Source organism: Pseudomonas sp. IzPS59 (assembly GCF_014863505.1).
GTDB classification, from domain to species: domain Bacteria; phylum Pseudomonadota; class Gammaproteobacteria; order Pseudomonadales; family Pseudomonadaceae; genus Aquipseudomonas; species Aquipseudomonas kribbensis.
In genome coordinates, this window is sequence record NZ_CP062251.1 from 4,422,226 (window position 1) to 4,652,911 (window position 230,686).

Here is a 230,686-nt window from a genome sequence, read left to right on the forward strand (position 1 = left end):
CTGGGTTACAAGAAACACAAATTCGGCTGCTATCAGAGCGAGCTGCCCCTGCTGGAGCAGATCGCCCATAAACTCGGCCTGCCGCAACTCGAAGAACAGCGCTGGGCGCGTCATCCGCTGGTTTACCTGATGGAGGCTGCGGATGACATCTGCTACGCGCTGATCGATCTGGAAGATGGCCTGGAGATGGACCTGCTGGACTATGCCGAGGTCGAGTCGCTGCTGCTGGGTCTGGTCGGCGACGATCTGCCGGAAACCTACCGACAGCTGGGCCCTCAGGATTCGCGCCGGCGCAAACTGGCGATCCTGCGGGGCAAGGCCATCGAACACCTGACCAACGCCGCTGCCCGGGCCTTTGTCGAACAACAGGATGCGCTCTTGGCGGGAACGCTGCATGGGGACCTTGTGGAGCACATGCATGGTCCGGCCAAACGTTGCGTGCTGAATGCCAAGGACATCGCCCGCAAGAAAATCTTTCAGGACAAGCGCAAGACCCTGCATGAGATCGGCGCCTACACGACGCTGGAGATTCTGCTCAACGCGTTCTGCGGTGCGGCCCTCGAACAGCACAACGGGCGTACGCCGTCGTTCAAGAGCCGCAGAATCCTCGACTTGCTGGGCAACAATGCACCGGACCCGCACGGCCCGCTGCACGCATCGTTCCTGCGCATGATCGACTTCATCGCAGGCATGACCGACAGCTATGCCAGCGACATGGCCCTGGAAATGACAGGGCGCTCCAGCCATTGATACTTCGTCGCCCGCCCGGTCAGGCATTGACCGGGCGGGCAACTGATGGATATTCCAATCCTTTCCTTATATCCATGTTCGACGCTCGCGACGTATCGCCAACAAAAAACTTAAACTCATTGATGACTTACAAACATTAAACAAACAGGATTTTCAGTCACCCCCGCCCCCTCCATCGAACAAGTTCAGCTCGCGAAGCCATCCGCTACCTACGTCAAAACTAGTTCACACGTAGTCCCATTCCTCTTTATTTGTAGGACTGATCCTAGATCGCCACCGAGGTCCTGTCGGCTCATGCGACCGCTCTTTCATCTGAGCTAAGGTGCGCCCTTTATTAGTGTTCGCATGGGACTTTGTTATGAACTCCGTTTTTATTGTCGACGATCACCCGGTTATCCGTCTTGCCGTTCGAATGCTATTGGAACATGAAGGTTACAAGGTCGTCGGTGAAACCGATAACGGGGTCGATGCCATGCAAATGGTTCGCGAATGCGCACCCGACCTGATCATTCTCGACATCAGTATTCCAAAGCTGGACGGCCTCGAAGTCCTTGCCCGTTTCAACGCCATGAGTTCTCCGTTCAAGACACTGGTCCTGACCGCACAGTGCCCGACGCTGTTCGGCATTCGCTGCATGCAGTCCGGCGCATCGGGTTATGTCTGCAAACAGGAAGACCTCAGCGAACTGGTCAGTGCCATCAAGGCGGTCCTTTCCGGATACAACTATTTCCCCAGCCAGGCCCTGAACCCTGTTCGCAATGACGATGTGCGCTACGCAGAACTGGAACTTTTCAAATCCGTCAATGACCGCGAATTGATGGTATTGCAACTATTCGCCCAAGGCCGAACAAACAAGGAAATTGCCAAAGGCATGTTCCTCAGCAACAAGACCGTCAGTACTTATAAAAAACGTCTGATGCAGAAACTCAAAGCCAGATCCCTTGTAGAACTTATTGAAATGGCCAAACGCAACGCACTCGTGTGAGAGACGACATGCCCAGTCGCTTGAAAAACTGCCTGATTGTATTGAGTGCATGCCTTGGGTTATGTGCTCATGCAGCAGCCGCCCCCGTCATCCCGCAAGACCTGACCCTGCTCAGTCGCTCGACCGACAAGTCGCTTCCGGTCCTGCTTGAACATTCGCAACGGGACTGGTTGCACAATCGCAATGAGTTGATTCTGGGCACATCGGCTCCCGACTATCCACCCTTTGACATGACGGCCAGCGGCCGTGATTACGAAGGGTTCACGGCCGATTACGCCGGACTGATCGGGCAGGCAACCCGCCTGCCGGTCAGGGTCAAGCGCTTTGCCACACGAGACGCGGCGATCCGGGCATTGCTCGACGGCAGCATCGACATGCTTGGCACGTCCAACGGGCTGGAGGCGGAAAACGCCAACGTCGTACTGTCCAGCCCTTACGCCATCGATCAACCGGTACTGGTCACCCGCACGGGTGAAACCCGGTCTCTGAGCGAAGGTCTGGCCGGATTGCGGCTGAGCATGCTGTATCACTATCTGCCGCTGGACGAAGTCAAGGCGCTGTATCCCAAAGCCCTCATCACCTCCTATCCGTCTTACCAGAATGCCATCAACGCCGTCGCCTTCGATCAGGCGGACGTATTTCTCGGCGACACCATTTCCACCCACTACATGATCAGCAAGGGGTATCTGAACAACATCCGCATGGCCAATTTCGGCAAGCACGAAGCCCACGGTTTCAGCTTTGCCGTGCGTCGCGACAATCCTCAACTGCTGGGTATCATCGATAACGTGCTCAAGGCGGTCCCGGGCAGCGAGCGGGAAACCATCGCCAAACGCTGGAGTGCCGGCAGCGATACCTTGCTGACCGACCAGAAACTGCAACTGACCCACCGCGAAGAACAGTGGCTGAAGAAGCACCCGGTGGTGAGTGTGGTCGTCAACGAGGCCTTTGCTCCCCTGAGCTTCTTTGACACCGATGGCAACTTTCGCGGCATCAGCGCCGACCTGCTGGAACTCATCCGCTTGCGCACCGGCCTGCGCTTTGAAATCCGCCGCAGCCGCAGCGACGTCGAGATGATCAAGCAGATCGAGAACCATCAGGCCGACCTGATCGCCGCCCTGCTGCCGACCGCCCAACGCGAGGAAACCCTGAAGTTCAGCCGTCCCTACCTTGAAAACTCCTATGTCCTGCTGACCCGCAAGGCTGCCGACAGTCCGACGCACCTGGGTCAGCTCAAGCGCAAGCGCCTGGCCATCGCCCAGGGCAACCCGATGATCGAGTACCTGCGCAACGAGTTTCCACACATCCAGTTGATCGAGACCCCGGACACGTTCAGTGCCGTGGCATTGCTCGACGAGGGTCAGGTCGAAGGCGCCGTGAACTCGCTGGTGATCGCCAACTACTTCATCGCTTCGCACATCTTCGAACACCCCTTGCAGATCACGACCACCATCGGCACCCGGCAGGCTGCCTTTTCCCTGGCAACCGCCAGAGACAACACCGAACTGGGCTCGATCATCGACAAGACCCTGATGAGCATATCGCCCGAAGAACTGGGCATCATCAATGGTCGATGGAGGGGCTATTCAAGCCTTTCGCAAGGCACCTGGCACCAATACCGGCGCCTGTTCTATCAGGTGATCGGGGCGGCCGGTCTGCTGTTGCTGCTGTCGATGCTCTGGAATGCCTATATGCGTCGCCAGATCAAACAGCGCCAGGCCGCCGAACGTGCCTTGAACGACCAACTGGAGTTCATGCGCTCGCTGGTCAACGGCACGCCTCATCCGATCTATGTGCGTGATCGACAAGGATTGCTGCAAAGCTGCAACGACAGTTACCTCGAAGCCTTCAAGGCCAGACGCGAAGACGTCATCGGCAAGAATGTGATGGAAGGTGCTCTGAGCAACGCCTTCGAAGCCAGGGCCTTTCAGGCCGACTACCAGCGGGTCGTGAACGAGGGCAGGCCGCTGGTGCTCGACCGGCCGTTGCAAATCGGCAACCGGCGCCTGACGATCTATCACTGGATCCTGCCGTACCGCGACTCCAGCGGCGATGTTCAGGGGATCATCGGCGGCTGGATCGACATCAGTGAACGTCATGAGCTGCTCGACGAGCTTCGTGCCGCCAAGGAGCAGGCCGATGATGCCAACCGTGCCAAGAGTACGTTCCTGGCGACCATGAGCCATGAAATCCGCACGCCGATGAACGCGGTCATCGGCATGCTCGAACTGACACTCAAGCGCATGGACAAAGTGCATCCGGACCGATCCAGCATCGAAACCGCCTACAGCTCGGCCAAGGATCTGCTGGGGCTGATCGGTGACATTCTGGACATTGCCCGGATCGAATCCGGGCGCCTGAGCCTGAGCCCCGAGCGGGTCAATCTCATCGATACCATCACGTCGGTGGTCCGGATCTTCGAAGGCCTGGCCCGACAGAAACGACTGGCACTGGTGGTGAACGTCTCCCCGCCCGAACTGAACATCGACGTACATCTGGATCCCTTGCGTTTCAAACAGGTGCTGTCGAACCTGATCAGCAATGCCATCAAATTCACCGAAAAAGGCCAGATCAGGATCTCGCTGGAACTGCTGGACAGCGATGTTCCCGCTTGCTCGCTGGTGCAATTGACGGTTCAGGACAGCGGTATCGGTATTACTGCCGAAGATCAGCGGCGGCTGTTCGAACCTTTCACCCAGGCCAGCCATGGCAGGAACCGGACAATCAGCGGCACAGGGCTGGGACTGGTCATCAGCCGCAGCCTGTGCGAAATGATGGGAGGGCAACTGCAATTGAGCAGCCAGCCCGGGATCGGCACACAAGTGAATGTGTCGCTGCCGCTGGCAATCATGCCCGCCGAAGTGAAAAGCCAAAAACACGAACCACAGATCCAGACCGCCCTCACGCCCCTCAACGTGCTGGTGGTCGACGATCACCCGGCCAATCGCCTGCTGATGTGCCAGCAACTCGAGTTCCTGGGACACCGTTTCAGCATTGCCGAAGAAGGCCAGAGCGCACTGGAACAATGGAAAAACGGCGCATTCGATCTGGTCATCGCCGATTGCAACATGCCCGTCATGAACGGCTATGAACTGACCCGCGCGATCCGGCGCCACGAGAGCCTCACGCAACGCCCGACCTGCACCGTGCTGGGGTTTACCGCCAATGCCCAACCGGAAGAGGTACTTCGCTGCAAGCAGGCCGGCATGAACGAGTGCCTGTTCAAACCACTGAGCCTGAGTGCCTTGAGCCAATGGGTCGACAGTGTCCGGCCAATCCTCGATGCACCGGTGTTCCATGCACCTGCGTTCAACCTGCAGGGGCTTTATGCGCTGACCGGAGGGAACCCCGCCCAGACCAGGCGACTGTTGACCGAACTTCTGAAAAGCAGCCGGAGTGACCGCCAGGATCTGCAGGCCTTGCCCCCCGGACGGGATCACCAGGCGCTGGCCGAGATGGCGCACAGGATCAAAGGTGCCGCACGCATTGCCCAGGCATCACGCCTGATCAACTGTTGCGAAGCACTCGAACAGGCTTGTCTGCAAGCTTTGCCGGTGGAGGAGATCGAACGCCGATGCAAGGCGAGCAACTTCGCCATTCTTGAGCTGGAGAAGGCGTTGGAGCAGCAACTGACGTTGACCGACCACAGCAGAATGACCGGGCCTTAACTATGCTTGGACGCTGAGCAGTGTGTTTATCAACTCGGAGAGTCCGCAATGCCCAGCCCACTGCGCCCGGAGCAACGCCGGCTCCCCCTGCACGTGCATATCAGCGTCATGTTCACCTTTCTGCTGTTGCTCACCGGGGTCGTGCTGGGGCTGTTCAACTACCGGCAGACCACGCAGATCATTCTGTCGAGCAGCGAAAAGCTGTTCGAGCGCATCGAGCTGGATGTGCGCGTCGATCTGCAATCGACCTACGCGCCGATCCGGCACCTGCTAAGCCTGCTCGCGGACAACACCGGGACACAGGCCTCCGCCCTTGAACAGCGCCTGACACTGCTCAAACCGTTCAGCCAGTCACTGGCGGACAACCCGGACCTGGCCTCGTTGTATCTGGGTTACGACAACGGTGATTTCTTCATGGTGCGGCCGTTGCGCACCGCATCATTGAAAACCTTGCTCAAGGCGCCGGACACTGCGGCCTATCAGGTCTGGAGCATCGAGCATGACGTCAATGGCGGCGTCCGGTCACAGTCGCTGTTCTTCGATCAGGCGTTGTCGGCGGTCGGTCATCACGACAATCCGGACGATGCCTACGACCCGCGCAGCCGAAGCTGGTACACCGGCGCACAAAAACACAACGAGCAGATCACCACCGAACCCTACGTGTTCTTTTCCACCCACAATGTCGGCACCACCCTCGCCCGGCGCAGCGGTGAGCATGCAGTGATCGCTGCCGACCTGACCCTCGACGCGCTGTCGGCGACCCTGACCAAACACGTGGTGACGCCAGCGACAGAAATTGTCCTCTTCGACGCTGAAGGCAACGCCGTAGCGTACCCCGACAGCCGCCGGCTGATCGTCGATGACCGTACTGCGCGTCTGGCCAAGGCAGCCGACCTGAGTCCGAGCCTGCATGCCCTGCTGTCTGCCGATCATCAGGGCAAACGCCTGAATGCTGACGGGCGACGCTGGATCGTCGCCCGCAGCAGCCTGCAGGAAGGTGGTCCGAAAGGTTTGCAGATGGCCTTGCTGGTCCCGGAAGACGAGTTGCTGGTCGATGCCTATCGCATGCGTTGGCAGGGGGCGCTGATCACCCTCGCCACCCTGCTGTTGTGCCTGCCGCTGGGCTGGTTGATCTCGCGGATTCTGGTCAAGCCGCTGCATGCACTGGTCAAGGAAGCCGACGCCATCCGCAGCTTCGATTTCAACTTTCCCGTGACCCGTCGCTCGCCGGTGCTGGAGGTCGACCAGTTGAGCCTGTCGATGGCGCGGATGAAGGACACCCTGGCCAGCTTCTTTCGCATCACCGACAGCCTGACCGCCGAAACCCGCTTCGCCCCGCTGCTGCAACGGGTGTTGTTCGAAACGGTGCAGATTGCCCAGGCTCAGGCGGGGCTGATCTACCTGCGGGAAAGTGATGGCAACCGCATGGAACCTTACGGACTGGTGGTCGATGGCACCTCACAGACGCTGGCTGCCTTCGATATCCAGGGACACAACCTCGACGCCATCCAGGGCCCCAGCTGGTTTGAGCAACTGGCGAAGGCCGACAACGTAGTGAGCAGCCTCGGCTTCGAACAGGCTGCCGACCTGCAAAAAGTACTGCTGGCCATGGACACGCCGCGCGTACACCTGATCGGGATCCGTCTGCATAACCGGCACAACGAGACAATCGGTCTGCTGGTATTGCTGATCAGCGACAGCGGCACCCCGGCCGACCTTGAAAAACTGCGCCCCGATCGCATCGCCTTCCTGCAAGCGGTGTCCGGCGCGGCGGCGGTGAGCATCGAGAGCCAGCGCCTGCAAGCACGGCAGAAACAGCTGCTCGATGCGTTCATTCAATTGCTCGCCGGCGCCATCGATGCGAAGAGTCCTTACACCGGTGGCCATTGCCAACGCGTGCCGGAACTGACCCTGATGCTCGCCCACGCTGCGGCGGCGAGCGAAGCCCCGGCCTTCAGCGACTACCAGCCCAGTGAGGATGAATGGGAAGCCTTGCACATCGCTGCGTGGCTGCACGACTGCGGCAAGGTCACAACCCCGGAATACGTCGTCGACAAAGCCACCAAACTGGAAACCCTGAACGATCGTATCCATGAAATCCGCACCCGCTTCGAAGTGCTCAAGCGCGATGCCTGGATCAGCTACTGGCAAGCTCTGGCATCGGGTGGGGACGAACGACAACTGGCCAGCCTGCGCGACACGACGCTGGCGGCTCTGGATGACGATTTCAGTTTCGTTGCCCGCTGTAACCTGGGCAGTGAGGCCATGGCTGACGCCGATCTTCAACGTCTTGAGGGCATTGCGCAGCGCACCTGGACACGCACGCTGGATGACCGATTGGGCGTTTCATGGGAGGAAAACCGGCGTCAGGCACGCACACCGGCACCGACCCTACCGGTCAGCGAAAAGTTACTGTCCGACAAGCCCGAACACCTGCTCGAACGCGCCGACAGCGAGCTGATTCCGGAAGACAATCCATGGGGATTCAAACTCGACGTCCCGCGCTACAAATACAACCGCGGCGAGCTCCACAACCTGAGCATTCCTCGCGGCACACTGACCCGAGAAGAGCGATACATCATCAATCACCATATGGTGCAGACGATCCTGATGCTCAGCCATCTGCCCTTCCCCGGGCATCTGAACAACGTGGCGGAAATTGCTGGCGGCCATCACGAAAAAATGGACGGCACCGGTTACCCGAAACGCTTGAAACGCGAGGAAATGAGCCTGCCGGCACGGATGATGGCGATTGCCGACATCTTCGAAGCGCTGACCGCCGCCGACCGCCCATACAAAAAGGCCAAGACCCTCAGCGAGGCGCTGGGAATCATGGCCACCATGTGCCGTGAGGCGCATATCGATGCCGAGCTGTTCGGCCTGTTCATCCGCGAAGGCCTTTACCTGCAATACGCCAGTCGGTTCCTCGACCCGCAACAGATCGATGCGGTCGATCCCGCAGGCGTGCTGCGCAAGGCGGGCCTGGCAGCGTGATCAGCAGTCGGTCAGGCGTAGGAAGATTGCTGCCAGTCGTTCGATTCCGGCCTGATCGTCTGCGCCGAAACGCGAAAGCTTCGGGCTGTCGAGGTCGAGCACACCGATCAGGCGACCATCCTTGACCAACGGCACCACCAGTTCGCTGTTCGACGCGCTGTCACAGGCGATGTGGCCGGGGAACGCGTGAACGTCTTCGACCCGTTGTGTCTGCAGGCTGGCCGCCGCCGCACCACACACACCGCGACCGAACGGAATACGCACGCAAGCGATCTGGCCCTGGAACGGGCCGAGCACCAGTTCTTCATTGCGATTAAGGTAGAAGCCGGCCCAGTTCAGATCATCGAGCTGGTTGAACAGGAACGCCGAAAACTGCGCAGCATTGGCGATGAAATCGCGCTCGTCCGCCAGCAGCGACTCCAGTTGTGCGGCCAACATGCCATAGCCTTCGAGGCCCTGGCCGCTCTGTTGCAAATCAATCATGCCTTGTGCTCCAGCAATTTCAGTCCCACCCAGTACCGGGCGAATTGGTACGCGCAACGCCCGTTGCGGTTGCCACGGCCGGTTGCCCAGCGCACGGCGAGAATGTCCAGTTGTTCGTCGCGCTGCCAGGTCAGGCCGGCCTTGGCGGCCAGTTGCCCGATCCAGTGTTCGACGACATTGAGAAAATGTTCCTGGGTAAACGGATAGAACGACAGCCACAGGCCAAAGCGATCCGACAGGGCAATCTTGTCTTCAACCGCTTCGCTCGGATGCAGTTCGCCGTCGACGCGCTTCCAGTTTTCGTTGTCGCTTTCCTTTTCCGGCACCAGGTGGCGCCGGTTGGAAGTGGCGTACAGCAACACGTTGTCCGGCGCCTGCTCCAGCGAGCCATCCAGCACGCTTTTCAGCACGCGGTAATCGCCTTCGCCGGATTCGAACGACAGGTCATCGCAGAACAGCACGAAACGCTGCGGCAACTTGGCGATCTGCTCCACCACCCGTGGCAGGTCGGCCAGGTGATCGCGCTCGATCTCGATCAGGCGCAGGCCGGCCTTGGCGTGTTCGGCCAGCAATGCTCGCACCAGCGAGGATTTACCGGTACCGCGCGAGCCCCAGAGCAGCGCATGGTTGGCCGGCATGCCGTCGAGGAACTGCTGGGTATTTCGACCCAGTTGCTCCAGTTGCCGATCGACACCGATCAAGTCCGACAGACGCATGTCGAGGCTGACTTCCAGCGGCAGCAGATAGCCGCTGCGACCATCGCGCTGCCAGCGCGCAGCCAGGCAGGTGCCCCAGTCGATGACCGGGCGTGGCGCCGGCAGCAGCGGTTCGATCCGCGCCAGAACCGACTCGGCGCGCTCAAGAAAAGCATTCAATCGGGAATCCACGTCTTCTCCTCGGGCTGGTTCACAGTAATGATGGCGATACAGCGACGACCGATAGCGTTCGACACCCGGCCCGGCCCTTGTTACAAGGCGATGCGGGAACTCCGGTATCCATGCATGATCGACTATGCTTGAGCAGCGAAGGGAAACGTAAGTGGTTCAACACCCCATGGATATCAAATTCACCCACCGGCTGTCATACAAACAGGCCCGGCTTACCGTGCTGGTCGGGTTCATTCTGGGCACGCTGCTCAGTCTGCTGCAAATCGGCATCGATTATGCCAGTGAAGACGCCTCCATCAACCGTGAAATCCTGTCTTTGCTGGAAATCAGCCATAACCCGGCCTCGCGCATCGCCTACAACATCGATGCCGAGCTGGCCCAGGAACTCACGCTGGGCCTGCTGCGCTCGCCGGCCATCATTTCCGCGCAACTGACCGACAACAATCAGACGGTGCTGGCCAGCGTCAAACGCCCGGAATTGCAAAGCGGCTATCGGTTGATCAGCGACTTTCTGTTCGGCGCCAAACGCGAGTTCGAAGACCGGCTCTATCTCGACCACTTGCCCAACGAATCCCTCGGTACGTTAAGCCTGGAAGTGGACACCTATGCCTTCGGCAGCCGCTTCCTGCGCCGGGCCGAAATCACGCTGCTCAACGGGTTTGCCCGCAGCCTGATCCTGACCGGCATCCTGCTGGCGCTGTTCTACGTGATGCTGACCAAGCCGCTGGTGCGGGTGATCCGTGAACTCAGCGGACGCGATCCGCGCAGCGCCGAACCGACCACTCTGGAATGCCCCGGCGGACACGCCAACGACGAGATCGGCGTGCTGGTGAAGGTCGCCAACCAGCAGTTCGAGAACATCGCCACGGAAATCCAGCAACGGCGCACCGCGGAAAACCGCCTCACCGACTACCTCGCCCAACTCGAAGACATCGTGTCGGCACGCACCGCCGAACTGAAGGCCATCAACGCCCGCCTCAGCCAGTCCAACGAGGAACTGGAAGTCGCCCGCAGCACCGCACTGGACATGGCAGAGGCCCGCTCGGCGTTCCTCGCCAACATGAGCCACGAGATCCGCACTCCGCTCAACGGCCTGCTGGGCATGATCGCGCTGTCCCTCGACGGCCCGCTCAATGGCGAACAACAGCAGCAACTGTCGATTGCCCACGACTCGGGCAAGGTGCTGGTGGAGTTGCTCAACGATATTCTTGATCTGTCGAAATTCGATGCCGGGCAACTGGAGCTCGAGCACATCCCCTTCGACCTCGGTTCGCTCGTTGAAGACACCGCCAACCTGCTGTCACAGAATGCGGCGCCAAGCGTCGAGCTGACGTGTCTGATCGATCCGCACTTTCCGGCGCTGGTACTCGGCGATCCGACCCGGGTCAGGCAGATTGTCAGCAACCTGCTGTCCAACGCCCTGAAGTTCACCCGCTTCGGCCGGGTCGATGTGCGTTTGTCGACCTGGAAGGACGGCGTGCGCATCGAAGTCTGCGATACCGGCATCGGCATTGCCCAGGAAGCCCAGGTGAAGATTTTCCAGCCATTCACCCAGGCCGGGGCCGGTATCACTCGCCAGTACGGCGGCACCGGACTGGGCCTGGCGCTGACCTACAACCTGTGCGAAGCCATGGAGGGGCGCCTGACGATCAGCTCCGAGGTCGGTTTCGGCAGCCAGTTCTGTGCCGAACTGCCACTGCCCTGCCACACCCGCGCGGTCATTCCGGCACAACTGCATGGCAGCGTGCTTGCCATCACCACGGCGGCCAGCGGCCTGTCAGAGCTGCTGAGCAGTCTGTTGCCGGTCTGGGGCCTGTCGTACGAGCAGCGCACGATTGAAGCGTCACTGCTCGGCCCGTCACCGGACATCATCATCACGGATTGCCCCGAATGCCTGTTCGGCCTGCGGCCGACCATGACCGCACCGATTCTGCTGGTAACGGCTTACGGCAGTTTCCTGCCGGGCGAAGAAGCTGCCGCCCTCGCTCCGCTGCAACAGCAGGCTCGCCCCCTGGCACGCAACGCGCTGTATCAGAATCTGCGCAGAACCCTGCAACCAGACATCACCACCATCGACCGCGGGCGGCTTGAAAGCGTGCCGTCACAGCGTCGGGGACGGGTGTTGCTGGTGGAAGACAACCCGGTCAACCAACTGGTGGCCAAGGGCATGCTCGGTAAACTCGGTTGCGATGTCATCGTCGCGGCCCATGGCGCAGAAGCGCTTGATCAACTGGAACACCACGAATTCGATCTGGTGCTGATGGACTGCAACATGCCGGTGATGGACGGTTACGAAGCGAGCCGGCAGATCCGCCAGAGCGGTCGCTGGCCGCACTTGCCGATCGTGGCGTTGACGGCCAACGCCATGTCCGAGGAGCGCGAGCGCTGCCGGGCGGCGGGCATGAGCGACTACCTGGCCAAGCCCTTCCGCCGCGAAGAACTGGCCGCGCTGCTGGATCAGTGGATACCGACTACGACAGCGCTTTGATTTGCCCCAGCAGATGATCAAGCCCGGTGCGCAGCTCGTTGAGCCGATCCAGGTCCACGCCACTGTCGCACAGCAACCGGTCCTTCAACGGCCCGACCTGCTTGCGCAGTGCCAGCCCTTGGGACGTGAGGCTCAGATGAACCTCACGCTCGTCCCGCGCCGAACGTTGACGCTGCACCAGTTGCAGTTGCTCCAGACGCTTGAGCAGCGGCGTCAGCGTCCCGGAATCCAGCGCCAGACGCTCGCCCAGCGCCTTGACCGTCGGTTGCTCCGGCGCCGCTTCCTGCCATTCCCACAACACCAGCATCGCCAGATATTGCGGGTAGGTCAGCCCGAGCTGATCGAGCATCGGCTTGTAGGCACGGATCACCGCCCGGGACGCGGCGTACAGCTTGAAGCACAACTGACTGTCGAGCTTCAGCGCATCGGCTGACAGATCGTTCATTTGAGCAGGGCTTCGATCTCGCGGCTAAGGTCCTGCGGCTTGGTGGCCGGGGCGAAGCGCTTGACCAACTGGCCGTCCTTGCCGATCAGGAATTTGGTGAAGTTCCACTTGATGCCCTGGGAGCCCAGAACACCCGGTGCGCGTTTCTTCAATTGCACGAACAGCGGATGCGCACCGGTGCCGTTGACTTCGATCTTCTTGAACAGCGGGAAGCTGACGCCGTAATTGAGCTCGCAGAACTCGCTGATCGCACCCTCGTTGCCGGGTTCCTGCTTGCCGAACTGGTTGCACGGAAAGCCCAGTACCACCAGCCCCTGATCCTTGTAAGTCTGCCAAAGCTCCTCAAGGCCCTTGTATTGCGGGGTGAAACCGCACTTGCTGGCAGTGTTGACCACCAGCACTGCCTTGCCGGCGAAATCGGCCAGGGTCTTTTGCTCACCCTTGATGGTGGTGCACGGGATGGTCAGCAGGTTATCGCTCATGGTGCGCACTCCGGGAAGTTGAGAAGCTGCAAAAATAGCGAGCAATTGAATTGTGTGCAATTTAATTATCCGAAAGGCGATCCGAAGATCGCCCGCATCGGTTATTCGCGCGGCACCAGGTCCAGGCACACCGAGTTGATGCAGTAACGCAGACCGGTCGGCGGCGGGCCGTCGGGAAATACGTGGCCGAGGTGCGCGTCGCAACGGGCGCATTTCACTTCGGTGCGGATCATGCCGTGGCTGGTGTCGCGGATTTCGGTCATCGCGCTCTCGCCGATCGGCGCGTAGAAGCTGGGCCAGCCGCAACCGGAGTCGAATTTGGTCCTGGAATCGAATAGCGGCTCATTGCAGCAGACGCAGTGATAGACGCCGTCGGTCTTGGTGGCGTTGTATTTGCCCGAGAACGGTCGCTCGGTAGCACTGAGACGACACACGTTGTATTGCTCCGGGTCGAGCATCGCGCGCCATTCTTCCAGAGTCTTTTCTATCTTTTCCATCATCACACCTCAGCGGCTGAAAAAGCCCGATCTGTACCTTTTCCACGGATCGGGCGGCACGTATGATTGCGCCTCGTCACACGCCAGTCTGGCAGCGGGATCCTGCGCGTTCAAACGGATTGTTGGAAACCGCCGCTCAAGACGCCTGCCTGTGTGAAGACGCAGGATTCCCAGCACGGTTGTCCATTCGCCGCCTGGATCGTTCATTTTCGGGATCACATCGCCATGCAGTTCAGCAAATCGAACAAGCTCGCCAACGTCTGCTACGACATTCGCGGCCCGGTGCTCAAGCACGCCAAACGCCTGGAAGAGGAAGGTCATCGCATCCTCAAGCTGAACATCGGCAACCCGGCGCCCTTTGGTTTCGAAGCGCCGGACGAAATTCTCCAGGATGTGATCCGCAACCTGCCGACCGCCCAGGGCTACAGCGATTCCAAAGGCCTGTTCAGCGCGCGCAAGGCCGTCATGCAGTACTACCAGCAGAAGCAGGTCGAAGGTGTCGGCATCGAAGACATCTACCTGGGCAACGGCGTGTCCGAGCTGATCGTGATGTCGTTGCAGGCCCTGCTCAACAACGGTGACGAAGTGCTGGTCCCGGCACCTGACTATCCGCTGTGGACCGCAGCGGTGAGCCTGGCCGGCGGTAACGCGGTGCACTACCTGTGCGACGAAGGCGCCGACTGGTTCCCGGACCTGGCCGACATGAAGGCCAAGATTACCCCGAACACCAAGGCCATGGTGATCATCAACCCGAACAACCCGACCGGCGCGGTGTATTCGAAGGAAGTGTTGCTGGGCATGCTGGAACTGGCCCGCCAGCACAACCTGGTGGTGTTCTCCGACGAGATCTACGACAAGATTCTTTACGACGACGCCGTGCACATCTGCACCGCTTCGCTGGCGCCGGATCTGCTGTGCCTGACCTTCAACGGTCTGTCGAAGTCGTATCGCGTGGCGGGTTTCCGTTCCGGCTGGATCGCCATTTCCGGGCCGAAACACAACGCCCACAGCTACATCGAAGGCATCGACATGCTGGCCAACATGCGCCTGTGTGCCAACGTGCCGAGCCAGCACGCGATCCAGACCGCCCTCGGCGGCTATCAGAGCATCAACGACCTGGTGCTGCCGCAAGGTCGCCTGCTGGAACAGCGCAACCGCACCTGGGAGTTGCTCAACGACATTCCCGGCGTGAGCTGTGTGAAGCCGATGGGCGCCCTGTATGCATTCCCGAAGATCGACCCGAAAATCTGCCCGATCCACAACGACGAGAAATTCGTCCTCGACCTGCTGCTGTCCGAAAAGCTGCTGGTGGTTCAGGGCACAGCGTTCAACTGGCCGTGGCCGGATCACTTCCGCGTCGTGACCCTGCCGCGGGTCGATGACCTGGACATGGCCATCGGGCGCATCGGCAACTTCCTCAAGTCCTACCGCCAGTAACCGGCCATCCGTGCGCAACGAGCCTTTCGTTGCGCACTGTCTGATTCAGCAACACTTCTGCTCTGCCCCTCCTCCAGCACCTTCTACACTTGCGACTCATACAAATCATGCGTGCCTGACGCAATGAGACCGGGTGGCCCGTGCCTGTCATCCATACCGGGTTCGGTAGTGGGAAATCTCCCATGCCCGGAGAATCCGGTGTAGGACACAGTTTGAAATAGTCACTCGGTTGAATCACCCGGTGCCGCGCCTTATATACCCCGCAGTACGCTACATCTTTAGCTTGAGGAGATTTCTACAACCATGATGCGCATCCTGCTGTTTTTGGCCACTAACCTGGCGGTCGTGCTGATAGCCAGCATCACCCTGAGCCTGTTCGGCTTCAACGGGTTCATGGCGGCCAACGGGGTTGACCTCAACCTCAGTCAGCTGCTGGTCTTCTGTGCCGTCTTTGGTTTCGCCGGTTCGCTGTTCTCGCTGTTCATCTCCAAGTGGATGGCGAAGATGAGCACGAGCACCCAGATCATTACCCAGCCGCGCACCCGTCACGAACAATGGCTGATGCAGACCGTCGAGCAACTGTCCCGCGAAGCCGGGATCAAGATGCCCGAAGTCGGGATTTTCCCGGCCTACGAAGCGAACGCGTTCGCCACCGGCTGGAACAAGAACGACGCACTGGTCGCGGTGAGCCAGGGCTTGCTCGAGCGCTTCAAGGAAGACGAAGTGAGGGCCGTACTGGCCCACGAGATCGGCCACGTGGCCAACGGTGACATGGTCACCCTGGCGCTGATCCAGGGCGTGGTGAACACCTTCGTGATGTTCTTCGCACGGATCATCGGCAACTTCGTCGACAAGGTGATCTTCAAGAATGAAGAAGGCCAGGGTACGGCCTATTACATCGCAACCATTTTCGCCGAACTGGTGCTGGGCATTCTGGCCAGCGCGATCGTGATGTGGTTCTCGCGCAAACGCGAGTTCCGAGCCGACGATGCCGGTGCCCGCCTGGCCGGTACGGGCGCGATGATCAACGCATTGCAGCGCCTGCGCGCCGAACAGGGTCTGCCGGTGCACATGCCTGATACCCTGAACGCCTTCGGCATCAACGGCGGCATCAAACAGGGTCTGGCCCGTATGTTCATGAGCCACCCGCCGCTGGAAGAGCGTATCGACGCCCTGCGTCGTCGCGGCTGATCAGCCCCGCTCAAACAGAAAGGCCCGCAGTGATGCGGGCCTTTTTTGTGCCTGTTACTGAGCGGTAAGGCAGTAAACCCGCTCCTCCAGCCTTGTCACTCCCGCCTGCAGGAACTTCCCGCTTTCGCTCAGCACGTCCTGTTCCTCCAGCGCCTGTACCGCCCAGCCACTACCAAACAGCTGCTGCACCTCGGCATCTGTCACCGCAAACGGTGGACCGGGCATCTGAGCCTGATCGTAATCCAGCGTGATCAGCAAACCACGCAGCCCCGTCGGCAGGATGTTCAACAAATGCGCCGCATAGCGCTCACGCATTGGCGCCGGCAAGGCGATCAGCGCCGCACGGTCATACAGCGCCGTGCAATCGGCCACATCGCTCGCGGACAAGGCGAAGAAATCCCCGCACCTCAACTCGATCGCCCCGGCCCGATAAACCTTGAAGCCGCCCTCTCCGCTGATCTGCGGCTGCAATTGCTGCTCACGGAAGAAGTCCTCGACAGCCTTCTCGGACAGCTCGACACCGAGAACCCGATACCCCTGACCGGCCAGCCACAACAGATCCAGGCTTTTACCGCATAACGGCACCAGTACCCTCGACTGCGCCGGGATTGCCAGATTGGACCAATGTCGCTGCAAATAAGGGTTCACCTCAGGCTGATGAAAGCCGATCTGGTTCGATTCCCACTTCTTGTGCCAAAACTCCGGCTGCATGCTTCCTCCTAAGAATTCGATCAAAAAGCGTTAAAACTTATATTGGAATTAGATCAATGAACTGACTGAAGATGAACCATCTTAACGCTCAGGAACCCTTCCATGTTTCCCAGCCTGTTTATCTCTCACGGCTCGCCCATGCTGGCGCTGGAGCCCGGTGCCAGCGGCCCGGCCCTGGCGCGTCTGGCCGCCGAACTGCCACGCCCGAAAGCCATTGTCATCGTTTCCGCCCATTGGGAAAGCCATGAGCTGCTGGTCAGCAGCCATCCGCAACCGGAAACCTGGCACGATTTCGGCGGCTTCCCCCGCGCATTGTTTGAAGTGCAGTACCCGGCACCGGGTAATCCGCAATTGGCGCAAGCGGTCGCCGATCTGCTGACCGCCAACAACCTGCCGGCACGCCTCGACCCGCAACGACCATTCGACCATGGTGTGTGGGTTCCGCTGTCGCTGATGTATCCGCAGGCCGATATTCCGGTGGTTCAGGTGTCCCTGCCCAGCCGTGGCGGCCCGGCGTTGCAGACCCGGGTCGGTCATGCATTGGCCAGTCTGCGCGACCAGGGCATTCTGTTGATCGGCTCCGGCAGCATCACCCATAACCTGCGTGAGCTGGACTGGCATGCCGGCCCGGAAAGCGTCGAGCCGTGGGCGCGGGATTTCCGCGACTGGATAGTCGACAAGCTCGCTACCAACGACGAAGCCGCATTGCACGGTTACCGCCAGCAGGCACCGAACGCCGTGCGCAACCATCCGAGTGATGAACATCTGCTGCCGCTGTACTTCGCCCGCGGCGCCGGCGGTGAGTTCAGCATTGCGCACCAAGGGTTCACCATGGGGGCGCTGGGCATGGACATCTACCGCTTCGGCTGATGCCCAAATCGCAGGCAAAAAAAATCCCCGAACCAGTCGGGGATTTTTTATGTTCGATCAATCAGCCCGGGGGCGGATCAATCTTCGCGGTAGCGACGCAGCTTCAGCTGCTTGCCGGCAACGCGAGTGTCCTTCAGTTTGGTCAGGAGTTTGTCCAGACCATCTTCCGGCAGCTCGACGAGGCTGAAGCTGTCACGCACCTGGATGCGACCGATGGCTTCACGTGCCAGACCACCTTCGTTGAGGATGGCGCCCAGCAGGTTTTTCGCCGCGATACCGTCACGCGCGCCCAGCGCGGTACGGCAACGGGCACGGCCTTCGCCCAGCGGCATCGGCGCACGACGCTCACGGTCACCACGGTCCGGACGATCACCGGAACGCTCAGGACGGTCGCCACGTGGAGCGCTGTTCGGCACCAGTGGACGTTCCTTCTCGATCGCTGCCAGGTTCAGCGCCTGACCATTGGTGGCCTTGCGCAGCAGCGCGGCAGCCAGGGCACGCGGGGTGCAACCGATGTCGGCGGTCAGGCGATCCAGCAGATCACCGTGAGTCGATTCGGCGTCAGCCACCAGCGGCGACAGACTGTTGGTCAGTTTCTTGATGCGGGCATCGAGAACGGCCTGGGCGTCCGGCAGACGCACTTCGGCAACTTTCTGACCGGTCACACGCTCGATAACCTGCAGCATGCGGCGCTCACGCGGAGTCACCAGCAGCAGCGCGCGGCCTTCGCGACCGGCACGGCCGGTACGGCCGATACGGTGCACGTAGGATTCCGGATCGTACGGCATGTCCACGTTGAATACGTGGGTGATGCGCGGAACGTCCAGACCACGGGCGGCTACGTCGGTCGCCACAACGATGTCCAGACGGCCATCTTTCAGCGAGTCGATCACGCGCTCACGCTGGTTCTGGGCGATGTCGCCGTTCAACGCTGCGGCTTTGTAGCCTTTGGCGTCGAGGGCGCTGGCCAGATCCAGGGTCGCTTGCTTGGTGCGCACGAACATGATCAGAGCGTCGAAGTCTTCCACTTCCAGCAAGCTGAGAACGGCAGAGGTCTTCTGGTCAGCGTGAACCAACAGGTGAGCCTGTTCGATCGCGGTAACGGTCTGGGTCTTGCTCTGGATCTTCACGTGCTTTGGATCGCGCAGGTGACGCTCGGCGATGGCACGGATCGATTGCGGCAGGGTCGCCGAGAACAATACGGTCTGACGGGTTTCCGGCATGGCCTTGAAGATGACTTCGAGGTCGTCCATGAAGCCCAGTTTGAGCATTTCGTCTGCTTCGTCGAGAACCAGGTGGTTCACGGTCTGCAGTACTTTTTCGTCGCGACGCAGGTGGTCGCACAGACGGCCCGGAGTGGCGACAACGATCTGTGCGCCATTACGGATTGCTTTCAATTGTGGGCCCATCGGCGCGCCGCCGTAGACAGCCACAACAGTTACGCCCGGCATTTGCTTGGCGTAGGTTTCGAAAGCGGTTGCAACTTGTAGCGCCAACTCACGAGTTGGGGCCAGGATCAGAGCTTGCGGCTCGCGCTTGGACGGATCAATGCGGTGCAGGATAGGCAGGGCAAAGGCAGCGGTTTTACCGGTACCGGTTTGCGCCTGACCAATCATATCGTGACCGGCGAGGATGATCGGGATCGACTGCTGCTGAATGGCCGAAGGCTCTTCATAGCCGGTAGCGACTACTGCAGCGACAATATTGGGATGAAGTTCAAGAGCGGCGAAGCCGCCGATTTCCTGGGTCATGGGTCTGCCTCTAAGTGCATCCGCAAAGACCCATGCTCCAAAGCTGCACATGCCGTGTTGAGACTCAAGAGTCGCCCTGGCAGCTTTGTCGGCGGGGATTTGCGAAAACGAATGAATGAAAAAGAATCGTCAAGGAAGAGCCCGCAGTGCGGACGTGCAGCCGAAGCTGACTTCGGGGAATTGCGCTACCTAAACGCGGCCCGGTTAAAGGCCGGCGCGCACTATACCGGAATTTGCCCAAAAAGGGAGCTTTTTTTATCGGCGAAATACAGTTGTCACCGCTGTGTAACGGGGTTTTGCGGATAATCGGGCAAAGGTCTATTTTTCAAAGACCCCGGCCCTGCGGGCGATGGCGCTTAAACGATTCACCGACGTGCGGCATCTGGTCGCTGCACCCTTTCTTCCCGTCCGAGGAAACACCCATGAATCAGCCCTGCCCCGGCCGCGTCAGCCGTGCGCGCCACGGTCACGTCCATTTGATCGGTCTGGACCGTGCAGCCAAGCGCAATGCTTTCGATCTGGATCTGCTCAATGACCTGGCCCTGGCCTACGGCGAATTCGAGGCCGACAGCGACGCGCGGGTGGCCGTGGTGTTCGGGCATGGCGAGCATTTCACCGCCGGACTCGATCTGGTCAACTCCAGTTCCGCCCTCGCCCAAGGCTGGCAGGTGCCGACCGGCGGCTGCGATCCCTGGGGCGTCTTCGTCGGACCGCGGGTCAGCAAACCGGTGATCGTCGCCGCGCAAGGTTATTGCCTGACCATCGGCATCGAGTTGATGCTCGCCGCCGACATCAACCTGTGCGCCAGCAATACCCGGTTCGCCCAAATGGAAGTGCAGCGCGGGATATTTCCGTTCGGCGGTGCGACGTTGCGCTTTCATCAGGTCGCAGGCTGGGGCAATGCCATGCGCTGGCTGCTGACCGGCGACGAATTCGATGCCCATGATGCGTTGCGCCTGGGGCTGGTGCAGGAAGTCATGGCCAGCGAAGACTTGCTGCCGCGCGCCATCGAACTGGCGGAACGGATTGCCCGACAGGCGCCATTGGGTGTGCAGGCGACGCTGATGTCGGCGCGTCAGGCGCGATATGAAGGCGAGACTGCAGCGGCGCAGGGTTTGCCGCCGCTGGTGAAGAAATTGCTGGCAACCGAGGATGCCAAAGAAGGTGTGCGTTCGCTGGTGGAACGCAGACCTGGTGACTTCAAAGGCGCTTGAGACTCAAGTCGCCGGACGGATGCAATTGATCAACGACTGCAACGAGTAACCCAGCTTCGGCGCCAGCGCTTCAGCTCGCGCGGTGAGTGCCTGCATGTCCAGCACCTGATCGAGATCCGCCGGCACGATCAGAATCACGTTGCCCTCCTTCACCGGCAGCTCCCAGTAATGCCGGTGATAGAGCCCGCGCAGCAGCGCCGCCCCCAGCGGTTTGCCATCATCGGTGGCCCACTGGTTGATCACCAGCCAGCCACCGGGATTCAGACGTTTCTGACAGTCACCGAGGAAGTTCCACGCAAGATGCGCGGCGCCCGGACCGACATCGGTGTAGAGGTCGACGAAGATCAGGTCCGCCGGTTCGGCCGTCGGCAGCAGTTCGATTGCATCGCCAACGCGGATGTACAGACGCGGATCGTCATCCAGTCCGAGGTATTCGATGGCCAGACGCGGCACATCGGGGCGCAGCTCGATGGCTTCGACGTCTTCCAGCGGCAGGAACTTGAGGCAGGCCTGGGTCAGCGTGCCGGCGCCAAGGCCGAGAAACAACGCGCTCTCCGGTTGCTCATGGCACAACGCGCCGATCAGCATCGCCCGGGTGTAGTCGTACTCCAGCCAGCTCGGGTCGGCGGTAAACACGCAGCTTTGCTCGATGGCATCGCCAAACTCCAGAAAGCGGTAGTCGGCCACTTCCAGCACGCGAATCACGCCGAACTCATCCTGTACCTCGGCGAGCAACAGCTCGACGCGCTCCTCAGTCATTTCGTCTCCAGATCATTACCGCAACAGCACTGTGGCAAAGCGGCGATTGTCCGCGATGCGGCGGGAGCAGGTCACGCACTAATTGCTGCTAACATGGCCGTCCGTGCGTAGAACCTTAGAGACCGTGATGAGCCAACCCTGGAGCCCTGACAGCTGGCGCGCCCTGCCGATCCAGCAACAACCCCGATACCCCGACGCCGCGCACCTGCGCCAGGTCGAGCAGACACTGGCCAGCTACCCGCCGCTGGTGTTTGCCGGCGAAGCGCGGGAGCTGCGTCGTCAGTTTGCCGAAGTCACCCAGGGCCGGGCGTTCCTGCTGCAGGGCGGCGACTGCGCGGAAAGCTTCGCCGAGTTCTCCGCCGCGAAGATCCGCGACACCTTCAAAGTGCTGCTGCAGATGGCGATCGTCATGACCTTCGCCGCCGGCTGCCCGGTGGTGAAAGTGGGGCGCATGGCCGGCCAGTTCGCCAAGCCGCGCTCGGCCAACGATGAGACCATCGACGGCGTGACCCTGCCGGCCTATCGGGGCGACATCGTCAACGGTATCGGCTTCGACTCGGCCAGCCGCGTACCGGATCCGGAGCGCCTGCTGCAGTCCTATCACCAGTCCACCGCCACCCTCAACCTGCTGCGCGCCTTCGCTCAGGGCGGTTTCGCCGACCTGCATCAGGTGCACAAATGGAACCTGGACTTCATCGCCAACTCGGCGCTGGCCGAGAAGTACAGCCACCTTGCCGACCGTATCGATGAAACCCTGGCGTTCATGCGCGCCTGCGGCATGGACAGCTCGCCGCAACTGCGCGAGACCAGTTTCTTCACGGCCCACGAAGCGCTGCTGCTGAACTACGAAGAAGCCTTCGTGCGGCGCGACAGCCTGACCAACGATTACTACGATTGCTCGGCGCACATGCTGTGGATCGGCGACCGCACCCGTCAGCTCGACGGCGCCCACGTCGAATTCCTGCGCGGGGTGAACAACCCGATCGGGGTGAAAGTCGGCCCGAGCATGAACCCCGACGACCTGATCCGCCTGATCGACGTGCTCAACCCGGACAACGATCCGGGCCGCCTCAACCTGATCGCACGGATGGGTGCGAACAAGGTCGGCGATCACCTGCCGGCGCTGATCCGCGCGGTTCAACGTGAAGGCAAGCAGGTGCTGTGGAGTTCCGACCCGATGCACGGCAACACCATCAAGGCCAGCAGCGGCTACAAGACCCGCGACTTCGCGCAGATCCTTGGCGAAGTGAAGCAGTTCTTCCAGGTCCACGAAGCCGAAGGCAGCTACGCCGGTGGCATCCACATCGAGATGACCGGGCAGAACGTCACCGAGTGCATCGGTGGCGCGCGGCCGATTACTGAAGATGGTTTGTCGGATCGCTATCACACCCATTGCGACCCACGGATGAACGCCGATCAGTCGCTGGAACTGGCGTTTTTGATTGCCGAGACGCTGAAGCAAGTACGGCGCTAACACCCGAAACCCTCAGTGTTTGACCGGCCCCCATCGCGGGCAAGCCCGGCTCCCACAGAATTGGTGTCGTACATTTGATTTTTGAACGACTCGGTCACTGTGGGAGCTGGCTTGCCAGCGATGAAGCCGGTTTAGTCGCAGCCGATCTGAACCATCGCCATTCGGAGCCGACCGGCACTTTCGCGCTGACAATTGAGCTGCACCTGCTCAAGCCCCAACCAGTCCGCCATCCGCCGCAGGTTCAGCGCCAGCGCCAGCATCCCCGCGTCATCCAGTCCGGCTTCTTCCTCGTGCACCGCATGCACAGCCAGGCGCCCCGCCGCCCGTTCGGCGCGCAGGTCAACCCGTGCAGCAATTCGTTCGTTGTGCAGGAACGGCAGCACGTAATAGCCATAAACGCGCTTGTCCTGCGGCGTGTAAATCTCCAGCCGATAGCGGAAATCGAACAGCCGCTCGGTACGACTGCGCTCCCAGATCAGCGAATCGAACGGCGACAGCAATGCGCTGGCCTCGACTTTACGCGGGACTTTCGGTTCGGGCAGGCAGTAAGCGATCTGGCGCCAGCCAGCAACTTCGCAGGTCAGCAGCTTCCCGGCCTCAACCAGCTCCGCCAGACGCGGGCGGGCATCGGCAGGGTTCAGGCGGAAGTAATCACGCAGGTCCTTTTCCGTGCCCACGCCCAACGCCTCAGCCGCGTGCAACAGCAAACCGCGCTGCGCCTCGGCCTCATCGGGCAATGGTTGTTGCAGCACGGAAGCCGGGATCACTCGCTCCGGCAAGTCATACAGCCTTTCAAAGCCGCGCCGCCCGGCGACGGTCACTTCGCCAGCGGCAAACAGCCATTCCAGCGCATGTTTCTCCGCGCTCCAATCCCACCATGGGCCGGCCTTTTCCTCACGGGTCGACAGACTGCCGGCACCGAGTGCGCCCTGCTCTTCGACCGACGCCAGCACCCGGCGGATGGTGTCCTGTTGCTCACGACCGAATCGCGCCAGTTGCTGATAGATGTCTTCACCACGCCTGGCCCGCTGCATGCGCCAGCCCATCAACGGGTACATCGACAGCGGCAGCAACGACGCTTCATGGCCCCAGTATTCGAACAGCGAACGGCGTCGCCCCGAACTCCAGGCAGCCTGGTCGAGCAAGTCAGCAGAATAGGAACCGAGACGGGAAAACAGCGGCAGGTAGTGCGAGCGCACCACGGCATTGACGGAGTCGATCTGCAACAGGCCGAGGCGTTCGATCAGCCGGTTGACGTGCAGGGCTTTGACAGCCGGCGGCTGGCGCCCGTGAAACCCTTGGGCAGCCAGTGCCAGACGTCGAGCCTGTTTAAGGGAAAAGGACAAAGTCGCGGGCATGTGTACCTCCGTGTCTGCTCGCAACCTACCTCACTACAAAGTGGTTTGTGTAGCGATGGCCTCATCATTTATGCATCGGATCGTCCCAGAACGGCCGAATCGCTTCATGTTCGACATCGGCACGGCTGACCCCGATGTCCTTCAAAGCCTCGTCGCTCAGACTGGCGAGCAGCTCGCGTTCACGGTGAAGTTCGTACCAGCGGCTAAACTTGTGCAACAGATCGGAAACGATATGGCCGGAAAATTTTTCTTCGCCTGCATACTCTCTTTGACCTTTCATCGTGTTGCCTCCTTTTTGGGATGGCTCAAGTCTCGCGCCGGGGCTACGATCAATCCAACGAATGTTTCTGATGGCAAGCATCACGGAGATTCATCAATTGTCGGCGTACCCCAGTATCGATACCGATGTACTGCGCACCTTTGTCGCGATTGCCGATCAGGGCGGTTTCACCCGCGCCGGCGAAATGGTCAACCGCACCCAATCAGCGGTGAGCATGCAGATGAAGCGTCTGGAAGAGGATGTGTTGCAGCGCCAGTTGTTCGAGCGTGACGGGCGTCAGGTGCGCCTCACCGCTGAAGGTCAGGTGTTGCTCGGTTACGCGCGGCGCATCCTGAAATTGCACAGCGAAGTCTTCAACACCCTCCGCGAGCCGCACATGGTCGGTACGGTGCGGATCGGCACGCCGGACGATTACGTGATGCGCTTTCTGCCGGGGATCCTGTCGCGCTTCGCCCAGTTCTATCCGCTGATCCAGATCGAGGTGCATTGCGAGTCGACCAAACAGTTGCTGCAGCGCACGGACCTGGATCTGTCGATCGTCACCCGCGAACCGGGTAACGAGATTGGCCAGTTGCTGCGCAAGGAGCGTTTTGTCTGGGCCGAGGCGCAGAATTTCAGCGCCCACGAGCAGACGCCGTTGCCGCTGGCGATGTTCAACAGTGATTGTTTCTGCCGCCTGTGGGCCTGTAATGCGCTGGACGCCATGGGCCGCGAATACCGGATTGCCTACAACAGCACCAGCCTGTCGGCATTGATGGCAGTGGTGAGCGCGGGCCTGGCGATCACCGCGCAACTGGAAAGCCTGATAACACCGGACCTGCGGATTCTCGGGGCCGCCGAAGATCTGCCGCTGTTGCCCGAGGCCAGCATCATGCTGATCCGCAATCTGAACAATCCGTCGCCAATCACCGAGTGCCTGGCCGAGCACATCGTCGAAGGCTTCAAACTTTAAAGGCGAGCATCACCGCACACAGCACCAGGAACCCGCAGAACAGCCCACGCAGGAGTTTTTCCGGCATCGCGTGGGCCACTTTCACGCCCCAACTGATGCTGGCCAGACCGCCGATGGCCAGTGGCAAGCCGATCATCCAGTCCACTTCGTGGTGCACCGCGTACGTCACCAGGGTCACACCGGTGCTCGGCAATGCCAGCGCCAGCGACAGGCCTTGGGCGACCACCTGGGTCGTGCCGAACAGGCTCGTGAGCACCGGCGTCGCCACCACTGCCCCACCGACACCGAACAGACCGCCCATGGTGCCGGACGCCGCGCCCAGCACGCCCAGCCACGGCCAGGAATAACGCATCTCTGACGTCGCTGCCGGACGCGCGCCGAACATGCGCACCAGGTTGTAGGCCGACAACGCCACGAGGAACGCGACAAAACCGATGCGCATGGTTTGCGCGTCGATGCCCACGGCCCAGATCGAGCCGATCCACGCAAAACAGAATCCCATCACCGCCAACGGCAGCGCGTGCCGGAGTTCGATGCGGTTGCGCTGGTGATAACGCCACAGCGCCAGCATCACGTTCGGCACCACCATCACCAGCGCCGTGCCTTGGGCGATCTGTTGATCGAGGCCGAACCAGACGCCCAGCAGCGGAATGGCGATCAGGCCGCCGCCGATGCCGAATATCCCACCCAGAGTACCGAGGGCGGCGCCAAACAACAGGTACAGCAAAAACTCGATCACAGCAGAATTCCTCATACGTCAGGCGACCCATCCTACGCAGTCGGCACTGGCACGGAAACGCACAGCAACGCACAATGGCTGTGCCAAATTCGCATAGGCACTGAGCCGATTCATGAACCCCAATCAATTGACCGAACAACTCGGACTGTTCCTCGACGTACTGGAGAGCGGCAGTTTTTCCGCCGCCTCACGTCGACATCCGCTCACGCCTTCGGCCGTTGCCCGACGCATCGACAGCCTGGAAAGTGCTGTCGGCAGCCAGTTATTCATTCGCAGCACTCACGCAGTCCGCGCCACACCGGCCGGCCTGGCGTTTGCCGAACGGGCGCGGCGAATCGTTGCCGAGCTGCAACTGGCCCGCGCCGAAGCGGTATCACTGAGCAGCGCGCCTGAAGGCTTGATTCGCGTGGATGCGCCAGCAGCGTTCGGGCGGCGGCACCTGGCGCCGGTGATTGCCGATTTTCTGGTGCTGTATCCGGGCCTGGATGTGCAGCTGCATCTGATCGACAGCTTCGTCGACATGGACGGATCGAACCTGGGCAAGGTCGATCTGGTGCTCCGCGCCGGACAAATGGCCGACACCCGACTGGTCGCCACACCGCTGGCCAGCATGGTGCGCATTGCCTGCGCCAGCCCCGACTACCTCAAGCGTCGGGGCGTGCCGAGCGAGCCCGCGCAACTGGGTGAACACGACGGCCTCGATTGGGATGGCCTCGCCCCACCCTTCGCCTGGCGATTCGAACAGGACGGGCAGATGCAATTGCACCGCCCGGCACGAATCCGCATGAGCGCCAACAACGCCGAGGCGCTGGTCTGCGGTGCGCTGGCGGGACTCGGGATCGCGCATCTGCCGACCTGGCTGGCCAGCGAATACCTTTTGCGTGGCGAGTTGCTTCCGCTGTTCTGTGAAAACGGCCTGCCGAAACCGGAGAGCACCGGCATCTACGCGCTGCGGCTGGAACAACAGGCCAGCTCCCGCAGCCGCCTGCTGCTGGAATACCTCAAGACTCGTTTCAGCCCCGTGCCACCGTGGGATCTGGCGCTGCAACGAGAACTTGGCCGGCACTGACCAATTCGCCACCGGGCACAATTGTCTGGCGCATTAAAGATTCGAGCGCTAGATTCATCTGCATTACCGTTCAAGGCACCGACATGACCACCGACCGCAACACCACCGACCACTGCGAAGAGCTGCTGCTCGACAATCAGGCCTGCTTCGCCCTTCATTCCACCTCGCTGATGATGACCAAGGTCTACAAGCCTTTGCTGCAAGCGCTTGGCCTGACCTATCCGCAGTATCTGGCGATGATGGTGCTGTGGGAGAAAGATGGTCTGACCGTCGGAGAAATCAGCACGCGCCTGCTGACCGATCCGGGCTCGCTGACCCCGCTGCTCAAGCGTCTGGAAGGTGAAGGACTCCTGAGCCGGACCCGCAGCCGCGAGGATGAACGGGTGGTGATCGTTGAACTGACTGCACAGGGACGCGCGTTGAAAGACAAGGCTCGAACCGTTCCGCCATGCATCCTCGGCGCCAGTGGCTTCACGCTGGAACGCCTGCAAAACCTGCAAGCCGAGTTGCAGGCCTTGCGTGGTCATCTGCAAGACAGCCTGACCTAAACCTCCTCCTCTTCCCTGCAGGAGCAGCCTCGCACCTGCAGGGAAAATCGCATTTTTCTCTGTTTCACCCCCTCCCCCAAAAATTTTTTTCTCTCGTTTCTCTCTCAAAAAAGCCTTTCATATCAGAAGCTTGAGATCTCACCCCGAGCTGATCCACGTTTCGCTTCCGTGTTTTTGAAAAAATTAGCTTGCGCACTAAATATTAGCGAAGTACATTTACTTCGCACTTAGTTAGCGCGCAAACAATTAGCGCAACAAACCACACACTCGACGAGGCTCACACCATGCAAACTCTCTACACCGCAATCGCAACCTCCACCGGCGGCCGTGACGGTCGTGCGATCTCCAGCGACAACATCCTCGACGTCAAACTGGCCACTCCGAAAGAACTCGGCGGTGCCGGCGGCACGGCCACCAACCCTGAGCAGCTGTTCGCTGCCGGCTACTCGGCCTGCTTCATCGGCGCCCTGAAATTCGTCGCCAGCCAGACCAAACGCAAAATCCCGGACGACGCGTCGATCACCGCGCACGTCGGCATCGGTCAGATTCCTGGTGGTTTCGGTCTGGACATCGACCTGCACATCGCCCTGCCGGGCCTGGAACAGGCTGACGCACAAAGCCTGGTCGACGCCGCCCACCAGGTCTGCCCGTACTCCAATGCCACCCGCGGCAATGTCGATGTACGCCTGCACGTGACCGTGTAACTGCCCGGCAGCAAAAATCGCAGGCACAAAAAAGCCCGACTCAATGGTCGGGCTTTTTCTTTCCGCAAAAAGCAGTGCTTATTTGGCACGGCCTTTGTAGGAACCGCCTTCGCGGGTATCGATCTCGATCATGTCGCCGATTTCGATGAAGTCAGCAACCGACAGCTCGGTACCGTTCTTCAGTTTGGCAGGCTTCATCACCTTGCCGGAAGTGTCACCGCGAGCGGAACCTTCGGTGTAGTCAACCTGACGCACGATGGTGGTCGGCAGCTCTACGGAAACCAGACGCTCTTCGAAGAACACGGCTTCGCAAACGTCGGTCATGCCTTCTTCAACGAAAGGCAGAACGCTTTCGATGTCTTCGGCGTTCAGTTCGTACATGGTGTAGTCAGTGGTGTCCATGAACGTGTAGGTGTCGCCGCTGATGAAGGACAGGGTCGCTTCTTTGCGGTCGAGGATCACGTCGTCCAGCTTGTCGTCCGCACCGTAAACGGTTTCGGTCTTGTAACCGGTCAGCAGGTTCTTCAGCTTGGTCTTCATGATCGCGCTGTTACGGCCCGATTTGGTGAATTCAGCTTTCTGAACCAGCCAAGGATCGTTGTCGATACGAATCACGGTACCGGGTTTGAGTTCTTTACCAGTTTTCATTGCGAATATCCGAATTTGGATGGGATTTACAAAAATCTAGGCCGCGTATCATATCCAATTTCGGTAAAACTGTACCAGCGCCGTCGCAAGATCGGCCTGCAAGGCCTGTTCCAGACACCATGCTTCGGCATTTTCCTGCAGTTCGGGCCAGTGTTTACGGGCCTCAAGCCAGTGCTGGCCGATAGGCTGCCCGGCACTCCAGGCCCGCCAGAGACCGTTCATCGCCTCGGCTGCTTCAGTCGAAAGGCCTTTTCCATAGAGCGCGAGGAAGGCATCGAGCTTGTCCAGATGGATATCTTCGTCCTGCTGATAGATGTGCCACAGCATCGGCCGACCAGCCCATTGCGCCCGGACGAACGAGTCCTCGCCGCGCACCGCGTTGAAATCGCAACACCACAGCAGTTGATCGTATTGATCCTGCCGGACGAACGGCAGCACCTGTACGGTGAGCGCCTGACGCACATTGAAGTCACCCACCGCCAGCGACTCGACTCCGAGCCAGCGCGCGACATCACCGAGAATCCGCCCTTCCGGCACCAGCAGATGAGTCGGTGTCGAATCAGCGGCGAGCACATCCAGCCAACTGGCGAGCCCGGCATTCTCGTAGGCAAACAGCGAAATCAGTTGCGCACCCGGCGCAGGAACGACCCCCAGGGCTTGCAGGAATTGTCGCTGCGACTCGGGATCCTGCTGAAACCGCCGACGCCGATCCAGCAATCCGCTTTCACGCAACAGTCCGCCAGTGCCGGCCTGGAATCCCGGGAAGAAAAAGATCTTCTGCACGGACTTGTACTTCACCGAAGGCAGACCGTGGCAGCCAACCACCCAGTCTTCAGCGCTGAGATAGTCGAGGTTCATCCACAGTGGCGGTTTTTCCCGCTCGGCCATGGCGTCCATGTAGGTGCTAGGCAACTGGCAGGCAAACGCAGCGATCACCACGTCGGCGGCGTCCGTTTCAGGCCATTCTGCCGGCCAGTGCCGGACTTCGACGCCTTGCTGCCATTGCGCATCGAGATGGATATCGAGTTCCGGGCAAATACGCTCGAACGCACGCAGATCATCGACCCACAGCCGCACCGCCAGCGCATGCTCGGCCGCCAGTTGCCGGGCCAGACGCCAGGTCACGCCGATGTCGCCATAGTTGTCGACCACGGTGCAAAAGATGTCCCAGCGGGTTTTCGGTTGCGGCATTCAAGACTCCCGTTGGCAAAAGCGCCGATTGTCCGCATAAATGTCCGCGTGCAGAAGAGCCGACGACAATTAATCTTCGTGCGACAATCGCCACTTGCCCGCAATCATCCGCCAGGAGGCAGCCATGCCCTACCGCCCCAACACGCGTCGTCCCTTGCCTGTCCAGCTTAGCGCGCTGCAATTGACCGGCAGCATTGCCCTGGGTCTGTGGCTGGGTTTCCTGGCCATTGCGCTGACGTGCTGGCTCGCTTCGATGCTGTTCAGCCGCCAACTGCAACCGGTGGCGGATGTAGTGCAACAGCTGAGCAAGCCTGCGGTAGTCGCCCAGCCGCAGCCAGAGACCGAGCCGCAAAACCGCCTGTTCGAGCAGTACGAAGAAAATCTGCGCAAGAACGAACAGCAGAATCGCCTGGATCAGGCCCGCAGCAGCACGCGCAACCAGTCGAACCCTAAATGCCAGTTCTGGCTCCAGCAGGATCAGACGGCCCCAAGCGAAAAGAGCCGCGCCAACGTCCTGCAATTCTGCGATTGATCATGAACAAGCACACCGTCCACCAACTGATTCTCGACAAACTGCGCGTCGACCTCGACATCGCCGAACGCGCCGCACAAACCGCTTACGAAACCGCGACCCACGAAGAGAACATCGCCGAAAACAAGTACGACACCCTGGGACTCGAGGCGTCGTACCTGGCGGCCGGGCAAGCGAAACGGGTCGAGGAGATCCGCCAGTCACTGGCGGTCTGCCAGAACCTGACGCTGCGGGCCTATGACGATCGACGCGGGATTGAAATCGGCGCCCTGCTCGGTCTGGAAGACGAAAAGGGTCGCGAGCAATGGCTGTTTCTGGCGCCGGATGCGGCGGGTCTGAAAGTCGACGTGGTCGGTCAGCCGATTACCGTCATCACCCCGCGCTCGCCGCTGGGCAAAAGCTTGCTGGGCAAGTTCGAGGGTGACGAGGTGGAGATTCTGGTGGCGGGCACCCGGCAACAGTTCGCTGTCACCGAGGTGCTGTAGACAGGGGCTTAGTGAACCGGCAGTTCGACGCCTTCGAACAGCTCTTCCAGTTCCTGCTTGTTGTGGCACTGGATGGCCTTGGCCATGACTTCGCGGGTCAGGTGCGGTGCGAATTTCTCGATGAAGTCGCACATGAAACCACGCAGGAAAGTGCCGCGACGGAAACCGATTTTGGTCACGCTGGATTCGAACAGTTCGCTGGCATCGAGTACCACCAGGTCGTTGTCGAGTTTGGTATCTACGGCCATTTTAGCCACGATGCCGACACCCAGACCCAGGCGCACGTAGGTTTTGATCACGTCGGCGTCGGCGGCGGTGAACACCACTTTCGGCGTCAGGCCGCGATGGCTGAAGGCTTCGTCGAGTTTCGAACGGCCGGTGAAACCGAACACGTAGGTCACGATCGGGTATTCGGCCAGCGCTTCGAGGGTCAGCTTCGGCAGCTTGGTCAGCGGGTGGCCCTGAGGCACGACCACGCAGCGGTTCCAGCGGTAGCACGGCATCATCACCAGATCGCCGAACAGTTCCAGCGCCTCGGTGGCAATGGCGAAATCCACGGTGCCGTCAGCGGCCATTTCGGCGATCTGCATCGGCGAACCCTGGTGCATGTGCAGCGCCACGTCCGGGTATTGCTTGATGAAATTGCTGATCACCGGCGGCAGTGCATAACGTGCCTGGGTGTGCGTGGTGGCGATCGACAGGGTGCCTTTTTTCTCGTTGGAGAATTCCTGGGCGATCTGCTTGATGCTTTCGACCTTGCGCAGAATCTCACCGGCGGTGGTGATGATCCGCTCGCCGGCCGGGGTGACGCGGGTCAGGTGTTTGCCACTGCGGGCGAACACTTCGACGCCCAGTTCGTCTTCCAGCAGACGGATTTGCTTACTGATGCCCGGTTGCGAGGTGTAGAGACTTTGGGCTGTAGCGGAAACGTTGAGGTCGTGGTGCGCCACTTCCCAGATGTAGCGCAATTGTTGAAGCTTCATATGAATCCCTCAAAGCAGGTAGACGCCACGGGCATCAGCGACGGTATATAACTATATTAATGGTTTGAAGAATAAATCTAGAACTTTTTTATCAAAACGCCATTATTGCCGTCTCAGCGATCCTCCCGACGCCGACGCTCCACCAGCGGCACCATGTAAACCGGCACCTTGGACAATTGCAGCAATCGCGTCGCCGTGCGCCCCAACGGTGTTTCCGCCCCGACCCCGTGGCTGTGACTTCCTACGATCAGCAAATCGACGGAGAGTTTCTGGACCTGGTCGAGAATCACCTGCGACGGATCGCCCTGCAGCACCCGCACCGCGCGAATCCGCAGCAGATCCTGCTCGCCCTCGTCCCCCAGCTCTTCGCGAAAACTGTCGAGCACCCGTTGCTCGATATTGGCGATGACGGTTTTCAGACCCTGACTGTGAAATTCGTTCAACGCCTGTTCGTCGAGATAGCTCTGCAACACCGACTCGGCAAACAGCCCCATGGGTTCCACCGCGTGCACCACATACAAGTCGGCATTGAATGTTCGCGCCATCGCCAGGGCATGCTGCATCACTAACGGTGCGTACAGACCGAGGTCAGTGGCATACAGCATCGAACGAATCATATGACCTCCTCGCAAGCCAACATGGCGGAGATTTGATTCAGCTTAGCAGTGCCTTGGCGAGTACGACGTGCGACGCAACGTCTTGAACCACGAGGGCTTTAGACCGCCGGTTCGTTGCTGATGCCGTGGGGGACATGGCCGGTGGCAACCACCTCCCGGGCCAGCTCGCAATGCCCGGCCTGATCGTCGAAAAACACGTCCGCCGCGAACGCTTCGAGGAACGCCGACTTGGTCAGGCCGCCGAGAAACAGCGACTCGTCCAGACGGATATCCCACTCGCGCAAGGTGCGGATCACCCGTTCGTGGGCCGGTGCCGAACGCGCGGTAACCAGTGCGGTGCGGATCGGGCAGTTATCGTCCGGGAACTCACGCTGCAGCAGATTGAGCGCTGCGAGGAAGCCCTTGAACGGCCCGCCGCGCAAAGGCTCGCGAGCGGATTCACGCTCCTTGGCCTGAAAGGCTTCGAGGCCGCCGGACTGATAGACCCGCTCCGACTCGTCGGAAAACAGCACCGCGTCACCGTCGAAGGCAATGCGCAATTCATCGCTGGCCGCACGGCTGGCGCCACCGGAAAGAATCGTCGCCGCCGCAAAGCCGTTGTCCAGCGCCGAGCGCACGTCTTCAGCATGAGTGGAAAGAAACAGGTCGCAACCGAACGCCTTGAGATAAGGATAAGGACTGCGCCCGCCGACAAACGCCGCACGGGAAATCGCCAGGCCGTAGTGATCGATCGAGTTGAACACCCGCAGGCCTGTGTCGGCACTGTTGCGCGACACCAGAATCACCTCGACCCGGGCGCGGCCGAGGCGACTGTTGAGGTTGAGCAGTTTTTCCACCAGCGGAAAGGCGTCGCCCGGCGCGAGGATTTCGTCTTCGTGCTCGATCTGATATTGCCGATAGGCTTCGACGCCGCTCGACAGGTAGACCTTGTGACTCTCGCTCAGGTCGAACAGGGCACGGGACGAAATCGCCAGCACCAGTTTGTCATCGATGTTCTTGGCCATGCCTTCCCCCACATCCCCTCAAAGAATCGACTCAGGTGTTACGCCGGTCGATGAAACGCAAATGGCGATACAGCGCCTCGATTCGCGGCAGTTCGCAACCTGCCGCTTTTGCCGCCGCCAAAGGTCGAGCGTAGATGGCGTCCAGCTCCAGCGGTCGCTTGTGCAAAAAATCGTGGTACATGCTCGGCCAGTAGTCGGGCATTTTCTCGGTCATCATGAACAGGTACTCGGCGTAACCGGGCGGCATGTCATGGCCACAGGCCTTGGCGCCCTGCACCACTTCGGCCATCAGCGCCTGGATCTGCGCGCGGCTGTCGGCATCGGCCATCAGCGGCGTGGTACTCGCCCCGAGCAACACCGAAAGACCATTGTAGGGAATGTTCCAGACCAGTTTCTGCCAGCGGGCCTGATGCAGGTTCGGCATGGCCTGGGAGTCGATGCCGGCGGCACGGAACAGCCCGACGCCCTCTTCGACGATAGCCATGCGCGCCACATCATCGGCTGCCGCTCCGCTGTGATAACCGACGTTCACCGCCCCCAGCGCCTGATGGGTGATGTGGCCCGGACCTTCCCGGTGAACGCAGATCAGGCACAGGCCGCCCAGCAAGTGCAGGGAATCGGGCAGCAACGCCCGAAGGCTGTCTTCGACGTCGAGCCCGTTTTGCAGCACCAGCACTTTCGCGCCGGGTTTCGCCGCCTGAATGATCGACGGCGCCAGGCCGGCATTGCTGGTGGTCTTGGCGCCGACCAGCAACCAGTCGCAGGGCGGCATGTCTTCAGCCGATGAATAGGCTTGCACCGGATTCAACGTCAGTGTGCCGTGAACCGCGCTGTCCACCTGCAAACCGCGCTCGGCGACCGCGGAAAACTCGCTGCGCAGCAAAAAGTGCACTTCGAATCCTGCACGGGCCAGCATCAGGCCGTAGAACCCTCCGATTGCGCCGGTGCCGATAATCCCTACCACCGGTTTCTTGACGACTGCCCCCATCACGGCAACTCCTCTGCAATTCGACCCAGCGCCTGCGCCACGGCTGCGTTCAGCTCAGCGGCATTCAGGCGCGTGTGTACTGCCCCAAAGAACTCGCCGTCGCGCACCACGAACAGCGCCGGCAAATGAAAGACCTGATAACGCTCGACCAGACCGCCGTTGTCACCGGCGTCGATCCAGCACAGGCGATCGACTGCCAGATCCAGCCCCGGCAACACCTCGCGGGCATAACGGCAACTGGCGCAGCCGACACTGGTGAAGATCACCAGCGAAACGCCGCTCATCGCCAGCAGCCGTTGGTCGGCGTCGAAATCGGTCAGTTCGGATTCGAACACTATACTGGGGGAAACAATGTCAGATGGCCGACACAGGGAGTCTGTGCTCATGGGACGGTTTATTCCTCATCCGGATGATGTGCCCGTCGAATTAACGTTGCTCAAACCTGAGTGTATTTCGCGGCAACAGCTGCACACTATCAGCCTCGGCGGCATCGCTTGCAATTACCACCGCGCCTGGCGCCATGGCACCGCGCTGCAGGTGCGCATGCCGACGCTCAATGCCGACATCTGTTATCCGGGCTACGTGGCCTGGTGCCTGCGACGCAAGAAAGGCTATCTGGTGGGCATCGCCTTCACTGACGAACAGACCCTGTTCAGCGCCCGAATGGGTGAGCAGGTGTGTCAGATCGAACGCTATTGCCGACTCAACGACGCCCACGACGACCTCCAGGATATTCAGGCCCTGGCCCTGCAATGGGTCGAACAACACGCCGACGAGTTCTCCCACGACACCGTTCGCAAGGCTTTTGCGCAGCCAGTACTGGACTGAACAGTGACTTGCCCATTGTCGACAGGCGCCTGACGCGCTAAGGTTCGGCTCCCCGACGCGCTTAAATCTGCTGTGCTCCGCCGCGCGGGGATCGCTGGCGGCCGGCACCCGTGACCTGACGAGTAAACGATGGCTGATTTACCGATCAACGACCTGAACGTCGCTTCCAACGAGACCCTGATCACTCCCGATCAGCTCAAGCGTGATATCCCTCTGAGCGACGCTGCCCTGCGCACCGTCACCAAGGGTCGCGAAGTCATCCGCAATATTCTCGATGGCACCGACCACCGTCTGTTCGTGGTCATCGGGCCTTGCTCGATCCACGACATCAAGGCTGCCCACGAATACGCCGACCGCCTGAAGGTGCTGGCGGCGGAAGTGTCGGACACCTTGTATCTGGTCATGCGCGTGTACTTCGAAAAACCGCGGACCACCGTCGGCTGGAAAGGCCTGATCAACGACCCGTACCTGGACGACTCGTTCAAGATCCAGGACGGTCTGCACATCGGTCGCCAGTTGCTGCTGGACCTGGCCGAGAAAGGCCTGCCGACCGCGACCGAAGCCCTTGATCCGATCTCCCCGCAGTACCTGCAGGATCTGATCAGCTGGTCGGCCATCGGCGCCCGCACCACCGAATCCCAGACCCACCGCGAAATGGCTTCCGGCCTGTCCTCGGCGGTCGGTTTCAAGAACGGCACCGACGGCGGCCTGACCGTGGCGATCAACGCCTTGCAGTCGGTTTCCAGCCCGCACCGTTTCCTGGGCATCAACCAGGAAGGTGGCGTGTCGATCGTCACTACCAAGGGCAACGCCTACGGTCACGTGGTACTGCGCGGTGGCAACGGCAAGCCGAACTATGATTCGGTCAGCGTCGCCCTGTGCGAACAGGCGCTGAACAAGGCCAAGATCAAGCCGAACATCATGGTCGATTGCAGCCACGCCAACTCCAACAAGGATCCGGCCCTGCAACCGCTGGTGATGGAGAACGTCGCCAACCAGATCCTCGAAGGCAACCAGTCGATCATCGGCCTGATGGTCGAGAGCCACCTGAACTGGGGCTGCCAGGCGATTCCGAAAGACCTCGCCGACCTGCAATACGGCGTTTCGATCACCGATGCCTGCATCGACTGGTCGGCCACCGAAAACACCTTGCGCAGCATGCACGCCAAGCTCAAGGACGTACTGCCGAAACGTCAGCGCGGCTGACAGCCGTTTTCGCAGGCATAAAAAAACGCCGGGCATTGCCCGGCGTTTTTTTGTCTGCGGTGTGGGGTCAGTCAGATCTTGGCGGTGCGCCGCTGATGACGCTCCATGTAGCGCTCCACGTAGGAGCACGACGGGATGACCGTGTAGCCCATTTCATCGGCGTACTGCAGTGCCCGCTCGGTCAGGGCCGCCGCGATGCCTCGGCCACGCAATGCGTTGGGCACGAAGGTGCGGTAGATATCCAGGGTCTGTTTCCCCAGATCCATATAGGTCAGGTAGGCACGATGACCGTCCACATTGGTCTCGAACTGATGACCAGCCTGGTCATGGTGGATGGACAACGCCTCGCTCATCACTACTCCTCGCGGGTCTCGAATGCTGACCCCTACCTTACCGATGTTTTCCCGGCGAAGGAACATCTACGCCACCCCGTGCCTGATGGACACCGAGAAGAACTGCACCGATCTCGCGCAACCCGAGCACGTATCAAATAGTAGGCACCAATGACGAAAATGCTCAAGGCGCACTCGTCATCAGGCTGATTGACGGGGCAGTTCCGGTGGACTCAGGACCGCTTCGGGAGAACCTTGTCCCGAACCGAAAGGCTGAACATCGCCGGATGTTGAGACTTAAGACGTGCCTGGTTTTTTTAAGTCACCTGAACATGGACAAAGATATGCGAGCTGTCACGCAAAATCGGAACAAAAGTGTAGACGAACCCATATAGGCAGACTCTAGCCACTACCTGCAAAACAGCACCCGACAACGGGAACTTTTTCTCAATAACTCGCTCACGACGGGCCTTACAGCTGAATATTTTTTATACAGCCCGGTTAAAAGTTGCTCGAAAAAGAATCAACGCCTACAATTTTTTTTGCTTCTTGCCTTACGTCAGTTTACTTACTACAAGTAATGGGTAGTATGTACGCCGGCTATTTCCTCAATCGGAGGAGACAGCCACTTAATTGAAAGTCCTTGAAGGGGAACACGATGAACAACGTTCTGAAATTCTCTGCTCTGGCTCTGGCCGCAGTTCTGGCTACCGGTTGCAGCAGCGCATCGAAAGAAACCGAAGCACGTCTGACCGCTACTGAAGACGCAGCTGCTCGCTCCCAGGCTCGTGCAGACGAAGCTTACCGTAAAGCTGATGAAGCTCTGGCTGCTGCTCAAAAAGCACAACAGACTGCTGACGAAGCTAACGAGCGTGCTCTGCGCATGCTGGAAAAAGCTAGCCGCAAGTAATAGTCCTTCGGGATTGTTATCAAGCCGACCCGTTTTTCGGGTCGGCTTTTTTTGCCTGAAATTTTCTTCATGCAATAAAAAACCCGCCGGTGCTCACGCATCGGCGGGTTCTGTTTTCCGGCTTACTGTTGCAGGTCGATCGGTGCGCTGGAAACGATCGGTGCCGAGGTGTTCGGTGTGCCGATTTCAGTTGGCAGGCCATCTTCCGCCGCCACCACATCACGCACCACATCCCAGTTCATGCGCAGGTTGTTGGTGATGTCTTCACGCTTGAGCATCGCGTTGATCACGGCGGTGTGCTTGTCGACCACCGACGGGTTGCCCTTGTCGTCGATCGGCGTGTGCGCTTCCAGATAGATCTTGCCGCCACTGCGACCGAACTTGTACGCGTCGTTGAGGATTCGTACCGAAGTCCCCACCGGTACCATGCTGGCCATTTCCAGCACGTTGTTGTTGAACATGCGGAAGCAGCCGTGGCTGGTGCGCATGCCGATACCGAACTTCTTGTTCGAACCGTGGATCAGGTAGCCCGGCGTGCCCAGGGTGAACTTGAACGGGCCCAGCGGGTTGTCCGGGCCGGCCGGCACTACGTTCGGCAGCGGATCGCCATCGGCGGCGTGTTCGGCCTTGATCGAGGCTGGCGGTGTCCAGGTCGGATTCGGCGTCTTGGCGGTGATCGTGGTGTGGGCGATTGGCGAGCCCCAGCCTTCGCGACCGATACCCAACGGGAAGGTGTACACCACGTTCCGGCCTTTCGGGTAGTAGTAGAGACGGTATTCGGCGAGGTTGATCACGATGCCTTCACGCGGACCCGGCGGCAGGATGAAACGGGTCGGCAGGACCACTTCGGTGCCGGCGCCCGGCAGCCAGGCATCGACGCCCGGGTTGGCCGCGACCATTTCCGAATAGCCCAGATCGTAGGTGGTGCCCAGATCGGCAAAGGTGTCTTCGTACTTGGCCTTGATCACCTGCACCTGGCCGATGATGTCTTCACCAGGTGGTGGCAGGGGAAACTCCAATGCGGCAACGGGACCGGCCACACACAGGGCGGCAAGAGACAGGCAGCGGGTGACGGCAGGGAAACGCGGCAACATCCGGAGAATCCTTCGCAAGATCGACAAGGGTATAAGAACGCGATTGTACACCGCGCCCAGGGAATTCGGGGAGATGCGCCGATGGGCTGGCAGCAGTCTTCATAATTGAAGCTACCGTAAGAGCGGACGGCGTTCGGCAGATGCGTGTGCTTAAAGCTCGAAACGCAGCTCGGGCCAGATCGGCGAGGTTCCACGCTTCTGCGATTCGAGAATCGCCCGGCACAACGAGCACAGGCGCTGATCCTGGAACACCCGGCGATCCACACTCGACCAGCGCGGTTGCGCCGGCAGCAGACTGCCGCACAGGGTCCGGTCGGCCGAGCCACCGAGCTCCAGTTGACGGGTCACCAGATGCACCCGCACTTCCTGGCAGGCGAACAGATCCAGCTGTTCGTCAGGCTCGATCAGTTGGTAGGCAAACAGGGACCAGGCAGAACGCGACATCGGGGGCTCCATTTAGGGGGGCGCCACATTAGCCGAAAGCCTGCCGCTAGAAAAGCCTCATAACAGCGGTTTTAGTGTCGGCCAGACATTTTCCAGCAACTTGCCCTGGGCCCCGGCTGCCGGGTGAAGACCGTCGGCCTGCATCAAGTCCGGGTGCCCGCCCACACCCTCAAGGAAAAACGGCACCAGCGGGATCTTTTTCTCCTCGGCGAGTTTGCCGTAGACCTGGGCAAAGGCATCGGTGTAGCGCTTGCCGTAATTGGGCGGCAGTTGCATGCCGAGCAACAGCACCCTGGCACCGCTTTGGCGGGAGCTGTCGACCATCGAGGCAAGATTTTGTTGCAATTGCGTCGGCGGCATTCCGCGCAGGCCATCGTTGCCCCCCAACTCGAGGATCACCAGCTCCGGCTTATGCTCTGCAAGCAGCGCCGGCAGCCGCGCCTGGCCTCCGGCACTGGTGTCGCCGCTGATGGAAGCGTTGACCACTTTATCGTCAAAACCTTCGGACTTGAGCCGCTGCTCGAGCAACGACACCCACCCCAACCGGGTATCCAGTCCGAAACCGGCGCTGATACTATCGCCAACGATCAGGACTGTACCCGCCGCTGCGTTCTGGGCCATGCACATCAAGGCCAGGCCAGCACTCAAAAACCACACACGCATCGGATTCTCCATGGGCGCAAGCATTCTCACCGCGAAGAACCTTAGCAAAGTGGTTCCCAGCGCGGAAGGTGAACTGACCATCCTGCACGAACTCAGCCTGGAACTGAACAAGGGCGACAGCCTGGCCATCGTTGGCGCATCCGGCTCCGGCAAATCCACTCTGCTCGGCCTGCTCGCCGGCCTCGATCTGCCGAGCAGCGGCGGAGTCGTTCTGGCCGGCCAGTCCCTGAGCAATCTCGACGAAGACCAGCGCGCGCGCATTCGTGCCGAACACGTGGGTTTTGTCTTTCAATCGTTCCAGTTGCTCGACAGTCTCAATGCGCTGGAAAACGTCATGCTGCCGCTGGAACTCGATGGCCGCAAAGACGCCCGCGGGCGCGCCACGGAATTGCTGCAACGGGTTGGCCTCGGCCAGCGCCTGACGCACTCGCCGCGCCAGCTCTCCGGTGGTGAACAACAGCGCGTAGCCATTGCCCGGGCCTTCGCCGCCGAACCGGACGTGCTGTTCGCCGACGAACCCACCGGCAACCTCGACAGCCACACCGGCGAGCGCATCAGCGACCTGCTGTTCGAGCTGAACAAGGAACGCGGCACCACCCTGGTGCTGGTGACCCACGACGAACGCCTGGCCCATCGCTGCCGGCGCCTGATCCGACTTGAAGCCGGCCTGCTGGTCGCCCCCCTGGAGCCTTGATGGCACGTCTGCCGCTGTTGCGCCTGTTCAGCCTTGCCCTGCGCCAGCTCATGCGCGATGCCCGCGCCGGGGAGTTGCGGGTGCTGTTCTTCGCCTTACTGGTGGCCGTGGCGGCAAGTACTGCCATCGGCTACTTCGGCGCCCGCCTGAATGGTGCGATGACCTTGCGCGCCACAGAGTTTCTCGGCGCGGATCTGGTGCTCGAAGGCAGTTCCCCCGCACGACCGGAACAAATCAGGAGCGGCACCGAGCTGCGCCTCGACCATGCGCAGATCGTTGAATTTTCCAGCGTCATCGCCACCGACAACGGCATTCAGTTGTCGAGCATCAAGGCCGTCGACCGTGCCTATCCGCTGCGTGGTGAGCTGAAAAGTGCCCCGGCACCGTTTGCTGCCGAAACGTCGGGTGGCGAACCACAACCTGGAGAAGCCTGGGTCGAATCGCGCCTGCTCACGGCGCTGGACCTGAAGATCGGCGACAGCATCGACGTCGGCATGAAGACGCTGAAGCTCACCAGAGTGCTGACGTACGAGCCTGATCGCGCCGGCAACTTCTACAGCCTGACGCCACGGGTGCTGATCAACCTCGACGACCTCGCCGCGACCGGCGTGGTCCAGCCCGGTAGCCGGGTGAGCTATCGCGAACTTTGGCGCGGCGAACCGAACGCGCTGGAAACCTATCGCCAGCTGATCAAACCTGGGCTTGCCGCCAACCAGCGGATTCAGGATGCCCGCGACGGCAACCGGCAGATTGGCGGCGCACTGGGCAAGGCCGAGCGCTATCTGAACATGGCCAGTCTGGTCGCCGTGCTGTTGGCCGGCGTGGCCGTGGCGCTGTCGGCGAATCGCTTCGCCAGCCGTCGTTTCGATGCCAGCGCCCTGTTGCGTTGCCTGGGATTGTCACGCCGGGAAACCATGGTGCTGTTCAGCCTGCAACTGGCGGTACTGGGCCTGTTCGCCAGCCTCAGCGGAGCCCTGCTCGGCTGGCTTGCCCAATTGGGATTGTTTGCGCTGCTGCACGACCTGCTACCGACTGATGTACCTCCGGGTGGCTTGCTGCCCGCGCTGGCCGGGATCGGCACCGGGCTGGTGGCGCTGGCCGGTTTTGCCTTGCCGCCGCTCGCCGCCCTCGGCCGTGTGCCGCCGTTGCGAGTGCTGCGACGCGACATGCTGCCAATTCCGTCGAGCACCTGGATGATCTACGGCGCTGCACTCGGTGCGCTCGGGTTGATCATGTGGCGCCTGAGCCTGGATTTGCTGTTGACGTTTGCCTTGCTCGGCGGTGGCGTAGTCGCTGCACTGGTCCTGGGTGGTTTGCTGTTGCTGCTGCTCAACAGTCTGCGTCGCCTGCTGGCTCGCGCCTCCCTGCCGTGGCGTCTCGGTCTGGGCCAGTTGCTGCGTCACCCTCTCGCGGCGGCCGGGCAGTCCCTGGCATTCGGTCTGATCCTGCTGTCCATGGCGCTGATTGCGCTGCTGCGCGGTGAATTGCTCGACACCTGGCAAAACCAGCTGCCGAAAAACGCCCCCAACTATTTCGCCCTGAACATCCTGCCGGCGGACAAACAGGCCTTCACCGATCACCTGATCAATGTCTCGGCCCAGGCTGCGCCGTTGTACCCGGTGGTGCCGGGACGGCTGATCAGCATCAACGGCGAGGCGGTGCAGCAGATCGTCAGCAAGGATTCGGCCGGCGACCGGGCGATCCAGCGTGACCTGAGCCTGACCTGGGCGGCCGACCTGCCGGCGGGCAACAAGCTCACTGCCGGCGAGTGGTGGAAAGATCAGCCACAGGACGATGTGCCCGGCGTCTCGGTGGAAGGCAAGGTTGCCGAAAGCCTCAAGCTCAAACTCGGCGATCACCTGGTGTTCACCGTTGGCGGAGTCAATCGCGAAGCGAAGGTCACCAGCCTGCGGGAGATCAACTGGGACAACTTCCAGCCGAACTTCTTCATGATCTTCCAGCCCGGCACGTTGAAAGATCTTCCGGCGACCTACCTCACCAGCTTCTATCTGGCGCCCGGCCACGACCAGCAGATCGTCGAGCTGTCGCGAGCCTTCCCGGCGGTGACCATCCTGCAGGTCGAAGCCTTGCTCGAACAACTGCGCAGCATCCTCGCCCAGGTCACCCTGGCGGTGGAGTACGTGTTGTTGTTTGTGTTGGCGGCCGGGATGGCGGTGCTGTTTTCCGGGTTGCAGGCGACGCTGGACGAACGTATTCGCCAGGGCGCACTGTTGCGTGCGCTGGGGGCGGAACGGCAGTTGCTGGTCAAGGCGCGGCGGATCGAGTTCGGCTTGCTTGGCGCGGTCAGCGGGTTGCTGGCGGCCATCGGTTCGGAAGTGGTGAGTCTGGTGTTGTATCGCTTCGCGTTCGATCTGCCCTGGCATCCGCATCCATGGTTGCTGGTGCTGCCGTTGATCGGTGCGGCCCTGATTGGTGGCGCCGGCGTGTTCGGCACCCGTCGGGCCCTGAATGCGCGCCCGCTGACAGTGCTGCGCGAGGGTTGATAGACTCCAGCCCTCAATACCACAAGAAGTTGCCATGAGCCGTTATCGCCCTCCCCGCACCGCCGGCACCGCGCTGATCACCCCCGAAGGTGAAGCGCGGATGCGCGCCGAATTCCATGAGTTGTGGCACGTACGCCGGCCACAGGTGACGCAGTCGGTCAGCGAGGCGGCGGCTCAGGGCGATCGGTCGGAGAATGCCGAGTACACCTACGGCAAGAAGATGCTGCGCGAGATCGACAGCCGCGTGCGCTTTCTCACCAAGCGCCTCGAGGCGCTGAAGGTGGTCAGCGAAAAACCGAGCGATCCGAACAAGGTCTACTTCGGCGCCTGGGTGACGATCGAAAATGAGGACGGCAAACAGTCGCGCTACCGCATCGTCGGCCCGGACGAGCTGGATCTGAAACTGGGCCTGATCAGCATCGACTCGCCGCTGGCCCGCGCCTTGATCGGCAAGGCGCTGGACGCCGAAGTCAGGGTCCAGACGCCAACCGGCGAGCAATTCGTTTACATCGTGGCGATCGACTATCCCTGACGCTCAGCGCCGGGCAATCAGCCCCTGACGAGCAACGCGGGTCAGTTGATGGATCATTTCCGGCGCGTCTTCAGCGCTGGGCGACTGGATCACCGCCAGGTCGAAACTGTCATCGGCAAAACGCGCCAGCGACTCTCCGTCTTCAACGAACTGGATCAGGAATGCGGCAGGACCGCCGCTGCGACGTGGCCAGCCATCGAGATAACGCAACAGCGTCGGCTGATGCTTGCCGCCAAGCAGGATTTTTGGATTGCGCTGGGTGACATGTGCCGTGATCGGCGCGGGACGTGCTGGAGGGCGTAGTGCATTCATCGTGTCGTGTCTCTGCCTCAAAAGTCTGCATGGCAGGTGAGAGGCAACACCGAACCAGCGCTTTAGCGGTATTTCGAAGCCCTGTTCCGGCTTCTGACGGCAACTGAAGAATAGTCACCTGGCGCCCCGCAAGTAGCTGTTTAAATCGGCGCATGAGCGGCATCCTAGAGAACGTGACCAGCCAGTGTCAAGAATCAGCCGCAACAAAAAAGGCCCGCACAATGCGGGCCTTTTGCTTGAGCCAGAGCGGTCAGCCGGCGATGGCACGATCCACCGAAAGCTTGCCGGCACCTTCGATCAGTACCGCGAGGCTGCCACCGAGAAGCGCCAGGGCGAACTCGTAACCGTTGTTGGCCATGAACAGACCGTTGCTGATGTGCACGGTGAAGATCGCCACCAGCGACAGGAAGGTCAGACCCAGTGCCGCCGGACGCACCAGCAGGCCGATGATCAATGCCAGACCGGCGAAGAATTCAGTACCGCCTGCCAGAGTCGCCATCAGATAGCCTGGGGTCAGGCCGATGCTTTCCATGTACTGCGCAGTGCCGGCCAGGCCGTAGCCACCGAACAGGCCGAAGAGCTTCTGCGAACCGTGGGCGGCGAATATCACGCCGACGGCAATGCGCAGAATGGTCAGACCGTAGCCAGCGCGGGTGAACAGGACCTTGTTGATCAGAGAGCTCATGTTTCGATTCCTTGTTGGAGAAGTGCTTGTTGGTTGGCCGCCATATTAATCAGTTAAATTTATGTTAAAAGCGCAAATATTCCGCCATAACAATCAATTTATTAGATCATTTGCGTGAGACAACTTTCTGTCCCCGGGGCTCCAACGACTCACGCTCCCGGTCGAACGCCAAGTAATACTTGTTCACACTATTAACATAGCTGACGGCGCCCATCCCCACCTGCTCCATCGCGATGCGCTCGACCTGGAAGAACCACTGATTCGGGTTCAAACCACGACGCCGGGCCTCGGCACGCATGCCCTGCACGCGCTCCGGGCCGATGTTGTAGGCGGCCAGGGTGAACGCCATGCGCTCGCGCTCGTTGAGCTTGGGGCTGTTGAAGAACTTGCGGCGGATCATCGCCAGATACTTGGCCCCGGCCTGCACATTCGCATCGAGATTCTGGATGTTGTTGACGCCGACCCGCTGCGCGGCGGACGGCGTGATCTGCATCAGCCCGGTCGGCCCGCCGCCACCGCGTGCACTGGGTTGCAGTGCCGATTCCTTGAACGCCAGCGCGGCCAGGTTCAGCCAATCCATGTTCTGCGCTTCGGCATGCTTTTGCAGGGTCGGGCGCAGTTTTTCCAGGCGCTGGCGGTCAGCCTTGGCCAATGGATAGTGGACTTGATAGAGACGACGGTAGATCCGCAGAAACGCTGCGTCTTCGTTCGACGGCGTCTTGTAGCCAGTCAGGAAGCGGTCGATGCTCGCCCGCAGCATCGAGGCATCGCGCCGCACGAACCAGTATTCCTCGCCCGGTTCGCTGATCATCAACTGCCGGTCGAAACGCAGCTTGGGCAGGATCTTGCCCCAGCGCTCGGCAATCGGTTGCTCGACAATGGTCAGGTGGAAGATCCCGCCCTGGACCATTTCCAGCACATCCTCTACGGCCAACGTGGGATCGACCCATTCGATCTTGATCGGCGCCAGTTTGTGCAGCGCCAGTTTCTGGTTGAGCTGACTGACCGCCTCCCCCGCTGCACTACCGGTGGGCAGCGCCAGGGTTTTACCGGCAAGTTGCTCGACCTTGGTGTAGCGCTTTTCGCCCTTGATGCCGACCAGCACCAGCGGCACATTGCTGGCGATCGGCTCGCTGCTGGCGACCGCATGACCCGGTTGCAGGTCGAGCAGTTCGCCCGGGGCCACCAGATCGCCCTCGCCACGCTGTAGCGCGCCGAGCAATTGATCCTTGGCTTTGGGAATGATCTTGAGGGTGATTTCCTGGCCGTCGCGGGCGTGGCCATTGAGGTACTGCTCGAAGGCGCGCAAACGGTGATATTCGACACCGATGGTCTGGCCCTGGACTTCGCCGGAGCTGTTGCGGCTCTGGTTGACCAATACGCGCAGCACACGACTGTTGCGAATCTCGGTCAGGTCGCGGACCTTGGCGGCTGGCACGGCTTGCAGCGGCCCGGGCAGGCGCGCGACCGCTGTCAACGGCAGCAGCAACGAACCACACAACAGGAGCAAAACCGAGGGACGAACCATCCACTCTCCCGGAAAGAATACGGGGCGTTTTTTGCCGCTGAACGGTCGCAAAACACCGACGAAAACAGAGCGCCTGGAGCGCTGATAAAGTGCGAGAGACTGGCACAGTGATAGCAACCGCGCCACCCTGTGTTGCCTCGCGGCCTCAACAGACAGCCATAAGCCGTTGTAGTTCTTGGTTTTTCTTTTAAATCTACTGCTCTGATATGCTTTCCGGCCTTCGGCCCGAGGTAGCACCATGCAACTCATCGATATCGGCGTCAACCTGACCAACCCCAGTTTCGCCGACAAACACCAGGCCGTGCTCGATCGCGCCTACGCTGCCGGGGTCTGCCAATTGGTGCTGACCGGCACCAGCGTCGAGGGCAGCGAACAGGCACTGGAACTGTGCCGGCAACTGGATCCGGACGGCCAGCGACTGTTCGCCACTGCCGGTATCCATCCACATTCGGCCAGTGACTGGAACGCTGACAGCGCACGGCGTCTGCGCGCTCTGCTGAAGGAATCGAACGTGGTGGCGGTGGGTGAATGCGGGCTGGATTTCAATCGCGATTTCTCCCCGCGCCTACAGCAGGAAAAAGTCCTCGAGGAACATCTGGCCCTCGCCGTGGAACTGCAACTGCCGGTGTTCCTGCACGAACGTGACGCCAGCCAGCGCCTGCTGGAAATCCTCCGCGATTTTCGTGACCAATTGCCTGCCGCCGTTGTGCATTGCTTCACCGGCGAGCAGAAAGCGTTGTTCAGCTACCTCGATCTGGACCTGCACATCGGCATCACCGGCTGGATCTGCGATGAGCGTCGCGGCACCCATTTGCATCCGCTGGTGAAGGAGATCAAACGCGGTCGCCTGATGCTGGAAAGCGATGCGCCGTATCTGCTGCCGCGCACACTGCGACCGAAGCCGAAGAATGGGCGCAACGAGCCGGCGTATCTGACCGAAGTGCTGCGTGAAGTAGCGTTGCATCGGGGCGAAACCGAGGAAGATCTCGCAGCCCATACCACTGCATGCGCCCGGGCATTTTACAGACTGCCCACCCTGCCCTGACCGAGGCAGATGCATCACTTGTTGACGCATATCAAGATCCGGACACCTGCGTAGCGGCACAATAATGGCACCTTGCCAAAACTGTTTCCGCTATCAGAGAAGACCTCCATGGGTGCCTGGCTTAGCAATATCTCGCTGAAATACAAATTCTGGGCGGTCAACGCGGTCGCCTTTGTCACCACCCTGTTATTGGTGCTGTACGCCGTACAGCTCGAACAACAGGCGCGCAGCCATGCCGCACAAACCTCGGCCCAGGCGCAGGCACAATTGCTCAAGGCCTGGCCGGCCGGACAGGCGCTGCCCAAATCCGATCTGGTGCTGACCTTCAAACGCGGTGAAGCGCCGCGCCTCAACGATCAGCCGCTGCTGGAAATCACCGACAGCAGCGGTTGGATCGAAATCAGTCACTTGCCGTTGTTCGGCGAAAACCCGCTGCTCGGCGCCGAGGTGTTCAGCCGTGCCGATGGCCAGCAGGTCGCCGTGATTGCCTACGCCCCCAGCCTCAGCCAGGTGTTCAGCGAACGCTTCGCCAACTACGCGGTGGCGGTGTTCATCCTGATGCTGGCGATGCTCGGTGCTTCGCAGTTGCTGATCCGCTTTCTGCTCAGCCAGCTCAACACGCTCAAGGATGTGATGCTGCACGTGGAGAAAACCGGCGATCTTTCGGCGCGGGTGCCGCTGGCCTGCAAGGACGAAGTCGGGCAGATGGCCAATGCCTTCAACGCGATGCAGGCCGGCTACCAGCGCGTGGTCACCACCGTGGCCAACACCGCACGACAACTGGACGTCGGCGCAGCGCGGCTGGCGTCGAGCATGAACGAGGTGCGCCACGGCATGCTCGGCCAGCAGAGCGAAACCGATCAGGCGGCCACCGCGATCAACGAGATGACCGCCACCGTCTACCACATCGCCCAGCACGCCGGCGCCACGCGCGACCTGTCGCAGACTGCCGACGGCCTGGCCGGCAGCGGTCAGCAAGTCGTCACCCGCGTTCAGCATTCGATAGCCGGTCTGTCCAGCGGTGTGCAGCAGACTGCCGAGATGATCCAGCGCTTGGCGGAGGACAGCCAGAAAATCAACGGCGTGGTCAGCGTGATCCACAGCATCGCCGAACAAACCAATCTGCTGGCACTCAACGCCGCCATCGAAGCGGCCCGTGCCGGGGAAATGGGTCGCGGGTTCGCGGTGGTCGCCGACGAGGTACGCAACCTCGCCAAACGTGTGCAGACCTCCACCGATGAAATCACCACCATGGTCTCGGCGTTGCAGGCCGGCACTCGCGACGCGGTGGATTTCATGCAGGAGAGCTCGTACAAGGCCGACGACTGCGTGCAGCAGGCCCAGGAGGCCGGCGAGGCGCTGGCGGAAATCACCGGGGCGGTAGCGCAGATGCGCGAGAGCAATACGCAAATTGCGGTAGCGGCGGAACAGCAGAGCCAGGTGGCCGAAGAGATGAACCGCGCAGTGGTGAGCATTCGTGATGTGACCGAGAACACCGTGCAGCAGACCGTGGATTCGGCGACCACCAGCAATGAGCTGGCGACGCTGGCCGGGGAATTGAACAAGGCGATCGGTCAGCTGAAGCTCTAGGGGGCAACATCAGGAATGGCCATTGTCCCTATCACTGCAATAGCCAACCTTGATTCGCCGCCCTGCCCACCCGGGCCTATTCTTCAACCATGAATCGAACATGGATTGAGGAGCAGCAACATGGGCAAACGTCACCCCAACCTTCCCGCCTGGCAATGGCGCGCGTACCCGGCCAATCACCAGCACCCGACCAATCTGGTGCTGCACCTGATCGCCGTGCCGCTGTTCATCGTCGCGTTTCTGCTGATCGTCTCGGGCGTGTTCAGCCTGAGCCTGGCAAGCGTAGCCATCGGTGTGATCGGGATTGTCGCGGCGCTGGGTCTGCAGCGCCACGGCCACAGCCTGGAGGCGCAAGCCTCCGAGCCGTTCAGTGATCGCAAGGACGCGGTATCGCGCCTGCTGGTCGAGCAGTTTCTGACCTTCCCGCGCTTTCTGCTCAGCGGCGGCTGGTATCGCGCCTGGCGTGAGCGTCACCGCCGGCATTGAGTCAGGCGAAGATCGTCACCGTCTGCCGGCTCATGGCGATCAGTTCACCCTGGGCGCTCCACAGTTTGGCGGCGACGTGGCCGTAACCGTCGGCGGCGTACTCGATGTCCGCCAGATACTGGCACCAGTCCAGCGTACTCAACTCCCGTAACGGCTGAACGAATTCGATGGTCCAGGTCAGTGTGCTGCCCGGTGCCGGTTTCTTCAGATACGGCAACAGCGCAGGCGGCCAGGCATCGACCAGCGCCAGCAGATGCGCCTCGTTGACCGGCTCTTCCTTCACATCCCCACGCAAACGCACCCAGCCACCCATCAGCCGCGATTGAATGCCGGTGAACGGCATGCCGCCGACACTCCAGCGCATCGCCAGATGACGCATGAACTCCGGAGTCACGCCTTTGATGTACGGCAGCTCCTGACAATCGTCCCAGTGTTTCATCTCGGGTGCCGGATAGGCTGCAACCGCCACTTCCGACGGGCGCGAAGCACCGAAGCTGCCTTGTACCATCGTCACCACCTGGCCGTTCTGTACGGCGCGTCCCAGCACCTGAATGACCGCTTTGCCTTCGCGCAACACCTCGACTTCGAAACTGACCGGCACTTCGGGCTCGACCGGCCCGACGAAGGTGATCGCCAGCGAACGTACCGGCCGTTCGGCTGGCACCTTGGTGCGCATCACTTCGAATTGCAGCGCGGCAACCAACCCGCCAAAACTGGCCCGACCCTGGCCCCACTCGGCCGGAATGGTGACCTCCGGTTGACGGCGGACAGCATCGATCAGATCGCAGAAGCGCATGGGAACCTCGGACACGAAAAAGGGAATGACCGGATCTTAACCAGCGCGGCAGAGCGGCGCAGCGTCCATTCCGGTCAAAGAGACCGACAGATAAGACAGCCACGCCGAGCTGTAGAGGGATTCAGGATTTGAAGCAGGTGGCGCTGAGTTTTTCCAGCACCCGGTCAGCCTTGCTTTCGGCCTTGACCATGGTGGCCTGCCAGGTGGCGACGCAGGGTTGCAGGTCCGCTTCCTGCTCGGCTTTCGCCAGCCATTGCCAGCAATCGTGCCAGTCACCCAGGGCGCCCTGTGCGGACTTCAGACGCTCCAACGCTGGTTTCGGCAGGCGATCGAGTTCGGGATAGGCCTCGATGCCGTAACGCACACGCTTGATCAGCAGGCGCAGGCGATGGCGGTCGTGGGCCGGATCGTGCAGCGCCACGTCGAGGTTTTTCCATTGTTTGCCCAGACGTTTTTCGATGCGTTTGTCCAGATCGTCGAGCAGTCCCTGACGCTGGGACGCCCGCAGAAAACGCGGAAACGCATCGAGGATCATCAGCAGCGAAGCCACTTCCGCACTCGCCGCCAATGCCGGATAAGCCTCGGCCATCTGCGCCATGCGCCGCTGTGCGGCCTCAGGCTGGCCATGTTCAAGCAGGTACGCCGCCAGCACCTCGCGGTCGCGCCATGGCGTGGTCACTTGCCCGACACCGGCCGCCGCGACTTCCAGTTGCTCGACACCGGGCAAGCCGCGCAATGGCCGCAACAGGCTGCGCAAGCGGCGCACGGTGGTTCGCAAATCATGCAGTGCCTCAGGGTCGGTCCGGGCGGTCAAACGTGCCTGACAGGCCAGCAGCCTGACTTCCAGGCTCAGGACATGAGCCACCAACCGGTCAACCAACGCAGACATTACTTGCTCCTGAATTCAATGGCGCTGCATGAGTGTGTACCTGCGCAAGGCACCTGCACTTGCGCTACGTCAGCAGCTTAGCGCCCGGCACGGGATTCGCGAATGTAGAAACGCGCCTTCTCGGCTTTTTTGCTGCAACCCTCGAAGCCTTCGAATTGCTGTTGGGTCTTGGCCGCCGTCAGCAACGACAGGGCCTTGGAGTAGCTCACCGTACCGGCAAAACCCTCGGCCTTGGCCAGATCCAGCTCATGCCACGCCGCATCGAGCTGGCTGCCGCAGCTGTCGCGGTAGGCCGTCTTGCCGGCGCAACCGGCCAATGCCAGGGCAATCAAGGGCACACAGATCCAGGCTTTCATCACTTACACCTCAAAGATAGGTCAACAGTCGTGCAATTAAGACGTTGGGGCGGTGAAAAAGTGCCTTGTGCCCCGTGAATCCACCGCACGGCAAAAGATAACGCCAGCGGGTCATGAAGTATCGAAATAACGACGCCAGCGCCACCCCGAACGACCCTGACGATTGTAGCCCGGCCCTCGATGGGCGCATTGTGGAAACCTGTCGGGGAGGAAGTCTGATGAAAAAGCGTGTCGCACTGGTGCTGGGCTCCGGTGGCGCCCGGGGCTATGCCCATATCGGGGTCATCGAGGAGATCGAACGGCGTGGTTACGACATCGCCTGCATTGCCGGTTGTTCGATGGGGGCGGTGGTCGGCGGAATCTACGCCGCCGGCAAGCTCGACGAGTACCGACGCTGGATCGAAGGCCTGGATTACCTCGATGTGCTGCGGCTGGTGGACGTGAGTTTCCGCCTCGGCGCGATCCGTGGCGAAAAGGTCTTCGGCCAGATCCGCAAGATCGTCGGCGAAATCAACATCGAGGAGCTGCGCATCCCCTACACGGCGGTGGCCGCCGACCTCACCAACCAGCAGGAAATCTGGTTTCAGGAAGGCTGCCTGCATCAGGCGATGCGCGCCTCGGCGGCGATTCCCAGCCTGTTCACCCCGGTGATGCAGGGCAACCGGATGCTGGTGGACGGCGGCATTCTCAATCCGTTGCCGATCGTGCCGGTGGTGTCGAGCCACTGCGATCTGATCGTCGCGGTCAATCTCAACTCGACCAACCAGCGCCATTACAAACTGCCGGTGATCCAGCGCCCTGCCGCGTTTCGTAGCCGCTTCGACAATCTGATCAGTTCACTCGGTTCGAAGATGCCGTTCCGCCGCACACAAGCCGAGCAACTGCTGCGACTGGAACAGGAAGCGCTGCGTGCCGAGGCCGCCGAGATCAATCCATGGGTCGAAGGCGCAGAGCCCGAAACCCAGCAACCGGCCGCCGCTCCCGAGCGCGACGGCGCACCGAAGTCCGCCACCGGTTCGTTCATCGTCGATAACGTCGGGCCGGCGTCATTGCTGGACCTGATCAACCAGAGTTTCGAGGTGATGCAGACCTCGCTGGCGCAATACAAGATCGCCGGGTATCCGCCGGACATCCTGATCAACGTGCCGAAGCGGGTCTGCCGGTTCTTCGAGTTCTACAAGGCGCCGGAGCTGATCGCACTGGGCCGCGAAATTGCCCGGGATACGCTGGATCGCTATGAGAGCGAGCAGAGCTAAACGCTGTTTTCGTTCAACAATCGATAACCGACACCGGCCTCGGTCACGATGAATCGCGGCCGGGTCGGATCGTCCGCCAGTTTCTGCCGCAGATGACCGACGACGATGCGCAGATAGTGACTGTCCTCGGTGTGGGTCGGCCCCCAGATGTCCTTGAGCAATTGTTGCTGAGTGATGACTCGTCCCGGATGTCGTGCCAGTTGCGCCAGCACCGCGTATTCCTTGCGGGTCAGGGCGACTTCGACGCCGTCGAGCAGCACCCGGCGATAGGCCAGATCCACCGTCAGCGGGCCAAACGCCAACGCCGCTTGCTGCGCTTCACCGGTCGGCGCCTGACGCAACAATGCTCGCACCCGGGCGAGAAATTCCTGAATGCCGAACGGCTTGGTCACGTAATCATTGGCGCCGCCATCCAGCGCCTGGACTTTCTGCCCTTCGCTGGCGCGCACCGACAGCACCAGCACCGGGGCTGTGGCCCACTCGCGAAACTCGCGCAGGACTTGCTGGCCGTCCATGTCCGGCAGGCCGAGGTCGAGCACCAGCAGGTCGGGCTTGTTCAACGCCGCCTGGGCCAGCCCCTCGGCGCCGGTGCCGGCCTCCAGCACTTTGTAGCCTTGCGAGGCGAGGCTGATGCGCAGGAACTTGCGGATCTGCGGTTCATCGTCGATGACCAAAATGGTCGCGGTCTGAGTCATGAGTTCACATCAACACAAAAGATTGGCAAGAGAGTAGCGCAGCGCGGATCAGGCTTCACCGTCCATCCCCGGTTGCGCCTGCAAAGGCAGGTGCAGGGTGATGCAGGTGCCGTGTCCGTCGATGCCGTCGCCGACACTGATCCGCCCACCATGGGCGCCAACCATGCCCTGACAGATCGCCAGCCCCAGGCCGGTGCCCTGCCCGCCACGATCGCCTCGGGCGGCGGTGTAGAACATGTCGAAAATCTTCGCCCGCTCATCGACGGGAATCCCCGGCCCTTCATCGCTGACGGAGAAAAACACCTCGCTGTCATCCGCCCCGGCACGCAATTGCAGACGGCCGTGGGACGGTGAGAATCGCGCAGCGTTCTCCAGCACATTCACCAGCGCCTGCTCGATCAACGCGGCATGCACGAACAGCAGCGGCAACTCGGCCGGTACATCGGTGCTCACTTGCAACGATGACAGCACCGCCCGCAGACGATTGAGCGCGCTGCCGACGATATCCGCTGGTGACACCCAGTCCCGCGCCAGTTTCAGGGCACCGTGACCGAGGCGAGTCATGTCCAGCAGGTTCTGAATGTAACGGTCGAGACGCTCGGCTTCATCGCGGGTGCCTTCGAGCAATTCGCGACGATCCTCCAGCGGGATCGCTTCGCCGAGGGCCAGCAGGCTGTCGATGCTGCCGCGCATCGAGGTCAGCGGCGTGCGCAGATCGTGGGACACCGAGGCGAGCAAGGCACTGCGCAGTTGTTCGGTTTCACCGTGCAGGCGCGCGGCTTCCAGATCATCGGCCAGTTGCGCCCGGGCCAGTGCCTGAGCCAGTGGCTGGCTCAGCGCGGTCAGCAAGCGACGACGCTGGCCGCTCAAGGTCTGGCCTTCTTTGGCACACACACCGAGCAGCGCCAACGGCCCGTCTTCCACCGACAGCGGCCACCACCACCAACGCCCGAATGGCAGCGTGCCGGTGCCCATGCCCGCCGGTTGATCGTGTTGCCAGGCCCAGTCGGCGGCGGCGCGTTCGGAGTCAGTAAACTGCAACGGCCCGCCGGTCTCGACTTTCCAGCCACCCTGCCCGTCGCGGTTGAGCAGGCACAGTTGCAGATCACTCCAGCCATTGAGGTGCTGGGCAGCGGCGCTGACCACGGCCTGCCGGTCGGTAGCGGCGGTGAGTTTGCGCGACAGATCGAGCAGCTCGGTGGTCTCTTCCTGGGTATCGCGCAACGCCTGCAATTGCCGACGCTGGCGCGCCGCCAGATTGCCGGTGAGCGCCGCCATCAGCAGGAAGAACAGCAAGGTCAGCACGTCTTCTTCACGCTGGATGGCAAAGGAAAAATTCGGCGGAATGAACAGAAAGTCGTAGGTCAGAAACGACAGCGCCGCACAGGCCAGCGAAGGCCCGAGACTGCTGCGCACCGCCACCAGCAACACCGCCGCGAGGAACACCAGCGAGATGTTCGGCAGCGGCAATACGCTGGACACCGCCCACGCCAGTGCACTGGCCAGAATGGTCGCCACCAGCGCCAGCGCATAGTCGAACCACACCAGCGTCGGCGCCGTCCGCAGACGTGGCGCGTGCTGCTCGTGATCGCTGTCCAGCACGTTGATTTCCAGGCCGTGGGACTGACGCAACAGACGCGCCGCCAGTCCACCGCCGAACAGCCGTCGACGCAGGCTCGGCCGCGACTGGCCGACCAGCACCAGACTGGCCCGGCGCTCGGTTGCATGCTGAATCAGGGTCTTCGCCACTTCGCCGGCCCGCAGCAGCACCACTTCACCGCCGAGGCGTTCGGCCAGTTGCTGGGCGCCTTGCAGGCGCAGACGTGATTGCTCGTCGCGCACGCTGCCGTTGTCGACGTGCACCAGGCTCCACGGCAAATGCCGGCGCTGGGCGACACGGCTGGCGTGACGCACCAATCGTTCGGCATCGGCATTGCCATCGACCCCGACCAGCAGCCGACCACGCACTGCCGGCGCGGCCTGGCCGAGCTTGCGGTAGCCCTGGGCCAGATCGTTGTCGACCTGCGCCGCAGCGGTCTGCATCGCCAGTTCCCGCAACGCGGTGAGGTTGGTCTGAGTGAAAAACGCATCGATCGCGGCCCGGGCCTGCTCCGGCACGTAGACTTTGCCTTCGCGCAAGCGCTCGAGCAGTTCCCGGGGCGGCAGGTCGATCAGCAGCAGTTCGTAGGCTTCCTGCAGCACCCAGTCCGGCAGGGTTTCGCGCACCAGCACCCCGGTGATGCCGCGCACTTGATCGTTGAGGCTTTCAAGGTGCTGGACGTTGACCGTGGTGTAGACGTCGATGCCGGCGGCGAGCAGTTCCTGAATGTCCTGCCAGCGTTTGGCGTGGCGACTGCCGGGGGCGTTGCTGTGGGCGAGTTCGTCGACCAGCACCAGTTTGGGTTTGGCGGCGAGCAGGCCGTCGAGGTCCATTTCCTCCAGCGTCACGCCGCGGTATTCCGAACGCACCAGCGGCAGTTGCGGCAAGCCGCCGAGCAACGCTTCGGTTTCGGCACGGCCGTGGGTTTCGACCACACCGGCGATGACTTTCACGCCCTGGCGCAGCTGGCTATGGGCGGCCTGCAGCATGGCGAAGGTCTTGCCTACGCCCGGCGCGGCGCCGAGAAAAACCTTGAGCCGGCCGCGTCCGTCGCGGGGCAGTTCTGCTAACAGCGCGTCGGCGCGGCCGGAGTCACTCATGCTTGAAGCTCTCTTCCTGAAGGATTCATTACAGCTTTTCCAGCGCCATGTTCAACGCCAACACATTAACCACCGGCGGGCCCACCAGCGGCTGTTCGATGTGCGCGTCGAGCAACTGCTGCAAGGTCGCCACCGGCAAGTTGCGCGCGTGGGCGACACGCGCCAGTTGATAGGCAATCGCCGCCGGTGGCAAGTGCGGATCGAGACCGCTGCCGGACGTAGTCAGCAGCGCCAGCGGCACCGGGCCCTGACCGGGCACCAGCAGCTTGTTGGCGTCATCGATCACTCGAGTGGCCAGCGCCGGATTGCTCGGCGCCAGGTTGCTCGCGCTACTGGAAACAGTCGCAAAGGCACCGGCCGACGGACGTGGATGAAACCACGCATCGCCGACAAAATCCTGAGCGATCAGCGACGAGCCGCGCACCTTGCCTTCGGCGTCGCGCACCAGGCTGCCATTGGCCTGTTCGGGGAAGGCGACCTGGGCAACGCCAGTCACCACCAGTGGATAGGCAACGCCGGTAACCAGGGTCATCAGCACCAGCAGGCTCAGGGCCGGACGTAACATTGTGGACATTTCGGAATCCTCGAATTCGTGCTTGAAGCGGTGTGCCCGGCACACCGCTGTTCAGGTTCAAACCAAATGCAACGCCGTCAGCAGCATGTCGATCGCCTTGATCCCCACGAACGGCACCAGAATCCCGCCCAGGCCATAGATCAGCAGATTGCGTCGCAGCAGCGCTGCCGCACTCGCCGCCTGCACTCGCACGCCGCGCAGGGCCAGCGGAATCAGCACGACAATGATCAAAGCGTTAAAGACGATGGCCGAGAGGATCGCGCTCTGCGGGCTGCTCAAGTGCATGATGTTCAGCACGCCCAGTTGCGGGTAGATCGCAGCGAACAGCGCCGGCAGGATCGCGAAGTACTTGGCCACGTCGTTGGCGATGGAAAAGGTCGTCAGCGCACCGCGGGTCACCAGCAATTCCTTGCCGATCTGCACCACGTCCAGCAGCTTGGTCGGGTCGCTGTCGAGGTCGACCATGTTGGCCGCTTCGCGTGCCGCCTGAGTGCCGTCGTTCATCGCCATGCCGACGTCAGCCTGGGCCAGCGCCGGGGCATCGTTGGCGCCATCGCCGCACATCGCGACCAGACGACCGTCGTTCTGCTCGTGACGAATGCGGGCGAGTTTTTTCTCCGGTGTGGCTTCGGCCAGCACGTCATCCACACCTGCTTCAGCGGCAATCGCGGCGGCGGTCAGCGGGTTGTCGCCGGTGACCATCACCGTGCGAATCCCCAGTTTGCGCAGCTCGGCGAAACGCTCGCGGATGCCCGGCTTGACCACGTCTTTCAGATGAATCGCACCGAGCAGTTTGCCGTCGGCGCAGACCAACAACGGCGTGCCGCCGCTCTGGGCGATCTTGTCGATTTCACGGGACAGCGCCGGCGCCAGATCCTTGCGTTGTTGACCGAGGAACGCCAGCAGCGAATCCACCGCGCCCTTGCGGAATACACGGCCCTGATAGTCGACGCCGGACAAGCGGGTTTCGGCGCTGAACGGTACGGCAATCAACGTTTCAGGTGCGGGTTCCGGCTGCGGATTGGAGCCGCGCAGGTACTCGACGATGGACTTGCCTTCGGCGGTTTCGTCGGCCAGTGAGGCGAACAGCGCGCCTTCGGCCAGTTCACGGGCATTCACACCCGGCGCGGCATACACCGCGCTGCAGCGACGGTTGCCGAAGGTGATGGTTCCGGTCTTGTCCAGCAGCAGCACGTGCACGTCACCCGCCGCTTCCACTGCACGACCAGACTTGGCGATTACGTTCAGACGCACCAGACGATCCATCCCGGCGATACCGATGGCCGACAGCAGGCCGCCGATGGTGGTCGGAATCAGCGTCACCAACAGCGCCACCAGGAATACCAGCGGCAGGCTACCGTTGGCGAAGTGGGCGAACGGTTGCAGGGTCACGACCACCAGCAGGAAGATCAGGGTCAGGCCGATCAGCAGGATGTCCAGCGCCACTTCGTTCGGGGTCTTCTGGCGTTTGGCGCCTTCGACCAGCGCGATCATGCGGTCCAGAGTCGACTCGCCGGGGTTGGCGGTGATCTTCACCAGCAACCAGTCGGACACCAGTCGCGTATTGCCGGTGACGGCGGAACGGTCGCCGCCGGATTCACGGATCACGGGAGCCGATTCACCGGTAATCGCCGCTTCGTTGACCGCCGCGATGCCTTCGATGACCTCGCCGTCACCGGGGATCATCTCCCCGGCTTCAACGCGCACCACATCGCCCTTGCGCAGGCTGGCGGCGGGCACCACCTGGAAGCTGCCGTTGGCCAGTTTGCGTCGGGCGCTCAGGCCTTCGCTGCCGGCCTTGAGGCTGTCGGCGCGGGCCTTGCCGCGACCTTCGGCCAGTGCTTCGGCGAAGTTGGCGAACAGCACGGTGAACCACAGCCACAGGGCAATTTGCGCCGCGACGAAGGTCGGCACGACGTTGTCCGGAATGAAGCACAACACGGTGGTGAAGATCGCCGTCAGTTCGACCACCAGCATCACTGGCGAGCGCACCAGTTGACGCGGGTCGAGCTTGACGAACGCTTGCACCAGCGCCGGACGCCACAGGGCGCTGATCGCGGTTTTGGGCGCTTCTGCCGACTTGGCAGCTACCGCAGGTTTTGAAGCTGGAACATGCATATTCATGATGGATTCCTTAGAAGCCCATGCTCAGGTGTTCGGCAATCGGGCCGAGCGCCAGGGTCGGCAAGAAGGTCAGGCCGCCCACCAGCAAAATGGTCACGGTCAACAGGGTCACGAACAGCGGGCCGTGGGTCGGGAAGCTGTTCTGGCCGATCGGCGCGGTTTTCTTCATCGCCAGGCTGCCGGCCAGGGCCAGTACCGGGAGGATGTAGCCGAAGCGACCGATCAACATGCCGAGGCCCAGCATCAGGTTGTGGAACGGGGTGTTGGCACTCAGGCCACCGAACGCCGAACCGTTGTTGGCACTGGCCGAGGTGTAGGCGTACAGCAACTGGCTGAAACCATGGGGGCCGGGGTTGCTGATGGTGGCCGCAGGGCCAGGCAGGGCAGCGGCAATCGCGCCCAGCACCAGCACGCCGACCGGCATCACCAGCAAGGTCACGACCAGCAGTTGCACTTCGCGGGCCTGGAGTTTCTTGCCAAGGTATTCCGGGGTGCGGCCGATCATCAGGCCGGCGAGGAACACCGCGATCAGCACGTTCAGCAACATGCCGTAGAGCCCGGCACCGACGCCGCCGAAGATCACTTCGCCGACCATCATGTTGACCAGCGCCACCATGCCGCTGAGCGGGTTGAGGCTGTCATGCATGCCGTTGACCGAACCGTTCGAGGCGGCAGTGGTGGTCACCGACCAGAGCACGGTGGCGGTGGTGCCGAAGCGCGATTCCTTGCCTTCCAGCGGCGCAGTCTGTTCGACAGCCACGTTGTTCAGGGCCGGGTTCGGCTGATACTCGGCCCACATCGACGTAGCGCCGCCGATCAGGAACAGCGCGAGCATGCAACCGATGATGGCGCGGCTCTGACGCAGGTCTTTGACGTAGTGACCGAAGGTGAACACCAGCGCCACCGGGATCAGGATGATCGAAGTGACTTCGAACAGGTTGCTCCACGCAGTCGGGTTCTCGAACGGATGCGCCGAGTTGACGCCGAAGAAACCACCACCGTTGGTACCCAGTTGCTTGATCGCAATCTGGCTGGCTGCGGGGCCGAGCGGGATCACCTGATCGACGCCTTGCAGAGTCACCGCATTCACGTATTGCGCGAAGGTCTGCGGCACGCCCTGCCACACCAGATACAGCGCCAGCAGCAGGCACAGCGGCAGCAGACCGTAGAGGGTGGCGCGGGTCATGTCGGCCCAGAAGTTGCCCAGGGTCTTGGTGGATTTGCGCCCGATGCCACGGCACAACGCAACGAGCACGGCGAGGCCGGTGGCGGCGCTGACAAAGTTCTGCACGGTCAGGCCGACCATCTGGCTCAGGTAGCTGAGGGTCGCTTCACCGCTGTAGGACTGCCAGTTGGTGTTGGTCATGAAGCTGACGGCGGTGTTGAACGCCTGGGTCCACTCCTGGCCCGGCAGGTTTTGCGGGTTCAGTGGCAGGTGATCCTGGAACAACAGGATCGCGAACAGCAACAGGAACCCCGCGAGGTTGAACGCCAGCAGCGCCAGCGTGTACTTCTGCCAGCTCTGTTCGGCCTGCGGATCGACCCCGGCAATGCGGTAACAGCCGCGCTCGACCGGACCAAGAATCGGCGTCAGCCAGGTGCGCTGACCTTCCATCACCTTGTAGTAGAAGCGCCCGAGGAACGGCGCCGGCAGCAACACCAACGCGAAAAACGCGAGGATCTGCCAATAGTCATAACTGTGCATAGCCGCTCCTAGTTCCGGTCCGCGCGCAACAGCGCAACCAACAGATAAATGAACAGCCCCACTGCCAGCAGCAGGGACACCCCGTCCAGAACGCTCATGGAAGATCTCCGTGTTACGGCGTATTGCCGCGTGTGGAGGCATTGTCGGAAAGGAGGCTGTAAAGGAACGAGACCGAGGGTGCGGGCGGGGCATAAAGAATGCGTAAAGAGTGGGTTTATGCCTTCTTTACGACTGCTCCCGATGGCCGACGCACCTGACTGGCGCACAGAAATGTGGCTATCGAGTCGCGAACATCCCCGATACGACAGCTTTCAGCCCATTGCGACCCGCCAATACAAAATGGCACGCCCACTGCACGCGCCCTTCCCCGAGCTTTCCAAACCGTTCAGGGAGCAAACGCATGAACACACAACTCAAACCCACGCTGGGCACACTGCACCTGTGGGGCATTGCGGTAGGGCTGGTGATTTCCGGGGAGTATTTCGGCTGGAGCTATGGCTGGGGTGTCGCCGGAACACTGGGCTTTCTGGTGACCTCGTTCATGGTCGCGACCATGTACACCTGCTTCATTTTCAGCTTCACCGAACTGACCACGGCGATTCCGCACGCGGGCGGGCCGTTTGCCTACAGTCGCCGGGCGTTCGGTGAAAAAGGCGGATTGATCGCAGGCCTGGCGACGCTGATCGAATTTGTCTTCGCCCCACCGGCGATTGCGCTGGCGATTGGCGCCTATCTGAATGTGCAGTTTCCAGCCCTCGATCCGAAACACGCGGCGGTCGGCGCGTACATCGTCTTCATGGGCCTGAACATTCTTGGTGTGAAACTGGCCGCGACCTTTGAGCTGATCGTCTGCGTGCTGGCCGTCGCCGAGTTGCTGGTGTTCATGGGTGTGGTCGCCCCGGCCTTCAGTTTCAGCAATTTCGCGTTGAATGGCTGGGCCGGCTCGGACGTTTTCGGCGCACCGGCGATTGCCGGGATGTTCGCGGCGATCCCGTTTGCGATCTGGTTCTTCCTCGCCATCGAAGGCGCGGCCATGGCGGCAGAAGAAGCCAAGGACCCGAAACGCACGATTCCCAAGGCTTACATCAGCGGCATCCTGACTCTGGTACTGCTGGCGATGGGCGTGATGTTCTTTGCCGGCGGCGTCGGCGACTGGCGCACCCTGTCGAACATCAACGACCCGCTGCCACAGGCGATGAAAGCGGTGGTCGGCGACAACTCCGGCTGGCTGCACATGCTGGTCTGGATCGGTCTGTTCGGGCTGGTGGCGAGTTTCCACGGGATCATTCTTGGCTACTCGCGGCAGTTCTTCGCCCTCGCCCGCGCCGGTTACCTGCCCGCCTCGCTGGCGAAACTGTCGCGCTTCCAGACCCCGCACCGGGCGATCATCGCCGGTGGAATCATCGGCATTGCCGCCATTTACAGCGACGGCCTGATCAATCTCGGCGGTATGACCCTCACAGCCGCAATGATCACCATGGCCGTGTTCGGCGCCATCGTGATGTACATCATGAGCATGCTCAGTCTGTTCAAGCTGCGCAGAAGCGAACCGAATCTGGAAAGGACTTTCCGCGCGCCGTGCTATCCGCTGATCCCGTTTATCGCGCTGGTATTGGCGATGGTGTGCCTGGTAGCGATGGCCTGGTTCAACGCGCTGATCGGCCTGATTTTCCTGGGGTTCATGGCCGTCGGCTTCGGCTACTTTTTACTCACCGGACAATTGCGCGCTAATGCTCCGGCGGACGCCATGTTGACCGGGCTTTAACCGCACCGGGCATAACCGGCCTAGAATGGAACCACTGCGATTTCCCATCGCTCAAACGTGGTAAGCAGCATCGCCGGCGAAATCCTCGCCCGGCGACCTGCCATTAAGGAGAGCCGCTATGCCCTGGTATGCCTGGTTGATTCTGGTCGTTGCAATCGGCTCGATCGTGGGGGGTCTGATGATGCTGCGCGACACCGCCAACAAGGTCGAACTGACCGAAGAACAACGTCAACGCGTTGCCGAGCGCAATGCCGAAGCGGACATCAAGGACGCGCAGGACCGTTGAACGAAAAACCCCGCCTGAATCGGCGGGGTTTGTTCTTCTGATCTGTTGGTCTTACCCGCAAGTTTTTTAGAAGTAGAAGTACAATCACCATTTAACTATCCGTGGTTAAGATAGCGGTCTTGTCGCGGAGAGAAGAAATGCGTTACTCGCAGGATCACAAAGCCCAGACCCACCAGCGCATCATCAAAGAAGCCTCTGCACGATTCCGCAAGGACGGTATCGGAGCCACCGGGCTGCAACCTTTGATGAAAGCGCTTGGCTTGACCCATGGCGGTTTCTATTCGCACTTCAAGTCCAAGGACGAACTGGTAGAAAAGGCGCTGCAAGAGGCCGGAAATCAGGTTGATGGCCTGTGCGCCGAGCTCTTTGCGCAAGAGCAGCCTCTGGAAGCATTCATAGATACCTACCTTTCCGAATGGCATCAAACCTCCCCTCATGAGGGTTGCCCATTGCTGACCATTTCTTCGGAGCTGGGCCTGCGCGGACAACCCAGCCCCACAAGTGATACGGTGCTCAATGCGCGACTGGCGCAAATTGAAAATACGCTTGAAGGCGAGAGCAGTGCCGACCAGGCTATCGTCATCATGTCGACACTGGTTGGAGCACTCCTGCTATCACGCAGTGTCGCTGACAGCGAGTTTGCGCAACGCATTCTCGATGTCGCCCGCGAGCACCTCAAGCACTCAAAAGGCTAAGCCTGCCATCGCTTGAACAGAACACTGGCATTTACTCCGCCAAAGCCGAATCCGTTGGACAACGCGTACTCGATCGACATTGACCTTGCTTCTCCATGGACGACATCCACACCATCGCTTGCAGGATCGGGATGATCGAAGTTGAGCGTCGGCGGCACCCTCTGGTCGCGAATTGCCAACAAAGTGAAAATGGCCTCAACCCCGCCAGCAGCGCCAAGCAAATGTCCGATGGAGGACTTGGTCGACGTTACGGCGATCCGGTTTTCCTCGCCGAACACACTCTTGATGGCCGCCAGCTCACCAAGGTCGCCAACCGGCGTAGAGGTGGCATGGGCGTTCAGATGCTGTACCTGAGCGGGTTCTACTCCCGCCTGCTTCAAGGCCAGGGTCATCGCTCTTCGCGCACCATTTCCATCCTCCGGCCCGGCAGTCAGGTGATAGGCATCGGCGCTGGTGCCATACCCGACCAGCTCTGCCAATGGCTGCGCACCACGCGCCAAGGCATGCTCCAGTGATTCGATCACCAGCAGACCGGCGCCCTCACCCATGACGAAACCGTCGCGACCGCTGTCGAAAGGGCGCGAGGCGCGCTGGGGAGTTTCGTTATAGCCACTGGACAGTGCCCGTGCTGCAGCGAATCCGGCCAGGCTGACCCGATCAATCGCCGCTTCCGCCCCCCCGCACACTGCCACGTCCGCTTCACCTGCTCGAATCAGCCGCGCCGCATCGCCAATCGCCTGAACGCCAGCGGCACAAGCTGTTACCGGAGCGCCAAGCGGCCCTTTGAGACCATGCTTGATCGACACATGCCCCGCCGCCAGATTGACCAGAAACGAGGGAATGGTGAATGGCGACAGACGTCGCGGGCCACGGGTGTCCGTGGTACGCACCGCATCGGCAATCGCACCGAAACCGCCGACACCGGAACCGATGATCGTCGCTGTGCGTTCCTGATCCCGGGCTTCGGAGGGGTGCCAGCCAGCCTGCTCCAGCGCTTGCCGGGCCGCTTCCATGGCAAACAGAATGAAGCGGTCCATCTTCTTCTGCTCTTTGGGCGGCGTAGCGCGATCCGGATCAAATCCGGCCTCGGCATCCTCCTCCAGCGTCGGCACCCTGCCACCGACACTTGTTGGCAAATCAGCGCTGACTTCGTCCGGCAGCTTGCTCAAACCCGAGCGCCCGGCGAGCAAACGCTGCCAGACGACTTCGACGCCGCTGCCCAAGGGTGAAACCAGGCCCATGCCCGTCACGACTATTCGACGTTGATTCATATCGCATTACCTCGCTTCGAAAGTCTTACTTGTAGCGGCTGGCAGCCGAACGATGGGACAGGTTCGGCGCCAGGACATGCCGCGCAGCGGTGAATGCATGCCAGTCAGCTGCATCCGGCAGGGACGGGATCGTGATGAGTTCGCCCTGATCCAGACCGGCCAGCGCTGCATCCACCATTTCGCCGGCTTCCATGACCATTTCAGCCGGAATCCCGCTGGCGTCGATTCCCGAGCGTTCCCAGATTTCCGTGCGGGTGACGCCTGGCAAAACGGCCTGCACCTTGACACCGGCGCCCTGAAGTTCGGCATCGAGCGATTGGGTCAGACTCAGCACATAGGCCTTACTGGCACTGTAGGTGGCGTTGAAACGCTCAGGAAACAATGCCACCACTGAGGCGATATTGATGATCGTGCCACGACCGGCCCTGGCGAAACTGTCGGCGGCGGCAGCGGAAAGACGCGTGACAGCAGTAATGTTCAGCTGGATCAGCCGCTCCATTTGATCGAGATCTGCATTGGCCAGCAGACCGTTGGCGGCCACCCCGGCATTGTTCACCAGCAGGCTGATGCTCGAATCGTCGCGCAGACGCTGTTCAAGTTTGAATACTTCGTCCTTCTGTGTCAGATCCGCTTTGAGGACCTCCACCTGAATGCCATGCGCATCGCGCAACTGACCCGCTGCGATTTCCAGACGTTCCTGATCACGGGCCACCAACAGCAAATCAAAACCGCGCGCAGCCAGGCGCTCGGCGTAGATCGCACCGATGCCGGATGAAGCGCCGGTGACAAGAGCCGTACCTTGGGATTCAGCGGATTTCATGCCAGTACTCCTGAAAATGCTCGAAATGAAAAAGGCCACTGAGTGGACAAGCGATCAGAGGCGACAATTTATTATAGGCATAATCCAAACGAGATATGATAGCCGTAATTTTTCTCCGCCGATGAGCGTCCTCCTTACCTTGCTGACCGTTCGCGCACCAACGAAACAAAAAAGGCCGGTCAATGACCGGCCTCATGCTTTCGAAAATCCAGCTTAGTTCACTTCCAGCTTTTCACGATTGCGATCCAGAATTGCCTTGCCGATACCCTTCACTTCAAGCAACTCATCCACTGATGCGAACGGCCCGTTTGTCTCACGATATGCAACAATCGCTTTAGCCTTGGCTTCACCGACCCCGGCCAGCTCCTTCTGCAAGGTTGTCGCGTCTGCTTCATTGAGATCGATTTTTTCCTTCGAAGAAGGAGCTGCCACCTCCGTCACAACGGGCGCCTTTGGCAGCTCAGGAGTGGCGGCAGGCGCGGCAATCGCGCCAATCGAGGCGCTGGTGAGCAGGGCAAAAATCAGAGAGTAGAAGTATCCGGTACGCATAAAGTGACGCTCCATCATGATTTGAGAAAGCAGCTTTTCCGAAGCTGCTCCCCAAACTTAGGTCACGATGGGCATAAGTCAAAAATGTGTACGTTACAGCATGTGAAACAATCAGGGCTCAAGCCGGCGTTGCTGGAAGATCCAGTCAACGATCTCGCCGTCGGGGGTGTAGCCGCTGACGGTTTCACGCAGAAGTTGACGGACACGCGAATAATCGTCTTTTTCGACTGCAACAAGCAGCTCGCTCAATCTGGCCTTCAGCACATCCCATGGGAGGTGATCTTCGTTGGCCGTCATGATCATCGGGTGAGGAGTCGCCGCGACGTTGTCGCCAATCAGCAGTTCTTCGTACAGCTTTTCACCAGGGCGCAAACCGGTGAACTCAATGGAGATATCACCGTGTGGATTGCGATCCGAGCGAATGCTCAAACCGGAGAGATGAATCATTTTCTCCGCCAGCTCGACGATTCTGACCGGCTCGCCCATATCCAGAACGAAGACATCCCCACCCTGCCCCATCGAACCGGCCTGGATTACCAGCTGCGCGGCTTCCGGAATGGTCATGAAGTAGCGGGTGATCTTCGGATGAGTGACCGTCAACGGTCCGCCCGACTTGATCTGGCTGTGAAACAGCGGAATCACCGAGCCGGACGAACCCAGTACGTTTCCGAAACGCACCATGGTGAAGCGTGTCTTGTTCACTCGGGAGACATTGGAGTTGTCGCCAAACAATACGGGGGCAATCTCACGACTCAAAGCCTGAAGCGTCAGTTCGGCCAGGCGCTTGGTGCTGCCCATGACATTAGTCGGGCGTACGGCCTTGTCGGTCGAAATCAATACGAAGTTCGCTACGCCGGATTTCAGCGCCGCCTGAGCCGTATTGAGGGTGCCAATAACATTATTCAGAACGCCCTCAGCGATATTGTGCTCAACCATCGGCACATGTTTATAAGCTGCCGCGTGGTAAACCGTATCGACCTTCCACGTCTTCATCACGTCGAGCAGCTTGTCCTGATGACGGATCGACCCGAGGATCGGCAAAAGCCTGACCGGAACGGACTCACGACAGCCACGCTGCTCCAGCTCCGAGAGAATGCTGTAGAGATTGAACTCGCTGTGTTCAAACAACAGCAGCGTGGTCGGCTGCAGGGAAAAGATCTGCCGGCACAGTTCAGAACCGATGGACCCGCCCGCCCCGGTCACCATCACGGTCTTGCCTTTGATACAGCGCTCCAGCAGATCAGCCTGAGCCGGCACCGCGTCGCGACCGAGCAAGTCGGCAATATCGACTTCCTGAATGTCTTCGACCTTCACACGACCGCTGGCAAGATCAGTGAAGTTCGGCACGCTGCGCACATGCAGGGGAAAACCTTCAAGCAGGTGCAGAATTTCCCGGCGCCGGGCACGTGTAGATGATGGAAGGGCCAGGAGGATTTCCTGCGCCCCGGTAACATCAATCATCTGTTGGATATGTTTGGGCTTGTAGACCTGCAACCCGGAAATTGCCCTATCGGCGATGCTTGAATCATCATCGATGAAGGCAACAGGCCGCATGACCCGCCCCATGCGCAATGCAGCCACCAACTGGTTACCTGCCACACCGGCACCGTAGATGGCCACCTTCGTCAGACCATCATCGCGATTGGTGAACGGTACGTGCTGGGCAGCATTGAACCAGTCACCCATGAAGTACTGGCGCATCAGCAAGCGCAGCCCACCGATAATGACCAGACTCAACCACCAGTAATTGAAAATGATCGACCGAGGCACAACGGTTTCATGGTTGCTGTACCAATAGACCACCAACGCAAGAATCAACGAAGACAAGCTGACCGCTTTGATGATCGCAACAAGCGCATCATTGCCGAAATATCGCATGACGGCACGGTACATGCCGAAGCGAATGAACAAGGGAATAGCCACGACCGGGGCGCAAACGAAGAGCCACAGATGCACCTTTATCGGGTTGACCATCTCATCAACGCCAAGACGCACGATAAACGCCATCCACAGTGCGGCCCAAACAAGGACAATATCCGTCAGCACTTGAATCAACCGTTTTTGCCTGCGGGGCAGCGCCAGCAAAAATACGCGTAGTTTTCCCATATTCCCTCGTACCAATCTGACCTACTCCGTTGGTTGAACCGGCTGACGCATTGTACGGAGTAAAAGATCCGGGTTACAGAAAAAACACTAGCAAAACCCGACCGACAAATCGACACGTGGCCCGTTGCCGTTCGACTGTGCGCGGCTTACAGCTCTGCGTGGGGGCAATTCGGCTTGACAGCAAGTATTCTGAGGGACGGCATTTTTTGATGCCGTTGATCGGAGAAAAACGCCTGCGGGGAGTTTGCCACCCCGCAGGCGTAGAAATCTTACAGATGGAATTGAAGAGCCGAGCTATTTTTTCCGAAAAATGAGTAAGCCGCCGACACCCACCAAGTACGCCAGCAATCCGAAAACAGCCAGAAAAACAGCCGAACGGAAATAAGGCATATTGAACTTTGCCACCGCCTTGTATGTCCCGGCCGGCATCTCCCAGTATCGGAAGCCATGAACATCTTTTGCGGTTACCTGTATCCCGTCATTAACCGTCATGGTCCAACCGGGAAAGTAAGTCTCATTTTCCAGGAAACCAAACCCGGAGGCGGATTTGACGTCATATTCAATCTGATTGGGCTTGTACAACGTGAGCTGCACCCGATCGCTTGTTGCATCTGCACCGCTATTGATAGCTGCAATCGCTTCCTGTGCATCGGGCTGCCCTTTGAAGTAAACCGGCGCCCAGGCCTTTTTGGCAAACTTCAACAAATCAGGATTGCCGACTATGTATCTCTGCCGGAGAAACTGCATTGGACCTGAATAGTCACCGACCATATAAATGCCGGTCAAATAGCCTTGATAGCCAAAGTCCTGACCTGTGAACTCATCGCTGCGCTCTGCGCGCGAATCGACACCCCGAATTCTCTGCGCGAGCAATGGCGCGGGGGTTTGCAATGCGCCGAATTTTTCCGCATGCACACCGGAAATGGAAGGATTATCCCAATAGGCTTGCCCGTCTTCGACACGTATGAAATCAATCACCTGGATTGAGAAAAACAAGATGAAAACAACGGCCGGATTCAACCTGAATCGATGAACACACAGCGCCACGATCACCAGAAGCATTGTAACGAGGGAAAAGACAAACGCGTCCTGATTCACCAACAACGGGTCAACGACGAAGTAGCCCAACACGCCAAAAAGTGCAAACCTGACCAGTCGGTCTTTGACGATACCGACAGGGCTTGCCTTGTACTCCCGATAACCGAGCATGGCGAAATATATGAGCGCCAGGGCGATGAATCCACGATAGTCCGCGCTTGGAAAACGGCTATATCCCAGCGGTGGGAACAACTTGGTAACCGCGTCGAAAAACCACCCTCCCATGCCCATAAACAAAGCGCACACGGCAACGGCCGTCATTCCCACATTGCGCTTGAACACTTTCACGCTCATGAAAAAAATGAACACAAAAGGAATGATCAATACGTGCAACGAGCGCATCGATACGTCACCCGGCAACCCGGGGAAATCAATTCGCTGAATCAGGCTGAGCAGATTCACCGGGGCGATAAACGTCTTGGCCAGACTACCCGCTTCGGCTGATCGGGCTATCTCCCCCTTCAACATCAGAACCGGAAAGAAGGCCGGGGATGCCATCAGCACCCCACTCATCATGAGCCCTGCGCCAATGATGAAATGTTTCCATGAGCATTCTTTGGCGATAGCCGATGCAAAAATGAACACAAAAGAAATGAAGACGATGCTGATCGAAGATCCCGGGTAGCCACCCGTCCACTGAAACAGCAACAAAACGGGCAGGACAATCAACGGGAAGGGTTTCACCCCGTTTCGCATAAGGTCTACCAGGCCTGCAAAAATCCACGGCAGGAATGCGAAACTGCGCACGATATCCAGATGTTCAGAATTGCAAAAGAAACCGCCGAACAGGTTGTAGGCAACACTTCCGATTACCGAAGCAAGGACATCCTGGCCCGACTTGCGCAACAGAACGTAAGCGCCAAGCCCGGCAAAAAACACATGCACGACTTGAAAAACAACTGCCGCATGCAATGTGTAGGGAATATTAAAGATATAGAAAACGTAGTTCGGCGGATAAAAAAGGCCGGACTGCATGTTCATCAATAGCGGATAACCCATCCCCTGGAATGGAACCCACGAAGGGAATTGCCCCGCCTGCAAGGAAGTCAGCCAGTAATTCGGTATCGCATGATAAGTCAGGGAGAAGTCCCAAGGAAAAACGCTCTGCCCGAACAGATGATCATAAAAAACATACATATTCAGAAGCGCTAACAAACCAACCACATAAAACCACGCTGGAAGCTTGTCAAGCAGCGCTTTGACATCTCTGGCAAAATGAAACAGAACCAGGACAACAGTCGAAACGACAAACCCACACAGCACACTGAGCATTATTCTGATCTTACTCACCTGCTCGACTGCAAAAGTCATTTCAAGCTCAGGATCATCAGCATTTTCCTGTATACGAATTACAGTTTTTCCAGAAAGATTGTCTATGCTTTCAATCTGATTAAGGGCCTTGAAGGTCATCGCCCCTGACAGAAAACTCATCCCCAACACCGAGATATCGGTATCAAGCACCTCGATAGTGCCCGGAGAATTCAGCGGATCCCAACGAACTGGGGATGCCTGAATTGAAAGCGGATACGCCAGCCTGTTCTTGCCGGCATTCACAACTCCTTTCACGGAGTTATCTTCGCTGTAGCCATTCCCATCATTAAAAAACAACTGAGACACTCCAGAAACACTGGAGATCATCTCTATATTTACAACAGGCTTACTGACCGGAGTAAAAAAAACAATAAAACTAAAAAAGACCGTCAGGATCAGGAGACTGCGAAAATATTCTGCAAATGTTTTTTTCTGGAATAGGTCAGAACGGAAAAAAGCATTCATAAACAAAGACAAACTCTTGATTTTTAGGAATCTGGAAAAAAGCGCTTGCAAAATACAGTAGCAGGGTAAAAAAAGCGAGATGCACTGCTCCCCCTGGCGCCTTGCCCATCTACAGTCCTGCACATACTTACCCCTCGTCAAGCCGAGAAAAAAGCAGGCACCCAGAGGCGCAAAACAGCTGGAAATTCACTTTTTTTCGATCCCTGCTTATCGGGCAGGGAACCCGCCGGGGCCATAGCCAATTGTGTAATAAACCTTTGCCCTTTATCATGCGCGCAGCCAAAAATTCTGGATAAACCATGGACGCCAAACAACAAATTCCTCTCTTCTCAGCCGTCGCCGCCAACGCGGGCATCGACTTTTCCGAACCACTCATGCGTGTTGTCAACCGTCACTGGTACATCATGGGTGAGGAGGTTAAAGCGTTCGAGCGCGAATTCGCCGATTACGTTGGCGTAGAGCACTGCATTTCGGTTGCCAATGGTTCCGAGGCACTGGAAATCGCGTTGCTCGGCATGGGAGTGGGTCCTGGCGATCGCGTCGTTACCGTCGCTAACGCAGGCTTCTATAGCAGCACCGCAATCAGAGCGGTTGGCGCCGAACCTGTTTACGTCGACGTCGACGACCGTTCCCTTACCATGTGCCCCGAGTCGCTGAAGCGAGCATTGGCACAACCGGCGAAGGTTGTCATCGTCACCCATCTTTATGGGCAACTGGCGGAAATCCAGACACTCGCATCGATCGCCCGGGAATCTGGCGCTGCGGTACTGGAAGATTGCGCCCAGTCGCATGGTGCTCGCTCGGAACAAGGCCAATGTGGTTCCTTCGGAGACTTGGCCTGCTTCAGCTTCTACCCGACCAAAAACCTCGGAGCCCTGGGTGATGGCGGCGCGATCGTTACCTCATCGCCAGAGATTGCCGAACGCTTGCTGAAGCTGCGGCAATATGGCTGGGCGACCAAATATCATGTCACCGTACCGTTGGGACGCAACAGCCGCCTGGATGAAATGCAGGCTGCAATATTGCGCGTAAAGCTACCTCTGCTCGACCAATGGAACGCGGAACGTCGGGACATCGCAAAGAAATATTGCGAAGCTTTTGCAGCGCTGCCGGTAAAACTGCCTGCCAGCCTGGGTCGTGACTTTGTCGCACACCTGTTCGTGTTGCGTGTTGAAAACAGAGATGCCTTTACCCAGTACTTGAAAGAGCAAGGCGTCAGCACCGACATTCATTACCCTGTTCCCGATCACTGGCAAACAGCCTACAAGTTGAATGACACTTTTGATCTTCCGGTTACTGAAACCGCAAGTTCAAAACTCGTTTCACTCCCGTGCTTCCCGGGTTTGACGACTGAACAGGTAAACCGTGTTATCGAAGTTGTCTGCAACTTCTTCAAACAGGGGGTTTAGGGTGTTATCGCTTGTAATTCCAGTTTACCGCAACGAAGAATCGATCCCTTCGTTGCTACAGGCCATAGATGATCTTAATGTTCAACTACAGGGTGAACTGGAAGTAGTATTTGTTGTAGACGGCAGCCCTGACAAGTCATTTGAACTGCTGCGAGAGAGCCTGCCAATGCGCCAGTTCTCTTCGCAGCTGGTCCTTTTGTCGAAGAACTTCGGGTCGTTCATGGCGATTCGTACCGGGCTTCAGCATGCGAAAGGTCGCACATTTGCGGTAATGGCTGCAGATCTGCAGGAGCCACCGAGCCTCGTACTGACAATGAATAAGGTTCTGAACAATGAACCTGTCGATGTCGTGGTGGGTGTTCGTGAAAGCCGGGAGGACCCATTTCTCTCCAAGCTTGCTTCGAAGACGTTCTGGGGCTTGTATAAGCGCTATGTCATTCCGGAAATGCCAGCTGGCGGTGTAGACATGTTTGGCTGCAACCTGGCATTTCGTGACAACCTCCTGAAACTGGAAGAACGGCATAGCTCGCTGATTGCACAAATTTTCTGGCTGGGATTCCGTCGAGAAGTCGTCCTCTACTCTCGCGTGGCCAGGGAGCATGGAAAATCGGCATGGACACTCAGGAAGAAAATCAACTACCTGATGGACAGCGTGTTTTCCTTCACTGATCTGCCAATCCGCTTGTTGATCAGGGTCGGCGCCGCGGGTTCGATTTTTTCGTCGCTATATGGCATCAGTGTCATTTTCTCGAAACTGGCGGGACTTATTGAAGTTCCGGGCTACGCGATGACGCTGTTCATGATCACGCTTCTTGGCAGCCTCAATTTATTAGGCCTCGGCGTTGTAGGTTCGTATGCATGGCGAACCTATGAAAATACAAAAGGACGCCCATTGGCGATTCCGATGAAAGTCCTTGAGTTTGGAGTCAACAAATGACCGATTCACGTAATTTTTTTGTTCACGAGCAGGCTATCTGCGAGTCCCGGAATATCGGCGCAGGTTCGCGAATCTGGGCATTTGCACATGTACTTCCCAATGCAAGAATCGGTAAAGACTGCAACATTTGCGATCACGTTTTTGTTGAGAACGATGTCGAAATCGGGGACCAAGTGACGCTTAAATGCGGCGTGCAGGTGTGGGACGGAATTACCATCGAGGATGATGTGTTTGTCGGGCCGAACGTTACGTTCACCAATGACATTTTCCCTCGCAGCAAGGTTTACCCGACCGAATTTGCCAGGACTATCATCAGGAAAGGTGCCTCGCTCGGTGCAAACTCCACTATTTTGCCAGGCATAACAATCGGCTCGGCAGCAATGGTTGGCGCGGGCTCGGTCGTTACCAAATCAGTTCCGCCCAACGCGATCGTTGTCGGAAACCCCGCGAAGATCATTGGTTATGTTGACGCGAAAGCAACCAGCACGACGACCGTGGAAAGCCCGAGCAACGTTGGCAAATCCGAGGTTTATCCTTGCGGCGTAACGCTGCATCGCATGCTTGAAGCCGTTGATATTCGGGGCAGCCTCAGTGTAGGCGAGTTCGAACGGGACATTCCCTTCTCGGTGAAGCGTTACTTCCTCGTTTCCAACGTCCCGACAGCTGAAACTCGCGGCGAACACGCCCATCGCGAATGCCATCAGTTTCTGATCGCCGTCAAAGGGACCGTTCACGTTGTCGCTGACAACGGCACGAACAGACAAGAATTCGTTCTTGACTCACATACTCTCGGTTTGTTTCTGCCTGCAATGACCTGGGGCATCCAGTACAAATACTCGGCTGACGCAGTATTGCTGGTATTCGCCTCCGAGCATTATGACGCCGACGACTATATCCGCGATTACGACCAGTTCCTGCTGGAAAAAAATCGCACCGGGCAAGCTTGAAGTGAACCTGAAAAAACTGAGCGAGATAAAGTTTTTCCGTTTTCTGCTGACCGGCGGTTTCAACACCGCCGTCACCTACGGGCTTTATCTGATCCTGTTAAACTTTTTTGCCTACACAACCAGTTACTCGATCAGCTACCTATGCGGGATCTTGTTGGCGTTTCTTCTAAGTCGATACGTCGTCTTCAAAGAACACCAAGGCATAAAGTCGGTGGTTTTTTTCCCGCTGATCTACGTCGCGCAGTACCTGTTCGGCTTATTGGTAGTCTGGTTTTGGGTTCGGATTCTATCGCTGCCGGAGTTTCTGGCACCACTGGCTGCGATCGTCCTGTCACTGCCCCTTACCTACACTTTAAGCAAGCTTGTTTTTACAAAACCGAAACGATCTGAATCCTGAGGCCCGATCACGCGCAAAACTGATCGCTCATCCTCACCAACAAAAAAGGAGCAGCCCATAAGGGCATGCTCCTTTTTTACGTCTTCAGATCGACGGTGCGGGCTCCAGCAGCCCTATCGCAATCAATGCTGCCGATGCTTCATCCCGCAGAAAACTCTCCCGACACGCGCTCAACAGTGAGTCAAGCGCGATTCTCCGTGGATATCAGACAGGCTGCAGCGGCTTACCCACAACAGCTTCAATCCGCCCTTTAGCGCTGGCAACAGCGATATCGTAGGCGCCATGCAGCAATGCATGACGCTCGGCACGTACGTTTTGATCAGCAGGTGTACGGAACAATGACGTCGTTTTTGCTACGTAACGGAAGTTTCCTTCAAAGCCGTAGCACAACCACAGACTCCAGTCTTCCAGCTGATCCAGTTCAAGATCAAAACCGCCCCAGCGCGAGTACAGCTCTTTCTTGAACAGAATGGATTGAATCGGGATGAAGTTATGGCGCCGCATCACTTCATAATCCCACTCCTGATGAAAGACAGCCGGGGTATGGAACAACTCTTCCACGTAAGACGTTTTGTCTTCATTGACGTGCGTCGTTACCTCGAACGCCAGACTGTAGGCGGCATCGATTGAAGTATCGGCATTGAGACATTGCATCAACGTTTCAACATGGTCGGAGAACAATAGGTCATCGTCATCCAGGAACATGAAATAAGCACCGCTGGCATTTGCCATTGCAGCGTTACCGACACCCGAGCGGCCTATCTTTTCATTTGCCAGGAATCGCACGGAAACGTGTGCAGGAGCAACTTCAGCCAGCGATTCCACGAGGGCGCGTTGAGTATCTCCACCGTCTTCCGCGACCAACAGCTCGATGTTCGGATACGTTTGATTGAACACACTCTGCATGGCTTGCTTCAAGAACATGCCACGACCTCTATAGGTTCGCGTGATGACCGTTACTTTGGGGATTGCCGCTGCCTCAGAAACAGCTTCGGCTGACCAGAACGCCCCCTCTCTTATCAGCTCATAGTCATATCCCCGGAACGGGAATTTCACGGAAGCAGGCCCTTTACCCTTCAAGAAATGGGGAATGTTCCTTAGAAGCTTGGGCACATTCTGCCGCAGCATTTTCTTCGAACCAGGAAATTGCGACGGGTATATAAACAGGGCGGCGTACAGAACGAAGGCAATGACGCGATCGGAAAGAGAACCGTAGCGCAGTCGAATGTATGTATTACCCAGCACACTGCCGGCAAACTGCAGCGGTTTGACCTCTCCTGCCTCTTCATAGGTATGGTGAAGCACGGTCGCACCAGGAAGATACTTCAACGAGTAACCAAAGGAACGTAACCGATAAGAAAGCTCTACATCTTCGCCATACATGAAAATCGCATGATCATAACCACCGCTGCGCAAATAGGCTTCACGCTTGAGCAAAATACAGGCATGGGACGACCAGTTCGTTTCAAGCGTAACCGGGTCGTAATACTTTGGATGCTCATACGGGATTTGACGAAATTCCCAACTTGCCGCCGACGTACCCTGATCATTAACCGCCGCAGTAACAGCCTTGACGATGGAATCAGGAAGAAACTCAAGATCGAGATTGACGATCAGGCAATAATCCGCAGTGCCTTTTCGAATGGCGCGATCATGGCCTGCACCAAAACCGAGGTTTTGCTGCCGAATCACTTCCGCGCTGGCAAATCTGCCTGCCTCTTTGCTCAAATATTCTTCGAACAACGCAACCGTATTATCGGAAGAGCCGTTATCAACCACTCTCAGGTGGATCTTTGAAAGCGGATAGTTTTGCGCTTCGAGCGAGGCTACAAAGTTGGCAACCCACCGGGCACTATTATAAGCAACGACCGAGATATCAATCTCCGGAAAATCCTCGACCTTTTTGAATACGTCAGCCCGGCCATTTTCAACAAAGCGATTATTGGACAGCGCATTCAAGGCCAGAAGATTATCAGCCGAGAATGTCTTATCCTGAATAATCTGCGCGAGTCTCATTTTTCTGTAGAGATAAAAAGACCAGACGAACTTCAGACCCGGAATTCTCAGATAAATGGCACGCGCCACACCTCTCAGCGTCAGTCTGGGTCTGCGCACAAATGCGCGGGCGAGATCTTTCGCTCTTGAAACCTTACGCCGAAAACCGCGCAGCGGTCGGGTCAACGTCCAGGACTTGCTGGTGACAATCTCCTGAAACTGTTGATCGAGATCACTCAGCTGCAGTTGCAGGTCGGCATTGGCTCGTTCGAGCGTTTGATTATCAAACTGAACCACGCTGTTTCGCGCCGAGAGCTGCTGCAACTCCGCATGGAACTCACCTGCCCACACGTCGGAACGGAAGATATAGGCGCTTGCCACCGGGTCAGAGAGGACAAGGGAGAACGCAGCTGCTCGCTCCATCGGTAGCGGCGAGACTGGCTGAACCTTAGAGAATTCAACGGCTACGCGGCTAATTCCGCAGGCAAGGGCGGCCCGCCTTGCAAAACCCTGCCATCCCTCATCGCCGTACGCGAATTCAAAATCCTGAAACCGACCAGCATAGTCAACCGGAATCATGAGGTGCCATGAGGCATTGGTGCTCAACGAGGCAAACATCTGGAACTGACTGGCATCTGTCACTTCCCGCACCTCTACCAATTCCAGGAGAGGGGTCCCACGGGCATCATCGAAGTTTTCGATCAACGCGTTCAGTGCACTGACACATACTTCTTGCGGATTTTTGACAAAGGACCAGTAACGGGTTTTCAACGAGGTCGCAACGAAACTTTCCAGCCCGTTTTCTTTGTAAAAGGAAACGGTCAAAGCGCCATCAAATTTCCCGACAAACTTTTCAGGCAACACCCATTCGATTGCCGCACTTCTTGCCAGCCCTGAAAGGGCGACATACAGCGCCGAGACCTCAGATTCAACGACGCTTTGCGGAAAAACCAGCGAAACGGAAACGCTCATTGAGCTGACGCCATCCTGAGTTTCGACGGCAAGGCTATCGTCTGGCACATAAGCGCGCACAAATTGATATACGTCACTGGCCGGATCAAGAATGGCCTTTAACTTTCTCAGGTCGCGACCGATCCCGACATCTCTGTTCAAGAGAACTGAAGGCTGTTTTGAGAATTGCTCACTGAATTCGAGATGATAGTCACGAGCAGCCACTTCTCTCCAGCCATTCTTTCGAGTGACCTCAGACAAGTTTTTCTCTGTGTACACAACTGTGTGCGTCTTATCCAACAACCCCGTATCCAGATAGTCGTAGTCACCTGCCAACAGTTTGATAGCGACATCGATATGGGAAGAGTTTGGAACGGAGATTACCAGCGACACTTTCTGTTCGGAAGAAAATGCTTCTTTGATACGACTCAGCAGTGCACAGTCATAATCGAGATGTTCAATAACATCCAGAATGGAAATTGTAACCGTCGAATACTTTTCGCAGAGCGATGCCAGCTGAGCGACGACCGCATCGTGATCTCTCAGGTCTAACTCATAGGCTTCAACACCATGGCTTTGCAGGGTACTTACGCTTTCCTGGTTGGCATCAAAACCTATGTATCTGACACCTCCATTTTCGATCTGACGAGCAATCGCCGCGTAGCCACACCCCAAGTCGATATGTATGGCGCCCGCACTGGAGCATTTCCGTACAAGATCAACTGCACAGGCATAAACGCTGACAGGCTCATACGAAAAATTGTACTTTTTATCCATTTTTCTGCAACTCGATATCAATCATGGGAATCCCGACCAATCCTGTAGACACACTAGTGCTGTGGGACTTGAAGGCGATTGCGTCGTGAACCCAACTATGAATAACGTGATTGTCCTGAGTACCGTTTGCGATCGCCACACCGATTGTGTAATCGCCAGCGGGCATCATCGGCATTCTGAATTTGAACGTGGCCGCAAAGTCACTGCCACTGCTGACGCTTACAGCGTCATCGACATAGGTAAGGTAGGTGTTGTCACCGAACAGATGCTGACCATTTTTATCCTTGACCAGGAAACCCACAATCGGTTGATCCAACTCAATTTCCGCGTGAATTTTAACCACAAGTGCAACCAGTTCTCCGCCAACAAACCATGAGATCGGTGCACCGGATTCACTGCCAAGATAGACGTCAACAACATGGGCCTTGCTCAGGCCGAATTTTTCCCCGGTGTCGGAGAACCTGAAAACTTCCAGGTCGTTTCTGATCACCGATGCATTGATAAAATCCTGACGAACATCCCGGTAATCCTCGACAGCACGGACTGCATGGACCTTGGTTTCCGCAACCGCCTGGGTCGAACCGGACGAAGCGTAATATTCCGCGAGATAGGACTGACAAACAGTCTTGGAGTCGCTGTAGGCTTTGCGATCTCCAGCCTGCAGCCAGACTGCACGCTCACAGAGACTCATGACACTATTTGTGTCGTGAGTTACGAACAGGATTGTTCCGCGTTTTTTGAATTCCGCGAGAAAACGCATGCATTTTTGCGTGAAGAATATGTCTCCGACGGCCAGTGCTTCATCGATGACCAAGATATCGGCATCAACGTTGGCGATGACTGCGAATGCCAGGCGCACATACATGCCGCTTGAGTAGGTCTTGACGGGCTGTTCGATGAATTCGCCGATCTCTGCAAACTCCAGAATCGCGTCATATCGTGCGTCAATCTCACTTTTACTCAGACCAAGAATGCCGGCGTTCATATAGACGTTTTCGCGGCCACTGAACTCTGGGTTGAAACCGGAGCCGAGTTCCAGCAACGCCGCGATGCGCCCGGAAGTCGTCACACTGCCACTGGTCGGTTGGAGCGTGCCACAGATCATTTGCAGAAGGGTCGATTTGCCGCTGCCATTACGGCCGATAATCCCGACGGTCTCACCCTTTCGCACTTCGAACGAAACATCTTTAAGTGCCCAGAACTCCCGGAAGTACTGTTTCGCAGCTTGCCCCATGGCGCGCTGCAAAGGGGGCATCACAAACTGCTTGAGACGATCACGAGGCTGTTCATAAATTTGATAGCACTTACTCAAATTTTCGACTTTTATAGAAATTTCAGAGGACATCAGCAAACCCCTTACGCGTCTTCTGGAACCAGGCAAAGCCTAACCATGCAACGAATACAGTGACGATCAAATAAAGCCCAAGCATGGCGAAGTCCGGAGCCTTGCCCCAGTAAAGAGCGTCCCGAGTCTGCTCGATCACGGGCGTCATCGGATTCAGATAAAGCAATCCGCGATAACGCTCAGGCAATGCAGTGACCGGATAGAAGATTGGCGAAAGGAACATCAGCGTACTGGTGACAATACCGACGAACTGCGCGGCATCACGCAGGTAAACGCCCAACGATGCCAAAGCCCAGCTCAACCCCATGATGAAGAAAATCAAGGGGAGCAGGATCAGAGGCAAGAACAGTGCCGTCGCGTGCGGGATGCCAAAAAAGATGACATAAGCCAGCATCCAGACAGCAAGGCTGATAGCACCATGAAAAAGTGCAGAGCCCAAATTGACCCATGGAAGAATTTCCAGAGGAAAAACGACCTTTTTCACATAGTTCGGGTTGCCGAGGATTAATCCGGGAGCACGGTTCACGCATTCGGCAAACAGGCTGAAAACCATCAGTCCGGCGAAGAGAATCAGGGCGAACTCGGTTTTGGAGTCACTGCCGGTTCCCCAGCGGGCCTTGAAAATAACGCTGAACACAAATGTATACACAACCAGCATAAACAATGGGTTCAGAAAGGACCAAAGAATCCCCATGAACGAGCCACGATAGCGACCGAGAACATCCCGCTGTACAAACGACTTGATCAGGTTTCTATGCCGCCAGAGGCTTGCGATCATTTCCCTGGGACTTGCTGAAAAATTTTGCATCAAGCAAACACCTTACAAATAAAAATTCCTGAACGACTCATAACATCTTCCCTACGTGATGACCTTTCTGATGTATCAATTTCTTGAGCCCGCAGCACCCTGGCTTTCAGCATCGACAGACTGTGCGCCCGGTCGAGCCACGAGCGCTTGATCGGTCGAAGGTGCCAGCTCTTTCGGTTTGAATTTCAACGCTCTTTTTTCAATCAGATGCCAGGAGCAATATCCCAGGGCCAACGAAATCAAAATCGTGACCGAAAGATAAGTACCGAAAGAGATATCCGGATATTTAAGCAAGACAGCCTGCTGTACCGGGAAAGCATAGATGTAGACTCCGTAGGAGCAGTCACCCACTTTATTGACAAAACTGCCCAGCCAACTACTGGACAATCCATATGCCAACACGATGTAGGGCACGGTAATCCATGGCAGGACATTGGTGAATTCGGGATAAGGCGCAAGCAAAATGGTCCCCATCAGCATTACAAAAACACCTGACAGGCTAAGCCAGCGCTCCAGGCGAAATTTTGCAAAACAGGCACCGATCATGAAATAGACACCGGTCAGGAATACTTGCCGGATATCGGTTCCGTAGATCACCACCATGGGTGCATCCTGCCAGCACCAGAACACCACTACCGCCGCGAACAACGCCGTGACCGCGGCATACACCAGGCGCCCCCCCTTGAACAGCATGCCCAGCCCCATGACCACCAGATACATGAAGAACTCGACAGGCAGGCTCCACAATGAGCCATTCACTGCGCCCGGGACCTTTGACTGTTCAAATACACCTGGTAATGAAAATACCGGTTTCAGAATGATGTTCTTCAGATAACCGGTAAAGTACGGGTGCAAAAAGTATTCTTTCAAACTGAGCGTCGAGAAAATCGGCCCAAGCAAAAGCATGCTGACCAATACGACAACGATCAGGGCTGGAAATATTCTTAAAGCCCGCTTCATCAGAAAATCGCGAGGCACCGGATTGGAACCCCAGCTTTTCGTAATCAAGTAACCGCTGATTACAAAAAATATATCGATCCCAAGGCCGCCATAGGAACTAAGCCCCAGAAAGCCGACGGCCGGCTTTCCGTAGAACATGAAAGAGTGCGCATAAAGAACCATCAGCGCGGCGATAAGCCGTAACAAATTTAAATTGTTGTCTTTATGCAGCATTTCCTGCTCCCGAGCCAATCAACTTCGCATGTATCGAAGAGCATGCGTATACAAACTATGAATGAAACCTGCCGGACGCCTTTCAAGCTCAAGCGCTGGCGCCCCGCTCCCCCGCTGACGGCTGCGAATCATATCATCATCTGCAACCTTTCATTGCCGAACCCGCTCACCGCCCTCCCGCTCTCTCCTGGCTCGTGGACCATACGACAAGGGCGCTGATCATTGGCTGCCTGGATCATCGGAATTTAGCCAGTAAAAGCGACACGACGTCATGAAGGAGGCGGCTATTGCGATACCTCTTCCCGTTTGCCCGCACGGTACAGACAGGCCAGCACAACCAGAGGACAGTAGGCGATTGCCACGCCGGCCAATGCGGGGACGAGGCCCATTCCCACTGCTATCGACAGAGGAAGCAGCCATACAACGTTGATGCCGATAACGGCGAACACCACAGCCTTATGGCTTTGGTATTGCCGGGATGCGTATTGATAGGCGTGACTACGGTGAGCCTGATAGACCTTGTCACCGTTAATCAGACGTCGGCACAGCGTCCACGTCGCATCAACGATGAATACGCCCAGTAGAATCACCCAGCTCCAAAGCAACTCGGGCGCCGACCAAGCGGCATGCAGACTGAGCACCCCCAGCACGAACCCCAGGAATCCGCTTCCCGCATCCCCCATGAAAATTCGGGCAGGTGGAAAATTCCAGCATAAAAACCCACCGACCGCGGCGGCCAGCGCGAGCGCAACCCACGTGAAATCGAGGTGCCCCGTCAAACCATATACCAGACAGACGCCGACGCAGGCGCAGATGGCTTCGACGCTGGCAATTCCATCGATACCATCCATGAAATTGTAAAGATTGAGCATCCAGACCAGATAAATCAACGCCAGTACCGTACCCGCGATACCGAGATCAATCGCTGCCCCAAAAAACGCTACGGGAGCCATACCTCCAAGCCAGAACAGCGCCCATGCGGCCGCAGCGAAATGCCCCAGCAGCCTCCACCGCGCTGCGATATGTCCGTGATCATCGGCGAAACCCAATACCGCAACCAAAATGCCGGCACCTGACAGTGCATACATCAACGCCGGACTCATCAGGCCCGACAGAGTCATGAACGGTAAAGCGGCGAGGAAGGTGACAACAATTGCCACCCCTCCTCCGCGAGGTGTTGGGACAGTGTGAGAACTGCGCTCATTCGGCACATCCATCAGGCTTTTTGCCAATGCATATCGACGCAAAATCAATGTCAACATCCAGGAAGCCAGGAATACCGCGAGCAGCTGCCAGCAAAAAATCATTTCGATTGCTCTTTAAAATAGTGGCACGCAGTCTTGAGCATCGCTTCATCGACGTTAACGGGCGGCCTCCAGTCCAATAGTTCGCGAGTCTTTTGAGTATCAACTTGCAGCGACCCGCAAATTCGTTGAGCGAGCGCACGTCTACCCAATACCGAGGCCACGGTCACCAGCAACAACTGCGGAAACTTTAACAATCGTGGCTTTTTACCGAGCGCACGGCCCAGGCGCTGCAAGAGCCCCGTTGTAGACAAGTCCTCGCCATCGCTGACCAGAAAAATTTCGCCTGCTGCTTTCGAATGGCTGATACAAGTAATGATCAAATCGACCAGATTGCCAATGGCAACAAGGCTTCGTTGATTGGAGATCGCACCCAATGGCAGCGGTACGCCCCTGTCCAGCCAACGCATCATGCTGAGAAAGTTGGCTTTGACGCCCGGCCCGTAGACCAGCGGTGGACGAATGATGACAACTTCCATACCGGTTTCCCGACTGAGCCGCTTCAATCGTTCTTCAGCTTCGTATTTGGATACACCATAAGCATCGGACGGCGCCGGCGTGTCATCTGCCTTGAACGGTTTGCCCTCAGCAGTACTTTCGCCATTGACCTTGATTGAGCTTATGAAGATGAAGCGCTTTACACCCGAGTCGGCAGCGTGCTGTGCCAACCTGAGAGTGCCTTCAACGTTGATCTTTCGAAATTCCGCCAATGCGTCTGCTGCAGTTTCTTTCATGACGTGCACGCGGGCCGCGGCATGAATTACAACGTCGACAGCAACAAGCGAAGGCAAGTTTGCCGAGTCGGCAAGATCGAAAGACACAGTCGGACATAATCCGCTCAGCCGGGTTGAACTCCGCGTTGCCGCAATCGGAGAAAAGCGCTTGTTCAGCAATAAACTGAAAACCACGGCTTCCCCGACAAATCCATTGGCGCCCGTCACCAGTACTCGAAGAGCGCTCATGAATGCTTGTTCCCCAACAAGGCAGTTGCCCAGCAGATGCAAAAGAAAAAGATTTTATCCCGGACACGACGCCGACACTTCCACGCACTGAATGACAACTTCATCAATTGCCGGCGTCGCAGCTGTAGCCAGCTTTTCACAAACGGGTCATCGCCCTGCCCGACCAACAAGGTGATCATGCGCACCTGTGCGAACCACCAGCCGTCATGAATGGTTTTGTAGCGTGAAACCAACGAGCTCAACCCTGTGTTGGCGCCAACCTGATTGTTTTCATGTTGGCGGTATTCCATGGTGGGTTGCGGATCGATATGCCAACGAAAACCATGGCTCCGGGCATACGCATAGAAGTACCAATCGTGCAGGCTGACCTTCTGCAATTCCTGCCAATGATTGAGCATCGATTTTTTCAGGGTTTGAGAAAATTGCTTATTGAATACATAAGTGCAACCCGGCCCGGCTGCCTCGAACAGGAAGTCCCATGCGACCTGGGGTTGTGCCTTGTCCAGAAGGGAAGTTTTACCGTCCGGCCAAAAAGCCGTAACGTTGCTTGAGTACGCTTCAACCTGACGAGATTGAATCGCAGTGATTGCTCGCTGCAGTTTTTCAACGTGCCAGACATCGTCCTGGTCAGCAAACGCTACGAAATCATAAGGCTCGAAATCCACATCACGCATCAATCGAAAGAAATTGCGTGATGCTCCCCCGAACTTCCCTGCCTCAGGAAGCAGCGTGACACAGGGATGATCGACCGCGTAAGCCGCACACCAGGCCTGCGTACCATCAGTAGAGCGATCGACGCTGATATAAACAGCTACGTCGACGCCCGACTGGTTAAGAATCGAATCAAGTTGCTCTTCGATCCACTGCATTCCATTGTAGGCAGCCAGCAAAACTGCAACCCTGGGAGATCTGACTGGCATGCCTTTCCTGTTTGCATGATGGTTACGCTAATGGCAACAGATAACACTCTGATCAGCGAGCGCTCATGTCCAAAAGTTTTCTCAAATACTGTCCATAACCGGTTTTTTTCAGGGCGTCTGCCTGAGCTTCCAGTTCGGCGGCTGTGATCCAGCCGTTGTGATAGGCAATTTCTTCCAGGCAGGCGACTTTCAAGCCTTGACGCTGCTCGATGGTATGAACGAAGTGACTGGCCTCCAGCAACGAGTCGTGAGTACCGGTATCCAGCCAGGCAAAACCACGGCCCAGCATTTCGACGTTGAGTGTCTTGCGTTCGAGGTACGCACGATTCACGTCGGTAATTTCCAGCTCACCACGCTCCGAAGGCTTGATGTTTTTGGCGATCTCGACAACATCGTTATCGTAGAAATACAGGCCTGTTACCGCATAGTTGGATTTGGGCTTCAGTGGTTTTTCTTCGATGCTCAGCGCGCGCCCGTTCTGGTCAAACTCGACGACCCCAAAGCGCTCCGGGTCGGAGACGTGGTAACCGAAAACAGTAGCCCCCTGCTGCTGGGAGCTGGCAGAACGCAAGTTGTCCGAGAAGTGCTGACCGTAGAAGATGTTGTCGCCCAGAATCAGGCAGCATGGGTCCTGACCGATGAACTCTTCACCGATGATGAACGCTTGCGCCAGGCCATCCGGGCTCGGTTGTTCGGCATAAGTGAGCTTGATGCCGTAGAGACTGCCATCGCCCAGCAGCTTGCGGAAACATGGCAGATCATCCGGAGTGGAAATAATCAGGATTTCCCGCATTCCCGCCAGCATCAGCACCGAAAGCGGATAGAAAATCATCGGCTTGTCGTAAATCGGCAACATTTGCTTGGAGACACCCAGAGTCAACGGGTGCAGGCGCGTACCCGAACCACCAGCGAGGATGATGCCTTTACGATTTGTCGTGGTCATTTGTTCAAAACTTCCCTAAGCATTCGGGTTACACCACTTTGCCAATCCGGCAAGTGTAGAGAAAAATTATCGCGCAGCTTCTGAGTATTCAAACGTGAATTCAGCGGCCGACGCGCGGGGGTCGGATAAGCAGTGGTATCGATCGGATTCACAGCCTGTACGGCAAGCTGTTCGCCATTGGCCTTGGCAAATGCAATCACGTGGCTGGCATAGCCATGCCAGGACACTTCACCGCTGGCTGCCAGGTGATACAACCCCGATAGTTCCGGGCGCTGAAAGGCCTGACGAATGGCCAACGCGGTGACGTCCGCAATCAGGTCCGCACCGGTTGGCGCACCGACCTGATCGGCGATCACGTTCAGGCTTTCGCGATCAGCGGCAAGACGCAACATGGTCTTGGCAAAGTTGTTGCCGCGCGCACCATATACCCAGCTCGTGCGGAAAATCAGATGCTTGCAACCCGACGCGGTGATGAGCTGTTCGCCGGCCAGCTTGCTCGCACCATATGCGTTGACCGGCGCTACGCTATCCGTTTCCTGCCAAGGCGTGACACCTTGCCCACTGAAGACATAGTCGGTCGAGTAGTGAACCAGCCAGGCGCCAAGGACCGCAGCCTCTTCAGCCAGGACACCGCTCGCCTGAGCATTGACGCTCGCTGCCAGCTCGACTTCAGACTCGGCCTTGTCAACGGCGGTGTAAGCCGCTGCGTTGACAATGACATCAGGCTTTATCTGGCGGATCGTCGAACGCAAACCCTCAAGATTCGATAAATCACCACTCAATCCATCGACCGAATGGCGATCCAGTGCAATCAGCTCGCCAAGTGGTGCCAGAGAGCGTTGCAACTCCCAGCCGACCTGGCCGTTCTTACCCAGCAGGAGGATTTTCATGCCTTGTTTGAACGATCCGCATAATTTTGATCAATCCACTGCTGGTAACTGCCGCTCTTTACGTGAGCGACCCAGTCAGTATTGTTCAAGTACCATTCAACAGTCTTGCGAATGCCGGTTTCGAATGTTTCTTCCGGAGTCCAGCCCAGTTCGCGCTGAATCTTGCTTGCATCAATCGCATAGCGCTGGTCGTGACCAGGACGGTCCTGCACGTAAGTGATCAGGCCTGCATGAGGACGATGCGCCGAGTCTGGACGCAATTCATCGAGCAGTGCGCACAGCGTGTTCACTACTTCAATGTTCTGTTTTTCGTTATGGCCGCCAATGTTGTATGTCTCGCCAACGACGCCTTCGGTCACGACTTTGTACAACGCACGGGCGTGGTCTTCGACATACAGCCAGTCGCGAACCTGATTGCCTTTGCCGTAAACCGGCAGAGGTTTGCCTTCCAGCGCATTGAGAATGATCAGCGGAATCAATTTCTCAGGGAAGTGGCAAGGGCCGTAGTTGTTCGAGCAGTTGGTCACCAATGTCGGCAGGCCATAAGTGCGAGCCCAGGCGCGAACGAGGTGATCGGAGCTGGCCTTGCTGGCCGAATAAGGCGAGCTTGGCTGATAAGGTGTCGTTTCGGTGAAAAGGTCTTCCGGGCCTTCAAGATCACCGTAAACTTCGTCGGTCGAAATATGATGGAAACGGAAGTTGGCTTTACGCACATCTTCCAATGCCGCCCAATAGTGGCGAGCAGCTTCCAGCAGAGTGTAAGTACCGATGATGTTGGTCTGAATGAACTCGGACGGACCACTGATCGAGCGATCAACATGAGATTCTGCAGCCAGGTGCATGACGGCATCTGGTTGATGCTCACGCAAAACACGGTCGATCTGCTCACGATCGCAGATATCGACGCGTTCGAATGCATAGCGCGAATTACCGCTGACTTCAGCCAGCGACTCGAGGTTACCGGCATACGTCAGCTTGTCGACGTTGATCACTGCGTCGTTGGTATTGGAAATGATGTGACGGATGACTGCCGAGCCGATGAAGCCGGCGCCGCCGGTTACTAGAATTTTCACGCGAAACCATACCCTTGAGCTGCGGACAGTGACACTACGAGCACTGTCAATCCATGAACGCAGAAGCTTAAGAATGAAGCTTCTGTCAAAGTCAGTCTAAATCGATGTGGGAATAGGCCACTATCAAACAAGGGACGCATTTTACAGCTTAATGAAGCTTTTACTAATGGATATAGTCAGGCAGAGGCGCAATTTCGACAGACGCCATGCACCTGCCGGCGTCAGACAAGACGCTTGCGTGCGGCTCTGGACGAACGTCCCAGAAACAGGCCGAATATAGGACCGACAAACATACCGAACAACAATGCCAGCACCACGACCAGAGACACTGGGAGCTCCGGACCTGCCCAACCTAAAAACAACAACGAAACCGATTGCTGGTTCTCAAGTACAAACGCAAGAACTGCCAACACCAGCAACAGAATAAAAACGCCAAGAAGTACGCGCCTGAGATTACGCACGAGCATCTCCCTGATAATCAGCAACGAGGATCAAACGCCCTCCTCCTCTTCTTCATTCACGCGATCACGCAGCTCTTTGCCTGGCTTGAAATGCGGAACAAACTTGCCGTCAAGACTGACAGACTGGCCGGTCTTTGGGTTACGACCGACTCGCGGCGCGCGATAATGCAAGGAAAAGCTGCCAAAACCACGGATCTCGATACGATCTCCAGTAGCCAGGCATTGGGACATTTGTTCAAGCATGGTCTTGATGGCCAACTCCACATCCTTCGATGAGAGCAGCCCTTGATGGGTGACAATTCGTTCGATCAACTCCGACTTCGTCATATTTTTCCCTTCTTTTTCAAGCAGCTAGATCAGCGCTTGAAAGGTTTTAGCACGCCCGGAAGATTTTGAACAGCCCAGGGGTTGACATATCTTTCTCCACATCGAAACGCCCATTTTCAGGGCACCCAGCCACCTGCCCACACAATGCGCCCTCACCGACAGATCACCAGCATGGTACGAGTGACGTAGCCTGCGGGATTGAAGCCGAAGGGAAACAAATCCTCATCCTTGGCATCATCCGATCGGGTGACCACCTTATAACCCGCTCCCTTGCATTCTTTCGCCGCACGTTTTTGACACTTCTCCCAACCCGACCCCAAACCGGAGCAATCAACCTCAATGCCACTGACGCCGCGCACCGCATGAGTCTTGGCACTGGTAGTACAGCCCGCCAAAGCCAGCATGCCCATCAAGACAATAAACTTGTTCATTCACTTCCTTATGCCAGGCACTACGCCCGACTACTGCGATCTTCAGACTAAGCCTAGACGCGAATAGACGATTGATCCGATTAAAGAAACAGACCGCCGCACAAAGGGAATGGTTTCACCGGGACAACACACAGCATGGCGCCACACCAAATCGCAGGCACAAAAAAGGGCGACCGAAGTCGCCCTTTTTAATGATCAGACAGAACTCAGTTCTGTTTGGCCATTGCTTGACGCAGCAGTGCCGCCATAGTGGTGTCAGCTGCTTCGCCTTCCGGAGCTGCTTTCAGGCTCTGGATGGCTTCTTTCTCTTCAGCATCGTCTTTCGATTTGATCGACAGCTGGATTACGCGGCTCTTACGATCAACGCTGATGATCTTGGCTTCTACTTGCTGGCCTTCTTTCAGAACGTTGCGCGCGTCTTCAACGCGGTCACGGCTGATTTCGGAGGCTTTCAGAGTCGCTTCGATATCGTCGGCCAGAACGATGATGGCGCCTTTGGCGTCAACTTCTTTCACGGTGCCAGTAACGATTGCGCCTTTGTCGTTAACCGAGACGTACTCGGAGAACGGATCGCTTTCCAGTTGCTTGATACCCAGGGAGATACGCTCACGCTCTGGGTCAACCGACAGGATAACGGTGTCCAGCTCGTCGCCCTTCTTGAAACGACGTACGGCTTCTTCGCCCACTTCGTTCCAGGAGATGTCGGACAGGTGAACCAGACCGTCGATGCCGCCGTCCAGACCAATGAAGATACCGAAATCGGTGATCGACTTGATGGTGCCGGAGATCTTGTCGCCCTTGTTGAACTGGCCAGAGAAGTCTTCCCATGGGTTCGACTTGCACTGCTTGATGCCCAGGGAGATACGACGACGCTCTTCGTCGATGTCCAGAACCATGACTTCCACTTCGTCGCCGACTTGTACGACTTTCGAAGGGTGGATGTTCTTGTTGGTCCAGTCCATTTCCGAAACGTGTACCAGACCTTCAACGCCTTCTTCCAGCTCAGCGAAGCAGCCGTAGTCGGTCAGGTTGGTTACACGAGCGGTAACGCGAGTGCTTTCTGGGTAACGGGCTTTGATAGCAACCCATGGATCTTCGCCCAGTTGCTTCAGGCCCAGGGAAACACGATTGCGCTCGCGATCGTACTTCAGAACCTTGACGTCGATCTCGTCGCCAACGTTGACGATTTCGGAAGGGTGCTTGATACGCTTCCACGCCATGTCGGTGATGTGCAGCAGGCCGTCCACGCCGCCCAGGTCGACGAATGCGCCGTAGTCGGTGAGGTTTTTGACGATACCTTTGACTTGCTGGCCTTCCTGCAGGGATTCCAGCAGAGCTTCACGCTCGGCGGAGTTCTCGGCTTCCAGGACGCTGCGACGGGAAACGACAACGTTGTTGCGCTTCTGGTCCAGCTTGATGACCTTGAATTCCAGCTCTTTGCCTTCCAGGTGCGTGGTGTCGCGCACTGGACGGACGTCAACCAGGGAACCTGGCAGGAACGCACGGATGCCGTTAACGTCGACAGTGAAGCCGCCTTTAACCTTACCGTTGATAACGCCCTTGACCACTTCCTCAGCTGCGAAGGCTGCTTCCAGAACGATCCAGCATTCAGCGCGCTTGGCTTTTTCACGGGACAGCTTGGTTTCACCGAAACCGTCTTCAACCGAGTCCAGAGCAACGTGAACTTCGTCACCGACGTTGATGTTCAGTTCGCCAGCGTCGTTGTAGAACTGCTCCAGAGGGATCAGTGCTTCGGACTTCAGGCCAGCGTGAACGGTTACCCAGCGAGCCTGGTAATCGATATCAACGATAACACCGGTGATGATGGAGCCTGCCTGAAGGTTCAGGGTCTTTAGGCTTTCTTCAAAGAGTTCCGCAAAGCTTTCGCTCATTTTAATTCCTGTTGATTAGGGCGAAAAAGTACGCCCATCTCCACATCCCAGACGATGTGGGTTAGTTTCATTAAAAAGAAGCACCACAGGACTATGACTGGTCCCCTGTAGCCTTCTTGGTCACCCGGCGATATCGCGAATGGCGATCTCGCTCATGATGCGTTCAAGCACCTGATCGATGGACAACTCCGTGGAATCCAGCTGTATGGCGTCGGCCGCCGGCTTGAGCGGGGCCACCGCTCGCTGGGTATCACGCTCGTCGCGCGCACGGATCTCATCTAGCAGACTCGACAGACTAACACCCTCGACTTTGCCCTTCAACTGCAAATATCGACGGCGCGCCCGTTCCTCGGCACTGGCGGTCAGGAAAATCTTCAGCGGCGCGTTCGGAAATACCACCGTGCCCATGTCGCGACCATCGGCCACCAGGCCCGGCGTTTCCTGGAACGCGCGCTGGCGCTGCAGCAGCGCCTCGCGCACAGCCGGCAATGCCGCCACCTGGGAAGCGCCGGAACCGACGCTCTCGGTGCGGATGACATCGCTGACCTCATCACCTTCCAGAATGATGCGCTGCAATTGACCGTCGGTCGCCGCGATAAACTGCACATCCAGATGAGCGGCCAGTTTCTTCAGCAGCTCTTCATTGGTCAGGTCGACACCATGATTGTGCGCAGCAAACGCCAGCAGGCGATAAAGCGCGCCGGAATCCAGCAGATTCCAGCCCAGACGCTTGGCCAGAATCCCGGCTACGGTGCCTTTGCCCGAGCCGCTTGGCCCATCGATGGTGATGACCGGAGCAATGTTGTTCACGACTGAGCCTCTTGCGCCACACGAATGCCGACCTGCGCGCACAGCGCCAGGAAGTTCGGGAACGATGTCGCGACGTTGGCGCAATCATGGATGCGGATCGGTGCAGTGGCGCGTAACGAGGCCACGCTGAAAGCCATCGCGATGCGGTGATCGCCATGACCATGCACTTCGCCGCCGCCGATCTGGCCGCCGTCGATGATGATGCCGTCCGGGGTCGGTTCGCACTTGACGCCCAGCGCCAGCAAGCCGTCCGCCATGACCTGGATACGATCCGATTCCTTGACCCGCAGCTCTTCGGCGCCGGTCAGCACCGTGCGCCCTTCGGCACACGCTGCCGCCACGAACAGTACCGGGAACTCGTCGATAGCCAGAGGGACCAGCGCTTCCGGAATCTCGATACCTTTGAGTTTAGCTGCTCGCACGCGCAGGTCTGCAACCGGCTCGCCACCCACTTCACGCTGGTTTTCCAGGGTGATGTCGGCGCCCATCAGGCGCAGGATGTCGATCACACCGGTACGGGTCGGGTTGATGCCGACATGTTCGAGCACCAGTTCCGAACCCTCGGCAATCGACGCCGCCACCAGGAAGAACGCCGAAGACGAGATGTCGCCCGGCACTTCGATGTGGGTCGCAGTCAGCTTGCCACCGGACTCGACCGATGCCGTGGCACCGTTGACGCTTACCGAATAGCCAAAGCCGCGCAACATACGTTCGGTATGGTCGCGAGTCGGAGCCGGCTCGGTCACGGTGGTCTTGCCTTCGGCGTACAGACCCGCCAGCAGCAGGCAGGATTTCACCTGGGCACTGGCCATCGGCATGGTGTAGGTCAGACCCTTGAGCTTGTGACCGCCACGAATGGTCATCGGCGGACGACCGTCGGCAGCGGTTTCGATCACGGCGCCCATTTCCCGCAGCGGGTTGGCGACGCGATTCATCGGGCGCTTGGACAGCGAAGCGTCACCGGTCAGGGTGCTGTCGAAGTCCTGCGCGGCCAGCAGGCCGGACAGCAGGCGCATCGAAGTGCCGGAGTTGCCCAGATAGATCGGGCCCGGCGCAGGCTTCAGGCCGTGCAGGCCGACACCGTGGATGGTCACGCGGCCGTGATGCGGGCCTTCGATGACCACGCCCATGTCGCGGAACGCCTGCAAGGTCGCCAGGGCATCTTCGCCCTCGAGAAAGCCTTCGACTTCGGTGACGCCTTCAGCCAGGGAGCCGAGCATGATCGAGCGGTGGGAAATCGATTTGTCACCCGGTACGCGAATCCGACCGGACAGGCGGCCACCAGGTTGAGCCAGGAAGATCAGATCGTTGGAATTCATAGCGTCCACATAGGCCCTGCGGGCCAGGATTTTACTGAAATGCTCGCGGGCAACCCGGGCGCGCGTGAAGACGCCCAACAATTGGTGCCCATCCCCTGCATCGACCGCGTCGCGCAAGGCGTCGAGGTCGCTGCGAAATGTATCGAGTGTGCGCAGGACAGCCTCGCGGTTGGCGAGAAAGATGTCATGCCACATGACCGGGTCGCTTCCGGCGATTCTTGTGAAATCACGGAAACCGCCCGCAGCGTAACGGAAGATCTCAAGGTTTTCATTGCGCTTGGCCAGCGAATCGACCAGACCGAAGGCCAGCAGGTGCGGCAAATGACTGGTCGCCGCCAGCACTTCATCGTGGCGCTCGACCTGCATGTGTTCGACATCGGCACCGAGTTCCCGCCACAAGCGATCAACCACTGCCAGGGCAGCCGGATCGGTCTGCTCCAGCGGGGTCAGAATCACTTTATGACGGCGGAACAGCTCCGAGTTGGAGGCTTCCACCCCGCTCTGCTCGGAGCCGGCAATCGGATGACCCGGCACGAAGCGCGCCGGCATGCCGCCGAACGCTTCGGTCGCCGCGCGCACCACATTGCCCTTGGCGCTGCCGACATCCGTCAGGATCGCCTGCCCCAGATCCATACGGGCCAGACGGGCCAGCACTTTTTCCATGGCCAGGATCGGCACCGCCAACTGGATCACGTCCGCGCCCTGGCAAGCCGCCACCAGGTCGTCTTCGCAGCGATCCACAACGCCCAACTCAACCGCCAGCTTGCGCGATTGCGGGTCGAGATCGACCCCGACCACTTCGCGGCACACGCCGCTTTCACGCAAGCCTTTGGCAAACGAACCACCGATCAACCCCAGACCGACCACCACCAGGCGCCCGATCATAGGTGCAGCAGATTGCAGCGCAGTGACATCACCCACGAGCCAGAACCTTGCGCAGCGCTTCGAGGAAGCGGCTGTTTTCCGCCGGCAGACCGATGGTCACCCGCAGATGGTTCGGCATGCCGTAATTGGCCACCGGACGCACGATCACGCCTTCGCGCAGCAGGCCCTGGAACACCGGAGCCGCCACTTGACCGAGGTCGACGCAGATAAAGTTGCCCTTGGACGGAATCCAGCTCAGGCCCAGCTCGCGGAAACCCGCTTCCAGCTGTTGCATGCCGGACTCGTTGAGCTGACGGCTCTGCGCCAGATATTCCTCGTCCTTCAGAGCCGCACACGCCGCGGCCAAGGCCAGGCTGTTGACGTTGAACGGCTGACGTACGCGGTTCAGCACGTCTGCCACCACCGGGGTGGACAAGCCGTAACCAACGCGCAGCGCCGCCAGACCATAAGCCTTGGAGAAGGTGCGCGAGACCAGCAGGTTCGGGTAAGCCGCGAGGAAATCCAGACCATCCGGCAGATCGCTGCCTTCGGCGTATTCGATGTAGGCCTCGTCCAGCACCACCAGCACGTGCTCCGGCACGTCCTGCAGGAACTCGTCCAGCGCTTCGGCGCCGAACCAGGTACCGGTCGGGTTGTTCGGGTTGGCGATGAATACGACGCGCGTGTTGGCGTCGATGGCCGCCAGCATCGCCGGCAGATCATGCCCCCAATCCTTGGCCGGAACGACTTTGGCCTGGGCGCCGACCGCCTGGGTCGCGATCGGGTAAACCGCAAACGCGTGCTCGCTGAACACCGCATTCAGGCCCGGCGCCAAGTAGGCGCGCGCCACCAGCTCGAGAATGTCGTTGGAGCCGTTGCCCAGGGTCACCTGGTTCAGCTCGACGCGGCACTGCTCGGCCAGCAGGGACTTCAGGGCAAAACCGTTGCCGTCCGGATAACGGGTCAGCTCGTCCAGCGCTTCGCGGATTGCGGCCAGCGCTTTCGGGCTCGCACCCAGCGGGTTTTCGTTGCTCGCCAGTTTGACGATGCTTGCCGGATCCAGATCCAGCTCGCGGGCCAGTTCGTCCACGGGCTTGCCCGGAACGTATGGCGAAAGTTGTTGCACGCCCGGCTGTGCCAGAGCGAGGAAGTTGCCACTCATTGCTACCACCCCTTAAAGAACTGCTTTCGGGTAGGAACCCAGCACCTTGAGTGCTACTGCTTCCTGACTGATCTTTTCCAGTACACCTTTGATCAGCGGATCACGGTGATGGCCGACGAAGTCGATGAAGAACACGTAGGTCCATTTACCACTGCGCGACGGACGGGTTTCGATCCGGGTCAGGTCGATCCCGTTGTCATGGAACGGCACCAGCAGCTCATGGAGCGCGCCGGGCTTGTTGCTCATGGACACGATGATCGAAGTCTTGTCGTCGCCGGTCGGCGGCACTTCCTGGTTACCGATCATCAGGAAGCGCGTGGAGTTGTCCGGACGATCCTCGATCTTCTCGGCCAGACGGGTCAGGCCATACAGCCCGGCCGCCATGTCACCGGCGATCGCCGCCGAGTTCCACTCACCCTTGACCCGTTTGGCCGCTTCGGCGTTGCTGGATACCGCCACGCGCTCGACATTCGGATAATGGGCGTCCAGCCACTTGCGGCACTGGGCCAGCGACTGAGCGTGGGAATAGATGCGGCTGATACTGTCGGTCTTGGTGTTTTCACCGACCAGCAGATGATGGTGAATCCGCAGCTCGACTTCGCCACAAATGACCATGTCGTGCTCGAGGAAGCTGTCGAGGGTGTGGTTGACCGCGCCTTCGGTGGAGTTCTCCACCGGCACCACGCCGAAATTCACCGCACCGGCGGCCACTTCACGGAATACTTCGTCGATCGCCGCCATCGGCTTGCTGATAACTGCGTGGCCGAAGTGTTTCATGGCCGCTGCTTGGGTGAAGGTGCCTTCCGGACCGAGATAGGCCACTTTCAGCGGGTTCTCGAGGGCCAGGCACGAGGACATGATTTCGCGGAACAGCCGCGCCATCTCTTCGTTGCCCAGCGGCCCCTTGTTGCGCTCCATCACGCGCTTGAGGACCTGCGCCTCGCGCTCGGGACGGTAGAACACCGGCTGCTCGCCTTCGGCCAGACTGGCCATCTTGACCCGGGCAACCTCTTCTGCGCAGCGAGCGCGATCGCTGATCAGCTGGAGGATCTTCTCATCAAGGTTATCGATGCGAACGCGCAGCGCCTTGAGTTCCTGCTCGGACATCAGGAGTGCTCCTTCTCGAACTCAGCCATGTAGCCAACCAGCGCTTCAACCGCATCCAGGCCCAGGGCGTTGTAGATCGAGGCACGCATGCCGCCGACCGAACGATGGCCTTTGAGATTGAGCAGGCCGCGGGCGTCGGCGCCGGCCAGGAACGCCTTGTCCAGACGTTCGTCAGCCAGGCGGAACGGCACGTTCATCCAGGAGCGGGCGTTGACGCTGATCGGGTTGGCGTAGAAATCGCTGTTGTCGATGAAGCCGTACAGGCGATCTTTCTTCGCCTTGTTGCGCTGCTCCATCGCGGCGACGCCGCCCTGCTCCTTCAGCCACTCGAAAACGAGGCCCGAGAGGTACCAGGAATAGGTGGCCGGGGTGTTGTACATCGAACCGTTGTCGGCCGAGATCTTGTAGTCGAGCATGGTCGGGCACGAGCTGCGGGCGCGGCCCAACAGGTCTTCACGGACGATCACTACGACCAGACCGCTCGGGCCGATATTCTTCTGCGCGCCGGCGTAGATCAGGCCGTACTGCGACACATCGATCGGACGCGAGAGGATATCGGAGGACATGTCCACCACCAGCGGAACGTCACCGGCCTCGGGAACCCAGTCGAACTGCAGGCCGCCGATGGTTTCGTTGGACGCATAGTGCAGATAGGACGCACCCGGGGTCAGCTTCCACTCGTTCTGGCCAGGGATGGCCAGGTAGTCATAAGGCTTGGCGCTGGCGGCAACGTTGATGTTGCCGAAGCGACGCGCTTCCTCGATGGCTTTTTTCGACCAGATACCGGTCTCGACATAGTCGGCAGTGCCGTTCTCGGGCAGCAGGTTCAGCGGAATCTCGGCGAACTGCTGGCTCGCGCCGCCCTGCAGGAACAGCACTTTGTAGTTGGAGGGGATGGACAGCAGGTCGCGCAGGTCCTGTTCGGCTTTTTCGGCGATGGCCACGTAGTCGTCGCTACGATGGCTCATCTCCATGACCGACAGACCCTTGCCGTGCCAGTCGAGCATCTCGGACTGGGCACGCAACAGGACAGCTTCAGGCAGCGCAGCGGGACCTGCGCAGAAGTTAAAGGCTCGTTTGCTCACATCCACTCTCGCTATGCAATCACGGTAGCGGACAGAGCAAACACTCTGCCCTGCTACGATTTGGTTAGTCTTGCGACTCTTCTTCGTCTGCGGCGTCCGCCTGCAGGTTGTCGACTGCATCGTCCGGTTCGGCGCCGATCACGCCTTCTTCCAGGTCGACACCTTCTTCACCTTCAAACTCTTCACCCTCGACTTCCGACGGCTCCTGGACCCGCTCCAGACCGACCAGGGTTTCATCCTTGGCCAGCTTGATCAGGGTCACGCCCTGGGTGTTACGACCCAGGCTGGAAACTTCGTCGACACGGGTACGCACCAGCGTGCCCTGATCGGAAATCAGCATGATCTCTTCACCGTCCTGCACCTGAACCGCACCGACCAGACGGCCGTTACGCTCGTTGCTGACCATGGCGATAACGCCCTGGCCGCCACGCTTGTATTCAGGGAACTCAGTGATCGCCGTGCGCTTGCCGTAGCCACGCTCGGAAGCCGTCAGGATCTGGCTGCCCTCTTCCGGGATCAGCATGGAAATCAGCTTCTGCCCTTCCGGCAGACGCATGCCACGCACACCGCGAGCGGTACGACCCATGGCACGAACTTCGGATTCCTTGAAGCGAGTCACCTTGCCGCCGTCGGAGAACAGCATGATTTCCTGCTCGCCATCGGTGATGGCAGCGGAGATCAGGATGTCGCCTTCGTCCAGCTCCAGCGCGATCAGACCAACGCTGCGCTGACGACTGAAGGCCACCAGCGGGGTCTTCTTGACGGTACCGTTAGCGGTCGACATGAAGATGAACGGTGCCTTCTTGCGATCGGCAGCCTTGATGCGCGCGCGGCGCTCTTCTTCGGTTTCGTTGCTGTTTTCGATGTCTTCTACATCTGCCTCGGCGCCTTCGGCTTCTTCTTCATCAGCCTGACGCTTCATGGCTTCGAGATCGACCGGCAGCATGGTGGTGATGTATTCACCGTCATCCAGCGGCAGCAGGTTGACCAGCGGACGACCACGGGCCGCGCGGGACGCTTCCGGAATCTCGTAGGTCTTGAGCCAGTACACCTTGCCCTTGCTGGAGAACAGCAGCAGCGTGGTGTGGCTGTTGGCGACCAGCAGGTGAGCGATGTAGTCCTCATCCTTCACACCGGTCGCCGACTTGCCTTTACCGCCACGACGCTGGGCCTGGTACGCAGCCAGCGGCTGGGTCTTGGCATAACCGCCGTGGGAGATGGTCACGACGCGCTCTTCTTCCGGGATCATGTCGCCCAGAGTCAGGTCGAGGCGTGCATCGAGGATCTCGGTGCGGCGCACGTCGCCGTATTCGGCGCGGATCACTTCCAGCTCTTCGCGGATCACTTCCATCAGGCGCACGGCACTGTTGAGGATGCGGATCAGCTCGCCGATCTGGTTGAGGATCTCTTGATACTCGGCCAGCAGCTTTTCGTGTTCCAGACCGGTCAGACGGTGCAGACGCAGCTCCAGAATGGCTTGCGCCTGTTCCGGCGACAGGAAGTACTTGCCGTCGCGCAGACCGTATTGTGGATCGAGGTTTTCCGGACGGCACGAATCGGCACCGGCGCGCTCGACCATGGTCATCACCGCACTGGATTCCCACGGCGTGCTGACCAGTGCTTCCTTGGCTTCCGACGGAGTCGGCGAGGCCTTGATCAGCGCGATCACCGGGTCAATGTTCGACAGGGCGACGGCCTGACCTTCGAGGATGTGACCACGCTCGCGGGCCTTGCGCAGTTCGAACACGGTACGACGGGTAACGACTTCGCGACGGTGACGGACGAAGGCTTCCAGCAGATCCTTGAGGTTCAGGATCCGCGGACGACCGTCGATCAGCGCAACGATGTTGATGCCGAACACCGATTGCAGCTGGGTCTGGGCGTAGAGGTTGTTGAGGATCACCTCAGGCACTTCGCCGCGACGCAGTTCGATCACGACGCGCATACCGTCCTTGTCGGACTCGTCGCGCAGTTCGGTGATGCCTTCGAGTTTCTTCTCTTTTACCAGCTCGGCGATCTTCTCGATCAGACGCGCCTTGTTCAGCTGGTAAGGCAGCTCGGTGATGACGATCTGCTGACGGCCACCGACCTTGTCGATGTCTTCGATGATCGAGCGGGCGCGCATGTAAATGCGGCCACGGCCGGTGCGGTAGGCTTCGATGATGCCGGCGCGACCGTTGATGATCGCGGCCGTCGGGAAGTCCGGACCGGGAATGTATTGCATCAGCTCATCGACGGTCAGCTCGGGGTTGTCGATGAGGGCCAGGCAACCGTCGATGACTTCACCGAGGTTGTGCGGCGGAATGTTGGTCGCCATGCCCACGGCGATACCGCTGGAGCCGTTGACCAGCAGGTTCGGCACGCGGGTCGGCATGACCGCCGGGATCAGTTCGGTGCCGTCGTAGTTCGGCACCCAGTCCACGGTTTCCTTGTGCAGGTCGGCCAGCAGCTCGTGCGCCAGCTTGGTCATGCGCACTTCGGTGTATCGCATGGCCGCGGCGTTGTCGCCGTCCACCGAACCGAAGTTGCCCTGACCGTCCACCAGCAGATAACGCAGCGAGAATGGCTGCGCCATACGAACGATGGTGTCGTACACCGCGGTATCACCGTGCGGGTGATACTTACCGATCACGTCACCGACGACACGGGCAGATTTCTTGTACGGCTTGTTGAAGTCGTTGCCCAGCTCGCTCATCGCGAACAGCACGCGACGGTGCACGGGCTTCAAGCCATCGCGCGCATCCGGCAGTGCACGGCCGACGATCACGCTCATCGCGTAATCGAGATAGGACTGTTTCAGCTCGTCTTCGATATTGACCGGGAGGATTTCTTTGGCCAGTTCGCCCATGAGAAGCCTGATTCCTTTTTCTGGTGAAACTTCGCCATATCCATAGGGGACGCACGAAGCTCGTCGATGCAGGCCGAGTGCCATGCGCCGACTTACGACAAATCGACAAGTTGACCCTGGATTTGCGCAGTGAAGACAACCCCGTGGGACTGCCTCGGAAAACGCCGGATGTTATCACAAGAGCCGCCACGCACCTATCCCCCAGATGCGCATGGAGCATAGTTAGATGACCGATGACAGGCTTAACGGGGACGAGAGAGGCTCAGAGCTTCTCCGAATGCAAATTTCGAGACGAAATTGCGGATGTTTATTGACGTTCAGGGCCTCATCGCTGGCAAGCCAGCTCCCACCGGGGCCATGCCTGGCCCAAAACCTGTGGGAGCGATGGCAGCTTATCGGGCGATGAGCACCCTTAATGCAGGCGCTTGCGGCACATCAGCTGGGCCATTTTCGCGGTGTCCGGGCGCTCGACGATGCCTTTTTCGGTGACGATCGCATCGATCAGGTCCGCCGGCGTCACGTCGAACACCGGGTTGAACGCCTCCACGTCCGCCCCGACACGCTTGCCGCCGACTTCCAGCAGTTCGGCACCGTCGCGCTCTTCGATCGGGATGTCATCACCGCTGGCCAGATTCATGTCGATGGTCGAACTCGGCGCCACCACCATGAAGCGCACGCCGTGGTGCATGGCGTTGACCGCCAGCTGATAGGTGCCGATCTTGTTCGCCACGTCGCCGTTGGCGGTAATCCGGTCGGCACCGACGATTACCCAGGTCACGCCTTTGGTTTTCATGATGTGCGCAGCGGCGGAGTCGGCGTTGAGGGTCACCGGAATGCCTTCGTTGGCCAGTTCCCACGCGGTCAGGCGCGAGCCTTGCAGCCACGGACGGGTTTCGTCGGCGTAGACGCGCTCGACCATGCCCTCGATGAACGCGGCGCGGATCACCCCGAGCGCCGTGCCGAAACCGCCGGTGGCCAAGGCACCGGTATTGCAGTGGGTCAGAATCGCCTGGGCGTTGCCCTGATGTTTGCGGATCAGGTCGACGCCGAGCTGGGCCATGGTCAGGTTCGCTTCGCGATCGCTTTCATGAATGGCGACGGCCTCGGCTTCGAGCGCTTCCAGCGGATCGGCGTTGTCCTTCAGGCGATCCAGCCGGTCGTGCATGCGGTTCAACGCCCAGAACAGATTGACCGCCGTCGGGCGGGAATCGGCCAGCAGCATGAAATCCTCTTCCAGCGCCACATACCAGTCGCCACCTTCGGCGATCCGGGCACGGGCCGCCAGCACGATGCCGTAGGCGGCACTGATGCCGATGGCCGGCGCACCGCGCACCACCATCGAGCGAATCGCTTCGGCCACGCCGGCGGCGCTGGTGTAGGCGATCCAGTTTTCCTCGAACGGCAAAACGCGCTGATCCAGCAGGTGGAGCGCGCCATCACGCCAATCGATGGCCTTCACTTTCTCCGCAGCCAACAGTCGATCGCGCATCCCTCACCCCGCACTCATGAACAAAAGCCGCCGATTATAGCGATCCCCCCGCGAAGACGCTCGGGTATACTTCGCCATCCTTTACAAAAGCACTGGAACCGACCCTCGATGCCGAAACCTGCCATTGCGCTCGACTTATTATTGCTGCCGACCTGGCTGGTACCCGTCGAACCCGCAGGCGTTGTGCTCAAGGAGCATGGCCTGGGCATCCGCGACGGTCGCATCGTGTTCATCGGCCCGCGCGCCGAAGCCTTGAAGTGTAACGCCGCCGAAGTCCGCGAATTGCCGGACGTTCTGCTCGCCCCCGGCCTGATCAATGCTCATGGCCATGCCGCCATGACCCTGTTCCGCGGCCTCGCCGACGATCTGCCGCTGATGACCTGGCTGGAAAACCACATCTGGCCGGCCGAGGGCAAATGGGTCGATGAAGATTTCGTGCGTGACGGCACCGACCTGGCCATCGCCGAGCAGATAAAAGGTGGCATCACCTGTTTTTCGGACATGTATTTCTTCCCGAAGGTTGCCAGCGAGCGCGTGCACAACAGCGGAATCCGTGCGCAGATCGCCATTCCGATCCTCGATTTCCCGATTCCGGGCGCCGCCAGCGCCGATGAAGCCATTCGTCAGGGCGTCGAACTGTTCGGCGACCTGAAGCATCACGAACGCATCAAGATCACTTTCGGCCCTCATGCACCCTACACCGTTGGTGATGAGAACCTGGAAAAAATCCGCGTGATCGCCGAAGAGCTGGACGCTTCGATCCACATGCACGTCCACGAAACCGCCTTCGAAGTGCAGCAAGCGGTCGAACAGCGCGGCGAACGCCCGCTGGCCCGCCTCGGCCGACTGGGCCTGCTCGGCCCGCGCTTCCAGGCCGTGCACATGACCCAGATCAGCGATGACGACCTGGCGTTGCTGGTAGAAAGCAACACCAGCGTGATCCACTGCCCGGAGTCGAACCTGAAACTGGCCAGCGGCTTCTGCCCGGTGGAGCGCCTGTGGCAGGCCGGGGTCAACGTGGCGGTCGGCACCGATGGCGCGGCGAGCAACAATGACCTGGACCTGCTGGGCGAAACCCGCACCGCTGCGCTGCTGGCCAAAGCTGTCGCCGGCTCGGCCACCGCGCTGGACGCCCACCGGGCGCTGCGCATGGCGACGCTGAACGGCGCGCGGGCTCTGGGGATCGAAGCCGAGACCGGCTCCCTGGAACTCGGCAAGGCCGCGGACATTGTCGCGTTCGACTTGTCTGGCCTGGCCCAGCAACCGGTCTATGACCCGGTCTCGCAACTTATTTACGCCACCGGCCGCGACTGCGTGAAACATCTGTGGGTTGCCGGCAAGCAGTTACTCGACGACCGCCGACTGACGCGCCTGGACGAACAACAGCTTGGCGAAACCGCCCGGGCCTGGGGCCGACGCATCAGCGGCCACACCGAATCGTAAACACCCCGGGGCAAACTCCGGGGCTACAGCCTTTTTCAAGTTTTAGAGGATTGAATCATGAGCAACGTCGACCACGCCGAAATCGCCAAATTCGAAGCACTGGCCCATCGCTGGTGGGACCGCGAAAGCGAGTTCAAACCGCTGCACGACATCAACCCGCTGCGAGTCAACTGGATTGACGAGCGCGTCAACCTGGCCGGCAAGAAAGTCCTCGACGTCGGTTGCGGCGGCGGCATCCTCAGCGAAGCCATGGCCCAGCGCGGCGCGACCGTGACCGGCATCGACATGGGCGAAGCGCCGCTGGCGGTCGCACAACTGCATCAGCTGGAATCCGGCGTGAACGTCGAGTACCGCCAGATCACCGCCGAAGCCCTGGCCGAAGAAATGCCCGAGCAGTTCGACGTCGTCACCTGCCTGGAAATGCTCGAACACGTACCGGACCCATCGTCGGTGATTCGCGCCTGCTTCCGCATGGTCAAGCCCGGCGGCCAGGTGTTCTTCTCCACCATCAACCGCAACCCGAAGGCGTACCTGTTCGCCATCGTCGGCGCCGAATACATCATGAAGCTGCTGCCGCGCGGCACCCACGACTTCAAGAAATTCATCCGCCCGTCCGAGCTCGGCGCCTGGAGCCGCATGGCCGGCCTCACCGTCAAGGACATCATCGGCCTGACCTACAACCCGTTGACCAAGCACTACAAGCTGGCGGCGGACGTTGACGTCAACTACATGATCCAGACCCTGCGCGAGGAATAAGCCGATGGCCATCAGAGCAGTCCTTTTCGACATGGACGGCACCCTGCTCGACACCGCGCCGGATTTCATCGCGATTTGCCAGGCGATGCGCGCGGATCGCGGTTTGCCGCCGATGAACGACAAGCATATCCGCGACGAAATCTCCGGCGGCGCCAAGGCCATGGTCGCGGTGACGTTCTCGATGGATCCGGAATCGCCGGGCTTCGAGGAATTGCGTCTGGAGTTCCTTGAGCGTTATCTGGCGGGCTGTGCCGTGCACAGCAAGTTGTTCGACGGCATGGGCGAATTGCTGGCCGACATCGAGAAAGCCAATCTGGTCTGGGGCGTGGTGACCAACAAGCCGCTGCGCTTCGCCGAACCGATCATGCAGCAACTGGGGCTGGCCGAGCGCTCAGCCCTGCTGATCTGCCCGGATCACGTGAAGAACAGCAAACCGGATCCCGAGATGCTTGAGCTTGCCTGCAAGATGCTTGATCTGGATCCGTCGACCGTTCTGTTTGTCGGCGATGATCTGCGCGATATCGAATCCGGCCGTGACGCGGGCACCAAGACTGCCGCCGTGACCTATGGCTACATTCACCCGGACGACAATCCGCGGCACTGGGGCGCGGACGTGGTGGTGGATCATCCGCAGGAGTTGCGCAAGGTGATCGATAACGCTCTGTGCAGTTGCTGATTCGGGCACGCTCCATTCCCATGCCGGTCGTGGGAACGATCAGAAGTTAATGGACTAGAGGTTTTTTATGTTTGATTACTCCGCTCGCCCCGAATTGCTCAAGGATCGGGTCATTCTGGTCACCGGTGCCGGGCGCGGCATCGGCGCCGCCGCCGCGAAAACCTACGCGGCCCACGGCGCGACCGTGCTGCTGCTGGGCAAGACCGAAGCCAACCTGACCCAGGTCTACGACGAGATCGAAGCGGCCGGGCATCCGCAGCCGGCGGTGATCCCGTTCAACCTCGAAACCGCCCTGCCCCATCAATACGATGAGCTGGCAGCGATGATCGAGACCGAGTTCGGCCACCTCGACGGCCTGCTGCACAACGCCTCGATCATTGGCCCGCGCACGCCGATCGAGCAGTTGTCCGGTGAAAATTTCGTGCGCGTCATGCAGGTCAACGTCAATGCGATGTTCATGCTGACCAGCACCCTGCTGCCGCTGCTCAAGCTGTCCCAGGACGCCTCGGTTGTATTCACGTCCAGCAGCGTCGGCCGCAAGGGACGCGCCTACTGGGGCGCCTATGGCGTCTCCAAGTTTGCCACCGAGGGTTTGATGCAAACCCTGGCGGATGAAGTCGACGGCGTGGCGCCGGTACGCTCCAACAGCATCAACCCGGGCGGCACCCGTACCAGCATGCGCGCCCAGGCGTACCCGGGGGAAAACCCACTGAACAACCCGACGCCGGAAGAGATCATGCCGGTCTATCTGTACCTGATGGGACCGGACAGCACGGGCATCAACGGCCAGGCATTCAACGCCCAGTAATGCCATACGTCGCTTTTGTTGCCGCGGCGGATTCCCGTCGCGGCATACATTTGCCGCTTTGCGCAGGCCCGTTTCAGTCAAATTACCACCACTCGATTTCACGCTATAAATTCAACTCTTTGATTCTCAAAGGTTTTAATAAAACCTGAACTGAGTGGCACGACTTTCGCTCTACATTCCCTCAAAGCACGCCGAGTGAAGGCAGTCGGGCAAGGCCTGATTTCGATAGCTGACTAATCGTCATCGGGCAGACTAAACTTGTGCCAAATGTCCTACGGGACTGATGGATCAGTATGACGCGCAGCCCATAGCCGCTCTCACCCAGCCTGTAAGACAGACTTACTGCTTAGGGGCTCACGCCATATGAAATCACCCTCCCAGACCACTGCAATTGACTTCGACAGTGCCAAATTGCAACGCCTGGGCTTTGGTCAGCTGCCTCCGCTGTTGCAGCGACCTGTCAGCCTGGCGCAATTGCGCCAGCAAATGAGCCTGCAACTGCAAACCAGCCTTGAGCCTCAACGCATCCTGGGTCTGTTTTTCCGCGAAGTTCAGCGCCTGGTGCCGCTCGATGCCTTGAGCTACGTGCACAGTGGCAGTGACCTGCGCCTGGAGTTCGGCGCCCGCGGTCATCACTCGGCCAGCTACAGCCTCAGCCACGACGGCGAGCACATGGGCGAACTGGTGTTCCGCCGCAACCAGCGCTTCAGCGAGCAGGAACTGGGCAATCTGGAATCACTCCTGTCGTCCCTGCTGTACCCGATGCGCAATGCACTGCTCTACCGCGTTGCGACGCAGACCGCCCTGCGCGATCCATTGACCGGCGCCGGCAACCGCATTGCCATGGAACAGACCCTGCAGCGGGAAATCGAGATGTCCCGTCGCCACCTGCAGCCGCTGTCGTTGCTGATGCTGGACATCGATCATTTCAAGCAGGTCAACGACAGCCATGGCCACACGGCCGGCGATGAAGTGCTCAAAGCCGTCGCAGCCTCAATCAAGGACCAGTTGCGCAATGTCGACATGGTGTTTCGTTATGGCGGGGAAGAATTCCTGATCCTGCTGTCCAACACCAGCCGCGAAGCCGCCGCGATGGTCGGAGAACGTCTACGGTATGCAGCGCAGGCTCAGGACTATTACGCCGATGGCCAGTTGATCGAACTGACCGTGAGCCTTGGCTGCTCGACCCTGCTGCCCGGCGAGTCCGCCGACAGCCTGCTGCGCCGGGCCGACAGCGCGTTGTACGTGGCCAAACGCGAAGGGCGCAATCGCCTGACAATGGCCGGCTGAACCTTTATCAGGCCAATAAAAAACGGGAGCACACAGGCTCCCGTTTTTGTTGGATGTCGCCGAAACTAGCTCTCAACCAGCGCACGTCGCTCGCGCCCGACCAGCACCCGCTCCGTCAACTCCAACTGCATGCAGCGTTCAAGGAACAGGTACATGTAGTCGTAGCTCTTGCACACAGCCTGGCGCAACTCGGTCTGCAAGGCCTTGCTCGGGTTCATGCCGGCCAGGGTGCAGATGATTTCCAGCGCCTCCCAGGGGTGGGCGTCATCGTACTGGGCGTGCATCTTCAGCCACTTCATCGCCCGCTTTCGATCTTCTTCAGGGAACGCGGCGGCATACACACCGGTCGAGCAGACCAGCGCCGACCACTCCCCGGTCGCGCCTTCGATCGCATAGTTGGTGGCGGCAATGGCCACGATCAGCGAATCCGCCGAACTGGTGTGCCAGCACCAGTGACTCAGGGCGTGCAACTCCGGTGGCACTTGCTGGGCCTGCAGGTCTTCCAGGCTCACGCCGTGGGCTCGACTCCAGTTCAACCAGTAATCGGCGTGATTGAGTTCGACGCGGATGTTGCGCATCAGCCATCGGCGCGCCATGTCTTCGCCCGGGTGACGGGCGAACTTGGTTTTGGTGAGATTCTGCGCCATGTACAACGCAAATTGCTCAACGACGGGCCAGCCCCCGATCAGGTACTGGCGCATGGTCCTGGCGCTGAGCTTGTTATCACGCATGCGCAGGTAAAGTTCATGTTCGACAACCCGGCGTTTGCTCTCGCTGCAGTCCTGGATCAACTGTTGTGCCCAGGCAGGATAACTTGCAGCTTCCATGAGTGGTCCGGTTCGGTTGAATGTGTCGATCACTGTTCGGCTCCTTTTGATTTGTGATTGTAAGGATCGGCAAGAGACTTCAACGGAACGTGCCAGGCGCCTTGAACAACAGCGGCTGCGGTCTGGCGGGCCGACTTTGCAAACTGTCGCAGGTAAACAACTGCGGGCGTTCGATGACATAACCCTGAGCGTAATCCACGCCGATTTCAAGCAATGCCTGCTCGATCTGGGCTGTTTCGACAAACTCCGCAATTGTCTGCTTACCCATGACATGCCCGATGTGGTTGATCACTTCGACCATAGCGCGGTTAATCGGGTCGTCCAGCATATCCTTTACGAAACTCCCGTCGATCTTCAGGAAGTCTACAGGCAAATGTTTCAAATAAGCGAATGAAGACATTCCGGCGCAAAAATCATCCAGTGAGAAGTAACAACCCAAGCCTTTGAGTTCATTAATAAATCGGATGGCACTGCCAAGATTTGCAATGGCGCTGGTTTCTGTAATTTCAAAACAAATCATTTCAGGAGGAACGGAATAGTTATCAAACTGTTCCCGCAGAAAGTGCAAGAATGCGTCATCTCCGATAGTAATGCCTGAAAGATTAATCGCACACATTGCCAGAGGCCGTTCGCACTCTTCGTTAATACATTGAGCAATGACCTTAAATACATTCTGCACAACCCAACGATCCAGCGAAGTCATCAAGCCATAACGCTCGGCTGCCGGTATGAAGCTGTCCGGCAGAATCATCCGACCCGCCTCGTCATGCAGGCGCAGCAGAATTTCGATGTGCCCGCCGGTACCGCCGGCAACCGAACTCAACGGGGCGATTTCCTGGGCATAGAGACAGAAGCGGTTTTCCTCCAAAGCCATGTGCAGACGCTGTACCCAGGCCATCTCGCCGAAACGCAGGGACAGCTCCGAGTCGTCGGCATGGTAGACCTGCACCCGGTTGCGGCCCTTTTCCTTGGCCATATAGCAGGCCATGTCCGCCGCCCGCAGCGAGGCTTCGAGGGTGGTCGGGGTTTGCGCGACATGCACCAGACCAATGCTGACGGTGGTCAGGAACGGTCGCCCCTTCCAGACGAAATGCAGGTTCTGCACCGTCTGACGCAGCCCTTCGGCGATCTTCTCGGCCGCCTCCGGTGCGCAGTTCTCGAGCAAAATGCCGAACTCGTCGCCCCCCAGCCGCGCCAGGGTGTCGCCCTCGCGCAGGCCTGATTGCAGCAACGCACAGATATGTCGCAGCAACTCATCGCCCGCCGCATGCCCGCAGGTGTCGTTTACCAGCTTGAACTGATCGAGATCGAGGAACATCAGCGCATGCCGCCCGGGCTGCCGGGTCAGGTTGTGCAAGGCTTGCTCGAGGCGATATTCAAACTCGCGGCGGTTGGCCAGGCCGGTCAACGCGTCGTGGGTGGCCTGCCACGACAGGTTGGCGATGTATTGCCGCTCCTGGGTCATGTCATGCAGCACCAGCACCGTCCCGCTGACCTTGCCCGCATTGCGGATCGGCGCTCCCACCAGCGTCACCGATACCGTGCTGCCATCTAGGCGCTGAATCAGCTTGGAATGCTCGCTGCCACCGCTGAGTTGCCCGCTCAGAATGTGTTCGATCAGGGTCAGCCCTTCGGTCTGGGCGTTGTCATCCAGCAAATTGAACAGCGCCGCCAGCGGCAGACCGGCAGCCTGTTCGGCCTTCCAATGAGTCAAGGCCTCGGCCGCCGGGTTCATGTATTCGATTGCACCGCTCACATCCGTGGTAATCACCCCGTCACCAATCGATTGCAGGGTGATATGGGCCCGGTCCTTTTCCAGCTGCAGGGCTTCGGCAAAGGCATGCCGCTGTTTGAGCAGTTTGCGGGTGCGCAACAGCGCCAGGACGATCAGGCCCAGCGCCGTGGCGAGGTTGGTGAACAGCAGCAAGCGCAGAATTACCCGCGAGCCTTCGCCCAGGGCATCGCTGAACGCCTTGGCGGCGGGTGTCACTCCATCGTTGATTGCAAAGATCCGGTCCTTCCAGCGCCGGATATCGACATCAGTGGCGGCATTGGCCGTGATCCGCCGGTGCATCTCTTGCGCCACGTCATCGAGTTCCACCAGATAGGCATCGCCCAGCGTCCAGCGGTCGATGGCGGTTTCCAGATAACTGAAGTGACGAAAATTGAGGTACAGCCAGATCAGGCTGGAGACATCGTCCGGGTGGTTGCCGCCCTTGAGGATGCCTTCGCGCGCCGCTTGCAGGTCGGGTGGCTGCTTATCCAGGGCCAGACGCAACTGATGGCCGCCCTGAGGCACGGCGATCGCGTTCTGATATTTGAGATAAATCGCCTCGTCACGGCTGTCGGCATACAGATTGAGGTAATAGATCGCGTCTTTCTGGCCCTTGGACCAGAGGCTCTCGCCCGCCACATACCCGCGAACGGCCGACAGGACGTAAAGACTCACGCCCCCCAGCAAGGCCTGAAACAACACGACGGCAATGAATGGCCAGACGATGCCCAGCAACCGAGGCGTTCCGAGAGTCCGCTTTTGCTTCATGGAGTTCCTTGCGTGGTCACTGCCTGATTGTCCGTCTCTATCAGACCAACCTCCAAAGACTAGGAGGCGTTCGGGGTTCCGGCAAGCGACGGATCAGCCCTGATTCAGTACAAACTCAGGGTTATACATAAGTAACGCCATACAAGTTGCTGATGGCGTTTTATTGGCACTCCAGTTCCCCCCTCTCAGGGCAGGAAATCGTTATCGCGGAGTGCTGTATGACATTGACCTCTCTCGCTACAACCGACACACCGGACACCCAGGAGTTTCGTGCCAGACAGGCATTGGGACTTGATCAAGGCCCCGACATCGAAGACCTGGTTCCCGAGCCCGACGCACGGGAAAAGAAAAGCTACCAGGCGCTTGAACGCGCATCGCCTGAGTTTGCGCTATCCATGCCCATGCAAAAGTACATGGCAAAAATCACCGATAACCGAATCGTCGACACCGTAACGACCTTCATGAGCGGCCAGTCCACGTTGATAAAGCATCTGGGCGCCGACATCCTTTCGAACGCGTCCGTCGAGCAACTGCGCGCGACACCGTCGGTATGGCTGCAGAAAATACTCGACTCGACCCAGGCAACGGCACTGACCGAGAAGCTGTTGAAACAACTCAAGTGGTACGGTGCAAACCCCGGCGAACAGACTCCAGCGTCCATCCGCTACCAACTCTTGTGTAAAGCCATCCGCCTCTATGTGCGGGCGCCTTCGGTCGAACATCCGCATGCGCTTGCCGGCTTCAGTTGGGAAGATCCAGCCCATTGGGGCAAGCACTATGAAACCCTGCGCGGCGATTTCGAACAGCACCTGCTGAAAGCGCGGCGCGCAGCCGATAACAAAGAAGTAATCGTGCTGGCCCATGTGCTGTACACCCGCGAGGCAAAAGATTTCACCGTGGGCGACATTCCGTCCGATCTTCGCTACAAGAGCTCGATGGTGTGGGTCAATTTCATGCATGGCGTGCTGCTGGCTGACGAACTTGGCCTTGATCGATTGCAGCCGCTTTCCTTTCAACAGCTCGTCAATCTTCCTCTGGAGCGCAGCACCAACGCTTCAACCGAGGAACTTGAAAAAATTACGCGCCTGAGACTGGGCCCGGCACTCGACTGGGCAGTCTGCTTGGGCATCGTTCAGCCGCGAGTGGCATCCGACTACTCCGAGGAGGAAATCGAACGAGCCATGGCGGCGCTGGAAAGCCAGAGTGAAAGCCTGAACAAGGCCGTGCAATCCCTGGAACTGCGCCCGCCGGACAGATTACAGATGGCCAAGCGAATGAAAGACGACGCCATGGGTAGCCATGTACTGGAGACGGACGGACGCAAACTCCTGCGGGACGATCCGCCAGCCGCTCTGGGGCACAGAGACATGCCGTCACTGAAACTGGAAGGGTACGGGTTTCTGGATCTCTATGCCGATGGGCAGTTCGATGATGGCAAACGATGGTTTTTCACCGAACCGGATGGCAAGACGCGAACCCTCGAAACATTCCGAATAGACGAAAACAGGCATTTTTACTCGGAACGCAAAGTACACGGCATTTATCGGCAGATGTTTACCGGCGGGATCGTTCGCAACTTTTCCGGCAAACCGCTCCCGGATGTCAACGCGGAGTTTGCATCGGCGTTCGACAAGCACCTGACCACCATCAGGTCCGCTTACAAGACCTTGATTCTCAGTCTGCTGGCATCCCTGCCGCTGGCTGACCGGCGGACGCTGGAACAAGGTGATATTGAAGTGCTGGGCTTGCGCGCAAAAACAAGACCGGGCATTCATACAGAACCTCTGGCGAGGAAAGGCTTCGTACTGAAGGTGTTACTGGAAGGCCAGTTCAGCTATTACGAGGTCATCCCGAGCGCCGGTTTCATTCGTCAGAGAACCGGACTGAGGTTTTCGACCATAAATGGAGTGTTCACCGAGTTTCCGTTGCATGCGGTTATCCCCGGACAAACCTTTTCAAGCAAGGACAGCACGTCGCTACTCCTCGACTGGAATGCTCATGCCAGTGGCTCCCCCCCTGCCGCTCGGCAGTACTACATAGGACTTCTCGATGTCGTGGCCCGTGTATCGCGGGACTCGGCCGCTAAAGACTCGGTGGGAACAGGCCTGGAATCCTCCCGGCTGATTGCACTGGCAGACCACATCGCCACGCATTTTCTTTACGTCGATGAACAGCATCTGCGCATTCAGGCCCGCGGCATGACGACCTTCGATACCATCCGGGCAAAAATCGAGAAACGGCTTGCGGTGTTCGAGGCGATCGTTAAGAGCTTTGTACCGTTCTGGGGCAGCATTGACGATCTCTCGTCGGAGGGAACCGGGAGCAAAGTCATGGGCGGTCTGGGATTACTCCTCGATCTGGCGTCTTTCCTCTACCCTGTGGGCAAGTTCATCTCGGGTACGGTGCGACTTGCCCGGGCCGGCGCCAGCGTCACAGGCATGGTGGTCAAAGCCAGCCTGCCATCGTTCTCGACCCTGTCGCGCAAGTTGATAACTTCCTCACTGAAAAACCTCAACCCGCTGGATGGCATCCCGACACTGGCGAAGTCACTTGCCCTCGGCAGCGGCAAAGGGTTGCTTGCCGCAGGCCGGTTGGGTCTCGGAGGGATCCGCCGACTGACCGGGCAAGTCGACAACTACCGTCTGATTCACAACATGCCACAGGCCATGGACCCCGGACGCTGGAAACCACTGACCCACGGCGATCAAATGGCAAGCATCAACGGCGTAGACGACATCCTGATACGCAACACCAGTCCGACAGACCTGGGTCGATTCCACCTTGTTGATCCTGCCACGTCTTTGCCCTATGGCCCGCGTCTGAGCAACAACCCTGGAAACCTGATCCACGGCCAATCCACCTTCAAGACCTTGCCCCCCTCTGAATCCCATGTGCTCGCCGAGATCCCGGAAAGTGCCCACATTCGTGAAGTGCTGGAGGTCGATGGTCGAACCACGCTGTTGATTGATGACATCCCTTATCGACTGGATGGCGATCAATTGCGCCGCGCCGACCTGATCGATGATCAGTCGCTACTGAAAGCCCTGCCGTGCAGGATGCGGCGCATGCCGGGGTCGGACGCATGCAAAACACGCTATGTCATCCGCGATCCAGCACCCACGCCGACCAACGGGACTTACGACACAGAGAAAGGCTGGGCACCCTGGTTCGGGGACAGCATTTACACCCCCGCCGCACCTGGCCGAGCGATACTGCTCAAAACCTTGAAAAAGAAAAGCAGACACCAGGCGACGATAGCCTTTCAAAAAGGGATTTACGGGCGAATCAAAGTAGATATCCCCTTCGGCACCCGGAATCAGTACGATACCTTCGAGGCCGGCGCCACCATCGTCCCCGCCATGGACGGCTCAAAGCACTATGTGTTGACTCGACTGGACGCCGGAGCCTTCTACGTGGCAGAACTGCCCAAAGGACAGAGCCTCGCCACGCCGTTGACGCTGCGCAAGGCCAATACTTTGCCTGCCGATCTGAAGGGTGAACTGATGACGGTCTACACCGGGTCGCTCAATGCCAACAACATGGCGAGAATCTACGGTATTCAAGCCGTAGAACGCGCCCTCGAAACCATGGAGAAAATTGCCTTTCGCATTGGTGGCCACAAGAACCCGCCCGACACGCTCAAACTGCTTAAAGTCGATACCAGCCCCGGAGAAGCGGTGTTGTTCGATCACTCCACGCGCATGATCGTCAGCCGGCTTCCGGACGGTGCTGCATCCTGGTCACGCAGCCGGGACGCATCGCAGACCTTTCGCCAACGAACCGCCGACATCTTCGATACGCTGTTTCGCGAGAAGACAATCAATGTCCGGCCAAACGCTGATCTGAAAATCAATCAGGCAATGGACAAACTTCAGACAATGCTTCCATCTAAATTCCAGGGAAAAAATCCGCGAAACATCGCCTACGCCGACATTGTGACGTCGACCGGCAAGCGTGAGGTGTATGTCAGCGTTTCCGGCGCGCAAGGACTGACCGGAGAACTGCCGCTGTTCAAGCCTCCATTCGCGCCGGATAAAGTGATTGTCGGCGACACCACCTACTTCAACATCGACTTCGGCAAGACCTTCAACAGAACCTCACTGGAAGTCCCGAGTGAAGGGCAATTGGTGGCGATTCCCCATACGATAAAGGACATCGACACCTACACGCCCGCACTGACCCGCCGGCCTACCTCTCTGGACAGCGAGGCCAAACTGATCAGCGTGCTCCGCAAGAAATATCCCGAAAACCACATGATTGCATCGGCCGACGTGGCCACGACCATGCCCCCCTGCACCAGTTGCTCGGTGATCGTTAAGGCGTTTGGTTACGACGGCACAGCCAACGCGCTGGAGGTTCTATGGAAATGACCTACATCCGCTGCAAATGCCCATAAAGCTTGGCGTACAACCCACCATCGGCAATCAGTTGTTGATGGTCGCCATCCTCGGCAACCTGCCCGCCGTCGAACACCAGCACCCGGTCCGCCTGCTTCACCGCTGATAAGCGGTGGGCAATGATCAGCGTGGTGCGGCCATGGAGGAACCGCGCCATGGCCTGGTGCAGGTTGTATTCAGTGGCGGCGTCGAGGGCCGAGGTGGCTTCGTCGAGGATCACCACTTTCGGCTCGGCGAGGATCATCCGCGCAATCGCCAACCGTTGCCGCTGGCCGCCGGACAGGCGCACGCCGGAGCGGCCGACGATGCTGTCCAGGCCGTCCGGCAAGGCGCGGATGGCGGGTTCGAGCTGTGCGATTTCCAGTGCCTGCCAGCACGCTTCGTCGTTACGGGTTCGGCCCATGGTCAGGTTGGCCCGCACGGTGTCGTTGAACAGCGCCGGATGCTGCAGCACCACCGCGACGTTTTCCCGAACCGTTTCCAGGCCGATTTCCTGCTGGGTCGAGCCGCCGAAACGGATGGTCCCGGCCAGTGGCGTGTAGAGCCCCAGCAGCAATTGCACGAGGGTACTTTTGCCGCCGCCGCTGGCGCCGACAATCGCCACTTTCTCGCCCGGTGCGATGGACAGGTTCATCTGATCCAGCACCAGTTCATCGCCATAACCGAAGCTCAGGCCTTGCACCTCGATGCCGACGGTCTCACGCCCCTTGAACGGATCGATACCGCCAGGGTATTGCGGCTCGTCGGCGCGGGCCAGCAGCTCGTTGATCCGCGACAGTGCACCGCCCGCCGCGTAATAGGCGTATTGCAGGTTCAGCAGTTGTTCGACCGGGCCGATCATGAACCACAGGTAACTGAACACCGCGAGCATCTGGCCGATGGACAGGTCGGAGAACAGCACCGTGAGCATTGCCGCTGCGCGGAAGATGTCGATGCCGAACTGGAACAGCAGACCACTGGCACGGTTGGATGCGTCGGTCTTCCACTGCGAATTGACCGCATAGTTGCGTACTTCCTGGGCCCGCAGCCCCAGCCGTCCGAGAAAGTAGCCCTGACGGTTGCCGGCCCGCACTTCCTGAATCGCATCGAGGGTTTCGCTCAAGGCCTGAGTGAAGCGCGAGGTGCTGTCGTTCTCCAGTTTCTTCAGGTGTTTGACCCGTTTGCCCAACTGCACCGTGGCGTAGATCACCAACGGGTTGAACAGCAGGATCAGCAGCGCCAGTTTCCAATGCATCCACATCAGGATGCTGGCGGTGCCGACCAGGGTCAGCATCGCCACCAGAAAACGACTGAGGGTTTCGCCGACAAATTTGTCGAGAGTGTCGAGGTCGGTGACCAGGTGCGTGGTGACCGTGCCGCTGCCCAGACTTTCGTATTCACCGAGGGAGATCCGCTTGAGTCTTTCGATCAGGCGCACTCGAATGCGATAGACGATGTCCTTGGCCAGCCGCGCAAACAACCGCGCCTGCAACACGCCAAAACACAGGGCGCTACAACGCAGGGTCAGCGTCACCACAAGCATCAGGCCGATGTAGCCCGCCGCTTGCTGCCACATCGAGGGCAGCACATGGTTCATGACTTTCAGCGCGGCATCGCCGTGGCCGAGCAGGACTTCGTCCACCAGCAGCGGCAGGAGTAACGGAATCGGCACGCTGCACAGCGTCGCCAGTACGGCCACGCCGTTGGCGATCCACAGGGATTTTTTGTGATGAAGTGCCAGACGCCGGACTTCAGCCCAGCTCAGCCGGTCGACACGCTTGACGGCTGGCGTGTCATCGGCCGGGTCAGACACAGGCCGCGCGCTCCAGCCATCGACCGAGCAACGGCGACAGTTCACTGAGCGGCTGGTAGCCGTTGGTCAGCAACGCCAGTTGGCCATTGCGTTCTGCGAGCAGGGTCGGAAATCCCGCGATGCCGAGATCTTGAACCCAGTTGAAATCGGCCAATGTGGCCTCGTGCTGGTCAGCACGATCGAACAACGCGGCAAATTCGATACGCGGTACACCGGCCTTTTCGGCCAGTTCCACCAGCACATCGGCGCGGGTGACATCGCGGCCCTCGACGTAGAACGCGTGCTGGATCAGGCCCAGCAGCGTCCATGCACAATCCGGTGCCAGAGAACGCGCCGTGACGATGGCCCGGCAGGCGGGCTCGGTGTCATAGACAAAGCCTTCGGGCAACGCACCTTCGAACTTGAACGGCTGGCCGGTGGCTTCGGCGACCGCCTGCCAGTGCTCGAAGATATAGCGCCGGGTCGTCGGCTCCAGCGCCGCGCCACTGCCGGTGCGCAATCCGCCGACCACCAGGTGCAGTTCCACCCCGGCAGCCTGCGCCTGCTCCACCAATGCCTTGGCGACCGGGGCAAATCCCCAGCACCACGAACACATCGGATCCATCACATAGAGCAGGCGTGCAGACATGATTAAGCCTCGGAGGATGCTTGCTTATAGTTGTAGCCGATCGGGTGCGGCATGTTGCGCGCTTTTGCCAGCTCGATCTGTTTCTGGCGGTCGATGGCGCTGCGGCGGGTCTTCTCGCTCAGGCTGTTCCAGCAGTGCGGGCAACTGATGCCGGCCACGTAATGCTCGGAGGCGCGATCCTCGACGCTGACCGGTGTACGGCAGGCATGGCACTGATCGTAGTCGCCTTCGCTCAGGTCATGACGCACGGTCACACGGTTGTCGAACACGAAGCAGTCACCCTGCCATTTGGTTTCTTCCTGCGGCACCTCTTCGAGGTACTTCAGGATGCCGCCCTTGAGGTGGTAAACCTCTTCGAAGCCTTCGCCCAGCATGTAGCTCGACGCCTTCTCGCAGCGGATGCCACCGGTGCAGAACATCGCGACCTTCTTGTGCACGGCCGGGTCGAAGTGTTCTTTGATGTAGTCGGGGAATTCGCGAAAACTGGTGGTTTTCGGATCGATGGCGCCTTCGAAGGTGCCGATCGACACTTCGTAATCGTTGCGGGTGTCGATCAGCAGCACTTCCGGATCGCTGATCAGCGCGTTCCAGTCCTGCGGCTCGACGTAGGTGCCGACCTTCTTGTTCGGGTCGACGCCTTCGACGCCCAGGGTCACGATCTCTTTCTTGAGCTTGACCTTGGTGCGATAGAACGGCTGCTCGTCGCAGTACGATTCCTTGTGGTCGATATCGACCATGCGCGGATCGTTGCGCAGCCAGGCCAGCAGGCCGTCGATGCCTTCACGGCTGCCGGAAACCGTGCCGTTGATGCCTTCTTCGGCAATCAGCAGAGTGCCTTTGATGCCGTTGTCGACCATCGCTTGCAGCAGGGGCTCGCGCAGGTTGACGTAATCTTCGAGGGTGACGAACTTGTACAGTGCCGCCACGACAATCGGTTGTGTCATGGGTATTTCTCCAGGTGGCTACCCTCGTAAAGGGTGAACCGGATGCGAAAAAAAACGCGCCGGGTGAGCGGCGCGTTGCGGATTCTAGCAAAAAACCTCAGTTCATTGCTGCAAGGCTCAATGCTTGCTGCCGCCGGCACAGGTCGGCGACGCCGGAGCGGCGCCCACTTCTGCCCATTCCTGCGGGGTGTAGGTGTGCAGCGCCAACGCATGGAACTCGCCCATCAGCTCGCCGAGCGTGCCGTAGACTTTCTGGTGGCGCTTGACCCGGTTCAGGCCTTCGAACTGCGCACTGACCACCACTGCCTTGAAGTGGGTCTGCAACCCGCGACTGTGCATGTGGCTTTCGTCCAGCACTTGCAGATGCTCAGGCTGAAGCAGCGCCAGCGTCGATTCGATGCGTTGTTGCATGGTCATCACGAACTCCGCTTACTTCTTCTTGGCCGGAGCCGCGCCTTTCGGTGCCAGCTCGTTGGTCATGTCGTCCAGCAGCTTGTTGACCACAGGAACGGCAGGTTCCAGTTTGGCCTGGGTCATCTGGGCCGATTGCTGGGTCAGCTGCGGCATTTTTTCCAGGACTTTCTTGCCCAGTGGCGACTGGTAGAACGCGACCAGGTCTTTGAGCTCCTGTTCGCTGAAGTTGCTGGTGTAGAGCTTGACCATGTCCGGTTTCAGCTTGTTCCAGCCGATGGCCTGGTCCAGGGCGGCGTTGGCCTTGGCCTGGTAGGTATCCAGTACGGCTTTCTTGGATTCCGGAGCCTTGGTCTGTTCAAAACGCTGGGCGAACATCTGCTGCACTTGCATGTACACCGGAGTGCCCAGCTTGTCAGCGTGCGCCAGGGTCAGGAAAGCTTCGGCACTGGCGTTGTGGCTGGCGGTATCGGCAAGCACCTGGCCGCTGGCGCAAACCAGGGCAACCGCGGTGCAGATGGCACGAAGACGAGTCATCGAGTTTCCTTTTCAGCTAGGCGAGGTAAAACCCCAAGGGCGACCATTCTGCGCCTGAATAACGCTGCGGCTCAACCCCCGGGCCTTGCCGCGCTTGATTGGCGGGGATTTGCCGGTCAACAATCGACTGGAGGGAACCACCCGGGCCGACACCGGCCTAAACTGCGCAAACAGACCAACAGGAGTGTGCACGATGAGCCGTATCGAAACCGACAGCCTGGGCCAGATCGAAGTCCCGGACGACGCTTACTGGGGCGCTCAGACGCAACGCTCGCTGATCAACTTCGCCATCGGCCAGGAACGCATGCCATTGCCGGTCCTGCACGCCCTGGCCCTGATCAAGAAAGCCGCGGCCCGGGTCAACGACCGCAACGGCGATCTGCCTGCCGACATCGCCCGCCTGATCGAACAGGCCGCCGACGAAGTGCTCGACGGCCAGCATGACGACCAGTTCCCGCTGGTGGTCTGGCAGACCGGCAGCGGCACCCAGAGCAACATGAACGCCAACGAAGTAATTGCCGGTCGCGCCAACGAACTGGCCGGCAATCCGCGCGGCGGCAAGACGCCTGTACACCCGAACGATCACGTCAACCGCTCGCAGAGCTCCAACGACTGCTTCCCCACCGCCATGAGCATCGCCACCGCGCAAGCGGTGCAGACCCAACTGCTGCCGGCCATCGCCGAGCTGTCGGGTGGCCTGGCCGAGCTGTCAGCGCGGCACATGAAGCTGGTGAAGACCGGTCGCACCCATATGATGGATGCCACGCCGATCACCTTCGGCCAGGAACTCTCCGGTTTCATAGCGCAGCTGGATTACGCCGAACGGGCGATCCGCGCCGCATTGCCTGCGGTGTGCGAACTGGCTCAGGGCGGCACCGCCGTCGGCACCGGGCTCAACTCGCCCCACGGTTTCGGTGAAGCGATTGCTGCCGAGCTGGCTGCGCTTTCAGGTCTGCCGTTCGTCACTGCCCCGAACAAGTTCGCCGCCCTCGCCGGCCATGAGCCACTGACCACCCTCTCCGGTGCCCTGAAAACCCTCGCCGTGGCGCTGATGAAAATCGCCAACGACCTGCGCCTTCTGGGCTCCGGCCCCCGCGCAGGTTTTGCTGAAGTGAAATTGCCGGCCAACGAGCCGGGCAGTTCGATCATGCCCGGCAAGGTCAACCCGACCCAGTGCGAGGCGCTGTCGATGCTGGCCTGCCAGGTGCTGGGCAACGACGTGGCGATCGGTTTCGCCGCCAGCCAGGGTCACCTGCAACTGAACGTGTTCAAACCGGTAATCATCCACAACCTGCTGCAATCGATCCGTCTGCTGGCCGATGGCTGCAGCAACTTCCAGCAGCACTGCATTGCCGGACTGGAACCGGATGCCGAAGTCATGGCGAAACACCTGGAACGCGGCCTGATGCTGGTGACGGCGCTGAACCCGCACATCGGCTACGACAAATCGGCGGAAATCGCCAAGAAGGCCTACAGCGAAGGCAAGACCCTGCGCGAGGCAGCGCTGGAGCTGGGCTATCTGACCGATGAAGAGTTCGATGCCTGGGTGCGGCCGGAGAACATGATCGAGGCCGGGGCCAAAGGCTGAGACCTCCCGATCCTTTCCGTGCCCGGCGCGGGAAGGATCATCCGACCAACAGTTTCGCCCGCCGGGCCTTGAGCCCGGCAATCAGCGAAGGCCCCAGTGCCACCAGCGCCGAACCCAGCACCACCAGCACCGCCCCGCCATAACCCAGACCGTTGATCTGCTCGGCATGCACGTATTCCGGCCAGGTCCATGCGGCAATCGCCACGGCACCGAAGGTCACCAGCGGTGTAATCGCCAACGTCGCACTGACCCGCGAGGCCTCCCAGTGCGCCAACGCCTCGGCAAATGCGCCATAGGCGATCAGGGTATTCATGCAGCAAGCCAGCAACAGCCAGCCCTGCAACGGGCTCAACTCCAGCGCCTCGAGCGGATGAACCCACGGCGTCAGCAGCAAAGCGCAGAACAGATAGATCACCATCATCACCTGCAGCGAATTCCACACCGTCAGCAATTGCTTCTGGCCCAGCGCATAAAAGGTCCAGACGGTCGAGGCCAGCAGCACCAGCAACACGCCAGCGGTGTAATCGGATAAAGACGTGAGCAACTCCGCCAGACGCTGATTGAAAAACAGCGCGAAGCCAATCAGCAACACCGCCAACCCCATGCCCTGACCAATACTGAAGCGTTCCTTGAACACGAACAGACTGGCGATCAGCAACATGATCGGCCCCATCTGCACCACCAGTTGCGCAGTGCCGGGGCTGAGCAGGTTCAGGCCCATCAGGTACAGCACGTAGTTGCCCACCAGACCGAGCACCGCCATCAGCACCAGCCAGCCGCCCTTTGGCCCGAGCACCTTGCGACTCGGCAAACGCTTTGTGGCCGCCAGATAAATGAACAGGCAGCCGCCGGACACCGTCAGGCGAAACCAGGTCACCGTGATCGGGTCCATCACCTGCAGCACCTGTTTGAGCTTGATCGGCAGGATTCCCCACAAGAACGCGGTCAACAAGGCCAGGAACATGCCGTACACCCAGCGACCCGATGAAACGTGCATGAGAACCCCGAAAGCCAATGACAGGAGCGCTCATTCTAGGCGCAGCGGCAAGCGCGACACAGGGACAGTTGCGCTCAAGCCGCAAATGAAACTGTGCAGGTCGCAGCATTAAATTGACGTGCTGCCGTTGATCGGCTGGCGAAGCGCTGCAAGTGGTTCAGGCATAAGCTCTTTGGATCCCATCCAGCGCAGCGCTCAAGGAGATCGATCATGTTCGGAATGCGCGCCCAGGACACCGTCCCCGCCACGCACTTTCGCAGCGACCGGGTGTGCCGGGTCAATGGCGAACTGTTTTTCAGCACCCGGGAGAACACCCTCGAAGGGCCGTTCGACAGCCCCGAGAAAGTCGAGCAGGAAATCCGCGCGTACATCGCGCGGATGCAATTGCTGGATTCCGACAGCCAGACTTAGCGCACCGCTTCAAACAACCCGGTCGCGCCCATCCCGCCGCCCACGCACATGGTCACGATGCCGTAGCGCAGATTGCGTCGCTGCAACTCGCGCACCAGATGCCCGACCTGCCGCGATCCGGTCATGCCGAACGGATGACCGATGGAAATCGAGCCACCGTTGACGTTGTACTTTTCGTTGTCGATTTCCAGACGATCACGGGCGTACAGGCACTGCGAGGCGAACGCTTCGTTCAATTCCCACAGGTCGATATCCGCGACCTGCAAACCTTTGGCCTTGAGCAGCTTCGGTACCGAGAACACCGGGCCGATGCCCATTTCGTCCGGCTCGCAACCGGCGACTGTGAAACCGCGGAAAAACGCCTTTGGCTTGAGCCCCAGTTGCAGGGCTTTTTCCAGGCTCATCACCAGCGTCATCGAGGCGCCATCGGACAGCTGCGACGAGTTGCCTGCCGTTACCGAACCATCCTCGGCGAACACCGGTTTCAATCCGGCAAGGCTTTCATAGGTGGTATCCGGGCGATTGCAGTCATCACGATCGACGATGCCGTCGAGGATCTGCACTTCTCCGCTGTTCTTGTCCTCGACCCGGTATTTCACCGACATCGGTACGATTTCGTCATTGAACAGACCGGCTGCCTGCGCCTGAGCGGTGCGGATCTGACTTTGCAGCGAGTAACGATCCTGCGCCTCGCGACTGACGCCATAACGACGCGCTACCACCTCGGCGGTCTGGCCCATGGTGTAGTAGATGCCCGGGGTCTGCTGCTTGAGCAACGGGTTGATCAGGTGATCGGTGTTGACGCTTTTCAGGGTCAGGCTGATCGACTCGACACCGCCGGCGACGATGATGTCGCTGCAACCCGAAGCGATCTGGTTGGCGGCAATCGCAATCGCCTGCAGCCCCGAAGAGCAGAAACGGTTGAGGGTCATGCCCGCCGTGCCGGTGCCCAGTTGCGAGAGCACCGCCACGTTACGGCCGATGTTGTAGCCTTGGGCGCCTTCGTTGGAGCCGGCGCCGACGATGCAGTCCTCGACGCTGGCCGGATCGACGTCGTTGCGCGACAGCAACGCGTTCACGCAATGGGCCGCCATGTCATCGGGGCGGGTCTGGTTGAACTTGCCGCGAAAGGACTTGGCCAGGCCGGTCCGCACGCTGTCGACGATCACCACTTCACGCATGGCATACCTCATTGTTGTAGTCGGTTGAGAGTGGACCGAGCATAAGTCCACCCCATCGCCGACCGCGACAATCATTCACCTCGCGTATGCGTGCCCATCGGTCAGTCCTTGTGCTTCTTTTCCTTCTTGTCGGATTTCTCGAAGGCTTCTTCCAGCGCGCGATTGATCGTGCGCAGCACCTTGACCCGGGCCCAGCGTTTGTCATTGGCCTCGACCAGTGTCCACGGCGAGATTTCGGTGCTGGTGCGGTCGACCATGTCCCCCACCGCCGCACGGTAAGCGTCCCACTTGTCGCGGTTGCGCCAGTCGTCCTCGGTGATTTTGAAGCGCTTGAACGGGATTTCCTCGCGGGCCTGGAAACGCTCCATTTGCGTGTCCTTGTCGATGGCCAGCCAGAACTTGACCACGATCACGCCGGCGTCGGCGAGTTGCTCTTCGAAGTCGTTGATTTCACCGTAGGCACGCATCCAGTCCGCGGTGCTGCAAAAGCCCTCGATCCGCTCTACCAGCACCCGGCCGTACCACGAGCGGTCGAACACGGTGAACTTGCCCCGGGCCGGAATGTGCCGCCAGAAGCGCCACAGGTACGGCTGCGCCCGTTCCTCTTCGGTCGGCGCGGCAATCGGCACGATGTTGTACTGACGCGGATCGAGCGCCGCCGCAACCCGGCGAATCGCTCCGCCCTTGCCCGCCGCATCGTTGCCTTCGAACACCGCCACCAGCGCATGACGGCGCATGCGCTTGTCACGCATCAGCCCGGACAGTCGCGCCTGTTCGGTGATCAGTTGCTCTTCGTAATCCTTCTTGTCCAGGTTCTGGTTCAGGTTGAGGCTGTCGAGCAGGTTCAACTGATCCACCGACGTGCCCAGCGGCTGGGCACTGACAGCGTTCGAATGCACGTCCGGACGCTTCAGCGCATTTTGCAGGCCTTCGAGCAGGATCTTGCCCACGGTCAGGCTGCGGTAATGCGCATCCACCCCTTCGATGACATGCCAGGGTGCGTAGTCGCGGCTGGTGCGGCGCAACACCCGCTCGCCATATTTGACGAACTTGTCGTAGGTCTCCGATTGCTGCCAGTCCAGCGGGCTGATCCGCCAGCTGTGCAGCGGGTCATCGGCGAGGGCCTTGAGCCGCGCCTTCATCTGTTTCTTGGACAGGTGGAACCAGAACTTGAAGATCAATGCGCCTTCATCGCACAGCATTTTCTCCAGCCGTTCGGCACCGGCGATGGCCTGGTCCAGTCGCGGGTCCTTGAACAAACCGTGCACCCGGCCCTGCAGCATCTGGCTGTACCAGTTGCCGAAGAAAATCCCCATCCGCCCCTTGGCCGGCAGCATCCGCCAGTAACGCCAGGCCGGTGGTCGCGCCAGTTCTTCATCGGTCTGCTGGTCGAAGGTACGCACTTCGATCAGGCGCGGGTCCATCCACTCGTTCAGCAGCTTGACCGTCTCGCCCTTGCCGGCGCCTTCGATGCCGTTGATCAAAATGATCACCGGAAAACGCTTTTGCTGCTGCAACTCGAACTGGACTTCCAGCAGTGCTTCACGCAGCGCGGGGACGGCGGCGTCGTAGGTTTCTTTGTCGATGGCGTGACCGATTTCAGCGGATTCGAACATAGGGACGGCTCCTTCCAGGATTCAGCAAGACTAGCGGATTGGGCACAGACACGGCACAGAAATTCCCGCCGGCGGCGGATTGTCCTTGAGTCATCCGTAGCAAGGCTTGCCATGGATCAAGCGCCGCCCGCGTGATCGGCTAGAATGGCCGCCTTGCCGTTGCCGAGCCTGCCATGAAACCTGTAATGCCCCACGCCCAACTCGACTGGGATGACCAGGGACGCCCGCGTTCGCGAGTGTTCGACGATGTGTATTTTTCCGACCAGTCGGGGCTGGATGAAACCCGCTACGTGTTCCTTGAGCAGAATCGACTGGCTGAACGCTTCGCCGCGCTGCCGGCGGGCGGGCGACTGGTGATCGGTGAAACCGGCTTCGGCACCGGGCTGAATTTTCTCTGCGCCTGGCAGTTGTTCGAACAGCATGCGGTGGCCGGTGCGCGGCTGCATTTCGTCAGCGTGGAAAAGTACCCGCTGAGCCCTGCGGACCTGCAACGGGCGCTGGCGTTGTGGCCGGATCTCAAGCCGCTGTCCGATCAACTGCTCAAGCATTACGTGGCAATCCATCAGGGCTTCCAGCGCATTGTTCTGGATAACGGTCGCGTGACCCTGACGCTGTTGATCGGCGATGCGCTGGAGCAGTTGCCGCAACTGGACGGCCAGATCGACGCGTGGTTTCTCGACGGTTTCGCCCCGGCGAAAAACCCCGAGATGTGGACCGCCGAACTGTTCGCCGAGCTGGCGCGGCTGGCGGCGCCCGGTTCGACCATCAGCACTTTTACCAGCACCGGTTGGGTGCGACGTCTGCTCAACGCCGCCGGATTCAAGATGAAGCGCACGCCGGGTATCGGTCACAAATGGGAAATCCTGCGTGGCGAGTTTCTCGGCTGGCCGGAGGATGTGCCGTTACCCGCCGCGGACAAACCGTGGTTCGCCCGCCCGGCGCCTGTCACTGGAGATCGCCGAGCCTTGGTGATCGGCGCCGGCCTGGCCGGTTGCGCCACGGCCGCCAGCCTCGCGGCGCGGGGTTGGCAGGTCAATCTGCTGGAACGGCATGCGGCGGTGGCGCAGGAAGCCTCGGGCAATCCGCAAGGCGTGCTGTACCTGAAACTGTCCGCCCACGGCACCGCACTGTCGCAGTTGATCGTCAGCGGCTTCGGCTACACCCGGCGCCTGCTGGAAGCCCTGCAGCGCGGCACCGACTGGGATGACTGCGGCGTGCTGCAACTGGCGTTCAATGACAAGGAACGCGAGCGTCAGACGCAGCTGGCGGCAGCGTTTCCCGAAGATCTTCTGCAGTGGCTCGATCAACCCGAGGCGCAGGCCCGTGCCGGGATCGGTCTGGCCCACGGCGGTTTGTATTATCCCGAGGGTGGCTGGGTGCATCCGCCCGCGTTGTGTCAGGCGCAAGCTGCGCAACCGGGCATCACGCTGCTGACTCATCAGGACGCTGTCGAGCTGCGCAAGATCGACGGTCAGTGGCAAGTTTTCGACGGCGGACAATTGATCGCAACAGCGCCCGTCGTGGTGCTGGCCGGCGCCGCCGAGATCAAACGGTTTGCACAGAGCGCCGAACTGCCGCTCAAACGCATTCGCGGACAGATCACCCGTCTGGCACAGACCGAAGACAGCCAGGCACTGGCAACGGTGGTCTGCGCCGAGGGTTATGTTGCCCCTGCCCGCCTGGGTGAACACACCCTGGGTGCCAGCTTCGACTTCAACAACGACGACCTGACCCCGACCACCGCCGAACATTTGGGCAATCTGGCGATGCTCGAAGAAATCTCCGAGGATCTGGTCTTGCGCCTGCACATCAAGGATCAGGATCCCGAACACCTTGAAGGACGTGCCGCATTCCGCTGCACCAGTCCTGATTACCTGCCGATCGTCGGCCCGCTCGCCGACCGCGAAGCCTTCGATCAAACCTACGCAGTCCTGGGCAAGGATGCCCGGCAAGTGCCGGACATCGCCTGCCCGTGGCTGGACGGCCTGTACGTCAACAGCGGCCATGGTTCACGCGGTTTGATCACCACACCATTGTCGGGCGAATTGCTGGCAGCCTGGCTGGACAACGAACCGCTGCCCCTGCCCCGCAGCGTGGCCGAAGCGTGTCATCCCAACCGGTTTGCCCTGCGTCGGCTGATTCGGGGTAAATGACCTGCGAGCACCGATCAGGATCCTCCCTCGGGCAACAGGCAGGTGTTGCCCTCAACCAGCTTCATCACCTGCTCGGTCAATCGCTCGAGCAAGGCACCTTCGGTTTGCTCCAGCCGGGTTGCACATCGGTTCATTTCGCTCAGGTAGTCGGCAGAGCTGAGCTCTTCAGCCTTTTCGAATAACGCCAAGGCCTCCTCGTCGTGAGGTGCACGGGCATCGTCGAACTGCTGCGCGAATCTGCTTTTCACGTACTCGCTCCAGAATGGCTGACGAACCAGAAACTTCAACCAGTCCGGAGACAGCTCGGCGGTCTGGATTTTATCGATGGCCTCTAAAAGATCCGCCCCTGTCACCTCTGCAATTGACGCGTAAAGCATGTGCGAGGGTTGCCCTGGCAGTTCGAGAGCCTCCGCCAGCCCGGAGCGATAGGCCAGAGCCACCTCCAGGGGATCCGGTGACGCGTGCGCCTCTGCATGCTCCGTTGCAATCCTGTCCAGTTCGTCGAGACGAAACAGCCCTCTTGCAAGTTTGATCAGTGATATCGCAGAAGGTTGTCGGCCCGCGGAAACGCGAGTCACACGATGAACCTGCACGGCGACTTCCAGATGACTGAAGTTCAGCGCCGCATTGTCCGTGCAGGTGATCGGGTTGGCCGCCAGATCGAAAATCTGTCGCCGCAGTTCGGCATCGGCCTGCGTTGCCTCCAGAACCGTCCAGACCCGACGCATCATGTCTTCACGCACGTGTGCGGACTCGGCAGTATTGCCCAGCTCAGCCAATAGCTGAAACAGACCTTCGGCCATGGGGTCATCCTTGATTGCGGTCCACGTGTGCAGGCGCCGTGAACCCACACTCCCCCCTGTTTCAGTCAACCAGATCGAACGCGCCAGGTTCTCGTCGAGTCGAGCGATGTCGTTTTCCAGATAGCCCATGCCAATACCCACGGTCTTGCGGTACGAGTCAAGGTGGAGTTTGCTGACATCGGATATCGGGTTGTTACGCAGATTGATCGTTTCACTGAAGTGCCTGGGCGTTCCAAAGAGCCAGTCGGGCAGATCTCGAATATCGTTGTCACGCAGATCCACCCGTTTCAGATTGAGCAGATACTGCAATCCCTTCGGTAGCTCGGTGGCACGGGTGTTGCGCAGGAAAAGGTGGTTCAGGTCGAACAGCTTGCCAACATCTACTGTCGCTCCCAGACGGTTCCCGCTCAGATCCAGACTTCGCAGTGTGCGTAATCTGGACAACTTCACCAGCGAATGCTCTGTCAGCTGGATCCGGTTGTTTCCCATGCTCAAGTGTTTGAGATTCGGCATATGCGAAATGATCTCAGGCAGCAAGGTAAGCTGATTGCTGTCCAGTGCGAGGGTCTCGACCTGCTTGAAAGCTTTCAGAAAGTAGGCCACATCGTTGTCCAGTTGCATGTTTTGCAGAGACAGATACCTGACATGGTCGAAGGTCAGTCCTACCGGCAGGATCGGCAGCTTGCCGAATCGCATGCCGTCAAGGTTCAAACCGTATACCCGGTGCCCGAACTCATCGCTCTGAAAAACCCGCCGTCTGAAGCAGTCCTCGATCTCGTCGGCCACGATTTGCCGGCAATCATGAACGTCATGCAGCAAGCCCCCCAAGGCACTCATGGCCACTTCGTCCTCGCTCCAGATGTCCAGCACATCCCGGAGCCGGCTCAGATCCTCTTGCAGCTGTCGGACCCGGATAGCTCTGGTCAGATGGTCATTGCCCGACTGATCAAGAAACTCCCTGGCCTGTACGTCCGAAAAAGATGGAAAGATCCATTTGACTTTGCGTAACAATCGACGCGAATGCGTGACTGACTCGACGGGAGAATCGGCAAGCGTACACACAGGCTCGGGGATTGTCGGTTGCAGCGGCTCACCTGCCAGGATCCGGGCACAGCCGTCACGTTCATCCAGCGCACAGTCCAGAAGCTTGAGTCGCAGACGCCAGCCATCGTCCGCCTTCGGCTCCGCAAACCCGATGGCCTTGCGCTGGCGCAACGAAAGACTTTTGAGGATCGCGTGATAGAGACTTTCCGGACCGGACGCCACATGACCAAGCGATTTCCTGTCACTGCCGAACACTTCGTAACCATTGTCAAGCCTGACCAGCGTGGATGAACTCGACGTCACGAGCGGTTTCTCGCCCAGTGTTTCCAGCAAGTCGCCGTTCAGCTTTTTCGCCCGCACTTGCAGATGAAACTCGGGATCCCATCCGCTGAGCCGGGGTAACAACCGGATCGCCAGCTTCGTGGTATCGGCACTTGCGATGTCAGCCAGGTAAAACCCGGTCAACGCCCGATCCACACGCACGTCACTCGAAGCCGCGCGTACACGTTCTGCCAGCCCCATGGGTACCCGCCCGGTACTGCGCAGGTGCATCCGTTCAACACTTGGCGTTCGCTTGAGCAACTCACGCGCATACCGCACCGGCAGGTCGGGATAAGCGTTGCGAATCTTGAGCAACTCGCCGGCGACAGCTCGATCGTATCGCCGGTAGAGGTGATCGAAGGTCGACCTGCGATCAGCCTTGACCGCGGCCCCGATCACTTTGGCCAACTGTGTGCCAGCATCGGTCGGGGCGACATTCGCACCGACCAGCGTCTCCACTTCCTGGGGGTACAAGCCGTTGATGACCGTCTGCAACAGTTCGCCCTTCTCCAGTTGTGCGTGGGTCACAATGACGCTCACGGTGTCATCATCAATTGCATCGGGAGGAAAGGTCGCGGTGATACGGCCATGCTCGTCAACGACCTTGATGTAGCGATCATTGGGCCAGTTTGCGAGACGAGGCAACGCATGCATCTGCTCCTCGGTGTAACGGGCATCGAACGCTTCGCCTGCCTCCATTGCTGTAATGAAATCACGCAATTGGCGCTCAAGCCTTAATTGCTCGAGCGCGTCGCGCAAACGGACGGGCAGTGGCAAGTTGTTCTCGAACAGACGCTGCAGCTCGCCGAAATGGGTGTCCGTCAGTTGTCGAATCATCTCAAGACGACTGTCGTCGAAAGCCGTCAGACCTGGATCGATGCGTTTTAGCAGGTAGCCACCGCTCCAGCTTTCGGCGTATTCGAATGCTTGGCGCCAGCCTCCATGTTTGTTGTGTTCAAGTACAGGCGCGTAGGCACCAGGACGAACAGGATGCTGGATACGCAGGGTGTTGCTGGCCGACTCCAGTGCCACTTCATAGAAGTGTTGATCGAGACGGACGAAAACCTTGCCGTCGACCCGGTAAAATCCCTGCACATCAGGCACAGCGGTGGTGGTCAATGGTCGTGCATATCCGCGCAGGTCCGCTTTCCATAACCGGGCGTGGCCCTGACGATCGAGTATCGTGGTGAAGGGCTGAAAAAAATCCGGGTGTTGGCGTACCGTCTTGATCACCAGGGATTTCACCCCTTTGATCCCGGCCCCCACTGCTGCCATCAGCACAATGTTCTCGGCAACACTGAGCAGATGCGAAAACGCTTCCTGACGGTCGCCACGACTCCAGTCTTCAATCCCTTCGTACACCTCGGCGAGCATCTGTCCGATAGCGACGCCCATCATCAATTGCCCCAATACCGGAACGACGAACCCCGCCACGTTGGCGATCGTCAAGCCGATTTCCAGGTATTGAATCAATCGCTTCTTGCGCGCTTCCTCATCGACATCGGCAGTCGGTACGGCGAGCGCACGGGCATCGAGTTGTAACTTGCCGACATGGCTCTTGAGCATGAAGTCGAACAGCGGATCGGTCATCTCCAGCTGTTTGACCTGCCCCAGACTGCCGGTATCGGCGAATGTCCTGAAAAAATCGACCTTGTCGACTTCGCCGATGCAGTGGGTGAAGTAACTCTTATAACTGCCCACCCCCAGTTTGAATTCCAGAAAAGCAATGAAGACCGTAAAGCTGGCGTACTCGGACAGTGGCTGATCGGGTTCTCCAGGCATGTACACCAGACACCACTGATCCGGATCCAGCTCCACCGAGCGTTCGGAGAACACCACGACGCCCCAGATGCAGCTCTCGAGCAATTCAATCCCCTGCATGATCAGCGGCCTGCCCTGATACTGCAGAGAGGGGACACTGGCGACGCCTGCGGCATCGATCAAACGTTGAACCGCCTGAAAGCCTTCCGGGGAAACGTGCTCCTTCATCAGCGCCATGTGCAAGTCCAGTTGCAACATCTGCTTTTTCATCACCGAGATATTGCGAACCATCGGCCCGGTGGCGACCCGACTGCCATTGACCTCCCTGACACCGAACACCTGCTGGAAATGCTCCTGATAGAGCCGGCCCAGATCCAGTTCCCGACAAAGTGCGGCGAACGCCGTCGGTGTCAGACCGGGAACGCCATCAGGCTGGCTGGCAATGCGCACTGCGGTGCCTGCGGGAAAATAATCGGCTTGCGCCTCGTCTTCCGTGAAATTCTGCATCGCGGCTTCCAGCAGCGTCGGCGTAGCGGGCGGAATGACCTTTTCTCCACCTCCGGGCGGCGTCACTGCCTCGCAACCGCAATAGCTTCCCGGCAACTCCAGATGGTCCTTCTCGACATCGAATACAGCCGACCAACGCGCAGTCAGAGCGCAGTTCAACTGTTCGATGCAAAAGTGCTTGAGCGATTGCAGCCGGCTCAGGTCTGTTTCGACTTGCGTCTGGGTCACGTGCAAGTCACGCGCGGTCTTGTCCAGTGCCGCCAACGTGTCGGCGCTGGCTCTGAGCAGTGCGGGGGGCAGGGTTTTCTGCAAGGTCTGGGCGGTGTCCAGATCGCCTGTGGCCTCCAGCAGAAAGCTCAGTTTCTGTTTATCCGTGAGGGTGATCGATGTGGACGACTCCGGTGTCGTGGGCATGGGCAATATTCCTTTATTGCTGTTGAGTCCCTTCACCTTATCGATCCCGAGGATGAATAAAAAACACGGAAAACTGTCCGTTAAAGCCAGCAAACCAGCAGCAATCCGTATGTTTTGAGTACTTATCTACTACCTCTGACTTCCTGCAGGATGCTAATGGCCCATCGGTCAGACCGTCACGCTTATAACCGATCGTTCTAAAACTACCACATCCACACCGGGTCAGTTTCTGGGTACCGGCCATTTCGGCGCGGTTCAGCGACACCCTCCCCAACGGAAAAACCGGTAAGGACTTTATGTGCGGATTAGCTGGCGAGTTACGTTTTGATCAACAACCTGCAGACCTTGCAGCCATCGAGCGAATCACCCATCACCTGGCGCCTCGCGGCCCGGATGCGTGGGGCTTTCATGCTCAGGGGCCGATTGCCCTGGGCCATCGGCGCCTGAAAATCATGGACCTGTCGGACGGCTCGGCGCAGCCGATGATCGACAGTCAACTGGGCCTGTCCCTGGCCTTCAATGGCGCGATCTACAACTTCCCGGAACTGCGCGCCGAACTCGAAGCGCTGGGTTATGCGTTCTATTCCGGCGGCGACACCGAAGTGCTGCTCAAGGGCTATCACGCCTGGGGCGAAGCGCTGCTGCCGAAACTCAACGGCATGTTTGCCTTCGCCATCTGGGAGCGCGATGCCCAGCGCCTGTTCATTGCCCGCGACCGCCTCGGTGTAAAGCCGCTGTACCTGTCGCGCACCGGCCAGCGCCTGCGTTTTGCCTCGGCGTTGCCGGCGTTGCTCAAGGGTGGTGACATCAACCCGATCCTCGATCCGGTGGCGCTCAACCATTACCTGAATTTCCACGCCGTGGTGCCGGCGCCGCGCACCTTGTTGGCCGGCATCGAAAAGCTGCCGCCAGCGAGCTGGATGCGCATTGAAGCGGACGGCACCACCGAGCAGAAAACCTGGTGGGCCCTACCCTACGGACCACATGACGACGAGAAAAACCTGACACTGGAAGACTGGCGCGACCGCGTACTCGACAGCACCCGCGAAGCCGTGGCGATCCGTCAACGGGCGGCAGTGGACGTCGGCGTGCTGCTGTCCGGCGGCGTCGATTCGAGCATGCTCGTCGGCCTGTTGCGCGAAGTCGGCGTGGAGAACCTGTCGACCTTTTCCATCGGTTTTCAGGATGCCGGCGGCGAGCGCGGAGACGAGTTCCAGTACTCCGACCTGATCGCCAAACACTACGGCACCCAACACCATCAACTGCGCATCGACGAAAAAGAGATCATCGAGCAACTGCCTGCCGCGTTCCGCGCCATGAGCGAGCCGATGGTCAGCCACGACTGCATCGCTTTCTATCTGCTGTCCCGCGAAGTGGCCAAACATTGCAAGGTGGTGCAGAGCGGCCAGGGTGCCGATGAACTGTTCGCCGGTTATCACTGGTATCCGCAAGTCGATGGCGCGGCCGATCCCTACGCGGCCTATCGCGAAGCGTTTTTCGACCGCAGCTACAACGACTATGCCGCCACGGTGCAGCCGAAATGGCTGACGGCCAATGACGCTGCCGGCGACTTCGTGAAGGAGCATTTCGCACAGCCCGGCGCCGATGCGGCGGTCGACAAGGCGTTGCGCCTGGACAGCACGGTGATGCTGGTGGACGACCCGGTCAAACGCGTCGACAACATGACCATGGCCTGGGGGCTGGAGGCGCGCACGCCGTTTCTCGACTATCGCCTGGTGGAATTGTCGGCCCGTGTTCCCGGCAAATTCAAACTGCCCGATGGCGGCAAGCAGGTCTTGAAAGAAGCCGCACGGCTGGTCATTCCGAGCGAGGTGATCGACCGTAAGAAAGGTTACTTCCCGGTGCCCGGCCTCAAGCATCTGCAAGGCGACACCCTGAACTGGGTGCGCGAACTGCTGCTGGATCCGAGTCAGGATCGCGGCCTGTTCAATCCCGCCATGCTCGACAAATTGCTGACAGATCCACAAGGCCAGTTGACCCCGCTGCGCGGCTCCAAGCTGTGGCAACTGGCGGCTCTGAACCTATGGCTCAGCGAACAAGGAATCTGATCGATGAAACCTCACGCCACGGCTTACAGCCAACGGCTGCTGCGCGGTCAGACACCGTCCTACGAACGTTTGCAGGCGCGTCTGGCCGAGGATGGCAACCAACCGAGTGCCGAGCCGATTGCCGTGCATTGCGGCTGGGGCCGGTTGCTGATCGGCCATACCTTTCCCGACCCGGCGAGCCTCGCCCAGGAATTGCTCAACGAGCAGCCGGGCGAGCGCGATATCGCGTTGTACGTGGCCGCGCCGCAGCAGATTCTCGGTCTGGAACCGACTCAACTGTTTCTCGACCCGTCCGACACCTTGCGCCTGTGGTTCAGCGATTACCGTCAGGCCACTCGGGTGTTTCGCGGCTTCCGCATCCGTCGCGCGCAAAGCGAAGAGGACTGGCAGTCGATCAATCAGCTGTATCAGGCACGCGGCATGCTGCCGATCGATGCCACCCTGCTCACCCCGCATCATCAGGGCGGGCCGGTGTACTGGCTGGCCGAGGACGAAGACAGCGGCGCGGTGATCGGCAGCGTCATGGGCCTCAATCATCAGAAGGCTTACAATGACCCGGAAAACGGCAGCAGCCTGTGGTGCCTGGCGGTCGATCCGCAGTGTTCGCGTCCCGGGGTCGGCGAAGTGCTGGTGCGGCATCTGATCGAACACTTCATGAGCCGCGGTTTGAGCTACCTGGATCTGTCGGTGCTGCACGATAACCGCCAGGCGAAAAACCTCTACGCCAAACTCGGTTTTCGTAACCTTTCTACCTTCGCCATCAAGCGCAAGAACGGCATCAACCAGCCGCTGTTTCTCGGTCCCGGACCAGAGGTAGATTTCAATCCCTACGCGCGGATCATCGTCGAGGAAGCCCATCGACGTGGCATCGATGTGCAAGTGGACGATGCCGATGCCGGGCTGTTCACCCTCAGCCACGGCGGGCGTCGGGTGCGTTGCCGCGAATCCCTGAGCGACCTGACGAGCGCCATCAGCATGAATCTGTGTCAGGACAAAAGCCTGACCCATAAAGTGCTGAAAAACGCCGGGTTGAATGTGCCGTCACAGCAACTGGCAGCGAATGCGGACGACAATCTGGCGTTTCTCGACGAGCACCAGCGGGTGGTGGTCAAACCGCTCGACGGTGAACAAGGCCAGGGTGTAGCGGTGGATCTGCAAAGCATCGAAGAGGTGCAGCAAGCAATCGATTCGGCGAAACAGTTCGACAGCCGCGTGCTGCTCGAAAGCTTCCACGAAGGCCTCGACCTGAGGATTCTGGTAATCGGTTTCGACGTAGTCGCAGCCGCGATCCGCCGACCGGCCGAGGTGGTCGGTGACGGTCATCACTCCATCGGCGCGCTGATCGAAGCCCAGAGCCGACGCCGGCAAGCGGCCACCGGCGGCGAAAGCAAAATCCCGCTGGATCACGAAACCCAGCGCACCCTGCACGCGGCAGGTTATGACTACAGCAGCATCCTGCCGGCCGGCGAGCATCTGTTCGTGCGGCGCACGGCTAACCTGCACACCGGCGGCACTCTGGAAGACGTGACGGCCATTCTGCATCCGACCCTGGTCGATGCCGCCGTGCGGGCGGCGCGAGCACTGGACATTCCGATGGTCGGGCTCGACCTGATGGTGCCCGCCGCCGATCAGCCTGAATACGTGTTCATCGAAGCCAACGAACGGGCGGGCCTGGCCAACCATGAGCCGCAGCCGACGGCCGAGCGATTTGTGGATCTATTGTTTCCACACAGTCAGCCGGCCGTTTGATCTCTCTTCTGCGTCATTCCCGCGTCGAACGCGGGAATGACGCCCCGCAACAGGAGTTTCCATGACCACCCAAATTCCCGAACCGGATCTGAACTACCTGCAAAAAGTCCTGCTGGAAATGCTCGCCATTCCCAGCCCCACCGGTTTCACCGACACCATCGTGCGTTACGTTGCCGAGCGTCTGGAAGAACTTGGTATTCCTTTCGAGATGACCCGTCGCGGCACCATCCGCGCCACGCTCAAGGGCAAGAAAAACAGCCCCGACCGCGCGGTGTCGGCGCACTTGGACACCATCGGCGCCGCCGTGCGCGCAGTGAAGGACAACGGGCGCCTGACTCTGGCGCCGGTCGGTTGCTGGTCGAGCCGTTTCGCCGAGGGCAGCCGCGTCAGCCTGTTCACCGACAACGGCGTGATCCGTGGCAGCGTGTTGCCGCTGATGGCGTCCGGGCACGCCTTCAACACCGCCGTGGACGAGATGCCGATCAGTTGGGATCACGTCGAACTGCGTCTGGACGCCTACTGCGCGACCCGCGCCGATTGCGACTCGCTGGGTATCTGCGTGGGTGATGTGGTGGCGTTCGATCCGCTGCCGGAATTCACCGAAAGCGGCCACATCAGCGCCCGTCACCTCGATGACAAGGCCGGTGTCGCGGCGCTGCTCGCAGCGTTGAAAGCCATCGTCGACAGCGGTCAGGAGTTGATGATCGACTGCCATCCGCTGTTCACCATCACCGAGGAAACCGGCAGCGGCGCGGCGGCGGCCTTGCCCTGGGATGTCAGCGAGTTTGTCGGGATCGACATCGCGCCGGTCGCGCCCGGCCAGCATTCCAGCGAACACGCGGTGAGCGTGGCGATGCAGGATTCCGGCGGGCCTTACGACTATCATTTGTCGCGGCATCTGCTGCGGTTGGCGGGCGAAAACGAGTTGCCGGTGCGGCGCGACCTGTTCCGCTATTACTTCAGCGACGCCCATTCGGCGGTCACCGCCGGCCACGACATCCGCACCGCCCTGCTCGCCTTCGGCTGCGATGCGACCCACGGCTATGAACGCACGCACATCGACAGTCTGGCTGCGCTCAGTCGTCTGTTGGGAGCGTACATCCTGAGTCCGCCGGTGTTCGCCAGTGATGCGCAACCGGCCAACGCGTCACTGGATCGCTTCAGTCACCAGATCGAACACGAGACACAAATGGAAAGCGACACCCGGGTGCCGTCGGTGGACAGTCTGGTGGGGCAACGCGCGGACAGTTGAGTCTGGCCCTCGGCGATCATTCGCCGTAGCATCCCGACATTGATTTAGCCGAGGTGCCCATGCTGATTCCCTACGACGCGCTCGAAGTCGACACCCTGACCCGCCTGATCGAGGATTTCGTCACCCGCGACGGCACCGACAACGGTGACGACACCCCGCTGGAAACCCGCGTGTTGCGGGTTCGTCAGGCCCTGATCAAGGGGCAGGCGCTGATCGTCTTCGATCCGGAAAGCGAGCAATGCCAGTTGATGCTCAAGCACGACGTGCCCAAGCACCTGTTCGACTGAAACGGTCAGCGGCCCTTGCTGTTGGCCTGCTTGTGCTGGATCCGCTCGTAGACTTCGGCGCGGTGCACGTTGACCTGCTTTGGCGCCTCGACGCCGAACCGCACGCTGGAACCGTTGACCGCCAGAACGCGCAAAGTGATGTTGTCGCCGATGGAAATCAGTTCACCGACAACACGGCTGAGTACAAGCATGGGGGGGTGTCCTTCAAGGTTTTCGAGCCTTGAAGATGCGCGGCTTTCGAGCGCCCTACAATGCGCTGCGGGCAAATCAGTCAAACCCTACACGCCCAGGCGCTTTAGCCTTCAGACGCTTCCTTCAACTCTGTGTTTCAGGTCGCCGAAAACCGTGGCCCGAACAGAATCACGCTGGCACCGATCACGCACAAGGCGACACCGATCCAGTCCGACCCCAGCGGCCGGATGCGCTCGACCACGGCCAGCCAGCCAATCGAGGCAATGATGTAGATGCCACCGTAAGCGGCGTAGGCGCGACCGGCGTAGGTCGCTTCAACACGCGTCAACAGCAGCGCAAACAGGGTCAGGCTGAGCAGCGCCGGGATCACCCACAAGGCACTTTTGCCCTGGCGCAACCACATCCAGAAAGCGAAACAACCGGCGATTTCAAAGAGCGCGGCAAGGAAAAACCACAAGTAGTTGAGCATGCAGATGACTCGTCAGGGTGACTGTGGCGGTCACCCTAACGACGGGGCTCTGGCGGTGCAAGTTCAGCCGTTGTTCTGCCTGGCCTTGGCGCGCATCTTTTCGGCCATCGCGGTCATTTCGTTGTACAGCAACTGCGGGTTCTTCTGCTTGATCGCCCAGGCCATGCGGCCCTGTTCGTGGGGCAGGATCATGAACTCGCCGGCAGCGACCTGCTTGTAGATGTAGTCGGCGATATCGGCGGCAGTGATCGGCGAACTTTCCAGCAATTTGCCGACCTGGGCTTTCATGGCCGGCGTCGGGCCACGGAACGAGTCCAGCAGATTGGTCTGGAAGAACGACGGGCAAACCACATGGACACCGACTTCCTGTTGGGCCAGTTCGATCAACAGGCTCTCGGACAACGCCACCACACCGGCCTTGGCCACGTTGTAGTTGCTCATCGCCGGACCTTGCATCAGTGCCGCCATCGAAGCGATGTTGATGATCTTGCCCTTGCTCTGTTCCAGCAGCGGCAGGAAGGCCTTGCAGCCCTTGACCACACCCATCAGGTTGATCGCGATCTGCCAGTCCCAGTCTTCCAGCGACAGTTCGCTGAAGAATCCGCCCGAGGCCACACCCGCGTTGTTGACGATGATGTCGATGCCACCGAACTTCACTTCGCAGGCCTGGGCGAACGCGGTGAGCTGGCTGTAATCGCGCACGTCGCAGCGCTGGATGAAACCATCGCCACCGGCCTCGCGAACCAGTTTGAGGGTTTCCTGCAGGCCCGGCTCGCTGACGTCCGACAAGGCCAGTTGCCAGCCTTCACGCGCCCAGCGCAGCGCGATTTCGCGACCCAGGCCGGAGCCCGCGCCAGTGATCATCATGCGATTTTGCATAACAGACAGCCTTGTTGTTCCGGGGAAGATGCGCGGAGTGTAGCGAAGGATCCGAAGCGACCCACGCTCCATCAGATTGCTGAATGGCAAGAGCAAACCGTGGCATCGAACGAAATAAGACCGTGAACCAAATACGTTAAAAAAACATTGAATTTTCTTTCACGCACGCCAGTCGGAATTTGTAAGCCGTCTGGATTTAGTTCAACTTCCAGCCGCCCTTGAACAACGAGACTCCTCAGACACTATCAACAAGGAAATCGACATGGGCACAATTCTTATCATTATCCTGATCCTGTTGCTGATCGGTGGTCTGCCGGTCTTCCCGCACTCCAGAAGTTGGGGTTACGGTCCTTCGGGCATTATCGGCGTAGTGCTGGTTGTACTGTTGGTGCTGCTGTTGCTCGGCCGCATATGACGTTTTGACCGACAAAAAAAAGAGGCCCTGAAAAGGGCCTCTTTTTTATTGCGCGGAATGATCAGTCCGGCTTGCCGTTAATCACACCGGCGGTGTTGTCGAGCAGGCTCTTGGTAGCCGTCTGCAAGAACGCTTCGAGCTTGAGTTTCAACTCGGCGGTGCGTGGTGCATCCGGAATGATTTCAGCCGAAGGATTCGCGCCCAGTTGGTACTGGTAGATCTTCGGCGCCATTTCCTTCTCTTTCGGCAGCACCAGGATCTGGTCAGCGGTCACGATGGCAGTGGTCTGCTCGCTGCCCGACGGCTTGATCACACCGAAACCGGTGTCGCCTGCCGGCAGGTTGAGCAGGTCACGACCCCAGCACTGATGACGCACTTCGCCACCCAGGCGACCCATGATGGTCGGCACGATGTCGATCTGCGTACCCACGGTGTGGTCACGAGTACCGAATTTTTCCTGGATGCCCGGTGCGATCATCAGCATCGGCACGTTGAAGCGGCCCAGGTCCATTTCGGTAATCTGACGCTCGTTGCCAAAGCCATGGTCGCCGACGATGACAAACAGGGTTTCCTTGAAGTAAGGCTCCTTGCGGGCCTTCTCGAAGAACTGGCCCAGTGCCCAGTCTGCATAACGCATGGCGGTCAAGTGCTCGTTGAGCGTGCCACGGTCGGTCACGCGTTCGACCGGCAATGGCGTCGGCAAGGCGTACGGCGTGTGGTTGGACAGGGTTTGCAGCAGCGCGTAGAACGGCTTGCCGTTTTCCCGTGCCTTCAGTTCCACCAGACCGCGGTCGAACATGTCCTGGTCGGACACGCCCCAGGTCGGGTCGGAGAACACCGGGTTGACGAAGTCATTGCGGCCAACGAAGTTGGTCATGCCCTGGTTGCTGAAGAAACCGGACTGGTTGTCCCAGGCGAAGTCACCGTTGTAGACGTAGACGTCGTCATACTTGCGGGCGCTGAGCAGTTGCGGCAGGCCGGACAGTTTGTGGCTGCCTTCCGGGGTCTGCATCAGGTATTCGAAACCCGGCAGGTTCGGGAAGCACGCCATGGTGGCGAACATGCCCTGGTGGGTGTGGGTACCGTTGGAGAAGAAGCGGTCGAACAGCAGGCCTTCCTTCGACAGTTTGTCGAGGTACGGCGTGATGTTGCCCGGCGCGCCCAGGGCGCCCACCGAGTGACCGGCCATGCTTTCCATCAGGATCACGACGACGTTCTTGATCGGCAGGGTCTTGTCGGCTGGCGGCGTGTAGTCACGACGCACGGCGGCGATGTCGGCATCCACCAGTTTGTCGTCCGGCATCACCAGCATGTCGCGCACGACCTTCTGCGCCTGATCCTGCGGCAGCGTGGCTTTCCAGATGTTGTTGCGGTCTTCGCCCATGCGGTCCTTGGCTGCCGCGATCAGCGACAGGGTGCCATTGAGGCCGAGCTGGTTGGCGAAGTTCGATTCGGTGGTGTACACGTCACCCCAACGCAGCGGCGGGCCCTGACGCAGGGTACCGCGCACGGCGACCACACAGATCAGCAGGCACACCATGAACACGGCCAGACGCGCATACCATGGCGCCACCTGACGGGTGCCGACGTTGCCGCCGCTGAACGGGCCACGCGGGCGGGTCAGACGGTCGGCGCCCTTGAACGCCAGCGTCAGGATCACCGTGCCCACGGCCCAGGCCAGCAGGTAGCGCACCACCGGGAAACCGTACCAGAGCATGCTCATCACGGTTTTCGGGTCTTCCTTCACGTACTGGAACACCAGGCCGTTGAGGCGCTGGTGGAACTCGCGGTAGAAGTCCATCTCCATCAGGCCGAGGAACAGCGCGATACTGGAGGTCACGGTCAGCCACAGGCGGAAGAACCCACGCGCGGCCATGGCCCGGGCACTGAACAGCGCCAGGACCATCGGAACGCAGAGGTAGACCACCAGGCGCAGGTCGAAACGCAGGCCGTTGGCGAAAGCTTCGAGGAAAGTCGAGGCCGGGGTGTCGAGGATCATCTCGCGGTTGTAGACCAGCAGCGCGAGGCGCAGCACGGAAAACATCACCATCATGACCAGCGCGCACAGGAGCGTGTAGGCCAGATGCGATTTGACGGTCGGTTGCAGCAGGCGACTGGAAGATCGCTGCTGATTCAGGGCGTCCGGGTTTGCCATGTCGTTTTAGGACCCATTGGAAGTTGAAGTTGCAAAAATACAGCTGCGCCCTGCCCTCTGTTGGCCATTCCAGGCCCCGGGGCTTGCGCGGTGCGCAAATGTTGCACGATCACCGGCGGCATTGCCATTGATTACTGCCCCGCTGCCGGACTCTTTCATTAAAGGCACGGCATACCCGGACAGATTCAAATTGCGCGGGCGAATTGTCTTGAAGCGTTTGTGAAAATTTCGTGCAACGCATATCCGGAAACACAATATCGCTACAAAACAAAACGCCCCGAGTTCATCGGGGCGTTTGCAGAGCTCGCGATACTTACTTCTCGGCGCGTTCTTTCAGGGCTTTCAGGGTATTGAACGGTGCGTCGACCACGAACTTGTTGGCAATCATCGACGGCACGCTGCCACCCGGCTCGGTGTGGACCTGATAGGTCACTTCGACCTGATCGCCTTTTGGCACGAATTTCCAGAAGCCTTTGACCTGAGCGACACGCACGAAGCCTTTTTCTTCCGGCAGGTATTTCGGCACGCCTTCCAGATTGCGGGTCAGGCTGCCATCGGCGCCTTCAACGGTGGTGACGTGCAGGATCGAGTCGCGCGGGGTTACCGGCCATGGCGTGTTGAACTGGGTGTAGGTCCAGCTCTGGTCGCCTTCGTGCTTGAGCAGTTTCTGGGTCTTGCACTCGTGAATCCAGGCACAGGCACCGGAAACGTCTTCCTGCAGTGCGCGCAGTTTGGCGACGGTCGTCTTCATCAAGGTCACGCCCTGATACGACTTGTAGTCCGAACCCGGCACTTCGCTCAGGGAAACCTTGATGCCGTCTTCGTTCTTGGCCACTTTCCAGTCTTCAGCCTGGGCGGCCGAAGTGGCCAGCACGGCAGTCAAACCACACAACACAGCGATACGATGCAGCGAACCCATAGTCTTATTCCTTATTGTTGAAGTTCCGTACGTTTGACACATCACGCCGCCGTCATCTGCTCCCACCAGCCGAGCAGTCTGATCGCCTCTTCCTGACTGCTTCCGCAGACTTCGATATCGGCGCTGAACCCTGAACAGACGGCCGGGCGTTCCGGTCGGCCGAAAATGCTGCACAGGTTTTCGACCGAGAGCTGAACGCAACGTTCGCCGGCAGGTTTGCCATCGGGCATGCCCGGAATCGGCGAGCTGATGGAGGGGGCAATGCAACAGGCGCCACAGCCTTCACGGCATTTCATGACGACGAGTTCCTCGCGACGGGCAATGTGTTAAAGGGACGCGGAACAGGGTAACCGCTAAAACGGCTGTTTTAAATTCCCTGGACCGGGGTTTTTACGCAGAAACGAAAGTGACTGACCAGTCTCCGACAAAGCGTCTGGTCTGCGGGTCACGGATCGATTGAATTTACTGCTTGAATTCGAAATCCAGCGCCGCGCCTTCGACTTCACGGCGTTCTTCGTTACGCAGCTGCAACTGCATTTCGTTGCTCAGCAGGCGACCGTTGAGCTGGAAGCCACTGTCCTTCTCGCCGAACATCTGCGGCAGGATCGCTTCGCGCTTGGGCAGCGGAACGCTTCCAACCGGTTTCAACTGCTGAACCATGTCTCTGGGCAGACTCAAGTCGAGTTTGGCCGGGGGTAGCGGCGTCTTCGCCACTTCACGGGCGGATTTCGACTTTGAAGCGATCGGCGCACGTTTCTTTGCCGGGGCGGCTTTCTTCTGCTGCTTGTCCTTTGCAGGTGCGGCTTTCTTGCTGGCCACCGGTTTTTTCACGGTGGAGGCTGCTGTCGGTTTTTCCGAAACGGCAGCGGCCATGACAGCTGGCGCGTGACCGATCATCAATAGACCAAGCAAAACCCAGGCAGCAGGAAGAATCGCTTTCATGGAACCTACAACGCTAACGGCAGAGGGCCATATGCTCGCCTGTTGAACGCCGCATGACAAGCGCGCGACACAGTCTGTTCAGAAACCGCCGGCCGTTTCCTGACACAGTTGAGTCGCCAGCAAACCCAAAGTCATCAACGCCCGTTCCGCCTCGCGATTCCACGGCGTCCCGCAATTCAGGCGGATACAGTGGTTGAACTGCTCGGTATTACTGAAGATCAACCCGGGCGCGATACTGATGCCCTGTTGCAAAGCGCGGACATGCAATTCCTGGGTATTGACCCGCCCCGGCAGGCTCACCCACAGGATGAAACCGCCCGTAGGCCGGGTCATTTGCGTGCCTTCAGGGAAGTACTGCTGCACCGCCAGCTGGAACGCGCTGAGGTTTTTTCGGTATTCCTGGCGGATGTACCGTAAATGCCGGTCATAACCGCCATTTTCCAGATAAGCGGCGATCGCCATTTGCGTCACACTGCAAGCCGAATGCGTGGTGAAGGTCTGCAGACGCTGGATTTCCTGCTGATACTTGCCGGCAATCATCCAGCCCACGCGCACACCCGGCGACAGGGTCTTGGAGAAACTCGAACAGTAAATCACCCGATCCAGCCGGTCGTAGGCCTTGAGGGCCTTGGTGCGACCCTGCTCGAACATCAGTTCGCCATAGATATCGTCTTCGACGATCTGGATATCGAAATCCGATGCCAGACGCAGCAATTGTTTTTGCCGCTCTTCGGGCATGGTGCCGCCCAGCGGATTGCTCAGCCGGGTCGTCAGCACCAGGGCTTTGATCGACCACTGGTTGGCCGCCAGTTGCAGGGCTTCGAGGCTCATGCCGGTGGCCGGGTCGCTGGGGATTTCGATGACTTTCAGACCCAGCAGGTCGGCCAGTTGCAGCAGTCCGTAATAGGTCGGTGATTCGGCGGCGATCAGATCGCCCGGACGGGTCAGCACCCGCAGCGACATCTGCAAGGCATCGACACAACCATGGGTGATCACCACTTCCGAAGGATCGACCACCACACCGGCGTCGCGCATGCGGATCGCCACTTGTCGGCGCAACGGTTCGAAGCCCGGACTGAACATGTAGCTGAAAGCGCGGGGACTATGGAATCGGGTGACCTTGGCCAATTGCTGATGCAGCGCGCGCACCGGCAAATAGTCGACGCTTGGCACCGCCGCGCCCAGCGGGAACACGCCTTCGCGGCGCGACTCGACCAATACTTGCTGAATGATGCTGGCGCGGGTGACCAGGCCAGGTCGTTCGACCCGGGCAATGTCCGGGGTCGGAGCGGTCAGGGCCGGCGTCTGGTGTACGTAGTAACCGGATTGCGGCCGTGCGCGGATCAGCCCCTGATCCTCGAGGTTGGCGTAAGCCTGCAACACCGTGGCATGGCTGACGTTGAGCTGCGAACTCATCTTGCGCACCGAAGGCACGCGCTCGCCCGGTTGATAGACGCCACGGCGGATGTCTTCGGCCAGTTGTTGAGCAATACGTTGGTAGAGCAAGAGATTGGTCATGACGCAGCACTCGATATCACGGGCGTTTTATTTTTGTGTGAACAATACCGGAACAGTTCTGAAGTGTACTGGGACAGTTGCCATATTAGTCAACCATACAGTCCAGTGTCGGATAAATCTGTACTGCTTTGTGAGGTAATCGACAGACGTAAAAAAGCCCGGCGCTGCATGACAGGCCGGGCTTTCCAGTAACGCCACCCTCAGCGGGCGGCGCCAAGCTGGCCTTTTTCGTCGGAGAACACGATTTCCACCCGACGGTTCTGCGCTCGCCCACGCTCGGAAGCGTTGGCGTCCACCGGGTATTCGTCACCGTAGCCTTCGACCTGAATGCGTTTTTCGTCGATGCCCAGGTCGGTCAACACATCAGCTACCGACTGCGCACGATCGCGGGACAGCTTGAGGTTTTCCTGCTTGCCGCCAGTGCTGTCGGTATAGCCCTCGATGCGCACCACGCGCTTCGGATTGAGCTGCAGGAACTGCACGATCTTCAGGACCACGCGATTCGCCGAATTCTTCAACTCGGCTTCGCCGGTGTCGAACAGCACGTCACCGAGAGTCATCACCAGGCCACGGTCAGTCTGGGTGGTGGCCAGTGCGACAATCTGTTCCTCCAGCCATTTGCCCTGCTGCTGCACGCTCAACAGTTTGGATTCGCGCAGTGCCAGTTGCAGGCGTTGACGCTCAAGCTCCAGCTTCGCCGCACGCTCTTCGTTGAGCACCAGGTTGGTGTGCTCGCGGGCGATCTGGCTGTAGCGCTGGCTCAAATAGGAGTAATGCGCCACGTCCGAGCCACTGCCCCAATAAGTGGACAGGCGATCGGCACGGGCCAGGGATTCACCGGCACGGATCACGTCTTTCGGCGCGATACGCAGCACATTGGAATCTTCCTTGACCTTCTGGAAGTCAGCGCTGGCTTCCTGCAAGGCGGTTTCACTGTGTTGACCGGCGCAACCGTAAAGGCTGGCGCAACCCACGAGGATCAGAGTGCCGAAAGCTTTTGAAGTCAGGTTCATTGGGCATCCCCCAGTTGCTTGCGCAGGCGGACGATGCGGGTATTGAGCACGTTCAGCTGCTCTTCGCTCTTCTGGGTCAGCACTTTGGCTTCGGCCAGACGTGCATCCAGCTCGGCTTGTTCGGCACGCATCCGCGCGTTCTTGAAGGATTCGCCGGCCATGCTGCCCTTGGCCCGGTTGAACTTGTCTTCTGCCAGTTTCATTTCCGGCACTTCGTCGGCGGTGGCACCGACGGCCTTGGCCTGCTCGAGCGCCTGTTCGGTCAGGCGCATTTGTTCATTGGGTGCCGGATCGCTGGCGCAACCGGCCAGGGTCAGAACGGCCAGGGCCGTGAAAAGAACTCGATTACTCACTAAGAATCCCTACTGTTTTGGGGCGCTGACAGGTTGTTGCGGCGGCTGTTGCTGCTGCGCCTTCCAGCGCTCGATGTTGCGTTGCAGCGCGGCTTCCGTCAGGCCGGACGCGGGCAATTCTGTCATCTTTTTGGCCAGCTGTCCGCGCAACCACGGATCGTTACAGGCCGAGTTGTGGGAAAGCGCAATGAACAGACCGGGCCGGTCAATCGGTTGCTCGAAAGCCAGCAGATCATTGGCCATACCCAGTGCCTGCGCGGCCGCCATCCCCGAGTAGCGGCCGGCGAGTACATATTCCACCTCGCCCAGCAGAAGTTTCTGCAGGGCCTGAGTGAGGTTTGCCGTACGGGTCAGGGTCAATTGCTTCTCGGCGAAAGTACTGAATGCCTGGGTCATTCGAGACTTTTCCGACAATCCTCCTTGATGGCCCTGAAGATCCTTGGCTTCGCTGTAGACCAGCGTCGAGCCCTTGCGGGTCCACACCAGATAGTCGTTTTCCAGCAGCGGCGGATGAATGTAGTCGAGGTTTTCCAGCTCGTTGAAGGCCAGCGGCGCGTCGGCCAGCATGTCCATGCGTCCGCTGCGCACTTCGTCGAGGGCCTGCGCGCGCTTGCCGGCATACAGCAGTTCGACCTTGATACCCAAATCCTTCGCCACTTGCTGCAACAGGTCGGCACTGGCACCGATCAACTGTTTGGGATTCTGCGGATCCTGCCAGAGATACGGCGGTGCATCCGGGCTGCCGGTGACGACCAGTCGCTCGCATTTGCCCGCCGCCATGGACAACCCCGGCAACAGGCTGGAACACAGCAATAACGAGAAGCCCAACCGGCGATGCAGATCCATGGCGAAACGCTCCCACTCAAATCCGAGACAAAAAAAAGCCCGACCAACAGGCCGGGCTCTTTATAAGTGAAGCCGCCGGATTAGACCAGCTTCTCCAGCTCAGGTACGGCTTCGAACAGATCCGCCACCAGGCCGTAATCGGCCACCTGGAAGATCGGCGCTTCTTCGTCCTTGTTGATCGCAACGATCACTTTGGAGTCTTTCATGCCGGCCAGGTGCTGGATCGCGCCGGAGATACCGACGGCGATGTACAGCTGAGGGGCAACGATCTTGCCGGTCTGACCGACCTGCATGTCGTTCGGTACGAAACCTGCGTCGACTGCGGCGCGGGAAGCACCCACCGCAGCGCCCAGCTTGTCGGCCAGAGCGTACAGGTGTTTGAAGTTGTCACCGTTCTGCATGCCGCGGCCGCCGGAAACGACGATCTTGGCAGCGGTCAGCTCAGGACGATCAGATTTCGCAAGCTCTTCGCTGACGAAGCTGGAAGTGCCGGCGTTGTGAGCAGCGGCAACTGCTTCAACGGCAGCCGAACCACCTTCAGCGGCAACCGGGTCGAAACCGGTGGCACGCACGGTGATCACTTTGATTGCAGCGGTCGATTGCACGGTAGCGATGGCGTTACCGGCGTAGATCGGGCGCTTGAAAGTGTCAGCGCTTTCGACCGAGATAATCTCGGAGATCTGGTCAACGTCCAGCTGCGCGGCAACGCGCGGCAGGATGTTTTTGCCGTTGGAAGTGGCGGCAGCCAGGATGTGGCTGTAGCCCTTGCCCAGTTCGGCAACCAGTGGAGCAACGTTTTCCGGCAACTGATGCGCGTAGGCAGCATTGTCGGCGTTCAGGACTTTGCTCACACCAGCGATTTTCGCAGCGGCTTCAGCCACGGCGCCAGCACCCTGGCCTGCGACCAGAACGTGGATGTCGCCACCGATTTTGGCAGCGGCAGCAACGGTGTTCAGGGTAGCCGGGGCCAGCACCTTGTTGTCGTGTTCGGCGATTACCAAGATAGTCATGATTAGATTACCTTCGCTTCGTTTTTCAGTTTCTCGACCAGTTCAGCCACCGACTTGACCTTGATGCCTGCGCTGCGTGCAGCTGGCGCTTCGACTTTCAGGGTCTTGTTGGTGGAGGCGGTGGAAACGCCCAAAGCGTCCGGAGTCAGCGTCTCGAGAGGCTTCTTCTTGGCTTTCATGATGTTTGGCAGGGACGCGTAGCGCGGCTCGTTCAAACGCAGGTCGGTGGTGACGATCGCTGGCAGCTTCAGGGAAACGGTCTGCGCGCCTCCGTCGATTTCGCGGGTCACGGCAACGCTGTCGCCGGAGACTTCGACTTTCGAGGCGAAAGTGCCCTGACCGTAGCCGCTCAGTGCAGCGAGCATCTGGCCGGTCTGGTTGTTGTCGCTGTCGATGGCCTGTTTGCCCAGGATCACCAGCTGAGGCTGTTCCTTGTCGACCACGGCCTTGAGCAGCTTGGCCACGGCCAGGGAAGTCAGGTCTTCAGCGGATTCGACGAGGATGGCGCGGTCGGCACCCAGAGCCAGTGCGGTACGCAGCTGTTCCTGAGCGGTGGACGGGCCGATGGAGACGACGACGATTTCAGTCGCAACACCTTTTTCTTTCAGGCGTACGGCTTCTTCCACTGCGATTTCGCAGAACGGGTTCATCGACATCTTGACGTTGGCGAGGTCTACGCCGGAATTGTCCGCCTTGACGCGAACCTTGACGTTGTAATCCACAACGCGTTTGACAGCTACAAGAACCTTCATGGATTCCTCGTTACTCTCCGGTGAAAAGAAAGTCGCCTAGGCGAACCTGGCGGTTGATGCTCATCGGGCACAAGGGCACCTCCAAAAACGCCGGCTGAGTCGGATGACCGTTCGTCAGTCGTGACCGACGAGTCATGCCGCTTCGCGGTGTGTAAACTGCGCGCCGAACCTGCGCTGCGCATCACCGGTTACCGCCTACGCCCTGTCTTTAGAGGTGCTCTTGAAACCACCATTCAGCCTACGGCGAGCGCAAAACCGCCCGTATCTTGACCGGAACGCCCATTCTGGTCAATACGCCAAAATGCCCTGTCATAAGCCGCGCTTCTTTGATTTCTCTGGGCTGGAGCCGATTCAAACAAACGTTTGTATTGGACGCTAAGAGTGGTGTAGATATAATGCGCCGCCTAGAGAGAAAGGTGGTTTGCCCATTATTAGCCTTGACGTTAACGTAAAGGCAATAACGGATACGACACCGAACCTCCAAATTAGAAAAAAAACTGTTGAGCCTTGAGTAGGAGATAGCCTGTGGAACGCGAATACATGGAATTCGACGTGGTCATCGTCGGTGCCGGCCCCGCTGGCCTGTCCGCCGCCTGCCGTCTGAAGCAGAAGGCCGCCGAAGCCGGTAAGGAAATCAGCGTCTGCGTGGTCGAAAAAGGCTCCGAAGTCGGCGCGCACATCCTGTCCGGTGCCGTATTCGAACCACGGGCCCTGAACGAACTGTTCCCGGACTGGAAAGAGCTCGGCGCCCCGCTGAACACCCCCGTCACCCGCGATGACATCTTCGTGCTGAAAAACGCCGAAAGCGCGCAGAAAATTCCTGACTTCTTTGTGCCCAAAACCATGCACAACGAAGGCAACTACATTATCTCCCTCGGCAACCTGTGCCGCTGGCTCGCTCAGCAGGCCGAGAACCTGGGCGTGGAAATCTACCCGGGCTTCGCCGCTCAGGAAGCGCTGATCGATGAAAACGGCGTGGTACGCGGGATCATCACCGGCGACCTCGGCGTCGACCGCGAAGGCCATCCGAAAGAAGGCCTGTACACCCCGGGCATGGAACTGCGTGGCAAATACACGCTGTTCGCCGAAGGTTGCCGTGGCCACATCGGCAAGCAACTGATCAAGCGCTACAACCTCGACAGCGATGCCGACGCCCAGCACTACGGCATCGGCCTGAAAGAAATCTGGGAAATCGACCCGGCCAAACACCAGCCAGGCCTGGTGGTACACACCGCCGGTTGGCCGATGGACATCATGGGCACCGAGAACACCGGCGGCTCGTTCCTCTATCACCTGGAAAACAATCAGGTGGTCGTCGGCCTGATCGTCGATCTCTCCTACAGCAATACCTACCTGTCGCCATTCGACGAATTCCAGCGCCTCAAGCATCACCCGGTGCTCAAGCAATACCTGGAAGGCGGCAAGCGCATCAGCTACGGCGCACGTGCGATCTGCAAGGGCGGCCTGAACTCGCTGCCGAAGATGGTGTTCAAGGGCGGCGCGTTGATCGGTTGCGACCTCGGCACCCTGAACTTCGCCAAGATCAAAGGCAGCCACACCGCGATGAAGTCCGGCATGCTCGCCGCGGAATCCGTGGCCGACGCGCTGTTCGCTGAAAAGGATGGCAGCGAAGAACTGACCACCTACGTCGACGCCTTCAAGAAGAGCTGGCTCTACGAAGAACTGTTCGCCAGCCGCAACTTCGGCCCGGCGATCCACAAGTTCGGCGCCATCGTCGGCGGCGGTTTCAACTGGCTGGACCAGAACATCTTCGGCGGCAAACTGCCGTTCACCCTGCACGACACCAAGCCGGACTACGCCTGCCTCAAACTCGCGGCCGACTGCAAGAAGATCGATTACCCGAAACCCGACGGCAAGATCAGCTTCGACAAGCTGAGTTCGGTGTTCATCTCCGGTACCAACCATGAAGAAGAACAGCCGTGCCACCTGAAGCTGACCGACCCGACCATCCCGTTGAGCCGCAACCTGCCGATGTACGACGAACCGGCGCAGCGCTACTGCCCGGCCGGCGTGTATGAAGTGATCACCAAGGAAGACGGCGAGAAGCGCTTCCAGATCAACGCCCAGAACTGCGTGCACTGCAAGACCTGTGACATCAAGGACCCTTCGCAGAACATCACCTGGGTGACGCCGGAAGGCGCCGGCGGCCCGACCTACCCGAATATGTAAGTCGAACCGCTGAACATCAAGGCTCCCAGCATGGGGGCCTTTTTGTTGCCCGCGATTTGTACAGGATCAAGCCGCCCGCTCATCCCCCGGGCTGCGCTCGAAATAGCGTTTGTATTCGCGACTGAACTGCGACGTGCTCTGATACCCCACCCGATGCGCCACCTGCGCAACCCCCAATCCCTCGGCGATCAACAACGTCTGCGCCTTCAACAAACGTAAACGCTTCAGATACTGCACCGGCGACAGCAACGTGCTGCGTTTGAAGTGTTCGTGAAAAGTCGAAACGCTCATGTTCGCGCAACCGGCCAGCGTCTCGACATTCAACGGCTCGGTGTAATGCGCATGCAGATGGCTGATCGACGCCGCCACCCGGGCGAACTGCCCTTGCTGCTCGACCAGTGCCCGCAGCACATCGGCCTGAGGCCCGCGCAACGCGACGAACAACAACTCCCGCACCCGCGCCGGCCCGAGAATCTGGCATTCCAGCGGATCGTGCAGACAGCGCAGCAAGCGCTCGACACAACCGCGCATGTCATCGTCGAGCACCACCGAGGTCATCGACTCCGGGGTCTGCGCCGGAATATGCCGCCCCGGCGCCAGCCCCATGGCCAGCACCAGTTCACCGAGCAACACCCGGTCGATCGCCACCGAGACACCCAGCAACGGCGCGTCCGGCAACGCATAGGTCTCGCACTCGAACGGCACCGGCAACGCCTGGATCAGGTAATGTCCGGCGCCGTATTCCATGGTGCGCGGCCCCAGGTAGGCCAGTTTGCTGCCCTGGGCGATGATCATCAGGCTCGGTTCATAAATGTGCGGGCCACGGGCGACGTCGCAACTGGCGCGCAGCACCTGCACGCCCGGCAGCCCGGTCTGGCTGTAACCATCGCGCAGCGCCAGCGGTTCGATCAGCGAAACCAGGGTGGCGTTGGCATCAAGGTGACGGGTCAATTGCATCGGGTGGCTCTTCAGAAAAATCACGGAAAAAGGGATAAAAGCATCATCGCAGATCCTTTTGCCAATGCGACCGATCAACCCCGCATGCCGGAGGATTAGGCATGACACCCGGAGGAATCGCCATGGCCGGACAACCGGACGGCGCCCAGAATGCGCCGCCTCACTTGTCACTGCTTTTGCGAGGTTTCACATGTACACCGCCATCGGCTATGCCGCTCAAACGGCCACCACGCCCCTCGCCCCGATGAAATTCGAACGCCGCAGCCCTCGGGCCGACGACGTCGCCATCGACATCCTGTACTGCGGCGTCTGCCACTCCGACATCCATCAGGCGCGTAACGAATGGGGCATCGCCGTTTACCCGTTGATGCCCGGCCACGAGATCGTCGGAAAAGTCACCGCTGTCGGTGCGAACGTCACCAAACACAAGGTCGGTGATCTGGTCGGTGTCGGCTGCATGGTCGACTCCTGCCGCACCTGCGAAGCCTGCCAGTCGAACCTCGAGCAATACTGCCTCGAAGGCCCGACCATGACCTATGCCACACCCGACCGGGTCGACGGCAGCAACACCATGGGCGGTTATTCGGACAGCATCGTGGTCAGCGAACACTTCGTGGTGCGCATCCCCGAGAAGCTGGATCTGGCGGCTGCTGCGCCGATTCTCTGCGCCGGCATCACCACCTACTCGCCGCTCAAGCACTACGGCGTGAAGGCCGGCGACAAAGTCGGGATTCTCGGCATGGGCGGCCTCGGCCACATGGGCATCAAGTTCGCCAAGGCCATGGGCGCCGAAGTGACCCTGTTCACCCGTTCGGCGAGCAAGGCCGCGGAAGGTCGTCGCCAGGGCGCCGATCATGTGATCGTCTCCACCGACGAAGAGCAGATGAAAGCCGCAGCCGGTTATTTCGACTTCCTGCTCGACACCATTCCGGTGCAGCACGATCTCAACCCGTACCTCGACACCCTGCGCTTCGACGGCGTGCACATTCTGGTGGGCCTGATCGAACCGATCGATCCGCCGGTTCACGCCGCGAAGCTGGTACTGGGTCGTCGTGTACTGGCCGGTTCGTTGATCGGTGGCGTCGCCGAAACCCAGGAAGTGCTGGATTTCTGCGCCGAGCACAACATCAGCTGCGACATCGAGATGCTCGACATCCGCCAGATCAACGAGGCCTACGCCCGCATGATTGCCGGTGATGTGAAGTACCGTTTCGTGATCGACATGGCGACCCTGAAGCTCTAAATCTTCAAGCCAAGTTCTGCCGAGAGCCGGGCCGTGACCCCTTTGATCAGGGGAATCAGCTCGGCCATTTTCTCCAGCGGCATGTACGGCACGGTGCTGGCGATGCTGATCGCCGCGACGATGCGCTTGCTCGCGTCGCGGATCGGCGCCGCCACGCAGCGGATCGACGGTTCGTTGTCTTCCAGATCGAACGCGTAGCCACCGGCCACGTATTCGATCATCCGCTGCTCCAGTTGCTCCCACGACTGCTGGGGATGTTGCGGCCAGAACTGACTTTTCCCACCCGCCGGCAGACTGATGTCGTACAGACGCTGCCAGTCCTGCGGCGCGTCATCCAGCATCAAGGCCTTGCCGATCCCGGTGCGCGCCAACGGCATGCGATGGCCGACCCGCGAGCGCATTTCCGGGCCGTTGCGTCCCGGATTCTTTAACAAGTACAACACCTCGTCACCTTCACGGATGCCCAGGTGAACGGTGTCACCGGTCAGCGCCGACAACTCGTCCAGATAAGGCCCGGCGAGGTTCACCAGCGGCAATTCTTCACGCGCCTGGAAACCCAGTTCGATCAGTTTCGGCCCCAGCAGATAACCGACTTGCGGCACGACGCGCAGATAACGCTCGTCCACCAGACAACTGGCCAGACGATGGGTGGTGCTGCGGGTGGTGCCGATCAGGCGGGCAATCTCTTTGAGATCGCGGGCGCCACTGGCAACGGCCTGCACCACACCCAACCCGCGAAGCAGGGTCTGGGTGCCGGTCGGCGCGGTGTCCTTGGCGGTTTTCGGGGCGTCTTCCTGCATATCCAGCCTTTAGCGTTGAGCGAGGGAACGGGCGGCATTATGGTCGCCCGACAGGGACGACTACAACTCGATGCGCTCGACCTTGCCCACCAGCAGCACGTAGGACAAAGCACCGATCAATGCCAGAACCGCGATGTAAGTGATCGCCGGAGCGAACGAATCACCGCTGGCCAGGAAGCCGATGACGATCGGCGTGGCAATCGCCGACAGGTTGCCGATGAAGTTGAATACCCCGCCCGTCAGTCCAAGCAACCGCGCCGGCGCCAGCGTCGACACCAGCGACCAGGTTATCGACGCCAGCCCGTTGCCGAAAAACGCCAGGGCCAGGAAGGCAATCACCAGCGGCGTCGACTCGACGAAATTGGCGCCGATGATCGCGGTGGAAATCAGCAACCCGCCAATGATCGGCAACTTGCGCGCAAACCCGACGCTGCAGCCACGACGGATCAGGAAGTCGGAAAAGAACCCGGAACACAGCACGCCGATAAACGCGGCGAGAAACGGCAGCGACGCCAGCAGGCCGGACTTGATGAAGTCCATGCCGCGATACTTCACCAGATAGGTCGGGAACCACGTCAGGAAAAACCACAGCGTCGAGTTCAGGCAGAACTGGCCGAGGTAAATCCCCCACAACTTGCGCTTGCTGAGGACGATGCCGAGATCGGTCCAGCTGAATTTCGCCTTCACCTTGGCGGTTTCAGCGGCGATGTCCACCAACCCGCCGCCCTCGCGGATCAAGTCGATTTCGCCTTCGTTGGCGCCTTTGAAATCACGCGGCTCGCGATACACCGCGTACCAGATCGCCGCCCACAAGATGCCCACCGCACCGGTCACGACAAACACCATGTGCCAGCCAAATTCATGTTGCAGCCACGCCAGCACCGGCGTCAGGAACGCCAGCCCGACAAACTGCCCGGAGGTGTAGAAACCGATGGCCGTGGCCCGCTCGCGCTCGGGGAACCAGGTTGTCACCACGCGGCTGTTGATCGGATATGCCGGCGCTTCCAGCGCACCGACCGCCATGCGCAGCACAAACAGCGCGATGAAACTGGCGGCGAATCCGAGCATCACCGTGGCCAGCGACCACAACAGCAGCGCGACGCTATAGAGGATGCGCGGTGGCACCCGGTCAACCAGCCAGCCGCCGGGGATCTGCATGGCGGCGTAGGTCCAGCCGAACGCGGAAAAGATCAGCCCGACATGCACCGGATCGATGCCCAGTTCGGTGGTGAGTGCCGGGGCGGCAATCGACAGGTTGCTGCGGTCGAGGTAGTTGATGACCACGGTGATGAACAGCAACACCATGATGAAGAATCGCTTGCGGCTGGGCGTGACTAACGTCGCTTGCCCGGTGAGGGTTTGCGGTTGCATGGGGAGCGCCTCTTCTTATGTTTATTGAGGTCGGTTGTGAAACTTGTACTGCTCACCCAGTGGGAGCTGGCTTGCCAGCGATGACGGCGGCACATCCAACATTGATGTGTCAGATATACCGCTATCGCTGGCAAGCCAGCTCCCACAAGGTTCAGTGGTGTGTCAGGAAAGACTCACCACTCGGCAAAACTGCCATCGGCATGGCGCCAGATCGGGTTGCGCCAACGGTGGCCGACCGTCGCACGTTCGATGACGTATTCCTCGTTGATTTCGATCCCCAGCCCCGGGCCGTTGGGGATCTTCACAAAGCCTTTGTCGTAGTCGAACACCCGCGGGTCCTTCACATAATCGAGCAGGTCGTTGCTCTCGTTGTAATGGATGCCCAGGCTCTGCTCCTGGATAAACGCGTTGTAACAAGCGGCGTCCAGTTGCAGACACGCTGCCAGTGCAATCGGCCCCAGCGGGCAGTGCAGCGCCAGCGCCACGTCATAGGCTTCAGCCATGTTGGCGATCTTGCGGGTCTCAGTGATGCCGCCCGCGTGGGAGGCATCCGGCTGGATGATGTCGACGTAACCTTCGCTCAACACCCGTTTAAAATCCCACCGCGAAAACAGCCGCTCGCCGAGGGCAATCGGGGTGCTGGTCAGCGGTGCCAGTTCTTTCAGCGCTTCGTAGTTTTCGCTGAGCACCGGCTCTTCGATGAACATCAGTTTGTACGGGTCGAGTTCCTTCATCAGCACCTTGGCCATGGGCTTGTGCACCCGGCCATGGAAGTCGACGCCGATGCCGACGTTAGGCCCCACCGCATCACGCACGGCGGCGACGTTGGCCAGCGCCAGGTCGACTTTCTCGAAGGTATCGAGGAATTGCAGCTCTTCGGTGCCGTTCATTTTCACCGCAGTGAAACCACGACTCACCGCCTCTTTCGCGGCCCGCGCGGTGTCTGCCGGGCGGTCGCCGCCGATCCACGAATACACACGAATCTTGTCCCGCACCTGACCACCGAGCAGATCGCTGACCGACACACCTAGCGCCTTGCCCTTGATGTCCCACAACGCCTGGTCGATGCCGGCCAGTGCGCTCATGTGGATCGCGCCGCCCCGGTAGAAGCCGCCGCGATAGAGCACGGTCCAGATGTCTTCGATATTGCGTGGGTCTTTGCCGATCAGGTAGTCGGACAATTCCTCGACCGCAGCAGCGACGGTGTGGGCGCGGCCCTCGACCACGGGCTCGCCCCAACCGGTGACGCCCTCGTCGGTTTCGACCTTGAGGAAGCACCAGCGCGGCGGGACGATGAAGGTGGTGAGTTTGGTGATTTTCATCTGCTTGTCTCTCTTGTTAGATGCAGCGCACGCAGCGCCAAAAGTCTTAGCGAAGGGCTTTCCAGGCCGCCACGTAGGCCTTGGCATTGGCCGCCACTTGTTCAGTCGTCATGCCCGGTTTGAACAGCCCCGAACCGAGGCCGAAACCTTTGACGCCGGCGTCGATGAACGCCTGCATGTTGTCCGGGGTAATGCCGCCGACCGGCGCCAGGATCGTCCCGACCGGCAACACCGCCAGCCACGCTTTCACCACCGCCGGCCCCATCTGCTCGGCCGGGAACAACTTGAGAATGTCGGCCCCCTCCTCCAGCGCGGCGAAGGCTTCGGTCGGCGTGGCAACACCCGGCGACAGATACAGCCCCGCCGCTTTCGCCGCCCGCAACACCTTGGCGTCGCTGTGGGGCATGACGATCACCTGGCCGCCGGCCTCCTTCACCAAATCCACCTGTTCCGGGGTCAGCACCGTGCCGGCGCCGATCAGGCAATCGGCGGGCAGGGTCTTACGCAGGATGCGAATGCTTTCGTACGGCGCGGGGGAATTGAGCGGTACTTCGATGACGCGAAATCCGGCCGCATACAGGACTTCTCCGACAGCCGCGGCTTCCTGCGGATGCAGGCCGCGCAGGATCGCGATCAGACCGTTTTGCGCCAGTGCTTGCTTGAGCATGTCAGGCCTCCAGTCAGGGTTAACGGGATGAGGAATCGATCAGTCCGGCGGCGAGTGCGAGTTGCCACAGCCCACACTCGGTGGCCTGTTCGGCCAGGGTCACCCGGACGAAACCGCAGGCGTCGAGGGCACGGCTGTAACGGGCGCACAACTGCGCGTTGCCGATGAGGATGATCGATGGAAGATGTGCGCTGTTGCGCCGGCGTCGCTGCACGGTGGCCAACGCTGTCAGCTCGTGGCCGATCAGCAGGCCAGACAGATAATCCGGTTGCGCGGTGGCGCCGAGTTCACCGGTCAGGCCGAGGCTGCGGGCACTGAACAACGTCGACAGCACGCCGATCTCGCCCTCGGCCGACAACGCCACCTGCACGCCGCGATCAAATGCCTCGGCGTCGAACGTCGTGCTGTGCTGCTGGGTACGGCCGAGAATGCTGTGTTCGCTGAGCACGGCGAACACTTCGCCGGTCATGAAGGTGTCGAAGCGAGTGATGCAGCCGTCGGCCACTTCCACCCATTTCGAATGACTGCCCGGCAGGCCGATCAATAGATCGTCGCCCGCCTCTACCGGCAGATTCTGCAGGACGCCGAGGACCTGGGTTTCTTCGCCGCGCATCACGTTCGGTAGTCCGGAGCGCTGAATCACACCCGGCACGATATGCACATCGACACCGCGAAGACTGCGAACGGTTTGCAGGGATTTTCCGAGATCGGCGACGTTGGCCGGCGTATCGCGGTAGGACGCTTCGCACCAGCCCTGGGCGCTACCGACCATGCCGCAGGCAATCACCGGCAAGTCGGGCTGCGTATCGAGCCAGTCACCGCAGGCCTCGTCGAACGCCAACTCAAAACCCTCGGCGCATTCACGACCGTTGATGACCCGCGGTGTCTTCGGCAACTGCATGATCCCGAACGACAGCGACCGCTGCGCCAGCACCTGCCCGCCCGCCGCGAGTTTGTAAGCACGTAGGGAGGTCGTCCCCCAATCGAGCGCGATCAATTGCGCCAGCATCGCTTCACCTGTTTTGTTATTGGCAGTGAGTGAGCTGGACTATAAACCCGGGCACAACAAAATCTCAATATATAAATAACAGTCCCACAATATGAGACATAAACAAAAAAATACCGCAGGCCGTAACAGCGTCTTCAGAGAAATTCACTTTCCCTGCAGGAACCGTCTCGGGCTGCGGTAGTCCTGGCGCGGCTCAGTTGCCCTCGGCAAACTCGCGCAATACCTTGCCATCCATGCGATACCTCACCCACTCCTCCTGCGGCTGGGCGCCGAGGGATTTGTAGAACTCGATGGCCGGGGTGTTCCAGTCCAGCACGCTCCATTCGAAGCGGCCGCAGTCGTTGGCGCAGGCGATTTTCGCAAGGTGGCGCAGCAGGGTTTTGCCGGCGCCGCCGCCCCGTTGCTCGGGAGTGATGTAGAGGTCTTCGAGGTACAGGCAGTTGCTGCCCAGCCAGGTCGAATAGCTGAAGAAGAACACCGCGAAACCGATCGGCAAACCGTCGCGCAGGCAGATCAGGCCGTGGGCGGTGGCGCCTTCGCTGAACAGGCTGCGCTCGATGTCGGCGACGCTGGCGATGACTTCGTGACGGGCCTTTTCGAAGTCTGCAAGTTCAGTGATGAACGCGAGGATTTGCGGAGCATCGCTGGGGGTCGCCGGGCGGATTTCGATCGTCATGGACGGGCCTTGTCGGAAAAAGGAAAACGCCATACTAAGGTGGCGCGCGGCGCTCGTCACATGGCAATCCACAGATTAGGCTAACGCCGCCGATGACTCTGAAGGATATTCATGAACGCATTCGAACCGCTAGCCCCACTCGCCGCCGAACTGCTGCCCCACGCACTGGAACCGTCGGAGGACGGCGCTCACGATCTTTCGCACCTGCAGCGGGTCTGGCACAACGCGCGCACCTTGCAGGCCGAGGAAGGCGGCGATCTTGAAGTCCTTCTGGCAGCGGTGTTGCTGCACGATTGCGTGGCCGTGGAAAAAAACTCGCCCCTGCGTTCACAGGCATCGCGTCTGGCGGCGGAAAAGGCGTCAAAGGTGCTGGCAAACCTGAACTGGCCCGAAGCCAAAATCAGCGCCGTCATCCACGCTATCGAAGCCCACAGTTTTTCCGCGAACATGACCCCGCTCACCGTCGAAGCCCGACTGATGCAGGACGCCGACCGTCTAGACTCCCTCGGCATGCTCGGCGTCGCCCGCACTTTCTACACTGCCGGACGCATGGGCAGCGCGTTGTACGACCCACACGATCCCGAAGCCCGGGAAAGGGACTACGACGACAAGCGATTCTGCCTCGATCATTTCCAGACCAAACTTCTGCACCTTGCCGACGGTTTCCAGACCGCTGCCGGTCAACGTCTGGCACAGCTCCGTCATCAGCGCCTGAAAGGTTTCATGGAGCAATTCAAGGAAGAGATCGGCGTCGCCTGAAGGCGTTACTCCGGTCATTCACGATCCTGAGATCGCCAAGCTCAGACCTAAACCACGGGCGCGACGTGTTAGATAGATGACGCTCAATTTTTCCGGTCAAGGAACCGCGTCATGCCTCAAGCAACACCCCAGGTCCCGGGCAAACTGTTCGGCCTGTTCTGCCTCGCCAGTTATCTGTTGTCGCTGTCTTATGGCGCGACGTTTTTGCTCTCGCTGCTGATCGGTTCTCGCGGCGGCAACGAGCACGATGCCGGCAGCGTGATCAGTGCGGCGATGCTCAGCACCTTCGTTGCGGTGCTGGTGTCCGGGCACCTGTCCGACTGGCTGGGTGCGGCGCGTTCGATTGCGCTGTTCGGGCTGTTGCTGGTGGCGGCGAGTCTAGGGTTTGCGATGACGCCGGGGTTCGGCCATCTGTTGCTGTTTTTCGGTTTGCTGCTTGGATTGGGCTGGGGCGTTTTTTATACGCTGGGGCCGATCATCGTCGCCAGTCTGGTGAGCCCGGCACAGCGGGCGAAATACTTTGCGCTGCTGTCCGGCAGCATGATGACCGGGATCGGCAGCGGCCCGCTGCTCGGGCGTGCGGCGAGTGCGCTGGGTTTGCCGGTGACGTCGGCGTTCTATCTGGCGGCGGTGGCGAGCCTGATCGGCGTGCTGCTGTTCTGGCGTCTCGGTACCCGCCTGAAAAGTACACAAGCCGCGTCAGCGGCAAAAATCAGCTGGCAGGCGACTGCTCAGGTGCTCGGTTCACGAGCCGTGTTTCCGATCATCATGGTCGGCCTCGGCGGTTGCGTGTTCGGCGGGCTGTCGAGCTTCCAGACCAGCTATGCCGCCGCCCGTTCGCTGGATTATTCGCTGTTCTTCCTGGGCTTCATGAGCGCCGCCATCAGCAGCCGGATGTTGATTGCAGGCTACGTGGTAAAGCTCGATCCGCTGTGGGCGTCGTGTCTACTTTCGGGATTGATGCTGGGCTCGATCGTGCTGTTTGCGTTCGGCGTGCAGAGCGGTTTCAGCTATCTGCTGGCGGCAGTGATGCTCGGTGTCGGTTACGGCCTCACCTACTCGGTAATCAATGGACTCGCCGCCAACGAGGCGCCGGCCGGCACCACATCCCAGGCATTGTTGCTGTTCAGTCTTTCTTATTTCATCGGTGTATTCGGCTTCCCGCTGCTGGCCGGAAAAATCATCGTCGAACACGGCATGACGACGCTGTTGCTGACGGTGCTGGCGGTGGCGGCGTTGAACTGGTCGATCACTGTCGGCCGTCTGCTCTGGCGACGACTCAGGGTGGAAAGCGCACTGACGAACTGAACCGTTCGTCATTCAATCGGCACCTATGCCGCACGAGGGCAGACCAAGATCAGGTAAGGATTCCAATCACTGGAGACACACCATGATCTCGTCAAGGTTGACTGCTCTCGTTTTTGCCGCCCTGCTCTCTCCCGTGGCGTTCGCCGCGACTGCCACGGGCACCGGCCCCACCGACCCGGTCACGCCACCGCGCGCGCCTGCGATCAACAGCGCGCCGGGCATGAATACCGATGGCTCCGGCGTTCCGCTGATCAATCAGCCGCCGGCCACCGGAACCGATCCGCGCACCCAGGGCAATGACCCCGGCCGTCAGGGCGGAATGAACACGCCGGATTCTCCCACTACCCCCGACAACTCGGGCTCCGGCATCGGTTCGAAAACCACCACCGGAGGCTCGGGTTCCGAAGGCACCGGTCAGTAGGCGGAAGATTCGCGGATCAGCGCATCGACTTCGTCAGAGCCCGGCGCGGTCGCCGGCCCCCAGCGAGTGACGGCCAACGCAGCGGCGGCGTTGGCGCGCCTCGCGGCTTCATCAGCCGCCAGACCTTGCGCCAGCCCGGCGACAAACACACCGGCATGGGCATCGCCGGCGCCGTTGCTGTCCACGGCCTGCACCTTGAAGCCCGGCACATGCTGGCGTTCGCCGTGCTGATGAATCCAGCAGCCTTGCGGGCCGTCGCGCACCACCATCAGCACCTCCTGCGGCAGGTGCACGGCCAAGCGATCCAGCGCCGTTTCGATGTCCGCTGCGCCGGTGAAACGCAGCGCCTCGACACTGTTGCTGGTCCACACGTCGATGCGCGGCAGCAGCGCCTGCATCATCGGTGAGTCCGGTGATTCCACCAGCGGGCCCGGATCGAACACCACGTTGATCATCTTCGGCAGCGCCAGCGTCCAGTCCAGCAACGCTTGGGCCTTGCCGCTGTGCAACAGGCTGTAGCCGCTGACGTAGACGTAGTCCCCCGCCTCGGCAGCAACACTGTTCAGTTCCGCATTAGTGACTTCACCTTCGGCACCAATGTAGGAAATGAAACTGCGCTCGGCCGAGGCATCGGTCAGTGCCACGCAAATCCCGGTGTCACGTTCTGCTGGCTGTTCGATGCCGATGCGGATGCCTTCGGCGTTCATCGCCTGTCGTGCCAGATCACCGAAACGACCGTTGCCGTGGCGACCCAGATAGACCACCGGCAAACCGTTACGCGCGGCGGCAGCCATCACATTGAAACCGCCGCCGGCTTCAAAACTGGCGGACTGCGCCAGCACGTCGCCACCGATTTGCGGCAGCGCATCCACGGCCATGACCAGGTCGATGATGACCTGGCCGGTGTGCAACATCTTAGGCATGAGCATTCTCGGTTTGCGCAGCGCGGCGGTCTTTCGCCCCGCCGAGTACGAAGTAAATGCCGCCGGCCACCACAAAGGTCACGATCCAGCCGAGGCCGTTATGGCCTAGCCAGGAATCGGACAGGAAGCCCTTGAACCAGACGTTCTCGGCGGTGGTGCCGATGGTGGTGAAGCTGAAGCCCAGCACGATGGCAATCGCCCACGCGCCGAACGCGCGCCACTCGATGCCGCCGCTGTACCAGTAGGCGCTGCTCGGGCTGACATCGAGCAGGTCTTTGGGGCTGTAGTAGTGACGGTGAATCAGGTCGACCACGAAGATCCCGACCCACGCGGTGATCGGCACCGCCAGCAGGGAAATAAAGGTGATGAATGGGCCGTAGAAACTGTCGGCGATCAGCATGAAATAGATCGAACCGGCGAAGATCGCGACGATGTCGACCACCACCGCGTACACGCGTTTGACCTTCAGGCCGAGGGTCAGCGTGGTCAGCCCGGCGGAGTACACCGACAGGTTGTTCGACAGCAGCAGGCCACCGAATGCGGTGATCAAGTACGGTACGGCCATCCAGGTCGGCAGCATGTCGCGGATCGCCACGATCGGGTCAGTCGCCGAGGCCAGGTCGTTGTTGCCCACCGACAACAGGCCGCCGAGGGTGATCAGCAGCACCAGCGGAATCCCCGCTCCGAACGCCGCCGACGCGACCAGCCGCACAGCCTTGACGCTGCGATGCTGATAACGCGACATGTCGGCGCCGGCGTTGGCCCAGCCGATCCCGGTGCCGGCCGCCATGGTGCCGATACCAATGATCATCGCGCTCATCGGCGCCGGAGTGGCGTTGAACACCGCGCTCCAGTCGATGGTTGCGCAAAGGAAGCCGCCCACCAGAATGTTCAGCGCGCCGAACACGTAGGTCGCCCACTTCTGGATCACCAGCAACGTGGCGTGGCCGAGGCCGGACACCGACAGGGTCAGCAGCACGAAAATCGCGATGAAGATCAGGGTCAGCACCGGTGCGCTTTTGGCTTCCACCGGCGAGCCGAACAGGATCGAGCACAACGACAGCAACACGAACGCCGCCGTGGTGGTGTTGACGGTTTCCCAGCCCAGGCGCGACATCAGCGACACCAGCGTCGGGCCGATATTGCCGCGCACACCGAAGATTGCCCGTGACAGGGTCAGGCTCGGCGCACGACCGCGACGGCCGGCAATCGAGATGATCCCCACCACCGCGAACGAGCCGGCAGCACCGAGGATCGCGACGATGATCGCCTGCCAGATCGCCAGGCCGCGAAACGCAACCAGCGTGGCGCCCAGCGGCAGGCCGAGGATGGAAATGTTGGCCGCAAACCAGACCCAGAACAGTTGCAGCGGATGACCGTTGCACTCGCCTTCCGGCACCGGTTCGATGCCCCGGGTTTCCAGTTGCCCGGCGCTTTGCCCGACGTTCGATGAACTCATGAAAAATGCTCCTGTTTGCCTTTATTGTGGTTGTGGCAATGACGCAGAACGACAAGACATCCCGCCCTTCCTGGGCCTGTCTGCGCGATCCATTGCGAGTGAATATTCAAGACTTGTGGTGCGCCCATCGCTGGCAAGCCAACTCCCACAGGTTCGAAGTGAACCTTGAGACTGCACCATCCCTGTGGGAGCTGGCTTGCCAGCGAAGGCGTCAGTTCAATCAGCGCAAGGCCAATAGCCCTTGCACCAATGGCTCCATCTCCAGATCATTGACGGTTTTGACGGTTTCAATCATCGCCGCCGGCCAGCTCTCAAGGCCCAGGCAGGCCCCGAGCATGGCGCCGAGAATCGCCGCGATGGTGTCAGTGTCGCCACCGAGACTGGCGGCCATGCACAGCGCATCGAACGGCGTCATTTCACCCACCGCGACTTGCTGCGCGAGGGCGAACGACACCACCACCGATTCCTGCGACGCCACCGAGGTGCCGATCACGTCGTACAGCAGATCCGCGAGCAACACCGGGTCACTCTCGACACTGATGCTGCGTGCCCAACTGATCCGCGAGGCGATACGCCCGCCGGCCACCCAGTGCCCGTGCGCTTCCGCTTGCTGAGCGATCTGCTGGCCGAGATTCAGCGCCTCGCCCAGATCCAGGCCGTTGATGCCGGCCGAAACCACCGCCGCCACCGCCGCCGCGCTGGAAATCCCCAACGTGGTGTTGTGAGTGACCTGACAGGCTTGCACCACCGCCGCGATAAACCGCTCGGGGTCGGCAACATCCGCCGCAATCCCTACCGGGGTGATGCGCATCGCCGCACCGTTGGTGGTGCCGTAGCGCCCGGCCTCTTCCGGCGAATGGCCGGCGAGGATCATTTCGATCGCACGTTTGGTCGACGGGCCGAGCAAGTCCTGCGAACCCTTGGCCTGCATCTCGGCTTCCCATTCGATCAGCCGTTGCGCGAGTACCGCCGGCTCGATCCGGCCCTTGCCTGCGACCAGCAACTCGCCGACCAGAATCGCCTGTTCGGTGTCATCGGTGATCGAGCCCTTGGGCATGTTCGCGGCAATCGGTTGCAAGGGGCCGGCATCTTGCAGATCGGTGATCTGGCCGAAGCGTTGCTTGATGGTTTCGCGGTTCAGGGATTGCGTCGGCATGCCCAGCGCGTCGCCGAGGGCCAGGCCATAAAACGCGCCCAGGGCACGGTCGAGGGCGGTCATTTCGATTCTCCAAATTGCAGGTGCAGACGGAAATGCACCGGGTCGAGCAGGCTTTCGACCAGCTCCATGAAGCGGTTTTGCCGGTCGTAAGTGGTGCGCAGTGCTTTGAGGAACACCGTGCCTTCGGGACGGCCGAGCAGCTCGGCGTCCACTGCGTTGAGCGGCTCGGCACCGATCCACTGATCGCCGCGCTCACCGATGTAGCCGTAGGCCGCCAGGGTGACGGTCAGCGAATTATCGATCAGGCCCACGCGCGGCAGGCTTTCCAGGCCTCCGGTGGCGGGCATCAATGAACGTTCGAGGGACACCAGCGTGCCGTCGTTGGAGCGGCGGCGACGATCGAGAGTAATGAATTGGTCGGTGCCGAAACGCGGCAGCAGATCGGGCCGGGTCACGGCTTCCAAGCGCAGCACTTCGGTGTTGATCAGCGCCCCGCTGTCAGCCAGGGCCTGGGCCCAGCCGCTGCGCTGATCGAGCACCACACCGTCGAAAGTGACGATGGAACCGACCCCGCTTTGCGTGGCGATGTAATTGCGCCGTTTCAGTTCGGCCAGCGCTTCGCGCAACGTGCCACGGCTGACGTTGAATTCCTGAGCCAACTGATGCTCGCCGGGCAACAGAAAGCCGTCCTCCATGAGGCCGCTTTCGATGCGTCGGACGAGCTCGTCGACCACCCGTTGTTTCTTGTCAAATCGTACCTGTCTAATCATGTACAAAGTGATACCCGAAACGGGTTGGGACGAGCAAGGTAATTTTTGGGAAAGGTGACAAAAGGCGCGGTATTGGTGGCACCCTCTCCCAAAGGAGAGGGTCAGCAGAATATTGATCTCAGCGCTGTTTCAGACGGTCGATCACCACAGCCAGCAGCAGAATCGAACCCCGAATCACATACTGATAAAACGTGTCGATATTCTTCAGGTTCATCGCATTCTCGATAATCGCCAGAATCAGCACCCCGGCAATCACATGCCGGATCATCCCGATCCCGCCGCTCAACGAAACCCCGCCCAGCACGCAAGCCGAAATCACCGTCAGCTCAAACCCCTGCCCGATCATCGGCTGCCCGGAAGTCATCCGCGACGCCAGAATCACCCCGGCCAAGGCACCGATCACCCCATGCACGGCGAAGATAATGATCTTCGTGCGATCGACATTTACACCCGCGAGCAACGCCGCCTCCTGGTTGCCGCCAATGGCCATGGTGTTGCGCCCGTAGGTCGTGTAGTTCAGCAGCCAGCCGAAAAACAGGAAGCAGACGATGGTGATCAGGATCGGCACCGGCACGCCGAACAACTGGCCGTTGCCGAACACGAAAAACGATTCCTGCGATACGCCCACCGCTTTGCCGTTGGCAAAAATGTAGGCCAGGCCACGGACGATCTGCATGGTCGCCAGCGTCGTGATCAGCGCATTGACCCGCAACTTGGCAATCACGATGCCGTTAATCAGCCCGACGATCAGGCCCATCACCAGCGCCGCGCTGACGCCGAGAAACACGCTGTTGGTGTCGCGCATCACCACCGCCGCGACCACCCCGGCGCAGGCAATCACCGAACCCACCGACAAGTCGAAATGCCCCGACGCCAGGCAATACAACATGGTGCACGCGGCGATGCCGGTGGTGGAAATCGCCAGGCCCAAACCACGCATGTTCAGCGGCGACAGGAAGTTGTCGATCAGCAAGGTACAGGCGAGAAAGATCCCGACCGCCGCCAGCAACATGACCCAGTCATCGAGGAAGCGCCGCATATCCAGAGGTTTGCGCGCGGTCGGCAGGGTTTCGTTTTGGGTTGTCATCATAGTCACCTCTCAGTTCGCCGCGCCGCTGGCGCGATGGCGCGGCAAAGCCAGTTGCAGCAGGTTGGATTCGTTGGCCTGGTCGCGGCTGACTTCGCCACGCAGGGCGCCCTCGCACAGCACCAGAATGCGGTCGGAAATGCCCATCACCTCCATCAGATCGCTGGACACCACGATCACCGAAATGCCATCGGCGGCGAGGTTATGGATGATCTGGTAGATCTCGGCCTTGGCGCCGATGTCGATGCCTCGGGTCGGCTCGTCGAGCAGCAGCACTTTCATCGGCATCGACAGCCAGCGGCCGAGAATCGCCTTCTGCTGATTGCCGCCAGAGAGGAACTTGATCTGCTGCCCGGCGTGTGGGGTTTTCACTTTCAGGGCCTTGATCTGTTTGTCGGCGTTGCCCTTTTCCCACATCCCGCGCAGCAGGCAACCGAGCCCGGAATTGGCGCCGCGCGCACTGATGTTGATGTTCTCGGCGACGCTGGCGAGCGGAATGATGCCTTCCTTCTTGCGATCCTCCGGGCACAGCAGAATCCCGGCGGCGATCGCATCCCGGGGCGAGCGCAGCTTCAGTTCATGACCGCGCAATTCCAGGCGTCCGGCGGTATTGCGCTCCAGGCCGCTGAGCAACCGAAACAGCTCGGTGCGTCCGGCCCCGACCAGCCCGAACAGGCCCAGAATCTCGCCTTTGTGCGCATCGAAACTGATCGGCTCACGCAGGCCCGGGCCGAGCAATCCATCGACTCTCAGCGCCACGGCACCACGCGGGCGACCGCGATAGTCGTAGATGTCCTGAATGTCGCGCCCGACCATGCAGGTCACCAGTTGATCGTGGGTCAGCTGACTCATGTCATCGAACGTGCGCACGTAGCGACCGTCCTTGAACACCGTCACCGCGTCGCAGATGCGGAACACTTCTTCCATGCGATGGGAGACGTAGAGCACGACTTTGCCCTCGTCGCGCAACCGGCCGATGATCGCCATCAAGCGGTCGATTTCCCGCGCCGAGAGGCTGCTGGTCGGTTCATCGAAAGCGATCACATGGGCGCCACGGGACAACGCCTTGGCGATTTCCACCAGTTGCCGCTGGCCGAGGGACAGGCGCCCGACTTTGGTCTGCGGGTCGATTTCATCGGCCAGACCCTTGAGGCAGGCCAGAGCTTGCTGACGCAATGCGCCGCGATTGATCAGGCCGAAGCTGGCCGGCAGGTGGCCGAGAAACAGGTTCTCGGCCACGGTCATTTCCGGCACCAGATGCAGCTCCTGGTGAATCACCGCCACGCCGCTGCCGATGCTGTCGGCGGTGGACTTGAAGGCCATCGTTCGCTCGCCGATCTGCAGTTCGCCGCTGCTCGGAATGTAGGCGCCGCCGAGGATTTTCAGCAGGGTCGATTTGCCGGCGCCGTTCTCGCCCATCAAGGCGTGAACCTGCCCGGGGTGAGCGACGAAACTGATGCCGTCCAGCGCCTTCACGCCGGGAAAGGTCTTGCCGATCCCTTTGAAACGCAGGCTGCCGGCACCGTGTTGTTGTGTCTGTACTTGCGCGTGCATTTAAGCCACCTCATCACACCGTTCAAGCGGCCCGGCTGCCCGGGCCGACGCTGCCGTCAGTTCCACAGGCCGATCTTTTCCAGCTCTTGCTTGAAGTTGTCGCGGGTGATCAGGGTGACGTCGTCCATCGCGGTGTACTTCGGCGGCTCTTTGCCGGTAGTGACCCACTCGTACATCATGCTGGCGGTGTTGTAGCCCTCGATGTGCGGGCTCGGCAGCATCGAACCGTAGAAGCCGCTGTTGGGCTTTTTCAGCTCACCGATGGCGTCGGTGCCGTTGATGCCGATGCCGATCACGTTGGCCGCGGCAAACCCTGCAGCTTCGGTAGCGCGCACGCCGCCCAGCACGGTGTTGTCGTTCATGCCGCCGATGATCAGGTTCTTCGCCGCGCCCGGCAGCTTGACCAGCGCCGAGTTGGTGGCGTCCATGCTGCCCGGTACGTCGAGGGTTTTCAGGGCGGCGGTCAGGATGTGCTCTTTCGGCAGGCCGGCATCTTCGAGCGCCTTCATCGAGCCGTCGGTGCGCTTCTTGCCGGTGTCGAGTTCGTTGTAGGTGTTGACCACCGCGTAGGTGTCTTTCCAGTCCCAGTTACGCTTTTTCGCCTCGGCGGCCATGGCGGCGCCCTGCTTCTGGCCGACTTCGAACGCGGCCATGCCGAGGTACGGCACCTCTTCCATGAACTTGCCGTTGGCGTCAACGAAACGGTCGTCCACGGCAATCACTTTCAGGTCATTGAGTTTGGCCTTGGCCATGATGGCCGGGCCGAGGGACACGTCCGGTGGGCAAATCACGAAACCCTTGGCACCGTTGGCCGCAAGGCTGTCGATGGCCGAGAGGGTTTTCTCGCCGTCCGGCACGGCGATCTTGATCAGCTCGAAGCCTTTGTCCTTGGCAGCTTTCTCGGCGAAGGCCCATTCGGTCTGGAACCACGGCTCTTCAGCCTGCTTGACCAGGAAACCGATCTTCACCGGATCGGCGGCCAGCAGCGAACCGCTCAGGCTGAACGCAGTGACCGCCAGCGCGGCACTGCACAGGGTACGAATCCCGAAACGACGTTTCATAAGCAGACTCCTTGTTATTTTTCTTGAGCGTTATTTGAAAAGCGTTGAAGCGGTCGAAGCGTTTCCCGCAAATCATGACGACAATAGTCATATCGTATGATGATTGGATTTCAGGCGGACCTTGCCACCTGCAATCCGCTTTTTCAGTCGTGGTACATCACCGAGCGACCACCATCGATGGTGATGCACGAGGCGTTGATGAACGGCGCTTCATCGCTGGCCAGGAACACGGCGGTCATCGCCACTTCGATCGGCTGACCGATGCGTTTCGGTGGATGTAGATCGAAGGCGCGCTGACGTTCGGCATGCGGGTCGGCGAAGCCGTTCCAGTAATCGACGTTGAGCTGGGTTTCGATGTAGCCCGGGGCGATTGCGTTGACGCGAATGCCCTTCGGCGCGTACTCGATACCCAGCGCGCGGGTCAGACCGAGCAGGCCGTGCTTGGCCACCGGGTAAGGGAAACAACCGGGAATGATGTTCGTGGAATGGGTCGAGGCAATGTTGATGATGCTGCCGGTACCCTGTTCGATCATCTGCGGCAACACGGCTTTGCAGCCATACCAGGCGCCGTCGAGGTCGATGGCAAAGCAGCGGTGCCAGTCTTCTTCGGTCATTTGCAGCGGATCGCGGAAGACGTTGACCCCGGCGCAGTTGACCAGTACGTCGATGCGCCCGTGCAGTTCGATCGCCAGTTTGGCCATGGCGTGCAGATCCTGCTGGCGCGATACGTCGGCCTTGATTGCTTGTACATCGGCGCCCTGATCGCGCCAGTGGGCGGCGACTTTCTCGACTTTTTCAGCCTGGATATCGCTGATCACCAATTTGGCCTGCTGCGAGGCGAAGGTCGCAACGATCGCTTCACCGATGCCTTGAGCGGCGCCGGTCAGCAACACAACCTTGTTTTTCAGACGCTCGCCTTTGGGTGGCTCGGGTACCGGTGGCAGGGACAGAGGTTCAGCCATGAATCAGGACTCCTGTTCGAAAGCATAAAAAAACCGGGCATCTGACGATGTCCGGTCTGGAAGGCTTTTGAACGAAACAGGCAAGCGCCGCTGACGGCATCGAGCCGTTGCGGGACGCTGACTCCGCTGGGGAGTGCGATAGAGATTCGCTGCATCACTTCACCTGTTTTGTTCTTTTTAAGTGTGAGTGCGTGTTACTGCTGGAGCCGACTATAAACCCGACCGCCAAATAATCTCAATATATAATTTTGCATCCCATATTTTGGGATTTAATCAGCAAAACGTGTACAGAGCTTTCCGGCGACGTCCACTCGCAACGACAGCACAGCGCCGTCCAGCGGGTGGTTCAGCGGACTTTTGGCGCTGGTGATGTACAGGGTTTTCAGGTCTGCGCCGCCGAATACGCAACTGGTGGGGCGGCCGATCGGCAGATCGATCTTGCGGTCGATCCGGCCATCCGGTGTCAGGCGCAGCAGGCAACTGCCGTCCCAGCGGGCGTTCCAGATGTAGCCCTCGGCGTCCATCGCCGAACCGTCCGGGCCATCGTGCTGATCGGCGCTGTACCAGGGCTGGGCGGTGTCGAGGTTGCCGTCGGTGTGGATGAAATAGCGATACAACGTGCTGTCGAGGCTGTCGCCGAATAGCAGCGTGGTGCCGTCATCGCTCCAGAGCAACGTATTGGGAATGCCCAGGCCCCGCAGCAATGGCGTGACTCGTTTATCCGGATCAACCCGAAACAGGCCGCCGGAACGTCGGGTGATCGGCAGATCCTCGCCCTGCTCGCCGATGTTGTTTTGCATGGTGCCGAGCCACAAGCGGCCCTGACCATCGCAACGCGCTTCGTTGGCACGGTTGCCCGGTTGCGGGTCGGCGACGCAGAACAGCGTCAGTCGCGGCTCAAGTCCGGGGGAGTCCAGATCAAGTCGGTAGACGCCGCTGCTCAGGGTCACCAGTGCATCGCCGCTGGCGCAGGGAATGAACGCCGAGACATGTTCGGGCATCTGCCAGATCTGCACGTTCTGCCCGATCAGCCGCAGTGCCTGCCTGCCAGCGATGTCGACCCAGTAGAGCGCCTGGGTCGGTGCGTCCCAGAACGGGCCTTCGCCCAGTTGCGCCCGATGCTCTGTCACCGCAGTCCACGTCATGCAACCTCCTGTCTTGTTGTTTTTGTCAGCTGGCTTTTTTGTCGGCCATCACCTGCGGGTAAAACCGCTTGATGGCCAGGTCGGCGTTGTCGATCAGGGTCATGCAGGCCCACACCCCGCGCGCAGCATCCCGGGCGGCGATGGCGTCGGCCATGTCTTTGTGGATCGGCAAGGTGCGGCGCAATTCGTCAGGGTCGGCCGCAGATACTTCGAAGGACACGGCGAGCAGCGCGCCGAGGGCCGGCACCATTTGCTCGATGAATTGATTGTGGCTGGCGGCGAGAATGCACTCGTGGAAGAACTGGTCGGCGCGGTTGTAATCGATGCCGCTGTGCGCGGCCCTCTCCAGGGCGTTGTAGGCCTGCTGAATGGCTTGCACCTGTTCGACGGTCGCCCGCTCGCAGGCCCAGCGCACCGCCATCGGTTCGATGGTGCGGCGCAGGTCGAGCAGGTCGTCGACGAAGTTTTCCGGCAGACCGCTGCGTGACAGCCAGCCGACGACTTGCGGATCGAACAGGTTCCAGCGCTTGATCGGCAACACCCGCGTGCCGACTTTCGGCCCGACTTCGAGCAGGCCTTTGGCGACGAGGGTCTTGATGGCTTCGCGGATCACGGTGCGACTGACACCGAGCTGTTCGCCCAGCTCGGCCTCGACCTTGATCGCCTGCCCCGGTTTCACCTGGCCGGCGGCAATCCAGGCACCCAGCCAGTCAACCGTTGATGCGTGAAAACTGCTCGACATGGACACCCCGAAACCGTTCGCTGTGGTTGCTCAAGCTAATCATCATACGATTGGGAGTCAACGACAAAAAACCGCAGCCTGCTTTCACAGACTGCGGTTTTTTTAAGGTTCGAGGCCGATGGGGAAGAACTCGCCGCCACTCCAGACGCCGAGCCAGCGCTGGCCATCGATTTCTCGGCTGACTGCGAGCTCGACCAACTGGTAGAACACGTTGCGGTGGATCAGCGCTTCGAGGTTGGTACGCACATGCACGTAAGGGGCAGGCTCTTGCGTCGTCGGATCGATCTCGACCCGGATCGGATGCTCCGCGCCAGCCTCGGTGGCTTCATCGACGTTGGTGGTAAAGCGCAGCACTTGCGCCTCACCCTCGCCTTCCACCTCGACGGCAATCGCCACGAAGGGCGCGTCATCGACCTTGATCCCGACCTTCTCCACCGGCGTGATCAGGAAATAGTCATCACCATCGCGGCGGATGATGGTGGAGAACAGCTTGACCATCGGCTTGCGCCCGATCGGCGTACCCAGGTAAAACCAGGTGCCGTCGCGGGCGATGCGCATGTCGATGTCGCCGCAGAAATCCGGGTTCCACAAGTGCACCGGCGGCAAGCCTTTGGTTTTGGGGATTTGCCCCAGCAGGTCATTGGCTTTTTGCGGGCCACTCATGGCGTACTCCTTGAATTACTGGTCCCCGACGCCCAGCAGGCTGCGCGCGTACTGCGCCAGTGGTGGGCCGATCAGGTCTTCGGGCTTGTTGTCGTGGAACGTCAGTAAACCGCCACGACTCTTGATCCGTGCAGTATCAATCAAATACTGGGTGCTGGTCTCGATCAACATGATCTGAATCACGCCGCCGTCGATACCAAGGCGATCCACGGCTTCCTGATCCAGCCACTCATCGGAGTTGCCGATGCGGTCGTCAGCCTTGGCGAAACGGGTGTACAGCAGGTAGTGAGCACCGGCGTCACGGGCTTCGCCCATCGCCTGGTCGAGGCCTTCCGGCGCACGGGCGCGGCGGACCATCGGGAAGTATTCGACGAAGCCTTTGAAGGCCTCTTCGGCCACCACGTTGGGACGCGGGTAAGAACCACCCGGTGGCGCGAACGAGCCTTGCGCAATGTAGATGAACGAATCCGGCTGAATGCGGAAATTGTTTACGCGGCGGCTGTCGCTGTGGTCCAGCAGACCCGCGTCGCTCATCTGGTAGCGAGTCCCTTCGGCCATGTCACTGACAGTCATACAGCCGCCCAGCGCCAAAACGGCCAGCAGCAAAACCAGGCTACGCATCCTAATCCTCCAGAAGCCGGTGACGGAAAACCGGCGAATGGCCGTAGGATGCAGCTTTTGCGCCAGTCCTTGGAAATGTGCAGGTATCCGCTTTGAAATAAAGCTTTTGTGGCGAGGAGCTTAGCCGCCGATGATCTTCATGACGGTGGCGCCACCGGAGAATGCGACTTCCTGCTTGTCGCCCAACGCCTTGACCAGCAGCCGTTGCAACGCCGGGAGCGCCTCGTGGCGCGGCTTGTCGAGCAGGTCACCGACGTAGTGGCGGTTGCTCGACGACAGGCAGCCATGCAGCCATCCGGTGGACGACAGGCGCAGGCGCGAACAGGTACGACAGAACGGCACGCTTTCGTTGGCGATCACGCCGAAGGTGCCCAGGCCGGGAATCGCATAGCGAACAGCGGTGGCGTCCACCGGTGCATCGGTTTGCGCGTACTCGTAACGCTCACCGATCAATTCCAGCAATTGTTGCAGGCTGACGAACTGCTGCAGGAAAGCGTTGGAGTCTTTGGCCAGGTGGCCCATGCGCATCAGCTCGATGAAACGCAGCTCGTAGCCATGCTCAAGGCAGTAATCGAGCAATGGCATGACCTGGTCGAGGTTCTGCCCGCGCAACGGCACCATGTTGACCTTGATCTTCATGCCCGCCGCTTTGGCTCGATCCATGCCGTCGAGCACCGTTGCCAGATCGCCGCCACGGGCAATGCTGCGGAACGCGCCGGCGTCCAGGGTATCGAGGGAAACGTTGATCCGGCGTATACCGGCGTCCACCAGCAACGGCAGTTTTTTTGCGAGCAACTGGCCGTTGGTGGTCAGGCTGATGTCTTCCAGCCCCATCTTGCCGACGGCGCTCATGAAGGATTCGAGTTTGGGGCTGACCAGCGGCTCGCCGCCAGTGATGCGCAGACGCTCGATGCCGGCGGCTTCGATCAGATAGGCAACACCGCGTGCCATGGCCTCGGCCGACAGTTCATCCTGCGCAGCCACCAGCCGCTTGCCGTTGGGCACGCAGTAGGTACAGGCGTAATTGCAGGCTGAGGTCAGACTGATCCGCAAATTGCGAAAACGCCTGCCTTGACGGTCAACGATCATGAAGCACTCCGGCGATGGAAAATCGAGCGGCTAAAACTTGACTCACAATTCAAGTTTTAGCAAGCCCTATGCCTGAGTATATTCCTGCGGTACTGCGCCATGTAGCGAAAAACACGGCGCATAAGGCGACTGAATGATTCAGCTGCTTGGGGTTTCAGGGTCGCGCTTGCGCTTGTTGCCCATGCGCACGCCGATATCCATCAGGAACTGGAAGAAACCTTCCTGATCTTCCAGCACATTGCTCCAGAACGGCGAGTGATACAGCGCGACCGCGCCGTGCACCAGCGCCCAGGATGCGCAGTAATGGAAGTACGGCGGCACGTCTTCGAGCTTGCCTTCGCTGATGCGGCCTTTGATGAGCAAGGTCAGGCGTTCGAAGTTCGAGGCACGGATCTTGTGCAGCTCCTCGACCATCTCCGGCACCTGATTGCCCTTGACCACCTTCTCTTCCAGGCGATCGAACAGGCGATAGCGCTGCGGGTCGCGCATGCGGAATTCAAAGTAGGCACGGGACAGGGCTTCCTTGTCCTTGTCGACATCGGCCGAATGCAACAGCTCATTCAAGTCGCGCTCGTAATCGAGCATCAGGCGCAGATAAATTTCCGCCTTGGACTTGAAGTGCTTGTAGATCGTGCCTTTGCCGATACCCACGGCATCAGCAATCATCTCGACGGTGACACTGTCTTCACCTTGTTCGAGGAACAGCTTGAGCGCGGTATCGAGAATTTCTTGCTCGCGGCGACGAAACTCACGGACCTTACGAGGTTCTTTGTGCATAAGAAAAGGTCTGTAGGGGTCAAAATTCGAAGCCGCGTATTATGCCTAACTTGCGCAAAAATGCACGGATCATCCGACCATATCTGTGTTTCTTGTTCATTTCACGAACGTTTCGGGAGGAATGAGAACATAACCGAAGCGAACGTATTCCAAATTTGTTTAAAAACCCCGACCGGCCAACTGGACTGAACGCCAGACTGATCAATACTTGAACTGTCGGGCGACATCTCCCCCAAGTGTCGCGCCGGTAAAGGTACCAAGGGACCGCGTGCCTTTGTTTTACTCCTAATGGTCTTAACCCGGATTCACCCCCCAGAACCCGGGTTTTTTTTGCCTGCGATTCAGGCTTTTACGTGCGCCAGCGGAAACAGTCGCTTGAAGTTCTCGGTGGTCTGCTCGGCAAAGCGCTCGTAATTCTCGCCCCGCAGCATCGCCAGAAACTCTGCCACTTCCCGCACGTATTGCGGCAGGTTCGGCTTGCCGCGATAAGGGATCGGCGCCAGGTACGGCGAATCGGTTTCCACCAGCAGACGATCCGCCGGCACCTTGCTCGCCACGTCGCGCAGCGCATCGGCATTGCGGAAGGTCACGATACCCGACAGGGAAATGTAATAACCCATGTCCAGCGCTGCCTTGGCCATGTCCCAGTCTTCGGTGAAACAATGCAGCACACCGGCCTGGGGCAGCGCGGCTTCGCGCAACAATTCGAGCGTGTCGGCACGGGCGCCACGGGTGTGAATGATCACCGGTTTGCCGGTCTGCTGGGCGGCTTGCAGGTGCAGACGGAACGACTCCTGCTGCAACTCGGCGGCTTCCGGCTCGTAGTGGTAGTCCAGACCGGTTTCACCGATCGCCACCACTTTCGGGTGATTGAGCTCGTGCAGCAGCCAGTCAAGCGCTGGCGCCGCGCCCGGCTGCACATCCAGCGGATGCACGCCAACCGAACAATCGACATCGTCGTAACGCTCGGCCAGCGCTTTGACATCGGCCGCGTTGTCGGCACTGACGCCGATGCACAGGAAATGCCCGACACCGCGTTGGCGGGCTGCATCCAGCGCAGCATCCAGAGAACCGTCGTGAGCGGCGAGGTCGAGGCGATCAAGGTGACAATGGGAATCTACGAGCATAAAAAGGACTGCAACTTACATCGTATGAGTGGGACGGTCGGACTTCAGGGCTCCGGCCAGATGGGTTTCGATGCGACTGCGCGCGGTGTTGTCGCCATCGTTGAATTGCACGCCGACGCCGGCAGCGCGATTGCCCTGGGCGCCTTTGGGGGTGATCCAGGCGACCTTGCCGGCCACCGGTATCTTTTCCGCTTCGTCCATCAGGTGCAGCAGCATGAACACCTCATCGCCCAACTTGTAGCTCTTGTTGGTCGGGATGAACAGGCCACCGTTCCTGATGAACGGCATGTAAGCGGCGTAAAGGACCGACTTGTCCTTGATGGTCAGGGACAAGATGCCGTTGCGCGGCCCCGGGCTGACGGGTTCATTCATGTTGACCTCCACTGCTGATGTTCAGAGTCTAGGTACACATTCTTATCTTTGGCCAGGCAGACTCGCCCATTGCACCAACAACGCTTCCAGCAGCAATGCCGCGTTGAGGTTGGCCTTGCTCAGGACTTTCTGGCGCTGGGCGAGAATCCAGTCCTGGATATCGAGGACTTTGCCCTGGGCACTTTTCTGCGCCAGGTACTGCACGACCTTGCGCATGTCGGTCAGGCCGAGGCCCGCTTCATCCTGGGTCAGTTGGTAGCGCAGGATCAGGCTCGACCAGTCGCAGAACCAGTCGAACAGACGCAGCATCGGAATGTTTTTCCACTCCTCGGCCAGTTGCGTCGGCGATTGCTGCTGCTTGAGCAGCTTCTTCACGCCTTCGACCACTTGCGCCCGCTGTTCGCGCACGCCCTGCCCCTGTAAGGTGACGGCGGCCAACGGCGAGCCAGCGGCCAGGGTCAGCAGTTCGACACGTTCGTCTTCGGAACATTCCGGCAAGGCCTGAGCCAGCCATTGCCGGCTCATGGTCTCGCTCGGCAGCGGACAGGCCTGCTGCACGCAGCGGCTCTTGATGGTCGGCAACAAACGGCTCGGCTGGTGACTGACCAGCAACAGCACGGTATCGCCGGACGGCTCCTCAAGGCTTTTGAGCAAGGCGTTGGCGGCGTTGATATTCATCGACTCCACCGGCTCGATCAGCACCACCTTGCGACCGCCCAGTTGCGCGGTCTGTACCACGAAACTGACCAGATCACGTACCTGGTCGACCTTGATCGCCTTGTCCGCTTCTTCCGGCTCGAGGATGTAATTGTCCGGGTGGCTGCCGGCCTTGAGCAGCAGGCAGGATTTGCATTCGCCGCAGGCTTCAGGCGTCGGACGCTGGCACAGCAGGCTGGCCATCAGCCGCTCGGCCAGTGCACGCTTGCCGATCCCGGCAGGACCGTGCAGCAGATACGCATGAGCGTGCTGAGAGCGTCCGGCCAGTTGCTGCCAGAGACTGTCCTGCCACGGATAGGCCTCAGCCACGGCTCAGCTCCAGCAAGCGCGGGAGCAAGCCGTCCAGCGACTGCTGGACCTGTGCCAGCGGCTGGCCGGCGTCGATCCGCACGTAACGCGCCGAATCCGCCTCGGCACGCTTGAGGAATGCACTGCGCACGGCCTCGAAAAACGCCCGGCCTTCCAGCTCGAAACGATCCAGTCGACCGCGAGCGCTGGCACGGGCCAGGCCGATTTCCACCGGCAGATCAAAAATCAGCGTCAGGTCAGGGCGCAGGTCGCCCTGCACGAAAGTCTCCAGCGCCGAGATGCGTTCCAGCGACAAGCCACGACCACCGCCCTGATAGGCGTAAGTCGAATCGGTGAACCGGTCGCACAACACAACGGCGCCACGGGCCAACGCCGGGCGAATGACCTCAGCCAGATGCTGGGCACGGGCAGCGAACACCAGCAGCAACTCGGTGTCCGGGTTCATCACTTCATCGACCGGGGCCAGCAACACTTCGCGAATGCGCTCGGCCAGCGGCGTACCGCCGGGTTCGCGGGTCAGCACCACTTCGATACCGGCGGCGCGCAGGCGCTCGGCGAGGTATTCGCGGTTGGTGCTCTTGCCGGCGCCTTCCGGGCCTTCCAGGGTAATAAACAAGCCAGTCACAGGCAGTCCTTAATCAAAGTCATTGCGCGTTTTGCGGTGCAGCCGCTTCGGTTTCCGGTGTCGGCGCGGGCTCCTGGACAGGAACCTGCGGCAACGACTCGGGCGCAGTGTCGGGTGATGCGGCAGGAACGGCTTCCCCGGTTGTCGGAGCGGCTTCCGGTGTCGAAGCCGGTGCCGGACTCGAACGGTAGTCCGAGCGTCGTTTGAGCTGGAACTCACGCACCGCGCTGTTGTGCGCATCAAGGTCATCGGAGAACACATGGCTGCCGTCGCCACGGGCTACAAAGTAGAGGCTGGTGCCTTCCACCGGGTTCAACGCGGCGTGAATCGCTTCGCGGCCGACCATCGCAATCGGCGTCGGCGGCAGCCCCGGAATCACATAAGTGTTGTACGGCGTGGCTTCCTTGAGATGCGCACGGGTCAACTTGCCGTTGTAGCGATCACCAAGACCATAGATCACGGTCGGGTCAGTCTGCAGTTGCATGCCCAACGCCATGCGGCGCACGAACACGCCGGCAATCTGGCCACGCTCCTGGGGAACCCCGGTTTCCTTTTCCACCAGCGACGCCATGATCAGCGCCTGGTAAGGCTCGGTGTACGGCGCATCGGTGGAGCGGTTTTCCCATTCCTTGGCCAGCACTTCGTCGAGGCGATCGAACGCCTTTTTCAGCAACTCGGTATCGGAGGCCCCGCGCACGAAACGGTAGGTATCGGGGAAGAATCGACCTTCGGGAAACACGCCCTTGTGGCCGATTTTGCTCATCACATCGCTGTCGCTCAGACCGGTCAGGGTCTGCTCGATCTTTTCATCTTTCGCCAGTGCGGCGCGCACCTGATGGAAATTCCAGCCCTCGACCAGGGTCAGGCTGTACTGAACCACCTCGCCACGCTTCCACAGATCGATCAGGCCCTTGACGGTCATGCCCGGCTGCATGCGGTACTCGCCCGTGTGAATCGGGGTGCCGGACAGATTGAAGCGCCAGTAAATGCGTAGCCAGAATGCGTCCTTGATCACGCCATCCGCTTCAAGGCCGAGAATAGTGCGGGTTGGCGTGGATCCCTTGGGCACATCCAGCAGTTCTTCCTGCGTGATGTTCAGGGGCTGTTCCAGTGCCGAATGAATCTTCCAGGCGCTGGCGCCCAGCAGCAGCCCTGCCAGAACCAGTCCGGTTTCCAGCAGCAGCAAAAGTTTACGTCTCACGAATCAGGCATCCAGTAGCGTGCGGGCAATGGTTTGCAGTTTACGGGTGAGCGGCCCAACCGGCCAGCTCAGAGCAGCGTACGCGCGTACCGGCCAGACGCCATACACGCTGTTGCAGACAAAGACTTCGTCAGCCCATTGCAGCTGATCAAGGCTGATATCGGTGATTTGCGTGGGAATTCCCGAGGATGCTGCCTGAAACAATAGTTCGGCACGCATCACACCGGCCACGCCGCAGCGTTTCAGATCCGCCGTGACCAGCACGCCATCGCGCACCAGAAACAGGTTGCTGAACACCCCCTCGATCACTCGGCCCGTCTGATCGAGCATCAAACCTTCGGCGTGCTCGCTGTCCTGCCATTCGGCGCGGGCGAGAACCTGTTCCAGACGATTGAGGTGCTTGAGGCCTGCCAGCAAGGGCTGGACAGACAAACGCGTCGTACACGGAAACAGGCGGACGCCTTGCTCACCGTGGACAGCGGGATAAGCGGCAGGAGGATTGCCTTGCAGAATGCGTCGCCCCGGCGCGGAAGGATCCGGCGCATAACCGCGCAATCCGTCGCCACGGGTGAGGATGAGTTTGAGCACGCCCTCGCCCATGGCCGCTGCATAGGCTTGCAGCTCGCTACGGATCAGCTCGATGTCGGCCGCGATGGCCAGCCGTGAACAGCCCTCGGCCAGCCGCGCCACGTGACGCTCCAGCAGCAAAGGCTGGCCACCACGCACGGCGATGGTCTCGAACAGACCGTCGCCGTAAGCCAGGCCGCGATCTTTCAGCGACAGAGCGTCAGCCGGTTGACCGTCGACCCAGCAGTCCATCAGCCGGCGAACCGACGGAACGCCAACGTGCCGTTGGTGCCGCCAAACCCGAACGAGTTGGACAACACGACATCGATGTCCATGTTGCGCGCGGTGTGCGGCACGAAGTCGAGGTCGCAGCCTTCATCCGGCTCATCAAGGTTGATGGTCGGCGGCGCCACCTGACTGTTGATCGCCAGCACGCTGAAGATCGCCTCGACCGCGCCCGCTGCACCCAACAGGTGACCGGTCATGGACTTGGTGGAGCTGACCGCCAGTTTGTAGGCGTGATCACCGAACACCGACTTGATCGCATTGGCTTCGGCAAGGTCGCCGGCCGGGGTCGAGGTACCGTGGGCGTTGATGTATTGCACTTGATCAACGTTGATCCTCGCATCGCGCAGCGCATTGGTGATGCAGCGTGCTGCACCGGCGCCATCGGCGGGTGGCGAGGTCATGTGGAACGCGTCGCCACTGGTGCCGAAACCGATCAGCTCGGCGTAGATGGTCGCGCCACGGGCCTTGGCGTGCTCGAGCTCTTCGAGCACCAGCGCACCGGCACCGTCGGACAGTACGAAACCGTCACGGCCCTTGTCCCATGGACGGCTGGCACGGGTCGGTTCGTCGTTGCGGGTCGACAGTGCGCGGGAGGCACCGAAGCCGCCCATGCCCAGACCGCACGCAGCCATTTCGGCACCGCCGGCAATCATCACGTCGGCTTCGTCGTACATGATGTTGCGGGCCGCCATGCCGATGCAGTGCGTACCTGTGGTACACGCTGTGGCGATGGCGTAGTTAGGCCCCTGTGCACCCAGGTGGATGGACAGGAAACCGGAAATCATATTGATGATCGAGCCAGGCACAAAGAACGGAGAAATCCGGCGCGGACCGGTCTCGTGCAGGGTGCGGCTGGTTTCTTCGATGTTGGTCAGACCGCCGATACCCGAACCCATGGCCACGCCAATGCGTTCACGGTTGGCATCGGTGACTTCCAGACCGGCATTGCGTACGGCTTGAAAGCCGGCCGCCAGACCGTACTGAATGAACAGGTCGAGCTTGCGCGCTTCCTTGACCGACAGGTATTCCTCGACATTGAAGCCCTTTACCGAGCCGCCAAAGCGGGTGGAATAGGCAGAAAGGTCGGTGTGTTCGATCAGACCAATGCCACTGCGGCCAGCCAGAATGCCCTGCCAACTGCTCGGCACATCCGTGCCCAGTGGCGACAACATACCCATACCGGTGACTACGACGCGTCTACGCGACACAGCACTCTCCTTTTTCAAATGACGATTTTGCATCAGGCCTAAAGAAAAAACCGCACGCCATGATGGCAGTGCGGTTTTTCCATGACAGCAAGCAACGATTACAAACTATTACGCCTGGTGGCTAGTAACGTAGTCGATTGCAGCTTGTACAGTAGTGATCTTCTCAGCTTCTTCGTCAGGGATTTCGGTCTCGAATTCCTCTTCCAGAGCCATCACCAGCTCAACGGTGTCAAGGGAGTCGGCACCCAGGTCTTCTACGAAGGAAGCAGTGTTTACCACTTCTTCTTCTTTAACACCCAGTTGCTCGGCAACGATTTTCTTGACGCGCTCTTCGATGGTGCTCATACCTTGTTTTCACTCCTAATGGACAAATTCAGGCAGCTGGCCAGTGGGTAAGTGTATAGAAAGACTTTTCAGCTTTTCAACTGAAAGCTTCACTCCTCAAACCCTGCGACCCTCTGCCTATAAATAGATTGCAGCTTTATAACGGATTTTAGACAGCTCGTATGACATTTTTTTGAAGCAATCCGTCACATTTGAATTACATGTACATCCCGCCGTTAACCGGGATTGTAGCCCCGGTCACGTATGCCGCACCGTCGGATGCAAGAAAAGCGACCACGGACGCGATCTCTTGAGCTTGTCCCAGACGACCCAGCGGAATCTGCGTCTGCAAGGCTTCACGCTGTGCTTCAGGCAGTTCGCGAGTCATATCGGTGTCGATGAACCCTGGGGTTACCGAGTTGACCGTAATCGAACGCGAACCGACTTCACGCGCCATGGCACGGCTGAAACCTTCCAGACCGGCCTTGGCGGCTGCATAGTTTACTTGGCCAGCGTTGCCCATGGCACCCACCACCGAGCCAATACTGATAATTCGACCCCAGCGCGCCTTGGTCATGCCACGCAGAACGCCCTTGGACAGGCGATACAGACTGTTCAGGTTGGTATCGATCACGTCGTACCACTCGTCGTCTTTCATGCGCATCATCAGGTTATCGCGGGTGATGCCGGCATTGTTGACCAGGATCGCGACCGGCGCACCGAATTGCTCCTGGATGCTCGCCAGCACTGCGGTGACCGATTCGTCACTGGTGACGTTCAGCTCGAAACCTGCACCCTGAATGCCATTCTCTTTCAGGGTCGCAGCAATGCGCTCTGCACCCGAAGCGGAGGTCGCGGTGCCGACAACGATGGCGCCCTGACGACCCAGTTCCAGTGCGATAGCCTGGCCGATACCACGGCTTGCGCCGGTGACCAGTGCAACTTTACCTTGCAGACTCATGCAAGCTTCTCCTGATTCAGACAGCCGCTGCGCGAGCAGCAGCGAAAGCGTCTGGGGTATTGAGGTTGGAAGTCGAAACGCCTTCGGCGCAACGTTTGTTCAGACCAGCTAGCACTTTGCCAGGGCCGCACTCGACCAGATTGGTCGCGCCTTTCGCCGCCAGCGTCTGTACGGACTCGACCCAGCGAACCGGCTTGTAGAGTTGTTCCAGCAGATCGCGCTTGAGGGTTTCCAGATCCGCCGGCACCTGAGCGCTGACGTTCTGTACCACAGGGATCTGCGGCGCCTGCCAGTCGATGGCAGCGATGGATTCGGCGAAACGCTCGGCAGCCGGACGCATCAGCTCACAGTGCGATGGCACGCTGACCGGCAGCGGCATGGCACGCTTGGCGCCACGAGCCTTGCAGCCTTCGATGGCGCGTTCAACGGCAGCCTTGGCACCGGCGATCACCACCTGGCCCGGGGAGTTGAAGTTCACCGCGCTGACCACTTCGCCTTGCGCCGCTTCGGCACAGGCCGCCAGCACATCGGCGTCTTCCAGACCGAGGATGGCAGCCATGCCGCCCTGCCCGGCCGGAACGGCTTCCTGCATCAGCTGGCCACGGCGCTCGACGAGTTTTACCGCGTCCGCCAGGCTCAGGCTGCCGGCAGCAACCAGTGCGCTGTATTCACCCAGGCTGTGACCGGCAACGAATGCCGGGCGCGCGCCACCTTCCGCCAGCCACAGACGCCACAGGGCGATCGAAGCGGTCAGAATGGCCGGTTGGGTTTTGTCGGTTTGATTGAGCAGCTCTTCGGGCCCCTGTTGGGTCAGCGCCCACAGGTCGTAACCCAGAGCTTCGGATGCTTCTTTGAAAGTTTCGAGGATCAGTGGATGTTGCGCGCCCTGCTCGGCCAGCATGCCGAGGGACTGCGAACCCTGTCCTGGAAAGACGAATGCGAGGGAAGCAGACATGTAACAAGCCCCTAATGATCTTGTCGTCGGAAAAATGGCATCCCGCTAGAGGGACGCAAGAAACTGACAGTTGGATGGCCCTTTGAACCGGGCGGTCACATTTAAGCATTGTCCGACGAAAACGCCTAAGACAACAAATCCTCCAGACGGCCGTGCAGGCGCTCGGGAAGATTCTCCTGAATCTCGATCAACGCCCGCTGAATGGCGCTCTGAAACCCCTGAACTCCAGCCGAACCGTGACTTTTCACGACAATTCCCTGCAAGCCGAGAAAGCTTGCGCCGTTATGCCGCGCCGGCGCCAGATCGGCCTGCAGACGCTTCATCAATGGCAACGCCAAAGCACCGACAGCACGGGAAGCCAGATTTTTCTTGAACAGGGCCTCGATGCGCGCAGCGATCATCGTCGCCAGGCCTTCGCTGGACTTGAGCAGGATATTGCCGACGAAACCGTCGCACACCACCACGTCCGCCTCGCCGCGATACAAACCATCGCCTTCGATGAAACCGATGTAATTGATGCCTCTGGCAGCCTGCAACAATGTCGCAGCGAGCTTGACCTGCTGATTGCCCTTGATGTCCTCGGTGCCGATGTTCAGCAACGCGACGCGCGGACGGGCAATGCCCAGCGTTTGCGCGGCCACGGAACCCATCACCGCGAACTGCAACAAGTGCTCGGCACTGCAATCAACGTTGGCGCCCAGATCGAGCAACTGGCAGTAGCCCTTCTGCGTAGGAATCGCGGCCACCATGGCCGGACGATCAATCCCCGGCAGGGTCTTGAGCACAAATCGCGACAGGGCCATCAACGCACCGGTATTGCCGGCACTGACACAGGCCTGAACCTTGCCATCACGCAGCAATTCGAGAGCGACACGCATCGACGAGTCCGGCTTGCCACGCAAGGCCTGGGCAGGTTTTTCGTCCATGGTGATGACTTCGGACGCCGGAACAATCGTCAGGCGCGCGCGATCGGCAGCCGACTGGCCGGTGATCAGTTCTTCAAGAAGGGAGGGTTGACCGACAAGGGTCAGGTGCAGCGAGGGCGTAGCAGAAAGGCAAGCAAGGCTGGCCTGAACAATGCTGCGGGGACCGAAGTCCCCGCCCATTGCGTCAATCGCGATGACTTGAGCGGACAAGTGATTACTCGTCAGCGCCCTTGTCGATCACTTTACGGCCACGGTATACGCCTTCTGGCGATACGTGGTGACGCAGGTGAACTTCACCGGTGGTTTTTTCTACAGACAGGGTGCTAGCCTCGAGAGCGTCGTGCGAACGGCGCATGTCACGGGCAGAGCGGGATTTTTTGTTCTGCTGAACAGCCATAATTGATTAACTCCTAAACGTTTGGGTCACGCTTTAACTGCGCCAATACACTGAACGGGTTGGACCGCGTTACCTCGTCCTCGCTCGGTTCGGGCTCATCTGCTCCCGCCGGCTGCTGGCATTCTTCCGGATGATGAGCAGGCACAATGGGCAAGGCGAGCAGAAGCTCCTCCTCGATCAGTGACTGCAGATCCAAAGGATCTTCGCCCAGTTCCAGCACGTCATAACCTTTCGGTAACGACTGGGTATTCGCACCCTCCTTCACCACGGCGTAACTGCATTCGCTGTGGATCGGCAGGGTGACCAGCTCAAGACAACGCTGGCAAACCATTTTGACTTCGGTGTCGATAAAGCTGTGGATCACCACAGATTTACGTTCATCTCGTTCAAAAACTAATTTGGCCTGCACCGTACCGACATCGTCGGAAAGCGGGTCGCAGAGTCTCTTCAAATCGGCCAGCAGCAGTTCACCTTGAAGGGTGGTGCCACGGTCAGCCAATTTGCGCGGGTCAACGTGAGGTGGAATCGGGTCATTCAACATAGGCGCAGCATTATAGGGATGCACCCACCCATGTCAAAGGAAATTGTGCCCTGTCCGTCACTTGCAAGCCTCCGCTAGAATCCGCAGCCTGCCTCTGGAGACGCGAATGCTGCCTTTATTACTCGCTTCAAGCTCGACCCATCGTCGGGAATTGCTCAATCGCCTGCGCTTGCCGTTCGTCTGCAGCTCGCCGGACATCGATGAAAGTCATCGCCCGGGAGAATCGGCAATCGAACTGGTCAAGCGCCTGGCCGAACAGAAAGCCCGGGCACTGGCCGACAGCCACCCTGCCCATCTGATCATCGGTTCCGACCAGGTTGCCGTACTCGGTGACCGCATCATCGGCAAGCCACACACCTTCGAAAACGCCCGCGAGCAACTGATGGCCGCCAGCGGCGCCAGCGTGACCTTCCTCACCGGCCTGGCCCTGCTCAACAGTCAGACAGGCCAATGCCAGGTCGACTGCGTGCCCTTCACCGTACACATGCGCGTACTGGATCAGGCCCGCGTCGAGCGCTACCTGCACGCCGAACAACCCTACGACTGCGCCGGCAGCTTCAAGGCGGAAGGGCTGGGCGTAAGCCTGTTCCAGTCCACCGAAGGCCCCGACGCCACCAGCCTGATCGGCCTGCCATTGATTCGCTTGATCGACATGCTGCTGGCGGAAGGCGTACAGATTCCCTGACCCACAAAAAACCGGCCGCGAAGGCCGGTTTTTTTATGCATCAAGCGATCAGCGCAACGACGGACCGTGGAAACCCATCCACATTGCCAACTGTTCGGCCACACTGGCGCCCAGTTTTTTCGAGAAGCGATCGAACGGCGATTCCTGAACGGTGAAGTCCACCAGCTCCTTTTCGCCAATCACGTCACGCGCCACCGAACTGGCATTGCCCAGACCATCGATCAACCCCAGCGGCAGCGCCTGCTCGCCGGACCAGACCAGCCCGGAGAACAGCTCCGGATGCTCCTTGTCCTTCAGACGATCGCCACGCCCCTGCTTGACGCTATTGATGAACTGCTTGTGCGTGGTATCCAGCACACCCTGCCAGAACGCGGTCTCTTCCGGCTTCTGCGGCTGGAACGGGTCAAGGAACGACTTGTGCTCACCGGAGGTGTAAGTGCGGCGCTCGACGCCCAGCTTCTCCATGGTGCCGACAAAGCCGTAACCGGCCGCTGTCACACCAATGGAGCCCACGAGGCTCGCCTTGTCGGCATAGATCTGATCCGCTGCACTGGCGATGTAATAGGCCCCGGACGCACCGAGGTCGGAAATCACCGCATACACCTTGGTATCCGGATGCAGGCCGCGCAGGCGCTTGATCTCGTCATACACATAACCCGACTGCACCGGACTGCCACCCGGGCTGTTGATGCGCAGGATCACGCCCTTGACCTTCTTGTCCTCGAACGCCGCACGCAGACTGCCGACGATATTGTCGGCACTGGCCGGCTCTTTATCGGCAATCATGCCGGTGATATCGATCAGCGCCGTGTAATTCGAGCTGCGGGTGGCGCTCTTTTCCATGTCCATCAACGGCGTGAACAGGAGCAGCGCGACAAACAGGTAAACAAACGTCAGCAGCTTGAAGAAGATCCCCCAACGCCTGGAACGACGCTGCTCCTGCACACTGGCCAGCAGAGTCTTTTCCAGCAGCTTCCAGCTTTTCGCATCACCGTCGTCGGCAGTTGCCTTGGCCGGTGCTTTCCATTCGTCGGTCATGCCATCCACCCCAGCAAAAACGTATTAAGCCCGCTGCGTCAGCCAGGCGTGCAATTCAGAAAACCGGTCAATCGACAGTCGCGGCTCAAATTGCTGCAGCGATTCGATCGATTGCGCACCGTAGCTGACCGCCACCGAATCCATCCCCGCGTTACGCGCCATCAACAGATCGAAAGACGAGTCGCCGACCATCAGTGCCTGTTCGGCACGCACACCACAATGCGCAAGGATCTGCTCCAGCATCAGAGGGTGCGGCTTGCTTGCAGTTTCGTCGGCAGCACGGGTGATATCGAAATAATCTTCCCAGCCATTGGCCTTCAGCACCCGATCCAGCCCGCGACGATTTTTGCCGGTCGCGACCGCCAGGTGATAGCCCTGCTCGCGAAAGGAGGCCATCGACTCGACTACGCCTTCGAACAACGGCGAAGGGACGGCTTCTGCAGCAATGTAGTGATCCGCGTAATACTCGCGAAACAAGGTCATTTCGGCATCGCTGATTTCCGGATACAGCGTGCGGATCGCCTCGGGCAAGCCCAGTCCGATGATGCCTTTGACGGCAAAATCATCACGCAACTCGAAACCGGAACGCCCGGATGCCGAGTGCATTGCCTCGACAATCCGATGAATGGAATCGGCCAGCGTGCCGTCCCAATCGAAAATCAGCAGTTTGTAATCAGATGGGCGCACTCAATCGCTCCACAGTCTTGGCCCACATTTCATCGACCGGTGCCTGCAACTTGAGTTCACCGCCATCGGGCAGCGGCACGGTCAGCATGTAAGCGTGCAGGAACAGGCGCTTGCCGCCCAGATCACGGATTTCCTTACTGAAATTGTCATCGCCGTATTTGGTGTCACCGGCAATGCAGTGCCCGGCGTGCAACGTGTGAACGCGGATCTGGTGCGTGCGACCGGTGATCGGCTTGGCTTCGATCAGAGTGGCAAAATCACCGAAGCGACGCAGGACCTTGAACACGGTCACCGACTCCTTGCCCTCCTCCTCGTCGACCTCGACCATGCGCTCACCGGAACGCAGATTGCTCTTGCCGAGCGCCGCACGAACTTGCTTGATCGAGGTCGCCCAGTTGCCGCGAACCAGCGCCATGTAGCGCTTGTCGACACCGTCACCGCGCAACGCGGCATGCAAGTGACGCAACATGCTGCGTTTCTTGGCGATCATCAGCAGACCGGAGGTATCACGGTCGAGACGGTGAACCAGCTCGAGCTCCTTGGCATCGGGGCGCAACTGACGAAAGGCTTCGATCACGCCGTAGTTCAAGCCGCTGCCACCGTGAACCGCAATGCCGGCGGGCTTGTTGATCACGATCAGGGCTTTGTCTTCGTAGACAATCGAGGCTTCCAGGCGCTGCAACAGGCCCTGGGCCAAAGGCACCGGCTCGTCACGCTCAGGCACGCGAACCGGCGGCACGCGCACGATATCGCCAGCCTGCAGCTTGTATTCGGGCTTGATCCGACCTTTGTTAACTCGCACTTCGCCTTTGCGCAAAATGCGGTAAATCAAGGTCTTGGGCACGCCTTTGAGCCGGGCGAGAAGAAAATTGTCGATTCGTTGGCCGGCATATTCCGGCGAGACCTCAAGCAATTGAACGCCTGGAGTCGAAGGGGCAGTAGTCGTCATGCCGCGGATGATAACAATTTTTATGGAATTGAAGCACTTAATCATTGCTGCTATAGTCGCGAACGCCGCCAAAAGCGGCCTGGACAGCGGAACCACGGTCAAAAACCGGCCCTGACCAACGCAATTCACCAGGACGCGAGGCCGTCCTACGGGGCTTTCGCTACGTAACGGTGGAGTTTGCAGCTGTAACAAGCGCAGGTGACATGAGGCCTGAATCACGCCGCAAAGCAGAGTTCTGACTCGCCACGCGAGCCATATTCACGGCCAGTTCACAAAGTGCAGTCAGCCGCGGATGACCCCGAGCGAAAGCGCCGGAAACACCGCCTGAATTAGCCATGATGCGTGACCTCCCCTTTCGGAGCTCACGGTAAATGCCAACCCGCTGCGGATTCTGCGCGCGGCAGCACCCGAATTATCAGGGATACGTGTAGGGTGGAGATGCACAACCGCTGGACTGTGTAGCAACAGGCTTTCTCAAGACGCTTCATCTCGTCCACAGCCACGGTTGATTCCTCCTCCTGACTGAGTGCTTAAGTAGCCACAGCAAGCAGGACGCGTACGTCGCGATAACGGCCCAATTGGCCGGACATCGCTGGACACGGGAATGGCCAACCACTCCCGACGCACCTGACACCGACCGTGAGAAGTCGTGTGTGCCGAACGCCGTTTCCGGCAGCCCGGAAACCGACGGTACTACATGAAAAGAATGCTGATTAACGCAACTCAACCCGAAGAGTTGCGTGTTGCACTGGTAGATGGCCAGCGCCTCTACGACCTGGACATCGAATCCGGTGCACGCGAGCAGAAAAAGGCCAACATCTATAAAGGCCGTATCACTCGCATCGAACCAAGCCTTGAGGCTGCCTTTGTCGATTTCGGCTCCGAGCGCCACGGCTTCCTGCCCCTCAAGGAAATCTCCCGCGAATACTTCAAGAAAGCACCTGAAGGCCGCGTCAACATCAAGGACGTCCTGAGCGAAGGCCAGGAAGTCATCGTTCAGGTCGAAAAAGAAGAACGTGGCAACAAGGGCGCAGCCCTGACCACCTTCATCAGCCTGGCCGGTCGTTACCTCGTTCTGATGCCGAACAACCCGCGTGCCGGCGGCATCTCCCGTCGCATCGAAGGCGAAGAGCGCAACGAACTGCGTGAAGCACTGAACGGTCTGGTCGCTCCAGCCGACATGGGTCTGATCGTGCGCACTGCCGGCCTGGGCCGCAGCAGCGAAGAAATGCAGTGGGACCTCGATTACCTGCTGCAACTCTGGACCGCGATCAAGGAAGCGTCGCTGGATCGTTCCGCGCCGTTCCTGATCTACCAGGAAAGCAACGTCATCATCCGCGCCATCCGCGATTACCTGCGCCAGGACATCGGCGAAGTGCTGATCGACAGCGTTGAAGCCCAGGACGAAGCCCTGACCTTCATCCGCCAGGTGATGCCGCAGTACGCCAGCAAGATCAAGCTGTACGAAGACAGCGTTCCGCTGTTCAACCGTTTCCAGATCGAAAGCCAGATCGAGACCGCTTTCCAGCGCGTCGTCGAACTGCCTTCCGGCGGCTCCATCGTCATCGATCCGACCGAAGCCCTGGTGTCCATCGACATCAACTCGGCCCGCGCCACCAAAGGCAGCGACATCGAAGAAACCGCCCTGCAGACCAACCTTGAAGCAGCCGAAGAAATCGCCCGTCAGTTGCGCCTGCGCGACATCGGCGGCCTGATCGTCATCGACTTCATCGACATGACCCCTGCCAAGAACCAGCGCGCGGTGGAAGAGAAAGTCCGCGAATGCCTGGAAGCCGACCGCGCCCGCGTGCAGATCGGCCGCATCTCGCGCTTCGGCCTGCTGGAAATGTCCCGTCAGCGCCTGCGTCCTTCGCTCGGCGAAAGCAGCGGCATCGTCTGCCCGCGCTGCAGCGGCACCGGCATCATCCGTGACGTCGAATCGCTGTCCCTGGCGATCCTGCGCCTGATCGAAGAAGAAGCCCTGAAAGACCGCACCGCCGAAGTTCGCGCACAAGTGCCGATCCCGGTGGCCGCGTTCCTGCTCAACGAAAAACGCAACTCGATCACCAAGATCGAACTGCGCACCCGCGCCCGCATCGTCATCCTGCCGAACGACCACCTCGAAACCCCGCATTTCGAAGTTCAGCGTCTGCGTGACGACAGCCCGGAAGCCGCGACCAACCAGTCCAGCTACGAAATCGCAGCCGCTGCTGCCGAAGTCGAAGACGTCCAGCCAGCCGCCGCGACCCGCACCCTGGTTCGCCAGGAAGCCGCGGTCAAGACCGCTCCGGCCCGCGCCAACGCTCCGGTTCCGACCGAAGTTGCCGCTCCGGCTCCAGCCCCTGCGCCGGTTGCCGCGCCAGAGCCAAGCCTGTTCAAAGGCCTGGTGAAGTCGCTGGTCAGCCTGTTCGCCACCAAGGAAGAGCCTGTCGCTCCGGTTGTGGTTGAAAAACCGGCCACCGAGCGTCCGGCCCGCAACGAAGAGCGTCGCAACGGTCGTCAGCAGAGCCGCAACCGTAACGGTCGCCGCGATGAAGAACGCAAGCCGCGCGAAGAACGTGCTCCACGTGAAGAACGCGCACCGCGTGAGCCACGCGAAGAGCGTCAGCCTCGTGAAGCCCGCGAACTGCGCGAGCCACGCGAGTCCCGTGACGAAGCACCGGCAGCCCGCGAAGAACGCGCACCACGCGCCCCTCGTGAAGAACGTGCACCACGTGCTCCACGTGAAGATCGCAAGCCGCGTGGCGAGCGTGAAGAACGCGTACGCGAACTGCGTGAACCTCTGGATGCTGCGCCAGCCGCCGCTACCGCTGTAGCCGCCACCGCTGAAGAGCGCCCGGCCCGTCAGCCGCGTGAAGAGCGTGCACCACGTCCACCACGTGAAGAGCGTCAACCGCGTGCCGAACAAGCCGCCGCTGCTGTCGCGGAAGAAGAAGTCACCACCAACGAAGAGCAACTGCCGGAAGACGGTTCGGAGAACGCCGAAGGCGATCGCCCACGCCGTCGCTCCCGTGGTCAGCGTCGTCGCAGCAACCGTCGCGAGCGTCAGCGCGATGCCAACGGCAACGTGATCGAAGGTTCGGAAGAATCCGCCGAGAACGCTGAAGCCGCCGAGCCGAGCACTGCCGATCTGGCTGCCGGCCTGGCTGTTACTGCCGCCGTTGCCAGCACCGTGATCAGCGCTCCGGCCGAAGCTCAGGCCCACGAGCAAGCTGAACGCGCTACCGCCGCAACGATGGAAACCGCTCCAGTTGAAGCGCCGGTTGTTGAAGCCACCACTCCGGTAGAAGTGGTTGCTGCTCCGGAGGTCGAAGTGGCGCCGGTTCGCGAAGCTCAGCCTCAGGTTGAAGCGGCTGCCGAACCAGCGGTGACCTTCGAAGCACCAGCCGTAGTTGAAGAGTCGGTTGTCGAAACCGTCGCTGAAACCGTAACCGAAACCGTGCGTGAAGTTCGCGAAGAACAGACCGCTTTCAACTGGGTCGCCGAGCCGGTTGTCGCTGAAACACCAGCGCCAGTGGTTGAAGCGCCTGTCGTGGAAGAAGCCAAGGCCGCCGAGCCAGTAGTGGTTGCCGAACCGGCACCGGTCGTTGAAGCCCCAGTGGTAGAAGCGCCAGTTGTCGCCGAAGCACCTGCTCCGGTAGTTGAAGCGGCTCCAGTTGTCGCTCCAGTCAGCGCCCTGACGCCAAGTGGCCGTGCACCGAACGACCCGCGTGAAGTGCGTCGTCGCAAGCGTGAAGAAGAGCGTCTGCAGAAGGAAGCCGAACTGGCTGCCGCTGCCGCCGCTGCTCCAGCCGTTGCCGAAGCGGTCGAGGCAGCCCCTGCCCCGGTCGCTGAAGAAGCTGCCGTAGAAGTGATTGCCGAAGCACCGCGCTCCGTACAGGAAGCGGTCGAGCACCACGAACAGGCCCAGGAAAAAGAACACGAGCCTAAACCTCTCGTCTGATTCCGACCGCCAATGAAAAGCCCCGCCTGGTGATCCAGGCGGGGCTTTTTTTATGCCTCGCGGTTTGTATCAGGCCTGCGGAAAAACCAGTGCCTGCGGCACATCGATATCCCACAGCACGCCAGGATCATCCACGGCAACCTCGACCACCCGCCCCTGCTTGAACAAAGGTCTGGCCCCGCGATCACCGGACAATGCCATCAGTCCGTGCCCAAACGAGCGACCAAATCCGACCGGATGCCCAAACTCGCCACCCTGCACCGGAACACTGACGGCATCGTCGGCAATCGCCGCCACTACCTGTTCAATGCTCGATGGCAGGATGAACGGCATATCACCCAGCACAATCAGCCAGCCGTCGGCATCCGGGCAAGCCGCTACACCCGCCGCGATGCTGTCACCCATCCCCGTAGACTCGATCGAAACAATGTCACACCCGTAAGCCTGCGCCATCCGCATCGCCTGCGGCCGTGCTTCGGTCGTCACCAGTACGCGCTTGTCGAGACTCGCCGGAAGACTCACCAGCGTCTGCTCAATCACCGAGCGCACGGCCCCGTCACGCCCCGTGCAATCGGCCAGCAGCTTGTCCTTGTCGGCACCCGCCACTTCGCGAAAGCGACTGCCCTCGCCCGCCGCCAGCACAATCACTCCGATGGTTCGACTCATGCGCGCTCTGCCTTCTTCTGCTTCAACTCGACACCATTCTTGATCGCGACGATTTCCGCCAGCAACGACAATGCGATTTCCGCCGGGGAATGACTGCCGATCGGCAAACCGATCGGCCCGTGCAATCGAGCGATGGCCGCTTGCGACAAGCCTAGCTCAGCCAGGTATTCGCGGCGCTTGAGGCTGTTGACGCGCGAGCCCAGGGCGCCGACGTAAAACGCCCTGGAATCCAGCGCCGTCAGCAACGCCATGTCGTCCAGACGCGGATCGTGCGTCAGGGCAACAATGGCGGTGCGTTCGTCGGTCTGAATGCTCAGCACGGCCTCATCCGGCATGCCGGGAACAAAGCGGCCATGCTGCTCTTCCCAGTCATACACGAACTCGGTGCGGGGATCGCAGATCAGCACTTCGAAATCCAGCAATCGCGCCATCTCGGCCACATAACGCGACAACTGACCGGCACCGATCAGCAGCAGGCGCCAACGCGGGCCGTAGATGGCACGCAAGGTCTTGCCATCAAAAACCAATGCATCCGTTTTGCTCGCCGGCGAAAGAATCACTTCACCGCTTTCGAGGTTCAGCTCGCGAGCAACGATTTCATGAGCCTCACAACGCGCCAGCAATTCAGCGACCCACGCCGGATCGCCGACTCGCTCTTCGGTGAGGCGCAAAGTGCCGCCGCACGGCAGGCCGAACCGCGCCGCCTCCTCCCGGGTCACGCCATAGGTAATCAACTGCACCGGCGGCCCGTCGGCGGGAATCCGCCCGTCATGCAAGCGGGCGATCAGATCGTCCTCGACACAGCCGCCGGACACCGAACCGATCACCACGCCATCCTCACGCAACGCCAGCATCGCGCCGGGCGCCCGGGGCGCAGTGCCCCAGGTCTGCACGACAGTGAATAACACCACCCGCTGCCCGGCGCGGCGCCACTCCAGGACGCTGCGCAGGACATTGAGATCGGCGCTGTCCATCACGCTTGCGCCTTTTGCCAGCCCTGCAACTGGTAACGCACCGGCAGGCTGCGGATGCGCTGGCCGGTCGCGGCGAAAATCGCATTGCACAGTGCCGGCGCAATCGGCGGCACGCCGGGCTCACCGACACCGCCCAGCGGTACGTCGCCCGGCGGCGTCACCAGATGCACCGCCACTTCTCTCGGTGCCAGCGACATGCGCGCCACTTCATACATATGGAAGTTGTCTTGCTGCACCTTGCCGTCCTTGAAGCTGATCTCGCCCCAGACGGCATTGCCCAGGCCCATCACACAGGCGCCTTCGAACTGCGAACGGATCCGCTCGGGATTGATCTGCGGCCCGCAATCCACGGCGATATCGGCCTTGTGCACGATCAGCGTGCCGTCGTCCTTGACCTCGACTTCGATCACCGCCGCCACATAAGTCACGAAGCTGTAATGCACTGCCAGGCCGAGGCCACGGCCCTTGGGCAATTTCCGCCCCCAACCGGCAGCCTTGGCCGCGGTTTCCAGCACGGTGCGCATACGCCCGGTGTCGATCGGATAACGCTCGGGGGATTCACCGTAGTTCCACTCTTCGCTGAGCGTGCGCGGGTCGATCTGCCGATCCGGGCCGAGCAGTTTGATCTGGTACTTGAGCGGATCTTCCTTGGCCTTGTGCGCCAGTTCATCGACGAAGCTCTGGATCGCAAAACCATGGGGAATGTTCGACACCGAGCGATACCACCCCACACGCGTATGAACCGTGGCCTCGGGGTTTTCCAGGCGCACGTTGGGAATCGCGTAAGCCATGTTGGTGAAGCCCATGCCCAGCTCGAACGCGGCTTCATGATTCATGCCCGGCGCAAAGAGCGCGGTGATGCTCGGCGCCACCGTGCGGTGCAGCCAGGCGGACGGCAAACCATCCTTGCCCACGCCGGCCTTGAGGTACTCGGCGGACACAGTGTGGAAATACGAATTGTGGATGTCGTCCTCCCGCGCCCACTGGACCCGCACAGCCTTGCCGGGAAACTCCTTGGCCAGAATGGCAGCTTCGACAACGAAATCCGGCTTGGACTTGCGACCGAAACCACCGCCGAGCAGGGTCACGTTGAAGGTCACGTTATCGAACGGCAGACCGAGCCGCTCAGCGATCCGCTCACGGGTGACCTGCGGTGCCTGACTCGGCGCCCAAGCCTCGCACACGCCCTCTTTATAGCGAGCGATGGCCACCATCGGCTCCATCGGCGCCTGTGCCAGATGCGGCAAATAGTAAGAAGCTTCCAGGGTGCTGGCTGAGCCTCCAATGGCTTTTTCGATGTCGCCGGTGTTGCGCACTACTTTTCCCGGTTTCAGCGAAGCGGCTTCCAGCTCCTTGCGGTAGGCGATCGAGTCGTAACTGGCGTTCGGGCCGTCGTCCCACTCAATCTTCAGCGCCTCGCGGCCCTTGAGCGCCGCCCAGGTATTGCTGGCGACTACGGCCACGCCACCCAACGGCTGGAATTCCGACGGCAGCGGCCGCGGTTCGATCTGAATGACTTTCAGCACACCCGGCACTTTCAGCGCGGCGCTGTCATCCACCGACTTGACCTTGCCGCCGTACACCGCAGGGCGAGCGATCACGGCGTACAGCATGCCGTCGAAATGCACATCGGCCCCGTACACGGCGCGACCATTGACGATGTCATCGCCGTCGATGGCTTTCGTCCCTTCCTTGCCGATGTAGCGGAACTCCGACGGCTGCTTGAGCCGCAGGCTGTCACGAGCCGGAACCGGCAACGCACTGGCGGCAGCGGCCAGCTCGCCATAACCCAGCTCGCGCCCGGACGGTGTGTGGATGACTTTGTGCAATTGCGCGCGGCATTCGCTGACCGGCACCTTCCACTGTGCGGCAGCGGCCTGCTCCAGCATGGTCCGGGCAGCGGCGCCGCAACGACGCATCGGTTCGTACCAGTGGCGCATGCTGCGCGAGCCGTCGGTGTCCTGGTTGCCGAAACGCACTTCATCGCCCGGTGCCTGTTGCACTTTGACGTGGGCCCAATCGGCCTCCAGCTCATCGGCAACTACCATGGTCAGGCTGGTGCGCACGCCCTGGCCCATTTCCGAGCGGTTGCAGACCACGGTCACCGTACCGTCGGCGGCGATGCTGACGTAGACCTTCGGATCATCGATCCAGCCGTTGGGCATGCCATCGGCGCCGAATTTCTTCGGTTTGTCTTCAGCCAATGCATCCTGCCAGCCCCAGCTCGCGGCCAGCACCAGCGCCCCGGTGGCACCAACACCCTTGAGGAAACCCCGGCGGCTCAGATTGCTCAGGGCGAAATCGTTCGGCAAGCGGCTCATGCCTTGGCCTCCTTCAGGTGAGTGGAGGCCTGGCGGATGGCGGTCTTGATCCGGTTGTAGGTGCCGCAACGGCAGATGTTGCCGACCATCGCCTCTTCGATCTGCTCGTCGCTCGGGTTCGGGTTGGTCTTGAGCAACGCGGTGGCGGACATGATCTGCCCGCCCTGACAGAAACCGCACTGGGCCACAGCGGCGTCGAGCCAGGCTTGCTGGACGATCTGGCCAACCGGATCGGCATGCAGGTTGTCGATGGTCGTTACATTCTGCCCGGCCACCGAACCGATCGGCGTGATGCAGCTACGCACCGGCAATCCGTCGATATGAATGGTGCAGGCGCCGCACAGGCCCATGCCGCAGCCGAACTTGGTGCCGTTGTAACCGGCGACGTCACGGATCGCCCACAACAGGGGCATGTCCTCGGTGACATCGAGTGGATGGTCTTGGCCATTGAGTTTCAGGGTAATCATGGGCACGCCCGCATATTCATGGAGGTTATGGGGTCGAGCAATCTGCCGCCGGAAATCAGCGGTGGGTTCACGCAGATCGACTCAGGCTAATGAGGCTCTCTTGTGCCGACGAAAACGTCTGCACCGGGCCTTTGGTAAAGCAAAGGGGTTTATCGTTAGCTGGCTAAGTTAACCCGGGATTAACAAAAAAGCCCTGCACTTTTTAAATAGTGCAGGGCTTTGGATCGAGCCTTGAAAGCGTAGCCTCAATAACGGTTGGGCTCCATTTCCAGCTCGACATTGAAACGTTCTGCAATGTCTTTCTGGATACGCTGCGCCAGATCGAGCAATTGCAGCCCGGTCGCGGCGCCGTAGTTGACCAGCACCAGCGCCTGCAATTTATGCACGCCGGCATCGGCCTCACGGAAACCTTTCCAGCCCGCTCGCTCGATCAGCCAGCCCGCCGCCAGCTTCATCTGCCCGTCCGGTTGCGCGTAGGCCACCAGATCCGGATGCTGCGCCTTGATTTGCGCAACTATCGCCGCCGATACCAGCGGGTTCTTGAAGAAACTGCCGGCATTGCCCAGCACCGCTGGGTCCGGCAGCTTCTCGCTGCGGATGCTGCAGATGGCGCGGCTGACTTCTGTCGGCGTCGGCTGCTCGATGCCCTGCTCGCTCAGGCGCTGACGCACCGGACCGTATTCCAGATGCAGATGGGCGACTCGATTCAATGCGAAGCGCACCCGCAGGATCAACCAACGACCCGGATGCTGCTTGAACACGCTGTCGCGGTAGGCGAAGTTGCACTCTTCCAGACTGAATTCGCGCAGCTCGCCGGTCTGACGATCCAGCGCCGTCAGGCCGGCGAACACGTCCTTGATCTCGACACCGTAGGCACCGATGTTCTGCATCGGCGCGGCGCCGACGGTGCCAGGAATCAGGCTGAGGTTTTCCAGCCCGGAAAAACCCAGCGCCAGCGTGTGCTGGACAAACGGATGCCACGGTTCGCCCGCCTCGGCCTCGATCACCACGCGGTTGCCATCGTCGTTGATGACGCGAATGCCACGGCTGGCCATGCGCAGCACCAGTGCCGGGATGTCCGCCGTCAGCAGCAGATTGCTGCCGCCGCCGATCACCAGCAACGGCACACCGTGGGCGGTCGCATAAGCCAATGCTTCGCGCACATCGGCGTCGCTGTGGGCTTCGGCGAACAGTTGCGCACGAACATCCACACCAAAGGTGTTGAACGGTTTCAGGGAAACCTGAGGGTGTACGTGCAAACTCATAACCGGCCCTTCACTTCGATCAACAACCGGTCGCAGGCGCGCTCGATCAGATCCAGCACCTGCTCGAAACCCTGATCGCCGTCGTAATACGGATCCGGCACCTCATCGACTTCGCCTTCATAGCGACGCAGGAACAGGTCCAGCTCGGCCTTGCCAGTTGACGGTTGCAACGCCTTGAGGTTGCGCAGATTGCTGTTGTCCATGGCGAGGATCAGGTCGTAACTGGCGAAATCGGCGCGGCTGACCTGCTGGGCGCGTTGCGCCGACAGGTCATAACCACGCAGTTTGGCCGCGGCCTGACTGCGTTTGTCCGGCGGATTGCCGACGTGCCAGTCACCGGTGCCGGCGGAAGCCACTTCAACCTGATCGTCCAGGCCGGCCTCACGCAGCTTGGCGCGCATCACGCCTTCGGCAGTGGGCGAACGACAGATGTTGCCCAGGCACACGAACAGAACGCGCATCAGGCCTCCAGCAGGCGACGGACGCGCTCGAGGTCTTCGGCTGTGTCGACTCCGGTTGGCGGCGCGATCAATGCGTCAGCCACGTGAATCCGCACGCCGTGCCACAGGGCACGCAGTTGCTCGAGGGATTCGGTGTTTTCCAGCCAGCACGGGCCCCAGCTCACGAAGTCCTGAAGGAAACCGGCGCGGTAGGCATAGATGCCGATGTGGCGGCGATACGGCACGCCTTCCGGCAGCACGTCGCGGTTCTTGGCGAACGCATCGCGGGCCCATGGCAGGGTCGCACGACTGAAGGTCAGCGCCAGACCGTTGAGGTCGCTGACGACCTTGACCACGTTCGGGTTGAACAGGGTGTCCACGTCCTCGATCGGCTCGGCCAGGGTGGCCATGCGCGCTTCGGTGTGGGCCGCAAGATTGGCGGCGACCTGATCGATCACGCTTGGCGGGATCAGCGGTTCGTCACCCTGGACGTTGACCACGATGGCATCCGGCTCCAGGCCCAGCTTTGCAGCCACTTCGGCCAGGCGATCGGTGCCGGAGTTGTGATCTTCACGGGTCAATACCACTTCGGCGCCGAAAGCCTTGCAGGCCTCGACGATACGCGCATCGTCGGTGGCCACGACCACACGGCTGGCGCTGCTTTTGCTCGCCTGCTCCCAGACGTGCTGGATCATCGGCTTGCCGGCGATATCCAGCAGCGGCTTGCCCGGCAGACGGGTCGAGGCGTAGCGCGACGGGATGACAACGGTGAAGGCTGTGGTCATTTATCCAGACGCTCGTCGGTGGTCAGGGTGCGGGCTTCGCTTTCCAGCATCACCGGGATGCCGTCACGGATCGGGTACGCCAGGCCGGCGCCCTTGCTGATCAGTTCGGTCTTGTCGGCGCTGAGCTTGAGCGGGCCTTTGCAGACCGGGCAGGCGAGGATGTCGAGCAATTTGGTGTCCATGAACATTCCCTGGATAAAAACGGTTTAAGGCAAAAGACGATCCGGCAACAGGCGCATCAGTTGCGTGTCGAACCAGGCCACGAAGGCCGGCGACGGCACGGCATCGACCGCCAGGTACCACCAGTCGGCGGCAGCGAAGGCGCGGCACTTCACCGCGTCCTTTTCGGTCATCACCACTGGCAATGACGGCGTGAAACTCAAGGCCTGCACGCTGTATTCGGCGTGGTCGGCAAACGCGTGGGGCACAGGCCGCCAGTCTAGCGCTTCGAGGGTATTGAAGAAACGTTGCGGATTGCCGATCCCGGCGACCGCATGCAGCGACTGCCCGGCTGAAAAATGTTCGAGGGGCTGGCGTTCGCCGCTGAGCAGATTGACCAGCGCCGTGGGTTGCAGACGGAAAGCGAAACCGTCCTCGCGATCCTCAGGGGCGCCGTTGAACAGCACGCCATCGACGCTTTGCAGACGCTCGATCGGTTCACGCAATGGGCCGGCGGGCAGGCAGCGCTTGTTGCCCAGTCCTCGGGCGGCGTCGATCAGCACCAGCTCAAGGTCCCGCGCCAGACGATAATGTTGCATGCCGTCATCGGACAGGATCAGGTCCAGCGGCTCACTGGTCAGCAAGGCTTTGACGGCGGCACCGCGATTCGGGTCGATCATCAACGGCACACCGGTGCGCTGCACGATCAGCAGCGGCTCATCACCCGCAATGTCGGCGCCTTGATCGGCTTCGACCCGCCACGGCAATTGCGGCGGCTTGGCGCCGTAGCCGCGACTGACCACACCGACCCGCAATCCGCTGCGCCGACAGTGTTCGATCAGCCACAGAATCATCGGCGTCTTGCCGGTGCCGCCAACGGTGATGTTGCCGACCACGATCACCGGCACCGGTGACTGGTAGATCTCGCCCTCGCCATCGAGAAAACGTTGACGCTTGCCGGCCACCACTCGGCGGTACAGCCACTCCAGCGGCCGCAACAGCGTCAGGGCCGGATGCCCCTGATACCACGCGGCGAGCAGACGATCGGACATGGCCATCAGGATTTGGGCGCCGCCTCGACCGTGGTCATGCGCAAATGGCTGAAACCGAGCTTGCCGGCCGCGTCCATGGCGGTGATCACGGATTGATGTTGGGTCTTGCCATCCGCACTGATCGACAACGGCATATTGGTGTCGCCGTTGGCTTCTTTCTGCATGGCTTCCATCAGGGTCGCCAGGTCGTTCTTCGGCAGAATCCTGTTGTTCACCGAGAACACGCCTTCAGCGCTGATGGCGACGTCCAGTTGCTTGACCTGCTGATCCTCGGCCGGCGAACCGCTCACCGCTTCCGGCAGGTCGACGCGCAGCTGGGTTTCGCGGGTGAAGGTGGTCGTCACGACGAAAAACAGCAGCAGAATGAACACCACGTCGATCAGCGACGCGAGGTTGATATCGATGGTTTCCCGGGGCTTGCGACGGAATTTCACGCTTTGCCCCCGGCCAGATCGACGTCACGGTCGCCCTGTACCACTTCCACCAGTTTGATCGCTTCCTGTTCCATGCCGACCACCAGTTCATCGATGCGGCGTTGCAGGAAACGGTGGAAGAACACGGACGGGATACCGACCATCAGGCCCGCCGCCGTGGTGATCAGCGCCTTGGAGATACCACCGGCGAGCACCGAGGCGTTGGTGGTCATGCCGGAACCGGTGAAGGCGCTGAAAATATCGATCATGCCCAGCACCGTGCCCAACAGACCCAGCAACGGTGACATGGCGGCGATGGTGCCCAGCGCATTGACGTAACGCTCCAGCTCGTGGATGACCCGAGCGGCAGCTTCTTCAATGCACTCTTTCATGATCTCGCGACCATGCTTGGAGTTGGCCAGGCCTGCGGCGAGGATTTCACCCAGCGGCGAGTTGGCGCGCAATTCCTTGAGTTTTTCCTTGTTGAGCTGCTTGTCCTTGATCCAGACCCAGACCTGACCCAGCAGATGCTCGGGGGTGACGCGACTGGCGCGCAGCGTCCACAGGCGTTCGGCGACGATCGCCATGGCGGCGATGGAACTCAGAATGATCGGCAACATCATCCAGCCGCCGGATTTGACCAATTCCCACACAGTGACAGCCCCCTCGAAAAAGTGCGCCACTTTACCATACCGGTTCGCGATAAAGACCCGTCGCCCCGACGACCGTACTCAACGGTGCGTCGCCCCCGGCTGCGGCGGGTCGCGCCAGAACCGGCGTTGCAGACGCATCGACCGGGCCGGCTGAAATCGGCCCAGTTGCAGATGAATGGCACCCTGTTCGGCGCTGTCATGGATGCGCAAACCTTGCTTGCGGTAACGGGCGATGACGGTCGGATGCGGATGCCCGAACGAATTGCCCTGCCCCCGGGAGATCAGCACGTCCCGAGGCTGCAAAACCTTGAGCAACGCCATCGATGAGGAGCTGCGACTGCCATGGTGCGGGGCCTGCAACCACTGGGTGGGCACCGCCAGCGCGCTGTTGAGCAAATCCCGTTCGGCGCCGGTGTCGATATCGCCGGTCAACAGCAATCGCTCGCCGTTGGCTTCGATCTGCAGGACACAGGAACGCTGGTTACTGTCCTGAGCGTCCCCCCACTGCCATAGATGAAAGGCAACGCCGTCCCACTGCCATTGCCGACCGCTTTCACAGGTCTCAGCGTTCAGCGCTTCGGGCAGCCCCGGCGGATCGCCGCTGATCACCCGACTGACCGGCAAGCCGTTTGCCACGGCCAGCGCCCCACCGGCATGGTCGGCGTCGGCATGACTGAGCAACATCAGATCGAGTCGCTCCACTCCCAGTTTGTGCAAGGCTGGCAGCACCACTCGCTCGCCGACATCGAAATCGCCGAAGCGCGGCCCGGTGTCGTACAGCAATGTGTGATGGCGGGTGCGGATCAGAATCGCCAGCCCCTGGCCGACATCGAGTTGCCAGACATCCGCCACGTTTTCGGCCAGCCGCTCCCGGGGCGGAAATGCCAGCACCAGCAACAACGGCCAGCCCAGGGGACGCAATGGAATGCCTCGGGGCAGCAATAACAACACGGCACCGATGCAGCCCAGCGCCAGGATCCATCCAGGCATCAATGGCGCAACCCATGCCGGCCAGCGCCCTGCAATCAAGGCCAGAGCCCGGAACAATCCATCGACCAGTCCGCCGGCCAGCCACAACAGGTCTTCGCCGACATAGGGAATCGGCAACAACAAAGTGCCGAGCAATGCCGGCGGGAGCACCGCAAAACTGATCCACGGCACCGCCAGCAGATTGGCCAATGGCCCGCTGAGGCTGATCGGCAGGCCCAGGATCAGCAACACCGGGCCTAAACCGATCGCGATCAGCCATTGGGCTCGCGTCCAGGTCTGCCACCAGCGCCACGGCCCCAGACGACCGCCGAAGGTAAAAATCAGCACTGCCACCGCCGCGAAGGACAACCACAATCCCGGACGCAGGCTGGCCAGCGGGTCCATCAACAACACCCCATTGAAGGCCAGCAACAACGGCCACCAGGCACCCAGATGGCGAAAGCGCAATCGCCACAGCAACACCAGCGCAACCATCACACAGGCCCGTCGCACCGGCACATCGAACCCGGCCAGCAGCCCGTACCCCAACGCTGCCGCGAACGCCAGACCACAGGCCCACGGCAGCCATGGCCAACGCAACGGCCACACACCGAATCGCGCCAGCCCGGCGACCAGCCCGTACATCACCGCCGCCAGCAGACCGATGTGCTGTCCGGAAATCACCAACAAGTGCACGGTGCCGGTGTCCTGCAGGATCTGCCAGTCCTCGCGACTGAGCCCCGAGCCATCGCCCAGCACCAATGCCGCCAGCGCAGCACCCCGGCCCTGTGTATCCACCTCCAGCAGACGCTTTCGGATGCCGTCCCGCCAGGCCCATTGCGCCGCCGCCAGCCGGTTGCCGTCTTTCACCGTGCCGGTGGCGCCGATGCGTTGCGCCAACAGCCACGCCTCGTAATCGAAGGCATCGGGGTTGAGCAGCCCGCCGGGACGTTTGAGTTTGACCGCCAGCCGCCAGCGCTCGCCGCTGTTGACCGGTGGCCCGTCGTACCAGGCCAGGCGCATCAGCGAAGGCAGTTTCCCGTGACGCGAACGGGCATCCGCCAGCTCAAAGCGCACGACCCCGTCGCCGCTCTGCGGCAGGCCGAACACCCGCCCTTCGACCCAGCGCGTCTCGCCGTCCAGCTCCGCTGGCAGTCGCTCATCCAGCGCCCACTGCGCACCGATACACGACCAGGCGAAGCCGAACAGCAAAAACGCCAGCGGATAACTGCGAAACGGCAATAGCATCAGTGCCACCACCGGCAGCCACAGCACCCACCCGACCGGCGGCAAGGCCGGCAAAAAAACCGGGGCCAGCAGACCGACTGCCAGCGCCATCATCCCTGTGCGCATATGCCCGTCCTTGAGAGTCCCCTCTTCAGGCATAGCCTTGATAAGGCGCAGGCGTCGTCAACAATTGTCACAAAGTCTGAATGGGCGCTTCGTAGAATCCAGACATACTTGCCGCCTTAACCGACCGAGAAGCCTTATGCCCCGGCGCTTATTCAAACGTTACATGCCCGACCCGACGAGCATCAGGGAACACAAATCCTTACGCTTTCTCGGCAAGTTGCTGCATGACCCGAACCTCTGGCACCTCAACCGGCACTCGGTGGCCCGGGCCATGGCCGTCGGCATTTTCGCGGCTTTCCTGCCGATTCCCGCGCAGATGCTGGTGGCCGCCGCACTGGCGATTACCGTACGCGGCAACATGCCGATTGCCGTCAGCCTGGTCTGGCTGACCAATCCGGTCACCATGCCGCCGGTGTTCTACTGCACCTACAAAGTCGGGGCGTGGCTGATGGACATCCCCGCCCGCACCCTGCCGGACTCATTGACCTGGGAATGGATCAGCGGCGAACTCTCGACCCTGTGGCAACCGTTCCTGCTCGGTTCGGTGGTGGTCGGGCTGGCGCTGGGGGCCCTCGCCTATTGTCTGGTGATGTTGTATTGGCGCTGGTGGGTCGCCCGACAATGGGCGCGGCGCAAGAAAAGTCGCCAGTCGTGAATGCAAAACGGCCTCCACAGTGGGAGGCCGTTTTTTATTGCAGCGCCGGTGGGATCAGGTACGCATCCCGCGACCGCTCACCAGCAACCGCGCGCAACCGAAGTACAGCACCACGGTCGCCACCAGCATGAAGGTGATCGCGATACCGATGCGGATATCCGACACACCGAGGATGCCATAACGGAAGGCGTTGACCATGTGCAGCACCGGGTTCGCCAGCGACACGGTCTGCCAGAACGGCGGCAGCAAGGTGATCGAGTAGAACACGCCACCGAGGTAGGTCAGCGGGGTCAGCACGAACGTCGGGATGATCGAAATATCATCGAAGTTGCGCGCAAACACGGCGTTGATGAAACCCAGCAGCGAGAAGATCGTCGCCGTCAGCACCACCACCAGCACGGTAACGCCCAAGTGATGCACCTGCAGACTGGTGAAGAACAGCGACAGGATCGTCACGATGACGCCGACCATCAGGCCGCGCAGCACGCCACCGAGGGTGTAACCGATCAGGATGGTGTGTGGCGACACCGGCGACACCATCAGTTCTTCGATGGAACGCTGGAACTTGCTGCCAAAGAAACTCGACACCACGTTGCCGTAGGAGTTGGTGATCACCGACATCATGATCAGCCCCGGCACGATGTACTCCATGTAACTGAAGCCGCCCATGCCGCCGATCTGCTTGCCGATCAGGTTGCCGAAGATCACGAAGTACAGAACCATGGTGATCGCCGGCGGCAGCAGGGTCTGCGGCCAGATCCGGGTGAAGCGCCGGACTTCGCGGTAAACGATGGTGTTGAGGGCGACGAGGTTGGGGCGCAGCTCGGAACTCATACCGCCACCTTCGACAGATTTTTCTCCACCAGGGACACGAACAGCTCCTCGAGGCGATTGGTTTTATTGCGCAGGCTCAGCACTTCGATGTTCTGCAGGGCCAGTTGGCCGAACAGCGCGGTGATGCCCATGGACTTGTCGACCTGTACTTCCAGGGTATGCGCATCCACCAGACGGGACGGATAACCGACCAGTTGCGGCGCAACCGCCAGATCGCTTTTCAGGTCGAGCAGGAAGGTTTCCACATGCAGTTGCCCGAGCAACTGACGCATGCTGGTGTTCTCGACGATGGTGCCGTGGTCGATGATGCCGATGTTGCGGCACAGCTGCTCAGCCTCTTCCAGGTAATGGGTGGTGAGGATGATGGTGATGCCTTTCTGGTTCAGTTCGGTGAGGAACGTCCACATCGAACGACGCAGTTCGATATCCACGCCGGCGGTCGGTTCGTCGAGGATCAGCAGGCGCGGCTCGTGCACCAGCGCCCGAGCGATCATCAGACGGCGCTTCATGCCGCCGGACAACGAACGCGACGGCACATCGCGCTTGTCCCACAGACCGAGTTGGGTCAGATACTGCTCGGCGCGTTCCTTGGCGATTTTCGCCGGAATGCCGTAGTAGCCGGCCTGGGTCACGACGATGTCGAAAGTCTTTTCGAACTGGTTGAAGTTGAATTCCTGGGGCACCACGCCGATCGAGCGCTTGAGCGCCGCGGGGTTCTTGTCCAGGTCGTGGCCGAAGATATTCACCGTGCCGCTGGTCTTGTTCACCAGGGTCGAGAGAATGCCGATGGTCGTGGATTTGCCGGCGCCGTTGGGGCCGAGCAAGGCGAAGAAGTCACCTTCGGCAACGTCCAGATCGATACCACTCAAGGCCTGGAACCCGTTGCCGTAGGTTTTGGTTAGCTGCCGGATGGACAGAGCGGAACTCATATCGGATTACGCACCAAGAAGAGAAAAAGGACTGAATGACGGCGGGCGGCGAGGGAGACAACCGCGGCGCACAAGCGCAATGGTGCTTGCCGCCGCCGCACAAGTACAGTCAAGTGTGTCGATAGTAGGTATTAAGTCAACGCGGTCATGACGGCTTTGCGATACGCCGGACGCTGCTTCAGTCGCGCGTACCAGGCCTCCAGATGCGGCATCGGCGCGCGCTCGATCGGCATCTCGAACCAGGCATAAATGAAACTGCCGAGGGGAATGTCGCCCATGCCGATTTCACTGCCGGACAGGTATGGCTGGTTTTTCAGGGCCTGATCGGCCATGGCCAGCAAGCCTTCGCATTCCTTGATCGCGGCATGAATCGCCGGCCAGTCCTGCTTGTCGGCCGGGGTGCGCAGAACGCCCCAGAACACTGTGCGAAAAGGCCCGGCAAAACTGGAGGTGGTCCAGTCCATCCACTTGTCGGCGATCGCTCGGGTCTGCAGATCCGCCGGATACCACGAGGTGTTCGCCGCATGCCTGGCCAACAGGTAGCGAACGATGGCGTTGGATTCCCACAACACAAAACCGTCGTCTTCGATCACCGGCACCCGACCGTTCGGGTTCATCGCCCGGTACTCCGGCGTATCGACCACGCCGAACGCGCCACCGGCATCGATCGCCTCATAGGCCAGCCCGAGTTCTTCGGCGGCCCACAACGGTTTTCTGACATTCGACGAATTCTTGCGACCCCAGATCTTCAGCATGACCGCCTCTTTTCCATTGAGTGGGCGAGCAGCATACGCCGGATCAGCGGCTGCCGACATCATCGCGCAGGTCACTGGACAGTGGCGTCTGCCGATCGTTGAACAGGTGCGGATAGCATTTCTGCAGATGTTCGAAGAAAAAGGATTCCGGTACATCGGCGAACTGGCCGTGATCGACCAGGTACTCCATCAGCAGCGCGCCATCGCTGTTGTACGGGTGGAAAACGCTGTCGTTCATGCCGTCGAATTCCAGCGGGGCAACGTTGAACATTTCGCAGAGTTTCTGGTTGAACGCGGGGGTGGCTTTCACCCAGCGATCGTTGAGAAACAGCTCGGTATAACCATGCATGGCGAACACTTCGCTTCTCAGCAGTTCAAGCAGACGTGGCGTCGAGAGGTGATTTTTCACATCCGCCAGACCGATGCGTGCAGGGATCCCGCAATGGCGCGCGCAACCGGCGAGCAACGTAGCCTTGGGCACGCAATAACTTTCGCCCGCCGCCAGCGCGTAGCTGCCGCGCAAAGTCTGCGGGTCGCGGCTGAAGGTGTACATGTTGTAACGCACGGCCTCGCGCACGGCGTAATAAAGACTGATCGCCTGCGCGCGCGGGTCGCGGCTGGCACCACGGTGCTGCTCGGCGAACTCCACCACCGAGGGGTGGTCACTATCGATGAAGCGGCCGGGGCTCAGATACTCGCGCATGACGACATTCTCCTGGGTGAACCCGGAGTCTAGCGAGAGGATCAGCACAGAGATAACGACGTTTCGGCCAAACATGGACGCAAAGCCGCGGAGTCTGCGAACGATTTCCTACGCGTGTTGCCCACCGAAACTACAAAAGCCATCCAGGGTTTCCCACGATTTAGATCAACTTGTTCTGACCGCCCCGTTTTGCAGATGCCGTCTAAGCTCTGGAGGGTCGTTCGCCCTGGTTCACGGAGGATTGAATATGCTGTTGTTGTGGATACTGGTTCTGATCGTCGGCGTGGCGTATCTGGCCCACCGGCGCATCGCCCCGCTGCCGGCACTGGGGATCGTCGCGGCTTACCTGCTGGCGATGGGGATTTTCAGCCACGCGCCAGGCTGGTTGCTGCTGATCTTCTGGGTCGTACTGGCCGTCGTCGCGGCTCCGTTGCTGCTGCCGGATCTGCGCCGCAAACACTTCAGCGCGCCGCTGTTCAGCTGGTTCCAGAAAACCCTGCCACCGATGTCGCAGACCGAGCGCGATGCGATCGATGCAGGTACGGTGTGGTGGGACGGCGAACTGTTCAGCGGCCGTCCGGACTGGGAAAAACTGCTGTCCTACCCCAAGGCGCAACTGAGCGACGAGGAACAGGCCTTCATCGACGGCCCGACCGAAGAACTCTGCGCCATGGTCACCGACTGGCAGATCGGCCAGTCGATGGACTTGCCGCCCGAAGCCTGGACCCACATCAAGGAACACGGTTTCTTCGCTCTGATCATTCCCAAGGAATTCGGCGGCAAGGGCTTTTCCGCCTACGCCCACTCCCAGGTCGCGATGAAGCTGGCAACCCGCAGCGGCGACCTCGCCTCCACCGTGATGGTGCCTAACTCCCTCGGCCCGGCCGAACTGCTGCTGCACTACGGCACCGACGAACAGCGCAATCATTACCTGCCACGACTGGCCCGGGGCGACGACATTCCGTGCTTCGCCCTGACCGGCCCGCTCGCCGGTTCCGACGCCGGCGCCATGCCCGACACCGGGATCATCTGCAAGGGTGAATGGGAAGGCCAGGAAACCCTCGGCCTGCGCCTGAACTGGGAAAAACGCTACATCACCCTCGGTCCGGTCGCGACCCTGCTCGGTCTCGCCTTCAAGGCCTATGACCCGGATCACCTGCTCGGCGATAAAGAAGACCTGGGCATCAGCCTGGCGCTGATCCCGACCGATACTCCCGGCGTGGCAATCGGCCGCCGCCACCTGCCGCTGGGCGCCGCGTTCATGAACGGCCCCAACTCCGGCAAGGACGTGTTCATCCCGCTGGACTTCCTCATCGGCGGCCAGGACATGCTCGGCAAGGGCTGGATGATGTTGATGAATTGTCTGTCGGTCGGGCGTTCGATTTCGCTGCCGGCGGTGGGAACCGGCGCGGCCAAGTTCACCAGTCTGGTCACCGGGCAATATGCGCAGATTCGCGAACAGTTCAACGTCCCGCTGTCGGCCTTCGAAGGTATCCAGGAAGCCATGGCCCGCATCGGCGGCAACGCGTGGATGATGGACGCTGCGCGGATGCTGACCGCCAACGCGGTTGATCTGGGCGAGAAGCCTTCGGTGCTGTCGGCGATCCTCAAGTATCACCTCACCGAACGCGGCCGCGAGTGCATCAGCCACGCCATGGATGTGCATGGCGGCAAGGCGATCATCATGGGCCCGAACAACTATCTGGGCCGCAGCTGGAATGGCGCACCGATCTTCATCACCGTGGAAGGCGCGAACATTCTTTCGCGCAACCTGATGATCTTCGGTCAGGGCGCAATCCGCTGCCACCCGTTCGTGCTCAAGGAAATGGCCCTCGCCGGACGCGAGGACAAGGATCAGGCACTCAAGGAGTTCGATGGCCTGCTGCTCAAGCACATCGGATTTGCCGTGAGCAACGCCGCCAGCACATTGGTGCTGAACCTTGGTTTCGGCCACTTCGAACACGCGCCGGGAGACAAGCTCAGCCAGGGCTACTTCCGCGCGCTCAACCGTCAGGCTGCCGCGTTTGCCATGCTGGCCGACCTGAGCATGATGCTGCTGGGCGGCGAACTGAAACGTCGCGAGCGGCTGTCGGCCCGTCTGGGCGATGTGCTGAGCAACCTGTATCTCGCCTCCGCAGCGCTCAAGCGTTACCACGACCTCGATTCCCCGGCGTACATGGAGCCGCTGTTCAGATGGGCCATGGAAGAAAGCCTCGGCCAGTCGGAAAAGGCCCTGGATGAACTGCTGACCAACTTCCCGAACCGGGTTTTCGGCTGTCTGTTGCGGGTGATCGTGTTCCCGTTCGGTCGCCGTCACAAAGGCCCGTCGGACAGACTCGGTGCCGAAGTGGCAGCGGTCATCGGCCGGGCCAAGGGCGATCCGGCGCTGGAAGAGTTGCTCGCCGGCTGCTATCGCCCGCAATCGGCAGATGACGCAGTCGGCGCGCTGCAACATGCCTGCGATCAGTTGAACGCTGCGCAACCGTTGCACAAGAAACTGCACACCTCGCTCAAGAGCGGCCAGGTCAAACCGGTCGCCGGCGAACACGCCATCGATGCGGCACTGGAGGCCGGTGTGCTGCAGGCAGCGGAAGCACAAACCCTGCGCGACGCTGAAGCGGCGCGGCGCAAGGTGATCGATGTCGATGACTTCGACAAAGAGGAGCTGAAACCGGCGGACGGCAAAATCCGCTGATCCCTTCAATCAGTGAAAAACGGGCGCAGGGGCTTTATACTCCCGCGCCCGTTTTGCTCTTGAGGACTTATCTCGTGTCCAACGTCGTTGCCGATCATCTGGTTTTGCTCGACCACCTGCGCAGTATCCTGGTCGCCGTAGGTGAGGCCGATCAGGTTCCCGAAGAAAGCCATGCCCTGTTCCTGGAGCGTTTCGACGAACTGCTGGCGTCACTGCCGATCGAGCCGATCGAAAGCCAATACCTGGGTCAGGACATCCTGACTCAAGTGATTACCCGTTACCCGCAAATTGCCCACCTGATCCCGCGGGATCTGCTGTGGTTCTTCGCCGGCGACTGCCTGCACTACCTGTCCGATGAAGAAATCGACATGTATCAGGCACTGGAAGAACGTCGCTACGAAGCTGAACAGAACGACGAACCGTTCGACTGGAATCAGGAAAAACAACTGCTGGCGATGTCCGCCCAGGACAGCAAGCACTGATTTTCGCTACGCAATGAAAAGGCCCGCATGGTGATCCATGCGGGCCTTTTTTTGCGTCGCCGTTACAGCAGCCCTTCCCCCTCCGGCAATTCGTACTCGGCCAGCGACTTTGCAGCGTTGGGTTTTCCCGGTTTGCTCAATGTCGGCTCCTTCTCCAGGCACTCCACCAGATAATCGATGAACACCCGCAGCTTCGGAGGCAGATAGCGCGTTGGCGAATGCAGCAACCATAATCCGCCATGGTAGGACGCCAGGAATGTCCAGTCCGGCAGAACCTGCACGACCAGCCCCTGTTCCAGGGCATAGCGAGCCGTGAAATACGGCAGGCTGCCGATACCAATGTGCTGCAACACAGCGCCCAGACGCACGCCGGTGTGATTGGCGGCATACCGACCACGCACGCCGACCGTCACTGCTTTGCTGCCTTTCTTGAATTTCCAGCGCGCATCACTCGGGGTTTCTCCCAGATAGATGCAGCTGTGATTGAGCAAATCATGGGGATGAGTCGGTGTGCCATGCTCGGCCAGGTATTGCGGCGTCGCGCAGAGCAAATGGTCGATGGTCAGCAACTGCCGACCAACCAGCCCCGCCGGCGGTCGCTCCGTGATGCGAATCGCCAGATCAACATGATCGTCGATCAGATCCACCTGGCGGTCCTCCAGCAGCAACTCCACATCAACCTTCGGATAACGGCGTAGAAATTCCGGCATATGCGGATGGATCACGAAGCGTCCGACCGCTTTCGGCACACTGACCCGCACCAGTCCTTCGGCTTCGTGGGTGAACTGACCGCTGATTTCCATCACCGAGCGGGCCGCGCTGACCATCTCCTGACAGCGCTTGAACACTTCTTCCCCGCCATCGCTCAAGCGCAATTTGCGCGTGGTGCGCTGCAGCAGCCGCGTGGCCAATGCCTTTTCCAGCCGGGAAATACTGCGGCTGACCGCCGAGGGTGACGAGCCCAATTGACGAGCGGCTTCGGAGAAGCTGCCGGTCTCCACGACCTTGACGAAAATCGCCATTTCACCGAGCAACGGCAGAGGAAGATTTATGCTCACAGCGCAACAGTCCTTTGATGTTTGAACGGATTATCACGTTATTGCACGATTCATATAATTAAAAAAGAAACTTTAATAAGGGCATGGAATATGACGCTTCGCCTCTTTTTCCATAGTGATGACCTCAAGGCCAATGTGGAAGTCCTCGACTGCACGCCCCACGAGTACGAATTCGCTGTGGTGCTGCGCGCCACTCTGTTTCACCCGCAAGGTGGCGGGCAGCCTTGTGATACGGGCTGGATCGGCGACAGCCAGGTCTTGCGTGTCGTACAGGAACCGGACCGGATCATTCATTTCGTCAACCAGCCGGTGCCACTGGGCATGACCCAGATCCGCATCGATGAGGAACGTCGCCGCTTCAACACCCGCATGCATTCCGCCGGGCATTTGATCGGCCACTTTGTCCAGGCCATGGGCTGGATGCCGATCAAGGCACACCATTGGCCGGACGAAGGCCGGGTGCAATTCAAGCCCGGGGATTGTGCTCAGGAAGTCGATGCGCAAACCGTTCAATACGGCATCGGGCAATGGATCGAACACGACCTGCCCCGGCTGACGTCCCTGCGCGAAGGTGCGCGGGAAATCGGCTTCGGTGAACTGCCAGCCTACGGCTGCGGCGGCACCCATGTACGCAGCCTGAAGGATCTGGGCACAGTCACGATCGCGTCCCTTTCGCAGAAGAAGGGCACGCTGTCCGTCCACTACAACGTGGATTGAGGATTTCGGACGCTGCCGGTTGCAGCGTCCGACGCCGGGGGAACCGCATTCGCCGGTTCCGTTGACTACTCGTTAGATGGACCTGAAACCATGATGCTTGACGTCGAGCGTCTCGATGAGACGTGCATAAAAAAACTGGCCAACGAAGAAGTCCTCGCCATTCGCGTCAAAGGCTTTTTGCCTGAAGACCAGGCGATCCGGATTGGCGACAAGATCCTCGAGCCCGGCTTCGAGGGTTACATCAACGCCCCCAGCATTGGCCGCATCGGCATGGCGTTCTATGAGGCGGAAAACCAGCCGCTACTGATCGAGGATTACTTCGAACGCGCCACCGGCAACATTGCCGAACTGCGCAATCGCTGCGCGCCCTACTCCTCGCCGATCGATACCCTGCGCTGCATGCTCGACGAATCCTGGCCGGCAGGCGCCCATCTGGAAAACCTGTACGGGCGCAAGATGTATGTCGGTCTGTCTCGGGTGGTCAAACCCGGCGTCTGCTTCCTCGCCCACCACGACATCTTCGCCAAGGACGCGCCGGAGAGTTTCCAGGCCCGCAGCCTGGAGGCGCAATTTGCCTGCAACGTCTACCTGAACATGCCGACCGAAGGCGGCGCGTTGCAGATGTGGGAAGACGACATTTCACCGGACCGCTTCGACGAAATGCGCGGCGACAGCTACGGCATCGACCCGGCACTGCTCGGCCCGCCAGCCCTTGAAGTGCGCCCGGAACCGGGGGATTTCATCATGTTCAATTCGCGTCGCATGCACTCGGTAACGCCGGGCGTGGCAGATCCGCGCTTGAGCCTTTCGTTTTTTGTCGGCTATCGCGGCAATGCATCACCCCTGACTTTCTGGAGCTGAAATGACATCGAATTACCTGGGCGAGTTTCTGGCGCTGGCCACCATCCACTTTCTCGCCGTGGTTGCTCCCGGCCCGGACTTCGCCGTGACCATCCGCCAGAGTGTGCGTTTCGGGCGGCTGGTCGGCATCTGCACGGCACTGGGTATCGGCGCAGGGATTTCCGTGCACGTGCTGTATACCCTGCTGGGCGTCGGCGCCTTGATGCACACCACGCCGTGGCTGCTGACGGTGGCCAAGGTCGTAGGCGGCGCCTACATCTTTTATCTCGGCATCAGCTTGATCCGCAGCAAACCCAAGACAACGCTGGAAGGTGAAAAGACCAGCGATGAACCGCTGGTCGAACAATCGCTGTTCAAGGCGTTTTCCACCGGTTTCCTGACCAACGCCACCAACCCCAAGGCCACGCTGTTTTTCCTGGCGATCTTCACCACGATCATCAGCGCCAGCACGCCGCTGGAAATCCAGGCCCTGTACGGACTGTGGATGTGCAGCGTGAACGCGTTGTGGTTCGTGATCGTTGCGTTGTTCTTTTCGAGCAGCAAAGTGCGGCTGTTGTTTATGCGCATGGGCCATTGGTTCGAGCGCAGCATGGGGGTGATTTTGATCCTGTTTGCCGGGCGACTGGTGTTGTCGATGTAAATCGCCGGTTGTAAAAAGGCCCGACCAGTCAGACTGGCGGGCCTTTTTTATGGAAAGTCATTCGTCGGTTTTCCTTGAAGACTGTCAACTCTGACAGTAGGCGGGAAGACAGATGAGGTGTGTATTTCGAGTACCGGTTTTTTCCTGTAGCCCGTGCTGCCAGGTACGCCATCATGCCGATCTCACATGAACCCTCCGATCATCTTCCAGGCCGCTGCGCTTATGCGGAGTTGCCGGATTTCATGCACAAACGCATCGAAAGCCACACTATCGGACGCGTTCAGCAACGATGGGCAGGCCAGCATCTGTTGCGAGGCATGCCGCCCTCATCCGATGCGCTGCACCTGTCGAGCAATGACTACTTGAACCTGACCAGCGAACTTCATTTGATAGAGGCCCAGGCGCACGCAGTGCTAATGGCACGTCATCAACTATTAATGTCGGCCGTTTTCCTGCACGGTGACACGCCCACTGCCCGACTGGAGCAGCGCCTGGCCCGATTCATGAGAGCTCCGAACGTCATACTCTGCCAGTCAGGATGGGCTGCCAATGTCGGCTTGTTACAGGCAATTGCCAGCGAAGATCATCCGGTCTATCTGGACATGAACGCCCATATGTCGCTCTGGCAAGGCGCACAAGCCGCGCGGGCACGTTCGATTCCCTTCATCCATAACGATGCCGGGCATGCAGAACGGCAAATCAAAAAGAACGGACAAGGTGTGATCGCTGTCGACGCGGTTTACAGCACCAACGGCAGCGTTTGTCCGCTGAAGGACTTCGCCGAGCTGGCCGAGCGCCGTGACTGCGTCCTGCTTGTCGACGAGTCCCACTCGCTTGGCACACACGGCCCTGAAGGTGCGGGGCTGGTTGCCCGAGAGCATCTGTCTGGAAAAGTACATTTCCAGACCGCCAGTCTGGCCAAGGCGTTCGCAGGTCGTGCGGGGCTGATTACCTGCCCCGACTTGTTCAAGGATTACTTCGCCATGGAGTCCTATCCAGCTATTTTCAGCTCCAGCCTGCTGGATCATGAGTTGAGCTGGTTTGAACGCGCAGCGGACTTTCTGCAAATCGCCGATGAGCGACGAGACCGATTGCATGCTGTTTCCCGTCAGGTCCGGACAGCGCTCGCGCAGCTGGGATATGACGTCAGCGCCGGCACAGAACAGATCATTGCCTTGCAGCCCGGGCGGGAACTGCTGACACTTCGGCTGCGTGATGCGTTGCAGATACGCGGCATTTTCGGTTCGGTTTTTTGTGCACCGGCTACCGCACTCAATCGCTCACTGATGCGTTTTTCGATGAACTCGGGACTCTCCGAGAAAGATGTCGAACGACTTGTCGATGCTTGTGCCGAAATCAGGGATGAAGTCCGGTTGAAGGACTGGAAAGGTGTCGGTCTCACCGCAAGTAGATCACCCATGACAGACCTGGAAAGTGACTGAAGTCTATCTGGATCCATTGCAAGTCCCGTTCTAGACACTTCAATCCTATTTTTTCAATTCTGCGTCGTTTTTGAGACGCGCCTCACTTCGGGGGCTCCCCTATCACTCGCTTGCAGTGTTAGTTTGCGAAACCGTCTGACGCATCGATCAGACACTTCCTACTGACCACCTGCAAAGGAATGCCCTTAGCAATGGATTTTTCACTCAAGCAACTGGCCGCATCGACCCTGATTCTGGCCAGTCTTTCGTCCGTGACACTACCCGCCCACGCCAACATCACACCGCAGCAAAGCGCGACCATCCTCAAGACATTCAGCGATGCCAAAGTCAGCGATTTCCGCCAGTTCCTCGGCGAAGTGGCCAAGAGCGACCTGAGCAAGACCGACGACCTGCGCCCTTCCATCAGTGCGTTTCTCGACAACAAGACACTGACTGCCGAGCAGCAAAACGAGATCTATCGCCTGCTGGGCCTCTACACCCGGGCGAAATACGGCAAGGCAGCTCTTGAAACCCTGCGCGAACTGGTTGAGATCCCGACCGATCGCAAAGAGGGTGTTGCCCAGCACGAGAATCCTGAATTCATCAAGATCGCCGCCAAAATCAAGGACTTGGCCGAGTCCTTTGGTTTGAACTACCGAAACGTCGACAACCGCGTCTACGAAATTTCTCTCGACGGCAGCGGCAAGGAAGTCGTGGGCATTCACGCACACGCCGACGTGGTGCCAGTGACACCGGAAAACTGGGTGCTGAAGGACGGCACCAAACTCGACCCGTTCAAGGTCACGCTGATCGGCGACCGCATGTACGGCCGTGGCACCGAGGACGACAAGAACGGGATCGTGGTGACGCTGTATGCGATGAAGGTGATCAAGGAAGAAAAGCTGCCGCTGGCCCGCAATTTCAAACTGCTGGTGGACACCACCGAAGAAACCACCGGCGACGCGATTCCTTACTACTTTGAACGCAACCCGACGCCCGAGTACAACCTGGCGCTGGATGGCGGCTACCCGGTAGTGATCGCCGAAAAAGGCTACGGCACAGTCATGGCCAAGTTCGCCAAGCGCAAGGCCGAGGGCAAAGGCGCGGAGCTGATCTCGATGACCGGCGGCATGGCAACCAACCAGATTCCATCGGTTTCGCTCGTCACTCTGGTGACAGACAAGCCTGCCGAGCTGGCTGCCAGTCTGCAAAAGGCCGGTAACGAATACGCCAAACAACATGGCGGCGATTTCGAAGTAAATGCCAAGGTCGATGGCAAAAACGTGAAACTCAGCGTTACTGGCGTTTCCGCGCATTCGTCCGAACCGGAATCCGGCGTCAACCCGGTCGCCCGCATGCTGGACTTCATCCACAGCGTGGACGGCAAAATCGCGTTCAAACACAACCACATCACCGATGCCGCCCGCTACGCCGCCGACAACTGGGGCCTGGACTACAAGGGTGGCAAGCTGGGCGTCGGTTTCGCCGATGACTTCATGGGCCCGCTGACTACTTCGCTGACCTATGTCGGGATGGACGACAAAACCTTCAAACTCGCGGTCAACCTGCGCGTACCAAAGGGCAAGTCGCCGGAAGTGCTCAAAAGCGAAATCGCCGACAAACTGGCGGCCTGGAGCAAGAAAACCCACGTCGCGGTCAACTTCGATTACTCGATCGCCGAGCCGATGTACCGCAACCCTGAAGGCGAGTGGGTCAAGGCGCTGCTGGCCGTGTCCACCGAAAACCTGGGCATGAAACACGAGTTCGGCACCTCTGCCGGCGCCACCTCGGTGCATGAACTGCCCAACGGTGTGCAATTCGGTCTGGCCCGACCCGAGGTCAAATACACCGGTCACACCGACGGCGAGTTCAAGACGGTTGACCAGTTCCTGCTGGACCTGCAGATCGTTACCGAAATGATGGGCCGCATCGGGCAACTGCCGAAGCTTTGATCCCTGCTTCGCAGCCACGATGAACAAAAGGCCCGTCGGTTTTCACCGACGGGCCTTTTCATATCAGCTGGCAGCCGACGTATCGATCCGACTGCGCAGGAAAAACCTCCCCCCCATCAACACCATCGCCAGGGTCAACGCGCTGATCAACCCCAACCAGATGCCTTGCGGCCCCCACTCCAGACCAAAAGCCATCAGACACCCAAATGGCAAACCGACACCCCAGTAACAGAAAATCGCCAGCCACATGGGGACACGGGTATCTTGCAGGCCTCGCAACGCTCCTGCGCACAACATCTGCAATCCATCGGGAAACTGCAAAGCGGCGGCATACAACAGAAGCGTCGACGCGAGCGCGGTGACAGCAACATCTGCGCTATACCAGCCGGCAATCGCGTCATTGCCCAGCAGCATGATCAACACCGACACGCTTTGCGCGATCAGGACGATGACACAACCCGCCCATGCAGCCTGCCGCACACCTTTGAAGTCCCCGCGCCCCAGCGCATGACCAACCCGGACCGTCGTAGCCTCCGCCACAGCCACCGGAATCATGAAACACAACTGCGCCAGATTCACCGCGATCTGATGCGCGGCCAGGAAAGTCGAACCGAGGCGGCCGATCAGTAACGAAGTGACAATGAAAAGACTGCCCTGAGTCAGGATTGCGATGCCGATCGGCAGCCCGACCTTCAACAAATCAACGATGCCAGCAAGACCTGGCGGATCAAATCGGGCGAACAGCTGCAAATGCGCCAGACGCTTGCCGCGCCAGAGGTACACTGCGAACAGCAGCGCTTGCAGCCACATCATCACCGCCGAAGCGATACCCAGCCCTTCCGCCCCCATCTCCGTGAAACCCAACTTGCCATTGGTCAGCACATAACCCATTGGCGCCAGAATCAGAAGCCCGCCAAAACCGAAGACCATGGTCGGACGCATCCAGTGCATGCCTTCGCACAGATAGCGCATGCAGAAAAACAGGGTCAGCGCCGGGCTTCCCCAGCGCACAGCCTGCAGAAATGCCTGTGCATCGGGAATGATGTCCGGAGCAATCCCGGCGGGCGCGAGCAGAAGAGGCGCAAGGCTGAGGAAAGCGAACATCAGCCCTCCCATGAACAGCGCCAACCACAGGGCCTGGCGAAAGATCGGCCCGATCTCGCCTGTTCGTTCCGCACCGTGCAAACGCGCAACCGACGCGGTCAACGCAATCAATGTCCCGATCGGCACCAGCATCGGCAGCCATAACAGCGCAGTGCCAAGCGTGACGGCCGCCAGGGTCTCGGTGCCATGATTACCCGCGATGAGGTTGTCCACGAAAGCGATCAACCCGGCGCACAGATGCCCAATGACCAACGGAAGCGACAACAAAGCGGTTGCTCGTATCTCGCGCAGGGCACCATGACGGGTGATTGTTCGTGACATTAAGGTGAGATCCTTGAAATTGACCAACCCGATCCAGTCGCGAAGACCGACGGGGTGGTTGTTATCTCAGAATCAGTTGTGGGCTGGCTGTCAGACGCTTCTGTGAATCACGGATTCGCTGTAGGAATCTTGTAACAGAGAGCGCCAAACACAAATAACGCGCAAACAAAAACGCCGCTCATCACTGAGCGGCGTTTTTGTTGAATATGGAGCGGGAAACGAGACTCGAACTCGCGACCCCGACCTTGGCAAGGTCGTGCTCTACCAACTGAGCTATTCCCGCAATGGCGTCCCCTAGGGGACTCGAACCCCTGTTACCGCCGTGAAAGGGCGGTGTCCTAGGCCACTAGACGAAGGGGACAGGCTACAACTTTCACTAATAAAAACGCCGCTCATTGCGGAGCGGCGCTTCTTGAATTTGGAGCGGGAAACGAGACTCGAACTCGCGACCCCGACCTTGGCAAGGTCGTGCTCTACCAACTGAGCTATTCCCGCAAATGGCGTCCCCTAGGGGACTCGAACCCCTGTTACCGCCGTGAAAGGGCGGTGTCCTAGGCCACTAGACGAAGGGGACACGCTACCCGGAACACATGGTGTGTGTTTCGGTGTCCAGATCCGTATCCGAAGACTTGGTTCTGATTTCACTCAGCACCGCCCGAAGGCACTGCCGTTTAAAATTGGAGCGGGAAACGAGACTCGAACTCGCGACCCCGACCTTGGCAAGGTCGTGCTCTACCAACTGAGCTATTCCCGCATTGGCGTCCCCTAGGGGACTCGAACCCCTGTTACCGCCGTGAAAGGGCGGTGTCCTAGGCCACTAGACGAAGGGGACACACTACAACATTCACTCCCTGCCGCGTTTCGCTGTGTGCTTTACGCTGCAAGTGGCGCGCATTCTATGGATGGATTGGAAGGTCGTCAACCCCCTGATATAAATTTATTTAAATCAATGACTTCGCCCTGCTTTACGAGCCGATTCGGACTTTTCCGTCGCCCGACGATTGACACCTATATTCCGACACTCGCCAAGGCGTTATAGTCCACGGCACAGGTGATGGCAATCTGTACCCCAAGGGCCAGCATTTATATAAGCAGGCTTGCGGCCGATACAGATGAAGCTTCGCTGATCCAACCCGTCGAGCGGCGCTAGGCTCCCATATGCCGAGCTACTACACTCGCACGCGAACCCTATTAAGAGGTCTTACCGGTGACACCACTCATGATCACCCTGCTAGTCATAGCCGGGATCGCAATCTTGATCGCCATTGGCTACATGAACCATGTGGTGGAAAACACCAAACTGGAGAAGGCCCGCACCAAAGTCGAACTCAACGACCGCCTGCGCCGTTGTGGCGAACTGACCGAAACCTTCCCCGGCCAGTTCATGACCCCGGCCCTCAAACTGCTGATGACCCGCCTGGAACTGAACGTCTGCCAGCGCCTGCTGAACCTGGAAAAAACCAGTGCCACCACCAAGGCCCGCATCACCGAACTGAGCGTCCTCGTGGCCCAGGGCGAATCGATCCCGGTCAACAACCCGCCGGCCCCGATTCAGACCGAAGCCAAGGCCAAAGACGTGCGCTTCCTGCTCGAAGCCCTCCACGGCCAGATCACCCGCGCCGCCCAGGACGGTTTCCTGCCACCGAACGAAGCCAAGCACTGGATCCGCGAAGTGCGCCATATCCTGGTGCTGCTCCACATCGAGTTCTTCAACAACCTCGGCCAGCACGCCCTGCAACAAAACCAGCCAGGCCAGGCCCGCCTCGCTTTCGAACGCGGCGTGCAATACCTGCGCAAACAGCAGGACCCGCAGATCTACGCCGAACAACTCCAATACCTGGAAAAACTCCTGGCCCGCGCCAACGCCCAGGTCATGGACAAAATTGCCCCGGTCGAAGGCGAAGAAAACCAACTGACTGCGGGGCTCAAGGACGTTGAGGCTGATGCGGACTGGAAGAAGAAAGTGATTTACGACTGAGTGCAGATGTTGAGAGAAGCCACCGAGAGGTGGCTTTTTTATTGGCTGCGGGGAAGATCAAAATCAAAAGCACCCTCACCCCAGCCCTCTCCCGGAGGGAGAGGGAGCCGACCGAGTTGATTGGGGGAAGTACGCCGACATGAAATACCGAATCGCACTCGGGTTTTAAAACGCATTCAACTCGACTCCTGCTTTGGCTTTGGCTTTGGCTTTGGCTTTGGCTTTGGCTTTGGCTTTGGCTTTGGCTTTGGCTTTGGCTTTGGCTTTGGCTTTGGCTTTGGCTTTGGCTTTCACCACTCAACACGATGAGCGTTAGCTCGAGTACCGCTTTTGACGTGCCGGCCCCATCGGAAGACAGAGTGGAGGGATTTATCCGGGGGTGGGAGCGCAGCGACCGTGCGGCGAAGCCGCATGCATCGAGAGGAGGTGCAGCGAAGCAAACCGTAGGCGATGCCCCCGGATGAATCCCGGAACGAAGGAACACCGAGCCCAGGCGAGGTGCCGAACGCCGGGGCCCAGACCTTTGCTTACTTTGGGGCGTTTGCCAAAGTGAGCCGCTGTAAGAGCGGAACCGCCAGCGGCAACACCCGAAGGAACGGATATTCACAAAGAACACCCAGAGCCTGGTCGGCCCAAAGGCCGCCAAGATCAAAGCCGAAAGTGCCCCACCATCCCCCGCAACTCACTCCCCAACTGCGCCAGCTCAACACTCGAAGCCGCATTCCCGCGCATCGCAATCGACGACTGATCCGCACTCGCCCGAATACTGGTCACACTGCGATTGATCTCCTCGGCCACCGAACTCTGCTCCTCGGCCGCCGCCGCAATCTGCTGGTTCATCTGCTGAATCAACGAAACCGCCGCCGCAATACTCCCCAGCGCACTTTCAGTCTGCAATGCGTCGCTCACCGCCAGCTTCACCAGATCGCCACTGCTCTGAATCTGCTGCACCGACGAGTGCGCCGCCGAGCGCAGGGCACTGACCAGCCGCTCGATCTCTTCAGTCGACTGCTGCGTACGTCGGGCCAGCGCCCGTACCTCGTCGGCAACCACCGCAAAGCCCCTGCCCTGCTCGCCCGCCCGCGCTGCTTCGATCGCGGCGTTGAGTGCCAGCAGATTGGTTTGTTCGGCAACGCTTTTGATCACTTCAAGCACCGTGCCGATGTTCTGGATTTCTGCGCTCAGGCTTTCGATGCTCGAACTGGCCGACGTCGCCGAATCCGCCAGTTGCTCGATCCGCGCCATGCTCTGGCGCACCACCTGCTGACCGCTCTCGACCTTGTCGTCGGCAGTCTGCGCCGCAAGCGCCGCTTCTTCGGCATTGCGCGCCACGTCGTGAACGGTGGCGGTCATCTGGTTCATGGCCGTGGCAACCTGCTCGGTTTCCTCTTTCTGGCTGCTGACTTCAAGGTTGGTCTGTTCGGTCACCGCCGACAGCGATTGCGCGGAACTGGCCAACTGTTCAATGCCAGCCTGCAACCCGCTGACAATGCTGCTGAGGCCCGCGCCCATCTGTTGCATGGACTGCATCAACTGGCCGATCTCGTCACGACGAGTCACTTCCACCGTTGCACTCAAGTCACCGGCGGCGATCCGCTGAGCGACAAGCATCACGCTGCGCAACGGCGCGACGATCAACCGGGTGATCACCCAGGCCGCAATCAGCCCGACCAGCAATGCCAGCGCCGACGAGCCGATGATCAGCACCGAGTTCTTCTTCAGTTCACCCTGCATCGCGACGTCCTGGGCGACATAGGCCTGATCGACCCGCTCCACCACCTGAGCGGCACGCTGATGCAGTTGCTCGTAGACGGTTTTTTCCTGAGCCAGAAGCCCGGTGTACTCGGCGAGCTTGTCATTGAATCCGGCGATGTGGCCTGAGACCTCATTGAGAACCGTCAGATAACCTTCGTCCTTGACCGTGGATTTCAGTTGTTCGGCTTGCGTCTGGGCCTGGGCGGCCTGTTCGATGTTGCCCTTGGCGCTGTCATCGCCCTTGCGACTCTGATCCAGCCTTACCCGCGCCTCGTTCATGGCTTGCAGCATCAGGCGCGAAACCTGGCTGACCTGGCTGGCCTGCTCGATGAACTGCGCCCCGTCCTTGCCCTCGCTGTCTTTCAGGGTATAGGTGCCGTCATCGGCAAGTCCGGCCTGCAGGACGTCGAGGTTGTTGGCAACGCTGGACACCGACCAACTGGCCATTTCCAGCGCCAGATCCTTGGCCTGGGTCAACGACACGAACTCATCGAACGCCTTGCGGTAAGCGCCCAAGGACTGCTGGACATCGTTCATGACCGACTCATTGCCCGGCGATTGAGCCTTGAGCTGATCGGCCATGGCGATCAGGCCATCCACCCCCTCGTGCAAGGCATCGGCGGTTTTCGGATTGCCGTGCAAGGCGTAATCCTGCTCCAGCAGGCGCACTTTCAGCAGGCCGCTGTTGAGCGAGGACATCTGTTTTAGCCCGTCGAAGCGCTGACTGATGGTCTGCAGGGACCAGACGCCGATGGCCGCCACCAAGGCAGTCAACAGCAATACCAGCACAAACCCGATACCCAGTTTTTTCGCCATACCGAGGTTGGCAAAACGTCCTTGCACGGCCGAAATCATTGCGCGTAGTCCCCTGCCAAAGTCTGTTGCCGAAGAGTCGCAACGGCCATGAACCAGCACAAGACTCTGGCGTCGGAATAATGGCAAAAAGCTAGACCTGCGTCGTTTTCAGAACACTTGAGGTCGATCCACGGCCGTACTGCGAAAGAAATGCCGCGCCCTCGGATCGCAAGCATAGGCCACATTGATCCGCTGCCAGTCACTGGCTTCGCCACTGGGACTGAAGGAAGAAGCGCATGCCAATTGCACACCATGACGCAAGGCCTGCCTGCGCAGGTGTTCATCATTCGCCAGCGGCGAACGGGCCCAGATGAACAGCCCGCCGGTGGGTTTGCCGAACACCTCCCAATCGGCATCCTCCAGCGCCTGCAGGGCCGCCGCGCGATCGATATTGAGCCGCTGGCGCTGGCGCTGCACCAGTTTGCGATACGCGCCACTGGCCAGCAGCGCCGCCAGAACGGCCTCGCTGAACCTTGAAGTGCCCATGCAACTGATCATCTTGATCCGCGCCAGTTGCTCGATCACCTCGTGACTGGCCGACACGAAGCCTGCCCGCAACGAACTGCTCAGCGTCTTGGAAAAACTGCCGACGTAGATCACCCGCCCGTCTTCATCCAGTGCTGCCAGGCGCGTGCCGCTGCCGTTATGCAGATCAGCGTAGACGTCATCTTCGATCAGCCGCAGGTCGTAGGTTTTGCTCAATTGCAGAATGCGCCGCGCCACGGCCGGCGCCAGACAGCTCCCCGTGGGGTTGTGGTGGTGACTGTTGATGAACAGCGCTGCCGGCCGGAACTGCCGCAACAACGCCTCGAGCGCCTCGAGGTCAGGCCCGCCCGGCGTGCGGCGAACCTCCAGCATGCGCACGCCGTGCAGCCGCAAGAGATCGAACAGCGGCGCATAACCCGGCGTTTCCACCACCACACAATCCCCCGCCCGGAACAACGTGCGCACGATCAGATCGAGCCCGTGGCTGGCGCCGGCCGTTGTCAGCACACAATCCTCATCGGCTGTGATATCGAGCATTCCCAGCCGTTTGACAATCTGTTCGCGCAGCGCCGGGAGCCCGAGGGGCGTGTTGTAGTTGAACAGGCTGGCCATGTCGGTGCGGGCCACCTGACGGATCGCATAGGCGAGATCATCGGACTCTCGCCAGCTCTCGGGCAAAACCCCGTCGCCCAGTTTCAACCCGCCGCGCCATTGCGGATCCGTATCACAGCCATGGCGCTCGCCCTCGAAAGCCGGACTGTCGAAAGACTTGCAACACGCCGGCAATGTGCTTGCGACCATGAACCCCGCCCCTTGCCGCGAGGCCAGAACACCCTGTGCCACCAGACGTTCGCAAGCCTCCATGACGTACGACTGGCTGAGCAGATTCAATCGCGCAATCTGTCGAATGGATGGCAGGCGCGTGGCAGGCGGCACCTGTTCCTGCACGATCCACTCGATCAATCCATCCACGATCTGCTGTACGACCGGCACCATTGCCTGTCGGTCAATTCTCAATTCCATGAGTGCACAAACTCCTGTCCGTTTTGCCCGCAGCAGTAAATCACAGCCGCGCCGGTCAGGCTGTGCGACAAAGACGTCAAAAGCCACCGTTCTAACTATTTGAAACACATTGTTTATCAATGACATGGAACCGGGCACAGACGAAAAGACCCGCTGTCGGGCGGGTCTTTTCCTGCGTCAACAGATGCCTTTTCAGAACGCGGTCACGCCTCCGTCCACGGCCAGCGAATGGCCAGTGGTGAACGCGGCGCCATCGCTGCACAGGTACAGCACGGCGCTGGCAATTTCCTCGACCTTGCCGATGCGCCCCACCGGATGCATGGCGTTGGCGAATTCGCCCTTCTTCGGGTCGGCCTCGTAGGCGCGACGGAACATGTCGGTATCGATCACCGCCGGGCAAACCGCGTTGACGCGGATTTTCTTCTTGGCGTACTCGATGGCGGCCGACTTGGTCAGACCGATCACCGCATGTTTGGAGGCGGCGTAGATGCTCATCTTCGGCGCAGCACCCAGCCCGGCAACCGACGCGGTGTTGACGATCGCCCCGCCGCCCTGGGCCAGCAGCAACGGCAACTGGTACTTCATGCACAGCCAGACGCCCTTGACGTTGACGCCCATGATCGCGTCGAACTCATCCATGGAGCCCTCGGCCAGCTTGCCCTTCTCGATTTCGATCCCGGCGTTGTTGAAGGCATAGTCGAGACGGCCGTAGGTCTTGATCACCTCGTCCATCAGATTTTTTACTTCGCTTTCGACGGTCACGTTGCAGCGCACGAAGGTCGCTTCGCCGCCGGCTGTACGAATCAGCGCCACGGTGCCCTCGCCCCCGGCGGCATCCAGATCGGCGACCACCACTTTCAGACCTTCAGCAGCAAACGCCTGGGCGGTCGCGCGACCGATACCGTTGGCGGCGCCTGTGACGACGGCGACCTGACCGGAAAACGTCATGCTCATTGTTATGTCCTCGAATGCGGGGGATTGATGAAGGCAGCATAGCCACAGCCACCTCCCCGACGGCAGCACTATCAGAAGGCCGTTTGACCGCCCATGAATCGCAGTGATGAACCCGTGCGGGCCACTATCACCCTGCTTGATCGGCCTGCATTCGCCTCGTCAGCCAACCTTGCAGCATCGCCGAGGACGGTCTATCAACAAGGCTTCATCCCGTTGAGTGCCTGTCATGACTAACCAGACCAATCGTCAGTTCCTGCTCGCCAAACGCCCGGTGGGCGCCGCCACCCGCGAGACCTTCACCTATCAGGAAGTACCGGTCGGCGAGCCGGCGGCGGGGCAGATTCTGGTCAAGAACGAATACCTGTCTCTCGATCCGGCCATGCGCGGCTGGATGAATGAGGGCAAGTCCTACATCCCGCCGGTGGGTCTGGGTGAAGTCATGCGCGCGTTGGGCGTAGGCAAAGTCGTCGCGTCAAACAATCCGGGGTTTGCCGTCGGCGACTACGTCAACGGTGCCATTGGCGTGCAGGATTACTTCCTCGGCGAGCCCAGAGGTTTCTACAAGGTCGATCCGAAACTGGCACCGCTGCCGGTTTATCTGTCCGCATTGGGCATGACCGGCATGACCGCCTACTTCGCCCTGCTCGATGTCGGCGCACCGAAGGCCGGCGATACCGTGGTGCTGTCCGGTGCAGCGGGCGCGGTCGGCAGCATCGCCGGACAGATCGCCAAGATCAAAGGCTGCCGGGTGGTCGGTATTGCCGGCGGTGCGGACAAGTGCAAGTTCCTGATCGATGAACTGGGCTTCGATGGCGCCATCGACTACAAGAGTGAAGACGTGTTGGCCGGCCTTAAACGCGAATGCCCGAAAGGCGTGGACGTTTACTTCGACAACGTCGGCGGCGATATCCTCGACGCGGTGCTGAGCCGTCTGAACTTTAAGGCGCGCGTGGTGATCTGCGGCGCCATCAGCCAGTACAACAATAAAGAGGCGGTCAAAGGCCCGGCAAATTATCTGTCGCTGCTGGTCAACCGCGCGCGGATGGAAGGCTTCGTGGTGATGGATTACGCCGCGCAGTACGCCAGTGCCGCTCAGGAAATGGCCGGCTGGATGGCCAAGGGGCAGCTCAAGAGCAAGGAAGACATCGTCGAAGGCCTGGAAACCTTCCCGGAAACTCTGGGCAAACTGTTCAGCGGCGAAAACTTTGGCAAACTGGTGTTGAAGGTCTGAAAACAAAGAAGGGAGCCATCAGGCTCCCTTCTTTGCATCTTCAGCAGTTCGCTCAGGCCAGTTCGGCAACCACCGCAGCCAGGGCCTTGGCCGGATCCGCCGCCTGGCTGATCGGACGGCCGATCACCAGATAATCGGAACCGGCATCCAGCGCCTGACGCGGGGTCAGGATGCGACGCTGGTCGTCCTGGGCGCTGCCGGCCGGACGAATGCCCGGCGTCACCAGTTGCAGCGACGGATGCGCGGTTTTCAGCGCTGTGGCTTCCAGCGCCGAGCACACCAGACCGTCCATCCCGGCCTTTTCGGCCAGTGCAGCCAGACGCAGCACTTGCTCCTGCGGCTCGATGTCCAGACCGATACCCGCCAGATCTTCACGCTCCATGCTGGTCAACACGGTCACGCCAATCAGCAACGGCTGCGGGCCGCTGCGCTTGTCCAGCTCTTCACGGCAGGCCGCCATCATGCGCAGGCCGCCGGAGCAATGAACGTTGACCATCCACACGCCCATCTCGGCAGCGGCCTTGACCGCCATCGCCGTGGTGTTGGGAATGTCGTGGAATTTCAGGTCGAGGAACACTTCAAAACCCTTGTCACGCAGGGTGCCGACGATTTCCGAGGCACAGCTGGTGAACAGTTCCTTGCCCACTTTGACCCGGCACAGCTTCGGGTCCAACTGGTCGGCCAGCTTCAGTGCGGCGTCACGGGTGGGGAAATCCAGGGCGACGATGATAGGAGTCTGGCAGGCGGACATGGATGGGCTCTCAGGCAAGTCGAAATCGGCGCGCATTGTAGCGGAACCGGCGGCGGCGCGGCACCCGATGATCGGTAAATCGTCGCGCCGGACGTGATCAGCATAGCCTTGCAGGGTATTGTGTCGAAGCCGATACACAACCGACACGCCGACAACATGCGCCCGCGCTAGCCTCGCCAGCCGCAACAAGTCCTTACAGCAGCCCTTCCCGCCTCACGGCCGGACGCCTATGCTGAAACCACAACCTCGCAGCCTATCTTTGTGGTTGGCGGCTTACTGGCAGATGAACAGCCTCATGCACAACTCCCAAGTCTCCGTGAATGAAGAGCAGAAAGACGACAAGCGCTGGAGCATCCGCGCCCTGATCGTCGACGACGATGTGCCGATCCGCGAACTGATGATCGACTACCTGGCCCGTTTCAACATTCACGCCAGCGGTGTCACCGACGGCGCAGCCATGCGCCAGGCGATGCAGGCCGAGCATTTCGACGTGGTGGTGCTCGACCTGATGCTGCCCGGCGAAGACGGTCTGTCGCTGTGCCGCTGGCTGCGCGCGGAATCGGACATCCCGATCCTGATGCTCACCGCCCGTTGCGAACCCACCGACCGCATCATCGGCCTGGAATTGGGTGCCGATGATTACATGGCCAAACCGTTCGAACCCCGGGAACTGGTGGCGCGGATTCAGACGATTCTGCGCCGGGTGCGCGACGACCGCACCGAACAGCGTGCGAACATTCGCTTCGACAACTGGCGCCTGAACAGCGTCCTGCGCCAGTTGATCGCCGACGATGGTCTGGTGGTGCCGCTGTCCAACGCCGAATTCCGCCTGCTCTGGGTGTTCATCGAACGGCCGCGCCGGGTGCTCAGCCGCGAACAACTGCTGGACGCCGCCCGTGGCCGCTCGATCGAGGCCTTCGACCGCAGCATCGACCTGCTGGTCTCGCGTTTGCGGCAAAAACTCGGCGACGACCCGAAAGCCCCGCAGTTGATCAAGACCGTACGCGGTGAAGGTTACCTGTTCGACGCACGGGACATCGGCTGATGCGAGGGCGCTTCGACACGCTGTTCGGCCGCCTGTTTGGCGTGCTGTTCGTGGCGATCGTCCTGGCGCACCTGCTGGCTTTCGCCTGGTTCCACCATTACGGTCCGCCTCCGCCCCCTCCGCCGCCGGAATTTTCCCAGGGCGTCGAAGGACAACGTCCGCCACCGGATCCGCGCTTCGCCCACCGACCGCCGCGCCCCTGGTTCGGCGGGCCGCTGGTGCCACTGACCTTTCAGTTCATCTCGCTGATGATCGCTGCGTGGTACGGCGCCAAACTCCTGAGCCGGCCGATCCAGCGCCTGAGCGACGCCGCCGAACGCCTCAGCGAAAACCTCGACAGCCCGCCGCTGGAAGAGTCCGGCCCGCGCGAGGCCCGGCAGGCGGCCCATACCTTCAACCTGATGCAGCAGCGGATTCGCGAACAGGTTCAGCAGCGCGCACGCATGCTCGGCGCCGTGTCCCATGACCTGCGCACGCCACTGTCGCGGCTCAAGCTGCGTCTGGAACAGATCGAGGACGACAAGCTGCAAAGCCAGATGCGTCAGGACCTGAACGACATGATCGGCATGCTCGACGCCACCCTCACCTACCTGCACGAACAACGCACCAGCGAAGCGC

210 protein-coding genes, 6 tRNA genes and 1 pseudogene (2 of these 217 running past the window's edge) are annotated in these 230,686 nt (G+C 59.9%); 66 read left to right on the top strand and 151 right to left on the bottom strand.

Going from position 1 to position 230,686, the window contains the following annotated elements:
* The 4 genes from IF189_RS19765 to IF189_RS19780 all read left to right on the top strand — a co-directional run.
* Positions 1-750, top strand: partial view of a deoxyguanosinetriphosphate triphosphohydrolase gene (locus IF189_RS19765; protein ID WP_085710742.1) — the 3' portion only. The gene continues 579 nt to the left of window position 1, outside the view; only the last 750 of its 1,329 coding nucleotides appear in the window; its start codon lies off the left edge, out of view; its stop codon occupies positions 748-750.
* Between the two features lie 358 nt (positions 751-1,108).
* Positions 1,109-1,735 (top strand): response regulator transcription factor, encoded by a 627-nt coding sequence (locus tag IF189_RS19770; protein ID WP_119429618.1) that lies wholly within the window; start codon positions 1,109-1,111, stop codon positions 1,733-1,735.
* Between the two features lie 8 nt (positions 1,736-1,743).
* The gene (locus IF189_RS19775; RefSeq protein ID WP_134827655.1) at positions 1,744-5,403 is read left to right on the top strand and encodes a transporter substrate-binding domain-containing protein; all 3,660 of its coding nucleotides are present in this window, start codon (positions 1,744-1,746) and stop codon (positions 5,401-5,403) included.
* A gap of 48 nt (positions 5,404-5,451) precedes the next feature.
* Positions 5,452-8,397 (top strand): HD domain-containing phosphohydrolase, encoded by a 2,946-nt coding sequence (locus tag IF189_RS19780; RefSeq protein WP_134827656.1) that lies wholly within the window; start codon positions 5,452-5,454, stop codon positions 8,395-8,397.
* Here the strand turns inward: IF189_RS19780 and IF189_RS19785 are convergent, their stop codons facing one another.
* Both IF189_RS19785 and IF189_RS19790 read right to left on the bottom strand, forming a co-directional pair.
* Complete coding sequence (locus IF189_RS19785; protein WP_085710746.1) at positions 8,398-8,880, bottom strand: GAF domain-containing protein; 483 nt, start codon at positions 8,878-8,880, stop codon at positions 8,398-8,400.
* On the bottom strand, positions 8,877-9,767 hold the full coding sequence (locus tag IF189_RS19790) for an ATP-binding protein (protein ID WP_085710747.1): 891 nt from the start codon (positions 9,765-9,767) through the stop codon (positions 8,877-8,879). The genes IF189_RS19785 and IF189_RS19790 overlap by 4 nt, the downstream gene beginning before the upstream one ends.
* A 166-nt stretch (positions 9,768-9,933) precedes the next feature.
* Here IF189_RS19790 and IF189_RS19795 point away from each other — a divergent pair, with 166 nt between their 5' ends.
* Positions 9,934-12,255 carry a response regulator gene (locus IF189_RS19795; RefSeq protein ID WP_192552134.1) on the top strand — a complete coding sequence of 774 codons (2,322 nt, stop codon included), beginning with the start codon at positions 9,934-9,936 and terminating at the stop codon, positions 12,253-12,255.
* On the opposite strand, the gene IF189_RS19800 is transcribed toward IF189_RS19795, so the two are convergent.
* The 3 genes from IF189_RS19800 to msrB form a co-directional block, all read right to left on the bottom strand.
* Positions 12,239-12,700, bottom strand: a complete 462-nt coding sequence (locus IF189_RS19800; protein WP_134827658.1) for a MarR family winged helix-turn-helix transcriptional regulator — start codon at positions 12,698-12,700, stop codon at positions 12,239-12,241. The genes IF189_RS19795 and IF189_RS19800 overlap by 17 nt on opposite strands.
* Complete coding sequence (locus tag IF189_RS19805; RefSeq protein ID WP_085710750.1) at positions 12,697-13,182, bottom strand: glutathione peroxidase; 486 nt, start codon at positions 13,180-13,182, stop codon at positions 12,697-12,699. The genes IF189_RS19800 and IF189_RS19805 overlap by 4 nt, the downstream gene beginning before the upstream one ends.
* Positions 13,183-13,283: 101 nt before the next feature.
* Positions 13,284-13,679 (bottom strand): peptide-methionine (R)-S-oxide reductase MsrB, encoded by a 396-nt coding sequence (msrB, locus tag IF189_RS19810; RefSeq protein WP_119429624.1) that lies wholly within the window; start codon positions 13,677-13,679, stop codon positions 13,284-13,286.
* A 225-nt stretch (positions 13,680-13,904) separates the two neighbouring features.
* Here msrB and IF189_RS19815 point away from each other — a divergent pair, with 225 nt between their 5' ends.
* Positions 13,905-15,116 (top strand): pyridoxal phosphate-dependent aminotransferase, encoded by a 1,212-nt coding sequence (locus IF189_RS19815; protein WP_085710751.1) that lies wholly within the window; start codon positions 13,905-13,907, stop codon positions 15,114-15,116.
* 303 nt (positions 15,117-15,419) lie between these two features.
* Positions 15,420-16,307 (top strand): protease HtpX, encoded by an 888-nt coding sequence (htpX, locus tag IF189_RS19820; protein ID WP_085710752.1) that lies wholly within the window; start codon positions 15,420-15,422, stop codon positions 16,305-16,307.
* Between the two features lie 54 nt (positions 16,308-16,361).
* Here htpX and IF189_RS19825 read toward each other — a convergent pair whose 3' ends face one another.
* Positions 16,362-17,018, bottom strand: a complete 657-nt coding sequence (locus IF189_RS19825; RefSeq protein WP_192552135.1) for a thiopurine S-methyltransferase — start codon at positions 17,016-17,018, stop codon at positions 16,362-16,364.
* A gap of 102 nt (positions 17,019-17,120) precedes the next feature.
* On the opposite strand from IF189_RS19825, the gene IF189_RS19830 reads away from it, so the two are divergent.
* Complete coding sequence (locus tag IF189_RS19830; RefSeq protein ID WP_192552136.1) at positions 17,121-17,888, top strand: DODA-type extradiol aromatic ring-opening family dioxygenase; 768 nt, start codon at positions 17,121-17,123, stop codon at positions 17,886-17,888.
* Between the two features lie 77 nt (positions 17,889-17,965).
* Here the strand turns inward: IF189_RS19830 and IF189_RS19835 are convergent, their stop codons facing one another.
* A complete protein-coding gene (locus IF189_RS19835) occupies positions 17,966-19,639 on the bottom strand; it encodes a DEAD/DEAH box helicase (protein ID WP_007955707.1) in 1,674 nt (557 codons plus the stop codon).
* 422 nt (positions 19,640-20,061) lie between these two features.
* On the opposite strand from IF189_RS19835, the gene IF189_RS19840 reads away from it, so the two are divergent.
* The gene (locus IF189_RS19840) at positions 20,062-20,853 is read left to right on the top strand and encodes a crotonase/enoyl-CoA hydratase family protein (RefSeq protein WP_192552137.1); all 792 of its coding nucleotides are present in this window, start codon (positions 20,062-20,064) and stop codon (positions 20,851-20,853) included.
* A gap of 3 nt (positions 20,854-20,856) precedes the next feature.
* On the opposite strand, the gene IF189_RS19845 is transcribed toward IF189_RS19840, so the two are convergent.
* Positions 20,857-21,612 carry a spermidine synthase gene (locus tag IF189_RS19845; RefSeq protein WP_085710756.1) on the bottom strand — a complete coding sequence of 252 codons (756 nt, stop codon included), beginning with the start codon at positions 21,610-21,612 and terminating at the stop codon, positions 20,857-20,859.
* A gap of 127 nt (positions 21,613-21,739) precedes the next feature.
* Between IF189_RS19845 and IF189_RS19850 the strand changes: the two genes are divergently transcribed.
* The gene (locus IF189_RS19850; protein WP_114884552.1) at positions 21,740-23,086 is read left to right on the top strand and encodes a class II 3-deoxy-7-phosphoheptulonate synthase; all 1,347 of its coding nucleotides are present in this window, start codon (positions 21,740-21,742) and stop codon (positions 23,084-23,086) included.
* Between the two features lie 131 nt (positions 23,087-23,217).
* Here IF189_RS19850 and IF189_RS19855 read toward each other — a convergent pair whose 3' ends face one another.
* Positions 23,218-24,444: a winged helix-turn-helix domain-containing protein gene (locus tag IF189_RS19855; protein WP_134827663.1), complete on the bottom strand. Its 1,227-nt coding sequence runs from the start codon at positions 24,442-24,444 to the stop codon at positions 23,218-23,220.
* 64 nt (positions 24,445-24,508) lie between these two features.
* Positions 24,509-24,724 carry a DUF1127 domain-containing protein gene (locus IF189_RS19860; protein WP_114884556.1) on the bottom strand — a complete coding sequence of 72 codons (216 nt, stop codon included), beginning with the start codon at positions 24,722-24,724 and terminating at the stop codon, positions 24,509-24,511.
* A 97-nt stretch (positions 24,725-24,821) separates the two neighbouring features.
* On the opposite strand from IF189_RS19860, the gene IF189_RS19865 reads away from it, so the two are divergent.
* Entirely contained in the window at positions 24,822-25,676 is an 855-nt protein-coding gene (locus tag IF189_RS19865; protein WP_007955701.1) for a LysR substrate-binding domain-containing protein, read from the top strand.
* Here IF189_RS19865 and IF189_RS19870 read toward each other — a convergent pair.
* Entirely contained in the window at positions 25,666-26,415 is a 750-nt protein-coding gene (locus IF189_RS19870; RefSeq protein ID WP_085744971.1) for a sulfite exporter TauE/SafE family protein, read from the bottom strand. The two genes, IF189_RS19865 and IF189_RS19870, sit on opposite strands and share 11 nt — an antisense overlap.
* A 112-nt stretch (positions 26,416-26,527) precedes the next feature.
* On the opposite strand from IF189_RS19870, the gene IF189_RS19875 reads away from it, so the two are divergent.
* The 3 genes from IF189_RS19875 (at position 26,528) to IF189_RS19885 (ending at position 28,736) form a co-directional block, all read left to right on the top strand.
* Positions 26,528-27,484, top strand: a complete 957-nt coding sequence (locus tag IF189_RS19875) for a LysR family transcriptional regulator (protein ID WP_114884562.1) — start codon at positions 26,528-26,530, stop codon at positions 27,482-27,484.
* An 83-nt stretch (positions 27,485-27,567) separates the two neighbouring features.
* A complete protein-coding gene (locus tag IF189_RS19880) occupies positions 27,568-28,032 on the top strand; it encodes a MarR family winged helix-turn-helix transcriptional regulator (protein WP_134827664.1) in 465 nt (154 codons plus the stop codon).
* Between the two features lie 284 nt (positions 28,033-28,316).
* The gene (locus IF189_RS19885; RefSeq protein ID WP_192552138.1) at positions 28,317-28,736 is read left to right on the top strand and encodes an organic hydroperoxide resistance protein; all 420 of its coding nucleotides are present in this window, start codon (positions 28,317-28,319) and stop codon (positions 28,734-28,736) included.
* A 78-nt stretch (positions 28,737-28,814) separates the two neighbouring features.
* On the opposite strand, the gene IF189_RS19890 is transcribed toward IF189_RS19885, so the two are convergent.
* Entirely contained in the window at positions 28,815-29,384 is a 570-nt protein-coding gene (locus IF189_RS19890) for an elongation factor P (protein ID WP_003226785.1), read from the bottom strand.
* A 48-nt stretch (positions 29,385-29,432) separates the two neighbouring features.
* Positions 29,433-30,575 carry an elongation factor P maturation arginine rhamnosyltransferase EarP gene (gene earP, locus IF189_RS19895; RefSeq protein WP_134827665.1) on the bottom strand — a complete coding sequence of 381 codons (1,143 nt, stop codon included), beginning with the start codon at positions 30,573-30,575 and terminating at the stop codon, positions 29,433-29,435.
* A 124-nt stretch (positions 30,576-30,699) separates the two neighbouring features.
* On the opposite strand from earP, the gene IF189_RS19900 reads away from it, so the two are divergent.
* Positions 30,700-31,107: a hypothetical protein gene (locus IF189_RS19900; RefSeq protein ID WP_134827666.1), complete on the top strand. Its 408-nt coding sequence runs from the start codon at positions 30,700-30,702 to the stop codon at positions 31,105-31,107.
* Between the two features lie 2 nt (positions 31,108-31,109).
* Complete coding sequence (locus IF189_RS19905) at positions 31,110-31,592, top strand: GreA/GreB family elongation factor (RefSeq protein WP_134827667.1); 483 nt, start codon at positions 31,110-31,112, stop codon at positions 31,590-31,592.
* Between the two features lie 8 nt (positions 31,593-31,600).
* Here IF189_RS19905 and cysB read toward each other — a convergent pair whose 3' ends face one another.
* From cysB to IF189_RS19930, 5 genes are all read right to left on the bottom strand, one after another.
* Positions 31,601-32,575, bottom strand: coding sequence for an HTH-type transcriptional regulator CysB (gene cysB, locus IF189_RS19910; protein WP_007955684.1), 975 nt, complete (start codon positions 32,573-32,575; stop codon positions 31,601-31,603).
* 113 nt (positions 32,576-32,688) lie between these two features.
* A complete protein-coding gene (locus IF189_RS19915; protein ID WP_085710767.1) occupies positions 32,689-33,192 on the bottom strand; it encodes a universal stress protein in 504 nt (167 codons plus the stop codon).
* Positions 33,193-33,290: 98 nt separating this feature from the next.
* Positions 33,291-34,196 carry a 5'-nucleotidase gene (locus tag IF189_RS19920; RefSeq protein ID WP_085730576.1) on the bottom strand — a complete coding sequence of 302 codons (906 nt, stop codon included), beginning with the start codon at positions 34,194-34,196 and terminating at the stop codon, positions 33,291-33,293.
* 31 nt (positions 34,197-34,227) lie between these two features.
* Entirely contained in the window at positions 34,228-35,184 is a 957-nt protein-coding gene (locus IF189_RS19925; RefSeq protein ID WP_134827668.1) for a putative 2-dehydropantoate 2-reductase, read from the bottom strand.
* Positions 35,184-35,570, bottom strand: coding sequence for a thioredoxin family protein (locus tag IF189_RS19930; RefSeq protein WP_134827669.1), 387 nt, complete (start codon positions 35,568-35,570; stop codon positions 35,184-35,186). Before IF189_RS19930 ends, IF189_RS19925 begins: the two co-directional genes overlap by 1 nt.
* Between IF189_RS19930 and IF189_RS19935 the strand changes: the two genes are divergently transcribed.
* Positions 35,569-36,012: a PilZ domain-containing protein gene (locus IF189_RS19935; RefSeq protein ID WP_085710771.1), complete on the top strand. Its 444-nt coding sequence runs from the start codon at positions 35,569-35,571 to the stop codon at positions 36,010-36,012. The genes IF189_RS19930 and IF189_RS19935 overlap by 2 nt on opposite strands.
* 129 nt (positions 36,013-36,141) lie before the next feature.
* Positions 36,142-37,218 (top strand): 3-deoxy-7-phosphoheptulonate synthase, encoded by a 1,077-nt coding sequence (locus IF189_RS19940; RefSeq protein ID WP_011335309.1) that lies wholly within the window; start codon positions 36,142-36,144, stop codon positions 37,216-37,218.
* Positions 37,219-37,289: 71 nt separating this feature from the next.
* Here IF189_RS19940 and IF189_RS19945 read toward each other — a convergent pair whose 3' ends face one another.
* Positions 37,290-37,571 carry a GNAT family N-acetyltransferase gene (locus IF189_RS19945; protein WP_007955658.1) on the bottom strand — a complete coding sequence of 94 codons (282 nt, stop codon included), beginning with the start codon at positions 37,569-37,571 and terminating at the stop codon, positions 37,290-37,292.
* Positions 37,572-38,208: 637 nt separating this feature from the next.
* On the opposite strand from IF189_RS19945, the gene oprI reads away from it, so the two are divergent.
* Positions 38,209-38,460 (top strand): outer membrane lipoprotei OprI, encoded by a 252-nt coding sequence (gene oprI / locus IF189_RS19950; RefSeq protein WP_003183784.1) that lies wholly within the window; start codon positions 38,209-38,211, stop codon positions 38,458-38,460.
* 122 nt (positions 38,461-38,582) lie between these two features.
* Here oprI and IF189_RS19955 read toward each other — a convergent pair whose 3' ends face one another.
* The 3 genes from IF189_RS19955 to IF189_RS19965 all read right to left on the bottom strand — a co-directional run bounded on the left by IF189_RS19955 (position 38,583) and on the right by IF189_RS19965 (position 40,661).
* Positions 38,583-39,554, bottom strand: coding sequence for a L,D-transpeptidase family protein (locus IF189_RS19955; RefSeq protein WP_085710772.1), 972 nt, complete (start codon positions 39,552-39,554; stop codon positions 38,583-38,585).
* A 150-nt stretch (positions 39,555-39,704) separates the two neighbouring features.
* Positions 39,705-39,998, bottom strand: coding sequence for a hypothetical protein (locus IF189_RS19960; RefSeq protein WP_007908575.1), 294 nt, complete (start codon positions 39,996-39,998; stop codon positions 39,705-39,707).
* A gap of 57 nt (positions 39,999-40,055) precedes the next feature.
* Entirely contained in the window at positions 40,056-40,661 is a 606-nt protein-coding gene (locus tag IF189_RS19965) for an arylesterase (RefSeq protein WP_192552139.1), read from the bottom strand.
* Between the two features lie 10 nt (positions 40,662-40,671).
* Here IF189_RS19965 and IF189_RS19970 point away from each other — a divergent pair, with 10 nt between their 5' ends.
* From IF189_RS19970 to greB, 3 genes are read left to right on the top strand one after another with little or no spacing between them, the layout of a single operon-like run.
* Positions 40,672-41,355 carry an ABC transporter ATP-binding protein gene (locus tag IF189_RS19970; RefSeq protein ID WP_192552140.1) on the top strand — a complete coding sequence of 228 codons (684 nt, stop codon included), beginning with the start codon at positions 40,672-40,674 and terminating at the stop codon, positions 41,353-41,355.
* Positions 41,355-43,859 carry an ABC transporter permease gene (locus tag IF189_RS19975; RefSeq protein ID WP_192552141.1) on the top strand — a complete coding sequence of 835 codons (2,505 nt, stop codon included), beginning with the start codon at positions 41,355-41,357 and terminating at the stop codon, positions 43,857-43,859. Before IF189_RS19970 ends, IF189_RS19975 begins: the two co-directional genes overlap by 1 nt.
* Positions 43,860-43,893: 34 nt before the next feature.
* On the top strand, positions 43,894-44,391 hold the full coding sequence (greB, locus tag IF189_RS19980) for a transcription elongation factor GreB (protein ID WP_134827672.1): 498 nt from the start codon (positions 43,894-43,896) through the stop codon (positions 44,389-44,391).
* Positions 44,392-44,394: 3 nt separating this feature from the next.
* On the opposite strand, the gene IF189_RS19985 is transcribed toward greB, so the two are convergent.
* The 3 genes from IF189_RS19985 to IF189_RS19995 all read right to left on the bottom strand — a co-directional run bounded on the left by IF189_RS19985 (position 44,395) and on the right by IF189_RS19995 (position 46,916).
* Positions 44,395-44,703, bottom strand: coding sequence for a class I SAM-dependent methyltransferase (locus IF189_RS19985; protein ID WP_192552142.1), 309 nt, complete (start codon positions 44,701-44,703; stop codon positions 44,395-44,397).
* A 250-nt stretch (positions 44,704-44,953) separates the two neighbouring features.
* On the bottom strand, positions 44,954-45,388 hold the full coding sequence (locus IF189_RS19990; protein ID WP_007950955.1) for a DoxX family protein: 435 nt from the start codon (positions 45,386-45,388) through the stop codon (positions 44,954-44,956).
* Positions 45,389-45,494: 106 nt separating this feature from the next.
* Positions 45,495-46,916, bottom strand: a complete 1,422-nt coding sequence (locus IF189_RS19995; protein ID WP_192552143.1) for a transglycosylase SLT domain-containing protein — start codon at positions 46,914-46,916, stop codon at positions 45,495-45,497.
* 238 nt (positions 46,917-47,154) lie between these two features.
* On the opposite strand from IF189_RS19995, the gene IF189_RS20000 reads away from it, so the two are divergent.
* The 3 genes from IF189_RS20000 (at position 47,155) to IF189_RS20010 (ending at position 50,037) form a co-directional block, all read left to right on the top strand.
* Positions 47,155-47,961, top strand: a complete 807-nt coding sequence (locus IF189_RS20000; protein ID WP_134827675.1) for a TatD family hydrolase — start codon at positions 47,155-47,157, stop codon at positions 47,959-47,961.
* 108 nt (positions 47,962-48,069) lie between these two features.
* Positions 48,070-49,551, top strand: a complete 1,482-nt coding sequence (locus tag IF189_RS20005) for a methyl-accepting chemotaxis protein (RefSeq protein ID WP_192552144.1) — start codon at positions 48,070-48,072, stop codon at positions 49,549-49,551.
* 120 nt (positions 49,552-49,671) lie between these two features.
* A complete protein-coding gene (locus IF189_RS20010; protein WP_119429646.1) occupies positions 49,672-50,037 on the top strand; it encodes an Mpo1-like protein in 366 nt (121 codons plus the stop codon).
* Between the two features lies 1 nt (position 50,038).
* Here IF189_RS20010 and IF189_RS20015 read toward each other — a convergent pair whose 3' ends face one another.
* The 3 genes from IF189_RS20015 to IF189_RS20025 all read right to left on the bottom strand — a co-directional run bounded on the left by IF189_RS20015 (position 50,039) and on the right by IF189_RS20025 (position 52,078).
* Entirely contained in the window at positions 50,039-50,833 is a 795-nt protein-coding gene (locus IF189_RS20015; protein WP_134827677.1) for an acyl-CoA thioesterase, read from the bottom strand.
* Between the two features lie 121 nt (positions 50,834-50,954).
* Complete coding sequence (locus IF189_RS20020; RefSeq protein ID WP_192552145.1) at positions 50,955-51,722, bottom strand: CHAD domain-containing protein; 768 nt, start codon at positions 51,720-51,722, stop codon at positions 50,955-50,957.
* Positions 51,723-51,799: 77 nt separating this feature from the next.
* Positions 51,800-52,078, bottom strand: a complete 279-nt coding sequence (locus tag IF189_RS20025; protein ID WP_041069470.1) for a hypothetical protein — start codon at positions 52,076-52,078, stop codon at positions 51,800-51,802.
* 218 nt (positions 52,079-52,296) lie between these two features.
* Between IF189_RS20025 and IF189_RS20030 the strand changes: the two genes are divergently transcribed.
* Complete coding sequence (locus tag IF189_RS20030; protein ID WP_192552146.1) at positions 52,297-53,334, top strand: patatin-like phospholipase family protein; 1,038 nt, start codon at positions 52,297-52,299, stop codon at positions 53,332-53,334.
* Here IF189_RS20030 and IF189_RS20035 read toward each other — a convergent pair.
* Genes IF189_RS20035 through kdpF form a run of 6 tightly spaced genes read right to left on the bottom strand, consistent with a single transcriptional unit; the run spans position 53,331 to position 61,230 of the window.
* Positions 53,331-54,029, bottom strand: coding sequence for a response regulator (locus IF189_RS20035; protein WP_192552147.1), 699 nt, complete (start codon positions 54,027-54,029; stop codon positions 53,331-53,333). The genes IF189_RS20030 and IF189_RS20035 overlap by 4 nt on opposite strands.
* A 48-nt stretch (positions 54,030-54,077) precedes the next feature.
* The gene (locus tag IF189_RS20040) at positions 54,078-56,729 is read right to left on the bottom strand and encodes a sensor histidine kinase (protein WP_192552148.1); all 2,652 of its coding nucleotides are present in this window, start codon (positions 56,727-56,729) and stop codon (positions 54,078-54,080) included.
* Positions 56,730-56,757: 28 nt separating this feature from the next.
* Positions 56,758-57,303 (bottom strand): potassium-transporting ATPase subunit KdpC, encoded by a 546-nt coding sequence (gene kdpC / locus IF189_RS20045; RefSeq protein ID WP_192552149.1) that lies wholly within the window; start codon positions 57,301-57,303, stop codon positions 56,758-56,760.
* Between the two features lie 57 nt (positions 57,304-57,360).
* Entirely contained in the window at positions 57,361-59,427 is a 2,067-nt protein-coding gene (gene kdpB, locus IF189_RS20050; protein WP_192552150.1) for a potassium-transporting ATPase subunit KdpB, read from the bottom strand.
* Between the two features lie 10 nt (positions 59,428-59,437).
* A complete protein-coding gene (gene kdpA, locus IF189_RS20055; RefSeq protein WP_192552151.1) occupies positions 59,438-61,132 on the bottom strand; it encodes a potassium-transporting ATPase subunit KdpA in 1,695 nt (564 codons plus the stop codon).
* Between the two features lie 8 nt (positions 61,133-61,140).
* Positions 61,141-61,230, bottom strand: a complete 90-nt coding sequence (gene kdpF, locus IF189_RS20060) for a K(+)-transporting ATPase subunit F (RefSeq protein WP_007899818.1) — start codon at positions 61,228-61,230, stop codon at positions 61,141-61,143.
* A gap of 302 nt (positions 61,231-61,532) precedes the next feature.
* On the opposite strand from kdpF, the gene eat reads away from it, so the two are divergent.
* The 3 genes from eat (at position 61,533) to IF189_RS20075 (ending at position 63,878) form a co-directional block, all read left to right on the top strand.
* A complete protein-coding gene (gene eat, locus IF189_RS20065; protein WP_192552152.1) occupies positions 61,533-62,897 on the top strand; it encodes an ethanolamine permease in 1,365 nt (454 codons plus the stop codon).
* A 118-nt stretch (positions 62,898-63,015) separates the two neighbouring features.
* Complete coding sequence (locus tag IF189_RS20070) at positions 63,016-63,183, top strand: DUF2897 family protein (RefSeq protein WP_065257130.1); 168 nt, start codon at positions 63,016-63,018, stop codon at positions 63,181-63,183.
* Between the two features lie 137 nt (positions 63,184-63,320).
* Positions 63,321-63,878 (top strand): TetR/AcrR family transcriptional regulator, encoded by a 558-nt coding sequence (locus tag IF189_RS20075; protein WP_192552153.1) that lies wholly within the window; start codon positions 63,321-63,323, stop codon positions 63,876-63,878.
* Here IF189_RS20075 and fabF (IF189_RS20080) read toward each other — a convergent pair.
* The 5 genes from fabF (IF189_RS20080) to IF189_RS20100 form a co-directional block, all read right to left on the bottom strand.
* The gene (gene fabF, locus IF189_RS20080; RefSeq protein WP_192552154.1) at positions 63,875-65,149 is read right to left on the bottom strand and encodes a beta-ketoacyl-ACP synthase II; all 1,275 of its coding nucleotides are present in this window, start codon (positions 65,147-65,149) and stop codon (positions 63,875-63,877) included. The genes IF189_RS20075 and fabF (IF189_RS20080) overlap by 4 nt on opposite strands.
* 25 nt (positions 65,150-65,174) lie before the next feature.
* The gene (locus IF189_RS20085; RefSeq protein ID WP_134827686.1) at positions 65,175-65,969 is read right to left on the bottom strand and encodes an SDR family NAD(P)-dependent oxidoreductase; all 795 of its coding nucleotides are present in this window, start codon (positions 65,967-65,969) and stop codon (positions 65,175-65,177) included.
* A 213-nt stretch (positions 65,970-66,182) separates the two neighbouring features.
* Positions 66,183-66,518, bottom strand: coding sequence for a ComEA family DNA-binding protein (locus IF189_RS20090; RefSeq protein WP_134827687.1), 336 nt, complete (start codon positions 66,516-66,518; stop codon positions 66,183-66,185).
* 111 nt (positions 66,519-66,629) lie between these two features.
* Positions 66,630-68,624, bottom strand: coding sequence for a polysaccharide biosynthesis protein (locus IF189_RS20095; protein WP_134827688.1), 1,995 nt, complete (start codon positions 68,622-68,624; stop codon positions 66,630-66,632).
* A gap of 294 nt (positions 68,625-68,918) precedes the next feature.
* Positions 68,919-71,498, bottom strand: a complete 2,580-nt coding sequence (locus IF189_RS20100) for a hypothetical protein (RefSeq protein ID WP_134827689.1) — start codon at positions 71,496-71,498, stop codon at positions 68,919-68,921.
* Between the two features lie 299 nt (positions 71,499-71,797).
* Here IF189_RS20100 and IF189_RS20105 point away from each other — a divergent pair, with 299 nt between their 5' ends.
* Genes IF189_RS20105 through IF189_RS20120 form a run of 4 tightly spaced genes read left to right on the top strand, consistent with a single transcriptional unit; the run spans position 71,798 to position 75,188 of the window.
* Entirely contained in the window at positions 71,798-72,907 is a 1,110-nt protein-coding gene (locus IF189_RS20105) for a DegT/DnrJ/EryC1/StrS family aminotransferase (protein ID WP_134827690.1), read from the top strand.
* A 1-nt stretch (position 72,908) separates the two neighbouring features.
* Positions 72,909-73,844 (top strand): glycosyltransferase family 2 protein, encoded by a 936-nt coding sequence (locus IF189_RS20110; RefSeq protein ID WP_134827691.1) that lies wholly within the window; start codon positions 72,909-72,911, stop codon positions 73,842-73,844.
* Positions 73,841-74,791: a WxcM-like domain-containing protein gene (locus tag IF189_RS20115; protein WP_192552156.1), complete on the top strand. Its 951-nt coding sequence runs from the start codon at positions 73,841-73,843 to the stop codon at positions 74,789-74,791. The genes IF189_RS20110 and IF189_RS20115 overlap by 4 nt, the downstream gene beginning before the upstream one ends.
* Before the next feature lies 1 nt (position 74,792).
* Positions 74,793-75,188 carry a GtrA family protein gene (locus tag IF189_RS20120; protein ID WP_225739916.1) on the top strand — a complete coding sequence of 132 codons (396 nt, stop codon included), beginning with the start codon at positions 74,793-74,795 and terminating at the stop codon, positions 75,186-75,188.
* Between the two features lie 204 nt (positions 75,189-75,392).
* On the opposite strand, the gene IF189_RS20125 is transcribed toward IF189_RS20120, so the two are convergent.
* The 21 genes from IF189_RS20125 to mtnA form a co-directional block, all read right to left on the bottom strand.
* Entirely contained in the window at positions 75,393-78,911 is a 3,519-nt protein-coding gene (locus IF189_RS20125; protein WP_192552157.1) for a glycosyltransferase, read from the bottom strand.
* The gene (locus IF189_RS20130) at positions 78,904-80,256 is read right to left on the bottom strand and encodes an ABC transporter ATP-binding protein (RefSeq protein WP_134827695.1); all 1,353 of its coding nucleotides are present in this window, start codon (positions 80,254-80,256) and stop codon (positions 78,904-78,906) included. Before IF189_RS20130 ends, IF189_RS20125 begins: the two co-directional genes overlap by 8 nt.
* Positions 80,246-81,064: an ABC transporter permease gene (locus IF189_RS20135; protein WP_134827696.1), complete on the bottom strand. Its 819-nt coding sequence runs from the start codon at positions 81,062-81,064 to the stop codon at positions 80,246-80,248. Before IF189_RS20135 ends, IF189_RS20130 begins: the two co-directional genes overlap by 11 nt.
* 75 nt (positions 81,065-81,139) lie before the next feature.
* Positions 81,140-82,237 carry an acyltransferase family protein gene (locus IF189_RS20140; protein WP_134827697.1) on the bottom strand — a complete coding sequence of 366 codons (1,098 nt, stop codon included), beginning with the start codon at positions 82,235-82,237 and terminating at the stop codon, positions 81,140-81,142.
* Between the two features lie 284 nt (positions 82,238-82,521).
* On the bottom strand, positions 82,522-83,544 hold the full coding sequence (locus IF189_RS20145) for an MraY family glycosyltransferase (protein WP_134827698.1): 1,023 nt from the start codon (positions 83,542-83,544) through the stop codon (positions 82,522-82,524).
* Positions 83,541-84,503: a UDP-glucose 4-epimerase family protein gene (locus IF189_RS20150; RefSeq protein WP_192552158.1), complete on the bottom strand. Its 963-nt coding sequence runs from the start codon at positions 84,501-84,503 to the stop codon at positions 83,541-83,543. The genes IF189_RS20145 and IF189_RS20150 overlap by 4 nt, the downstream gene beginning before the upstream one ends.
* On the bottom strand, positions 84,500-85,423 hold the full coding sequence (locus IF189_RS20155; protein WP_134827700.1) for a glycosyltransferase: 924 nt from the start codon (positions 85,421-85,423) through the stop codon (positions 84,500-84,502). Before IF189_RS20155 ends, IF189_RS20150 begins: the two co-directional genes overlap by 4 nt.
* Positions 85,424-85,475: 52 nt before the next feature.
* Complete coding sequence (rfbA, locus tag IF189_RS20160; RefSeq protein ID WP_134827701.1) at positions 85,476-86,366, bottom strand: glucose-1-phosphate thymidylyltransferase RfbA; 891 nt, start codon at positions 86,364-86,366, stop codon at positions 85,476-85,478.
* The gene (gene rfbD, locus IF189_RS20165; RefSeq protein WP_192552159.1) at positions 86,363-87,256 is read right to left on the bottom strand and encodes a dTDP-4-dehydrorhamnose reductase; all 894 of its coding nucleotides are present in this window, start codon (positions 87,254-87,256) and stop codon (positions 86,363-86,365) included. The genes rfbA and rfbD overlap by 4 nt, the downstream gene beginning before the upstream one ends.
* Complete coding sequence (gene rfbB, locus IF189_RS20170) at positions 87,253-88,329, bottom strand: dTDP-glucose 4,6-dehydratase (RefSeq protein ID WP_192552160.1); 1,077 nt, start codon at positions 88,327-88,329, stop codon at positions 87,253-87,255. The genes rfbD and rfbB overlap by 4 nt, the downstream gene beginning before the upstream one ends.
* Before the next feature lie 221 nt (positions 88,330-88,550).
* A complete protein-coding gene (locus IF189_RS20175) occupies positions 88,551-88,790 on the bottom strand; it encodes a lipopolysaccharide assembly protein LapA domain-containing protein (RefSeq protein ID WP_134827704.1) in 240 nt (79 codons plus the stop codon).
* A 30-nt stretch (positions 88,791-88,820) separates the two neighbouring features.
* On the bottom strand, positions 88,821-89,117 hold the full coding sequence (gene ihfB, locus IF189_RS20180; protein WP_003189779.1) for an integration host factor subunit beta: 297 nt from the start codon (positions 89,115-89,117) through the stop codon (positions 88,821-88,823).
* Positions 89,118-89,269: 152 nt separating this feature from the next.
* Positions 89,270-89,548 carry a hypothetical protein gene (locus IF189_RS20185; protein WP_134827705.1) on the bottom strand — a complete coding sequence of 93 codons (279 nt, stop codon included), beginning with the start codon at positions 89,546-89,548 and terminating at the stop codon, positions 89,270-89,272.
* 206 nt (positions 89,549-89,754) lie between these two features.
* Positions 89,755-91,440 (bottom strand): 30S ribosomal protein S1, encoded by a 1,686-nt coding sequence (gene rpsA, locus IF189_RS20190; protein WP_007950918.1) that lies wholly within the window; start codon positions 91,438-91,440, stop codon positions 89,755-89,757.
* 120 nt (positions 91,441-91,560) lie between these two features.
* On the bottom strand, positions 91,561-92,250 hold the full coding sequence (cmk, locus tag IF189_RS20195) for a (d)CMP kinase (protein WP_007950916.1): 690 nt from the start codon (positions 92,248-92,250) through the stop codon (positions 91,561-91,563).
* Complete coding sequence (locus tag IF189_RS20200; RefSeq protein WP_263974463.1) at positions 92,247-94,454, bottom strand: bifunctional prephenate dehydrogenase/3-phosphoshikimate 1-carboxyvinyltransferase; 2,208 nt, start codon at positions 94,452-94,454, stop codon at positions 92,247-92,249. The genes cmk and IF189_RS20200 overlap by 4 nt, the downstream gene beginning before the upstream one ends.
* A 28-nt stretch (positions 94,455-94,482) precedes the next feature.
* The gene (hisC, locus tag IF189_RS20205; protein ID WP_007950914.1) at positions 94,483-95,595 is read right to left on the bottom strand and encodes a histidinol-phosphate transaminase; all 1,113 of its coding nucleotides are present in this window, start codon (positions 95,593-95,595) and stop codon (positions 94,483-94,485) included.
* Positions 95,596-95,607: 12 nt separating this feature from the next.
* Positions 95,608-96,702: a prephenate dehydratase gene (gene pheA, locus IF189_RS20210; RefSeq protein ID WP_007950913.1), complete on the bottom strand. Its 1,095-nt coding sequence runs from the start codon at positions 96,700-96,702 to the stop codon at positions 95,608-95,610.
* Entirely contained in the window at positions 96,702-97,787 is a 1,086-nt protein-coding gene (gene serC / locus IF189_RS20215) for a 3-phosphoserine/phosphohydroxythreonine transaminase (RefSeq protein WP_134827707.1), read from the bottom strand. Before serC ends, pheA begins: the two co-directional genes overlap by 1 nt.
* A 64-nt stretch (positions 97,788-97,851) precedes the next feature.
* Positions 97,852-100,635: a DNA gyrase subunit A gene (gene gyrA / locus IF189_RS20220; protein ID WP_134827708.1), complete on the bottom strand. Its 2,784-nt coding sequence runs from the start codon at positions 100,633-100,635 to the stop codon at positions 97,852-97,854.
* Positions 100,636-101,047: 412 nt separating this feature from the next.
* Positions 101,048-102,124 carry an S-methyl-5-thioribose-1-phosphate isomerase gene (mtnA, locus tag IF189_RS20225; protein WP_192552162.1) on the bottom strand — a complete coding sequence of 359 codons (1,077 nt, stop codon included), beginning with the start codon at positions 102,122-102,124 and terminating at the stop codon, positions 101,048-101,050.
* 108 nt (positions 102,125-102,232) lie between these two features.
* Here mtnA and IF189_RS20230 point away from each other — a divergent pair, with 108 nt between their 5' ends.
* From IF189_RS20230 to IF189_RS20250, 5 genes are all read left to right on the top strand, one after another.
* Positions 102,233-103,567 (top strand): TRZ/ATZ family hydrolase, encoded by a 1,335-nt coding sequence (locus tag IF189_RS20230; protein WP_192552163.1) that lies wholly within the window; start codon positions 102,233-102,235, stop codon positions 103,565-103,567.
* A gap of 57 nt (positions 103,568-103,624) precedes the next feature.
* Positions 103,625-104,323 carry a bifunctional 2-polyprenyl-6-hydroxyphenol methylase/3-demethylubiquinol 3-O-methyltransferase UbiG gene (ubiG, locus tag IF189_RS20235; protein ID WP_007950906.1) on the top strand — a complete coding sequence of 233 codons (699 nt, stop codon included), beginning with the start codon at positions 103,625-103,627 and terminating at the stop codon, positions 104,321-104,323.
* Positions 104,324-104,327: 4 nt separating this feature from the next.
* Complete coding sequence (gene mupP / locus IF189_RS20240) at positions 104,328-104,999, top strand: N-acetylmuramic acid 6-phosphate phosphatase MupP (RefSeq protein ID WP_114884669.1); 672 nt, start codon at positions 104,328-104,330, stop codon at positions 104,997-104,999.
* Between the two features lie 67 nt (positions 105,000-105,066).
* The gene (locus IF189_RS20245) at positions 105,067-105,807 is read left to right on the top strand and encodes a YciK family oxidoreductase (RefSeq protein ID WP_192552164.1); all 741 of its coding nucleotides are present in this window, start codon (positions 105,067-105,069) and stop codon (positions 105,805-105,807) included.
* A 363-nt stretch (positions 105,808-106,170) separates the two neighbouring features.
* The gene (locus tag IF189_RS20250) at positions 106,171-107,097 is read left to right on the top strand and encodes a GGDEF domain-containing protein (protein ID WP_085710825.1); all 927 of its coding nucleotides are present in this window, start codon (positions 106,171-106,173) and stop codon (positions 107,095-107,097) included.
* A 65-nt stretch (positions 107,098-107,162) separates the two neighbouring features.
* On the opposite strand, the gene IF189_RS20255 is transcribed toward IF189_RS20250, so the two are convergent.
* On the bottom strand, positions 107,163-107,924 hold the full coding sequence (locus IF189_RS20255) for an iron-containing redox enzyme family protein (protein ID WP_263860234.1): 762 nt from the start codon (positions 107,922-107,924) through the stop codon (positions 107,163-107,165).
* A gap of 79 nt (positions 107,925-108,003) precedes the next feature.
* Positions 108,004-110,466 carry an EAL domain-containing protein gene (locus tag IF189_RS20260; protein WP_134827713.1) on the bottom strand — a complete coding sequence of 821 codons (2,463 nt, stop codon included), beginning with the start codon at positions 110,464-110,466 and terminating at the stop codon, positions 108,004-108,006.
* A 218-nt stretch (positions 110,467-110,684) separates the two neighbouring features.
* Here IF189_RS20260 and IF189_RS20265 point away from each other — a divergent pair, with 218 nt between their 5' ends.
* Positions 110,685-114,836 carry a hypothetical protein gene (locus tag IF189_RS20265; RefSeq protein WP_192552166.1) on the top strand — a complete coding sequence of 1,384 codons (4,152 nt, stop codon included), beginning with the start codon at positions 110,685-110,687 and terminating at the stop codon, positions 114,834-114,836.
* Position 114,837: 1 nt separating this feature from the next.
* Here IF189_RS20265 and IF189_RS20270 read toward each other — a convergent pair whose 3' ends face one another.
* The 5 genes from IF189_RS20270 to IF189_RS20290 form a co-directional block, all read right to left on the bottom strand.
* Positions 114,838-116,655, bottom strand: a complete 1,818-nt coding sequence (locus IF189_RS20270; protein WP_192552167.1) for an ABC transporter ATP-binding protein — start codon at positions 116,653-116,655, stop codon at positions 114,838-114,840.
* The gene (locus tag IF189_RS20275) at positions 116,648-117,283 is read right to left on the bottom strand and encodes a DsbA family protein (RefSeq protein ID WP_085710830.1); all 636 of its coding nucleotides are present in this window, start codon (positions 117,281-117,283) and stop codon (positions 116,648-116,650) included. Before IF189_RS20275 ends, IF189_RS20270 begins: the two co-directional genes overlap by 8 nt.
* A 2-nt stretch (positions 117,284-117,285) precedes the next feature.
* Positions 117,286-118,227, bottom strand: a complete 942-nt coding sequence (locus IF189_RS20280; RefSeq protein ID WP_085710831.1) for a rhodanese-related sulfurtransferase — start codon at positions 118,225-118,227, stop codon at positions 117,286-117,288.
* A gap of 117 nt (positions 118,228-118,344) precedes the next feature.
* Entirely contained in the window at positions 118,345-118,644 is a 300-nt protein-coding gene (locus tag IF189_RS20285; RefSeq protein WP_065257175.1) for a BolA family protein, read from the bottom strand.
* 12 nt (positions 118,645-118,656) lie between these two features.
* Positions 118,657-119,175: a DUF2059 domain-containing protein gene (locus IF189_RS20290; protein WP_085710833.1), complete on the bottom strand. Its 519-nt coding sequence runs from the start codon at positions 119,173-119,175 to the stop codon at positions 118,657-118,659.
* Between the two features lie 193 nt (positions 119,176-119,368).
* Here IF189_RS20290 and IF189_RS20295 point away from each other — a divergent pair, with 193 nt between their 5' ends.
* Positions 119,369-120,763 carry a class II fumarate hydratase gene (locus IF189_RS20295; RefSeq protein ID WP_085710834.1) on the top strand — a complete coding sequence of 465 codons (1,395 nt, stop codon included), beginning with the start codon at positions 119,369-119,371 and terminating at the stop codon, positions 120,761-120,763.
* A gap of 37 nt (positions 120,764-120,800) precedes the next feature.
* Here the strand turns inward: IF189_RS20295 and IF189_RS20300 are convergent, their stop codons facing one another.
* Positions 120,801-121,760 carry a DMT family transporter gene (locus tag IF189_RS20300; protein ID WP_134827717.1) on the bottom strand — a complete coding sequence of 320 codons (960 nt, stop codon included), beginning with the start codon at positions 121,758-121,760 and terminating at the stop codon, positions 120,801-120,803.
* Between the two features lie 210 nt (positions 121,761-121,970).
* Here IF189_RS20300 and IF189_RS20305 point away from each other — a divergent pair, with 210 nt between their 5' ends.
* A complete protein-coding gene (locus tag IF189_RS20305) occupies positions 121,971-122,171 on the top strand; it encodes a DUF6316 family protein (RefSeq protein ID WP_192552168.1) in 201 nt (66 codons plus the stop codon).
* On the opposite strand, the gene IF189_RS20310 is transcribed toward IF189_RS20305, so the two are convergent.
* Complete coding sequence (locus tag IF189_RS20310; protein ID WP_119429702.1) at positions 122,168-123,352, bottom strand: thiolase family protein; 1,185 nt, start codon at positions 123,350-123,352, stop codon at positions 122,168-122,170. The two genes, IF189_RS20305 and IF189_RS20310, sit on opposite strands and share 4 nt — an antisense overlap.
* 101 nt (positions 123,353-123,453) lie before the next feature.
* Positions 123,454-124,968 carry a polyphosphate:AMP phosphotransferase gene (gene pap / locus IF189_RS20315; RefSeq protein ID WP_085710838.1) on the bottom strand — a complete coding sequence of 505 codons (1,515 nt, stop codon included), beginning with the start codon at positions 124,966-124,968 and terminating at the stop codon, positions 123,454-123,456.
* 173 nt (positions 124,969-125,141) lie between these two features.
* Between pap and mnmC the strand changes: the two genes are divergently transcribed.
* Positions 125,142-127,121 (top strand): bifunctional tRNA (5-methylaminomethyl-2-thiouridine)(34)-methyltransferase MnmD/FAD-dependent 5-carboxymethylaminomethyl-2-thiouridine(34) oxidoreductase MnmC, encoded by a 1,980-nt coding sequence (mnmC, locus tag IF189_RS20320; RefSeq protein ID WP_192552169.1) that lies wholly within the window; start codon positions 125,142-125,144, stop codon positions 127,119-127,121.
* A 14-nt stretch (positions 127,122-127,135) separates the two neighbouring features.
* On the opposite strand, the gene IF189_RS20325 is transcribed toward mnmC, so the two are convergent.
* Positions 127,136-131,971, bottom strand: a complete 4,836-nt coding sequence (locus tag IF189_RS20325; protein ID WP_192552170.1) for an NEL-type E3 ubiquitin ligase domain-containing protein — start codon at positions 131,969-131,971, stop codon at positions 127,136-127,138.
* A gap of 296 nt (positions 131,972-132,267) precedes the next feature.
* On the opposite strand from IF189_RS20325, the gene IF189_RS20330 reads away from it, so the two are divergent.
* From IF189_RS20330 to IF189_RS20345, 4 genes are all read left to right on the top strand, one after another.
* On the top strand, positions 132,268-134,040 hold the full coding sequence (locus IF189_RS20330; RefSeq protein ID WP_192552171.1) for an N-acetylglutaminylglutamine amidotransferase: 1,773 nt from the start codon (positions 132,268-132,270) through the stop codon (positions 134,038-134,040).
* Between the two features lie 3 nt (positions 134,041-134,043).
* Positions 134,044-135,789 carry an N-acetylglutaminylglutamine synthetase gene (gene ngg, locus IF189_RS20335; RefSeq protein WP_192552172.1) on the top strand — a complete coding sequence of 582 codons (1,746 nt, stop codon included), beginning with the start codon at positions 134,044-134,046 and terminating at the stop codon, positions 135,787-135,789.
* Positions 135,790-135,850: 61 nt separating this feature from the next.
* Entirely contained in the window at positions 135,851-137,041 is a 1,191-nt protein-coding gene (locus IF189_RS20340) for an osmoprotectant NAGGN system M42 family peptidase (RefSeq protein WP_134827724.1), read from the top strand.
* Between the two features lie 59 nt (positions 137,042-137,100).
* Complete coding sequence (locus IF189_RS20345) at positions 137,101-137,328, top strand: YheU family protein (protein ID WP_085710893.1); 228 nt, start codon at positions 137,101-137,103, stop codon at positions 137,326-137,328.
* A gap of 5 nt (positions 137,329-137,333) precedes the next feature.
* Here the strand turns inward: IF189_RS20345 and csrA are convergent, their stop codons facing one another.
* The 3 genes from csrA to IF189_RS20360 form a co-directional block, all read right to left on the bottom strand.
* Positions 137,334-137,519 carry a carbon storage regulator CsrA gene (gene csrA / locus IF189_RS20350; protein ID WP_134827725.1) on the bottom strand — a complete coding sequence of 62 codons (186 nt, stop codon included), beginning with the start codon at positions 137,517-137,519 and terminating at the stop codon, positions 137,334-137,336.
* Between the two features lie 137 nt (positions 137,520-137,656).
* Positions 137,657-137,989: a YnfA family protein gene (locus tag IF189_RS20355; RefSeq protein WP_085710895.1), complete on the bottom strand. Its 333-nt coding sequence runs from the start codon at positions 137,987-137,989 to the stop codon at positions 137,657-137,659.
* A gap of 63 nt (positions 137,990-138,052) precedes the next feature.
* Positions 138,053-138,868 (bottom strand): SDR family oxidoreductase, encoded by an 816-nt coding sequence (locus IF189_RS20360; protein WP_134827726.1) that lies wholly within the window; start codon positions 138,866-138,868, stop codon positions 138,053-138,055.
* Positions 138,869-139,124: 256 nt separating this feature from the next.
* Here IF189_RS20360 and IF189_RS20365 point away from each other — a divergent pair, with 256 nt between their 5' ends.
* Complete coding sequence (locus tag IF189_RS20365; protein WP_169432680.1) at positions 139,125-139,283, top strand: DUF3309 family protein; 159 nt, start codon at positions 139,125-139,127, stop codon at positions 139,281-139,283.
* Between the two features lie 61 nt (positions 139,284-139,344).
* On the opposite strand, the gene IF189_RS20370 is transcribed toward IF189_RS20365, so the two are convergent.
* From IF189_RS20370 to IF189_RS20415, 10 genes are all read right to left on the bottom strand, one after another.
* Positions 139,345-141,438, bottom strand: a complete 2,094-nt coding sequence (locus IF189_RS20370; protein WP_134827727.1) for an LTA synthase family protein — start codon at positions 141,436-141,438, stop codon at positions 139,345-139,347.
* A gap of 313 nt (positions 141,439-141,751) precedes the next feature.
* Positions 141,752-142,357, bottom strand: coding sequence for an START domain-containing protein (locus IF189_RS20375; protein WP_085710898.1), 606 nt, complete (start codon positions 142,355-142,357; stop codon positions 141,752-141,754).
* Positions 142,358-142,398: 41 nt separating this feature from the next.
* Positions 142,399-142,653, bottom strand: a complete 255-nt coding sequence (locus IF189_RS20380) for a YkgJ family cysteine cluster protein (protein ID WP_134827728.1) — start codon at positions 142,651-142,653, stop codon at positions 142,399-142,401.
* Positions 142,654-142,819: 166 nt separating this feature from the next.
* Positions 142,820-143,299: a translation initiation factor 2 gene (locus tag IF189_RS20385; protein WP_192552173.1), complete on the bottom strand. Its 480-nt coding sequence runs from the start codon at positions 143,297-143,299 to the stop codon at positions 142,820-142,822.
* A 78-nt stretch (positions 143,300-143,377) separates the two neighbouring features.
* On the bottom strand, positions 143,378-144,817 hold the full coding sequence (locus IF189_RS20390) for a PLP-dependent aminotransferase family protein (RefSeq protein WP_003226969.1): 1,440 nt from the start codon (positions 144,815-144,817) through the stop codon (positions 143,378-143,380).
* Positions 144,818-145,017: 200 nt separating this feature from the next.
* Complete coding sequence (locus IF189_RS20395; protein WP_134827730.1) at positions 145,018-145,830, bottom strand: OmpA family protein; 813 nt, start codon at positions 145,828-145,830, stop codon at positions 145,018-145,020.
* Positions 145,827-146,183, bottom strand: coding sequence for a DUF4398 domain-containing protein (locus tag IF189_RS20400; protein WP_192552174.1), 357 nt, complete (start codon positions 146,181-146,183; stop codon positions 145,827-145,829). The genes IF189_RS20395 and IF189_RS20400 overlap by 4 nt, the downstream gene beginning before the upstream one ends.
* Before the next feature lie 9 nt (positions 146,184-146,192).
* Positions 146,193-147,029 (bottom strand): substrate-binding periplasmic protein, encoded by an 837-nt coding sequence (locus tag IF189_RS20405; protein ID WP_192552175.1) that lies wholly within the window; start codon positions 147,027-147,029, stop codon positions 146,193-146,195.
* A gap of 80 nt (positions 147,030-147,109) precedes the next feature.
* On the bottom strand, positions 147,110-148,039 hold the full coding sequence (locus IF189_RS20410) for an electron transfer flavoprotein subunit alpha/FixB family protein (protein WP_085710904.1): 930 nt from the start codon (positions 148,037-148,039) through the stop codon (positions 147,110-147,112).
* A 2-nt stretch (positions 148,040-148,041) separates the two neighbouring features.
* A complete protein-coding gene (locus tag IF189_RS20415) occupies positions 148,042-148,791 on the bottom strand; it encodes an electron transfer flavoprotein subunit beta/FixA family protein (protein WP_007950859.1) in 750 nt (249 codons plus the stop codon).
* A gap of 525 nt (positions 148,792-149,316) precedes the next feature.
* On the opposite strand from IF189_RS20415, the gene IF189_RS20420 reads away from it, so the two are divergent.
* The gene (locus IF189_RS20420) at positions 149,317-150,981 is read left to right on the top strand and encodes an electron transfer flavoprotein-ubiquinone oxidoreductase (protein ID WP_192552176.1); all 1,665 of its coding nucleotides are present in this window, start codon (positions 149,317-149,319) and stop codon (positions 150,979-150,981) included.
* A gap of 66 nt (positions 150,982-151,047) precedes the next feature.
* Here IF189_RS20420 and IF189_RS20425 read toward each other — a convergent pair whose 3' ends face one another.
* Positions 151,048-151,938, bottom strand: coding sequence for an AraC family transcriptional regulator (locus tag IF189_RS20425; protein ID WP_074688074.1), 891 nt, complete (start codon positions 151,936-151,938; stop codon positions 151,048-151,050).
* Positions 151,939-152,128: 190 nt separating this feature from the next.
* Between IF189_RS20425 and IF189_RS20430 the strand changes: the two genes are divergently transcribed.
* Positions 152,129-153,181, top strand: a complete 1,053-nt coding sequence (locus IF189_RS20430) for an NAD(P)-dependent alcohol dehydrogenase (protein WP_192552177.1) — start codon at positions 152,129-152,131, stop codon at positions 153,179-153,181.
* Here the strand turns inward: IF189_RS20430 and IF189_RS20435 are convergent.
* The 6 genes from IF189_RS20435 to IF189_RS20460 all read right to left on the bottom strand — a co-directional run bounded on the left by IF189_RS20435 (position 153,178) and on the right by IF189_RS20460 (position 159,026).
* Positions 153,178-153,981 (bottom strand): IclR family transcriptional regulator, encoded by an 804-nt coding sequence (locus tag IF189_RS20435; RefSeq protein ID WP_134827734.1) that lies wholly within the window; start codon positions 153,979-153,981, stop codon positions 153,178-153,180. The two genes, IF189_RS20430 and IF189_RS20435, sit on opposite strands and share 4 nt — an antisense overlap.
* Positions 153,982-154,041: 60 nt before the next feature.
* Complete coding sequence (locus IF189_RS20440; protein ID WP_134827735.1) at positions 154,042-155,352, bottom strand: MFS transporter; 1,311 nt, start codon at positions 155,350-155,352, stop codon at positions 154,042-154,044.
* A gap of 173 nt (positions 155,353-155,525) precedes the next feature.
* Entirely contained in the window at positions 155,526-156,674 is a 1,149-nt protein-coding gene (gene dgoD / locus IF189_RS20445; protein WP_192552178.1) for a galactonate dehydratase, read from the bottom strand.
* Positions 156,675-156,720: 46 nt separating this feature from the next.
* The gene (locus tag IF189_RS20450; RefSeq protein WP_102620509.1) at positions 156,721-157,341 is read right to left on the bottom strand and encodes a 2-dehydro-3-deoxy-6-phosphogalactonate aldolase; all 621 of its coding nucleotides are present in this window, start codon (positions 157,339-157,341) and stop codon (positions 156,721-156,723) included.
* A gap of 19 nt (positions 157,342-157,360) precedes the next feature.
* Positions 157,361-158,350 (bottom strand): 2-dehydro-3-deoxygalactonokinase, encoded by a 990-nt coding sequence (locus tag IF189_RS20455; RefSeq protein ID WP_192552179.1) that lies wholly within the window; start codon positions 158,348-158,350, stop codon positions 157,361-157,363.
* Positions 158,351-158,543: 193 nt separating this feature from the next.
* A complete protein-coding gene (locus tag IF189_RS20460; protein ID WP_039770630.1) occupies positions 158,544-159,026 on the bottom strand; it encodes a GNAT family N-acetyltransferase in 483 nt (160 codons plus the stop codon).
* Between the two features lie 111 nt (positions 159,027-159,137).
* Between IF189_RS20460 and IF189_RS20465 the strand changes: the two genes are divergently transcribed.
* The 3 genes from IF189_RS20465 (at position 159,138) to IF189_RS20475 (ending at position 161,514) form a co-directional block, all read left to right on the top strand.
* A complete protein-coding gene (locus IF189_RS20465; protein WP_192552180.1) occupies positions 159,138-159,785 on the top strand; it encodes an HD domain-containing protein in 648 nt (215 codons plus the stop codon).
* A gap of 111 nt (positions 159,786-159,896) precedes the next feature.
* Positions 159,897-161,093 (top strand): MFS transporter, encoded by a 1,197-nt coding sequence (locus tag IF189_RS20470; protein WP_134827739.1) that lies wholly within the window; start codon positions 159,897-159,899, stop codon positions 161,091-161,093.
* Between the two features lie 82 nt (positions 161,094-161,175).
* Complete coding sequence (locus IF189_RS20475) at positions 161,176-161,514, top strand: hypothetical protein (protein WP_134827740.1); 339 nt, start codon at positions 161,176-161,178, stop codon at positions 161,512-161,514.
* Here IF189_RS20475 and IF189_RS20480 read toward each other — a convergent pair.
* The 27 genes from IF189_RS20480 to IF189_RS20610 all read right to left on the bottom strand — a co-directional run bounded on the left by IF189_RS20480 (position 161,508) and on the right by IF189_RS20610 (position 186,044).
* Positions 161,508-162,437, bottom strand: a complete 930-nt coding sequence (locus tag IF189_RS20480; protein ID WP_134827741.1) for a PfkB family carbohydrate kinase — start codon at positions 162,435-162,437, stop codon at positions 161,508-161,510. The genes IF189_RS20475 and IF189_RS20480 overlap by 7 nt on opposite strands.
* Positions 162,430-163,896 carry a purine-cytosine permease family protein gene (locus IF189_RS20485; RefSeq protein ID WP_134827742.1) on the bottom strand — a complete coding sequence of 489 codons (1,467 nt, stop codon included), beginning with the start codon at positions 163,894-163,896 and terminating at the stop codon, positions 162,430-162,432. The genes IF189_RS20480 and IF189_RS20485 overlap by 8 nt, the downstream gene beginning before the upstream one ends.
* Before the next feature lie 220 nt (positions 163,897-164,116).
* The gene (locus tag IF189_RS20490; RefSeq protein ID WP_134827743.1) at positions 164,117-165,115 is read right to left on the bottom strand and encodes an ADP-ribosylglycohydrolase family protein; all 999 of its coding nucleotides are present in this window, start codon (positions 165,113-165,115) and stop codon (positions 164,117-164,119) included.
* Positions 165,112-165,825, bottom strand: coding sequence for a GntR family transcriptional regulator (locus IF189_RS20495; protein ID WP_114884724.1), 714 nt, complete (start codon positions 165,823-165,825; stop codon positions 165,112-165,114). Before IF189_RS20495 ends, IF189_RS20490 begins: the two co-directional genes overlap by 4 nt.
* A 118-nt stretch (positions 165,826-165,943) precedes the next feature.
* A complete protein-coding gene (gene araH / locus IF189_RS20500) occupies positions 165,944-166,912 on the bottom strand; it encodes an L-arabinose ABC transporter permease AraH (RefSeq protein ID WP_085697229.1) in 969 nt (322 codons plus the stop codon).
* A 12-nt stretch (positions 166,913-166,924) separates the two neighbouring features.
* Positions 166,925-168,466, bottom strand: a complete 1,542-nt coding sequence (gene araG / locus IF189_RS20505) for an L-arabinose ABC transporter ATP-binding protein AraG (protein ID WP_085710917.1) — start codon at positions 168,464-168,466, stop codon at positions 166,925-166,927.
* Positions 168,467-168,522: 56 nt separating this feature from the next.
* Entirely contained in the window at positions 168,523-169,527 is a 1,005-nt protein-coding gene (locus tag IF189_RS20510; protein WP_134827745.1) for a substrate-binding domain-containing protein, read from the bottom strand.
* Between the two features lie 143 nt (positions 169,528-169,670).
* Positions 169,671-170,489 (bottom strand): SDR family oxidoreductase, encoded by an 819-nt coding sequence (locus tag IF189_RS20515; protein ID WP_134827746.1) that lies wholly within the window; start codon positions 170,487-170,489, stop codon positions 169,671-169,673.
* A 269-nt stretch (positions 170,490-170,758) separates the two neighbouring features.
* A complete protein-coding gene (locus IF189_RS20520; protein WP_192552181.1) occupies positions 170,759-171,634 on the bottom strand; it encodes an SMP-30/gluconolactonase/LRE family protein in 876 nt (291 codons plus the stop codon).
* Positions 171,635-171,659: 25 nt separating this feature from the next.
* On the bottom strand, positions 171,660-172,376 hold the full coding sequence (locus IF189_RS20525) for a FadR/GntR family transcriptional regulator (RefSeq protein WP_085710921.1): 717 nt from the start codon (positions 172,374-172,376) through the stop codon (positions 171,660-171,662).
* A 102-nt stretch (positions 172,377-172,478) separates the two neighbouring features.
* On the bottom strand, positions 172,479-173,039 hold the full coding sequence (locus tag IF189_RS20530; RefSeq protein WP_134827748.1) for a DUF1285 domain-containing protein: 561 nt from the start codon (positions 173,037-173,039) through the stop codon (positions 172,479-172,481).
* Positions 173,040-173,054: 15 nt separating this feature from the next.
* Positions 173,055-173,660 (bottom strand): DUF4823 domain-containing protein, encoded by a 606-nt coding sequence (locus tag IF189_RS20535; protein WP_007950810.1) that lies wholly within the window; start codon positions 173,658-173,660, stop codon positions 173,055-173,057.
* 120 nt (positions 173,661-173,780) lie between these two features.
* The gene (locus IF189_RS20540) at positions 173,781-174,749 is read right to left on the bottom strand and encodes a GTP 3',8-cyclase MoaA (RefSeq protein ID WP_085710923.1); all 969 of its coding nucleotides are present in this window, start codon (positions 174,747-174,749) and stop codon (positions 173,781-173,783) included.
* 138 nt (positions 174,750-174,887) lie between these two features.
* The gene (locus tag IF189_RS20545; RefSeq protein ID WP_007950805.1) at positions 174,888-175,526 is read right to left on the bottom strand and encodes a TetR/AcrR family transcriptional regulator; all 639 of its coding nucleotides are present in this window, start codon (positions 175,524-175,526) and stop codon (positions 174,888-174,890) included.
* Between the two features lie 341 nt (positions 175,527-175,867).
* The gene (locus IF189_RS20550) at positions 175,868-176,653 is read right to left on the bottom strand and encodes a TatD family hydrolase (protein WP_085710924.1); all 786 of its coding nucleotides are present in this window, start codon (positions 176,651-176,653) and stop codon (positions 175,868-175,870) included.
* A gap of 15 nt (positions 176,654-176,668) precedes the next feature.
* Positions 176,669-177,025 (bottom strand): PilZ domain-containing protein, encoded by a 357-nt coding sequence (locus IF189_RS20555; RefSeq protein WP_085710925.1) that lies wholly within the window; start codon positions 177,023-177,025, stop codon positions 176,669-176,671.
* 42 nt (positions 177,026-177,067) lie between these two features.
* Positions 177,068-178,051: a DNA polymerase III subunit delta' gene (locus IF189_RS20560; protein ID WP_134827749.1), complete on the bottom strand. Its 984-nt coding sequence runs from the start codon at positions 178,049-178,051 to the stop codon at positions 177,068-177,070.
* Positions 178,044-178,676, bottom strand: a complete 633-nt coding sequence (gene tmk / locus IF189_RS20565) for a dTMP kinase (RefSeq protein WP_134827750.1) — start codon at positions 178,674-178,676, stop codon at positions 178,044-178,046. Before tmk ends, IF189_RS20560 begins: the two co-directional genes overlap by 8 nt.
* A gap of 19 nt (positions 178,677-178,695) precedes the next feature.
* Positions 178,696-179,877 carry an endolytic transglycosylase MltG gene (gene mltG, locus IF189_RS20570; RefSeq protein ID WP_134827751.1) on the bottom strand — a complete coding sequence of 394 codons (1,182 nt, stop codon included), beginning with the start codon at positions 179,875-179,877 and terminating at the stop codon, positions 178,696-178,698.
* Positions 179,878-179,880: 3 nt separating this feature from the next.
* Positions 179,881-180,696, bottom strand: a complete 816-nt coding sequence (gene pabC, locus IF189_RS20575) for an aminodeoxychorismate lyase (protein ID WP_192552182.1) — start codon at positions 180,694-180,696, stop codon at positions 179,881-179,883.
* Complete coding sequence (gene fabF / locus IF189_RS20580) at positions 180,696-181,940, bottom strand: beta-ketoacyl-ACP synthase II (protein WP_192552183.1); 1,245 nt, start codon at positions 181,938-181,940, stop codon at positions 180,696-180,698. The genes pabC and fabF (IF189_RS20580) overlap by 1 nt, the downstream gene beginning before the upstream one ends.
* Before the next feature lie 108 nt (positions 181,941-182,048).
* On the bottom strand, positions 182,049-182,285 hold the full coding sequence (acpP, locus tag IF189_RS20585; protein ID WP_003175607.1) for an acyl carrier protein: 237 nt from the start codon (positions 182,283-182,285) through the stop codon (positions 182,049-182,051).
* A 196-nt stretch (positions 182,286-182,481) separates the two neighbouring features.
* Positions 182,482-183,225, bottom strand: coding sequence for a 3-oxoacyl-ACP reductase FabG (gene fabG, locus IF189_RS20590; RefSeq protein ID WP_085710930.1), 744 nt, complete (start codon positions 183,223-183,225; stop codon positions 182,482-182,484).
* Between the two features lie 16 nt (positions 183,226-183,241).
* Positions 183,242-184,180 carry an ACP S-malonyltransferase gene (gene fabD / locus IF189_RS20595; protein ID WP_192552184.1) on the bottom strand — a complete coding sequence of 313 codons (939 nt, stop codon included), beginning with the start codon at positions 184,178-184,180 and terminating at the stop codon, positions 183,242-183,244.
* Positions 184,181-184,305: 125 nt separating this feature from the next.
* Entirely contained in the window at positions 184,306-185,316 is a 1,011-nt protein-coding gene (gene plsX, locus IF189_RS20600; RefSeq protein ID WP_074688106.1) for a phosphate acyltransferase PlsX, read from the bottom strand.
* Between the two features lie 4 nt (positions 185,317-185,320).
* A complete protein-coding gene (rpmF, locus tag IF189_RS20605) occupies positions 185,321-185,503 on the bottom strand; it encodes a 50S ribosomal protein L32 (protein WP_003179396.1) in 183 nt (60 codons plus the stop codon).
* A 13-nt stretch (positions 185,504-185,516) separates the two neighbouring features.
* A complete protein-coding gene (locus IF189_RS20610) occupies positions 185,517-186,044 on the bottom strand; it encodes a YceD family protein (protein ID WP_085710932.1) in 528 nt (175 codons plus the stop codon).
* A 106-nt stretch (positions 186,045-186,150) separates the two neighbouring features.
* Between IF189_RS20610 and IF189_RS20615 the strand changes: the two genes are divergently transcribed.
* Positions 186,151-186,729 (top strand): Maf family protein, encoded by a 579-nt coding sequence (locus IF189_RS20615; protein ID WP_192552185.1) that lies wholly within the window; start codon positions 186,151-186,153, stop codon positions 186,727-186,729.
* Positions 186,730-186,777: 48 nt separating this feature from the next.
* Here IF189_RS20615 and sppA read toward each other — a convergent pair whose 3' ends face one another.
* The 3 genes from sppA to rluC are packed head-to-tail and all read right to left on the bottom strand — an operon-like array spanning position 186,778 to position 189,403.
* Positions 186,778-187,767 (bottom strand): signal peptide peptidase SppA, encoded by a 990-nt coding sequence (sppA, locus tag IF189_RS20620; RefSeq protein WP_085710934.1) that lies wholly within the window; start codon positions 187,765-187,767, stop codon positions 186,778-186,780.
* A 24-nt stretch (positions 187,768-187,791) separates the two neighbouring features.
* A complete protein-coding gene (locus tag IF189_RS20625; protein WP_134827757.1) occupies positions 187,792-188,454 on the bottom strand; it encodes an HAD-IA family hydrolase in 663 nt (220 codons plus the stop codon).
* Positions 188,441-189,403, bottom strand: a complete 963-nt coding sequence (rluC, locus tag IF189_RS20630; RefSeq protein WP_011335441.1) for a 23S rRNA pseudouridine(955/2504/2580) synthase RluC — start codon at positions 189,401-189,403, stop codon at positions 188,441-188,443. Before rluC ends, IF189_RS20625 begins: the two co-directional genes overlap by 14 nt.
* Before the next feature lie 697 nt (positions 189,404-190,100).
* Here rluC and rne point away from each other — a divergent pair.
* A complete protein-coding gene (gene rne / locus IF189_RS20635; protein WP_134827758.1) occupies positions 190,101-193,346 on the top strand; it encodes a ribonuclease E in 3,246 nt (1,081 codons plus the stop codon).
* 69 nt (positions 193,347-193,415) lie between these two features.
* Here the strand turns inward: rne and IF189_RS20640 are convergent, their stop codons facing one another.
* The 12 genes from IF189_RS20640 to IF189_RS20695 form a co-directional block, all read right to left on the bottom strand.
* Entirely contained in the window at positions 193,416-194,012 is a 597-nt protein-coding gene (locus IF189_RS20640) for a nucleotidyltransferase family protein (protein ID WP_134827759.1), read from the bottom strand.
* A complete protein-coding gene (locus tag IF189_RS20645; protein WP_192552186.1) occupies positions 194,009-194,986 on the bottom strand; it encodes an XdhC family protein in 978 nt (325 codons plus the stop codon). Before IF189_RS20645 ends, IF189_RS20640 begins: the two co-directional genes overlap by 4 nt.
* Positions 194,986-197,307, bottom strand: a complete 2,322-nt coding sequence (locus tag IF189_RS20650) for a xanthine dehydrogenase family protein molybdopterin-binding subunit (protein ID WP_192552187.1) — start codon at positions 197,305-197,307, stop codon at positions 194,986-194,988. Before IF189_RS20650 ends, IF189_RS20645 begins: the two co-directional genes overlap by 1 nt.
* Positions 197,304-197,774, bottom strand: a complete 471-nt coding sequence (locus IF189_RS20655) for a (2Fe-2S)-binding protein (protein ID WP_134827762.1) — start codon at positions 197,772-197,774, stop codon at positions 197,304-197,306. Before IF189_RS20655 ends, IF189_RS20650 begins: the two co-directional genes overlap by 4 nt.
* Before the next feature lie 245 nt (positions 197,775-198,019).
* On the bottom strand, positions 198,020-199,039 hold the full coding sequence (murB, locus tag IF189_RS20660; RefSeq protein WP_134827763.1) for a UDP-N-acetylmuramate dehydrogenase: 1,020 nt from the start codon (positions 199,037-199,039) through the stop codon (positions 198,020-198,022).
* Positions 199,036-199,500: a low molecular weight protein-tyrosine-phosphatase gene (locus tag IF189_RS20665; RefSeq protein ID WP_134827764.1), complete on the bottom strand. Its 465-nt coding sequence runs from the start codon at positions 199,498-199,500 to the stop codon at positions 199,036-199,038. The genes murB and IF189_RS20665 overlap by 4 nt, the downstream gene beginning before the upstream one ends.
* Positions 199,500-200,264: a 3-deoxy-manno-octulosonate cytidylyltransferase gene (gene kdsB / locus IF189_RS20670; protein WP_134827765.1), complete on the bottom strand. Its 765-nt coding sequence runs from the start codon at positions 200,262-200,264 to the stop codon at positions 199,500-199,502. Before kdsB ends, IF189_RS20665 begins: the two co-directional genes overlap by 1 nt.
* Positions 200,261-200,446: a Trm112 family protein gene (locus IF189_RS20675; protein ID WP_003179363.1), complete on the bottom strand. Its 186-nt coding sequence runs from the start codon at positions 200,444-200,446 to the stop codon at positions 200,261-200,263. Before IF189_RS20675 ends, kdsB begins: the two co-directional genes overlap by 4 nt.
* Positions 200,447-200,470: 24 nt before the next feature.
* Positions 200,471-201,481 (bottom strand): tetraacyldisaccharide 4'-kinase, encoded by a 1,011-nt coding sequence (gene lpxK / locus IF189_RS20680; RefSeq protein ID WP_192552188.1) that lies wholly within the window; start codon positions 201,479-201,481, stop codon positions 200,471-200,473.
* Positions 201,481-201,909, bottom strand: a complete 429-nt coding sequence (locus IF189_RS20685; RefSeq protein ID WP_085710944.1) for an ExbD/TolR family protein — start codon at positions 201,907-201,909, stop codon at positions 201,481-201,483. The genes lpxK and IF189_RS20685 overlap by 1 nt, the downstream gene beginning before the upstream one ends.
* Positions 201,906-202,541, bottom strand: a complete 636-nt coding sequence (locus tag IF189_RS20690) for a MotA/TolQ/ExbB proton channel family protein (RefSeq protein WP_162803506.1) — start codon at positions 202,539-202,541, stop codon at positions 201,906-201,908. The genes IF189_RS20685 and IF189_RS20690 overlap by 4 nt, the downstream gene beginning before the upstream one ends.
* Before the next feature lie 78 nt (positions 202,542-202,619).
* Positions 202,620-204,863, bottom strand: a complete 2,244-nt coding sequence (locus IF189_RS20695) for a DNA internalization-related competence protein ComEC/Rec2 (protein ID WP_192552189.1) — start codon at positions 204,861-204,863, stop codon at positions 202,620-202,622.
* Positions 204,864-204,999: 136 nt separating this feature from the next.
* Between IF189_RS20695 and IF189_RS20700 the strand changes: the two genes are divergently transcribed.
* Complete coding sequence (locus IF189_RS20700) at positions 205,000-205,518, top strand: DUF2062 domain-containing protein (protein ID WP_085710946.1); 519 nt, start codon at positions 205,000-205,002, stop codon at positions 205,516-205,518.
* 54 nt (positions 205,519-205,572) lie between these two features.
* On the opposite strand, the gene IF189_RS20705 is transcribed toward IF189_RS20700, so the two are convergent.
* The 4 genes from IF189_RS20705 to IF189_RS20720 form a co-directional block, all read right to left on the bottom strand.
* Positions 205,573-206,352, bottom strand: coding sequence for an ABC transporter permease (locus IF189_RS20705; protein ID WP_085710947.1), 780 nt, complete (start codon positions 206,350-206,352; stop codon positions 205,573-205,575).
* Complete coding sequence (locus IF189_RS20710) at positions 206,349-207,281, bottom strand: ABC transporter ATP-binding protein (RefSeq protein WP_134827768.1); 933 nt, start codon at positions 207,279-207,281, stop codon at positions 206,349-206,351. The genes IF189_RS20705 and IF189_RS20710 overlap by 4 nt, the downstream gene beginning before the upstream one ends.
* A 131-nt stretch (positions 207,282-207,412) precedes the next feature.
* Positions 207,413-208,036: a glutathione S-transferase family protein gene (locus tag IF189_RS20715; protein ID WP_134827769.1), complete on the bottom strand. Its 624-nt coding sequence runs from the start codon at positions 208,034-208,036 to the stop codon at positions 207,413-207,415.
* A 43-nt stretch (positions 208,037-208,079) separates the two neighbouring features.
* The gene (locus tag IF189_RS20720) at positions 208,080-208,739 is read right to left on the bottom strand and encodes a transglutaminase-like domain-containing protein (RefSeq protein WP_192552190.1); all 660 of its coding nucleotides are present in this window, start codon (positions 208,737-208,739) and stop codon (positions 208,080-208,082) included.
* A gap of 247 nt (positions 208,740-208,986) precedes the next feature.
* Between IF189_RS20720 and IF189_RS20725 the strand changes: the two genes are divergently transcribed.
* Positions 208,987-211,434: an acyl-CoA dehydrogenase gene (locus tag IF189_RS20725; protein ID WP_134827771.1), complete on the top strand. Its 2,448-nt coding sequence runs from the start codon at positions 208,987-208,989 to the stop codon at positions 211,432-211,434.
* Positions 211,435-211,508: 74 nt separating this feature from the next.
* Entirely contained in the window at positions 211,509-211,916 is a 408-nt protein-coding gene (locus IF189_RS20730) for a PA2817 family protein (protein ID WP_007950758.1), read from the top strand.
* 62 nt (positions 211,917-211,978) lie between these two features.
* On the opposite strand, the gene IF189_RS20735 is transcribed toward IF189_RS20730, so the two are convergent.
* The gene (locus tag IF189_RS20735) at positions 211,979-212,974 is read right to left on the bottom strand and encodes a LysR family transcriptional regulator (protein ID WP_085710952.1); all 996 of its coding nucleotides are present in this window, start codon (positions 212,972-212,974) and stop codon (positions 211,979-211,981) included.
* Between the two features lie 90 nt (positions 212,975-213,064).
* On the opposite strand from IF189_RS20735, the gene IF189_RS20740 reads away from it, so the two are divergent.
* From IF189_RS20740 to IF189_RS20760, 5 genes are all read left to right on the top strand, one after another.
* On the top strand, positions 213,065-213,691 hold the full coding sequence (locus IF189_RS20740) for an alanyl-tRNA editing protein (RefSeq protein ID WP_192552191.1): 627 nt from the start codon (positions 213,065-213,067) through the stop codon (positions 213,689-213,691).
* Positions 213,692-213,781: 90 nt separating this feature from the next.
* On the top strand, positions 213,782-214,552 hold the full coding sequence (locus IF189_RS20745; RefSeq protein WP_085710954.1) for a 2OG-Fe(II) oxygenase: 771 nt from the start codon (positions 213,782-213,784) through the stop codon (positions 214,550-214,552).
* A 1-nt stretch (position 214,553) separates the two neighbouring features.
* Positions 214,554-215,192, top strand: a complete 639-nt coding sequence (locus IF189_RS20750; RefSeq protein WP_085710955.1) for a LysE family translocator — start codon at positions 214,554-214,556, stop codon at positions 215,190-215,192.
* Between the two features lie 173 nt (positions 215,193-215,365).
* The gene (gene cqsA, locus IF189_RS20755) at positions 215,366-216,634 is read left to right on the top strand and encodes an alpha-hydroxyketone-type quorum-sensing autoinducer synthase (protein WP_134827773.1); all 1,269 of its coding nucleotides are present in this window, start codon (positions 215,366-215,368) and stop codon (positions 216,632-216,634) included.
* A 191-nt stretch (positions 216,635-216,825) separates the two neighbouring features.
* The gene (locus tag IF189_RS20760; RefSeq protein ID WP_134827774.1) at positions 216,826-218,565 is read left to right on the top strand and encodes a dipeptidase; all 1,740 of its coding nucleotides are present in this window, start codon (positions 216,826-216,828) and stop codon (positions 218,563-218,565) included.
* Positions 218,566-218,628: 63 nt separating this feature from the next.
* Here IF189_RS20760 and IF189_RS20765 read toward each other — a convergent pair whose 3' ends face one another.
* The 7 genes from IF189_RS20765 to IF189_RS20795 form a co-directional block, all read right to left on the bottom strand.
* Positions 218,629-220,017, bottom strand: a complete 1,389-nt coding sequence (locus tag IF189_RS20765; RefSeq protein ID WP_225739917.1) for an MATE family efflux transporter — start codon at positions 220,015-220,017, stop codon at positions 218,629-218,631.
* Positions 220,018-220,197: 180 nt separating this feature from the next.
* Positions 220,198-220,273, bottom strand: a tRNA-Gly gene (locus IF189_RS20770).
* 2 nt (positions 220,274-220,275) lie between these two features.
* Positions 220,276-220,351: transfer RNA gene (locus IF189_RS20775), tRNA-Glu, on the bottom strand.
* Between the two features lie 58 nt (positions 220,352-220,409).
* Positions 220,410-220,485 (bottom strand) — tRNA-Gly (locus IF189_RS20780).
* Positions 220,486-220,488: 3 nt separating this feature from the next.
* Positions 220,489-220,564, bottom strand: a tRNA-Glu gene (locus IF189_RS20785).
* Positions 220,565-220,668: 104 nt separating this feature from the next.
* A tRNA-Gly gene (locus IF189_RS20790) sits at positions 220,669-220,744 on the bottom strand.
* Between the two features lie 2 nt (positions 220,745-220,746).
* A tRNA-Glu gene (locus IF189_RS20795) sits at positions 220,747-220,822 on the bottom strand.
* Positions 220,823-221,209: 387 nt separating this feature from the next.
* Between IF189_RS20795 and IF189_RS20800 the strand changes: the two genes are divergently transcribed.
* Positions 221,210-221,968, top strand: coding sequence for a hypothetical protein (locus IF189_RS20800; protein ID WP_192552192.1), 759 nt, complete (start codon positions 221,210-221,212; stop codon positions 221,966-221,968).
* Positions 221,969-222,133: 165 nt separating this feature from the next.
* Here the strand turns inward: IF189_RS20800 and IF189_RS28895 are convergent, their stop codons facing one another.
* The 5 genes and pseudogenes from IF189_RS28895 to IF189_RS20815 form a co-directional block, all read right to left on the bottom strand.
* The gene (locus IF189_RS28895; protein ID WP_263974437.1) at positions 222,134-222,262 is read right to left on the bottom strand and encodes a hypothetical protein; all 129 of its coding nucleotides are present in this window, start codon (positions 222,260-222,262) and stop codon (positions 222,134-222,136) included.
* 354 nt (positions 222,263-222,616) lie between these two features.
* Positions 222,617-223,498, bottom strand: a complete 882-nt coding sequence (locus IF189_RS29175; protein ID WP_413038533.1) for a methyl-accepting chemotaxis protein — start codon at positions 223,496-223,498, stop codon at positions 222,617-222,619.
* 27 nt (positions 223,499-223,525) lie between these two features.
* Positions 223,526-224,578 (bottom strand): annotated as a pseudogene (locus IF189_RS29180) (methyl-accepting chemotaxis protein); the annotation flags it as partial.
* Positions 224,579-224,686: 108 nt separating this feature from the next.
* Positions 224,687-226,087 carry a PLP-dependent aminotransferase family protein gene (locus tag IF189_RS20810; RefSeq protein ID WP_192552194.1) on the bottom strand — a complete coding sequence of 467 codons (1,401 nt, stop codon included), beginning with the start codon at positions 226,085-226,087 and terminating at the stop codon, positions 224,687-224,689.
* Between the two features lie 192 nt (positions 226,088-226,279).
* Positions 226,280-227,041: an SDR family oxidoreductase gene (locus tag IF189_RS20815; protein ID WP_085710959.1), complete on the bottom strand. Its 762-nt coding sequence runs from the start codon at positions 227,039-227,041 to the stop codon at positions 226,280-226,282.
* A gap of 226 nt (positions 227,042-227,267) precedes the next feature.
* Here IF189_RS20815 and IF189_RS20820 point away from each other — a divergent pair, with 226 nt between their 5' ends.
* On the top strand, positions 227,268-228,272 hold the full coding sequence (locus IF189_RS20820) for an NADP-dependent oxidoreductase (protein WP_007960373.1): 1,005 nt from the start codon (positions 227,268-227,270) through the stop codon (positions 228,270-228,272).
* Positions 228,273-228,324: 52 nt separating this feature from the next.
* On the opposite strand, the gene pyrF is transcribed toward IF189_RS20820, so the two are convergent.
* Positions 228,325-229,023 (bottom strand): orotidine-5'-phosphate decarboxylase, encoded by a 699-nt coding sequence (pyrF, locus tag IF189_RS20825; RefSeq protein ID WP_162803507.1) that lies wholly within the window; start codon positions 229,021-229,023, stop codon positions 228,325-228,327.
* 283 nt (positions 229,024-229,306) lie between these two features.
* Here pyrF and IF189_RS20830 point away from each other — a divergent pair, with 283 nt between their 5' ends.
* A complete protein-coding gene (locus IF189_RS20830) occupies positions 229,307-230,068 on the top strand; it encodes a response regulator (RefSeq protein ID WP_371320993.1) in 762 nt (253 codons plus the stop codon).
* Positions 230,068-230,686, top strand: partial view of a sensor histidine kinase gene (locus IF189_RS20835; protein WP_134827779.1) — the 5' portion only. Its footprint extends 431 nt past the window's final position; only the first 619 of its 1,050 coding nucleotides appear in the window; it begins with the start codon at positions 230,068-230,070; the stop codon falls past the right edge of the window. Before IF189_RS20830 ends, IF189_RS20835 begins: the two co-directional genes overlap by 1 nt.

Excerpts from the sequence above, each read along its gene's own strand:
- IF189_RS19770 (WP_119429618.1), top strand. The coding sequence starts at position 1,109 with ATGAACTCCGTTTTTATTGTCGACGATCACCCGGTTATCCGTCTTGCC.
- IF189_RS19775 (WP_134827655.1), top strand. The coding sequence starts at position 1,744 with ATGCCCAGTCGCTTGAAAAACTGCCTGATTGTATTGAGTGCATGCCTT.
- IF189_RS19780 (WP_134827656.1), top strand. The coding sequence starts at position 5,452 with ATGCCCAGCCCACTGCGCCCGGAGCAACGCCGGCTCCCCCTGCACGTG.
- IF189_RS19785 (WP_085710746.1), bottom strand. The coding sequence starts at position 8,880 with ATGATTGATTTGCAACAGAGCGGCCAGGGCCTCGAAGGCTATGGCATG.
- IF189_RS19795 (WP_192552134.1), top strand. The coding sequence starts at position 9,934 with ATGGATATCAAATTCACCCACCGGCTGTCATACAAACAGGCCCGGCTT.
- IF189_RS19800 (WP_134827658.1), bottom strand. The coding sequence starts at position 12,700 with ATGAACGATCTGTCAGCCGATGCGCTGAAGCTCGACAGTCAGTTGTGC.
- IF189_RS19805 (WP_085710750.1), bottom strand. The coding sequence starts at position 13,182 with ATGAGCGATAACCTGCTGACCATCCCGTGCACCACCATCAAGGGTGAG.
- msrB (WP_119429624.1), bottom strand. The coding sequence starts at position 13,679 with ATGGAAAAGATAGAAAAGACTCTGGAAGAATGGCGCGCGATGCTCGAC.
- IF189_RS19815 (WP_085710751.1), top strand. The coding sequence starts at position 13,905 with ATGCAGTTCAGCAAATCGAACAAGCTCGCCAACGTCTGCTACGACATT.
- htpX (WP_085710752.1), top strand. The coding sequence starts at position 15,420 with ATGATGCGCATCCTGCTGTTTTTGGCCACTAACCTGGCGGTCGTGCTG.
- IF189_RS19825 (WP_192552135.1), bottom strand. The coding sequence starts at position 17,018 with ATGCAGCCGGAGTTTTGGCACAAGAAGTGGGAATCGAACCAGATCGGC.
- IF189_RS19830 (WP_192552136.1), top strand. The coding sequence starts at position 17,121 with ATGTTTCCCAGCCTGTTTATCTCTCACGGCTCGCCCATGCTGGCGCTG.
- IF189_RS19835 (WP_007955707.1), bottom strand. The coding sequence starts at position 19,639 with ATGACCCAGGAAATCGGCGGCTTCGCCGCTCTTGAACTTCATCCCAAT.
- IF189_RS19840 (WP_192552137.1), top strand. The coding sequence starts at position 20,062 with ATGAATCAGCCCTGCCCCGGCCGCGTCAGCCGTGCGCGCCACGGTCAC.
- IF189_RS19845 (WP_085710756.1), bottom strand. The coding sequence starts at position 21,612 with ATGACTGAGGAGCGCGTCGAGCTGTTGCTCGCCGAGGTACAGGATGAG.
- IF189_RS19850 (WP_114884552.1), top strand. The coding sequence starts at position 21,740 with ATGAGCCAACCCTGGAGCCCTGACAGCTGGCGCGCCCTGCCGATCCAG.
- IF189_RS19855 (WP_134827663.1), bottom strand. The coding sequence starts at position 24,444 with ATGCCCGCGACTTTGTCCTTTTCCCTTAAACAGGCTCGACGTCTGGCA.
- IF189_RS19860 (WP_114884556.1), bottom strand. The coding sequence starts at position 24,724 with ATGAAAGGTCAAAGAGAGTATGCAGGCGAAGAAAAATTTTCCGGCCAT.
- IF189_RS19875 (WP_114884562.1), top strand. The coding sequence starts at position 26,528 with ATGAACCCCAATCAATTGACCGAACAACTCGGACTGTTCCTCGACGTA.
- IF189_RS19880 (WP_134827664.1), top strand. The coding sequence starts at position 27,568 with ATGACCACCGACCGCAACACCACCGACCACTGCGAAGAGCTGCTGCTC.
- IF189_RS19885 (WP_192552138.1), top strand. The coding sequence starts at position 28,317 with ATGCAAACTCTCTACACCGCAATCGCAACCTCCACCGGCGGCCGTGAC.
- IF189_RS19890 (WP_003226785.1), bottom strand. The coding sequence starts at position 29,384 with ATGAAAACTGGTAAAGAACTCAAACCCGGTACCGTGATTCGTATCGAC.
- earP (WP_134827665.1), bottom strand. The coding sequence starts at position 30,575 with ATGCCGCAACCGAAAACCCGCTGGGACATCTTTTGCACCGTGGTCGAC.
- IF189_RS19900 (WP_134827666.1), top strand. The coding sequence starts at position 30,700 with ATGCCCTACCGCCCCAACACGCGTCGTCCCTTGCCTGTCCAGCTTAGC.
- IF189_RS19905 (WP_134827667.1), top strand. The coding sequence starts at position 31,110 with ATGAACAAGCACACCGTCCACCAACTGATTCTCGACAAACTGCGCGTC.
- cysB (WP_007955684.1), bottom strand. The coding sequence starts at position 32,575 with ATGAAGCTTCAACAATTGCGCTACATCTGGGAAGTGGCGCACCACGAC.
- IF189_RS19915 (WP_085710767.1), bottom strand. The coding sequence starts at position 33,192 with ATGATTCGTTCGATGCTGTATGCCACTGACCTCGGTCTGTACGCACCG.
- IF189_RS19920 (WP_085730576.1), bottom strand. The coding sequence starts at position 34,196 with ATGGCCAAGAACATCGATGACAAACTGGTGCTGGCGATTTCGTCCCGT.
- IF189_RS19925 (WP_134827668.1), bottom strand. The coding sequence starts at position 35,184 with ATGGGGGCAGTCGTCAAGAAACCGGTGGTAGGGATTATCGGCACCGGC.
- IF189_RS19935 (WP_085710771.1), top strand. The coding sequence starts at position 35,569 with ATGGGACGGTTTATTCCTCATCCGGATGATGTGCCCGTCGAATTAACG.
- IF189_RS19930 (WP_134827669.1), bottom strand. The coding sequence starts at position 35,570 with ATGAGCACAGACTCCCTGTGTCGGCCATCTGACATTGTTTCCCCCAGT.
- IF189_RS19940 (WP_011335309.1), top strand. The coding sequence starts at position 36,142 with ATGGCTGATTTACCGATCAACGACCTGAACGTCGCTTCCAACGAGACC.
- IF189_RS19945 (WP_007955658.1), bottom strand. The coding sequence starts at position 37,571 with ATGAGCGAGGCGTTGTCCATCCACCATGACCAGGCTGGTCATCAGTTC.
- oprI (WP_003183784.1), top strand. The coding sequence starts at position 38,209 with ATGAACAACGTTCTGAAATTCTCTGCTCTGGCTCTGGCCGCAGTTCTG.
- IF189_RS19955 (WP_085710772.1), bottom strand. The coding sequence starts at position 39,554 with ATGTTGCCGCGTTTCCCTGCCGTCACCCGCTGCCTGTCTCTTGCCGCC.
- IF189_RS19960 (WP_007908575.1), bottom strand. The coding sequence starts at position 39,998 with ATGTCGCGTTCTGCCTGGTCCCTGTTTGCCTACCAACTGATCGAGCCT.
- IF189_RS19965 (WP_192552139.1), bottom strand. The coding sequence starts at position 40,661 with ATGCGTGTGTGGTTTTTGAGTGCTGGCCTGGCCTTGATGTGCATGGCC.
- IF189_RS19970 (WP_192552140.1), top strand. The coding sequence starts at position 40,672 with ATGGGCGCAAGCATTCTCACCGCGAAGAACCTTAGCAAAGTGGTTCCC.
- IF189_RS19975 (WP_192552141.1), top strand. The coding sequence starts at position 41,355 with ATGGCACGTCTGCCGCTGTTGCGCCTGTTCAGCCTTGCCCTGCGCCAG.
- greB (WP_134827672.1), top strand. The coding sequence starts at position 43,894 with ATGAGCCGTTATCGCCCTCCCCGCACCGCCGGCACCGCGCTGATCACC.
- IF189_RS19985 (WP_192552142.1), bottom strand. The coding sequence starts at position 44,703 with ATGAATGCACTACGCCCTCCAGCACGTCCCGCGCCGATCACGGCACAT.
- IF189_RS19990 (WP_007950955.1), bottom strand. The coding sequence starts at position 45,388 with ATGAGCTCTCTGATCAACAAGGTCCTGTTCACCCGCGCTGGCTACGGT.
- IF189_RS19995 (WP_192552143.1), bottom strand. The coding sequence starts at position 46,916 with ATGGTTCGTCCCTCGGTTTTGCTCCTGTTGTGTGGTTCGTTGCTGCTG.
- IF189_RS20000 (WP_134827675.1), top strand. The coding sequence starts at position 47,155 with ATGCAACTCATCGATATCGGCGTCAACCTGACCAACCCCAGTTTCGCC.
- IF189_RS20005 (WP_192552144.1), top strand. The coding sequence starts at position 48,070 with ATGGGTGCCTGGCTTAGCAATATCTCGCTGAAATACAAATTCTGGGCG.
- IF189_RS20010 (WP_119429646.1), top strand. The coding sequence starts at position 49,672 with ATGGGCAAACGTCACCCCAACCTTCCCGCCTGGCAATGGCGCGCGTAC.
- IF189_RS20015 (WP_134827677.1), bottom strand. The coding sequence starts at position 50,833 with ATGCGCTTCTGCGATCTGATCGATGCTGTCCGCCGTCAACCGGAGGTC.
- IF189_RS20020 (WP_192552145.1), bottom strand. The coding sequence starts at position 51,722 with ATGTCTGCGTTGGTTGACCGGTTGGTGGCTCATGTCCTGAGCCTGGAA.
- IF189_RS20025 (WP_041069470.1), bottom strand. The coding sequence starts at position 52,078 with ATGAAAGCCTGGATCTGTGTGCCCTTGATTGCCCTGGCATTGGCCGGT.
- IF189_RS20030 (WP_192552146.1), top strand. The coding sequence starts at position 52,297 with ATGAAAAAGCGTGTCGCACTGGTGCTGGGCTCCGGTGGCGCCCGGGGC.
- IF189_RS20035 (WP_192552147.1), bottom strand. The coding sequence starts at position 54,029 with ATGACTCAGACCGCGACCATTTTGGTCATCGACGATGAACCGCAGATC.
- IF189_RS20040 (WP_192552148.1), bottom strand. The coding sequence starts at position 56,729 with ATGAGTGACTCCGGCCGCGCCGACGCGCTGTTAGCAGAACTGCCCCGC.
- kdpC (WP_192552149.1), bottom strand. The coding sequence starts at position 57,303 with ATGTCCACAATGTTACGTCCGGCCCTGAGCCTGCTGGTGCTGATGACC.
- kdpB (WP_192552150.1), bottom strand. The coding sequence starts at position 59,427 with ATGAATATGCATGTTCCAGCTTCAAAACCTGCGGTAGCTGCCAAGTCG.
- kdpA (WP_192552151.1), bottom strand. The coding sequence starts at position 61,132 with ATGCACAGTTATGACTATTGGCAGATCCTCGCGTTTTTCGCGTTGGTG.
- kdpF (WP_007899818.1), bottom strand. The coding sequence starts at position 61,230 with ATGAGCGTTCTGGACGGGGTGTCCCTGCTGCTGGCAGTGGGGCTGTTC.
- eat (WP_192552152.1), top strand. The coding sequence starts at position 61,533 with ATGAACACACAACTCAAACCCACGCTGGGCACACTGCACCTGTGGGGC.
- IF189_RS20070 (WP_065257130.1), top strand. The coding sequence starts at position 63,016 with ATGCCCTGGTATGCCTGGTTGATTCTGGTCGTTGCAATCGGCTCGATC.
- IF189_RS20075 (WP_192552153.1), top strand. The coding sequence starts at position 63,321 with ATGCGTTACTCGCAGGATCACAAAGCCCAGACCCACCAGCGCATCATC.
- fabF (WP_192552154.1), bottom strand. The coding sequence starts at position 65,149 with ATGAATCAACGTCGAATAGTCGTGACGGGCATGGGCCTGGTTTCACCC.
- IF189_RS20085 (WP_134827686.1), bottom strand. The coding sequence starts at position 65,969 with ATGAAATCCGCTGAATCCCAAGGTACGGCTCTTGTCACCGGCGCTTCA.
- IF189_RS20090 (WP_134827687.1), bottom strand. The coding sequence starts at position 66,518 with ATGCGTACCGGATACTTCTACTCTCTGATTTTTGCCCTGCTCACCAGC.
- IF189_RS20095 (WP_134827688.1), bottom strand. The coding sequence starts at position 68,624 with ATGGGAAAACTACGCGTATTTTTGCTGGCGCTGCCCCGCAGGCAAAAA.
- IF189_RS20100 (WP_134827689.1), bottom strand. The coding sequence starts at position 71,498 with ATGAATGCTTTTTTCCGTTCTGACCTATTCCAGAAAAAAACATTTGCA.
- IF189_RS20105 (WP_134827690.1), top strand. The coding sequence starts at position 71,798 with ATGGACGCCAAACAACAAATTCCTCTCTTCTCAGCCGTCGCCGCCAAC.
- IF189_RS20115 (WP_192552156.1), top strand. The coding sequence starts at position 73,841 with ATGACCGATTCACGTAATTTTTTTGTTCACGAGCAGGCTATCTGCGAG.
- IF189_RS20125 (WP_192552157.1), bottom strand. The coding sequence starts at position 78,911 with ATGGATAAAAAGTACAATTTTTCGTATGAGCCTGTCAGCGTTTATGCC.
- IF189_RS20130 (WP_134827695.1), bottom strand. The coding sequence starts at position 80,256 with ATGTCCTCTGAAATTTCTATAAAAGTCGAAAATTTGAGTAAGTGCTAT.
- IF189_RS20135 (WP_134827696.1), bottom strand. The coding sequence starts at position 81,064 with ATGCAAAATTTTTCAGCAAGTCCCAGGGAAATGATCGCAAGCCTCTGG.
- IF189_RS20140 (WP_134827697.1), bottom strand. The coding sequence starts at position 82,237 with ATGCTGCATAAAGACAACAATTTAAATTTGTTACGGCTTATCGCCGCG.
- IF189_RS20145 (WP_134827698.1), bottom strand. The coding sequence starts at position 83,544 with ATGATTTTTTGCTGGCAGCTGCTCGCGGTATTCCTGGCTTCCTGGATG.
- IF189_RS20150 (WP_192552158.1), bottom strand. The coding sequence starts at position 84,503 with ATGAGCGCTCTTCGAGTACTGGTGACGGGCGCCAATGGATTTGTCGGG.
- IF189_RS20155 (WP_134827700.1), bottom strand. The coding sequence starts at position 85,423 with ATGCCAGTCAGATCTCCCAGGGTTGCAGTTTTGCTGGCTGCCTACAAT.
- rfbA (WP_134827701.1), bottom strand. The coding sequence starts at position 86,366 with ATGACCACGACAAATCGTAAAGGCATCATCCTCGCTGGTGGTTCGGGT.
- rfbD (WP_192552159.1), bottom strand. The coding sequence starts at position 87,256 with ATGAAAATCCTCCTGCTGGGTAAGAACGGCCAGGTCGGCTGGGAGTTG.
- ihfB (WP_003189779.1), bottom strand. The coding sequence starts at position 89,117 with ATGACGAAGTCGGAGTTGATCGAACGAATTGTCACCCATCAAGGGCTG.
- IF189_RS20185 (WP_134827705.1), bottom strand. The coding sequence starts at position 89,548 with ATGAACAAGTTTATTGTCTTGATGGGCATGCTGGCTTTGGCGGGCTGT.
- rpsA (WP_007950918.1), bottom strand. The coding sequence starts at position 91,440 with ATGAGCGAAAGCTTTGCGGAACTCTTTGAAGAAAGCCTAAAGACCCTG.
- IF189_RS20200 (WP_263974463.1), bottom strand. The coding sequence starts at position 94,454 with ATGATCGGGCGCCTGGTGGTGGTCGGTCTGGGGTTGATCGGTGGTTCG.
- hisC (WP_007950914.1), bottom strand. The coding sequence starts at position 95,595 with ATGAGTGGCAACTTCCTCGCTCTGGCACAGCCGGGCGTGCAACAACTT.
- pheA (WP_007950913.1), bottom strand. The coding sequence starts at position 96,702 with ATGTCCGAGCAGGAACTCAAGGCGCTGCGCGTTCGCATCGATAACCTT.
- gyrA (WP_134827708.1), bottom strand. The coding sequence starts at position 100,635 with ATGGGCGAACTGGCCAAAGAAATCCTCCCGGTCAATATCGAAGACGAG.
- mtnA (WP_192552162.1), bottom strand. The coding sequence starts at position 102,124 with ATGCGCGATCGACTGTTGGCTGCGGAGAAAGTGAAGGCCATCGATTGG.
- IF189_RS20230 (WP_192552163.1), top strand. The coding sequence starts at position 102,233 with ATGCCGAAACCTGCCATTGCGCTCGACTTATTATTGCTGCCGACCTGG.
- ubiG (WP_007950906.1), top strand. The coding sequence starts at position 103,625 with ATGAGCAACGTCGACCACGCCGAAATCGCCAAATTCGAAGCACTGGCC.
- mupP (WP_114884669.1), top strand. The coding sequence starts at position 104,328 with ATGGCCATCAGAGCAGTCCTTTTCGACATGGACGGCACCCTGCTCGAC.
- IF189_RS20245 (WP_192552164.1), top strand. The coding sequence starts at position 105,067 with ATGTTTGATTACTCCGCTCGCCCCGAATTGCTCAAGGATCGGGTCATT.
- IF189_RS20250 (WP_085710825.1), top strand. The coding sequence starts at position 106,171 with ATGAAATCACCCTCCCAGACCACTGCAATTGACTTCGACAGTGCCAAA.
- IF189_RS20255 (WP_263860234.1), bottom strand. The coding sequence starts at position 107,924 with ATGGAAGCTGCAAGTTATCCTGCCTGGGCACAACAGTTGATCCAGGAC.
- IF189_RS20260 (WP_134827713.1), bottom strand. The coding sequence starts at position 110,466 with ATGAAGCAAAAGCGGACTCTCGGAACGCCTCGGTTGCTGGGCATCGTC.
- IF189_RS20265 (WP_192552166.1), top strand. The coding sequence starts at position 110,685 with ATGACATTGACCTCTCTCGCTACAACCGACACACCGGACACCCAGGAG.
- IF189_RS20275 (WP_085710830.1), bottom strand. The coding sequence starts at position 117,283 with ATGTCTGCACGCCTGCTCTATGTGATGGATCCGATGTGTTCGTGGTGC.
- IF189_RS20280 (WP_085710831.1), bottom strand. The coding sequence starts at position 118,227 with ATGACACAACCGATTGTCGTGGCGGCACTGTACAAGTTCGTCACCCTC.
- IF189_RS20285 (WP_065257175.1), bottom strand. The coding sequence starts at position 118,644 with ATGACCATGCAACAACGCATCGAATCGACGCTGGCGCTGCTTCAGCCT.
- IF189_RS20290 (WP_085710833.1), bottom strand. The coding sequence starts at position 119,175 with ATGACTCGTCTTCGTGCCATCTGCACCGCGGTTGCCCTGGTTTGCGCC.
- IF189_RS20295 (WP_085710834.1), top strand. The coding sequence starts at position 119,369 with ATGAGCCGTATCGAAACCGACAGCCTGGGCCAGATCGAAGTCCCGGAC.
- IF189_RS20300 (WP_134827717.1), bottom strand. The coding sequence starts at position 121,760 with ATGCACGTTTCATCGGGTCGCTGGGTGTACGGCATGTTCCTGGCCTTG.
- IF189_RS20305 (WP_192552168.1), top strand. The coding sequence starts at position 121,971 with ATGTTCGGAATGCGCGCCCAGGACACCGTCCCCGCCACGCACTTTCGC.
- IF189_RS20310 (WP_119429702.1), bottom strand. The coding sequence starts at position 123,352 with ATGCGTGAAGTGGTGATCGTCGACAGCGTGCGGACCGGCCTGGCCAAG.
- pap (WP_085710838.1), bottom strand. The coding sequence starts at position 124,968 with ATGTTCGAATCCGCTGAAATCGGTCACGCCATCGACAAAGAAACCTAC.
- mnmC (WP_192552169.1), top strand. The coding sequence starts at position 125,142 with ATGAAACCTGTAATGCCCCACGCCCAACTCGACTGGGATGACCAGGGA.
- IF189_RS20325 (WP_192552170.1), bottom strand. The coding sequence starts at position 131,971 with ATGCCCACGACACCGGAGTCGTCCACATCGATCACCCTCACGGATAAA.
- IF189_RS20330 (WP_192552171.1), top strand. The coding sequence starts at position 132,268 with ATGTGCGGATTAGCTGGCGAGTTACGTTTTGATCAACAACCTGCAGAC.
- ngg (WP_192552172.1), top strand. The coding sequence starts at position 134,044 with ATGAAACCTCACGCCACGGCTTACAGCCAACGGCTGCTGCGCGGTCAG.
- IF189_RS20340 (WP_134827724.1), top strand. The coding sequence starts at position 135,851 with ATGACCACCCAAATTCCCGAACCGGATCTGAACTACCTGCAAAAAGTC.
- IF189_RS20345 (WP_085710893.1), top strand. The coding sequence starts at position 137,101 with ATGCTGATTCCCTACGACGCGCTCGAAGTCGACACCCTGACCCGCCTG.
- csrA (WP_134827725.1), bottom strand. The coding sequence starts at position 137,519 with ATGCTTGTACTCAGCCGTGTTGTCGGTGAACTGATTTCCATCGGCGAC.
- IF189_RS20355 (WP_085710895.1), bottom strand. The coding sequence starts at position 137,989 with ATGCTCAACTACTTGTGGTTTTTCCTTGCCGCGCTCTTTGAAATCGCC.
- IF189_RS20360 (WP_134827726.1), bottom strand. The coding sequence starts at position 138,868 with ATGCAAAATCGCATGATGATCACTGGCGCGGGCTCCGGCCTGGGTCGC.
- IF189_RS20370 (WP_134827727.1), bottom strand. The coding sequence starts at position 141,438 with ATGGCAAACCCGGACGCCCTGAATCAGCAGCGATCTTCCAGTCGCCTG.
- IF189_RS20375 (WP_085710898.1), bottom strand. The coding sequence starts at position 142,357 with ATGGGTTCGCTGCATCGTATCGCTGTGTTGTGTGGTTTGACTGCCGTG.
- IF189_RS20380 (WP_134827728.1), bottom strand. The coding sequence starts at position 142,653 with ATGAAATGCCGTGAAGGCTGTGGCGCCTGTTGCATTGCCCCCTCCATC.
- IF189_RS20385 (WP_192552173.1), bottom strand. The coding sequence starts at position 143,299 with ATGAAAGCGATTCTTCCTGCTGCCTGGGTTTTGCTTGGTCTATTGATG.
- IF189_RS20390 (WP_003226969.1), bottom strand. The coding sequence starts at position 144,817 with ATGACCAATCTCTTGCTCTACCAACGTATTGCTCAACAACTGGCCGAA.
- IF189_RS20395 (WP_134827730.1), bottom strand. The coding sequence starts at position 145,830 with ATGAACCTGACTTCAAAAGCTTTCGGCACTCTGATCCTCGTGGGTTGC.
- IF189_RS20405 (WP_192552175.1), bottom strand. The coding sequence starts at position 147,029 with ATGGATCTGCATCGCCGGTTGGGCTTCTCGTTATTGCTGTGTTCCAGC.
- IF189_RS20410 (WP_085710904.1), bottom strand. The coding sequence starts at position 148,039 with ATGACTATCTTGGTAATCGCCGAACACGACAACAAGGTGCTGGCCCCG.
- IF189_RS20415 (WP_007950859.1), bottom strand. The coding sequence starts at position 148,791 with ATGAAGGTTCTTGTAGCTGTCAAACGCGTTGTGGATTACAACGTCAAG.
- IF189_RS20425 (WP_074688074.1), bottom strand. The coding sequence starts at position 151,938 with ATGCAATTGACCCGTCACCTTGATGCCAACGCCACCCTGGTTTCGCTG.
- IF189_RS20430 (WP_192552177.1), top strand. The coding sequence starts at position 152,129 with ATGTACACCGCCATCGGCTATGCCGCTCAAACGGCCACCACGCCCCTC.
- IF189_RS20435 (WP_134827734.1), bottom strand. The coding sequence starts at position 153,981 with ATGCAGGAAGACGCCCCGAAAACCGCCAAGGACACCGCGCCGACCGGC.
- IF189_RS20440 (WP_134827735.1), bottom strand. The coding sequence starts at position 155,352 with ATGCAACCGCAAACCCTCACCGGGCAAGCGACGTTAGTCACGCCCAGC.
- dgoD (WP_192552178.1), bottom strand. The coding sequence starts at position 156,674 with ATGAAAATCACCAAACTCACCACCTTCATCGTCCCGCCGCGCTGGTGC.
- IF189_RS20450 (WP_102620509.1), bottom strand. The coding sequence starts at position 157,341 with ATGCTCAAGCAAGCACTGGCGCAAAACGGTCTGATCGCGATCCTGCGC.
- IF189_RS20455 (WP_192552179.1), bottom strand. The coding sequence starts at position 158,350 with ATGCTGGCGCAATTGATCGCGCTCGATTGGGGGACGACCTCCCTACGT.
- IF189_RS20460 (WP_039770630.1), bottom strand. The coding sequence starts at position 159,026 with ATGACGATCGAAATCCGCCCGGCGACCCCCAGCGATGCTCCGCAAATC.
- IF189_RS20465 (WP_192552180.1), top strand. The coding sequence starts at position 159,138 with ATGAACGCATTCGAACCGCTAGCCCCACTCGCCGCCGAACTGCTGCCC.
- IF189_RS20470 (WP_134827739.1), top strand. The coding sequence starts at position 159,897 with ATGCCTCAAGCAACACCCCAGGTCCCGGGCAAACTGTTCGGCCTGTTC.
- IF189_RS20475 (WP_134827740.1), top strand. The coding sequence starts at position 161,176 with ATGATCTCGTCAAGGTTGACTGCTCTCGTTTTTGCCGCCCTGCTCTCT.
- IF189_RS20480 (WP_134827741.1), bottom strand. The coding sequence starts at position 162,437 with ATGCCTAAGATGTTGCACACCGGCCAGGTCATCATCGACCTGGTCATG.
- IF189_RS20485 (WP_134827742.1), bottom strand. The coding sequence starts at position 163,896 with ATGAGTTCATCGAACGTCGGGCAAAGCGCCGGGCAACTGGAAACCCGG.
- IF189_RS20490 (WP_134827743.1), bottom strand. The coding sequence starts at position 165,115 with ATGACCGCCCTCGACCGTGCCCTGGGCGCGTTTTATGGCCTGGCCCTC.
- IF189_RS20495 (WP_114884724.1), bottom strand. The coding sequence starts at position 165,825 with ATGATTAGACAGGTACGATTTGACAAGAAACAACGGGTGGTCGACGAG.
- araH (WP_085697229.1), bottom strand. The coding sequence starts at position 166,912 with ATGACAACCCAAAACGAAACCCTGCCGACCGCGCGCAAACCTCTGGAT.
- araG (WP_085710917.1), bottom strand. The coding sequence starts at position 168,466 with ATGCACGCGCAAGTACAGACACAACAACACGGTGCCGGCAGCCTGCGT.
- IF189_RS20510 (WP_134827745.1), bottom strand. The coding sequence starts at position 169,527 with ATGAAACGTCGTTTCGGGATTCGTACCCTGTGCAGTGCCGCGCTGGCG.
- IF189_RS20515 (WP_134827746.1), bottom strand. The coding sequence starts at position 170,489 with ATGGCTGAACCTCTGTCCCTGCCACCGGTACCCGAGCCACCCAAAGGC.
- IF189_RS20520 (WP_192552181.1), bottom strand. The coding sequence starts at position 171,634 with ATGACGTGGACTGCGGTGACAGAGCATCGGGCGCAACTGGGCGAAGGC.
- IF189_RS20525 (WP_085710921.1), bottom strand. The coding sequence starts at position 172,376 with ATGTCGAGCAGTTTTCACGCATCAACGGTTGACTGGCTGGGTGCCTGG.
- IF189_RS20530 (WP_134827748.1), bottom strand. The coding sequence starts at position 173,039 with ATGAGTGGCCCGCAAAAAGCCAATGACCTGCTGGGGCAAATCCCCAAA.
- IF189_RS20535 (WP_007950810.1), bottom strand. The coding sequence starts at position 173,660 with ATGCGTAGCCTGGTTTTGCTGCTGGCCGTTTTGGCGCTGGGCGGCTGT.
- IF189_RS20540 (WP_085710923.1), bottom strand. The coding sequence starts at position 174,749 with ATGATCGTTGACCGTCAAGGCAGGCGTTTTCGCAATTTGCGGATCAGT.
- IF189_RS20545 (WP_007950805.1), bottom strand. The coding sequence starts at position 175,526 with ATGCACAAAGAACCTCGTAAGGTCCGTGAGTTTCGTCGCCGCGAGCAA.
- IF189_RS20550 (WP_085710924.1), bottom strand. The coding sequence starts at position 176,653 with ATGCTCGTAGATTCCCATTGTCACCTTGATCGCCTCGACCTCGCCGCT.
- IF189_RS20555 (WP_085710925.1), bottom strand. The coding sequence starts at position 177,025 with ATGAATGAACCCGTCAGCCCGGGGCCGCGCAACGGCATCTTGTCCCTG.
- pabC (WP_192552182.1), bottom strand. The coding sequence starts at position 180,696 with ATGGACTGCTGGGTCGACGGTCAACCGGCTGACGCTCTGTCGCTGAAA.
- acpP (WP_003175607.1), bottom strand. The coding sequence starts at position 182,285 with ATGAGCACCATCGAAGAGCGCGTCAAGAAAATCGTTGCCGAGCAACTG.
- fabG (WP_085710930.1), bottom strand. The coding sequence starts at position 183,225 with ATGAGTCTGCAAGGTAAAGTTGCACTGGTCACCGGCGCAAGCCGTGGT.
- fabD (WP_192552184.1), bottom strand. The coding sequence starts at position 184,180 with ATGTCTGCTTCCCTCGCATTCGTCTTTCCAGGACAGGGTTCGCAGTCC.
- rpmF (WP_003179396.1), bottom strand. The coding sequence starts at position 185,503 with ATGGCTGTTCAGCAGAACAAAAAATCCCGCTCTGCCCGTGACATGCGC.
- IF189_RS20610 (WP_085710932.1), bottom strand. The coding sequence starts at position 186,044 with ATGTTGAATGACCCGATTCCACCTCACGTTGACCCGCGCAAATTGGCT.
- IF189_RS20615 (WP_192552185.1), top strand. The coding sequence starts at position 186,151 with ATGCTGCCTTTATTACTCGCTTCAAGCTCGACCCATCGTCGGGAATTG.
- sppA (WP_085710934.1), bottom strand. The coding sequence starts at position 187,767 with ATGACCGACGAATGGAAAGCACCGGCCAAGGCAACTGCCGACGACGGT.
- rluC (WP_011335441.1), bottom strand. The coding sequence starts at position 189,403 with ATGACGACTACTGCCCCTTCGACTCCAGGCGTTCAATTGCTTGAGGTC.
- rne (WP_134827758.1), top strand. The coding sequence starts at position 190,101 with ATGAAAAGAATGCTGATTAACGCAACTCAACCCGAAGAGTTGCGTGTT.
- IF189_RS20640 (WP_134827759.1), bottom strand. The coding sequence starts at position 194,012 with ATGAGTCGAACCATCGGAGTGATTGTGCTGGCGGCGGGCGAGGGCAGT.
- IF189_RS20645 (WP_192552186.1), bottom strand. The coding sequence starts at position 194,986 with ATGGACAGCGCCGATCTCAATGTCCTGCGCAGCGTCCTGGAGTGGCGC.
- IF189_RS20650 (WP_192552187.1), bottom strand. The coding sequence starts at position 197,307 with ATGAGCCGCTTGCCGAACGATTTCGCCCTGAGCAATCTGAGCCGCCGG.
- IF189_RS20655 (WP_134827762.1), bottom strand. The coding sequence starts at position 197,774 with ATGATTACCCTGAAACTCAATGGCCAAGACCATCCACTCGATGTCACC.
- murB (WP_134827763.1), bottom strand. The coding sequence starts at position 199,039 with ATGAGTTTGCACGTACACCCTCAGGTTTCCCTGAAACCGTTCAACACC.
- IF189_RS20665 (WP_134827764.1), bottom strand. The coding sequence starts at position 199,500 with ATGCGCGTTCTGTTCGTGTGCCTGGGCAACATCTGTCGTTCGCCCACT.
- kdsB (WP_134827765.1), bottom strand. The coding sequence starts at position 200,264 with ATGACCACAGCCTTCACCGTTGTCATCCCGTCGCGCTACGCCTCGACC.
- IF189_RS20675 (WP_003179363.1), bottom strand. The coding sequence starts at position 200,446 with ATGGACACCAAATTGCTCGACATCCTCGCCTGCCCGGTCTGCAAAGGC.
- lpxK (WP_192552188.1), bottom strand. The coding sequence starts at position 201,481 with ATGGCCATGTCCGATCGTCTGCTCGCCGCGTGGTATCAGGGGCATCCG.
- IF189_RS20695 (WP_192552189.1), bottom strand. The coding sequence starts at position 204,863 with ATGCGCACAGGGATGATGGCGCTGGCAGTCGGTCTGCTGGCCCCGGTT.
- IF189_RS20700 (WP_085710946.1), top strand. The coding sequence starts at position 205,000 with ATGCCCCGGCGCTTATTCAAACGTTACATGCCCGACCCGACGAGCATC.
- IF189_RS20705 (WP_085710947.1), bottom strand. The coding sequence starts at position 206,352 with ATGAGTTCCGAGCTGCGCCCCAACCTCGTCGCCCTCAACACCATCGTT.
- IF189_RS20710 (WP_134827768.1), bottom strand. The coding sequence starts at position 207,281 with ATGAGTTCCGCTCTGTCCATCCGGCAGCTAACCAAAACCTACGGCAAC.
- IF189_RS20715 (WP_134827769.1), bottom strand. The coding sequence starts at position 208,036 with ATGCTGAAGATCTGGGGTCGCAAGAATTCGTCGAATGTCAGAAAACCG.
- IF189_RS20720 (WP_192552190.1), bottom strand. The coding sequence starts at position 208,739 with ATGCGCGAGTATCTGAGCCCCGGCCGCTTCATCGATAGTGACCACCCC.
- IF189_RS20725 (WP_134827771.1), top strand. The coding sequence starts at position 208,987 with ATGCTGTTGTTGTGGATACTGGTTCTGATCGTCGGCGTGGCGTATCTG.
- IF189_RS20740 (WP_192552191.1), top strand. The coding sequence starts at position 213,065 with ATGACGCTTCGCCTCTTTTTCCATAGTGATGACCTCAAGGCCAATGTG.
- IF189_RS20745 (WP_085710954.1), top strand. The coding sequence starts at position 213,782 with ATGATGCTTGACGTCGAGCGTCTCGATGAGACGTGCATAAAAAAACTG.
- IF189_RS20750 (WP_085710955.1), top strand. The coding sequence starts at position 214,554 with ATGACATCGAATTACCTGGGCGAGTTTCTGGCGCTGGCCACCATCCAC.
- cqsA (WP_134827773.1), top strand. The coding sequence starts at position 215,366 with ATGCCGATCTCACATGAACCCTCCGATCATCTTCCAGGCCGCTGCGCT.
- IF189_RS20760 (WP_134827774.1), top strand. The coding sequence starts at position 216,826 with ATGGATTTTTCACTCAAGCAACTGGCCGCATCGACCCTGATTCTGGCC.
- IF189_RS20800 (WP_192552192.1), top strand. The coding sequence starts at position 221,210 with ATGATCACCCTGCTAGTCATAGCCGGGATCGCAATCTTGATCGCCATT.
- IF189_RS29175 (WP_413038533.1), bottom strand. The coding sequence starts at position 223,498 with ATGCAGTCCATGCAACAGATGGGCGCGGGCCTCAGCAGCATTGTCAGC.
- IF189_RS20810 (WP_192552194.1), bottom strand. The coding sequence starts at position 226,087 with ATGGAATTGAGAATTGACCGACAGGCAATGGTGCCGGTCGTACAGCAG.
- IF189_RS20815 (WP_085710959.1), bottom strand. The coding sequence starts at position 227,041 with ATGAGCATGACGTTTTCCGGTCAGGTCGCCGTCGTCACAGGCGCCGCC.
- IF189_RS20820 (WP_007960373.1), top strand. The coding sequence starts at position 227,268 with ATGACTAACCAGACCAATCGTCAGTTCCTGCTCGCCAAACGCCCGGTG.
- pyrF (WP_162803507.1), bottom strand. The coding sequence starts at position 229,023 with ATGTCCGCCTGCCAGACTCCTATCATCGTCGCCCTGGATTTCCCCACC.
- IF189_RS20830 (WP_371320993.1), top strand. The coding sequence starts at position 229,307 with ATGAACAGCCTCATGCACAACTCCCAAGTCTCCGTGAATGAAGAGCAG.